The organism is Chelatococcus sp. YT9 (assembly GCF_018398315.1).
Classification (GTDB): Bacteria; Pseudomonadota; Alphaproteobacteria; order Rhizobiales; family Beijerinckiaceae; genus Chelatococcus.
The window spans coordinates 430,001-656,520 of the sequence record NZ_JAHBRW010000001.1; the positions used below are offsets into that span (position 1 = coordinate 430,001).

Sequence of the window (226,520 nt, forward strand, 5' to 3'; positions counted from 1 at the left end):
GTTACATCGCCGCCAAACAGTCCTTCAAAGCGCCCATGACCATTCGCGTTGCGGATCGCGAGGTCATCAAGGTGCGCTCCTTTGTCAGGCTGGCGACCAACCTGTCCCTCACCAGCGGCGCCTATGCCACGGATATTCCCGCCTTCAATCCGCAAAAGCTGTTCGCAGAGGACGGCCCCGGCGACGAGCAGGTGGCCGAGCCAGCTCCCGAAACCACGGACGCCGACGTATCGCTGGTCAAGTCTGACCTGAGCGGCGTCAGGGTTGCAGATGGCGCCCCCCACCTGAGCGACGACGAAGCGATCGTCCAAGTCGAGGAGGACGTGCGCGCCGCCGAAGAAGCAGGGTCCCGTCCGGCCTTGCCCATGCCGGCTCAGCTCATGCTGACACGCGCGCTCGGACAAGCTGGTCCCAGCATGGGCGCCTTGGCCTATGCGAGCCCGACGGACACACCCTTCTCCGGCCTCGATGTTCGGGTTATCCCGGAGAACGTCACGATTGCCCCCAAGGTCGATCCGATGAAACCTGCTTCCGGACCGCGCACCGAAGAGCGGCTCATCGTCATGAAGCGGGACGAGACGCTGGAGCAGATCCTGCGAGCCAATGGCGCGGCCCCCGATACCATCAAGGCGATCATCGCGGCGCTCGGGACGGACAAGGCGCGCGCCCTCGGTGAGGGCCAGCAGATCAAGCTGTTGCTCGCCCCCCTCACCGCCGAAGACAAGAAAGCTACTGTCGTGCGCGTCACCCTCCTCGACGAGCGCACCACGCAGGCAATTGTCGCGGTGAATGATCAGGGACGCTACGTGCCCGTGGATATCCCGCAAGAGGCGGTCGCCAGCGCGGAGCCCACCGAGGATGGCGAGGAGGATGGCGAGGAGGACAACGGCTCCGGCACGCGCCTCTACGAAAGCCTGTACGAGACCGCCCTCAAGAATGAGATTCCGGCGTCCGTCGTCGCCGAGCTTGTGCGTGTCTTCGCGTCAGACGTCGACTTCCAGCACCGGGTCGATCCCGGCAATTCTGTTGAGATCTTCTACGGCGAAGGCGAGGATTCGGACGCGCAGCGGCCAGAGATCCTTTACGCCTCGCTGACGATCGGCGGTGAGACGAAGCGCATCTACCGTTTCCAGTCCCCGGAAGACAATTCAATAGAGTATCTGGACGAGGAAGGGCGCTCGCTCAAGAAGTTCCTGATCCGTAAACCGATTTCCTCCGGCATCATGCGGTCAGGCTTCGGCATGCGCTATCATCCCATCCTGCACTATTCGAAGATGCATACGGGTGTGGACTGGGCAGACAAGATCGGCACGCCGATTCTTGCTGCGGGCGACGGCGTGATCCTGAAGGCAGGCTGGTCATCGGGCTATGGCCGCCGCATCGAAATCCAGCATTCGAACGGCTACGTCACCACATATAATCACCAGTCCGCATTTGCCCGCGGCATCAAGCCCGGCATGCGCGTCCGCCAGGGGCAGGTTATCGGCTATCTCGGCGCAACCGGCCTCGCCACCGGTCCGCACCTGCACTACGAGGTCATGGTCAACGGGCATTTCGTGAACCCCCTGAAGATCAAGCTGCCGCGCAGCCGCGAACTCGACGGCTCGCTTCTCGCGGAGTTCCGGCGCCAGCGCGACCAGACACGCGAGTTGCTGACGAAGGCCTCCCCCGCAGGCAAGCTCGCGCAGGCCGGCCAGTAAGCGCCACTGCCCGGTCGAGGCGGCTGCGCCTGCACGGGGAGCCTGCTTGGGGTGAGGCCGCGCATCTCGGAGCCCTGCGCCTGGCGCATGGCTCTTCTCAGCAGTTCCCCCTTCTCCCCCTTTGTCTCGCGCGCGGGATGCTCTAGGCAGACATCACCCATGGCCACGGGATGCATGGCCTCATGGCATGGCAAGCGCTGCTTCATGTTCTGAGCCCGCGACCCAGGGAGCCATTCCTTCCGTTCGGTCCGGACCTTGCTGGACCCAACGCACCCGCCTGATGATCGCTCTGCGCTGGAAGCAACATGCTGACGATCCTGCCCATCATCCTTCCGGTCTTCGGCCTGGTCGGTCTCGGCTTTCTCGCGCGGTATTTCAATTTTGTCACTGAGCGCGTTGGCGAGGGGCTATCGGAGTTCGTCTATGCAATGGCGATCCCCTGCCTCATCCTGGCAACTCTCGGAAAGGCCACGATTCCGGCAACCCAGCCCTGGGGCTATTGGGCCGCCTATTTCGGCGGCGCCGCGATCGTGTGGATCGCGGCTGCGCTCATCGTGCGCTACGTCTACAAGCTCGACGCGAGCGAAGAGGCAGTGGCGGGCTTCTGTGCGGCACAATCGAATCTCGCCTTGGTGGGTATTCCGATCATCAGCCAGACCTATGGAGACGACGGGCTCGTCCCCCTCTTCCTCCTCCTCGCCGTCCATCTGCCGATCATGCTGTCCGTCGCGACAGTCCTCGTCGAAGGCCGGGATACCTCGGTCCCGCTACTCATCAAGCGCCTTCTGGCAAGCCCCATTGTCATTGCATTGTTCATCGGCGCAATGATCCAGTTCCTACCCAGGGACCTCGGGGTGATGCAGGTTGCCTGGCGCATCATCGATCCCATCGGCGCGACCGCAACCCCCTGCGCGCTGTTGGCCATGGGCATGAGCCTGCATCGCTACGGCCGTTCTATCAGATTCGGAATCCCGCTCATCCTTGCGACGCTCAAGCTCCTGGTGCATCCCTTCGTCGTCCTCGTGTTGGCGACGAAGGTCTTCACGATGCCACCCGCCTGGGCGGGCGTGGCGGTGCTCTTTGCGGCAACGCCCACCGGCATCAACGCCTATCTCTTCGCCGAGCGCTATCGCAGCGGCGTGGCGATTGCCTCCGGCGCCATCAGCCTGTCCACCGTGCTGGCGCTCTTCACGACTGTCTTGTGGCTGTTTGTCCTAGGCGTCGGGTAATTTCACTGCCGGGCCGGAACGAAGCCGAGCCGCTCGCGTATCTCGGTCGGTGTGATGCCTTGCGCTCGCAACTCTCGCAGGGCTGTTGATCCGCGGCTCTTAGCAAGCTTCTCGCCTCCCCGATCCTGAATGAGATCGTGATGCAGGTAGGCAGGCGTCGGCAGGCCGAGCAGCCTCTGCAGCAGGCAATGCAGATCTGTTGCGGCTTCAAGATCCTTGCCTCGGACCACATGGGTTACGCCTTGGCGGGCATCATCGACGACAACGGAGAGATGATAGCTCGTGCCGATATCCTTGCGAGCGATGATGACATCTCCCCAACGTTCCGCTCGCGCCGCGATTGTCGATAATCCGCCTTCCGCGGTGAATTGCGGCCAAGTGAGCGGCGCTCCATCGCTGGCAGCCCTGGCAAGCGCGCGTGCCATGTCGAGCCGCCATGCCACAGGCTCCCCACGGTTGCTGAGCGCTTCCGCCTCACCGCGGGACAGCCTCTCGACCACCCCGGGGTGGCGCGGAGCTCCATCAGGATCACGCGGCCAGGGCGCCGCCCTGCCCTCCTCGAGACGAGCAAGGGCTGTCCCGATATCCTGCCGGCTGGCTGCACAGGGGTAAAGCAGCCCCATGGCGTCGAGGCGGGCCAGCACGGCGCGATAGGCGGCCAGCTCCGCTGACTGGCGCAGCACGGGGGTTGGCCATGTCAGTCCGAGCCAGCTGAGATCCTCGTAGATCGCCTGCTCGAACGTCGGCCGGCATCGCGTGAGGTCGATGTCCTCGATCCTGAGCAGCCAGATGCCTTTGAAGTCCGCGGCGAGCGCCTCGTTGAGCAGCGCGGAATAGGCGTGGCCAAGGTGAAGATAGCCGTTGGGACTTGGCGCGAAGCGAAAGATCGGCTGAATTCCCGACTCGGATGGGGCACTATGCAAACTGCACCTCCGGTTGCTTCACATAACCAGCGCGAACAATAGCCTGATGTTGCCGATCTCGACCGAAGAGACTTTGGCGGCGAACCTCGCCGCCCTTATCGCCCATGATCCGCTTATGGCTCAACTCGTGGCAGCCGGCGCGACGCCACCCTTACGACTGCGCCAGGCCGGATATTCCGGCCTCGCCAGCATCATTACCGCGCAACAGCTGTCCACGGCGAGCGCGGATGCGATCTGGCGTCGGCTGACGGAACGCTTTCCCAGCCTCGATGCCCGCGATATCGCATCCGCCCCGGATATGGATCTTCGTGCGGTCGGCCTGTCGGCCGGCAAGGTCCGGACGCTTAAAGCACTTGCCGCCGCCATCACCGAGGGCGGCCTCGCGCTCGATCGCCTGCACGAGATGCCGGCCGAGGATGCGGAGAAGGCGCTGGTGGCGGTGCATGGCATCGGCAAGTGGACTGCGGAAGTCTATCTCCTGTTTTGCACCGGCCACCCAGACATCCTGCCCGCCGGCGACCTCGCCTTGCAGGAAGCCGCGCGGCTGGCCCTCGGCGCGGCCTGGGAGCAGGAACGGAGGCCGACGGAGAAGGAACTTCGTGTGATTGCGGAACGCTGGCGACCGTGGCGGGGCACCGCCGCACGCATTCTCTGGGCATACTACCGCATCGCCAAAGGACGCGAGGGAATGACGCTGGCAAAGCCAGTCTGATTTCGCCCACCAATCTCAGCGAGCGGCAGGGATGTGCAAGCGCAAGCGACATGGTAAGCAAACCGCGCTTTGACCGGGCATGTCGCACGCCCGTCACGGAGTCAGCAGAGCAAAGGATCACGATGGCTCAGGATCTCAACGGACCACGTTTGCCCGCGAAAAGCGGAACCGCCAAACAGCTCGTCGTGTTCCTGCATGGCTATGGCGCCGATGGAAACGACCTCATCGAAATCGGTCGCCAATGGCAACCCTGGCTGCCTGACGCTGTCTTCGTCTCGCCTCACGCGCCGGAGCCCTGCATCGGCGCGCCCATGGGCCGCCAGTGGTTCCCGCTGACGCGCATGGACCCGAACGAGCGTTGGAACGGCGTTTGTCACGCCGAACCCACGCTCAACGATTTCCTGGATGCGGAATTGTCCCGTCAGGGCGTGAGCCCGGACAAGCTGGCACTCGTCGGTTTCAGCCAGGGCACAATGATGGCGCTGCACGTGGGATTGCGGCGCAAGGTGGCGCCGGCCGCCATCCTCGGATTTTCAGGGCTGTTCGTAACGTCCGCGAGCACCGCTCCCGATCCCGCCACCGACGGCCCGTTTGGCCGCCCGCCCGTTCTTCTCCTGCACGGAGATTCCGACGAGGTCATCCCCGCGCAGGCTCTGTTCATGTCGGCAGAAGAGCTGGCGAAGGCCGATGTGCCGTGCCAATGGCACTTGGCCAGTGGACTTGGTCACGGCATCGACAACGAAGGCTTAAGGCAGGGCGGATTATTCCTCGCCCAGTCCTTCGGCCTCCCCTACCCGGCGGCCTGACGCGAATCAGCCAGCGAGAACTTCCGCCTTGGCCTGGGCCATCAGCTGTTCCATCTGGTTGCGCAACTCCGCATCGGTCGACGTGACGCCGGCTGCGTCGAAGTCCTTGCGGAGCTTGCGGAACACATCATCCTCGCCAGCTTCTTCGAAATCCGCCAGGATGACGCTCTTCGCATAAGCTTCGGCGTCGGCGCCACTTTTGCCGAGCTTGGCGGCCGCCCAGAGACCAAGCAGCTTGTTGCGACGTGCGGTCGCCTTGAAGCGCAGTTCCTCGTCATGCGCGAACTTCTTCTCCGCTGCATCCCTACGCTCGTCCAGACTGGCCATCCTCGAAAGCTCCCTTGATCACCTGATATCCAGATCGCATATAGTTGTGCCAAGGCCAAGGCGCCAGTGCCTTCGCACTTGCGCTCGCCGGACGGAAAAGCCTACCGCCCGGCAAAGCCCAAGCCATGCAATATCATGGTCTTACGATGACCTATGTGTCACGCGTGCGGCATCTCGCACCGCAGCACGCGCCATTTTGCCTGCTGGGCAAGCCGCGCATCAAACGTTAAAGAGGTGTAGCCTTTCGCCATCATTGTGCAATTGCGGGCAATAAGCTAGGTTGCATATCACGGATTGGGGCAAGTCCGTTACGAGCGAAGGCCACGAACAGGCTGCCCGTCCGCACCGAGCCGCGGACTATTTATTAGGAGCCACGGCAGTCCATGGACTTCCTCAAAACACGGTATACGCCGATGAATCGCCGCCGTCGTATCTACGAGGGCAAGGCCAAGGTTCTCTATGAAGGACCCGAACCTGGCACTCTGGTACAGCACTTCAAAGATGATGCGACCGCTTTCAACGCCAAGAAACACGAGGTGATTGACGGCAAGGGTGTGCTCAACAACCGCATCTCCGAGTACGTTTTCCAAAATCTCAATGATATCGGCGTGCCGACGCATTTCATCCGCCGCCTCAATATGCGTGAGCAGTTGATCCGCGAGGTTGAGATCATTCCGCTCGAGGTTGTCGTGCGCAATGTCGCAGCGGGATCGCTCGCGACGCGCCTAGGCATCGAAGAAGGCACGCAGCTGCCGCGGTCGATCATCGAGTTCTATTACAAGAACGACGCATTGAACGACCCGATGGTCTCGGAAGAGCACATAACGGCGTTCGGCTGGGCGACGCCCCAGGAGATCGACGACATCATGGCGCTCGCCATTCGCGTCAATGATTTCCTGTCGGGCCTCTTCCTCGGCGTCGGCATCCGTCTGGTCGATTTCAAGATGGAGACGGGGCGACTTTGGGAAGGCGACATGATGCGCATCGTCGTCGCCGATGAAATTTCCCCGGATTCGTGCCGGCTGTGGGACATCAAATCCGCCGACAAGCTCGACAAGGACCGCTTCCGCCGCGATCTCGGCGGCCTCATCGAGGCCTATTCCGAGGTGGCGCGCCGGCTCGGCATCCTCGGCGAGAACGAAAATCCGGGCCACTCCGCGCCGCGTCTGGTGCAGTGACCCAGACCCTGTGATCGCTGGCTCATGCTTCGATCCGTCAATCGGGGGCCGTTCGGCCCCCGTTTCATTTCGCCGGCGCGCCGGATGACCGTGCGGTGGACAAATGCCTTGGCCCATTGGGCTGGGACCGGCTGTGGGCTCGCGCCCGCGATTGTCCTTGTGCTCAGCGTCACGCTCGCTTCCTGCGGGGGCTATGGCGCGGGTTTCGCCGCCCTGCCCGAGGCCTCAGGCTGGGAGCGTCTCCCCGTCGGCCGGTGGCTGGTCGAAGGTATAGCCCCCGACACAATGGTGGTCTGCCGCCGCCCCGCCTGCAGCGAGGACGCGATGGTGGCGAGCTTCCGCCTGCCCGACCGGCTGGAAGGTGGGGCCGACGCCCTGCGCAAGGCGATCTTCCCCAACGGTTTTCCACGGCCGGCGGAGACACGGCCAAAAGCCCCTTCCACCGGGGAACGGCGCAGCCCCACACCCTCGTCAGCCAAAAGGCAGGCATCTGCCAACAGTCATGACGAAGTCCGGATCCTCGACGGCACACCTTTCAGGGGCCTTGTCGTGACCATGCGCGCGACCGCTGATCCCGAGCGCCGAGTGGTCGCTGTCATCGTTGAGCGGCCCCGCAGCTCTGGCATGGAGGTCGTACTTTCGATCGCTGCCAACGAGACGACCGCCCGGACCAATGCACTGAGGGCGCTCGGCCAAACGCCCTAGGCAAGCGCCCTAGGCATGGACGCGCATAAGCCCCATCTGTGACATGCCGACCCTTGAGCCAGACGCCATTTCGCTCTATGCGAAGACATTCTGCATGTGAAGCCGTCTGCCGTTTGTGGAGAGTTGCCATGAAAGCCCGCGTGATCGTCACCTTGAAGACGGGCGTGCTCGACCCGCAGGGCAAAGCCATCGAGGGCGCGCTTGCGTCCCTTGGGGTGGATGGCATCGCCAGTGTTCGGCAGGGCAAGGTGTTCGATGTCGAGCTAGCCACCGCCGACCAGGCCGGCGCCGAGGCAGCGCTGAAGCAAGCCTGCGAAAAGCTTCTCGCCAATACGGTCATCGAGAACTACCGCATCGAAACAGGGGTCTGAGCCATGAAGGCGGCCGTTGTCGTATTTCCCGGCTCGAACCGCGATGGCGACGTCGCACGGGCCCTTCGCGCTGCAGGCGCGAGCGTCGCCTCCGCCTGGCATGCGGACGCCGACCTGCCCGCGGGCACCGATCTCGTGGTCCTACCGGGCGGCTTTTCCTACGGCGACTACCTGCGCTGCGGCGCGATCGCCGGCCGCGCGGTGATCATGGACGCGGTGCGGGCCCATGCGGCCCGCGGCGGCCTCGTGCTTGGCATCTGCAATGGCTTCCAGATCCTTTGCGAATCGGGCCTTCTGCCAGGTGTGCTCATGCGCAACGCCGACCTGCATTTCGTCTGCCGTCGCCAGCATCTGACCGTCGAACGCAACGATACGGCCTTCACCAAGGCTTATACGCGCGGTCAGGTCATCGACGTCTGCATCGCCCATGGGGAGGGCAACTATGTCGCAGACCCGGAAACGCTAGCGCGGATCGAAGGTGATGGACGCGTGGCATTCCGCTACTGCGATGCGACGGGCGCACACACGGTCGAAGCCAATCCCAATGGGTCTCTCAATGACATCGCCGGCATCTATTCGCAGAAGCTGAATGTGCTTGGCATGATGCCTCATCCGGAAAACCTGATCGACGACCTCGTTGGCGGCACCGACGGCCGGGGCCTGTTCGCCGGCCTCGCGGCGCTGGCAGCCTGAGATGAGCGGGGCGGCCAAAGGGCGGATCCTCGTCGGCATCGGCGGCTGGACGTTCGAGCCGTGGCGAGGTGTCTTCTATCCGACAGGGCTCGCCCAGTCGAAAGAGCTGCAATACGCGGCGAGCCATGTCACCGCGATCGAGATCAACGCAACCTATTACGGCTCGCAAAAGCCAGAGAGTTTCCGCCGCTGGGCGCAGGAAACACCAGAGCACTTCGTGTTCTCGGTCAAGGGACCGCGCTTTGCCACCAATCGTAAGGTGCTGGCAGAGGCCGGCCTCTCGATTGAGCGCTTCGTGGAGAGCGGCGTCACGGAACTCGGGTCGAAGCTCGGGCCGCTCTTGTGGCAGCTCGCTGGCACCAAGCGCTTCGACCCTGTCGATATGAAAGCGTTCCTGGATCTCCTGCCGGAGCGCCACAACGGCGTCGCGCTGCGTCACGTCATCGAGGCGCGCCACATGAGCTTCCGGGACCCCGAGTTCCTGGCGATGCTCCGGGAACGCAACATCGCGGCCGTGTGCATCGACGACATCGATTATCCGATGCTGCCGGACGCCACCGCGGATTTCGTCTATCTCCGGTTGGAACGGTCGCAGGAGAGTGAGAAAACCGGCTATCCCGAGGCCGATCTCGATGCCTGGGCGAAGCGGGCCGCGCTCTGGGCCGAAGGTGACGAGCCGGAAGATCTGCCTCGCGTCGCGCCGCCGCCGAAAGGCAAGGACAAGCCCGTGCCGCGCGACGTGTTTCTCTATTTCATCAGCGGCGCCAAGGTGAGAAACCCGGCCGCCGCCATGGCAATGATCGAACGGCTGGGCTAGAGCACAGCGCAAGGCTCTCCCCGCCCGCCGAGGTCACCGGTAACGATTAGCGACAGGTTCAAGATTCCATGCTCCGCAACGATATCGCCATCACGCCGCAACTCGTCGCCGAGCATGGTCTGAAGCCGGACGAATATGAGCGCTTTAAGGCCCTGATCGGCCGAGAGCCGACCATCACGGAACTCGGCATCGTCTCGGCCATGTGGAACGAGCACTGCTCCTACAAGTCCTCGCGCCTGCACCTGAAGACCCTGCCGACCAAGGCCCCCTGGGTCATCCAGGGGCCCGGCGAGAACGCTGGCGTGATCGACATCGGCGACGGCGACGCCATCGTCTTCAAGATGGAAAGCCACAACCACCCGTCCTTCATCGAGCCCTATCAGGGCGCGGCGACGGGTGTCGGCGGCATCCTGCGTGACGTCTTCACCATGGGCGCCCGCCCCATCGCGGCGCTCAACCTGCTGCGATTCGGGTCGCCCGAGCATCCAAAGACCCGCCACCTGGTTGGCGGCGTCGTCGCGGGTATCGGCGGTTACGGCAACTCCTTCGGCGTCCCGACCGTCGGCGGCTCGGTGAATTTCCACACGCGCTACGACGGCAACATCCTGGTCAATGCCATGGCCGTCGGCCTCGCGCGCGCGAACGAGATCTTCTACGCCAAGGCGACCGGCGTCGGGCGCCCGATCGTTTATCTCGGCTCCAGGACCGGCCGCGACGGCATCCATGGCGCCACGATGGCCTCGGCCTCCTTCGAAGCGGATGCCGAGGAGAAGCGCCCCACGGTGCAGGTCGGCGACCCGTTCGCCGAGAAGCTCCTGCTGGAAGCCTGCCTGGAGATCATGGCCAAGGGCTGCGTCATCGCCATCCAGGACATGGGCGCGGCCGGCCTTACGTCTTCGGCCGTGGAGATGGGCGCCAAGGGCAATCTCGGCATCGAGCTCGACCTCGATAAGGTGCCCTGCCGCGAGGAGGGCATGAGCGCCTATGAGATGATGTTGTCGGAAAGCCAGGAGCGCATGCTCATGGTGCTCGACCCCGACAAGGAGGAAGAGGCCGAGGCGGTGTTCCGCAAATGGGGCCTCGACTTCGCGGTCATAGGTCGCACCACCGATACGCTGCGCTTCGTCGTGAAGCACGGCGGCGAGGTGATGGCTGACCTGCCGATCAAGGAGCTCGGCGACGAAGCGCCGATGTATGATCGCCCGCATGTGCCCTCGCCCAAGCTGCCGGTCATCGCCGCCGAAGCGGTCAATGCGCCGATCCCGCCGCGCGAGGCCCTGGTGAAGCTCATCGCCACGCCGGATCTCGCTTCCAAGCGCTGGGTGTGGGAGCAGTACGACCACATCATCCAGGGCAACACCGTGCAGACGCCGGGCGGCGACGCGGCCGTCGTGCGCATCAAGGACGGCCCCAAGGGCATCGCGCTGACCACCGACGTGACCCAGCGCTATTGCGAGGCCGATCCGGTCGAGGGCGGCAAGCAGGCGGTGGCCGAGGCCTGGCGCAACATCACCGCGGTCGGCGCCAAGCCCCTGGCCTTGACCGACAACCTCAATTTCGGAAACCCCGAGCGGCCGGAATATATGGGCCAGTTCGTCGGCGCCATCCAGGGCATTGGCGAGGCGTGCCGGGCGCTCGATTTCCCCATCGTCTCCGGCAATGTCTCGCTCTACAACGAGACCCAGGGGCGCGGCATCCTCCCGACGCCCTCGATCGGCGGCGTCGGTCTCATCGCGGATGTCACGAAGGCCGCGAGCCTACCCTTCAGGGCGGCGGGCGAGGCCATCCTCATCGTCGGCGAGACGGCGGGATGGCTCGGCCAGTCGGTCTACCTGCGCGACGTCTGCGGCCGTGAGGAAGGCGCGCCGCCGCCGGTCGATCTCAGCGCCGAGCGTCGCAACGGCGATTTCGTGCGCGAGCTCATCCTCGCCGGCGAGGCGACGGCCGTGCATGACCTGTCCGACGGCGGCCTGGCCGTGGCGCTCGCGGAAATGGCGATGGCCTCCGGCATCGGCGCGACGATCGAGGCCCTGCCTGCGACCATGCCCGCCCATGCGTTCCTCTTCGGCGAGGATCAGGCGCGCTACGTCGTGACGGTGCCGGCCTCGAAGGCTGACGACGTCATCGCTGCGGCCGCGCAAGCCGGCGTCCCCGCGTCACGGCTCGGCACGACCGGCGGCGAAGCGTTGCAGTGGCCGGGCGAAGCGCCCATATCAGTAGCTGATCTCAAGAGCCGGCATGAGGCTTGGCTCCCGGATTACATGGCTGGTAAAGTTTAAGTCTGAAACCAACATCCACGAGGACCTGATAAGCCATGGCAATGGATGCCCACGACATCGAGGTGCTGATCAAGGCCCATATTCCCGATGCCGTCGTCGAGATCCGTGACTTGGCGGGGGATGGGGATCACTATGCCGCGACGGTGATCGCGCCCTCCTTCAAGGGCAAAAGCCGCCTGCAGCAGCATCAGACGGTTTACGCCGCCCTGCAGGGCCGCATGGGCGGCGCGCTGCACGCCCTTGCGCTGACGACCTCGGCTCCCCAAGATTGAGCCCAGACGATTGACCTACGACCGAGGCGCGCATCTTGTGCGCCGACCCAAGGATTGATTCCATGACCGATGCCCGCGCGTTCATCGACAATGCCGTGAAGACCAACGACATCGTGCTGTTCATGAAGGGCACGCCGCAGTTTCCCATGTGCGGGTTTTCCGGCCAGGTCGTCCAGATCCTCGATTATCTCGGCGTCGCCTATCAGGGCGTCAACGTCCTCGACGACGCCGATGTCCGACAGGGCATCAAGGACTATTCCAACTGGCCGACCATTCCTCAGCTCTATGTGAAGGGCGAGTTCATCGGCGGCTGCGATATTGTGCGCGAAATGTTCCAGTCCGGAGAATTGCAGACGTTCCTCGGCGAAAAGGGCATCGCCGTTCGGCAGGCGGCGGGCTGAGGACGAACGATTTTCCGGCAAGGCAATCTCGGCGTGTGACATCCTTGGTAGGCTGTACAGCAGGCTGCCAAGGAGATGTATGACCACAACCCTTGATCTCTGGATCCCCTTCCCGAGAGCCTTCGGCTCTCGCCGGGGATGACAAGTGGGCCGTCATACTTGGGCCGTGATACGCTTGGTGTCATCCCCGGCGGCGGCGTAGCGCCGGGAAGGGGATCCATGAATACTGCCGACCCTCGTTCTTCATGAGGCGTTCATGGGCCCTGTCCCTCTCCCACGGGGAGAAGGGGCGCTTCTATCGAGCCGGGACACTCAGATAAGGTTGACTGACCTCCGACCCGTCACCGCGCCATCGCTGCCTTGATCAGCGCGACCGCATCGTCGGAAGCCCATTCTGCCGGGCCTGCGAGGCTCGCGAGCATGCAGCCGTTGCGGTCGACGACGACGGTGGTCGGCATGCCGAAAGCTTTCCCTGCCTCCTTGAGCGCCTGGAAAACCTTCGCTTCCGGGTCGGCATAATAGCCGAGCTTATGGATGCCGTTCTCGGTGAGCCAGGCCTTGGGCTTGTCGAGGTTGCGCGTGTCGATATTGATGGCGACGACCTGGAAATCGTCGCCCCCGAGCTTCGCCTGCAATTGGTCGAGGGCCGGCATTTCCTTGCGGCAAGGCACGCACCAGGTCGCCCAGAGATTGACGAGCACCGTGCGACCAGCGAAATCAGCCATGGTCACTGCCTTGCCATCCTGATCCTTGAAGGCAAGGGCCGGAATCGGCTTCGGGCGCTTTTCCACCTGCACCGCAGCGACCTCGCCGCGCGCCAGCTCGTCGAGCCGGGCGGCAAGCGCTGTGTTCGCCTTGCACAGCCCGACGTCACCCTGCGAGCTCGGCGTCGCGAGGGCATAGACAAGGCCGCCGGCAACGGCGAGGCCCAAAAGAGCCGCCAGCGCGAGCGAGGCTTTACCGCGCGTTGCAAGAAACTGAAAACCCATATCGCCCCTTCGACCAAAATTTGAGCAAACGGCATGCCTCGGTGCGATATACGAGGTTAGACAGGCGAAATGAAGTGCAGCCGCCAGGACAGCGTGATCGCCACAAGATCGTGATCGACGAGCAGCCCCCACCCGACCTCGGTGCCGCGAAGGGCAACCAGGGGCGGCATGCTTTGCAAACGGTTAACGGATTTGGCGCAGTTCATGGGGTGTGTTGCGATCCGATCCGACTTCGGGGCTCGCACTTGGGCCGGGTTTCGCTATAGTGCCGCCGCTATTCGGAGATTGCTTGTGATCGGAATCCTCTCTTCTCGCCCAGCCGCCCCATCGCCGCATCCGGGTGTCAACCGCTCGCGCGGCATCCGTGTCGCCGTTGTGGCGGTGGTCGTTGCCGTCGCCCTCGGCGCTTGCGGCCGGCGCGGGGCGCTTGAAATGCCCCCCGATCCGAACGCGCCCAAGACCGAGCAATCTGAGACGACCGCACCGTCGCTGACCCCCTCCCCCATCGGAGCTCAGCGGGAGAAACGATCAACCGGTTATGTCATCCCCAACAGGCCGTTCATCCTGGACAAGATCCTTTAACATCCCGGAGCGGTTTGAGATCCTCGTCTATCCCCCCGCGAGCGCTGAGCGCCCCCGCGGGCGACATCAGGGAGCCTCGGTTCACCAAAGCGCACGTGCTTTGGTCGATCCGTACTCCAGTCCAGGTTTATCGAACGTCCGGTTATCGAGCGTCCCATGCATCATTTTGCTTATTCCAACGGCGTCATGCATGCCGAGGACGTGTCCATCGCCCGCATCGCGGATGAGGTGGGCACGCCGTTCTACTGTTATTCCACCGCGACGCTCGAACGGCACTATCGCGTCTTCTCGGAGGCCTTCGGAGAGCTGCCCTCGATCGTCTGCTACGCGCTGAAGGCAAACTCCAACCAGGCTGTCATTGCGACGCTGGCGCGCCTCGGCGCTGGTGCTGATATCGTCTCGGAGGGGGAGCTGCGGCGAGCACTCGCGGCCGGCATTCCTGCCCAGCGCATTGTGTTCTCCGGCGTCGGCAAGACGAAAGACGAGATGGCCTTCGCGCTGAAGCAGGGCATCCTCTGCTTCAATGTGGAATCGGAACCCGAACTCGAGGCCCTGTCGGAAGTCGCGCACGCGCTCGGCCTTGCCGCCCCCATCTCGTTGCGCGTCAATCCGGACGTCGACGCCAAGACCCACGCCAAGATCTCGACCGGAAAATCCGACAACAAGTTCGGCATTCCCATCTCGCGAGCCAGGGATGTCTATGCCCGTGCCGCCACCCTGCCCGGAATCGCGGTTCATGGCGTCGACATGCATATCGGCAGTCAGATCACCGATCTCACGCCAGTGGACAACGCCGCGAGCCTCCTGGCTGAGCTCGCAAGGGATCTCATGGCCGCCGGCCATCATCTCACTCATGTGGATTTCGGCGGCGGGCTTGGAGTACCCTATGAAGAGGACAAGGTCGCGCCGCCCGATCCCGTCGCTTATGCAGCCATCGTCAAGCGCCATGCCGGCAATCTCGGCCTCACGCTCCTGTTTGAGCCCGGCCGGCTTATTGTAGGCAACGCCGGCATCCTCGTGACGCGCGTGCTTTACGTAAAGACAGGTGACAGCCGCACTTTCGTGATTTGCGACGCCGGCATGAATGACCTGATCAGGCCGACGCTCTACGAAGCCCATCACGACATCAAGCCGGTGGTTATTCCAAAGCCCGATGCCGGAAACGTGATTGCGGACGTGGTCGGGCCCGTCTGCGAGAGCGGCGACTACCTGGCGCTTGGCCGCCGGATCCCCCGTGCCGCCGCCGGCGACTTGTTGGCCGTAATGACTGCGGGCGCATACGGTGCGGTGCAGGCGAACACCTATAATACGCGCCCGCTCGTGCCGGAAGTTATGGTGCGTGGTGCCGATTACGCCGTCGTCCGGCCGCGCCCCACTTACGACGAATTGATCGGGCTTGATCGTCTGCCCGCGTGGCTGTGATCGGCGCGTAGCTTTTTATCTGACGCTGACGTGCTACCTTATAGCCTTGGGGAACCCCAGGGCCGTCGGCATTTGCCGGCCGCCAGCAGTCGTGACCGGATGGTGAGACCGGTCGACGCGTCAGGAGATCCGGATGCAGGACGCTCCACCGCCCATCTCGCGTGCCAGGGCTGGCCGGGCTCGAGGCCCGGATAGCGCTGTTGTGCGCCTTGAGCGGCTGATCGGCCAATCACGCCTCGCCTTGGCGTGGGAGCGGGTCTGGCCTGCCCTGTGGTGGCCGGCCGCTGTTGTCGCCGCCTTCCTCGTCCTGTCCTGGCTGGGCCTCTGGACGTTCGTTCCCGCCCAATACCGCATCGTTGGCGTCGGCATCCTTGTCGCCGCTTTCGCCGCGTCGCTCTGGCCCCTGGTACGGGTCTCATGGCCGACGCGCGCTGCCGCGCTGAATCGGCTCGACCGGGATGCGCCGGTGGCCAACCGGCCAGCGAGCACATTCGACGACACGTTGGCCATAGGCCAGAGCGATCCGGCGACTGTGGCCTTGTGGGAAGTGCACCGGCGGCGCGCCCGGGCCGCTCTCGACAAACTGAAGGTGGCCGCTCCGGCCCCGGGGATGGCCAACCGGGACCCGCGCGCCTTGCGGGCGATCCCGTTGCTGGCGCTGTTCGCCGCGGCGTTCGTCGCCGGCCCTGAGATCGGTTCGCGGCTGATGCTCGCCTTCGACTGGCGTAACACACCCGCCGCGGGACCCGCTTTCCGTATCGACGGCTGGATTGACCCGCCGTTGTATACGAGGGTTCCACCCTTGATGCTGGATTTTGCCCGGAGTTCAGACGCGCCTCTTGACATTCGCGTGCCGGTCAAGAGCACGCTCGTGCTGCGTTTTGCCGGCCAGGGTGGGATCAAGCTGTCGCCTGGACAAGGGCTCGAGGCCCTGCCCCCCGCCGCGGCGCCTGCGCCAGGTATCGAAGAACACCGTTTCACACTGACCAGCAGCGCGAGATTGACGCTCGAAGGCCCCGGGGGCGCGCGGACACTGACCATCGCCGCGATCCCCGATCGCCCCCCGCAAATCCGCCTTGCGGGTGAGCCCGAAAATACGCGACGCGGCAGTTTGACCCTGCGCTACCGCCTCAGCGACGACTATGGCATAGCCTCCGCAGAGGCGGTTTTCGAGCGGGAGGACGGCAATACACGACGCTCGCTCGTGCCACCGCCCAATGTATCCTTGGCCCTGCCGGCGGACCCCGCCGCTGACCAGGATACAGAGACGGTCGCCGACCTGTCGTCCCACGCTTGGGCAGGGGCGCGCCTCAAGATGACCCTCGTTGCCAAGGACGAGGCCGGACAGGAAGGCCGCAGTTCGTCCGTAATGGTGACATTGCCTCAGCGGCCGTTCACCCAGCCGTTGGCACGGGCGCTCGTCGAACAGCGGCGCAACTTGATTATGGCGCCGGATGACGCGCGGCGGGTGCGCACCGCGCTTCAGGCGCTGATGATCGCCCCGGAGGATTTCACGCCATCCGACAGCCAGTTTCTCGGTCTGTCCGTAGCCGAGAAGCGCCTTGCTGCCGCGAGGAGCGACGAGGACCTGCTCGAAGTTGCCGAATTCCTGTGGACGATGGCGTTACAGATCGAGGACGGCGACCTCTCCCAGGCGGAACGGGACCTGCGCGCCGCCCAGGAGGCGCTGCGCCAGGCGCTCGAACGCGGCGCGAGCCCGGAAGAGATCGCGCGGCTGACGCAGGAGCTGCGCCAAGCCCTGAACCGCTTTCTCAACGAGTTCGCGCAGCAGCAGATGCGTCAACAGCAGCAGGGGCAGCAGTCCCCCGGGCAGCGCCAGCAGCCATCCCGCACCATCACGCAGGACGACCTGAACCGCATGCTCGACCGGATGGAGCAAATGGCCCGTCAGGGTGCGATGGCCGACGCCCAGAACCTGCTCGACCAGATGCGCGATATCCTCGAGAACCTGCAGGGTTCGCGCCAGGCCGGCAATGACGCGATGAGCCGCGAGATGCAGCGGTCGCTCAACGAACTCGACGAGATGATTCGGGACCAGCAGGCGCTACGCGACGATACATTCCGTCAGGATGGCGGGGACGGCTCCGAAATGAATCAGCGCCAGCGTGGGCGTAATCAGCAGGGGCAGCGGCAACAGGGACAACGCGGCCAGCAGGGGCAGATGGGGCAGCGAGGCCAGAACGGAGAGCAAGGCGAGGGACAGGACGGCATGTCCGGCGACGAGCTTGCCCAGCGCCAGCAGGCCTTGCGGGAACGTCTCGAAGAGTTGAAGCGTCAGCTCAAGGGCCTTGGCATGCAGGGCGAGGAAGGCCTCGATAACGCCGAAGGTGCCATGCGCGATGCCGAAGGCCAGCTTGGGCAAGGCGAGATGGGTAGCGCCCTTGATTCGCAGGGTGAGGCGCTGGAGGCGCTGCAGCGTGGTGCGCAAGGTCTCGCCCAGCAGATGCAGCAGGAAGGCGAAGGCCAGGGCAACGAACAGGCCGGCAACGGCCAGCCTGGACGCACTGGCCCCAACGGCCAGCGCGACGAGGATCCGCTCGGCCGCCCGACACGAAACCGGGACTGGTCGGACGGACGCGTTCGCATCCCAACCGCCGAGGAATCAGCCACAGTGCGTGCGAGACGCATTCTTGATGAACTGCGCCGGCGCCTTGGCGACCAGTTGCGTCCTCAGGACGAGCTCGACTATCTGGAACGTCTGCTCAGAAATCAGTAGGACGTTCGCGCCAAACACTCGCTGGCCCTGAGAGCCGCCGGCCGCGTGGCAAGCATGGAAGTGCCACGACGGCGGGCAGCCGAACGGTGTCGCCAGCTGACGAAAGGACAATCACATGGCCTTCGCGGTCCCTATCGCACTCGGCGCGGTCGCCGTCGTGCTTGTGCTCGGCCTGACCAATATGATGCGCGGCGGAAGCGGCGAACGTTCGCAGAAGCTCATGCAACTGCGCGTCCTGCTTCAGTTGGTGGCCGTTCTGGTCATCATGGGTATTGTCTGGATGCGCGGAGGCTGAACGCACGGGAGATCGGGAAAGGAGCGGATCCCCAGGCTCGATGCGAGTTCCAGGTCTGGGACAAGCCTAGCCATGCTAGGCAAGCGTTGCTGTGGCGCCACGCCCTTCACGAAATCTTTACATTTCCTGTACGGCTGCTAGTGATGCGGGTACGTCATTGCTACAATTGGCTGCAGTTCGTTCCTCGGAAAAACAGCATGCGATTTCTCTCGGCGCTTATGATCGCAGCGGCCTTTTGCGGCCCAGCCACCACATCCAGCCTTGCTGCTGACTTGCCGGCGCCACACACGGAAATCTCGTCTGCTGCGCCACCGCCGGTGTCGATCCTCCAGCCTCGCTTCCTCTCCGAGGTTCGCTTCGGCGTAAGCGCTCAGGATCCGTGGAGTCCCGAGGACGGCTCCGTCAACATCACGGGCGAAGTCCTGACGGGCAAGCTGTTCCAGGCCGACAACACGACACTCGATCTCTTCATCCCGAGGTTTCATATAGGCGGCAGTGCCAACACCGCGGGTGCCACAAGCTTCGCTTACGCCGGCTTCACATGGACCGTGCCGATCACGTCGCAGCTTTTTGTCGAAGCGAGCTTCGGCGGTGCAATTCACAACGGGAAGACAGGCGACAACGTCGGGCCAAATCGCGTTGCCCTGGGCTGTTCGCCACTTTTCCGCGAATCGGCCTCCATCGGGTGGCGTTTCGATGAACATTGGAGCCTGATGGCGACGGTCGAGCATCTTTCGAACGCAGGTCTCTGCGACCAGAACCGCGGCTTGACCAACGTCGGGGCGCGCGTCGCCTATAGCTTCTGATCAGCAACGGTGATCGTGGCGGACTAGGTTCCAGCCGCCTTGCTTGTTGCGACAAGTTGTGCGCGTTTTGCAGCGGGGGCGCAGATGCGCCGATTCGTCTCTCCACCGCATGATCGTGAAGCATGGTCCGCCTTAATCGCATTTACACAAAAACCGGTGACGACGGATCGACCGGCCTTGCGCGTGGTCCGCGCCGCCGCAAGCATGACCTCCGCGTGGATGCCTACGGAACCGTCGACGAGACCAACGCCGCGATCGGAATCGTGCGGCTGGCCGAGGTTCCTGCGGAGCTGGATGCAATTCTGGCTTACATCCAGAACGATCTCTTCGATCTCGGAGCAGACCTCGCTACACCGCCCGATGAGGGGCAGCCCGACCCCGCGGGCGCGGCGCTGCGCATCACAGGGGGCCAGGTGTCGCGGTTGGAAGAAGACATTGATCGGCTGAACGCCGATCTGCCGGCCCTACGCTCCTTTGTATTACCCGGCGGCGATCCCGCCGCAGCCCACCTGCATGTCGCGCGCACGGTATGCCGGCGCGCCGAGCGGCTGGTCGTTGCCTTGGCCGACACACCGGGAGAGAACGTGTCCGCGGAAGCGATGATGTATATCAACCGCCTGTCGGATCTTCTTTTTGTCGCTGCGCGCTACATCAACCATGCAGGCCCCGGCGACGTGCTGTGGGTGCCCGGCCAGAACCGCTGACAGGAGGGGTCAGATGTTTGTTCCCCTCTATGACGGCGTGCCGATGCGCAATATCCGCGTACCCTATGTCACTTACGCGATATTGCTTGTCTCGACGCTAGCCTACGGGCTGGTGGCGCTCGACTGGCTCCCGATGCCTGAAACGTCGATAACGGCAGCCTTCGGGCTCATACCGGCCGTTCTTTTCGGCGATGTGGTGTTACCGGAGGAGCTATCGCTGGTGCCGGTCTATACGACCCCCGTCACCAGCCTGTTCCTCCATGTCGGCTTCCTGCACCTCCTGGGGAATATGTTGTTCCTGTTCGTTTTCGGGGACAATGTGGAGGATGCCCTAGGGCACCTCCGCTTCCTCCTCTTCTTTGCGTTGTGCGGTGCCGCGAGCGGTCTGGCCTACGCCTTTTCGGTGCCCGACTCGGAGCGCCCTCTGGTCGGAGCCTCGGGCGCAGTTTCCGGTGTCATCTCGGCCTATCTCATTCTCCACCCGCGTGTACGCGTATGGGGGCTGTTTTTCTTCCGTATCCCGCTGCATCTCCGCGCCTATTGGGCGATCGGCTTCTGGCTTCTCATCCAGATTGCGCAAATTTGGATCAACGCCGATGATTCCGTGGGCTGGATCGCGCATGTCGGCGGTTTCGCAGCCGGTATCGTGCTCGTCATTGTCTTGCGCCGCAGAAACCAGCCGCTGCTGGGCGCAGGGGATGGCCCACAGCTGACGGGCGATGTTTGACCCGCAAGGGAGCCACGGCGTTGACAAGTCGGAATACGCCTCGCTAGGGTCGCCAGCGTCTGAATGCCTTGCCGTCGCAACCGTTATCCGCGCGTTTTTTTGGCCTCATATCGATGGATCCGCGTCGTTTTCGCTGACTACGATTAAGAGGCGATGGCCCGGAGTATTTGATCCCTGGGCTTGCTGCCCTGGCGAACAGCTTAGGGTAGCATGGGATGTTTGCGAGCGGGGCGAATGATCGCTGCGAATACCCGCGAGATACCCGTCGGCATTCTCGGTCTTGCCCCCGCGACCCTTGGTCGATAAGGGGGACAGGATATGGGCGGACGAGCGGTGCCCGCGGAGGAGAGTTAGCTCGATGAAGATCCTAGTGCCAGTGAAGCGAGTGGTAGACTACAACGTGAAGATCCGCGTCAAGGGCGACGGGTCTGGCGTTGATCTGGCCAACGTGAAGATGTCGATGAACCCGTTCGACGAGATCGCGGTGGAAGAAGCGCTGCGGTTGAAGGAAGCCGGCAAGGCGACCGAGGTCGTGGCGGTCTCAATCGGCCCGGCTCAGTCGGCTGAGACAATCCGGACGGCACTCGCGATGGGAGCCGATCGGGGCATTCTCATCAAGGCGGAGGGGCGTGTCGAGCCATTGGCGGTGGCCAAGCTTCTCAAGGCGATCGTCGCCAAGGAAGAGCCCGGCCTGGTCATTCTCGGCAAGCAGGCGATCGACGACGATTCCAACCAGACCGGCCAGATGCTCGCAGCGCTCCTGGGGTGGGCGCAGGGCACCTTCGCGTCGAAGGTCGAGATCGGCGACGGCACGGTCGACGTGACCCGCGAAGTCGACGGCGGCCTGCAGACCGTCGGCCTGAAGATGCCGGCGATCGTGACGACGGATCTCCGGCTCAATGAGCCGCGCTATGCCTCGCTGCCGAACATCATGAAGGCGAAGAAAAAGCCGCTCGACGAAACGACGCCCGAGGCGCTCGGCGTGGACGTGACGCCGCGGCTGACGATCGTAAAGACGAGCGAGCCGGCGGAGCGCAAGGCAGGCGTGAAGGTCGCATCGGTGGCCGATCTCGTCGACAAGCTCAAGAACGAGGCAGGAGTGCTCTGATCATGACGACATTGCTTGTCGCCGACCATGACAATGCCAGCGTGAAGGACGGCACGGTCCGCGCCCTCACCGCGGCGCGGGAACTGGGCGCTCCGGTGCATGTGCTGGTTGCCGGCGAGGGCGCCCGCGCCGCCGCCGAAGCCGCCGCGAAGCTCGAGGGTGTGGAGAAGGTGCTGCTCATCGAGGCGCCGATCTATGCCCATGGACTTGCCGAGCCGCTCGCCGACCTCGTGGTCAGTCTGGCCGGGGGCTATGACGCGATCGTCGCGGCCGCTTCCACCTCGGGCAAGAACGTGCTGCCGCGGGTGGCCGCGCTCCTCGACGTGGCGCAGATCTCAGACGTGACGAAGGTGCTCGGGCCGAAGAGCTTCGAGCACCCGATCTATGCCGGCAACGCCATCGAGACGGTTGAGACGTCGGAGCCGAAGATCGTGCTGACGGTACGCACGGCGACCTTCGCGGCCGCGAAGGAAAGCGGAGCCTCAGCGCCCATCGAGAGCGCCAGCGCTGCCGCGGATCCCGCCCTGTCGGCCTTCAAGGGCGAGCAGGTGGCGGCCAGCGACCGGCCCGAGCTCGGCTCGGCCAAGATCATCGTCTCCGGAGGCCGGGCACTCGGTTCGTCGGAGAACTTCACCAAGGTCATCGAGCCTCTGGCCGACAAGCTCGGCGCGGCGATTGGCGCCTCGCGCGCTGCGGTCGATGCCGGCTACGCCCCGAACGACTGGCAGGTTGGCCAGACCGGCAAGGTCGTGGCGCCAGACCTCTATGTGGCGGTGGGCATCTCCGGCGCGATCCAGCACCTGGCCGGCATGAAGGACTCGAAGGTCATCGTCGCCATCAACAAGGACGAGGAAGCTCCCATCTTCCAGGTCGCGGACTATGGCCTCGTCGGGGACCTCTTCACCCTCGTCCCGGAACTTGCCGAGGAACTCGGCAAGGCCGGGAAATAAGTTCTGTCACTATTCGGGTCTCGCTGTGGTTCCATGACACCGCACGGACAAGAAATGCTGGTAGAATTGTGTGATCCAAATGCTCGTTGCGGACATCCGTGACGAGCAGGCAGGCACAGGAATAGGGACGGTGCCGCACGGAATTGCTGCCGTGGCGGCATCATCATCGGACGAAGAGGCGGCAAAGGCATTGATGCGGCCGGGTTCGCAGAAGATTATGATCGCAGAGGCACAAGAGGTTAGGCATATGACGATCGATATTCGTAAGGTTGGCGTCATCGGTGCCGGCCAGATGGGCAGCGGCATCGCGCATGTGTGCGCCATCGCTGGATACGACGTCGCCCTCAACGATCTCAGCGAAGAGCGCGTCAACGCCGGCCTCGCCACGATCAGCGGCAGCCTGCAGCGGCAGGTGAGTAAGGGGCATCTGAGCGAACAAGACAGACAGGCCGCCGAGGCTCGTATCAAGCCCGCGCTGACATTTGAGGCCCTTGGTGATTGCGACCTCGTCATTGAGGCTGCCACCGAGAACGAGACGGTGAAGCGCAAGATCTTCGTGGACCTGTGTCCGGCGCTCAAATCCGACGCGATCATCGGAACAAACACGTCGTCGATCTCAGTGACGCGCCTGGCGGCTGCGACAGATCGTCCCGAGCGTTTCATCGGGATCCACTTCATGAATCCGGTCCCCGTGATGCAGCTCGTGGAGATCATCCGCGGCATCGCGACGGAAGACCCGACCTTCAAGGCCACGCAAGCCTTCGTCGCACGGCTCGGCAAGACAGCGACGCTGGCGGAGGATTTTCCCGCCTTCATCGTCAACCGCATCCTTCTGCCGATGATCAACGAGGCCATCTACACGCTCTATGAGGGCGTTGGATCCGTGGAATCGATTGATACGGCGATGCGCCTTGGGGCCAACCACCCCATGGGCCCGTTGCAGCTTGCGGACTTCATCGGCCTCGATACCTGCCTGGCGATCATGCAGGTGCTTCACGACGGCCTCGCCGATTCCAAATATCGGCCCTGCCCCCTGCTGGTGAAATATGTCGAGGCCGGCTGGCTTGGCCGCAAAACGCGGCGCGGCTTCTATGACTATCGGGGTGAGAAGCCGACACCGACGCGCTGAGCCGCCCTATCCGCACCTTTCATGCAGATCGCACACGCGGCCGTGAGTTCTCCTCGCGGCCCGTTTGCGTTTGCCATCTTTCACATTAGCGACACAGCTCTTAAACTAACGTCCGCAGGCTTCATTCTCGCAGTGAGCGATTCGCCTCGGAGGCGGTGCGGTGACGATACACGTCCCCCATCCAATGTCGCCGGAAGGTTGTCCGGCCCTCGTTCTCAATGCCGACTATCGGCCATTGAGCTACTATCCCTTGTCCCTGTGGAACTGGCAGGATGCGATAAAGGCGGTCTTCCTCGACCGCGTGAATATCGTCTCGGAATACGAAACCACGGTCCGCAGCCCCACCTTCGAGATAAGGCTGCCATCCGTCGTTTCGTTGAAAACCTACATTCAGGCGTCGCGGCAACCCGCCTTCACGCGGTTCAACGTTTTTCTGCGTGACCGCTTCACCTGCCAGTATTGCCAATCGCGCGACGACCTCACCTTCGACCATGTCATTCCGCGCTCGAAAGGCGGCCAGACCACATGGGAGAACGTCGTGACGGCCTGCGCACCCTGCAACCTGCGGAAGGGCGACCTTCTCCCCCGGCAGGCGGAGATGTGGCCGGCCCAACACCCCTACCAGCCGAGCGTGCACGACCTGCATCACAACGGCCGGCATTTCCCGCCGAACTATCTCCATCATAGCTGGATGGACTATCTCTACTGGGATACCGAGCTCGAGCCGTAGGGCACATCGATTTCCCGATCTGACTCCGCGCGAAAGTGACGGCATCTCCGCTCGAAAAATCCAGACCATTTCGGTGGGCTTTGCAGGCGTGGGTTTTCGCCTGCCCATGCTGGTGAATGGCAGAGAGTGTGTGGGCTATATTACGCAGCGTCAGTACCTCCGAATGCCCGCTCCCAAAAATTTCTCTCGGAACATATTTTTTGAAAATCGAGGGAACCCGCTCGCGACTTGGCCGTTAGGTTGTCGGTGCTTGATTCCCCCCAACGAGCACTCTTCCTCTTCGACGAGCCCCCTCGTCCCTGAGGCAAGTTTGCCCGCCCGCCTCCCCCGCGGGCGGGCATCTTCGTTTTCGGTCGGTTGAACAAATTGCCGCGCTTGCTTCGCCGGCATTCCTCCCATGCGTCCTGACCCCTTCCTCCACCGGCCCGACATAGCTAACGTTCGGGCGATGCTGGCCGCGCCTACGCGCCGCCCGCTCGACCATTCCCTTCTTCTGGCCCGCTTGCGCGACGTAAAGTCCCGGCGCGCCGTGTGAGTTTGCGCGATGAGCATGCCATTGCTTCGCAATGATAACGCCCCCTCCCAAGGGGGTGAGCAACCTCCCACGGCCAACGCTGAAAGCGCTCGCCCCGCTGGCGCTCCTCCCCCACCCAGCACGCAGGGCGAAGCGCCGCCACCAACGGTCAAGAACGCCGTTTTTATCATCGGAGCCCTGTCGACCATCGGTCCGATGGCCATCGACATGTACCTGCCGGCCTTTCCCGCCATCGCTAACGCCATGGCAACAGACGTCGGGATGGTACAGCTCAGCATGGTGAGCTTCTTCGGGGCTCTGGTATTCGGGCAGCTGATCTATGGTCCCGTTTCGGACGCCGTTGGCCGCAAGAGGCCGATCTACGCCGGCCTTGTGCTGTTCGTGATCGCCTCTATCGGCTGCGCGCTTGCCCAGAGCGTCGAGATGCTGATCGCGCTGCGCTTTGTCCAGGGTATCGGTGCTTGCGCCGGCATGGTGCTTGCCCGCGCTATCATCCGCGATATCCACACGGGCCGTGAAGCGGTACGGCTGATCTCCTTGACCATGCTCGTGCTGTCGGTGTCGCCGATGCTCGCGCCTCTTGGCGGGAGCTTGCTCACCCAATTCGTATCCTGGCGGGGAATTTTCCTCGTCATTGCGGCCAGCGGGGTCATTTGTCTTTGGCTGATGTGGTGGCAACTTCCTGAGACGCGCCCCCCGGAGCGGCGCACGCGAGGCGGATTGCGGGCGGCTCTCGGTTCCTACCGGGTTCTGCTGAGTGACCGGCGCTTTCTTGGCACGGCACTCATTTGCGGCTGCGGGCAGGGCATCATGGTGTCCTATCTCACCGGCTCATCCTTCGCATTCATCGAAGTCTATGGCATGTCGCCGGTTGGCTACAGTGTGGTCTTTGCCGTGAACGCCTGCGCCCTCGTGGGTAGCGCTCAGATGAATGCGACACTCGTGGGCCGGATCGGATTGCCGCGACTGATCCGCGCCGCAACCCTCGCCGTATGTGTCTGCACGGTGGCCTTGGCGGCCCTGGTCTTGCTCGGCAACGCTCCACTGCCGCTGTTCTGGGGCATCACGATGGTGCTGTTCGCCGGGCTCGGCTTCCTGAATCCAACGTCGGCCGTCTTCGCGCTCGAGCCCCATGGCGCGCGCGCGGGCGCGGCGTCGTCGATGCTGGGCGGCATCCAATTCAGTCTGGCGACGATCGCGGGCGGTGCCGTCTCACTGTTCTTCGACGGAAGCGCGCGCCCGCTGGTCATAGCCTTCGCCATATGCGGCATCGGGGCGGCTGTCCTCGCGCATTTCACGTTGCGGCGTCCGGCTTCCGCGCAGGCATAGTCTCGACCGCTTCAATAGGGCGGCCGCGGGATCGCCATATGCGCCGCCTTCAGGGCGTCTGACCAGCGCTGGCTCAGATCGGTGAAGTAAGGCTCGCCGGCTTCGATTCGATGCGACAGCCCGACGACATGGGCGTCCCGCCGGATCATCAGCAGATCGATCGGCAGCCCCACAGCGAGGTTAGACCGCATGGTGGAATCCATCGAGATAAGCCCGATCTTGAGGGCATCATAGATGTCCGTCTCGAAGGTGATGGCGCGATCAAGGATCGGCTTGCCGTATTTGTGTTCGCCGATCTGCAGGAACGGCGCATCAACGCCGCACTCAATGAAATTGCCGGCGGAATAGACCATGTACAGCGTCATCGGCCCGCCTTTGATCTGTCCCCCGAAGAGGAAGGCGGCATCGAACGCGAGCTGTGCCTCCCCAAGCGCCTCACCAATCTCGTGGCGCACCTGCCGGACGGCATGGCCGACAAGCTGCGCGGCATGGAACATGGTAGGCGCATCGACCAGCTTCTCGCGCAGGTCGGCGCCGGGGACGGTGACGCCTTCCCGCAGCAGGCCAAGGACGGATTGCGAAATGGAGAGATTGCCCGCGGTCGCGATGCCGAGCACCCGCTCACCGGGCACATCGATCACATGCAGCTTGCGAAAGGTCGAAATATTGTCGAACCCGGCGTTAGTACGTGTGTCGGCGATGAAAACGAGACCGTCTTGAACCAGGATACCCGCGCAATAGGTCATCAGGCGCATCCACTCCGCAAAGGCCTTGTTCTATGTGCCGGATCAGACAGGCACTTCAAGCCTGTGCCTGCCATTGCGCGGCCTTCTGCACAGTGAGTTTGACGTCCATGCGCTCCTCGCCCCCACCGTAGCGGCTACCACGCACGGGGGCCGCGCCGAGATAATCAAGGCCAATGGCGACGCGCACATGTGCATCGGTCGGGCTGATGCCATTGGCCGGATCAAACCCGACCCAACCCAGATCCGGCACCTTGGCCTCCACCCACGCGTGAGCGGCGTCTTGCGCCGTCACGCCATCGTTGCGCATGAAATGGCCTGACACGTAACGGGTGGGAATGCCGAGATGGCGAGCCGCCGCGATAAAGATATGGCTCAGGTCCTGGCACACGCCGCGCCGAAGCGCGAACGCCTCGGCCGCGGTGGTGGTCACCTCGGTGGGGTGCGGATCGAATGCGATATCGCGATGGATGCCGGTCAGCAGCCCGTGCAGCAGCGCTAGGCTATCAGGTCCATGATCGGCAAGAAGCCCATCGGCAAAATCACGGATGGCGCTGTCGGCTTCCGTCAAAGGGGTCGTCCGCAGATAAACAGCATCTGGAAAGCGCTCGACCGTGCCACGCACGACGCCTTGGGTATCAACCGTCTCAACCTCGCCATTCACGGAGACCGTCACGCCGGCCAGTGGGCCCGCGAGCGACAGGGTGTGCGTGATGTTGCCGAGCGAGTCCTCGCCTAGCCGCAGACGGCCGTCGACATCGACCTCCACCCGCCAGCGCATCACGCGCATGCCTTCATGGGAGCGGGGTGTCAATCGGAGGATCTGGACCACCGCGCGCGCCGGAATGGCATAGGCATAGGTCGTGTCATGAGCGATGGAGATGCGCATCGGTTCGGCCGATCTTCGTCCCGGGCGGCAGAGAGGCGTACAGATTGTAGGACGGGAAGCGCCTCTTTGGGAAGGATGGCAGCAGGAGAACAATGCGGTATGGCCCCTGCTCCCTCCTTCCGGAAAGCCTCCACGGCCCCAGCGGCTACGACAGGTACTGGTCGGCGATCGCAGCGCCAAGCTTGTTGTTCTCAGCGAGGAAGCTCGTGATGAACTCATGGAGCCCCGACTGAAAGATGTCCTCGATCCGCATGTTGCTGAGCTTCGTCAGCATGCTCCCCGCCAGCCGCTGGCTGGCACCACGCCTGCCGTAGGAATCCGCCATGAGGTCAACATGGCGAGCCACCGCGTCGTAGCAGTAGATGAGGGAGCGGGGCATCTGGCGATTGAGAATGAGAAGGTCGGCAACGAGCCACGGCTTCACGCTCTCGCGATAGACCCAGCGGTAGGAGGTGAGCGCCGAGACCTCGCGCAGGATGGTCGTCCATTGAAAATAGTCCAGGCTGCCGCCAACCTGTTCATTTTCCGGCAAAAGCACATGGTATTTCACATCGAGGATGCGCGCCGTGTTGTCCGCGCGTTCCAGCGCCGAGCCGACGCGCAGGAACCAATAGGCGTCGCTCCGCAGCATGGTACGATAGGCAGAGCCGTCGAACGCAAGCGCCACGCCCTTCACCCAATCGAGAAAGCGGGCAAAATCGTCCGGGGCCATGGATTTGCCGTCGAACTTCTGCAGCTCGTGCCAAGCGTCATTGATGGCTTCCCACATCTCCACGGTCAACGCGGTGCGCACGGCGCGGGCATTGGCGCGGGCCACCGCAAGACAGGAGCGGATGGAGGAAGGATTGTCGGGACTGAAGGCCAGGAACTCCCGCACGGTGAACTCGTTGGCGACGTCGTAGCGCATGCGGAAGGCCTGCGCCGCTCCCGCCGTCGCCAGCGCGCTGTCCCACTCCGTGCCCGTCGCGCCATAGCTGACAGGCACGGAGGTCAGCCGCATCGTGGCGTCGAGGATCCGGGCAAGAAAATCGGCGCGCTCGATATAGCGAGCCGTCCAGAACAGGTTGTCGGCCGTGCGGGACAACATGGGCGGAACCTTGTTGCGCTGCGCGCTCAGGTACGCCATCGGCCTCGCCACGGCTGGGTCGTTCGTGAGCTGCCTCACCGAGGAGGTATCGGAGTCATGCATCGAGCACCCATGTGTCCTTGGTTCCGCCGCCCTGGCTGGAATTGACGACGAGCGATCCCTCCTTCAGCGCGACACGGGTTAGCCCGCCCGGGACGATGCGCACCCCGTTCGTGCCGGTGAGCACGAAGGGACGGAGATCGATATGGCGCGGGGCAACTCCGGAAGCCACGAAGGTGGGACAGGTGGACAAGGCGAGCGTTGGCTGCGCGATGAAATTGTCGGGTGCGTGCTTGAGCTTACGGCGGAAGAGCTCGAGCTCCTTCATCGACGCGTGCGGTCCGACGAGCATACCGTAGCCGCCGGAGCCGTTGACCTCCTTCACCACGAGCTCGCCGAGGTGGTCGAGCACATAGGACAAGGCTTCCTTCTCCCGGCAGCGCCACGTCGGCACATTGCCCAGAATTGGCTCTTCGCCAAGGAAGAAGCGGATGATCTCCGGCATGTAGCTGTAGATCGCCTTGTCGTCCGCGACACCGGTTCCCACGGCATTGGCGAGCGTTACGTTGCCGGCCTCATAGGCGCTCATCAGGCCCGGCACGCCTAGGATCGAATCCGGCCGGAATACGAGCGGATCGAGAAAATCGTCATCGATGCGGCGATAGATGACATCGACGCGCTTCGGCCCGTCGGTCGTGCGCATATAGACGACATCGTCGGTGACGAAGAGGTCGGATCCCTCGACGAGTTCCACGCCCAGCTTGTCGGCGAGGAAGGAATGCTCATAGAAGGCCGAATTGAACTGGCCTGGTGTCAGCAGCACCACCGTCGGGTCCCGCCCCGCGCTGCTCGGAGCCACCGAGCGCATGGTGGCGAGCAATGCATCGGGATAGGTTTCCACGGGTGCGACCCGGTGCGCGGTGAAGAGATTGGGGAAGAGCCGCATCATCACCTCCCGGTTCTCCAGCATGTAGGAGACGCCGGACGGCGTGCGCACGTTATCCTCGAGAACGTAGAAGGTGCCCTCGTCGACACGCACCAGGTCGATGCCTGCCATGTGGACGTAAATGCCATGCGGCACCGGCCGTCCCACCATCTCCAGCCGGTAATAGGGATTGCGATAGACGAGCTCCGCAGGCACCACGCCCGCCTTGATGCTCTCGCGCGGGCCATAGACATCCCGGAGGAAGGCGTTGAGCGCGTTAACGCGCTGGCGCAGGCCACGTTCGACAGCTTCCCACTCGTTCTTCATGAGGACGCGCGGGATGATATCGAAGGGGATGAGCCGCTCGCTCATTTCCGCCTCGCCATAGACGGCGAAGGTTATGCCTATACGGCGAAAGAACAGCTCTGCCTGACTGCGGCGGGTGGCGAGGAGGTCGGCCGGGGTGTCCGCTAGCCAGGTCCTCAATCGCTCATAGGCGACGCGAACATTCGTTTCCCCGGTGTGCGTGGTGAAACCATGCATCTCGTCGAAGGCCGTCATTCGGATCGCCCTCCGTTTTTATGGCAGCCGACTGGCTTGCCCCACGATACGGTTTTGCAATGCGCGTGCCAACAGTCGCATCGACGGCGTCGCCTGAAACGTCCTAAGGGCCCCGCTAAGAGGGCAGGAGCTGCGATTGAATAATAAATAGGCAATTAGGCGAGCGTGCTGATCGCTCAGGCAGTGGTGAGCTTCCGGAGGGACCGCAGCCGGCGAAGAACCCACCCGACCTCGCGTCAGCAAAGTCGGGTGGGGCCACGAGGCCAGGAGCAGGGCAGAACCGCCGTCAGGCGTCCATGGCTTCCAGCTCATCGATCAGACCGGCGATCATCGACAGGCCGATCTGCCAGAAGGCCGGGTCGCGTGCATCGAGCCCGAACGGCGCCAGGAGCTCCGTGTGATGCTTCGTGCCGCCGGCAGAGAGCATGTCGAAATAACGCTCGACGAAGCCATCGGGCGTACGCTGGTAGACCCCATAGAGCGAATTCACGAGACAATCGCCGAACGCATAGGCGTAGACGTAAAACGGCGAATGGATGAAATGCGGGATATATGTCCAGAACGTCTCGTAACCTTCGCCGAGGCGGATCGCCGGCCCCAGGCTCTCGCGCTGCACGTCGAGCCACATCTCGCCAAGGCGGTCTGAAGTCAGCTCGCCCTGCCGACGCTCGGTGTGAACCTTGAACTCGAAGCTGTAGAACGCGATCTGGCGCACGACCGTGTTGATCATGTCCTCGACCTTCGCCGCCAGCATCGCCTTGCGCTGATGCGGCTCCGTAGTGGCGGCGAGGAGCTTGCGGAAGGTCAGCATCTCGCCGAAAACAGAGGCCGTCTCCGCCAGGGTCAAGGGGGTCGGCGCCATCAGCGCGCCGTTCGGGGCTGCCAGCACCTGGTGGACGCCATGGCCAAGCTCATGCGCCAGCGTCATCACATCCCGCGGCTTGCCCTGGTAGTTGAGCAGCACATAGGGATGCGCGGAGGGGACGGTCGGATGCGCGAAAGCGCCCGGCGCCTTGCCCGGGCGCACAGGGGCATCGATCCAGCGCTCGTCGAAGAAGCGCCGGGCAATATCCGCCATGCGCGGGGAGAAATCGCCATAGGCGCCGAGGACCGTATCCCGCGCCTGTAACCACGGGATCGCGGGCAGGTCGAGTTTCGGCAAGGGCGCGTTGCGATCCCAGTGGTTCAGCGCATCCATGCCGAACCAACGCGCCTTCAGCGCGTAATAGCGGTGGGAGAGGCGCGGATAGGCCTCGCGCACGGCCGTGACCAGCGCCTCGACGACCTCGGGCTCGACGCGATTGGCGAGGTGGCGCGAGTCGGCCACGCCCGAAAAGCCGCGCCAGCGATCCGAGATCTCCTTGTCCTTGGCAAGGGTGTTGGTGATCAGCGCGAAGGTCCGCAGGTTGGCTTTGAATACCTCCGCCAACGCGTCAGCGGCGCGCTTGCGCACCTCGCCGTCCGGATCCTGCAGGCGATTCAAGGTCGGCTCGAGGGTCAGCTCCTGCCCATCGAGCTTGAAACGCAACGACGACATGGTCTCGTCGAACAGGCGGTTCCAGGCACCCCGCCCGGTCACGGACTTCTCGTGGAACACCTGCTCAAGCTTATCCTCGAGCTGGTAAGGCTTGTCCTTGGCGATGTCCTCGATCCACGGGCGCCAATGGGCAAGCGGACCATCCTTCATGGCCTCGGCCAACACCGCCTCGTCGATGCGGTTGAGCTCCAGCGTGAAGAACAGGAGGTCGGAACTGGCCGTCGTCAGGCGATCCTGGGTATCTCCATAGAATTTGGCGCGGACCGGATCGGTTGTATCGCCGGCATAGACGAGCGAGGCATAGGCCATGATCCGCCCAAGTAGATCCTCGAGCGCCTCATAGGCTTTGAGCGGCTCCGCGAGTGCCGCACTTGGATCAGGGCCCCGGGCTAGCGCATCGAGCTTCCCACGATAAGTGTCGGCGAATGCCTTGCTCTCAGTGCCAGCCTTCGCAAGATCCGCGGCAAACTCCTGCGAGTCGAGACCCGGATAAAGCTGCGACAGATCCCATTCCGGCAGCTGGTCCACGGCATTCACAGTCGACATCGTCTCTCTTTCCTAGAGGCTTTTGGAGTGTGGCCGCCGTTAGCGCCACAAGCGCGCGCAGGGTGCCAAACAGGTCTTAATAATTGGGGTCCGCGGACCTTTTGATCAATGGCTGAGACGTTGCGATTGATCAGCCAAGGTTTTCGTACGCGTCATTAACAAGAGCTTTACATTTGATGTGGAGCATTGGCTCGAAACGACACAGCACGATTCGGCAGCAGTCGAGAGCCGGGGAAAGATGCTTGCGTGGGCGGGCTTGCGCGCAACGCCTTCTCCTCGATCCCCGACTTCACATCAGGGTTGCATGGCCCAGGGGGTATCGCCACGGGCCATGCGTCCATTCCCGCTCTCCTCCAACCAAAAACGGCCTGCATGACGAGCATCCTCATCGTCGATGACGACCCTGTACAGCGGCGCCTTCTCGAAGCGATGGTCCGCCGCTTCGGCTATGAGGCGGCGATCGCCGAAACGGGGCAAGCGGCCCTGGACAAGCTGAGCGAGCAAACGGCGTCCCCCTTTGATCTCGTTGTGCTCGACCTCGTGATGCCGGATCTCGACGGCATGGGTGTTCTAAGCGCGATGCGCGAACGCGGGATCGACGTCCCGGTCATCGTGCAAACGGCCCATGGCTCGATTGAAACGGTGGTCTCGGCCATGCGCGCCGGTGCTGCCGACTTCGTCGTGAAGCCGGTCGGCGCCGAGCGCCTCCAGTTCTCCATCAAGAATGCGCTGCGAACCGGAGCGCTCGAAAGCGAAATCCGGCGTATGTCGAGGCGCGCCGCGGGCGCGCTGTCGATCAAGGACATCACGACCCGCAGCGCCGACATGGGGCGCGCGCTCCGGCTCGCCGAGCGTGCCGCGCGCTCGATGATTCCCGTGCTGATCGAGGGGGAATCGGGCGTCGGCAAGGAAGTCATGGCGCGGGCCATTCAGGGGTCCGGGGAGCGTCGGGGCAAGCCGTTCGTTACCGTGAACTGCGGCGCCATCCCGGAAAATCTCGTTGAGTCCATCCTGTTCGGCCATGAAAAGGGAGCCTTCACCGGCGCGACCGACAAGCATGTCGGCAAGTTCGTCGAGGCGAGCGGCGGCACGCTCTTTCTTGATGAAATCGGCGAGCTGCCCCTGGATGCCCAGGTGAAACTGCTCCGCGCCATTCAGGAGGGCGAGGTCGACCCCGTCGGCGGACGCAAGTCGATCAAGGTTGATATCCGCCTGATCTCCGCGACCAACAAGAGCCTCCTCGATCTCGTCAAACGCGGCCAGTTCCGTGAGGATCTCTATTATCGTCTCAATGTCTTTCCCATGACGCTGCCGCCGCTCCGGTCGCGACCAGAGGACATCCCGGGTCTTGCCATGACGTTCCTGGCGCGTTTCGCGGCGGAGGAAGGCAAGCGCGTACGCGGCCTTTCCCAGGACGCGCTGGACATGCTCACCCGCTACACCTGGCCCGGCAATGTTCGCCAGCTCGAAAACGTGCTGTTCCGCGCCGTCGTGCTTGCCGATGGAGATGAACTCACGATGGCGGAGTTCCCGCAGATCGCTGCCCAGATGGAAGGATTCGAGGTGCGCGTTCCGCCCGCCCCGCCTGCTGAGGCCGTGCCAGCCGCGCCCCCGTTGAAGGAGGTCGTGCGCGTGGAGGTTCGCGACCCCAGCGCGATCGCACTGCTCGATGGGCAGGGCGAGCTCAGGCCCCTCGAAGAAGTTGAGGCAGAAGCCATTCGCTTCGCCCTCCGCCATTATCGCGGTCACATGTCCGAAGTTTCGCGGAAACTCGGAATTGGTCGCTCTACGCTTTACCGAAAACTCAAGGATATGGGGTTATTGGACAACGTTGACGGGGGCGAGCCGGCCACCGACCCAGGCTAGGGAATGTGTCCCTTTCGACACGGCGCGCCGGCAGTTTGCACCAAACCCCGCCGACCGGCCTCCAGCGGGTTGTCACGCTCCCTGGATACCGCCATGAAACTTTTCTCAGTCGCGTCGATCGTGATGGTCGCGCTGATAGGGATGCTGCGATGCGGATTGTTTGCACCGGGACTTTGATACTCGGTCTCGGAAGCCTCGGCCTCGGTCTGTCCATAGTCCCCGCCATGACGTCCCAGGCTTTCGCCCAGGATGTGCCGCCGGCCGTCACCGATAATGCCGCGACACTTGCGCCGCCCTCCGTTTCGTCTGTCAGCGAACTGGCGCCGGCAAACCATCTACCCGCCGCACTGCGGCGCGAGGTCTCCGCCCAATCCGCCTCGAGCGTGGGCGTGATGGCGAAGCCCGAGCTATTCCATGTTGAGCCGGAAAGCGAGCCTGCAAGCCAGAGCGACGGGATGCCCACCGGTTCCCTCGCCACACCTGAGGACAGCTCCGCCGTAGTCTTTCCGGAGATTACCGTCCCTGACGTGGTCGTCTCCATTCCTGCCGAGACCAAGGGTCCTATCGCGGGATATCTCGAGACGAGGCCGGTCCCCGGACCCACGCGGCTCGGCAAAGCGGAACGCGAAGCCATCGGCGCTTTTTACGCCGAGCGCGCCTTCATGCCGCTATGGCTGAACGGCGACACCTGGACGGCTGGTGCCCGCGCCTTGATAGCGACGCTTGAAAAGGCCGGGGAAGATGGCCTGGACGCAGCCGATTACCCGATCCCGATCATCAATGTCCTTCCGAAGGCCGATCGCACGGAGGCGCTCGCGGAAGCGGACCTGAAGCTTTCGGCACTTGCCGTCACTTATGCCCGCGACGCGCGTGGGGGCCGCCTTAACCCGCGCCGCATTTCAGCGCTGATGACGCCGACCCTGGATCTGCCCGGCGCGGACGAGGTGTTGCGTCGCTTGGCGGACGCCGCCGACACAGGGAAAGTGCTCGCCGGCTACAACCCGCCGCAGCCCGGCTATCAAGCCCTCAAGGCCAAGCTCGCGGAGATTCGCGCAGCGCATCCCACCACGCCGATGGTCCGTGTTCCGCAGGGCCCCGCGCTGAGGGTCGGCATGCGTGATCCGCGCGTGGCGCTGGTACGAGCCCGTTTCGGCTTGGAGGGCAATGACGCGATTGCCTATGACGAGCGTGTCGCAGCGGCTGTGGCCACGTTCCAGAAGGAAAACGGCCTACCCGCGAACGGCGTGTTGAATCGCCAGACGGTGGCGGCAATGTCGCCCCCGTCAACACAACGGCTCAACGAAGCGGACATCCTCGTCAATATGGAGCGGTGGCGCTGGCTGCCGGCCACCTTTTCCGACCGCTACCTGATCGTGAACATCCCTGCCTACAGCATGGATCTCATCAAAGACGGAGAGGTCGAACTCACGACGCGGGTGATCGTCGGCAAGCCGGAGTCGCCGACGCCGGTCTTCTCCCATGTGATGCAGCACGTCATCGTCAATCCCTACTGGAATGTGCCGCCCTCGATCCTGCGCAAGGAATTTCTCCCCGCTCTTGCCAAGGACCCGGACTATGCAGCGCGCCGCGGCTACCAGGTGATCCGGCGCGGGAATTCCATTTCGGTGCGGCAACCGCCCGGCGAGCGCAATGCGCTCGGCTACATCAAGTTCATGTTTCCGAACGACCATGCGGTTTATCTGCACGACACGCCGAACCGTAGCCTTTTCAACACAGAGCGGCGCGCTTACAGCCACGGTTGCGTGCGTGTGGAGCAACCATTCAGGCTTGCCGAGTTCGTGTTGGGCAAGGATTGGCCTGAGCAGCGCATGCGCAAGCTCATCGGCAAGGGCGAGCGGCTGATCAAGCTCCAGGAGCCCCTCCCGATCCACCTCGTCTATTTCACCCTCTCGGTGGATAAAACCGGCCGCGTGACGACGCGCAATGACATCTACGGCTTCGATCGCCGCATGAAGCAGGCTCTCGATATCACCGGCTAAGCACCCCGAGCTCGGGCCGGCGCTGCCCTCTGCGTCGAGCCGGCCAACGCCCTGCGCAGACCCCGCTTGTCAGGCCCGGGCGAAGCTCCCGGCCTGCGCCATATCCCAGTTGTCTTGATAGAATGTCGCTGCGGCCCGTCGTTCGATGAGGTCGTTCGGCTCCGCGAAATAGTGCATGCGATCGAACTGCCTGAGCTCGGTGGAACTGATCCGGTGCACCAGATGGTGCGGGCGCAGGTCGTCGGGGTGGCTGAGCCCGGCAGCCCCGAGCATGTCCGCTAGCGCCTGAACCGTGCGCTCGTGATAACTCCTGACGCGCTCAGCCTTGTCAGGGACGACAAGCGCCCGGCTGCGCTTCACGTCCTGGGTGGCGACCCCGACGGGGCAACGGTTGGTATGGCAGCTCAGGGACTGGATGCAGCCGAGGGCGAACATGAACCCGCGGGCGGAATTCACCCAGTCAGCGCCGATGGCGAGAACCGCGGCGACGTCGAAAGCGCTCACGAGCTTTCCGGCAGCGCCGATCCGGATCTTATCCCGCAGTCCGGCGCCAACCAGGGTGTTATGCACGAACAGCAAGCCTTCACGCATGGGAACGCCGATGTGATCGCTGAATTCGACGGGCGCGGCACCTGTACCTCCCTCCCCGCCATCGATGACGATGAAGTCGGGTACGATCCCCGACACGCGCATCGCCTTGACGATAGCCATGAATTCCCAGGGAAGGCCAATGCAGAGCTTGAAGCCGACAGGCTTGCCGCCCGAGAGTTCCCGGAGGGTCTGAAGGAACGCCATCATCTCCAACGGCGTGTTGAAAGCCGAATGGCGCGCTGGTGAAATGCAGTCGATGCCGACCGGCACGCCGCGCGTGACCGCGATCTCCGGAGTAACCTTGGCCCCAGGCAAAACCCCCCCATGTCCCGGCTTGGCACCCTGGCTGAGCTTAAGCTCGATCATCTTGACCTGTGGCGCCTTGGCCTGCGCTGCGAACCGCTCCGGATCGAACCGGCCGTCCCTGTCCCGGCAGCCGAAATAGCCGCTGGCGACCTGCCATACGATATCGCCGCCGTACTCGCGGTGATAGGGACTGATGCTGCCTTCTCCGGTGTCGTGATAGAAGCCACCGAGCGCCGCACCCTTGTTCAGCGCACGGATGGCGTTGGCGGACAAGGCGCCGAAGCTCATGGCCGAGATGTTGAAAACGCTCGCCGAATAGGGCTGGCTGCATTGGTCGTTGCCAATGGTGATCCGAAATTTCCTGGGATCTGGGGTTTCAACCGGCGTCAGAGATTGCTGGATGAACTCGTAATCATTGGCATAGACGTCCAGCAGCGTTCCGAAGGGATGGTCGGACGGCGCCTCCTTCGCGCGCCGGTAAACCAGCGAGCGCTGCGCGCGGGAAAAGGGGGCGGCCTCTGTCTCGCTTTCCAGAAGATACTGGCGGATCTCCGGCCGAATCATCTCGACCAGCCACCGAACGTGGCCGATGACGGGATAGTTGCGCAGCACTGAATGCTGCTTCTGGACGAGATCCCATATTCCCAGCAACGAGAGCGCGGTGAACAGAGTAAGCAGAATAAAGCCCCAGAGATTGTCGGGCATCAGCCATAGCGTGAAGAAGAAACCCAACACGCACAGGACAAATGCAGTGTAGCGACCAAAGCGGACTTTCATTGTTTCCCCGTACCTCCGCAATGGGCCACATAGTGGGGCCTAGACCAGGATGACAGCCCACGGAGCCGAGATGTGGCGTCCGTGACCAATCGAATGAAGCTGATGCTGACACAGAGAACCAGAACAATTCGAACCAAACAATTCGCCGGCTGGCGATCGCGAATCACTCTGCCACTCCGGGCGAATCGTTTTGTCGATTAAGCGGCACTGAGAAGGCGTCGGCCTTGAAAAAGGCTTTTTTTCAACGTCTGTTGCCCGACGAAGCGGCATCTTGCTCAACCTGCAAGCTGCAGTTAACCTGCCATTAAGTCTTCTCGGCAAGAGTCTCCGCCTATTGTTCAGCCGCCACAGTTCTCCATCTGCGTCGCAACCGACGCGGGCGATTGTGGCTTCGCAACAGACGAGTTCACTTTTGCGACTTGTTCACCCAGAACAGGCCACTCGGTGGCGCCGACTGTCTCGTTTGATCTGCGGCTTGGTCGCCGCGGGCAGCGCCCTGATTGCCGGCACTTCTGGTCTGCAAAATGCTGTGGCGAACGGCGATACCCGCACGATTTCCCTGGTCCATGCCCATTCCGGCGAATCACTGACCGTCACCTTCCGTCGCAACGGCTCCTATGATCGGGACGCGCTGCGGCAGCTTAATCATCTGCTGCGGGACTGGCGCAACCAAGACACCACGACCATGGATCCGAAGCTTTTCGACATCCTGTGGTCCGTCCATCGGGAGGTGGGCTCCAACAGCGCGATCCAGGTTTTTTCAGCCTATCGGTCGCCCGATACGAATGCCATGCTGCGCCGCCGCTCCAGCGCTGTCGCCAAGAACAGCCAGCACATGGAAGGCAAGGCAATCGACTTCAACCTGCCTGACGTCAGCATGGCTAAGGTTCGAGCCATTGGCATGCGTCTGCAGCGCGGCGGGGTCGGCTATTATCCGAACACGCCTTTCGTGCATCTGGATACGGGAAGCGTGCGCTCGTGGCCGCGCATGCCGCGTGTCCAGCTCGCTCAGCTCTTCCCCGATGGCCGCACCGTCCACATCCCCGCTGATGGCAAGCCTATGGCTGGTTATGACCTAGCCGTCGCGGACATCGCAGCGCGCGGCGACCGCGTGGCCGGCGTTGCCTATGCCGACGCAAGCGCTTCGACAGGACGTCGCCGCAGCTTGTGGGCAGCCTTGTTCGGTGGCGATGAGGAGGAAGACGAGGAGGTCGTCGCACCGGCGCGTACCCCGCGCCGCACTGTGGTGGCAGCTCGCCAGCCGGCTCCCCAGCCTGCCGCCCAGCAACAGGTGGCCTACGCCAGCAGCGACAACGCGAGCACGACGAGCTTCTTCCTGCAATCGGCCAATCGGCCGCAATCCACGGCAGCAGCTCAGCGGGCGCAGCCCGCACCCGCTCAGCAGGTCCCACAATCCGCACCCGTGCAAGTTGCGGCCGCAGTCCCTACACCACCGCGCGTGACGCAGCCGGCCATGTTGCAGCAGCCGCTTGAGCTTAACGCGCTCTCCAACCCGCGCGCCGCCGCGCCGATCATCCCGGCGCAGCTTCCTGTCGCGCGTCCGGACGATCTGACGCCGCCCACGTCCAGCCAAGCGGTCGCGTCTCTGGCTCCGCCGCCCACGCCATCTTTCGCCAATATTCCGCTGCCGCCCCAACGGCCGAGCGAGGCGAATGCGGCCGTGCAAACGGCCGCCCAGGCAGCGGCTCCTGCTGTAACCGCATCGACGCTGGTCGCCTTGCCGTTGCCACCGGCGCGCCCGGCTATGCAGGCGATGGCTGACGCAACGCCCGCGGCTCCACAGAAGCCTTCCGAAGCTCAGATCGCGCTTGCAGCCATCGCGCCTATCACCGCGGCGGAAGCTTCACCCGCGGCTGCGCCGATGGTGATGTCCTTCGCGCCAGTCTCGCATCCTACCCCGCCGACACGCCCTGCCGCGCCTCAAGCAGTACGGACTGCGCAGATCGAGAACGAGACGTCTAGCCAGCAGACCTCGACGAGCCAGGCACGGCAACCGGCCGAGCCCGCCAATCCCCTGCAGCCCTTGTTCCGGGCTGAAATCACGCACACGCGTCTGGCGAACAAGCCAACAGTCGTTGTCGCACAGCCGCGCCTTGTGGCTGTGGCCGACAGGCCCGTTGCGCAGAAGCCGGCACAGGTCGTGGCAAATTCCTTTGCGCAGAAATCCGGCGACGACCTCAGCATCACGCGTTTCAGCGGACCGGCGGTCAAGCCGCTCGATACGGTGCAGTTCTCGACGCGATAAGCGGCTCTGCCGGAGGTCAGTCCTCCCTCGCCTGCCCCCTATAAAGTCACTCGGGAGTAGGGCTCGCCCACGGGGTCTCGCGGCCGTGACCTCGCTTTGGTCCGGAAATCGGATGCCCCCGTTTCGGCAGCCGGTCCGGAACTCGGCAACAGCCGAGTTCCGCTTACCCGGAAAAGGGCGCCAAACCACTGAGATGTCCGGGACAAGCCCAGCGCCTCACGTGGAAGCGCTTGTCGTCTCAGCCTAGCCCTGCATGCCCAGGGCCTGCATATAAAGCTCGAGAATAGCGTCTTCCTCGGCACGCTCCTCCGGTGGCTTCTTGCGCAAAGCCACCAGCTTGCGCACGGCCTTGGCGTCGAACCCCCTGCCCTTCAGCTCACCATAGACTTCCTTGATGTCGCCCGCGATCGCCGCCTTTTCCTCCTCGAGGCGTTCGATCCGCTCGATGAACTGCTTTAGTTCCTCGGCGGCAACGCCCGAGTCCGCAACATCTGTCACCATGTTTGTGTCACCATATCCTTGGTCAAAAAAGAGAGGGTCGCGGCTCACCACAAGCCGAGCCACGCTGTGGCTGGAACGATTACCCCGTTTACCGGCAATTGGAAAACACCAGAACCATGGGCGAATAATGGTTGATGATTTCCCAACCATCGTCGTCGCGTGCGCTACGCTCAGCCTAACCGCAACGGGGGCTCTCGCGTCAGGGCGCGGCTGGGGTAATGCGCAATACCCATCGCGGAAAGGGCTGGAAGGAGCGGCGCGATCACCGCTGCAAGCCTGTCACCCCACGCCTCGGCACCCTCCCGGTCCGCAATGAGATCCTGCCGCACCTCGATCAGCGCGTTGGCAAGGCCACGTGCTGTCGCATGCCGAGCGATCACATCTCCGGCCAAAGCGCCGTCGTACGGTTCATTGTCACCCACTGTCAGATCCCCTGCCCGGCGCAGGGCCGCGATCAAGGGCAGCGGCAAGCGGGGATCAGCGTCCCACAGCACAGCGACCTCCCACGGGCGCGGCCTACCCCGCCAGATTGGCGTGAAGCTGTGGATTGAGATGACGACCGGCACTACACCCTGCGCGATCGAAGCGTCAATCGCCGCCGCGATAGCAATGTCATAGGGTCGATAGAAACGCGCGACACGACGCGCGATCTCGTCGTGATCGATACGGGCGTTTCCCGGCACGATGGCCCCATCGGACAGTCGCATCACCAGCGTCGGATCATCGAGCCCACGATTGGGATCGATCAGGAGCCGGGAGAAATCCGTGAGCAGCGCCGGCGCATCCAGGCGAGCCGCCAGCCTGCGAGCCACCATGGCGGCACCGATATCATAGCCGATGTGCCGCGCGAGTTCCGCCGGCGGCATGCCGAGGTTGCCATATTCGGGTGGGATGGCGTTGGTGGCATGATCGCAGAGCACGAGGACGCCGCTCGCGATATTACCAGCTATGCGTTCGATGGGATGTTCGCCGGCAGCAAGCGGGCCCGGCATGAAAGGTGAGTTCACGATCGATGTCATTGAAAAATTGGTGGCACGCCGGACACAGTGCCACAGGCCAGAGAAGGCAGCGAGTGCCATAACGCCGCCGGAATGCTTTTCTATCCCGCAGAGGCCCTGACGACCGGCTCCGCGCAAGCCCCGAACCCTGCTGCGCCCGCGTTGACATGACAGCGCGAAAGCAGGCACATGGGGCATATCAGAAAGTCACTGCTTCGCCATGAAACTTCCTTATCTGTCCATTGTTCGGGGCCTCCTGGTACCGCTGTGCCTAGGCATGGGTGCAATCGCGCTGGCGAGTCCGGCGAAGGCGGATCTGCGGCTATGCAACATGACGTCGAGTCGCGTCGGCGTGGCGCTGGGCTATCGTGACGGCCAGGGCTGGGTGAGCGAGGGATGGTGGAATCTTGGTGTGCGCAGTTGCCAGACCCTCCTGCGCGGTCCTTTGGCGGCGCGCTTCTACTATGTTTACGCCGTCGATTATGACCGGGGCGGCGAGTGGACCGGCCAATCGTTCCTCTGCACGCGCGAACGAGAGTTCAGCGTTCGCGGGACGGAGGATTGCCTGGCGCGCGGCTTCGATCGCAACGGCTTCTTTGAAGTCGATACAGGGCAGCAGAAGAGCTGGACGGTACAACTCACCGACGCGAACAGACCTGGGAGCAGACCGCAATGAGACGCATGCGCCGCGTAAAGATCCTAGCGACACTCGGGCCTGCGTCCAATGATCCTGCGATGATCGCCCGCCTTTTCCAGGCAGGCGCCGACATCTTCCGCATCAATATGAGCCATACCGCCCGCGAGGACCTGCCGAAGCGCGTGGCCGACATCCGCTCCGTGGAGCAGACATTCGGCCGGCCGGTCGGTGTCCTCGTCGACCTGCAAGGGCCGAAGCTGCGCATCGGCATGTTCGAGAACGGCTCGGAGGTGCTGAAGCAGGGTGATACCTTCGTCCTGGACGGCAACGACAAGCCGGGCAGCGCCAAGCGCGTCCACTTGCCCCATCCGGAAATCCTCGCGGCCCTGGAGCCGGGTCACACGCTCCTGATCGATGATGGCAAGATCAAACTGGTCGTCGAGAGCGTCGCCAAGGGCAAAGCGACCACGCGTGTCCTCGTCGCCGGCAAGATTTCGAACCGCAAGGGTGTCAGCCTGCCTGACACGACTATCCCCGTGTCCGCCATGACAGCAAAGGACCAGTCGGATCTCGAGGCGGCTGTGAATGTGGGGGTCGACTGGATCGCGCTGTCTTTCGTTCAGCGGCCAGAAGATATCGCGGAGGTGCGCAAGGTCACGCGCGGGCGCGCCCTCGTGATGGCCAAGATCGAGAAGCCGCAGGCCGTCGCACGCCTCGCCGAGATCATCGAGGCCTCTGATGGCCTCATGGTCGCGCGCGGCGACCTGGGCGTCGAGATGCCACTCGAAAAGGTACCAGGGATCCAGAAGCTGATCACGCGCTCGGCGCGCGCCCAAGGCAAGCCAGTCGTCATCGCAACACAGATGCTCGAATCGATGATCACGACCCCCGTGCCCACCCGCGCGGAGGTCTCCGACGTAGCGACCGCCGTCTTTGAAGGCGCCGACGCCGTCATGCTGTCCGCCGAAAGCGCATCGGGCGACTATCCCGTGGAGGCGGTTTCCACCATGAACCGCATCGCGGAAGAAGTGGAAGCCGACCCGAACTACAGCACCATCATCCACAACCAGCGCACGGAGCCTGAGGCGACTGCGGCCGACGCTATCGCTAACGCCACGCGCAGCATCGCCGAGACGCTGGGGCTCAAGGCTATCATTGCGTGGACCTCCTCCGGCACAACGGGTCTGCGCATCTCACGCGAGCGGCCGGCGACCAGCGTGCTCGCGCTGACGCCCAATATCAACGCTGCTCGCCGACTGGCGGTGGCCTGGGGGGTACATGCCCTCGTGACGGATGATGCCCGGAACCTGGACGATATGACGGACCGGGCATGCCGCCTCGCCCGCGAGGAGGGCTTCGCGGAGAAAGGCCAGCGCGTCATCGTCACAGCCGGCATCCCCTTCGGCCATCCCGGCGCGACCAACACGCTCCGCATCGCTTTCATAGGCGCCGACGGCAGCGCCTAGAGCGTGGTCATCTTAGATTGAGGCATATCCGCTGTTTCTGAGATAATTTGCTGGTGCTCCGGCTGGCAGACCAACTTGCGACGATCAGATGTCGCGGCCGTTGACCTCGATCTCGAGCTGTGCGGCCAGCTTCTCGACATCGGGCAGGTGTGGCGCGATCGCCAGCGCCTGCCGAAAGGCGGCCAGAGCACTCTTCTTGTCTCCGGCCTTGCGGAATAGAACACCAAGACCCGTCCAGGCCGTAAAATGGCGTGGTTCCTGCGCAACGGCGCGGCGCAGATCGAGGATAGCCCGCTCGTCGTCGCCCAGCGACGTGAAGACCACCGCCCGCTTGTTCCAGGCTTCCGCCCAATTCGGCTGGAGAACAACCACACGGTCGAGCAACTCGATCGCCAGTTCATCCTTGTCGGCACTAGCGGCCGCAATGGCGCGGCTCATGAGGAGGTCGGCCGTATCGCTGCCCGATTGCAGCCACCGCCGCTCGATGAGCCGTGTGATGCCCTTGGTTTCCTCTTCATCCTGCGACGCTGCCAAACGCGCAAACAGCTCATCGAGCATCGCCCGCCGCGAATCCGAGGGGGGCGCATCAGCCGAGGCTCCGGGGGGCACGGGTTCCCCCCCTCCCGGCCGGCCTGCATCCGCCTGAGCGAGGCCGCTTAGCGGCGCGAGGGCCGCGATAAGAAGGGACGCACCAAAAGCCGTCGCGAGATGAAAGGACGCATTCCGCATGGCATCAATGTAGGCCCGAAGGCCGCCCGGGTCAAAACCACGCCAGCGCGTCCCCTCGCACGAGTGTGTGAGTGGCCCCTGCCGGAAACGCAAAAAGCCCGACCATTTGGTCGGGCACCTCAAGCTTAGCGACAGCAATAAGCCGAAACGCGATTAGCCCTGACGAGCCTTGTAGCGCTTCTGAGTCTTGTTGATGACGTAGATCCGGCCCTTGCGGCGCACGAGCTGGTTGTCGCGATGACGGCCGCGGACCGATTTGAGCGAGTTGCGGATTTTCATGTCCGTGGTCTCCGACAAGCCAGCCTTGGAAGCAAAGCTCCCGCGACGTGGCCAATGAAAGTGATGGTGGGCGCGACAGGGATCGAACCTGTGACCCCTACGATGTCAACGTAGTGCTCTCCCGCTGAGCTACGCGCCCTAAGTCCACAAAAATCAGCCTGGTGGCCGACCCGAGCAGACGAGTGACTGGTTCGCCACCTGCTGGCCCCTTTTATGCGGCACCCAAGAGGCGCGCAAGAGGGGAAACACCGGCGAAACCGGAAACGGTAGGGCTGGAAGGCCCGGCCCGCTTGCCGGAAGATGTGTACGGGTCACATCCGAGGCCGCCGATATAGCTCGACATGATCGGAAGCGCAAGCCACCCAAACGCTCCTGATGAAGCTTTTGTGGCAGGCCTGTGGAACGTCCACTCAAGCGGCCAGAAGTTTCTCCACCTCGTTGACGAGTTCGCGCAGGTGGAAGGGCTTGGAAAGCACCTTGGCCTCCTTCGGAGCCTGCGAGTCGGCATTGAGGGCGACCGCCGCGAAACCGGTGATGAACATCACCTTTATATCCGGATCGAGTTCTGTCGCGCGCCGCGCCAGTTCGATGCCGTCCATCTCCGGCATGACGATGTCGGTCAGAAGAAGCTCGAAAGGCTCCTCCCTCAACCTGTGGTAGGCTGAAAGGCCGTTGTCGAAGGAAGCGACGTCATATCCGGCGTTCTGGAGAGCCTTCACCAGAAAGCGCCGCATATCGTTGTCATCTTCTGCGAGAAGAATTTTGTTCATGGCGTTCAATACGCATTACCTCGAACCACGTTTCCTCCATAAAGCCGCGCTGACGTAAACAGGCGGTGAAGGACCAGGGCTTCAATGGACATGCAGGCCCAAAAAAGCCAAATTGGTGACGCTGCGATGCGCTTCTGACCTAACAATTGATTGTTGGCATGTCCTACCCTGTCGAACCGGAATTCGAATCGCCCTTTCAGGTCATGGAGCCTCGGGAGCAGACCGTACCTGCGGTCTTCAACGCCCCCCATTCCGGCCGCATCTACCCGAAGGCCTTCCTTGCGACCGCGCGGCTCGATCCGTTCAGCCTGCGCCGTTCCGAGGACACCCATGTGGACGCTCTCTTCGGTGCCGTGGTGGATCTTGGCGCACCACTCCTGAGCGCGAGCTTCCCGCGCGCCTATCTCGACGTCAATCGCGAGCCCTACGAGCTCGACCCGCGGATGTTCGAGGGCCGCTTGCCGCCCTTCGCCAACACGCGTTCGTTGCGCGTCGCAGGCGGCCTCGGCACCGTGCCCCGCATCGTCGGCGACGGTCAGGAGATCTATCGGGAGAAGCTTGCCGTCAGTGAGGCTTTGCGGCGGATCGAGTGGTTGTACAAGCCTTATCACCGCACCCTGCGACAGCTGATGTCGCGTACTCTGCGACAGTTTGGCAGCGTTCTCCTCGTGGATTGCCACTCCATGCCGTCGGTCGGCGCTTCGCGCGAGGAGCCGCTTCGGGCGGATTTCGTCCTCGGAGACCGCTACGGCACGAGTTGCGCGAGCAGCGTCACGCAACGAGTCGAACAAGAACTGCGAGGGCGCGGCTATCGCGTCGTGCGCAACAAGCCCTACGCGGGCGGGTTCATCACAGAGCATTATGGCGAGCCGAATGCCCGCCGCCATGCGCTCCAGATCGAAACGAACCGGGCGCTCTACATGAACGAGCGGACGCTGGAGCGCTCGACGGATTTCGAGAAAGTCGCCACGGACTTGAAGCAGGTCTTGATCAAGGTGTTGGCTGCACTTCCGGACGATTTGGCGCCCCGCGCCATCGCGGCTGAATAAAAAGCCTCGCCCGAAGCTCCTGCCGGCTCACACAGCGCTGCTGCGGACGAGAGCCATGCGCAAAACTTGTGCGACAAGAAAAAAGGCCGCCCACTTGCGTGCGCGGCCCAAGTCTAGGGAGGAAACGCCCAAGGAGGGCAGCGGGACAGCAACCTCAGCTGCCGTACCGCACTGCAACAATATGCCATCGCACCGCACAAAAAACAAGGGCCTTGTCGAAACTTTTGCGCACATCCTTAAAAAAGGAATTCACTGTCTTAGGCTTAGCTGGTTAAAGCGGGTCACATCGTGTGTGTTGCCGGCGAGCCGTCCTTCAAACTCAGTGGGAGGCGCACCGTGAGCCGACCTCGCGGGTGGGCTCTCGCGGTATAAAGTCCATTGGCAAATCCAGCCGACAGAGGCGCAAGAATGACTGTCGTCGATATCGCCCGCTTTACCGATGATCTCGCCAGCCGCTCCGGCCAGGTGATCATGCCGTTCTTCCGTTCCGCGATCCGGGCGGATGACAAGTCGGACGGGCGCGACTTCGACCCGGTGACGGAAGCCGACCGGGCGGCAGAGGCCGTCATGCGGCAGATGATCAAGTCCACTTTTCCCGCCCACGGGATCTCCGGTGAGGAATTCGGCGAGGAAGAAACAGACGCGGAATATGTCTGGGTGCTCGATCCGATCGACGGGACCAAGGCGTTCATTTCAGGCCTGCCGCTATGGGGCACGCTGATCGGTCTGAAGCATAGGGGCCAGCCGGTCTACGGGCTCATGCACCAGCCCTTTACAGGCGAGCGCTTCGTCGGCGATGGGCAAGGTGCCCGGTATCACGGCCCGGCGGGCGATCGCGCCCTCAAGACGCGCGCCTGTCCAAGCCTGGCAGAGGCAACGATCTCGACCACATCGCCCCATATGTTCAAGGGCGAGACGCTAACGGCCTATAAGCGCGTGGAGGAGGCCTGCCGGCTGCATCGTTATGGCTATGACTGCTATGCCTACTGCATGGTCGCCGCCGGCCACATCGACCTCGTCATCGAGGCCGGCCTTAAACCCTGCGATATCATCCCGCTCATCCCCATCATCACAGGCGCCGGCGGCGTCGTGACGAATTGGGAGGGCGGCCCTGTAACGGATGGAGGCAGCGTCGTCGTCGCGGGTGATCCCCGCATTCACGCCGCGGCGCTGTCGCTGCTGTCGGCCTGAGAGGTCAGCGGCCCGGTATCCTCAGTACCGGGCACGAAGGCGTCAAATGCCGCCCAAACGGCCTCGCGAATATCATCCCGCTCCATGAGAAGCTCGTGACGAGCGCCGGGCAACACGATCGCATGGCCTGATTTGAGATACAGGCTGAAGCGTTCGATGGCCGGAGTCGAAACCACCGGGTCAGCGCCCCCGGCGATCACGAGCACCTGCGCAGTGATCGACTCGGCCTTCTTGCGCGTATTCAAGGCCGCCATGAAGCGGAAGGCTGCCCGCACCCAGCCGATCGTAGGATCACCAAGCCCGAGCTCAGGCATGGCCGCGACCACACCGGCGTTCCGCCCGTAGCGGACGGGATCAGATGTGAGGCGATTGTCGAGGAAGGGCTTCGTTCCAAGTGGTGTCGCCCCGCCTCCAGGGATGAACCAGCGGGAAAACCCGAAGAACCCAAGCCCTTCCGCAAGGCCGCGCACCACCCTGGGATGGCTGATCCGCGCGATCGCCAGCATGGGGGCAAGCGCCACCGTCCGCTCGAAGCGATCCTCGCCGGAACTCAGCGCATCGAAGAGGATCGCAGCCCCCATCGAATGCGCGAGCGCAAAATAAGGCGCCGGACAGTGGATGAGGAGCATCTCGTTGATCACGGCGTCCAGATCACGTCTGTAGCGCCTGAACGAAGCGACATGGCCCTTGCGGTAGTTTGCAAGCTGGTGGTCAGATCCCCCCTGCCCCCGCCAGTCAAAGGCCACAACGACAAAGCCCCGCCGTGTGAGATCCCCCACCGTCTCGAAGTACTTCTCGATGAATTCAGCGCGTCCCTGAAGAATGAGCACGGTTCCGCGGGGCCGCTTGCGCCCGCGCGGCGCCCACCGCGCCACACGCAGATTCACGCCGTCGCTCGTCGGCACCGTTGTGACGACGGCACCGGGCGGAATCGCATTGTCGGGCGTAGCGAAAAGCTCCACGGTGACCTCTCAACAACCAAGACCAAGCCGTATCCTACTGATTTCGCTATTCTAACGCGCGCGTGCCAGCCTGGCCACGATAGAGCACGCAACAGCTCTTGAAATGCCAGAACGTCCTTCCCAAATCCTTGTCATGCAGGCCGACAGCGGCTGCATAACGAGCGACACCCGGCCATACCGGCGGGTGCTCCGCATGTCGCTTCTAAGGAGGATATGCTATGCGTCAGTTTGATTTTGCCCCCCTTTATCGTTCCACGGTCGGCTTTGACCGGCTCTTCTCGCTGCTCGACCAGGCGTCGGGTGTCGATAGTGCATCGACCTATCCGCCCTACAACATTGAGCGGACCGGCGAGAACGACTACCGCGTCTCGGTCGCCGTCGCGGGCTTCACGGATGAAGACCTCAGCATTGAGGTGAAGGAGAACACGCTCTCCATCCGCGGCGAAAAGAAGGTCTCGGAAGGCGAACAGAAACCTGATGTCCTCTACCAGGGCATTGCCGCGCGCTCCTTCGAGCGCCGCTTCCAGCTCGCCGACCATGTGCTCGTCAAGGGCGCTCTCCTTGAGCACGGCCTTCTTCACGTAGATCTCGTACGCGAGATCCCGGAAGCCAAGAAGCCGCGCTTCATCCCGATCTCCTCGCAGACGGCGAAATCCGTCGAGCCCAAGGTGATCGAGCAGCCGAAGGTGGCGGCGTAAGCGTCAACCGGCATCGGACGTGGCGTCCGGTGCCAACCAGGCGGGACGGTGCTTCGCCGTCCGCTTGAGCCAAGATTGCCTGTACCAAGACCTCCAATCCTCAAGGCGCCTCCGTCGAGGCGCCTTTTTTTGCGCAAGCTCTGCCCTCCACATCGTCCAACCGTCAGAATGACGGCGCGCCGACCTCCGGCAAATCGGGTGGATCGATATCGACCGTCTCGGGTGAAGCCGGTTCGGACTTCGTCGCCGGAGCGGGCGCCGCCGGCAGAGGCGTTGCTTGTGCCACCGGCGGCGAGGCCGGCTTCGCGCTGTCGCCCTCCTCAGCATCGGACTGGAGATCCGAAGGCCTAGCGGGCGGAACAGGGATTTTCGGTAGAGCGGTCCTCGGCAACGTAGCCTTGGGGGTAATTCCCTTCGGCATGGGAGGCGCCGGGATCACCAGCGGATCCGGCTCGCGTGCCGCGTATTGGTCCCCCCCGCCGCGGCTGTCATACGCATCGTCATCCCAATCCGGGTCGCGCCAACGCGCCTGGGCTCTGGGCCGCTCACCCCAATCCGGCACGACTTCGGCGATCACCCGGCGACTTATGATAACTCCCTCATAGGCGTCGACCGTGAGCCGCAGAATAGTGCCCCGGCGATCCATGACCTCCGCGATATAAACGTCACCGCGACGCCGCAGCGGCGTTTCAAGGGAGAAACCTTGCCGCGATAGACTGGCTTCGACAGCGCGGCGTGGCATGGCGTCGTCGTCATAGGCGCCGGGCGGGGGCGCCCAGGGGCGGCGCGCCCAGGGCGCTTCCGGCACCGGGGCGGGCGGAATGGGCACCTCGAAGCCAGGAGGCCTGTCGTAATAATATTGTGCAGCAGCTGGCAGGACGCCAGCCGCTAGGGACAGCCCCGCCGCAACGGCCGCTGGGGCGATGAACGCGATCATTCTGCCAAATCGGCGTTTGCCGGCTGACCGCACAAGAAAGGCGGCGGGCAGTGCAGAACGGAGGGTCGGCTGGGCGGTGTTCTGGCCCGGCATATTTAACCTCGCACGATACTGATGTTGGGCCGGATTCTAGAATTGATTAAGGCGGGCATACGGCGCCTTTAGAGTTTATTCACGATGACCAGCAGCCTCGAGGAACACGTCAACCTCCTCGGCCGTCGTCGCGAAGGAGGTCACCAGCCGCACCAGGACTTCGTCGTCGCTAGGAGCCTGGTCAGGCGGTGCACTTGTGCCCGGCCAACGATAGTATACCGCTCCTTTAGACTGCAGCGCGTCATGCATGGCTCGGGGAAGAACCGCGAAGACCTCGTTGCCTTGCACCGGCAGAGCGATTCGCGCGCCACGCGCCGCGAGACCGTCCGCAAGCCTGTCCGCCATTCCGTTGGCATGACGCGCGAGATCGAGCCAGTGATCGCCGGCGAGATAGGAATCAAGCTGCGCCGCCAGAAAGCGCCCCTTGGAAAGGAGATGGCCGGATCGTTTGCGGCGCTCCGCCAGATGGCGTGCCCTGGCGCGGTCAAAGACCACAATGGCCTCGACGCCGAGACAGCCATTCTTGGTGGCGCCAAAAGACATGATGTCGACGCCAGCCTTCCATGTGATCGCGGCGGGCGTAACATCGAGGCGCAGCAGGGCGTTGGCGAAGCGCGCGCCGTCCAAATGAACCCCAAGCCCATGGGCATGGGCAATCTCGGCGATCGCCGAGATCTCGTGGGCCGTATAGGCGGTGCCCACCTCCGTGGCCTGTGTCAGCGACAGAGCCTGCGGAACGACGGCGTGGGGCGGCGGGGCATGTCCGCCGCTCAGAGCAGCCTCAACCGTCGTCGGCGTCATCTTGCCGCAGAGACCAGGCAGGCCGATGAGCTTCGCACCGCCGGTGAAGAATTCCGGGGCTCCGCATTCATCTGTAGCAACATGGGCATCAGCATGGCATAGCACCGCGCCCCACGGGTCTGTCATCGCGGCGAGGCTGAGCGCGTTGGCGGCCGTCCCGGTCGTTACCAGAAAGACCTCGACCTCCCGTTCAAAGATCGCCGACAAGCGCGAAGTGACCCTTTCTGTCAACGCATCCGTGCCGTAACCACTTGCCGTTCCTCGGTTAGCCTCGACCAGCGCCTCAAGCACCCGGGAGCTCGCCCCCACCACATTGTCACTGCCGAAATTCACGATCGTTCTCTCCTCGAGCGCATGGCCTCAGCAGCATAGCGAGTGCGACCCGCGTGGCAAAAGCGCCAACTGAGGGCTAGTTTCGAATGGACGCGAACGAATGAACATTCTGCGACTGGCGCGCAAACGGTCACAAAATTTCGTTCCCAACGCCGATCGGAGAACTTTGTGTATGCGCACGCCTAATTGGGCGCTTGTGCGGCGGAAAAAAATCTGGCATGTTCCGACGAGTTAGGACAGTGATACTGTCCCATTAGGCTCTGTCTTGCGAGCGAACTACAGCGGTTGATGGTTTGACGATGGCACGGTCGGTAAAAACGAAACGAGACCAGAAAGCGGCTACGCGCTTCACGCGCGGCTAGCGGGCTCTCGACGTTTCGTCGCCGCCCGCCGAGGTGCGGACGCGGCGCGCAGCGCGACCGGACCTCCCGAAAAGTCGATGGCTTGCGTCCCTCTGGGCCTCAGGTGGCCTATACTGGGATTTCAAGTCGTCCTGCGCACTAACGCAGTGTCGAGGGAGGAAGTCTTCCATGGTGAACGAATACAGACTTCGTGGGGGCGATACTCCCAAGTGGCCACTGAACCAAGCGCGGTCGGCCGCTGATCACGGTATGCCGACAGCGCAAGGTCTTTATGATCCGCGTAACGAACACGATGCCTGCGGCGTCGGCTTCGCAGTGGACATGAAGAACCGCAAGAGCCACGCGATCGTACAGCACGGCCTGTCGATCCTGAGGAATCTCGACCACCGTGGCGCCGTCGGCGCCGATCCCAAGGCCGGCGACGGCTGTGGCATGCTGGTCCAGATCCCACATCTGTTCTTTCAGGAAGAATGTGCGCGGCTCGGCATCACGCTGCCTGAGCCAGGCGAATATGCCATCGGCCATCTCTTCATGCCCCGCGACACCGAAGGGTTTCGCCTCGTCACGGAAATCGTCGAGCGCCTGATCACCGAGGAAGGGCTTTCGTTCTTGGGATGGCGCACCGTGCCGGTGGACAATTCCGGCCTTGGCGAGACGGTCAAGCCGACCGAGCCGCTCCATCGCCAGATCATCGTCGGCCATGGACCCGACATCCCCGACCAGGACGAGTTCGAGCGGCGCCTGTTCATCGCCCGCAAGGTGATTTCCAACGCCATCTACGACATGAAGGACGTGAGCACGGCCGGCTATTATGTCGTCAGTCTGTCGTCACGCACCCTCGTCTACAAGGGCATGCTGCTCGCCACCCAGCTCGGCGACTACTACGCAGATCTGAACGACCCGCGCTTCCAATCCGCCATCTCCCTGGTGCACCAGCGCTTCGCGACGAACACCTTCCCGACCTGGTCGCTCGCTCATCCCTACCGCATGGTCGCGCATAACGGCGAGATCAACACGGTGCGCGGCAACGTGAACTGGATGGCGGCTCGCCAGGCTTCGGTGGACTCCGACCTGTTCGGCAATGACATCGCAAAGCTCTGGCCGATCTCCTACGAAGGCCAGTCCGACACGGCCTGTTTCGACAATGCGCTCGAATTCCTGGTGCAGGGTGGCTATTCGCTCGCGCACGCCATGATGATGCTCGTGCCGGAGGCCTGGGCCGGCAATCCGCTGATGAGTGAAGAGCGGCGGCATTTCTACGAGTATCACGCGGCGCTGATGGAGCCGTGGGATGGTCCGGCCGCCATCTGCTTCACCGACGGCCGCCAGCTCGGCGCGACCCTTGACCGGAACGGACTGAGGCCTGCCCGCTATTTCGTCACCGACGATGACCTCGTGGTCGGCGCGTCCGAGATGGGGGTGTTGCCCATTCCGGAAGAGAAGATCGTTGAGAAGTGGCGCCTTCAACCAGGACGCATGCTGCTCATCGACTTGGAAAAGGGCCGCATCATCTCCGATGAGGAGATCAAGCAGGAACTGAGCACCCGCCACCCTTACGGCGAATGGCTGGAGCGGACCCAGATCGTCCTGGAGGAACTGCCGCCCGTGCAGGCGCGCGAATCCCGGACAGACGTGAGCCTGATCGATCGCCAGCAGGCCTTCGGCTACACCCAGGAGGACATCAAGCTCCTGCTGCCTCCTATGGCTGTCACTGGCCAGGAGGCCGTGGGGTCGATGGGCACCGATACGCCGATCTCGGCGCTGTCGGCCAAGTCGAAGCTGCTCTACACCTATTTCAAGCAGAACTTCGCCCAGGTGACGAACCCGCCGATCGATCCGATCCGCGAGGAACTCGTCATGTCGCTCGTGTCCTTCATCGGGCCACGGCCGAACATCCTCGACCTGGAGGGCACCTCGCGCCGCAAGCGGCTCGAAGTGCGCCAGCCGATCCTGACGAACGAGGATCTCGAGAAGATCCGCTGCATCGGCCACTACGAGGACAGGTTCGACACCAAGACGCTGGACATCACTTTCCCGGCGCTCCAAGGCGCGACCGGCCTAGAGGGTGCGCTAGGGCGCCTGTGCGAGCGCGCCGAGGCGGCTGTTCACGGCGGCTACAACATCATCATCCTGTCCGATCGCATGATCGGGCCGGACAGGATTGCGATCCCGGTTCTCCTCGCCACGGCGGCGGTGCATCACCATCTGATCCGCAAGGGTCTGCGGACCTCCGTCGGCCTTGTGCTGGAAACCGGCGAGCCGCGCGAGGTGCACCACTTCGCATGCCTTGCCGGCTATGGCGCGGAGGCGATCAATCCCTATCTCGCCTTCGAGACATTGCTGTCGATGCACGAGGCTCTCGACTTCCCCGAGGAGGTCGACGCTTACGAGATCGTCAAGCGCTACATCAAGTCGATCGACAAGGGCCTGCTCAAGGTCATGTCGAAGATGGGCATCTCGACCTATCAGTCCTATTGCGGCGCACAGATCTTCGACGCGGTCGGACTGCGGAGCGACTTCGTCGAGCAGTATTTCTTCGGCACGGCGACAAGCATCGAGGGCGTCGGCCTTACCGAAATCGCCGAAGAGACCGTGTTGCGCCATCACGATGCCTTCGGCGACGCTCCGATCTACCGCACAGCTCTCGATGTGGGTGGAGAATATGCCTATCGCCTTCGTGGTGAGGCGCATGTCTGGACGCCGGACACGGTGGCGACACTGCAGCACGCTGTGCGCCACAATGCCCGCGAGCGCTACCAGGAATTCGCCAAGCTCATCGATGAGCAGGGCAATCGCGCCACCAGCATTCGCGGCCTCTTTCGCATAAAGACCGCACGTGAGCTGGGGCATGAGCCTGTTCCGCTCGACGAGGTCGAACCCGCGTCCGAGATCGTCAAGCGCTTCACCACCGGAGCGATGTCCTTCGGCTCGATCTCGCGCGAGGCGCACGAGACGCTGGCGATTGCCATGAACTCCTTCGGCGGCAAGTCGAACACGGGCGAAGGCGGCGAGGAACCGGAGCGCTTCCTGCCGATGCCGGATGGCCGTTCAAGGCGATCCGCCATCAAGCAGGTCGCGTCAGGGCGTTTCGGGGTCACCGCGCATTATCTCGTCAATTCCGACGTGATGCAGATCAAGGTGGCGCAGGGGGCGAAGCCCGGCGAGGGCGGCCAGTTGCCCGGCCACAAGGTCGATGCCATCATCGCCAAGGTGCGCCATTCGACGCCGGGCGTCGGCCTGATCTCGCCGCCGCCGCACCATGACATCTATTCAATCGAGGATCTGGCGCAGCTGATCTTCGACCTGAAGAACGTCAATCCGGCGGCCGATGTCTCGGTGAAGCTCGTCTCTGAGGTTGGCGTCGGCACCGTCGCCGCAGGCGTCGCCAAGGCGCGCGCCGACCACATCACCATATCCGGCTATGACGGCGGGACGGGCGCGAGCCCCCTCACCTCGCTGAAGCACGCCGGTTCGCCTTGGGAAATCGGCCTCGCCGAGACCCAGCAGACCCTCGTGCTTTCCAATCTGCGCGGGCGCGTGGTGCTGCAGGTCGATGGCGGCCTCCGCACCGGTCGCGATGTCGTCATCGGCGCATTGCTCGGCGCCGACGAGTTCGGCTTCTCGACAGCCCCGCTCATCGCGGCAGGCTGCATCATGATGCGCAAGTGCCACCTCAACACCTGCCCGGTGGGGGTGGCGACGCAGGATCCCGTGCTGCGAAAGCGCTTCAAGGGCCTGCCGGAACACGTGATCAATTACTTCTTCTTCGTCGCGGAGGACGTGCGCGAGCGCATGGCCGAGATCGGCGTGCGCCGCATCGAGGAGCTCGTGGGCCGCACCGATATTCTCGACAAGACGGAGGCCCTGAGTCACTGGAAGTCGAAAGGGCTCGACTTCAACCGGCTGTTCCACCAGCCCGCGGTCGGGCCTGAGATCGCGACCCGGCATGCCGAGCGCCAGAAGCACCCGATCGACGATATCCTCGATATCAAGCTGATCCGAGAAGCAGAGCCCGCGCTTGCCTCCGGAGAGGCAGTGACGCTGTCGCATACCATCAGAAACGTGGACCGGACGACCGGCGCCATGCTCTCTGGTGAGATCGCCAAGCGCCACGGCCATGACGGCCTGCCCGACGACACCATCACGGTCAATCTGAAGGGCACGGCCGGCCAGAGCTTCGGCGCCTTCCTGGCGCCGGGCGTGACGCTGAAGCTCGAGGGTGAAGCCAATGACTATGTCGGCAAGGGCCTATCAGGCGGCAAGCTGATCATTCATCCCCCGGCGGAGACGAAGATCGTCGCCGAGCGTTCGATCATCGTCGGCAATACGGTGCTTTATGGCGCGACGGCTGGCGAGTGCTACTTCCGGGGCGTGGCCGGCGAGCGTTTCGCCGTTCGCAACTCCGGCGCCGTCGCCGTCGTGGAGGGCACGGGCGACCACGGCTGCGAATATATGACAGGGGGCGTCGTGGTGGTCATCGGCCAGACGGGCCGCAACTTCGCGGCCGGCATGTCCGGGGGCATCGCCTATGTGCTGGACGAGGACGGGTCCTTCGCCAAGCGCTGCAACCTCTCGATGGTCGATCTCGAACCGGTCGAGGAAGAGGAAGACCTGCTCGAGCGCCTCCACCATCATGGCGGCGACCTCGAGACCAAAGGACGGATCGATATCCTGGGCGATCTGTCGCGGCACGACGAGGAGCGGCTGATGCAGCTCATCGTCAACCACCGCGACTACACAGGCTCCACCCGGGCTCAGACGATCCTCGACAACTGGTCCGACTACCGCACCCGCTTCGTCAAGGTCATGCCGGTCGAATACCGGCGTGCCATCCGCGAGATGGAACGGGCACGCACCCTGCAGGCCGCAGAGTAGTCGTTTTTTCCTCCACGACGTCATCCCCGGGCTTGTCCCGGGGATCCCGACACGAGATTGCGCCTTCCGATCGAGATGGCCGGGTCAAGCCCGGCCATGACGGGGCAGAAGTTGGACAGGACGATGGGTAAGGTCACAGGTTTCCTTGAATACGACCGGCAGGAGCCGAAGTATCAGCTCGCCGGGGATCGCATTCGCCACTTCAAAGAATTCACGCTGCCGCTCGACGACAAGGATGTCACACGGCAAGCAGCACGCTGCATGGACTGCGGCATCCCCTTCTGCCATGGGCCGACGGGCTGCCCGGTGCACAACCAGATCCCAGACTGGAATGATCTGGTCTTCGCCGGCGACTGGGAAGAGGCCGCGCGCAACCTGCATTCGACCAACAATTTCCCGGAGTTCACGGGGAGGATCTGCCCCGCACCTTGCGAGGAAGCCTGCACGCTGAACCTGGAAAACGTGCCGGTCACCATCAAGACGATCGAGCAGACCATCGCCGACAAGGCTTGGGAAAACGGCTGGATCAAGCCGGAGGTCGCGGGCATTACCACAGGGCGCCGGATCGCCGTCATCGGCTCGGGCCCGGCCGGTCTTGCCGCGGCCCAACAGCTCGCCCGCGTCGGCCATGCCGTCCACGTTTTCGAGCGTGAGCCGAAGGCGGGCGGTCTGCTGCGATACGGCATCCCCGACTTCAAGATGGAGAAGCACCACATCGATCGCCGTGTAGTGCAGATGGAGGCCGAGGGCGTCGTCTTCCACTATGGCGTCAATGTCGGCGTCGATAAGGATTTCGCCGAGCTCGAACGGGAGTTCGACGCCGTGTTGATGTCGGGGGGCGCGGAAGCGCCGCGTGACCCGAAGCTGCCAGGCCAGGAACTTGAGGGCGTGCACTATGCCATGCCCTATCTCGTGCAGCAGAACCGCCGCAATGGGCAGGAAACCGTCCATGACGAGCCAATCCTGGCCGCCGGAAAGCATGTGGTGGTGATCGGCGGCGGCGATACCGCTTCCGACTGTGTGGGCACGGCCTTCCGTCAGGGCGCCCTGTCCGTCACTCAGCTCGATATCCGCCCGAAGCCACCGCTGATCGAGGACAAGCTCGCCATTTGGCCCTACTGGCCTACCAAGCTTCGCACGTCGTCGAGCCAGGCAGAGGGCGCCGAGCGAGAATTTCAGGCCGCAACGCTCGGCCTTGTCGGCAAGAAGGGTAAGCTCACGGGGGTCACCTGCGTGCGCGTCGACGAACGCCGCCAGCCCATTGCAGGGGCGGAGTTCGTCCTGAAGGCCGATCTCGTCTTCATAGCCATCGGCTTTGCCGGCCCTCTCACCGCCGGTCTCGTGGAGCAATCCGGCGTGTCGGTGGACAGGCGCGGCAATGTGCAGGCCGATGCCGAGGCATACCGCACGTCACGGGACAAGGTCTTCGCGGCCGGCGACATGCGCCGCGGCCAGTCCCTCGTCGTCTGGGCCATTCGCGAGGGGCGCCAGGCTGCCCGGGCGATCGACGAGTTCCTGATGGGAACGAGCATCCTGCCGCGCTGAGCGGCATAAAGCCAATCCACCCGGGATAAAATCGTCAACTTTTATCCCGGGTGGCCCTCTCCGGCTCGCGGGTTATTGGGCCACCACGGCTCACTGGCCGTCGGGCTCGGGCCAATGAAAGTCGTCGGAGCGCCCGACACGGGGCTCCGGCACACGACCCATCCCATAGACCCGTTCGATCAGCTGTCCGGAATAGCCAGACAGAGCTGGGCGCGCCCGCGCGAGTTGGCCGCCTGCGGCCATTTCGCGCCGGGTCAGGGGCAGGATGGGGCCGGCAATGGGACGCGGTGGCTGCAGGACAAGGCCCCCCGGCTGCTCAGGCAATGCCGGGAACGCGGAAGCCAGCGCATCGTCGCTTTTCACAGACGGCTGATCGGGCGCCGCATCCGTCGGACTGCTGCCGTTCGGGGGCAAGGCCAGAACGGTCGCGCTGTTACGCTCAGTGAGCAGCCGCCTGATCTCGAGCTCCACGAAATGCGCCGCCTTGCGTGCGCCGGCATCGGTGAAGTTGATGCCATTCGCGTTCCGCAGCCGTACCTGCTGCCCGTTGATGTCAGGGCCGGAGGCCGTGAAACGGTTCTCGTCGTTGGAGAAGCCCTCCCACAGATCCACGTAGTGACTGTCAGCCTTGACCGCGCGCTCGCGGATCAGCGCGTTGAGGCTCAGCATGTCGGCCGCATAGCGTGCCGCCTGCATTGGCGGCATGCCAACCCAGATCAACGGAACCTGCTTTGCCGCGAAGGCCGCTTCGACGGCATCGATGCGCGCGCCGTAAAGCTCCCGCCAGCGATCCGTCCCGAACTCCACCGTGGTGTCGCCGTCGCGCAGGACCTGCCTGTCGTTCGCGCCGATCATGATCACCCCGATCGTCAGGGGCGTTCCGTCCGCGAGACGCTCGCGTGCTGCCTTCGGCCAATCGAAGTGGTCATCGCGCACCAAGCCGGAGTTGGCGCGGACGTTGCGCGACACCTCGATCGTCGGCATCTCCGCGAAAGCATCCCTCAGACCGTCCGCCAGCGATTCTGCGAAGAAGTCTCCCATCACGAGGATGAAGGTGTCGGCCGCGGGTTTGGCCTCCTGCGGCTGGTCACGCACGACAACTGGCGCGGGCGCGGGAGCACGGCGCGGCCGGGCTGAGCGGGCCGGCGCGCGTTGTGGCTGCCGACGCGGTGCGACTTGTGAGGGTTGTTGAGGGCGTTGTTGCTTGAAAATGCCGTCGAGGAAGCGCGTCAGCGGATCGGCCTGCGCCAGGGCCGGCGCCGAGAGGGACACCAGAGCATATGCCAGGAGCGGGGCCCCGAAGGCAGCGACGAGGAGGAGAGAGGCACCCAGGATCACTCGACGTCGCAGCTTGAGATGCATCGCGCAGCTCTTCCCGTAGCGAAGGTACTCTCAGGATCCTTCTGGTTGATCTGTAGCGAGCGACCATAGCGGTTGGTGATGAAGATATCACCGCACATACCGCAACGGCTCGCCCAGGCCGGAATACATACCTGACCGACGCAGCTTACGCCCGATAGACGCGCCCGCACGATCACATTTCGCGAAGGCCCCAGCAGTGCGTCAAGTCGCGCGGCCGTTGCCGCTCCGACGCAGGCGCTCGAGGAGCGTGACGCTGGGATAGCCATCCGCAGGCAAGCCCATCCGTTCTTGATAGGAGGCGATGGCGGCACGCGTCTGCGAACCGAGCTTCCCGTCCGGCTCGCCGACGTCATAGCCATGGGCCGCCAAGTGCTTCTGCAACTCGACGCTCTGCATCCGATCGAGCGGAAGATCGTCGGTCGGCCAGGGTGCCTGGATCGGCGCACCGCCATAGAGGCGATCGCCGAGATGCGCGACGCCGAGCGCATAGGAGTCGGAATTATTGTAGCGTTTGATGACGTTGAAGTTCTTCGTGACCAGGAAGGCGGGGCCCCGTGCGCCGGCGGGCATGAGAATGCGCGCCTCGCCCTGGGCCGGCATCGCCCGGCCGTCCACGCGCCGTACGCCCGCCTGTGACCACGCGGCAAAGCTCTGGTTGCCGGCGCCATAGGTGAGCCCCTTTGGAACCTTGACCTCGAAGCCCCAGGGCAAGCCGGTTTCCCAGCCATGCTTCTTGAGATAATTGGCTGTGGATGCAAGCGCGTCCGGTGTGGACGTCCAGATGTCGCGGCGACCGTCCCCCGTGAAGTCCACGGCATAGGACATGAAGCTCGACGGCATGAACTGTGTCTGGCCCATGGCCCCGGCCCAGGAGCCGACCATTCCGTCGCGATCGATATGACCCTGTTCAAGGATGACCAGCGCCGTCACAAGCTCGCCGCGGAAGAAGTCTCCGCGATAATTGGCGTGAGCCAAGGTCGCCAGCGAACGGATCACGTCGTTGGACCCCATATAGGAGCCGAAGTTGGTCTCCATGCCCCATACGCCGGCGACCACCCGCCGATCGACGCCATAGGTGGCTTCGACCTTAGCGAGCGTCGCCGCCGAATCCGTCACCGCGCGCCCGCCCCGCTCAAGCCGTTGCTCGGACACCGCGGAGGCGAGATACTCCCACACCGGCTTCACGAATTCGGATTGCTTCTTCGTAAGCGCGATCACCTTGGGATCAGGCGTCAAGCCGGAAAAGGCACGATCAAAGGTGCGCCGCGAAACGCCGCGTGCCTTCGCGCTTTCCCAGACTTCATTGGAGAAGGAACCGAAGGACGCGGATGGCACCGCGGTCGCCTCCTGTGTGGGCACGGTTGGCCGCGAAAGGCGGGTCGTGGTGGTTGGCGCGCTGGCGGCCGGGCTTATGGATGACGTCGTCAAATAGCTGTCAGAGGAGCAGGATACCTGGGCGAGGCCAACGAGAACAACAGCCGTGACATGCAGGCTCGGCCAAGCAACGAGGTGCCCCGCCAAACGTCGGCCCCGACCCGCACGAAACGCCATCACAATGCTCCAACTGGACAGTGAACCAACTCTCGTTCCACTCACCTCCAGTGGTCGCCTGAGATCCTTTCGATTCCGTTGACATCAGACGATTTGTCGGCGACAGGCCGGCCTGCGGTCAGCGCTGGAGCCGCAATCCCACGAGAAAAATATTCGCGGTGTAGTCAGAGCCGGGCGATGTGCTGTCCAGCCGTTCGTGGGTAAAGCTCGCCCGAAAGGCCAGCGTCCGGGTCAGCTTCCAGTCGAGCCGCACGGAGCCGGTCATGCCATGCTCCCGCAGATAGACATCCTGATAGTTGTTATTGGAGAAGGCCAGCGCGCCGGTCACCGTCAGGTTGCGTCGCAACGCGTGTTCCACCTCCGCCCCCGCCTGGCTGACGATCACGCCGCTCGATCCGACGACAGATGTCTCCCCGATGCTGCTGCTCGCGCGCAGGCGCAGCTTGGTCAGCGGAGTAGCCGTCCAGACAAGCGATGCCTCCCCGATGGGACCGTTGAGGTCCGCCAGCCGCGGGTCATCATAGACGCGATGCTCGAGCCCGGCGGCGACCTCACCGGTGACCGAACCCGAAAGGTTGATGGCCGTGCCGACGCGCAGGCCTACGCCATTCGAATTGCGGGCATAGCCAGAGCTGTCGAAGTGCTCGTCATACCGGCGCTTGTCGAGCCGTCCCTCGACAAAGGGAGTGAGGAACGGGCTGAGCTCATATCCTGTCCGCAAGCGAACGGCATATTGCGTGTAATTGCGATCTTCCTGGCTTATCGAGGTTCCATCGGCGAGTTTCGCGTTCCCATAGGTGCTGCGATCCACGTCCCCGTAGAGTCCGACAGTCAGGCGGTTGAAGGTGTGGACGAGCCCGAGTGTGCCGCCGAAGCTCGTCGTGATCGGCTGATTGACGACGCCATTCGGCAGGTTGGGGTTGCCTGGCTGCTGCGTGGTGACCGCATAGCGCCCTTCACTTTCAATCTGTGTCCCACGCAACACGTCAATCCGCAGGTTCACCCGGCCCGTCCCGGATGGCCTGTTGACATCGGTCATCCCGGGGAAAGCATCATAGGATCCCCGCAGCGTGCCAGTGAGCGAATGGCGTAGCCAATCGGACTCGAGCTTGAGCTCTGCCATGGTGCGCACCATGGTCGAGCCCTTGACCCCCGTGGCAATCCTGCGCGGATTGCTGTCATAGCCGACGTCGGCTTCGATCGCAGGCAGCAGCTTGAGCCCGCCGAGCATCAGCCCGAGTTGCTCATAGGGGTCTATCGGCTGCTGGCGTCGGCGGCGTAGTGTCGGGTTGGAGCTTGCGGCCGATGCGCCGAGATCCGCATAGACACTCTCATGGACCCTTGGATTGGCGAGTGTCGTTGGCCGACGCGTATTGGTGAAGCTGGACGCCTGAAGCGGACCGGAGCCCAAATCGCGGTTGTTCATCAACATCGGCGACGGGTCGAGAAACGGCGCGATCTGATCCGACGATGGTGGGGGGAGCACAAACGGGCCCGAACTCCCACGCATGAGCTGGAAAGGCGCGTCGTTCTCACCGATACCCTGCGCCCGTACCGTTCCTGGAAAACCGGCGAGAGCAATGGCCGTCGCGATCAGAGGCTGTGCGATCGTGGTCACTCGAAGAAATCGGAGCCAATCACACACCAAGATCAAGCGCTCGTCGCTGCATGAGACGGGACATGCGCGCGAGCCGACATAAGACGAAGACAACAAATGCCCGCGCCGCCTTCGCATGGTTAATGGAAGGCTAGGTCGTTAGGGTTAACATTTGGTAAGTAGGCCCTGGCGGCGAACGCGCGCCTTACGCCCGGTTTCTCTCAGAATATGCTGGCGATGACTGGCAGCCGGCAGACAGTCTGGGCGACCGGCTTGACATCTCCTCGGCGCAACTGCGGAAAAGCCGTTAGGCCGGTCGGCGTCCAGAACTTACCGCAGTGGGAAAGGAGGGGATCATCCCTGAAGCCTTAACGAGGCTGCGCGGGATTCTGGATCATGCCCCTCCAGGGAGAAGCCGCCGATCCTGAATAACGGCTGCCGGCGACCCGTGACCACCTCGCTCCCGTGGGCCCAAGCCTTCAAGGCTGCGGCTAGTCCCGGGCCAAGCCGTAGACTTGGACCCGGCACGCGGAGGTTGCCAACGGTCGGCCTAGATTTGTCCGTTCTACGTCGGCGCGTCGCCGCTCCTGCGCCGCGCAGGACCAGTGGCGTCTTCAGCGAACACGCTCTTGGTGATTTCCGAGAGCCCCGCAAAGGTACCAACGAGCGAGGCGGCCTCGATCGGCAGGACCATCACCTTCTGATTGGGCGCGGTGGCGAGCGCCTTCAGGACATCGACATATTTTTCCGCGACGAGGAAATTGGCGGCGGCAAGATCCCCACGAGTGATCGCATCACTGATCATCGTTGTAGCGCGCGCCTCTGCCTCGGCTTGCCGCTCACGACCCTCGGCCTCGCGGAACGCAGCTTCGCGCCGGCCCTCGGCGGCCAGAACCTGCGCCTGCTTCTGGCCCTCGGCACGCAGGATCTCGGCTTGCCGCTGCCCTTCGGCCTCCAGGACCGCCGCTCGCTTCTCGCGCTCGGCTTTCATCTGCCGCGCCATGGCGTCGGCAAGATCGACGGGCGGCTCGATATCCTTGATCTCGACGCGCGTGACCTTGACGCCCCAGGGCGAGGCGGCAGCATCAACCACCCGTAGCAATCTCTCGTTGATCTGGTCGCGATGGGAAAGGAGCCCGTCGAGGTCCAGGGAACCGACGACCGTCCGGATATTGGTCATCGTCAGGGTGAGGATCGCTTGGGAAAGGTTCGAGACCGCGTAGGAAGCGCGTGCGGCATCCAACACCTGATAGAAGGCGACCGCGTCCACCGTGACGCCGGCGTTGTCGCGGGTGATCCCTTCCTGGCTTGGAATATCGAGCACCTGCTCCATCATGTTCACGCGGTGACCAATGGACTCGGCGTAGGGGATGATGAGGCCGAGACCTGGCCCGAGGGACCGTGAATAACGCCCGAAACGTACGACGGTGTAGTTGTAACCCTGCGGAACCGTCCTTACGCCCAGCACAATCGTCAGGATGAGCAAAGCAATTAAGGCAATGGCAAAAATATCGTAGCCGAGCAACGGCATGGCGATCCCCCTTCGAGGCTATCCCGAGGGAGTGTCGACCAAACGTTTTCCGCGCACAAGTCATGATATGCACGCGAAAGTAGTCGTCGTGGGTCATGCTGAGCAAAGGGTTTCGGAGAGCCCTCCGTTTTCGCGACGACCGTCGCCTGTCGCTACCGACACTGATTGAGGCTTAGCGCACGGAACATCCAAGCTGACCTGCCTCAGTCTGCGGCAGGCCCGATCCATCCCTGAAGCTCACGGATCGCGATATGGCTGATCACCCTCATCCCCTCGGGCGAGTCGTTGAGACAGGGAATGGCAGCGAATTTTTCACCGCCATGGTGATGGAAGATCTCGCCGTTCTCGCCCGCGATCTCTTCGAGGGTTTCGAGGCAATCGACAGAGAAACCGGGCATGACAACCGCCAGCCGCTTGACGCCGCGCTGGGCGAGCGCCTGCACCGTCGCGTCCGTATAGGGCTGAAGCCATTCCGCGCGACCAAAACGTGACTGGAAGCTCATCATGAACTCGTCGGCCGAGAGGCCCATGGCTTCCCGCATCAGCCGCCACGTTTTCACACACTGGCAGTGATAGGGATCGCCCTTCATCATGTATTCTTTTGGAATGCCGTGGAAAGAGGCGAGGATGACCTCGGGCTCGAAATCGAGCGCCGCGATGCTTTGCCTGAGCCCAGCAACGGCGGCCTCTATATAAACCGGATCATCATAGTAGGGTGGCGCGACCCGCAGACTTGGTTGCCATCGCATCTGCATCAGGGCCTCGAAAGCCTTGTCGCAGGCAGTCGCTGTCGTCGCTGCCGCATATTGCGGATAGAGCGGGACCAGGAGAATGCGATCGCAGCCCTGCTCCTGAAGGGATGTCAGAGCCGCTTTCATGGAGGGATGTCCGTAACGCATCCCCCATTCCACCACGATGCGGTCATCGAGCTGCGACAGCGTCTCCTGCAACTTCGTTGCTTGCGAGCGCGTGATGGTCTTCAGCGGGGACTCGTTCAACGCCTTGTTCCAGATCGTCTCGTAATCCTTGCCCTTGCGGCCGGGACGGGTCGTCAAGACGATCCCATTCAGGATGAACCACCAGAGAAGACGCGGTGTCTCGATGACGCGGCGATCTGAGAGGAACTCCTTGAGGTAACGGCGCATCGACCAATAATCGGTCGCCTCCGGCGTACCGAGATTGGCGATAAGCACACCAATGCGACGCGGACTGATCGCCGGATGATCCAGGGGGCGGGGGGATGCCGTGGCAACCGGTTTGTCCAAACGATCCTCCGTCGGTCACGATAGCTTTGCATTGAACCAATCAAAACCCATCAACCTGATCGATTCCTACAAGTCAAAGCCAGATTGATCGGTCGTTCAGCCATGATGCTCAGGTCAGATGTCGTGGCGCGGAGAACAACTGGACAAACTGCCACAGCAGCGTCCTCTCGACGGCGGCTGTCGTCGACTTACCGCTGGAGGAGCTCCAGAATGGGTTGAAGACATCCACTCTTCAGACAGTTTGAGCAGTTGGGCACGCCGGCTGCGTTATCGTTCCCGCGGTCACAAGACCTACGCGACACCGCCTGTCGTGACTTCCGCTCCGTCCAGCCGATCACAAACTCGAGATCCACCAACCACGGCCGAAAAGCTCGCCTCAAGCGACATCAGCGACATGTTCAGGTGCGCGACAAGGTCTTGAGGGGAAAGACTCCTGCGCTCCCGCCAGGGTGCGGGGCCGCGGGCGAGGGCCGGATATTTCCCAAGGGGGAGGTCCACCGAGGTGTAACGGGGATCGAGATCAACCGTGAGCAATCCAGCGAAGAGGCGCGGGATAGCGCCAAGCCCGCGCATCAGTCCACCCGTATTGTCGAGCGAGAAGGACGTGCCCGCCTCCATCAGACAAAAATGATGGTTCTCGAACAATCCTTGGCGCTCTTGGGGATCATCGTCGAAATGGAGGCCGCCAACATTTGTCCCGAACGCATCGGCGAGGGTCCGCGCCTTTGAAATCCCGACGCTCTCCCGTCCGAAAATAAAAAACCGCGAGCCGTGGAAGTCTGCGATCAAAGTATCGCCGCCTGGATTTGCTTTCAGGCTATGGAATATCGTCTGTGCATATTGTCGCGACGTTATGCAAACGGCAAGGCCGTTGCCGCATAGCGCCCGGACTAAGCCGATCAGCAACGGACCGTTCTGAAAGGCAACGAGGCCAAGCCGGGGATCGCCCTCTAAAAGGGGCGCATCGATTCCACAGTCGGTCCACGTGTGGAGCCTTGTCACCGTGAGATCGAAATCAAACGAAACGAACCCCAATCCATCCGGCATCGGCGCATCCAGACTCAGTTCGCGGTGAACACTCGCGACCTATACCGCAATACTACACATAAGCGCTTGGCGACGCCACGAACCCTTCGGTTCGAAAGTTCATCCACCTTGCGTCGGATCTTGCCGCGGTGTGACCTCCCGATCAGAAGCTAAATGGTGTGGGCCTCTATTCCGCCGCCACGGCGAGCGGCGGCACGCCCGTGCGGAACCGCTCCAGCAACTCCGCCTCCTCCCGCTTTGCTGCCACGAGATGCCGCTGCTTGATATGCCCGAAGCCGCGGATCTTCTCGGGGATGGATGCCAGCGCCACGGCAAGCGCATGATTGCCGGCATCAAGCTTCTCGAGCACTTCGTCGAGAAGCGCCTCGTAGTCCTTGATGAGCTGGCGCTCGGTGCGCCGCTCTTCTGTTCGACCAAAGGGATCGAAGGCTGTGCCGCGCAACCCCTTGCAGGCTGCAAGGGCCCTGAATAGCGGCAGCATCCACGGGCCGAACGTCATCTTGCGCGGCCGGCCATGCGCATCCTTCGGAGCCAGGATAGGTGGCGCCAAATGGAACTCGAGCCGGATCTTGTCACCAGCGAAGGTGGAGGCAAGCTGCCGAGCGAAATTGCCGTCGCTGTAGAGACGCGCCACCTCGTACTCGTCCTTGTAGGCCATGAGCTTGAAGAGATAGCGGGCAACCGCCTCCGTGAGGGCGGTGGAGGACGTGATCTCGGCCTCCCGCACTCTCACCCGCTCGACCAGGCGGCCGTAGCGCGCCGCATAGGCATTGTTCTGGTAGCCGATGAGAAAAACGATCCGCCGGTCGATGATCTCGTCCAGTGAGTGTGACAGATGGCGGACCGGCGTCGGTTCATGGGCCTTGGCGACCAGCGCGCCGACGGCCTCCGGCTCGCAGACCGCCCGCCGCCCCCAGCGGAAGGCGGCGAGGTTCATCTCAACCGCCTCGCCGTTCAGCGTGATGGCCTTTTCCAGCGCCTCGGCGGACACCGGTATCTTGCCGTGCTGATACGCGAAGCCGAGCATGAACATGTTGGCGGCGATCGAGTTGCCCAATACCGCGACCGCGATGGCATTGGCATCGACGAAATAGGCCCCCCTTCCGCCCGTCGCTTCGGCGATGGCGCGTTTGATGCGCTCGACCGGCAGGACATAGTCAGCATTGCGCGTGAAATCGCCGGGGTGCACCTCCGCGGTGTTCACCATCAGCGCGGTCTCACCCTTGGCGACGGCCGCCAGCACTTTCTTCGAGCCGGTCACGACGAGATCGCAACCGAGAACCAGGTCAGCCTCGCCCGCGAAAACGCGGATGGCGTGAATGTCCTCCGGCGCAGCGGCCAGGCGGACATGGCTGTAGACCGCCCCACCCTTCTGGGCGAGCCCCGCCATGTCGATCATGCCGCAGCCGCGCCCCTCCAGATGCGCCGCCATGCCAAGCAGGGCACCGATGGTGACGACGCCGGAGCCCCCGACGCCCGTCACGATAATGTTGTAGGGCTTGTGGCCAAGTTCCGGCCGCACAGGGTCCGGCAGACGCGCTTCCCAGCCATCGTGCAGACCGTCCTGCGCCGCGGCGGCAGGAAGTTCCGCCTTGCGCAGGGTCGCCCCATGCACCGAAACGAAGGAAGGGCAGAAGCCCTTCACGCAGGAAAAATCCTTGTTGCAGGTGGACTGGTCGATCACACGCTTGCGCCCGAACTCCGTCATCTGCGGCTGCACCGACACACAGTTGGAAGCGACGCTGCAATCGCCACAGCCTTCGCAGACGAGTTCGTTGATGATGACGCGCCGGTCGGGATCGGGATAGGTACCTTTCTTGCGGCGCCGGCGCTTCTCAGCAGCACATGTCTGATCGAAGATCAGGACAGAAACGCCGGGCACTTCCGCCAACTCCCGCTGCACCGCGTCGAGATCGTCGCGATGGTGGCGCGTCATGCCGGCTGGCCAGTGCATCGACGGGGGATATTTGTCGGGCTCGTCCGAGACCAGGGCGATCCGGCTCACCCCTTCTGCGCGCACCTCAGCCGCGATCCTGTCGACGGTGAGGTTTCCTTCCACATTCTGGCCGCCCGTCATGGCGACAGCGTCATTGAAGAGGATCTTGTAGGTTACATTGGTTTTTGTCGCGAGCGCGAAGCGCAGCGCCAGGATTCCGGAATGCTGGTAGGTGCCGTCACCGAGGTTCTGGAAAACGTGCTTGCGCTTGGAGAAGGGCGCCTCGCCGATCCAGTTGGCACCCTCGCCGCCCATCTGGGTCACACCTTCCGTCGAGCGGTCCATCCACTGCACCATGTAATGGCAGCCGATGCCGGCGTAGGCGCGCATGCCCTCAGGCACGACAGTCGAGGAATTATGCGGGCAGCCCGAGCAAAAATGAGGCGTTCGCGTGCCGGCATCCGCCGTCTCTGCCAGGATCCGCTGGGCGTCGCGGATGTGGGCGACGCGGGCGGCCAGCTCTTCGCTGGGATGATAACGCAGCACACGTTCGCCTATCGCGATCGCGATATCGTTGGGATCGAGCGCGCCTTTCACCGGGAACAGCCAATTGCCCGCCTCGTCCTTCTTGCCGACACAGATCGGCTGATTGGCGGAGCCGTAAAGCTCCTCCCGCACCTGCACCTCGATGAGGGAGCGCTTCTCCTCGACGACGATGATGAGGTCGAGCCCCCGCGCGAAATCGATGAGCTCCTGCCGGCCGATCGGCCAAGGGCAGGCGATCTTGTAGAGGCGGATGCCGAGATCATTGGCGCGCACCTCGTCAATGCCGAGGTCGTCGAAGGCCTGGCGGACGTCGAGATAGCTCTTGCCGACGGTAACAATGCCGATTTTGGGGCTACGTCCCCCCGACGTGATGATGCGATTGAGGCCGTTGGCCCGGATGAACGCGAGAGCAGCGTCCCGCTTGAACTCATGCAGCCGCGCTTCCTGTTCCAGGATCTTGTCGAAGGGGCGTATATTCAATCCGCCCGGCGGCAGGGCGAAGTCCTCGGGGATGACGATGCCGAGCCGCTCTAGCGAACCATCTACCACCGCGGTCGATTCCACCGTGTCCTTGACGCCTTTCAGCGCGACCCAGGTGCCCGCGAAGCGGCTCATGGCAAACCCATAAAGCCCGTAATCGAGAATTTCCTGCACACCCGCGGGATTGAGGATCGGGATCATGGTGTCGACGAAGAGAAACTCCGTCTGGTGCGCCACGGTCGAACTCTCAGCCGTGTGGTCGTCACCCATCAGCGCGATCGCGCCCCCATGCCGTGACGTACCGGCCATATTGGCGTGGCGAAACACATCGCCTGAGCGATCGACGCCTGGCCCCTTGCCGTACCAGAGCGTGAACACGCCGTCGAATTTGCCGTCGCCGCGCATCTCAGCCTGCTGTGTTCCCCAGCAGGCAGTGGCGGCGAGATCCTCATTCAGGCCCGGCTGAAATACGACGTCGGCAGCTTTCAGCGCCCGTGCAGCCCGCGCGAACTGCAAATCGAGTCCACCGAGAGGCGAGCCCCGATAGCCGGAAACGAAACCAGCTGTGTTCAGCCCCGCTCGCCTGTCGCGCTCCTTCTGCATCAGCATCAGACGCACGATGGCCTGCGTTCCGGTGATGAACACGCGGTCCTTCGTCAGATCATATTTGTCGTCGAGATGGACATCGTTGAGGCGCACGGCCAAGCTATTCGCAGGATCATGGGCCTTCTCGCCCCCCCTCTGCGACCCGGTGCCATGAGACATGAAATCATGCGTCATGTTTGATCCTCCTGCGTCTTCACGAGACGCCGACGATGCCGGATTGGTTCCGATCTTGCGTCGGATTACGTCAGTAACGCTGACATAAAATCCCCGACCCGTCAATCATAACAGATGAGGAGTAAACGGTGACGAAACAAGGCTCTCGGGGGTTTTGACAATCTCGTCTTGCTTTCGCCGCACTGAAAGGCAAAGCCTTTCTGCACATCGCAATCGGCCATACAGGACAGTTGATGCCCCGTTTCCCCTATCTGGTTCCCCTTATGGGAGCCGCGGCGTTATGGTCGACCGCTGCGAGCGCGCATCCTCACGTTTGGGTGACCGCCAAGAGCCAGCTTGTTTACGACGAGAAAGCCGACATCACGGCCGTACGTCACAGCTGGACTTTCGACGAAGCCTATTCGAGCTATGCCACCCAGGGCCTGGATACCGACGGAGACGGCAAGCTTTCGGCTGCCGAGCTTACCGATCTTGCCAAGGTCAACGTCGATTCATTGAGTGAATTCAACTATTTCACGAAGGGCAAGGCGAACGGCAAAACAGTCGCCTTTGCGAATCCGACGGAATACAACCTCAATTTCGAGAACGGCCGTTTGACGCTCAATTTCACGCTGCCGGTGAAGACGCCGATGCCTGCCAATCGCATGCTGACCGTCGAGATCTACGACGGCACCTATTTCGTGGCTTTTACACTTGCTGACGGCGATGATGCGGCCACGACAAGCGGCGCCCCCAAGGGCTGCGCAACACAAATCACCCGGCCGAAGAAGCCAGACGAAGCGCAGCAGCAGCAACTGTCGGAGGCCTTCTTCGAAGCTCTGACAGCCAACGCCAATTTCGGCATGCAGTTTTCCAATCGCATCCTGGTTGCCTGCCCGTGAGTCCTGCCCGCGAGTCCTGCCCGTGAGTAATGGCGAGGCCCTGAACCAGCACGTCGATGCGGGCGCCAAAGCACGCGACGGACGGAGCGCCCTGGTGAGGCTGGGCGTTGCGCTCGCCGGGCTCGCCGTCGTGGGGGCAGCGTTGCTGGCGCTGGGCATGGTCCTCGAGGCGTGGCTCGCCCCACCACCGGCTCCGCGCAATCCCTTTGGCACGGGCTTGAGAGAGGCCGCGCCCGCCGCCACAGGCATCGGCGGATTTATCCTCGCCGTACAGGGTGAGTTTTACCAGCTTCTCATTCGCGCCATGCGAGAGATGAAGGACAACGGCTCTGCCTTCTGGTCGCTGATGGCGATCGGCTTCACCTATGGCGTCTTTCACGCGGCCGGCCCTGGCCACGGCAAAAGCGTGATAGCGGGCTATATCGTCGCGAGCCGCCAGTCATTGCGGCGGGGGCTGTCGCTCAGCGCGGCGGCCGCTCTCCTGCAAGCCGCCGTGGCGATCGCCATCGTTTCGATCCTCGCCCTCGTGATCCGCGCCACAGCCGCGACGGTCAGCGCCACCGCCAATGCGATCGAGCTCGCGAGCTTTGGCGCTGTCATGCTGCTCGGCCTTGCCGTGCTCTGGCGCAAGGCCGGCACTTTCGTCGCCATCGCAGGGCTCGGTAGGGCGCAGCAGGATTTCAGCCCGGATTGCGGGCACGTGCATGTACCGCCTCCCGCCGAGCTCGACCGCCTCCGCGACTGGCGCGACAGAGCTGGCGTCGTCGTCGCCGCGGGTATCCGGCCCTGCGCGGGCGCCATCATTATCCTTGTTTTCGCGCTCGGCCAGGGCCTGTTCGCCGCGGGCATAGCAGCGACGCTCGCCATGGCGGTTGGAACCGCGATAACGACGGGCGCGCTCGCGGCACTCGCCGTATTTATGAAGGGGCTCGCCCTGAAGGTCGCAGGCGGTCGTGGACGCGGTCCGGTGGTCATCGCTGCCCTAGAAGTGCTTGCGGCGGCGTTCGTGACACTGACAGGCGTCGCCTTGCTCTTTGGCCTCTGGACCTCAAGCGGGGGCTGATCAAGCCTGGGCAAAGGCGCGCCGGGCAATGATGCGGAAGCGCGGCGCCTCCTCCGCCTCGGGCTTGCGCGGCGGCTGACGGCATAGTGCCAGCTGATCGACCATCATGGGTCCGGCGGGTACCATCTCGTCATAGAGCTTCGAGAGCCCCGCCAGCACCTCCTCCACCTCACCCTCCGGCACCCGGTTGGTGAGCGTCATGTGGAAGCGAAATTCCTCAAAGACGTAGGGATAGCCGTACCTGTCGAGATAGCCGCGCTGCTGGCTTGTCAGCTTCTGCGGCTGCCGACGGGCATAGTCGGCCGGGGAGAGGCTGGCGCGAAAAGGCTCGAAGGCCTCCACCGTTGCCCGCTCCAGCGCCGCCAAGGGAGGGGCCGGCTGCGCCTCGACAAGCGCGATGAAGGCGCCCTCGCCCGACCGCCCCCCAATCGCCCTCGGCACGAGCCTCGGCAACGCGAACGACCGCCTGCTCCCGACGAAACGATCGAACGCCGCCCTCAGCCGCTCCTCGCTCTCACCAGAGGCCAGACGGAAGGGCGCCTTGATCGTCGCATGAAAGCCATAGACGCGAGGGTCAGCCGTCAGTTCACGGAAGCGCTCTCGGCTCGTTCCGGCCGGTACGAGCTGAGTGACATCCTCTCCGTTCTCGGCATCATAACCGAGAACGGCCGAGCCGAAGCGCCAAAGGGCGCTGTCGGCCGCGGGAGCGACATAAACGGCATAACGATCAGGTGGGGTCACGTCGAAGAGGTTCCTGTCAGGCGAGGCGCAGCGCTGCCGCGCGGTGAACGCGGCGCCCCAGCGCCACGAGAGCTCTGTCGGACCCGGGAGGCCCGAGCAATGAAAGGCCGATGGGCGCGCCATCCTTCTCAGCCACCGGAATGGTGACCTGCGGGAAACCGGTCAAGGAGGCTAAAACGGCAAGCCGCTGCGCCCGGGTGCGGAAATCGTCGAGCTCGACATCCCCGTCGCTCGCGAGCGGCGCGATATCCGGAGCCGAAGGTAAAAGGATCACGCGGTCCGACCCCAGGATCCGCGTTAGACGTGCGCGGAATTCGTCCCGCACGATGGCGGCACTCTCCACCTCGGCATCGGTGACGGCTTGCGCGAACGCGAAGCGCTCCGCCACGCCTGGGCCCAGCGGCGGACCATAGCGTTCGATCAGCGCGCCAAGAGAGAGCCACGCCTCACGGCCCTGCAAACGGCGAAAGGCGGTGACGAGCTCCGCGATGTCAGCAATATCGAGATCCTGTCCTCGAATATCCCCGATCCTGAGCGTCGCGCGCTGGACGGCTGCCCTCAGCGCGGCAGCGGCGGCAGGGTCGGCCAGCGCGAACAGGTCATCCGGAAGATGCAGCTCCGGCTCATCACCGAGCGGCGATGTGTCTTCTCCGAGCAGCACGTCCGCGACCGTCTCAAACAGGAGAGCATCCCGGGTGAACCATCCCGCCGTATCGAAGCTCGGCGCCATGGGCGCGGCCCCTTCGAGCGACAGCCTGCCGTGCGTCGGGCGAATGGAGAACAGCCCGCAGAAACTGCCTGGAAAGCGCGTCGATCCGCCTGTATCGCTGCCGAGCCCGATATCGGCGAGCCCTCCTGCCACAGCCGAGGCCGAACCGGAGGACGAACCGCCTGGGACGCGGCCCGGCGCAGCGGCGTTCACCGGCATGCCGAAATGGGCGTTCTTGCCGATCATCGAATACGCGAACTCATCGCAGATCGTCTTTCCGACGAATTGCGCGCCTGCCTCCAGAAGCTGCCGGACGAGGGGCGCGGTCGTCGTGCGGACGCCGGTCGCCGCGAGGAATATCGGGCTTCCCATGCTGGTCGGATAGCCTGCCACATCGAACAGGTCCTTGACCGCCAGACGCTGCCCGGCCAGTGGTCCCGTTGCCACGCTGGCCACCTGGACATCGGGATAGGGCATGAAAGCACGGAGCGTATCGTCGGCAACAGGCATCGTCTTGTCCTTTTCAGCGAGCGATTGCGTCCGATAGAAGCAGAACTGGTCGCGTCCCGCCATGCTTGAGGGAACGCGTCCATGATGTGCCGCGAAGGATCAGAGCCCTGAGACAGAAAGGTCGGGGTAGAGATAGTCCGGCAAGGTTGCGCAGAGGACAATTGGTTATATAGCACATAGGTCTATTTCAACTAGAGGCTGCATAACTTGCGTTCCGTGGGAACGTTAAGCAGGTGCCGCACCGTCCGTCGGAGCTGAGGCGACGCCCTACAGAAAGAGCACGACATCACGATGTCACCATCAGGCGTGGGCACATGTTGCCGCTGCTGTCCCTTTGGGGTAGTGAAGGGATAGCTTTCTCCAAGCCCTGTCTGCCGATCGATCGTCTGTCGAGGGAAACGCCCGTGCCGAACAACAACCGCCTCAACCCGAAAAGTCTCCTCACCGTGGGGAGCGCGATCGTTCTCGTCGCGGTTGAGCTCTTGTGCGTCGCGCTCGCCGGTGGATGGGCGCTCGCCGGGCTGTTCCAGCTCGGCACCACCATCGAATACGCCTTCATGGGCATTTTCACCCTGCTCGCCCTGTGGGGGATCGTGACGTTCTCGCGCAATGCGCTGAGGGTCGAACCGGTTTTTGGGCCGGATTCCCACTGATAATCGAGCGCGTCACGGCTCCAGCACCGTGCGACCACGCTCGCGCCACGATTGCAGGCAAAAGGGCTATAAGAACCCCGCGTTGTTCCTCAGCCCCGTCGAAAACGGCTCCATGGACTCAAGCAAAGCGATTCTCGACCGCCGCACCTTCCTCGCATCGGCCACAGGCGCTGCCCTCGTTGCCGCGAGCGGCTTTTCCTCGCGCGCCCTTGCCGCGAACGGCTTGAAACTCGGCGCTGCCGAACCTTTCTCCTATGATGCGCTGATCGCGCGAGCCAAGGAGATGGCCGGACGCCCCTACGTGGCCCCTCAGCGTCCACCAGCGGAGATTCTGGATAAGCTGACCTACGAGGAGCACGGCAAGATCCATTTCAACACGGATCACGCGCTCTTTGCCGATGGACCCGGCCGATACCCCGTCACATTCTTCCATCTCGGCAAGTTCTTCCAGACCCCGGTGGCCATGCATGTCGTGGCAAAGAACGAGGCGCGGGAGATCATCTACGACGATTCCTACTTCAACATGCCACCAGACAGCCCGGCGCACGCTCTGCCGTCGGGCAGCGGCTTCTCCGGCTTTCGGTTCCAGGAGAGCAGGCTCGACGACAAGCTGGATTGGCGCCGCAACGACTGGGTTGCGTTCCTCGGCGCTTCCTATTTCCGGGCTATCGGCGAGTTGTTCCAGTACGGCCTGTCCGCTCGCGGCATCGCGATCGATGTGGCGGTTGCCGGCAAGCCCGAGGAATTCCCCGACTTCACCCATTTCTATTTCGATACGCCCGCCGAGAACGGCGATTCGGTGACAGTCTATGCGCTGCTCGACGGCCCGAGCGTCGCCGGCGCCTATCGTTTCGTGATGAGCCGCAAGGCGGGCGTCATCATGGACATCGACACCCACGTCTTCCTGCGCAAGGACGTGGCGCGGCTCGGCATCGCACCGCTGACATCCATGTTCTGGTACTCCGAGGCCAAGAAGCCTACCGCCGTCGACTGGCGCCCCGAGGTCCACGATTCGGACGGCCTCGCGCTCTGGACGGGGGGTGGCGAGCGCATCTGGCGCCCCCTGAACAATACAGGCCGCACCAGCGTCTCCGCCTTCGGCGATGACAACCCCCGCGGCTTTGGGCTCCTCCAGCGCGACCGCGTCTTCGAACATTATCTCGACGGCGTTCACTACGAGCGGCGCCCAAGCCTCTGGGTCGAGCCGCTCGGCGAATGGGGCAAGGGCGCGATCGAGCTCGTCGAGATCCCGACGGACGACGAGATCCACGACAACATCGTTGCGATGTGGGTTCCTGCCGGAGAGGCCAAGGCGGGAGCCGACTACCACTACAATTATCGCCTGCATTGGCTCGCCGACGAGCCTTTCCCCACTCCGCTGGGACGCAGCATCGCAACGCGGCTCGGCAACGGTGGCCAGCCCGGCCAGCCCCGCCCGAAGGGCGTGCGCAAATTCATGGTGGAGTTCATTGGCGGCCCGCTCGCCAACCTCCCCTTCGGGGTCAAGCCGGAGGCGGTACTCTGGGCTTCCCGTGGCGAGTTTTCCTATATCTTCACGGAAGCCGTGCCCGATGACGTGCCAGGCCACTGGCGCGCGCAGTTCGACCTGACGGTCGAAGGAAGCGATCCCGTCGATATGCGCCTGTTCCTCAAAGCAGGGGACAAGGTTCTGACGGAAACTTGGCTTTACCAGTACAATCCCTTCGGTAATGTCTGATTTTTACACCCGTTCCTTCGGGCGCATCCGCCGAGAGTAAGTATCGTGTCCCTACTGAACCGACGTATGCTTGGCCAGATCATGGTCGCGGGCCTCGCCGCCCAGGCGCTTGGAACGGGCGGCCTGAGCACGGCTGCCATGGCGCAACAGGCTGGCGGGCTGAAGTTCGGCCGGTCCCGCCCCTTTTCCTATGACTGGCTGCGCAAGCACGCGGCTGAGCTCGCCGCCAAGCCCTACCAGTCGCCGCCGCGCCCAGACCCCGCGATCGTCTCCAAGATCGATTACGACGCCCACGGTAAACTCAAATATAAGGCGGAATACGCACTCTTTGCCGACGGCAAGTCGCCCTTCCCCATCACCTTCATGCATGTGGGACAGTTCTTCCCGAAGACCGTGCAGATGTTCGCGGTGGCGGGCGGAAAGGCCCGAGAGATCCTCTACCAGCCCGATTATTTCACCATGGGCGAGGATCACATCGCGCAGAAGCTCGCCGCGCAGCCCTCGGCCTTCGCGGGCTTCTGGGTACGCGAGCCGGGAAAGGACTGGGCTGACAAGGAGCCTTGGGCAACCTTCCTCGGCGCGTCCTATTTCCGCGGCGTGGGCGAACTCGGACAGGTCGGGCTCTCGGCCCGCGGCATCGCGGTCACGCCCGGTGCTGGCGTTCCGGAGGAATTTCCGGATTTCACGGCATTCTGGTTTGTGCCCTCGCCCGCCGACAGCGATTCGGTCACGGTCTATGCCCTGCTCGACGGGCCTAGCCTGACGGGCGCCTATCGCTTTGTCATGCACCGCACGCGCGGTGTCGTGATGGATATCGACGCGCGGCTGTTCCTGCGGCAGCCCATTACTCGGATAGGCATCGCGCCCCTGACCTCCATGTACTGGTTCTCGGAGACAGCGAAGGCAGCGGCCGTGGACTGGCGGCCGGAGGTGCATGATTCCGATGGCCTCGCGATCTGGACGGGTACCGGCGAACGCATCTGGCGGCCGCTCAACAACCCGTCCTCAATCATGATCTCCAGTTTCCTCGATGACTCCCCCCGCGGCTTCGGCCTGATGCAGCGCGACCGCGACTTCGACAACTATCAGGACGGCGTGCGCTATCAGCTGCGGCCTTCCGCCTGGGTCGAGCCCAAGGGCAAGTGGGGCAAGGGCTCCGTACAGCTCATCGAGCTGCCGACGGACGACGAGATCCACGACAACATCGTCGCCTACTGGAATCCGGCCAAGCCGACCAAGGCGGGCGACGTGCTTAATTTCGCGTATAGCCTGCACTGGCTGGCGGACGAGCCCACGCCATCCCCACTCGCTCGCTGCATCGCCACGCGGCTCAGCGGCGCCAATACCCCCGGGCAGCAGCGTCCGGAGGGCGTCCGTCGCTTCATGGTGGAATTCTCAGGCGAACCACTCGCGAGCCTTCCCCCGAATGTCGCCCCTGAGCCGGTTCTCTGGGCCTCGCGTGGAGAGTTCAGCCGGGCTTTCACCCAGCGCGTGCCAGGCAACAACCCCGCCCGCTGGCGTGCTCAGTTCGATCTTGCCGTCGACGGTAAGGAACCGGTCGACATGCGCTTGTTCCTGCGGTCAGGCGACACCATTCTCAGCGAGACTTGGCTCTACCAGTACCATCCGTTTTAGGCAGAAACGATGCTGAGGAATGGGCCGGACGAGCCTTTCCCGCCGGGGAGCGCCCCGAGCATGGCAGGCAGTGGTCCCCAGCCCTGCACATGAGACAGATTGACTCTGACGGCGCGTCGTGGTGAGTTTTGTTATGTTAGAACATTTCCCGCGCTGACGTCATGGCTCCGCATCATCACCATCCTGTCGCTCTCGCGCCAACGGCCTCGCTCCTGCGCCTGTCCGCTTGGCAGCGCCTTGCGATGAGCGCGGTGTTGATCGCGGCACTGTGGACAGCCGTCGCCGTGGTGACGGGATGAACGCCTTGCCAGCAGCTTCCTCCGCATCGACAGGCGCGAAGCCGGTTATTGGCTTCGACAATGTCACGCTGGGCTACGACCGGCATCCCGCTGTGCACCACCTCAACGGCGCGATAGCGACCGGCAGCTTGACAGCAATCGTCGGCCCGAACGGCGCCGGAAAATCCACACTCCTGAAGGGGATCATGGGCGCCTTGCGGCCGTTGGACGGAGGCATCCGGCTGGAGTGCCAACGCACCAATATCGCCTATCTTCCGCAGGCAATGGACATCGATCGGAGTTTTCCGATCACCGTCTATGACCTCGTGGCCATGGGCTTATGGCGGCAGACGGGGCTGTTCGGCGGCATTGGCGGTGCCCGTCGCCGCGCGATCGAGGAAGCGATCGCCGCAGTTGGGCTGACTGGCTTCGAGCGGCGTACGATCGGCACGCTCTCCGGCGGACAAATGCAGCGCGCGCTGTTCGCGCGGCTGCTGCTGCAAGACGCCGAGGTCATCCTGCTCGATGAGCCATTCACGGCCATCGATGCGAAGACCACGCTGGACCTGATCGATCTCGTGCACCACTGGCACCGGGAAGAGCGCACGGTCGTGGCGGTGCTGCATGATCTCGACCTGGTGCGCCGCGCCTTCCCCGAGACCCTGCTGCTGGCGCGCGAACCCGTCGCCTGGGGCAATACTCAGGAGGTGCTGGTCGCAGACAACCTGCTGCGTGCCCGCAGGATGATCGAAGCGCATGATCCTGACGCCGCGTCCTGCCAACGGTCCGCAGCCTGACATGCTTTACGATCTTGTTCTGGCCCCATTCGTCGAATTCGATTTCATGCGTCGCGCCCTCGTCGGTACGCTCGCGCTGGCACTCGGCGCCGGCCCGGTCGGCGTCTTCCTGATGCTGCGCCGGATGAGCCTGACTGGTGACGCCATGGCGCATGCGGTGCTACCCGGTGCGGCGGTTGGCTACCTGCTTTACGGGCTGTGGCTGCCGGCCATGACCTTTGGCGGACTCGTCGTTGGCTTTGCGGTTGCGCTGCTGTCAGGCCTCGTCGCCCGTGTCACCGCCTTGCGGGAAGACGCGTCGCTCGCCGGCTTCTATCTGATCTCGCTGGCGCTCGGTGTCACGCTCGTCTCCCTGCGCGGCTCGAATGTCGACCTGCTCCATGTGCTCTTCGGCTCCGTGCTTGCGCTCGATGACGCCGCGCTGGTCCTGATCGCCAGTATCACCACGGTCACGCTCGCCGCGATGGCCTTGATCTATCGCCCCCTCGTTCTGGAATGCGTTGACCCGACCTTTCTTGCCTCGGTGAGCCGAGCTGGGGGGCCGAGTCATCTCATTTTCCTCGCGCTCGTCGTGCTCAACCTGGTCGGCGGCTTCCAAGCGCTCGGCACGCTTCTCGCCGTGGGGCTGATGATGCTGCCGGCGACCAGCGCCCGGCTCTGGACTGCGGAAATGACAAGTCTGATCGTGCTGGCGACCCTGATCGGGATGCTCTCCGGCCTGGTCGGGATCATCGTCTCCTATCATAGTGGCCTGCCAACAGGCCCATGCATCATTCTCGTAGCCGGCGTCATGCACGTCGCCTCACTCGTCTTCGGGCGAGCCGGCGGGCTCGTCTGGCGCCTCATACCGCAGCGACATCTCACCGCCTGAAACATGAGCGGCGCCCGGTGGTCGAACACGGCGACCGGATCGCCTAAGCCTCTCGATCGCCCGCAGGGCAGGCACAGCCGGCCTGAGGGTTCTGAAGGACAGAAGGATGCCCACGAAACGTAATGTTATATCATTTGGATTTGCCGTCCTCCTGATGGGCGGCATCTCCCCAGTCCTGTCGCCCGCATGGGCCGCCGAGCCGCCATTGCCAGTCGTGGCGAGTTTCTCGATCCTGGGAGATTTCGTCCGCAATATCGGCGGCGATCGGGTCTCCGTCGAGGTGTTGGTCGGCCCGGACGGCGATGCCCATGTGTTCTCGCCCTCCCCCGCCGACGCCCGCAAGGTGGCGGCCGCCAAACTCGTCGTGGTCAACGGCCTCGGCTTCGAGGGATGGATGCCGCGCCTAGTCAGATCCGCTGGCTCGAAGGCTCCACAAGTCGTTGCAACGAAGGGCATTATACCACTCAGCAACGGGGAGGATGACGACGATGACCACGGCAAAGGTGGCCACAAGCACGCACATGGCCATGACCATGGCCCGGATGATCCCCATGCCTGGCAGTCCGTCGCCAATGCCCAGATCTATGTGCGCAACATCCGTGACGGGCTGATCGCCGCCGACCCAGCCGGGAGGTCGACTTACGAGGCAAACGCCGCACGGTATCTCGACGAGCTCACCGCGCTCGACACGAAGGTGAAGGCGGCGATCGCCTCCATTCCGAAGGAGCGCCGCCGCATCGTTACCTCGCACGATGCATTCGCGTATTTCGCCAACGCCTATGGCTTGGATGTTCTGCCACCGCAGGGCGTTTCTTCGGAGACGGAGGCGTCCGCCAAGGACGTCGCAGCGATCATCCGGCAGATCAAGGCGGAGAAGATCCCGGCGGTGTTCCTGGAGAACATCACCGATCCGCGACTGATCAACCAGATAGCGAAGGAAACCGGCGCGCGGATCGGCGGCACGGTCTATTCCGACGCCCTGTCCGGGGCAAACGGATCCGCCCCGACCTACATCGCTATGATCGAGCACAACGTCAAAGCTTTCACCGACGCGCTCACGCCCTGAGCGCCACCGCCGCCGGTTCTCTGGCATGGACTTGCCAAGCTTGCCGTGGGGCTTGAGCCCGCCGCTGCGGGTGAATATGTAGACGCCAACAATATTCCCGACGGCCGGGCCTCGCCCGGCCCAGATGCCGGCGCCATCCCGCCCGGCGTCACCATGAAGCGGAGCCACCATGTCGGACAAGATCCCCGTTACCGTCCTCACAGGCTATCTCGGGGCGGGCAAGACGACACTTCTGAACCGCATCCTCTCCGAGCCGCACGGCAAGAAATTCGCCGTCGTGGTCAATGAGTTCGGCGAAGTCGGCATTGACAATGACCTCGTTGTTGGCGCCGACGAGGAAGTCTTCGAGATGAACAACGGCTGCATCTGCTGCACCGTGCGCGGCGACCTCATCCGCATCATCGATGGATTGATGAAGCGCAAGGGCCAGTTCGACGCCATCATCGTCGAGACGACAGGCCTCGCCGATCCCGCGCCGGTCGCGCAGACGTTCTTCATGGACGAGGATGTCTCGTCCAAGACACGGCTCGACGCCGTTGTCACCGTGGTCGATGCGAAATGGCTGACCGAGCGCCTGAAAGACGCACCCGAGGCGAAGAACCAGGTGGCCTTCGCCGATGTCATCATCCTGAACAAGACCGATCTCGTGACCGCCGAGGAGCTTTCGGCCGTCGAGGCGCAGATCCGCGCTATCAATCCCTATGCGAAGATCCACCGCACCCAGCGCGCCGGCGTCGACATTGCCGAAGTGCTCGGCCGCAATGCCTTCGATCTCGACCGGGTGCTTGAGCTGGAGCCCGCCTTTCTCGAGGAGAGCCATCACCATCACCATGATGAGGACGTGCAATCCGTATCATTCACCATTCCCGGTGACGTGGATCCGGCCAAGTTCATGCCGTGGGTCAACGAACTTGTGCAACAGGAAGGGCCGAACATTCTTCGGTCCAAGGGCATCCTGGCCTTCAAGGGCGAGCCGAAGCGCTTCGTCTTCCAGGGCGTGCACATGATTCTCGACGGTGATCTGACGCAGGACTGGAAACCCGGCGAGAAGCGGCAATCGAAGATCGTCTTCATCGGCCGTAACCTGAACCGCGAGGCGCTCAACAAGGCTTTTCTTGCCTGCGCGGCCTGATCGCTTTAGCTGTCTGCCATGGCGTCATGTCCGGTCGGTTCCTTGATCCGCGCGATGTGCCGCCCCCTTTCGTTGCCAGAGTTGAAGAAAAACCATGAGCGTTGCTCCGTCACAATCCCTCACCGAGCATGTCGTGGCGGTGGAGGCTGGCGCCCATGTGATCGGGGCCGGCTGGCTGGGATCGAAGGCTGCCTTCGCCCTCGCCGACGGACAGCTTCTCCTCACGAATGGGAGCGAACATGCCCGCGTGGCCGCTCATCCCGGCGGGGGAATTCTCGTTGCGGTGAACGCGGACAAGACGATCGTCACCGGCGGTGACGATGGACGCGTGGTCGCGACCGCGGCCGATGGCACGACGCGCGAGTGCGGCAAGGAGCCAGGCCGCTGGATCGACGCGCTCGCCATTGGTCGCGACGGCGCGATCGCATGGAGCGCCGGCAAAGTTGTCCGCGCTCTCGACGGCAAGGGTCAGCTGCGCTCCTTCACCGCGCCCACGACGGCCCAGGGCCTTGCCTTCATGCCGAAGGGCTATCGGTTGGCGGTGGCGCACTACAACGGCGTGACGCTCTGGTTTCCCAACACGGACGCGAAACCGGATGTACTCGCCTGGAAAGGCTCCCATCTCAGCGTTACCGTCTCACCGGACGGCCAGTACGCGGTCACCGCAATGCAGGAGAACGCGCTGCATGGCTGGCGGCTGAGCGATCGAAAAGACATGCGGATGAGCGGCTATCCCAGCAAGACGCGCTCGCTGTCCTGGTCACACGACGGCAACTGGCTGGCAACTTCCGGCGCGGAAGCTGCCATCGTCTGGCCCTTCGACAAGCAGGGCCCGATGGGGCGCGCCCCGCGCGAATGCGGCGTGCGGCCGGTCCGCGTGGCGCGCGTGGCCTTCCATCCCCGGGCGCTGGTGCTGGCCAGCGCCTATGAAGACGGCACCATCCTGCTCATCCGGCTGACAGACGCGTCCGAACTCCTGGTGCAGGACGCCACGGGCTCTCCGATCACCGCACTCGCCTGGAACGATACCGGTCGCAGCCTCGCCTTCGGTGACGAGGCCGGCAATGGCGGATTGTTCACCCTCCCGAGCTGATCGGTGATGCGGTTCGGCCTCTTCGGACGCAAGGAGAAGCGCGGCGAGAACCCCGCGCTTGCTGCCATCAAGGCATGGGTGCGCCAGATTGCCGGGCTGCCCGAAGAGACGGTGATCGCCGCCAACGAGATCATCTGCGCCGATCCCTCCTGTCCGGGCACCGAAACCATCGTGCTCATCATGGAGCCGGGCCAGGAAACACGCGCCATCAAGATCTCTCTGGCCGCCGACGAGATCACGCGCGCCGATGTCGAAGTGGCGCTCGCAGCAGAGCAAAGCGCGTAAGTCATTCCGCACAGGCATTCCGTTCAATTGTCGCGGGGATGTGCCCTGAGACCTCAGGCCGATACCTTTCCTTAACCTTGCGGTCGAAAGATCGGTCCATGATGTCGAAAACGCCATGATATCCAGAACGCTGGGCCTCGCCACGGGTTTGCTCGCCGCCATCGCGGGCACACAGTTGCCCGAGTTCGCGCAGCAATATCGCCAGCGCCTCGGCGGGGCGATCGACGAGCTCAAGATTGTGATGCAGCGCTTCGACGCGGATGCGAATGCCGCGGGCCTCGACCGCGACGAAGCTTTGAGGCGCCTGGCGGGAAGCAGCGATGGCTTCACGGCGCGCCACGGCGTAAGCATGGCGCAAATCACGGTGCGGCTGCAGCGGCTAGAAGATCAGCAACAGGCCTTTCGCCAGGCCGGACCCCTCCACCGCCTCTTGGTCTTCGCGCAGGCCGCCGATCCGGACCTCACGCGTAATACCTGGCAGGATTTCGAGCCTGCGACGCCAGTAACCGCAGAAAGCTTCACGATCGGAGGGCTCGCCTTCTTCGCGGGTTATGGCTTCATCCGGGCCTTCGCAAAGCCCTTCCATCGGCGCAAACGAAGCCCGGCGGGAACGCGCGCTTGAGGCGGTGCCTCAGGCCTTCGCCGGAAAAACGACGAAAAATCCAAGGCCATCGCGGGCCGGCAGCGGCAGCAGCCTCTCCACAACGCCGCGACGCTTGCCGTCCAGCAGCAAGCGCCCAACGGGCTGAAACAAGGTCTCGCCGCTGGTCGCCGTTGCCGGATCGATCAGGATGGCGATGCTGTGTACCGGGCGGCCGCCGCGACCCTCGAGCAGCGCTATGACATGGGCCTCGGCGTCCGGACGGACCTTGCCCCTGAGGTCGATGACGGCTTCTGCGTCATCGCGGCCCAGCCCTCCCCGCAGCTTGTCGGCGTAGAAGTCGTCGAAAAACGGCATCGGTCTACTCAGTCCCTGCGGGCGGTGAAACGGCGGGAGAAGCCCCTCGATGCCGTCCCACCCTGCCCTGTTCGCGCCATCAGGATGGCGGGGAAAAGTTGCGGATTGTCCAAAGGAAAACCCGCCATTTCCGGCAAAGCGACAATTCACGCCGTCACTATGCGCTGGTTTTATCCGCGCACAATAACGTTTTTGAACTGCCAGGGATCATCCTGGTCGAGATCTTCCGGGAACAGAACGCCGCGGTCCTTGAGCGGCGTCCAGTCCGTGTAGGTGCCGATGACCGGGCCGAGATAAGGCCTCTGCACCTCAAGGCATCGGCGATAGTCCGTCTCGTCCGCTTCGACGATGCCGCGATCCGGGTTCTCCAGCATCCAGACGATGCCAGCGAGCACCGCGGAGGTGACCTGAAGGCCAGTCGCATTCTGGTAAGGCGCGAGCTTCCGTGCTTCCTCGACGGAGAGCTGGGAGCCATACCAATAGGCGTTCTTGCCATGGCCGTAGAGCAGCACCCCGAGTTCGTCGATGCCATCAAGGATCTCATTTTCCTCGAGGATGCGCCACTCCGGCTGCGGCTGCCACTGCGCGCCGGCCATCTCGTCGAGCGACAGAACCGCGTCGTCGCAGGGATGGTAGGCATAATGGCAGGTTGGGCGATAAGCGACCTTCTCCCCATCGCGGACCGTGAAATAATCCGCGATAGAGATCGCCTCATTGTGAGTGATCAGGAAACCGTGCTGAGCCTGCGGTGTCGGCGTCCAGGAGCGCACCCGCGTGCCAGCGCCTGGCCGCATCAGATAGATCGCCGCACCGCAGCCTTTCTCATGACGGCGCCCTTCCGGCGGCAACTCCTTCTCATGGGTGCCCCAGCCGAGCTCGGCAGGCTGCAGTCCTTCACCCACGAAGCCCTCGACCGACCATGTATTGACGAAAATCCCACGCGGGCGCGGCGTCTTGGCGCGCTGCGTATCGCGTTCCGCAACATGGATTCCCTTGACGCCGACCCGTTGCATAAGGCGTGCCCAGTCCTCGCGGCTCGCCGGCTCTCTGGCCTCGATGCCAAGATCTGCGGCCACGTTGACCAACGCCTGCTTGACTAGCCAGGACACCATGCCCGGGTTGGCCCCGCAGCAGTTGACGGCGGTCACGCCGCCAGGCCGCCGGCGCCGGAGGTCAAGCAGGCTCTCACGCAGAGCGTAGTTGGAGCGATCCGCCACACTGGCGTTGGGATTAGCGTAGAAACCCGCCCAGGGCTCCACCACCGTGTCGATATAGAAAGCATCGACGTCCCGAGCAAAGTCCATCATGGCGACGGACGAAACATCGACCGACAGGTTTACGATCATTCCGCGACCCGGGCCTTGCGTGAGCAGCGGCGTCAGGATCTCGCGAAAGTTGTCGGGCGTAAGAGCACGCGCGATGAAACGCAGGCCCCGCTCCTTCGCGATACCACGGATGTCGCCCTCCGGCGCGATGATGGTGAACTTGGCCTTATCATGCGCGATATGCCGCTCCAGCAGCGGCAGGACACCCCGACCGATGGAGCCAAAGCCCACCAGCACGATAGGGCCCTCGAAACGGGCGTGAACAGGCCAGTCTGTCATTCTTTTTCTCCTCGGCCCTGGAGGCCGTTACAAGGGGTGGACGGATTTGAGTCCAGATCCTCCGGTTGGGTATCGCATAGTCACAGTCATAGAGATTAAGCGGCCTGTGCAACCTCAAATTCAACAGGCGGCGCGATCAGCCTTCCTGTAGCAAGGATCAGACCACGCGCACCTTCCAACGCGCCCGCCCTGAGTTCGCGGGCGAGGAAGCGCTCCCGCTCATAGGGCCCCGGCAGGCTGAGATCCACCGTCCGGGCAGGAGCAAAACCAAAACGCCGATAATAGGGCTCATCCCCCACAAGGAGGACGGCGCGATGACCGAGCCCCGCGGCGCGCATCAGCGCGTCGCGCATGAGCGCGGATCCCAGCCCCCCTCCCTGACGCTCGGCTGAGACCGCGAGCGGACCAAGCAGCAGCGCATCGTGGCCGGAAGCTGCAGCCACGGACCATAGGCGCAGCGTGCCCACGAGCGTACCACCCTCGTCGACAGCGCTGAGCGCCAGGCCTTCGGCCGGCAAACGACCTTCCCGCAAACGCTCGCAGGTTTTCATGAACCGGTGGGGCCCGAAGGCCCGGTCAAGCAGAACCTCACGCGCGGGAATATCCGCGGCGATTTCATCGCGAATCATGATCATGGTCGTGGCTCCTTCGCACACGCCGTGTGGGGCCCAACCGGCCCGCGACATCCACCAGCCGGCCGGATGCCGGCCCACAGGATGCCGCGGGCCGAATGCGGTCTGATGACATCAGACCGGCGCCCGCCGTTTTTGTTCACCGTTGTGGAATTCAGGCTGCCGACCCGGCCGGCAGCAAGCGGCGCGGCCCTCAGGCCCACCGCATCCTGGATGCCCAGCGCATGGCCGGATAACCCCGGCCATGCCTGAAGCACTCTCAGATGTGGTACGATCGCAGCGGCGGAAAGCCGTTGAAGGCAACCGCCGAATAGGTCGTGGTGTAAGCACCCGTACCTTCGATCAGCACCTTGTCGCCGATGGCAAGGCTGACCGGCAGCGCGTAGGGCGTGCGCTCGTAGAGCACATCCGCAGAATCGCAGGTCGGCCCGGCGATGATGCAGTCGCTCGTCTCGTCGCCATCGCGCGGCGTGCGGATGGGATAGCGGATGGCCTCGTCCATCGTCTCCGCCAAGCCACCGAACTTGCCGATGTCGAGGTAGACCCAGCGCACGTCTTCTTCAGCGCTCTTTGTCGAGACGAGAACGACCTCGGCTTCGATGATGCCGGCATTGCCAACCATGCCGCGGCCGGGCTCGATGATCGTCTCGGGAATGGCGTTGCCGAAATGGCGCATCAGACCTTCGAAGATCGACGAACCGTAGGTCTCCACGGCAGGAACGTCGCGGAGGTACTTAGCCGGGAAACCACCACCCAGGTTGACCATCGACAGCTGGATGCCACGTTCGGCGCACGCGCGGAACACGCCAGCCGCGGAGGCGAGCGCCTGATCCCAGGCATGAGGATTGCCCTGCTGGGACCCGACGTGGAAGGAAACGCCATAAGCCTCGAGGCCGAGACGATGGGCGTGCTCCAGCACCTCCACCGCGAGCGAGGGCTCGCAGCCGAACTTGCGGGACAGCGGCCATTCGGCGCCAGCTCCGTCGCAGAGAATGCGGCAGAACACCTTCGAACCCGGAGCCGCGCGAGCGATCTTCTCGACCTCGGCCTCGCAATCCACTGCAAACAGCCGGACACCGAGCTCGAAGGCACGCGCGACATCACGCTCCTTCTTGATGGTGTTGCCGAAGGAAATGCGGTCTGGCGTCGCACCGGCCGCCATCGCCATCTCGATCTCCACGACCGAAGCCGTGTCGAAGGACGAGCCGAGCGAGGCGAGCAGCGACAGGACTTCCGGAGAAGGATTGGCCTTCACCGCATAGAACACGCGGCTATCAGGCAGCGACCTGGCAAAAGCCATGTAGTTATCGCGCACGACATCGAGATCGACGACCAGGCAGGGGCCGTCTTCGCGTCGGTTGCGGAGGAATTCGCGAATGCGCTCTGTCATGGCACTCTCCCAAAAATCACAAGGGGCGCGTCGTGCACCCGGCATGATGCGGAGACAGCTATCCACGCCGACGCGCTGTGGAGACGCGACGACGGTGACGGCTGCTAACCGACCGTGCTGCCTTGGATTGGATGGGAAAATTCCCTCCGCACGCCCGGCAATGAAGGACAAGCCTCTTCGGTAGCCCGGGCCGACCTGTGGAAAGCCGGCAGAGACCAAAAAAGCCCGTTCCGTCGTTGCTTTAAGCCGCGTCCCCCGCTTGAGAACGGGGTGCGCCGGTTTCGCCTCCGGCTGCCAGTCAAGTGTTCGGAACCAAGACCCGAGGGCCTGAAGTTCCGGGCGGCTGTCCGGCCTCTTGTCCGGATGCCCACCGACTAGCACACGGCCACAGGCACGTGCGAAATAGGGCAGAGCGGTACATAGAGTGGTTCGCCCCTAACCTCAAGGGCAGAATGAGAAAAAATGCAAAAATTTTGGGGCCGCGCCGCGTGCCCCACCGCTGCCTCACGCGGCATTCACTATCCCGCGAAATCTGATGGAATGAGCCTCTGATTGTTATTAGATGTGCGATCATCGAAACGGTCGCTTCCAACGTTTGGGCCTTATGAAAAAACTGTCGCGCCGCCGCCTTCTCGAATTGATGTCAGCCACCGCCGTGCTCTCGCCCGCTATGGTGCTGGCCCAGACGCCTCCCGCCTCCACCGATCAGCCTTCCGGAGGCGCACAGCCGCAGACATCTCCCCAATTCGTCTACGACGACGTGGTACGCCGGGCGCGCGAACTTGGAGCCGTGCCGTTCGAGCCCAACCCCCCTACGTTGCCGGAGCCGCTCTCGCGGCTGGATTACGACGGCTATCGCGACATCCGCTTCCGTCCCGAGCGTTCCCTGCTCGCGCAGGGCGGCGGACAGTTCCGCATGCAAATGTTCCATCCCGGCTTCCTGTTCAAACGGCCGGTCACGGTGAACATCATTCGCGAAGGCGTGCCGACACCGGTTCCTTATTCGGCTCAGCTCTTCGATTACGGACGCAACAAGTTCGACAAGCCGTTGCCCGTCAACACCGGCTTTGCGGGCTTCCGGCTCCACTATCCGCTCAACGATCCACGTGTCCACGACGAGCTCATCGCCTTTCTGGGCGCGAGCTATTTTCGTTTCCTCGGCCGCGACCAGCGCTACGGTCTTTCCGCACGCGGCCTTGCCATCAATGCAGGTGGAGAGGAGGAATTCCCGTTCTTCCGGGAGTTCTGGATCGACAATCCCGCGCCCGGCGCGGAGCGCGTTGTCATCTATGCGCTGCTCGACAGCGCCTCGATCACCGGGGCGTTCCAGTTCCTCGTCTATCCCTCCAAGGAAACGGTGGTTGACGTCACCGCGACGCTCTTTCCGCGCAAGACGATCAACAAGCTCGGCATCGCACCGCTCACGTCCATGTACTACGTTGGCGAGAACGACCGGCGCTTCCTTGATGAGTATCGCCCCGAGCTGCATGACTCGGACGGGTTGCTCATTCACTCCGGCACCGGCGAATGGATCTGGCGCCCGCTCCGGAATCCGCGGGAGCTGGCGACCTCCGCCTTCGTGGACAACAACCTTCGCGGCTTCGGCCTGCTGCAGCGCGACCGGATCTTCGAGCACTACCAAGATCTCGACCTGAACTATGAGCTGAGACCCGGCTATTGGGTCGAGCCCCGCGGCAACTGGGGCGAGGGCCACGTCGAGCTGGTTGAGATTCCGACCAATGAAGAGACGAATGACAATATTGTCGCGAGCTGGGTGCCGCGCGCGCCGGCCGAGCCGGGCCAGACACTCGTCTACCGCTACCGCATCACTTCGCTTGGCAATGCCGAGCAGCTCCACCCGGGCGGCCGGGCATTGAACACCTACCAGACGAAACCGAAGGCTGCCGGCTCGCCGGAAGAGGTCCGGCCCGGCACCCGACGCTTCCTCATTGATTTCGCGGGCGATGATTTGGCTTATTTCGCACGCGATCCGAATCTGGTCGAGATCGACGCGTCCCTCTCCGCGGGGCGGGTCGTGCGCACCTATCTCGTCCCGAACCCGAAGGTACGGGGCCTGCGCGCCGCGATCGACATCGAGGTGGAGCCCGGCCAGCAGGTGGATATCCGCGCATTCCTCCGCTCCGGTAACCGCGCCCTGACGGAAACGTGGATCTTCCCCTGGAAAGCCGAATGAGATGATCGTTGCAGTCATCCCCGAGGCGTTGCATTGCGGCGCCGCGGGGCGACGGCTGCGCTGCTCAGCCCGCACGCCGGGGGCTATGGCTCGCGGAGCGAGCCGGCGATCTATATGGAAAAACTCTGTACCTCGCGCAGGAGCGCGATGAAGGCCGCAACGCCGTGGGCAGCGGCGGCCTCGCCCTTCGCGGCGGTGGCAGCCGTAGCGTTACCGACGACACCGGCCGGATTGAGATCCTCCGCCATCCAGGCGAAACCGGCCGGCCGGGGATGACGCAGCCAGATGTGGTCCCGTTCCATATCTGCCGTCAGCGAATGGAAAGCCATTGCCTCACCCATGCGCACCTTGTCGGGGTAGAACGCCAGCATAAGCGACGTCTCGATGTCGCCGCCATGAATGCCATGGCGAATCTCGGCGGGATCGAACAGGCCGTCAGGATAGCCGAACCGCTGCCAGGAGACGCTGACGACCGTCAACCCCCAGCTCGCGCGTAGGATCTGCGCCACGATGTCGACGACAGGCGAATTGCCCCCGTGTGACGACACGATGACGAGCTTACGGCAGCCAGCCCGATAAACACTCTCCCCAATGCCGCGCCAGGCTGCGATGGCCGCTTCGGCGGACAATGTGAGCGTGCCGGAGAAGGTGAGATGTTCGGGCGAGTGGCCGATGGTCTGGATTGGCAGGAAGGAAACTGGGAGATCAGACGGCAAAGCGGCCGCGACTCGCGCGATATATGCTTCCATGATCATCGCATCGGTGCCGAGCGGCAAGTGCGGCCCATGCTGCTCCACCGCCGCCACGGGCAGGATGGCCGTCACGTCTTCTATGGCCACGCGGCTGAAATCCGTGGTCGTCAGATCCGCCCAGAAGGGTGATGGGAGCATGGCGCGATCCTTTCGCCTGAACCTTTGCAATAGCGACCATCCCGATAGCACACAAGAACGGACGATCCTGTGGCGCTCAGTCCGGGAAAAAAGCAGGGCGTTCCCATGGCCGAATGTCATTGCAACGTCATCACAAGGCGCCCATTATTTCGACGGCAATATTTATGCGGCAATGCCGATCGACCTGATGATTCCGCCCGCTGAGGAGAGACCAGGCCCATGAAGCATCCCGTCGCCAAGAGCATAGGTTGGGCCCTCGTCTATGCCGCGCGCCTCCACCGCAGCCGTATCGGCGAACGGCTTTCTTCGATGGGATTGTTTCCCGGCCAGGAACAGGTCCTGCAGGCGCTCGCCTCCGGCGAGCCCGCAACGATGGGTGAGCTGGCGGAACTCCTTCGCGTCAAACCGCCGACGGCCTCCAAAACCGTTGCGCGCCTGGCAGCGCAGGGGCTGGTCGAACGGCGGACAGAACCGGGCGATGCCCGCATCATCATCGTCAGCCTGACGCGGGAGGGCCTTGAGAAGGTCGCGGCCATCGACGCCCTCTGGCGCGACACCGAGGAGCAGCTGCTCGATGATCTCGACAGCAAGGATCGCAAACGCGCCCGCAAGCTGCTCCGGAAAATGGCGAAAAACTTAGCCGACAAGGGATCGAACGACAAAGCGCTACCCGGCGATGAGGAAGACGACGCCGATCTGGACGATCCCGTCGCTGCATAGGTGGAACGTGAAATGCCGGCACAGGCTGCGTATTGCGCAGACGAGCCTTGCAGCCCGCGAAGTCGCGAAGAGCTCCGGGATAGCTTATTGTAAGGGCATATTGGCAATTCGCTGGTCTGGATAGCAGGTCCCCTCTTCCGGGAGCCGCGATGATAGCTGCGAGCCTTGTCTTGAGAGTTCGCGACGCTGTGACCGCATTGTTGAAGCCCAAATCTGCAACGGACGGCGATGCTGAGACCCCGATGGCTGAGCGAGACCCGCTCGATGGCCCGTCACATGCCGCGCCAGCCGCAAAGCCGGCCCCGGTCACCGGAAACACGCTCCTCGCCATCGGACTTGGCTTGACGTCGGTCTTGGGCTTTGCCTGCATCGACACCTCGGCCAAATGGCTCAACCAATATTTCGATCCGCTGCAGACCGCTTGGGTTCGCTATTTCGGAAGCGTCGTGTTCGTTCTCGCGCTCTTGAACCCCTGGACGCGTCCCGGCGTGTTCCGGACCAAGGCCCCGAAACTCCAAGCCGCGCGGTCCACCTTACTCCTCCTGTCGACTGCCCTGAATTTCTTTGCCCTCGCCTATCTCGGGCTGCCGGAGGTAGCCGCAATCGCCTTTTCAAGCCCACTCATGGTGGCCTTGCTCGCCGGCCCGGTGCTGGGAGAATGGGCTGGGCCGCGCCGTCTCGCCGCCATCGCCGTCGGCTTCATCGGCGTGCTCATCATTACCCGGCCGGGCCTGGGAGGCTTCCAGCCCGCCGCGCTCCTTGCAATAGCAAGCGCTTTCTGTGGTGCCTGGTACACCCTGAGCACGCGCATGCTAGCGTCCCGGGATTCCCCGGAGACCACGATGGTCTACTCAGGGGTCGTCGGTATCGTCGTGCTGACGCCGATCATGCCCTTTGTCTGGACTGCGCCGCCATCCGCCCTTACCTGGCTGGTCATGGCGATCTGCGGCCTTGCCGGAGCGGTAGGACACTGGTTCCTTATTCTCGCTTTTCGGCATGCACCAGCCCCGGTGATCGCGCCCTTCAGCTATACCCATCTTCTTTGGGTTACGCTGTTCAGCTATCTGATCTTCAACGCCGTGCCGGACACCTACACCATCGTAGGCGCCGCCATCGTCGTCGCTTCCGGCCTTTACCTCATTCACCGCGAACGTGTGGTCGCGCAGCGGCGGCGAGCCGCGGCGCGGTCGAACGTCACTCCTTGACCGCCCCGGTCATTGACGAGACGTAGTGCTCCACGAAGAAGGAATAGAGGATAACAACTGGGAGAGAGCCGATCAGGGCGCCGGCCATCAGCGAGCCCCATTCGTAGACGTCGCTGCGCACGAGCTCCGTCAACACACCGACAGGGACGGTCTTGTTCTCCGATGACTGGATGAACGTCAGCGCATAGATGAATTCATTCCAGGACAGGGTGAAGGCGAATATTCCAGCAGAAATAAGGCCGGGCACTGATAGTGGCAAAAGGATCCGCGTCAGGATCTGCCATCGCGAGGCTCCATCTATCAGCGCACATTCTTCCAGCTCATAAGGGATGGAACGGAAATAGCCCATCAATAGCCAAGTGCAGAACGGCACGAGGAAGGTTGGATAGGTAAATATGAGCGCGAGCTTCGTGTCATAGATGCCGAATCCGAAAACCATCAGGGCAAGCGGAATGAACAGGATCGACGGTGGCACGAGATAAGCGAGGAAAATGGCAAGCCCGACGAATTTCGCGCCCGTGAAACGCAGTCGCTCGATCGCATAGGCCGCAAAGACCGAGGTCGCCAGCGACACGAAGGTCGCCACCACGGAGATGACGATGGTGTTCCATAGCCAGCCCGGATACGAGGTCTCGAACAAGAGATAACGGATGTGGTCGAGTGTCGGTCCCACCACCCAAAATGGGCTGAAATTATTGTAATCGGTTAGTTGATAGTTGGGCTTAATCGCCGTGATCGCCATCCAGTAAAAGGGAAACAAAAGGACGATCATGAAGACGAAAAGGGGGAGATAAACCAGGGCAACCCGACGCGGCAACCGGTCGAGATAGCGCATTCCGCCTTCGTCGCCGGTCTCGTTTGCTGATATCTTGGCGGCTGATGCAAGGGCCATCGGCTTCACCTTTCTTCAAATCCGGAGCATTTCCGCTGGCTTAAAGCCGCGAGCCCGCACCATCGCTTCGCTTCCAAGCAGCCGCATAGCGGCCGCCGTAGATCTTCTAGGAGCATGTCCTCGCAGGCCACACACCGCATCAGTCAGTCCCACCCTGTTGCCAGCGTCGACGTTGCAGCCCGAAATAGCTGAACAGGATCGCCGTCAGCAGGAACGGGATCATGGCAACCGCGATCGCCGCGCCCTCACCCAGCTGGCCGCCGGGAATGGCGCGCTGGAAGCTCAGGGTTGCCATAAGATGCGTCGCATTCAGCGGACCACCGCGCGTGAGCACGTAGATGAGCTGAAAATCGGTGAAGGTGAACAACACCGAGAAGGTCATAACCACCGCAATGATCGGCGTCAGCATCGGCAAGGTGATGTTGTAGAAGCGCTGCCAGCTCGACGCGCCGTCCAGCGTTGCCGCCTCATGCAAGGATTGCGGGATCGTCTGCAGGCCGGCGAGAAGCGAGATCGCCACGAAGGGAATGCCGCGCCAGACATTGGCCGCGATCACCGACGCGCGCGCATTGGTGGAATCGCCGAGGAAATTGATCGGCGCATCAATCAGTCCGATCTTGATGAGCAGCCACGAGATGATCGAGAACTGCGCGTCGAAGATCCACCAGAAGGCGATGGCCGACAGCACCGTAGGCACGACCCAGGGCAGTAGCACGATCGCGCGGAAAAAGGCTTTGAATGGCAGATGCTCGTTCAGGATCAACGCCAGCCACAGGCCGAGCGCGAACTTCAGGATCGACGCGGCGACGGTGTACAGCACGGTGTTGAATACCGACAACCAGAAGACGTGGTCGCCCCAGAGCGATATGTAGTTCTCCAGGCCAATGAAGATCCCTGCCCGGCCAATGCGCGTGTCCGTGAAGGCGAGCCAAACACCGAGCCCGAGCGGATAGGTGAGAAACACCAGGAGAAAGACTGCAGCGGGAAGCATGAAGAGGAGACCAAGGACATTGCGCCCCTGGCTGAGGTCGAACAATCGCGTCGGCCTCCCCGCCTCGCTTCTCGTCATGGCGATACTCATGTGTCGCTCCCTGATTCGTCTGTAGGCCAGAGCCATTCGGTTCGGAGCCGAAGCACGGGCACCGGCCATTTCCACGCGCAGCGCAAGGACCGAGACGGGGTCCATGAGCGCGGGATCACGCGCGGAGGCAACGGGTAGCCGCCTGCCCGCGCTACGCCTCACGTGAGGCAGCAAATCTCATGTCTTGCGCGGGGGCACCGCGGCCCCCGCGCTTCGCGCAATCAGCGAAACACGACCGCCTCAGACCTTGTAATAGCGGTTGGCTCGGGTCTCGGCGCGCTTGGCTGCCTCTTCGGGGGTCCGCTGGCCCGTGGCCGCTTCCGCCACCATGTCAACTACGATGTAGTCCGCCATGCAGGCTGCCGAAGCATAGCCGAGCGGGCCAGCATAGCCATTTGGCCGCAGCGTCTCCGAAGCCAGAGCGTAAGGCGCGTGGATAGGCGTAGACGTCCAGACCGGATTAGAAGCGAAAGCCTTCAGCGGCTGGCAGCAATAGGCGCTCGCCCCCGTAATCCAGGCGTCGAACTGCGGCTTGTCATACATGAACTGGAGATAGGCGAGCGCGGCCTTCGGGAACTTCGTGTATTTGAAGATCACCGCTGAGGTCGTCTGGTGCAGTTCGACCTTCTTGCCCACCGGGCCGACAGGGAAATTGGTTGTGCGAATGTCCGCTGCCATCTCCTTCAGCTTCGGATCATTGGCAGCCGCGTAGTAAAGCGACACGCCGTTCGCCGTCACGGAGACCTCGCCGGCGAGGAAGGCACGGTTGTTGTTGACGTCGAGCCAGCTCTCGGTGCCCGCGATGAAGGTAGGGTAGAGTTCCCGCACGAATTTCAGCGCAGCGATCGTCTCGGGACTGTTGATGACGACCTTGCCGTTCTCGTCCACCATTTTCCCGCCATGGCTCCACAACACCCAATGGCAGAAGTTGTTGCCGTCACCAACACCGTGGCCCAGCGTGAACCCAACCGGATGCCCCTTGGCCTTCAAGGCCTTGCACATCTCGAGAAAAGCGTCGGTCTTATCCGGGAACGTGGAGAAGCCAGCTTCCTTGACCCAGCTGTCGCGATAGCAGACCGCATTGCCGATCGCAGCGAGCGGTACGGCAATGAAGCGCCCGTCCCGCTTGGCGTAACCTTCGAGACCCTCGTACCAGCCGCCGTATTTCGCGCCGAGCGAATTGGCGAAGTCGGTCACATCGAGCAGCTTGTCGGGATATTGCTGGGCGTCGTCGAACCACACCCAGACGATGTCCGGACCCGAGCCGACATTGGCCGCGACCGCCGCCTTGGGACGGATGTCCTCCCAACTTTCCTTGTCGATCCGAACCTCGACCCCGGTCGCCTCCGTAAATTTCTTCGTATTCGCGAGCCAGGCATCTTCCTCGCCCTTGACGAAGGGCGACCAGCGCAAAACACGCAGCGACGCTCCCTTCTCCGGCTCATAGGTAGAACTTTGTGCAAATGATTGGGTACCGAGCAACGGCAGCCCCGCGGCGCTCGCGGCCAGGCCGCCACCCGCAATCATGAGATCGCGCCTTGAAATTGTCATCAGCTTTTCCTCCACGGAAAGCAGCCGTTTCAAGCCGGCGCCGCCTGCCCTCCCCATTCTTCAAACTCTCCGCGCCGGCAATTCCTTTCCAATGCTTTTGGAAGCCCCTGAGCCCGGCTCAAAGTCGCGCGCTGCCTGGTGTTCCAGGTTCAGGCGCACGCCAGGCATCGCTCTGCGCGCGCAGGCTCTCCTATGATGTCCGACAGGTCCAACTGCGCAGTTCTCGCTTTCGGCGAGCGGCTCGAAGCCTTGCGAAGAATGTACCTGCAAAGAAAAAGGGCACCGCGTTACCACGATGCCCTTGGTGTGTCAGATCCGGTTGCCGGTTTCCTGATCGAACAGGTGAACGAGGGCAGGATCGGGTGACAGGGGAAGCTTGTCGCCGGGTCCCACCGTCACGCGCTCACGGAACACACCAACGATGTCCTGCCCACCGAGCTTGGCGAAGACCTGGGTTTCCGAACCCGTCGGCTCGACCACCGCGACCTCGGCGGGAATGCCCTTCTCGGAATCGATGATGAAGTGTTCCGGGCGGATACCGTAGACCACGGGGCGACCATCGGAGCCTTGCGGAACCTCCTTCACCGGCAGCGCCACACCGCCTTCGGTCACGACCCGGGGGCTCCCGTCGGAAACGATCTTGCCCTTGATGAAGTTCATCGAAGGCGAGCCGATGAAGCCGGCCACGAAAAGGTTCGCCGGGCGGTCATAGAGATCAAGCGGCGCACCCATCTGCTCGACGATCCCGTCGTGCATCACGACGATCTTGTCGGCCATGGTCATGGCCTCGATCTGGTCGTGCGTCACGTAGACCGTCGTGGTCTTCAGCCGCTGGTGCAGCTCCTTGATCTCCGTGCGCATCTGGACGCGCAGCTTGGCGTCAAGGTTCGACAGCGGCTCGTCAAAGAGGAACACCTGCGGGTCGCGCACGATGGCGCGTCCCATGGCGACGCGCTGACGCTGGCCGCCCGAGAGCTGCCGCGGATAGCGATCAAGCAGCTTGGTCAGGCCCAGGATTTCCGCGGCGCGGTTCACGCGCTGCTGGATCTCTGCCTTGGGGGCGTTCTTGAGCTTCAGCGAAAAGCCCATGTTATCCGCGACCGTCATGTGCGGATAAAGGGCGTAGTTCTGGAACACCATGGCAATGTCGCGCTCTTTGGGCGGGACATTGTTCACAACGCGTTCACCGATGCGGATCTCGCCGCCCGTCACGCTTTCAAGGCCAGCGACCATGCGAAGGAGGGTCGACTTGCCGCAGCCGGACGGCCCGACCAAAATGACGAATTCGCCGTCCGTGATATCAATCGATACCCCGTGGATCACCGGCGTTGCGCCAAAGGCCTTACGGACCTCTCTGATTTCTACGGATGCCATCTTTGACTGCTTCCTCCACTTGCCGCTGTTACGGCCGCGCTTCGCTGGGCCTTCTTGCGAGAAGACCATACATGCACCACGCATGCCCATGCTAGGGATCATGCAATGGCTAGGCTAGCTATCACAACGACGAATTTCAATAATCCGACAAATCTGCCTACAGCGCTTTCCGGCCGGTGGGAATCAGGCAATCCCTAGCACTCGCGTCCGGCTGCAACTTTGGGCATGGTGCGGTCGGCAATACAGGATTCATGGGTGAGGAACCTGGACCAGGGGGTTGCCGGATGAATCCGGCCCCGACAATGAGGAGACGATCAGTGAGTGAGGTAAAGACGAACGGGGAAGCGGGTGCCGTGGAGCTTTTGATGACAGCGCCATTGCAGCCTATCGTGGCCAAGAGCCTGAGCGGTCGCTTCACGGTCCACAACCTTTGGGAAGCCGCCGACAAGGACGCACTGCTCGCTGATCTCGCCGGCCGAGTTCGCGGTGTCGTCGCCGGCAGCGCCGTCGACGCAGCGCTCATCGACAAACTGCCTGCTCTCGAGATCATCTCAAGCTTCGGTGTGGGCTACGACAAGATCGATGCCGCACATGCCGCCAAGAAGGGTGTCCTCGTCACCAACACGCCGGACGTGCTGAGCGACGAAGTGGCCGACCTTGCCCTCGGTCTCCTCTTGTCCACAGTCCGCCAGCTTCCCCAGGCCGATCGCTATCTGCGCGCAGGCCATTGGCTGGAAAAGGCGTACCCCCTCACGGCGACACTGGCCGGTCGGAAGGTTGGCATTCTCGGCCTCGGGCGCATCGGCAAGGCCATCGCCAAGCGCTGTGAGGCCTTCAACCTGCCGGTCGCCTACCATGGTCGCCGCCCGCAGGCAGACGTGCCCTACCAATATTTCGATAGCTTGGTCGGCCTCGCCAAAGCCGTCGACATCCTGATCGTCGTCATTCCAGGTGGCAGCGAAACGGACAAGATCGTCAATGCCGAGGTTCTCGCGGCGCTCGGACCAACCGGCATCCTCATCAATGTCGCGCGTGGCACGGTCATCGATGAAAAGGCGCTGATCAAGGCGCTCGCCGATGGTACCATCCAGTCTGCCGGTCTCGACGTCTTCGAGAAAGAGCCACATGTCCCGGCGGAGCTCATCGCCATGGACCATGTGGTGCTGCTGCCGCATGTCGGCTCGGCGACCCATTACACACGCGACGCGATGGGTCAGCTCGTCGTAGACAACATCGTGTCGTGGTTCGCGGGCAAGGGGCCGGTCACGCCGGTCGTGGAGACACCCTGGCCTCGCAAGGGCTGAGCAGGATCATGCGGCCGGGCGGATGACCCGCCCGGCTCGTCTTCGCCGTCTAGGGAAGGCGGCGGAAAGGTCAGAGCGCGAAGCCACCGTCGGCGAGATGCACTTGGCCCGTGGTGTAGCTTGCCTCGTCCGAGGCGAGATAAACGGCAAGCCAGCCGATTTCGTCTGCCGTCCCGAGCCGCGCCATCGGCTGGCGATCGATGAAGGCCTGCCGCACCGCCTCGATCGTCTGGTTCGTCTGTGCGGCGAGCGTCGCGATGCGATCATCCAGCGAGGGCGATTCGATGGTGCCCGGGCAGATTGCGTTGGCACGGATGCCACGCTTGATGAAATCCGCCGCAACCGCCTTCGTCAGGCCCACAACCGCCGCCTTCGAGGCGCCGTACACATAGCGATTGGGAATGCCGCGCACGGATGAGGCGCCGGACGCGATGTTGATGATCGAGCCCTTTCCCTTCTCCAGCATGCCCGGGATGAAGGCGCGGATCGTCCGATGCATGGACTTGACGTTCAAGTCGAACGAAAAATCCCAGTCAGCCTCCGAACATTCGAGCACACTGCCGTGGTGCACGAAGCCTGCGGCGTTCAGGAGCACGTCGATCGGCCCGATTTCCTTGGCAAGTGCCTCGACGGCCTCGGTCGAGCGCACATCGAGCGGACGGCAGGTAGCTTCGTCGAGGCCCGCCAGCTTAGAAGCATCGAGATCCGTCGCAATGACGGTTGCGCCCTCCCGCGCAAACAACGCGGCGCATGAGCGGCCGATCCCCTGGCCCGCTGCCGTCACCAGACACACTTTGTTCGTAAGACGCCCCGCCATTCCAGCCTCCTCCCTCTGTCACGGTGCAGCCAGCGTCCTCGCCATATGGACGAGGACACGGTCCGGCCTTACCTCTTCCCGTTCAATCACGAAGCCCGCCCTCGCATACCAGGCTACATTTTCCGAGAGCACTCGCCCGGTGCACAGACGCAAAGCAGGTAGTTCCAGAGCTTTGGCCCGCGCCAGCGCGTGGGCCAGTAGATCCCTTCCCACTCCGCGCCCCCGGAAGGCGGGATCAGTAGCTATGCTCCAGATGTAGAGATCATCTTGCCGAGGCATCAGGATAAGCACGCCCGCGAGACCTTCCGCCGCCACCGCCAGCCAGATCTCCCACGCCCCACTGTCGGCGAAGATTTCATCATAGTCGGCGAGCAGAGGCAGCGGCTCGGCGCCGAGCAAGAGCCTGTTACCGGCGAAGGCCCGGTGCTGCAGGGCGAGGACTGCCGCGTGATCGGCCGCAGTCGCCAAGCCGGCGGCGGAGCCGCTCACAGGCTCTCCCGAATTGCCGTCAGCGAACGGAGCTGTCCGCCCTTCGCATCGAAATTGGCGGGATCAAGCCACGCGTCAAAGGCTGCGCGGCAAGCCGGCCATTCGCTGTCGAGCATGGCGAACCACGCCGTGTCGCGGTTCTTCCCTTTCACGATCATATGCTGGCGAAAAATCCCCTCGAACGTGAAGCCAAAACGCTGGGCCGCACGCCGGGAAGGTGCGTTCAGCGCGTTGCACTTCCACTCGAAACGACGATAGCCAAGGCGGTCGAAAACATAGCTGGCAAGAAGGGCGATCGCCTCGGACGCCATTGGTGTCCGTTGCAGAAGCGGCGAGAAGAGCACATTGCCGACCTCGATGACGCCATGCTGCGGACGGATCTCCATCAGCGAGGCCCATCCCACCGCCTTCCCGCTCTCGGCATCGACCACGACATAGCACAGCGGATCGAGCCTCGCCTCGCGCTCCGCCACATGAGCCGTAAAGCTCGCCTCGTCGGCGAAGGGCTCCTGCATGAGATAGTCCCATAGGCGATCGTGACCGGCCAAGGCCTGCCAGAGTTCGGCTGCGTGGCGGGCGGTGTCTAGGGGCTCGAGACGGCAATAGCGGCCTGGCAGAACCTCCCGTCCGGGGGCGCCTACAGCGGGTTGGACCGCGGCCAGCATTTCGAGACCTGACGATGTCATGCCTTGCGGCGTCCCTTGGCGAGATCCTGCCGAAAAAAGCCGTTGATTTCGGAGAACGGCACCGCTGCGTCATAGATCTCCAGGCTGCCCTGCGACAGCTTGCGGGCAGACTGCATGAAGCTGCCCCAGGCCACGCGGCAAAGACCAGAGCCCCCGCTGATACACCGGACCCCGAGATCCTCGAGCTCCTTCATTGTGAACGGCGCGTGACTTGGCACGAGAATCTGCAGGCTCTTCGGCGCGATGGCTTTGACCAGGGCTGCGATCTGCTCGCGTGAGAGTACTCCCTGCGCATAGAGGCAGTCGGCCCCCGCCTCGGCATAGGCGACGAGACGGCGCAGCGCATCGTCGAAAGCATCTTCAGCGACTTGGAGACTATCTGTCGACGCTGTCAGAACCGCGCCCGCCGCGACATCGTCAATCGCAGAACGGGCCGCAGCTATTCGCTCGGCCGCAAGTTCGACAGGATAGAGCCGGCGATTGGCATCGTTTGTCAGGTCTTCGAGCGTCAGGCCCGCGACACCGGTCGCCATGCACAAGCGCACGTTCGAAGCCACGCCTTCAGGCTCATGGGCATAACCGGCCTCGAAGTCCGCGCTGACAGGCAGATGTGTCGCATCCACGATTTCACGGATGTGATCCAGCATCATATCCCGGGGCACCGCCCATTCGGTGTCGGGAAATCCCTGCGAGAACGCGATTCCCGCGCTGGTCGTGGACAGCGCCTTGAAGCCCAGGTGCTGGAGATAGCGCGCCGTGCCGATATCCCATGGATGTGGCATGACGAAGATGCCGCTCGTCTCATGGAGCTTGCGCAAAGCGCGCCGCCGCTGCTGAACGGTTGTGGTCACGGCCCCCTCCCACAGTGTGTGTCGCTTCGACCGACTCGTCCGTAACGACCGGTGCTTCAATGGCGGGATGCGATCGGTCGAAACCGGCGAACATCCCTATAACGCGACAAGCGCCCCGCCTGACGCTGCCTACTCACGGATGAAGCACAGCTCCAGGCCGGCAGCAACACCATCAGGACAAGGGCGCCTTGCACTGGGCGCGCAACTCGTTGCGAGACCTTTGCGACCCTCCGGGGCCGCCGCGGGCACGAACCCGCGGCATGGTCGATCCGATCAGTGGTTGTCGCGCGGAACACCGTAGGTCTCGGCGACCCGCTGGTATTTGACGGCCGGCTTCAGCACCATGCCCTCGGACAATTGGTCGACGATGCCGCGCTGGATCTCCTGCCAAGGGGTCTGGCTAGCTGGATATTTGAAGCCGCCCGCCTTCTCCAGTTCGGCACGCCGCTCCGCCACTTCCGCATCGGAAATGAGGATGTTTGCGCTGCGCTTCGCCAGGTCGATACGCACCCGATCGCCGGTTTTGAGGATGGCAAGGCCGCCGCCGGCTGCCGCCTCCGGTGAAGCGTTCAGGATCGACGGCGAGCCTGAGGTGCCAGACTGACGGCCATCGCCGATGCAAGGCAGCGAGGTGACGCCGCGTTTCAAGAGATAGGCCGGCGCCTGCATGTTCACGACCTCGGCCGCGCCGGGATAGCCGATCGGCCCGGCACCGCGCATGAAAAGGATCGAATACTCGTCGATGCCGAGTGATTCATCGTCGATGAGCTTATGATACTGCTCCGGGCCATCGAAGACAAAGGCCTTGCCTTCGAAGGCGTTGGGATCGTTCGGGTTCTTCAGGTAACGATCACGGAACTCGTCCGAGATGACGCTGGTCTTCATGATGGCAGAATCGAAGAGATTGCCCGACAGCACGATGAAGCCGGCGTCCTGCATCAGCGCCGTCTCGAAGCTGCGGATCACGTCCGTGTCCGTCGCCGCGCGGTCGCGGCAATTGTCGCCGATGGCGCGGCCGTTAACGGTCAATGCGTTTTCGTGAATGAGCCCGTGCTTCATCAGCTCGTTGATGACAGCGGGCACCCCGCCGGCGCGGTGGTACTCCTCGCCGAGGTACTTTCCGGCCGGCTGGAGATTGACCAGGAGGGGCACTTCATGGCCGACCGTCTCCCAGTCCTGCACATTGAGCTCAACACCGATGTGCCTGGCAATGGCATTGATGTGAACGGGGGCATTCGTCGAGCCGCCGATTGCCGAGTTCACCACGATCACGTTCTCGAAGGCCTCCCGCGTCATGATATCGGAAGGCTTCAGGTCCTCCCACACCATCTCGACGATCCGCTTTCCGGTCTCGTAGGCGATCTGGCCGCGCTCACGATAGGGCGCCGGGACAGCCGCGCAGCCCGGCAGGCTCATTCCGAGCGCTTCGGCCAGGGAGTTCATGGTTGAGGCCGTGCCCATGGTGTTGCAGTGGCCGACAGACGGGGCCGAGGACGCAACGAGCTCGATGAACTGCTCGTAGTCGAGCTTGCCTTCGGCGAGGAGCTCGCGCGCCTTCCATACGACGGTGCCCGAACCCGTCCGCTCTCCGTGGAACCAGCCGTTCAGCATAGGCCCGCCGGACAGGACGATGGAGGGAATATTCACCGTCGCTGCTGCCATGATGCAGGCGGGCGTCGTCTTGTCGCAGCCCGTCGTCAGCACCACGCCATCGAGCGGATAACCGTAGAGCACTTCGACAAGGCCGAGATAAGCGAGGTTGCGATCCAGCGAGGCTGTCGGACGTTTGCCCGTTTCCTGGATGGGGTGAACGGGAAATTCCATGACCACGCCACCAGCCGCAACGATCCCGGCGCGGGTGCGCTTGGCGAGTTCGATGTGATGACGATTGCAGGGAGAGAGATCCGAGCCGGTCTGTGCGATCCCGATGATCGGCTTGCCCGATTGCAACTCCTCGCGTGTCAAGCCGTAGTTGAGATACCGCTCGAGATAGAGCGCTGTCATCCCCGGATTATCCGGATTGTCGAACCACTGCCGCGAGCGCAGCTTCGATTTGTCCTGTCCGGAATTGCTCATCGCCAAAGCCTCCCACGTCTCATGAACTTTCCCCGCGCCCACACGCTGGGGTCGCTGATTTGATTTGCTCTAAAAATCATCATCAGAAATGACGACCAAAATCAATCGTCAGACGATTGCATTGATCGCAAGCCTGGGAGGGGCGTAGCACCTGCCTCTCGATGACCTGAGCGGTCATGGAGAGGCTTGATGGAACAGCCCGGATTGAAACGCCGCCTGTGGCGCGCTACGCCTGATCGACAGGAGAAAAATGCATGCCCACGATCGTTCCGGCTTTTGCCCGCATTGGTGAAGAAAACGCTTTTGCTGTACTGGCACGAGCCACTGCGCTTGCTGCGGAAGGCCGCGACATCATAAACCTGGGTATCGGTCAACCAGATTTCCCGACCCCGGCGCATATCGTCGAGGCCGCCATAAAGGCCCTCCGCGACGGACACCACGGCTATACTCCGGCCACCGGCATCCTGCCGCTGCGCGAAGGCGTCTCTGCCGATATCCACCGTCGCCTCGGGGTGACGGTTTCGCCGGACAACATCCTCATCGTGCCCGGCGGGAAGGTCACGATGTTCGCGGCAATCCTGATGTTCGGCGAACCCGGTGCCGAGATCCTCTATCCCGACCCGGGCTTCCCGATCTATCGTTCGATGATCGAGTTCACGGGCGCCACGCCCGTGCCGGTGCCTATCCGCGAGGAGAACGGCTTTGCCTTCTCGGCCGAGGAGACGCTCGGCCTGATCACCTCGAAGACCCGGCTTTTGATCCTCAATTCGCCGGCCAACCCGACAGGTGGAGTCACTCCGAAGGCGGAGATTGACAAGCTGGTAGCCGGGCTCGCCCGCCATCCCGACGTCGCGATCATGTCGGACGAAATCTACGGCCAGATGGTCTACGATGGCGAACAGCACGTCTCGCTGCTCACCTATCCCGAGATCAGGGATCGCCTGATCCTTCTCGACGGTTGGTCAAAGACCTACGCCATGACCGGCTGGCGCATGGGCTTTTCGGTCTGGCCGGCGCCTCTGCTCGACGCTGCCCGCAAGCTCGCCGTGAACTCCTATTCCTGCGTCAATGCGGCGGCGCAATGGGCGGGCCTTGCCGCCCTAACGGGCCCACAGGACTGCGTCGCGGAGATGGTTGCCGAGTTCGACAAGCGCCGGCGCATCGTCGTGGAGGGCCTCAACAGCCTGCCCGATGTGAGCGCGGCCACACCCAAGGGAGCGTTCTACGCCTTCCCCAACATCTCCCGCACGGGCTGGAAGGCAAAGCCTCTCGCCAACGCTCTTCTGGAAAAGGCAGGCGTCGCGGTGATCGGCGGGCCGGACTTCGGCATTCTCGGCGAGGGCTACATCCGTTTGTCTTATGCCAATTCAGCCGAAAACATCCGCAAAGCTCTCGATCGCATGGGAGAGTTCCTGAGCGAGCACCGCCCGGGCTGAAGGCGGATAGCGATCTAAACGCGATTGTCATCCCGGAAACGGTGCAGCCGTTGTCCGGGATCCATGAACACGGTGCTTTTTCATGCGCTACGGACGGTGTTCATGGATCCCGGGTTCGCCGCTTACGCAGCGCCCCGCGATGACGCGATCAATCGGCGACACACCGCATTTCTTTGAAACTACACCTTCACGCTGGCCGCGGCCGTATCGAGATGCGCGATGAGTGACGGGTCGAGAGCCAGCGCCTCGCCGAGTTCCTTGAGAAAGCGTGCTTCCTCCGGCGTGTCCGGATCGATGGAGAGGCGGGCAGCAGCATAGATCTGCGTGCCGATCTCGGGAGTCGTCGCCGCCGCTGCAAGGGTCGTGATGCTGGCCGGGTTCGAGAATTCCGTGTCGAGGAAGCGCGAGGCCTCCATGTCGAAGCCCGCCTGCTGGAGCCCCCCGACAATCCGTCCCCGCTCCTCCGGGTCGATATGTCCGTCGGATGCCGCCGCCGCGATCATGGCACGCACCAGGACAAGTGCCGTATCCTGCGAGGCCGTGCTCGCATCGAAAGCCGTGCCTGTCGGGGCGGGCAGCGCCGGGATGGTGGCCGTCGCCTCGCTTGATGCTGGCTGGCCGTTCTGCCAACCTTGGTAGGCTTTGTAGGCGAGAGCGGCGATGAGGCCCAGTCCGCCGATTTTGGCGGCGGATGTCGCGACTTTGCGGCCCGACTTGGAGCCAAGCAACAGGCCCGCAAGACCGCCCATCACCGCGCTGGCGGCGTTCTGCCCGGCCGGGCTCTGCAGAAAATCGCGCGCTTTCGTAACGATATCGCCGACATTCGGCGTTCCAGAGGCGCCGGGAAGACCTGGGATACCCGAGCTGGAACCGGCGGGGCCGGCCTGCGTGGGCCGGTTCGTCCCTCCGAGCTGGCTGAGAACAGATCCAAGAAGACCACCGAGGCCGGCGCTGGCGTCTGGGCCAAGATCGGGGCTGGAAGCGCCGCCGGACGTGGCCGGCCCGCTGGCCGGGCCCCTGGTTGAACCCTGAGGGCCCTGGGATGAGGCCGAGGCTACGAGGACGTCGAGAAGCTTCTTGGCGTCGAACATGGTCGTCTCCGGTTCACTGTCCGGAGAAAGTAGGGTGCCATGCAGCAAAGCGCCAGAGTTTCCAGGGCTGTTGCTGCACGAATATTGCGCTTCGCACGCCCTAGTTCGTCGTGGACCCGCCTGATACCGCGCCCGATTCCAGAACCTTATCCGATCCGGACATCTGTCCACTGCCTTTGCGTCGGGCCCGCCGTTTCTCCCGCCACTCGGCCAGATTGGCGATCATCATCAGCGCGGCCGGCGTGACGACAAGGGTGAGCACGGTGGCAAAGCCGAGGCCGAAAACGATGGCCGTCGACAGATGCACCCACCACTGGGTCGAGGGTGCGCCGATGGACACATCCCGCGTCACGAAGTCCAGATTGACGCCGAAAGCGATGGCGAGCACGCCGAGCACCGCTGTCACCGCCGTCAGCACGACCGGGCGTGCGCGCTCACGACAGGTCTCGATGATCGCGTCGTAGGCGTTCATGCCCTCCGCCCGAAGCCGGTCGTAGGTATCGATGAGAACGATATTGTTGTTCACGATGACACCCGCATTCGCGATGATGCCGATGCCGGTCATGACAACGCCGAAGGCCTGGCCCATGACCATGAGCCCGATGAGCACACCGATTGTCGACAGCACCACCGCCGACAGCACCAGGAAAACGCTCGAGAACTTGTTGAACTGGGCAAGCAGGATCGCGAAGATCAGGAACATCGCAGCCGCGAATGCCTTCATAAGAAATGCACCCGCCTTCTCGCGCTCTTCATCCTCACCCTTGAGCTTGAACGAAACGCCCTGGCCAAGATCGGTCTTTGCAAGCTCCTGCATAACGGCCTGCTGCACCGCTGCGGTCTGCACGCCTTCGGCAACGTTTGCGGTCACCGTGACGACGCGGCGCGCGGCAACGCGATTGATAAGGCCGACCTTCTTCTCAGGCTGACGCACCACGAAATTCCCGATCGGCACAGCGCCGGAGGCCGTGTTGACCTGAAGATCATCGAGTTGGTCGAGGCTACGCCTCTCCTCCGGGAAGCGCACGAGAATGTCGACGGACTTGTCGGTGTCGTTGGGCCGATATTCGGCGACCTTCACACCATTGGTCACAAGCTGGACAGCCGTTCCCACAACGGTCGGGTTGGCTCCGAACTTGGCGGCCTCAGCCTTGTCCACCTCGAGCCGCCAGTCGATCCCTGGCAACGGCAGGCCATCGTCGACGTCGCGCGTGTCGGAACGCGCACGCAGGATGGCGGCCGCCTTCTGCGCGGCAGGAAACAGCTTGTCCGGATCGAGCGACGTAATTTGCAGCGTGATGGGCTTGCCGGTGGGGGGGCCAGCCCGGGGCTGGGTGACCTCGATGATCACGCCCGGGATGTCCTTCGTGCGCTCGCGCAACTCCTCCATGATCACATGAGCGGGCCGGCGTTTCTGCCAGTCCACGAATTCGAATTGCACGGTACCGACCGTATCCTCGGTGACTTCGTCGGAGCCGCGCTGTCCTTCGCCGGAGCGGGCGTACACCGTGCCGAGTTCCGGAAGATTGAGCAGGCGCGACTCGACCTCACGTACGAGCTTGTCCTTCTCGGCGATCGAGAGATTGCCGCGAGCGCGCACCTGGACGAGGCCATAATCCGGCTCTACGGAAGGAAAGAACTCGACGCCGTTGCCATAGCGCCCGTACGTCACGACGACGGCGACCAGCAAAGCCACCGCGAGGCCGAGCGTCGATAGCGGATGGCGAAGCGACAGCCGCACAACGCGCATATAGAGCCCGCGATCAGCCACCCGCTCGTCATGCACCTCGCTCGCTCGCCCGAGAATGGCGCCGAGCGTCGGCGTGAAGAACAGTGCCACGACCAGCGATGCCGAGAGGGTCGCGATCAGGGTCAGCGGCATGTACTTCATGAATTCGCCGACGATACCCGGCCAGAAAAGCAGCGGCGAGAAGGCGGCCACGCGCGTCGCTGTCGCGGCGATTACGGGACCCGCCATCCGCTTGGAAGCCATGGAGTAAGCCTCCCGCGCGGGCATTCCGGCTGCCATGCGTCGCTCTGCGAATTCCGAGACGATGATCGCATCGTCCACCAGCATGCCGACCGCCAGGATCAGCGAGAACAGGACGACGATGTTGACGGTCAATCCCGCAAGCTGCAGGCCGAGGATCCCCGCGAGGAAGGACGCAGGGATAGCGATGCCGATGAACAGTGAGGCACGCCCGCCGAGGAACAGCAGCATGATGATGATGACGAGCAGAACGGCGGTAATCACGCTGTTCTGCAATTCATGCAGCATCGACCGAATGTCTTTGGATTTATCCTGCGTGAACGTCACCTGCACCGTTGACGGCCAGGTGGCGTGCAGGGCTTCCACGACCTTCTTCACCGCGTCGACGGTCTCGATGAGGTTGGATCCCGTCCGCTTGACCACTTCGATCGCAATGGCCGACTTGCCATTGACGCGGGTGATCGACACCGCGTCTTTGAAGGTCGGCCGAACTTCTGCGAGGTCGCCGAGTGTCACCACGGCCGAACCCGAGGCCGCGATCGGGAATTTTAGAACATCCTGGGGCTTCTCAATCAAAGCCGGGACCTTCACCGCGAAGCGCCCGGACGTTCCCTCCAGCGCACCGGCCGCCACAAGGCTGTTGCCGGCTGAAAATGACGTGATGAGATCGTTGAGCGAAATGCCGTAGCTCTTCATCAGCATGGGCTCGGCGATGATTTCGACGGCCTCGTCGCGTGCACCACGCAGATCCGCTGTCAATACACCTGGCACCTGCTCGATCGCACTTTTGGCGTCACGGGCGAGGCGCAGCAACGTTCGCTCCGGCACGTCGCCGCCCAACGCCACCACGAGAACCGGGAAGAGGCTGAGATTGACCTCCTGCACCACGGGCTCATCCGCGTCGCGTGGCAGATCGCGCTTCGCCTGATCGACCTTGGCGCGCACATCCGCAAGGGCTGCGTCGGAATTGAAGCCGGCCTCGAACTCCACCAGAACATAGCCGCCCCCCTCATAAGCGGCGGCGCTCATCTCCTTGACGTTGGACACCGATTTCAGCTGCGTCTCGAGCGGCCGCAGGATCAGCCGCTCAGAATCCTCCGGGCTGATACCGCGCTGAGTGACATTGACATAGATGATCGGCACGCGAACATCCGGCTCGGATTCCTTGGGAATGCTGACGTAAGCGGACCAGCCCGCCAGCAGCAGGAACACAAGGATCGAGAGCGTCAGGCGCGCATGCGATATCGCGTAGTCAACGGGATTAGCCATCGGGGTCCTGGAGAATGCTCAGCCCCACCTGAGGCCCGGCACCCGTCCACCTTCTTGATCAGAACAGCGCAGTCCGAGCGGGAAGGTCCCGGACCCATACATCATGTCCGTCCCGTGCCGCGGGATCGGAGCCGACGCTACATCTTGGCGAGCGTTTCAGCCTGGACGGTCTCCACTATCTCGCCTTCCTTCACGAAGTCCTGGCCTTGCACGATGACTGCCGCGCCGTCTGGCACTCCCTTGAGCCAGACCTGATCGCGGCCGTCCTGGACGATGACGACCTCCGAAAACGCGACGACGCCGTTCTTGCCGACCGAGCGAACCCCAAGGCGCCCTTCATTTGAGAAGGTCAGGGCTGATCGCGGCACTTTGGTCGCAGGCACAGGGGCGAGAGCGAGCGTCACCTCGCAGGTCACGCCGTCGGGGATCGTGCCTTTGGGATTGGCGACCTCGACGTCGATCCTGTAGGTGCGGGTCTGCGGGCTCGCCGTCGTGGAGACAAACCGAACCTTGCCTTCAACCTCGCCACCCGAAATCAGGCGCACGGTCGCCTTGTCGCCGACCTTGATGCCCGCCAGCTGGCGTTCAGCGACCTCGACGACTGCCAGCATGGGGTCCATGGAGACCACATCAGCCACCGCCGCGCCGACCTGCAATGCCTGCCCGCTTTCGATCGGGACCGCATTCACGATACCATCGATAGGCGCACGCACCTTGCTCTTGTCTCGCTCTGCCTCAGCTTGGGCGAGGCTCGCCTCGGCAGCGCGCAATTCGGCTTGCAACGACGGCTTCTGCAGCGAGGCCATGTTACCCTGCTCGATGAGCGTGAGCCTGGCTTTCAACTCGGCACGGCGCTGTTCCAGCTTGGCGCTGGCCTGAGCCACGACCGCCTCGCGCGCCTCGTCCGAGAGCACGGCCATCACGTCCCCTGTCTTGACGACGGAACCGCGGCGTACCTTGAGTTCGATGACTGTGCCATTGGCGCGTGCCGCCACCGTCACACGACGATCAGCCTCAGTGCGTCCAGACAGCACGATGCGACGCGCGTGCTTTTCCTCATGGGTTTCCACCACAGACACGCGGAAGCGGGGCACCGCCTTGGCGGCAGCTCCATCGGCCTTCTCCTGCGGCGGGTGCTCACGACCGATGACTCCGGATCCGATCCAGGCTCCAGCTCCAAGAATAACGGCCACGGCGATTATGTGACTTGCTTTCATCGATCTGTCTCAGTGGCCAGAAGAACATCCCCTGATAGGGGATGCGGAACCGCGCCTTGCCCGATGTCACCGCGCAAGACCCCGCCGATAACACACAAAAGAGCTTTGATTTCGTTATCGGCGTCGAAATCCGGAAAAAGGGCGCGCCGCATGAACAACCCACTGCTCATGCTCATGATGAGCCGGGCGGTTGCTGCGGCATCAACGCCTTCAGCCACTTCGCCCCGCTCCCGACCAGCCTCGATCAGGCGCTGGATCCCCTCCATGAGATCGCTATCGAGCGTCGCGTTGGCCGCTGCAATGGCCGGGTTCACGGTGGCTTCCGCCCATATCTGCACGCAGAGAACGGCCTTGGAACGTGGCGCTTCCTCGAAATGCTTGCGCGCCAAAGCCCGCAAGACGACTTCAAGCCGCTCTGTCTGGGCAAAGCTTTCGAAATCTTCGCGCAGCATCGCGCGGTCGCGTTCGACCAGCCCGGTGACGATGGCATCCTTGGACGGGAAATAACGATAGAGATTGCCGGGGCTCATGTTCGCTTCGCGCGCGACGTCCTGCACGGTCGTGCGATGAAACCCCGCCTGCGTGAAGGAGCGCTCCGCAGCATCGAGGATGCGTTCGCGCCTATCGCTGTGATCCAGTTGAATGTCGGACAAAGCGCACCGAGCGAGAATGAACGTTTATTCTCACGAGATGCGCTACGGGCTGCCCGTTGTCAAGAGCGGCGACTCACGCTGGCGCCGACGCGCGGTCAATCGCGCAAAAACGATGAGATGCGACGAACTCCCGTCGCATCCCAGCTGTGATCACTTCAAAGGATTAACGGCTGGCCCGCGAGGTCCCCGAACGATCGAGTATCGCCTGCCATTCAGGCTCAAGCCCGAATTCATGTGCGGACTGAACGGCGAGCGTGTGCGCAAGTCGGGTCCGAGCACGGTTCACCCTGCTCTTGATGGTGCCAAGCGCGCAACCGCAGATTTCCGCCGCCTCTTCGTAGGATAGCCCTGCTCCGCCCACGAGCACCAGTGCCTCTCGCTGATCATCGGGCAGTTCATCGAGAGCCTGGCGGAAATCCCGCAGGTTCATATGTCCATCCTGCGGCGGAGGCGACGCCTGCGTTGCCGCGATGCGGCCCTCCACATCTTCGACCTCGCGGCTGCGCTTGCGATACTCGGAATAGAATACGTTGCGCAAAATCGTGTAGAGCCACGCCACCATGTTCGTTCCTTCGGTGAAGGACGATAGATTGGCCCAGGCGCGGATCAGGGTTTCCTGGACAAGATCGTCGGCCCGCTCGGGGTTTCCGCAGAGGGATATGGCAAAAGCGCGCAGATTGGGGATGGCTTTCAGCAAATCCTGTTTAACGTTTGCACTCGCCTCCATCATTCTTGCCCTTCCCTGCGGTCGAGCTTGTCCAACAGCTCAAGAAAGCGATCTGGTACAGGCTGCTCAAGCGTTGTCCGATAGAGGTCCGAAAGCCGTTCGGCGAATTGAGCGGTGATCCCTTGCAACGCGGGAGAAAGCGCGCCGTCGATGCCACCTAGCGCTCCCGCGCCAGTGACACGCACGCCAAATTCGCCGTCGACTGCGGGATTCTCTTCTCTCACATCGCCACCAAAACGGCCCCCGGGATGCAACTCCTGCGTCTCTTCATCTGCAGAGCGACGCGCCCCCATATTGCTTCACTCCAGTCACTTTCAGCCACCAGAACCAGGAGGCTAACTTCGAACCCGGCGCGAGACCCAGGCCAAACATTCTTCGCTTTTCAGGAACGCGAAGCTTGGCCAATGGTTCCACTGCACACCCATCACTACCGCAGGGAACTTACACGGGCTGCATCACCAAGCAGTTAGACGAAAATAGGAATTTCTCAGCTTTCGCTCCACGCTCCACGGGCCGGGCATACAGCGCGCAGCCAGCGACACACTCAACGTACACACGACAGGGCCCAGGCCATCGAGCGAGGCACCGTACATGAGCGGGAGCGGGACAGAGGCCGCCCCCGACCCAGAAGTATAAGGCGCGTATTGCTGAGCGGAACCTCGAGCAAAGACATTACCGTGCTTGCGAGAACGGGCAGGCCTACGTGATCTAGTGCTCTCCCATATTCGGGAACTTCATTTGAGAGGACACGTTTCTTTCACAAGGCCCGTTCGGCGTGGCGATTATCAGCATCAGGCCGCCGACCCGGGAGTGCATGAAGCACGAGCCGCCAGGGAAAGGCATAATCTTTCTATGCAGAGGAACACACCATGATTAGCTGGGCGATAACATTTCTCATTATCGCGCTCATTGCGGCGGTACTTGGCTTCGGCGGAATTGCCGGAACAGCTATGTCGATTGCACAGATTATTTTCTATGTGGCAATCGTGCTTTTCATTATTTCCGCGATCGTCAGCATCGTGCGCGGACGGCAGTCGCCGCTGTAGATAACGCGCCGCTTGGCGCGGTGGGATCCGGAGCTTTCTCCACCAGCGTTCGAACTGGGGGGGGGGAGCGCCGGATCCCTCTCGTTTGGGCGCTGCCGACACGAGCGCCACATCGTTGTTCGAAGCGAAGGTATGGACGACGCTCAGCCGGCAGTATTGCCGAGATGTCTCCCACTGATCCTGAAGGTCCGCGCCGGCCGGTCTCCGGGAGAAACACCCACACCCTCAACATCATCCAGCGGAATGAGAATAGCCCTCTCCGCGCAATCCTCCGAGGTCACCTCCTGGGCGGACAACTGACGTATATAAGCGCGCGTAAGCCGATTCCGCAGGGGAGATAACTCGACCGCCGTTTCTGCGGGTCGGATAGAGACGGCGAGCCGCAACGTACCGTCCTCGACAAAGGCACCGACCCTTACCTTCATCGGGGCGGACGACTGGGCGGTACCTGCGCGAACCGCGTCGAGGTACGCGGGTAGCATCGCTGCGAGATAAAGGCCGATCCCTATCGCCCGATCGAGGTCGATCCGCGTCGTAACGGGAGGGACCTCCACCACGACGCTGGCGGGTGCGAGATCCGCGGTGCGCCGCAAGCCATCGACGATATCATAGAGAAGCTCCGCCACCGGAGCGTCACCCATCTCCCCATAGCTGTAGCCGACGCGATAGGCCACGGCCATGGCATTCACGTGATCCTCGATGAAGCGCACGTCATCCCGCTCCTTCACCGGGAGGCTCTGCTTATGCAGGCTCAGGAGCGACACGATGACTTGAAAGTTGTTTTTTACGCGGTGGTGCAGTTCCCGCAGCAATCGCTCCTTATCATCAATCGCGGAACTTAGTTCGGTCGCATGATGTGCGATGTTGTCCGCCATATGATTGAAGGCATAGCCGAGCTCACCCAGTTCCCGCGGCGCGCGGCTGAGACGCAGGGCACGGACCGAGTAGCGCCCGCTGCCGTAAACCCGTGTGACACGCTGGAGGTAGACGATCCACTGGATCACAAGACGGTCGACTGCCAGCAACGCACCGACACCCGCTGCCCCCATCATCAAAACGGGCGGCAACAGCGTTACCCAGAGGATATTCTGCTCGGCCGCAAAGAACGCCCTTTCCGGATATCCCACCAGAAGCGCAACCCCGGTGCGCGCCAGCGGCACCTTGAAATAACGAAAGCTGTCGCCGGAGATGGAGGTGCCCTCCGCCGTTGCAGCGTCGAACGGCATTGCGGGCAGCCATCGCTCTGGCAAGCTGTCCGAGCGCCATTCCGCAAGGATCGCTCCATCAGCCCCGAACAGCGCGGCGCCGTGGGCGACGTCCATGAAATGCGCGCTGAGTTCCGCGATAATGCGCTCTCTGGTCAGGAGCACGAGCAGCAGGCTGTCATTGCTCAGGCTGCTCGGCACCGCCGCTAGCAGATAGCCATCGGTGGGAATTTTCAGGCCATTATCGGTCAGGATCTTCTCAGCTTCGCTGGTGTCCAGCCTCTCCAACACGAGAGGGGCGCCCGTCGCCAATCCGGCGGTTATAGTCGCAAGACGTTCTGGCGAGGCGAGACGTGCAAAGGCCTCCTCGGGAACACCGATCGCGCAGGCAATCCGCCCCCGATCGATAACAGCCCCGCCGACATAACTCGGTTGAGCGCCGATGACGGATCCCAGCTCACGGTTGCATGCGGACCGGGACTGAACCACGCCCGTATTGGCATCGAGACCAGCGCTTGCGAGAATCATGTCCCGCAACGATTCGTTGACCTGAAGCGCCATCGCGGCGGCTGCACGCGTCGCATTCGCCACCTTCGCATCGCGAAGGGCGTTCACATTCGTCAGGATCCATACGAACGCAAGGACAACCGCCGGCAGAAGAACAAAGCCGAGGGTGACGACAATCCTGCTGCGAAGACTACGACCGAGGGTCACGGCGGGCCTCGACGTAGCGCGAAGCCGCATCCACAAGGCAGAGGCCCGCGCCCGGCGTCGCGATCGCGAACCGGCCCGCACTTATAAAGGAAGCGGCGGAGGCGCATGTGGGCCTATGTCCATCTTATTTTTTCAGGCTCCTCGCGCCGCCAACAAACATCAGCTGCGCATGCGATACCCCGACAACATACTTCATCCCATGAGAACGAATGCGAGGCTCTGAGCCACAACACCGCAAGCGTTGATATCGATAGATATCACCTATAGACGTCACTTGGGCTTCGTTTTCGCATCCAGATCTTGAAGAAGCTTTAAAAAGCGCTCCGGCGTCGCTTCGTTCAACACATCATCATACATAGACCGCAATTGAAGCCCAATTTGGTCTTGCAGGGAGTGCTTCTCGCCGTCGCCACCTTGTTCAGCCGGAATGGGCGTGCTCGCTGAATGCCCCGGTGCGCTCTCGTCAGCCGGCACGGTCCGCACAACCTGCGGACGCTCCTTCCGGTCCATCAGCACCTCCACTGCATATCAACAACTGCCCACTCGCCAAACCGGGTAGAACCCTGGTGCCGAATTAAACGCAACGGCGCCGCAAAGGTTCCGGACCTTCGGAACTTCTCAATGAAAGCAGCGTTCTGAAATTGGATTGCGCGCCACACTATCCCCTCGCGCTAGCACAAGCATTGCCGTTACACTGATTTTACGTCTCGTGACTCATGATAAGTCTGAACGCAAGGAAAAAGGGTTCGTTCATGTCCCTCTCTCAGGCAATTGCACCACACCTGCCGTATCTGCGCCGTTTCGCACGCGCCCTGTCTGGCACTCAAAGCGGTGGTGATGCCTATGCCGTTGCCACGTTGGAAGCCATCATGGCGGATCCGGCGCAAATCGACGACACGCAGGACCTTCGCGTCGCGCTGTTTCGCATTCTCTTGCAGGTCTGGAAGTCGGTCCCTCTCAACGAAGCGGCCAATCCCACGGCGGCTATGGACATTGAACCCGCGTTGGGTGCCGAGGCGAATGTTCAACGCAGGCTGGAGGCTCTACCCCCCCGTCCCCGTCTCGCCTTCCTTCTCCAGGCCGTTGAGGGTCTTTCAGTTCAGCGCATCGCCGAAACCCTCGATTGCAGCCAGCAAGAAGTCGCCGAGCTTCTGGCGCAGGCCAGCAAGGACATATCCGATCAGCTCGCGACTGATATCCTGATTATTGAAGACGAACCTATCATCGCAATGGATCTGGAGGCTCTCGTGGAAAGCCTCGGCCACCGCGTGACCAATATCGCCCGCACCCACCGCGAGGCGGTCAGCGCCATCGCGACACAAAAGCCTGGCCTTGTGCTAGCTGATATCCAGCTTGCTGATGGCAGCTCCGGAATCGACGCGGTGAACGACATTCTTTCGGAAATCGAGATCCCGGTGATTTTTATCACGGCCTATCCCGAGCGGCTGCTAACCGGCCTCCGCCCCGAACCGACCTTTCTGGTGACCAAGCCGTTCAATGCGGATGCGGTAAAGGCGATCATCAGCCAAGCACTCTTTTTCGACAGGCGCTCCCATCGCGCCGATGCCGTAGCCGCCCATGGATGACTGAGAGAGGATCCGGCACGGCCGGATCCTCACCTCGCCTGGCAAACAGCTCGCCCCCGGATTGCTCCGGGGGCGAGTAGCTTTCGGCAGGTAGCCAAGATCAATCCAGAAGTCTGCTCAACCCCGGAATGCCGCGCTGAGAAAGATCGGTTATTTCCTTTTATCGAGGAGCCTTCCGCCGACGAAGCCCGCCAATGCCGCGACCAACGTCAACTGGAACGGGGACAATGACTTGACGATGTCTTGCGTGCCCAGGAGTGCGAGTTCCTCGGGTGTTAGACCGCCCCTCGGCCGAGATTGACTCGCGCCCGTAAGCCCGACCTCCGCGGCAGCCCCTACTCTTATGCCCTGCGATAGGGCGCCTCTGGCCGGGGCGCGGGAGCGGCGGTTGAGCAAGATCCGCAGCCCGAGAACAACGATGGCGGCGACAAGAAACGCCCCCGCCATGATTGCAGTCGCAAGGATGTACCCATAATGCAGGCTCAGCCAATGGGTCGCGGAGATCGCGCCGAAGATAAACGCAATCACCACAAGGACCCCGACCAAAACCAGCAACACGATGTCGATGATGGTACGGCGCGCGGCCTCCTGAATCGGCGCGACCGCTCCAGCAGCGAATTGCCTGAGGAGCCCTATCATTACTTGCGGCTCAGAAGGCCCAACACCAGGCCGATGCCACCGGCGATCAGCACAGCCGTCAGGGGATTGCGCTCAATGTTCGATTCGAGCTCGGAGGCGGCAGTACGCACGCCGTGCTGCGCGTCCGATGCCATTTGGCGTCCAGTCCGGGCCACGTCGTCTGCAACAGAAGTCACTCGGCCAGCGACCGCTTCAGCTGCCCGGCCCACCGAGGTCCTCAACTGAGCCGCGGCATGGTCCGTCTCTCGCTGGACAAGCTGCGCGATGCTCGCGGACAACTGCGTGATATCCTCGCGGAGCCTGGCAATGTCGGCGGCATAGTCCCCTTCAGTCGGCTTGGTGACCATTAAGCTACTCCTTAGCAAGAATTCATATTCTTATGCTCACACCACCCGAGATCAACGCGGAAGCGCAAACGTAGTGAAGATCGGAATTTTTTCGACTGTTCACCTACTGCCGGCGTCTGCAAGAGTGGAGCGAACGGTTAGGCGCGGCCCTTAATTCTTGCCGAAAGGCCCCGCCCCTTCCCTCGTCAAACAATAAAGCGGCGCTCCCAGATCGGCCTAGTTGGTCTTCTTGAGCCAATCGTCGATCTGCCGCTCGGCTTCGTCCTTTGCGACGCCATAGCGCTCTTGCAGCTTGCCGGCGAGTTCCGTGCGCTTACCCTGGACGACGTCCAGATCATCGTTGGTCAGCTTGCCCCACTGCTGCTGCACATTGCCCTTGAACTGCTTCCAGTTACCTTCGATGCGATCCCAGTTCATATGGTGCTCCTCCAGAGTGGCGGCCAAGAGAGGAACGAGCCGAACCCGGGTAAGTTCCACGCTTCAATCGCAACCTGGGCCGGCAGCCGGCTTTGCCGGATTGGCGCTGGAACGGAGTGCTCCGAAGGTTCTGAGAGAAGACGGCGGAAAACCGCGCTCCCCTTCAATGTTGAGATAACTTTCAGCGACCGGCCGCTGACTTGGCAGAGGGCGCTACAGGATCACTCCCCTGCGACGTGTCGTCCTCGTCTGCGGCTCGGGCCTTCTGGGCGGGCGACTTCTTCGACCCGCTCTTTGCGGAGGCAGCGTTCTTGGGCGAGGTCTTGCCCGCGGCAGGTTGGGCCTTTGTCTTGGCGGCTGGCTTCTTGGCGGCTGGCTTTTTGGCAGCGGTCTTTTTGGCGGCAACCTTGCTCCCGCCCTTCTTGCCACCCCCAGCTTCCCGGCGGGCTTTCAGCAGGGTGAGCGCTTCCTCGAGCGTCACCGCGTCGCTCTCGGTACCTTTTGGCAAGGTCGCATTTGTCTCGCCATCGGTTACATATGGCCCATAGCGACCGGCCTTGACGACAACGGGCTTCCCGCTCTCGGGATCATCCCCGAGTGGACGGCCCGGGTCGCTCGAGCCTCTGCGGCCGCCGCCCTGCTCCTTGGCGACGATGAGATCGATGGCGCGGTTGGCACCGATCTCCAGCACATCGTCGTCGCGGCCAATATTGGCGTAGGTCTTCTCATGCTGCACATAAGGGCCGAAACGGCCGATATTGGCCAGGATCGGCTTGCCCGTCTCGGGATGCGTTGCCACCTCCCGCGGTAGCGAAAGGAGCTTCAATGCCATTTCGAGGCTCACGACGTCAGGCGCAGTTCCCTTCGGAAGCGTCTGCCGTTTCGGCTTCTCGCCCTCGCCTAGCTGCACATAGGGGCCGTATCGGCCGTCACGTAGGGTGACTTCAAGGTCAGTGGCCGGATCGCGGCCGAGCACCTTCGGGCCCCCGCCGGCCTCGCCGGCACCCTCTGCGTCGCCGTTGCCACCTGCGGCCAGCTGGCGAGTATAGCGACATTCCGGGTAGTTCGAGCAACCAATGAACGAGCCGAACTTGCCAAGCTTGAGCGACAGCCGGCCCACTCCGCAGGAGGGGCACATGCGTGGATCGCCGCCGTCGGCGCGTGGCGGGAAAATATGCGGCCCGAGTTCCTCATTGAGGGCGTCGAGCACCTCTGTCATGCGCAGGCTCTTGGTCTCATCCACTGCCACGATGAAGTCGCGCCAGAAATCCCGGAGCACCGCCTTCCAGTCGATCTCATGGTTGGAGACCTTGTCGAGCTTCTCCTCAAGATCCGCGGTGAAGTCGTACTCCACATAACGGCGGAAGAAGCTTTCGAGGAAGGCGGTGACGATGCGCCCCTTGTCGTCGGGCACCAGGCGCTTCTTGTCGAGGCTGACATATTCGCGGTCGCGCAGCACCGCGAGTACGGCGGCATAGGTGGAGGGCCGGCCGATGCCGAGCTCTTCCATGCGCTTGACGAGGCTCGCCTCGGTGAAGCGCGGCGGCGGCTCCGTGAAATGCTGAGTGGCGCGGATCTCGCGCTTTTCGAGATTTTCACCGGCTTTCATCGCCGGCAGTCGGCCGCCGTCCTCGTCGGCCTCGTCGTCCTTGCCCTCCTGATAGAGCTTCAGGAAGCCATCAAAGACCACGACCTGGCCGGTCGCGCGCAGATCCAGCACGCGCGAGCCGACACGCGCTGCGATATCAACGGTTGTGCGTTCGAAAGTCGCCGACTCCATCTGGCTGGCGATCGTGCGGGTCCAGATCAGCTCATAGAGGCGGGCTTGGTCTGCATCGAGATAACGCAGCACATCCGCCGGCAAGCGCGAAAGATCGGTGGGACGCACGGCCTCATGCGCTTCCTGTGCATTCTTGGCCTTCACGCTGTACTTGCGGGGCTGCGGCGGCACATAGCGATCGCCAAATTCATTGCCGATGACGCTGCGGGCGGATGTGATGGCTTCCGGCGCCATATCGACGCCATCGGTTCGCATATAGGTGATGAGACCGACCGTTTCGCCGCCGATTTCGACACCCTCGTACAGCTTCTGCGCGATCTGCATGGTCCGCGCCGGTGCAAGCCCCAGCTTTCGCGAGGCCTCCTGTTGCAGGGTGGAGGTAGTGAAGGGCGGCTGCGGATGGCGCTTGGCGGGCTTCGCCTCCACGCTGACGACCTGGAACGTCGCCGCTTCGAGATCACGCTTGAAGGCTGCGGCTTCTTCGCCCTTGCCGATATCGAGCCGGCTTATCTTCTGCCCATCGGCACCCACAAGGCGCGCCTCGAAGGTCGCTCCATGCGTCGTCGCGAGCAGGGCAATAAGGGACCAATACTCGCGTGGAACGAAGGTTTCGATCTCGCGCTCGCGGTCACAGACCAGCCTGAGCGCGACTGATTGCACTCGACCCGCGGAACGGGCGCCCGGCAGCTTGCGCCAGAGCACTGGTGACAGGGTAAAGCCGACGAGATAGTCGAGCGCCCGGCGCGCGAGATAGGCGTCGACCAGCGCCTGGTCGATTTGCCGGGGATGCGCCATCGCGTCCAGAACAGCATCCTTGGTGATCGCGTTGAAGGTCACGCGTTCGACCGGAATGCCACGCAGAGCCTTTTTTTCGCCGAGCGCCTCCACCACGTGCCAGGAAATAGCCTCGCCTTCGCGATCGGGGTCGGTGGCGAGGATCAGCTTGTCAGCCCCTTTCACGGCGCGCACGATCTCGGACATGCGCTTGGCGCCGCGATCCTCGAGCTCCCATACCATCGCGAAATCGGCGTCAGGATCAACCGAACCGTCCTTGGCGGGCAAATCGCGGATATGCCCAAAGGATGCCAGAACCTCGTAGCCACTACCCAGATACTTATTGATTGTCTTGGCTTTGGCCGGAGATTCGACGACAACGACCTTCATGAATAAGAGTCCTTGGCAAAGACAGATGTTGAAACGCACCCCGGCGGGGACTGGACAGCGATTGGTCCTAAGTGGGTGAAACGGCCCTACAAGTCAAATTCCACAGAGACGCGCCAGGTCAAAAAAAGCTCCGAAAATCGGCAGAACGTACGCTCTCCCTTGCCAAGCGTTACGATATTTCTTCAACGGCCCGCCCGCCCCGCGGCGCTGTCCCTCAATGCGGCTGCCCGTAACGCTGCGGCTACCGGCATTGACGCGGGCGAGCCCGTCACTACCCTGAGGGCTCACACGCACCCGAGGGAACCACGGTCCATGGCAGACAGCAAGCAGCCCGCGCCGATCGTCCGGCAACAGTCGCCGCTGAATGTCGAGTATCCCTTCTCCCGGTTGTCAGACTGGCTCATCCCCAGCGATCAGTTCTATATCCGAAACCATTTCCGCATGCCGGATTTGGCTGCGGCAGACTGGCGCCTCGCAGTGACAGGGGCAATCGACACGCCGCTGTCGCTCGATCTCAACGCGCTGAAGGCCTTGCCGAAAGCGGAATTCGCGGCCGTGATGGAATGCGCGGGCAATGGCCGCGTCTTTTATGAACCCGCCAAGGAGGGGCTGCAGTGGCAGGACGGTGCCGTGGGCAATGCACTCTGGTCGGGCGTGCTGCTACGGGATGTCCTGGCGCACGCAGGCGTCCGGACGAGCGCGGTCGAGGTGGTCCTCGTTGGCGCGGACCGCGGGTTGGTCGACGCCGGCAAGAAGACCGCCTCACCTGGCGAGATCGCCTTCTCACGCAGCCTGCCCATAACCAAGGCCCTCTCAGACAGTGTCCTCCTCGCCTATGCGATGAACGACCAACCGCTCATGCCGGAACACGGCTTCCCACTGCGAGCGGCGGTCGGGGGCTGGTATGGCATGGCCTGGATCAAGTGGCTCGTCGAGATCCACGTGGTCGAGCGACCCTTCACCGGCTACTGGCAGACGCGCGACTACATCCAATGGGAGCGGACACTTGGCGAGCCCATGGTCGCACCCCTGACGACCATGAACGTCAAGTCGCAGATCGCGCAGCCCATCAATGGCGCGGTTGTGGAAGCGGGCCGCCCGTTGCGCATTCATGGAGCAGCGTGGGCGGGTGAGCATGGCCTCGGAATCGTCGAGGTCGCGACCGGCGACAACCCGGCGTGGCAGGGCGCGACCCTCATTGGTCCGGCCACGCCGCACGGCTGGCGCTTGTGGGAATTCATCTGGACGCCGCCTGCCCCCGGCCGCTACCACATCAGGTCACGGGCCACGGATACTCTCGGCAATCGCCAACCCGAGGTCCCTCAGCCTGACCGCGAGAGCTATGCAGCCAACTGGGTCATCCCGGTCATGATTGAAGCGACGACCGGCCCCGAGGAGCCGGCCGACAATTTCGTGATCTGAGGGCAGGACGCGCAGACAGCGTCGCGCGCGATGCCGCGCCATAGGAGCTTACTCAGGCGCAAGCCTTACATCGTGGGGGCCATGCCGCCCTTGGGTGGCGCCGCCAATGAGAACACCACGCCCTGGGGGTCGAGCGCCTGTGCGATCCACGATCCTCCAGGCACCTCCATCGGCCCATTGATAACCTGCCCGCCGCCCGCCTTGATCCTGTCGATGGCTTCGTCGATGTCTTCGACGTTGAAGTAGAAGGTCCAGAAGGGGGCAGGCACGGCTGGGGGCTTGTCCATCATCCCGCCGACAGCATTGCTGCCGTAGGCGAAGAGCTGGTAGATTCCCATGGGGCCCATATCGAGGCTCTCATCCTTCGTCCAACCGAATAGGCTGGAATAGAAAGCGAGGGCCGCCTTGTGATCGGTGGTCATCAGCTCATGCCAGCCCACATGGCCGTTGGCCCCCGGCGCCGCATCCGGCTGGTCCTCCCCCTGGCCCTTGAACAGCGTGAAAACCGCACCTTGGGGATCCGCGACGACGGCAAACCGCCCAACCTCCGGAATGTCCTCCGGAGCACGGTAGATCTTGCCGCCAGCTTTCGCGACGGCGTCCGCCTTGGCATCAACATCCTCGACGCCGATGTAACCCATCCATCCCGGCTTGGCGCCGGCATCGCAGGCATCCTGCGGCAGAGTCATCAGGCCACCGATCGGCTGCTCGCCCACATGGAGGATGGTGTATGGAAAATCGACCATCCCGGAATCCTGCATCGTCCATCCTACGACGCTCTTGTAAAACGCCTCGGCAGCCCCCTTGTCGCTGGTGGCCAGCTCATACCACACGAACTTGCCTTGTGGCCCCGCCATCGCATGTCCTCCCATTTGCAAAACGCTTCAGAACAGCGGAAATCACGCCTTTCGGCGATAATGCATTGTCATCACCGGCTTCCACGTCCCATCCTCGGCGAGAAAGCGGGATGACAGCGTACGGTTGTTATCGTCTTCAATTGTGATGATATCCTGATAGCGCGTGCTCTTGGTGGGGTCCTCGAACGCCGGCCCCACCGTATCGAGCGTCAGGATCTTGCCTGTCGGGTCGAGCGTGCCCTCATAGACCCAAAGATGTGTCATCATCGAGCCGATCCAGGTTCCGACATAACGCTGCTTGGCTGGATCGTAACCAAGAGTCAGCTGGTTTGTGCCTGCTCCACCGCCTGGCATCTCGCCGCTCCCCTCCGAAATCAGCCAGACGCCATGGAGCATGCGCGCCGTTTCGGACCAAGGCTCAGGTGGCGCCCCGGATGAAGCCTCCGAGCCGTCGTCACAGGAGGGCATGGATACTGTCCACTCACCGACAAGTTGCTCGAGCCAGCGATGTTCTTTCTGAGGTTCGACTTTCATGAAAGTGCTCATCCTTGTGAATGACAACAGATGGACTGCGATTGATCCTGATATTCATCGTGACGGCGCACGAAATCCATTACGGTCTTCTCATTGCGTCCCTTCGGCGCCCGATCGAGCACCATCATGGCGCCCAGGAGCTCCTCAAGGCCCCGCGCGTAGCCGGAATAAGTATGGAACACATCTCCGGCTTCGTTTCTCGTGAAAGCGCTCAACCCGTGGAGTTCATTCAGATCCCCGAACGGTGGCATCATACCGAAATTATAGAATATACTGCCGCTGGCGAGCTCTTCCGGCGAAAAGGATACATGAAAATCGAAGTTGAAGTCATTACCATAGGATGAAACCCATGGCAGCTGCCAACCCATTCGCTGCTTGTAAGCCTGCAGCTTCTGAAGCGGAGCCCGCGACACAAGCGTCAAGGTGACGTCATGATGCTCCAGATGGGGCAAGGCGCCATCGAGATGATCTGCGAGGAATGAACAGCTTGGACAGCCGGCTTCCCAGTCCGGTCCGAACATGAAATGATAGATCACGAGCTGGCTGCGCCCGGCGAACAGTTCCCCCAGATCCCTCGGCCCACCCGGCGTATCGAAGACATAGGCCTTCTCGACCTTCGTCCAGGGCAGGGCCAGCCGCGCGGCGTTCACCGCATCGCGCAGCCGCGTCATTTCCTTTTCCTTCTCCAACAGGGCCTTGAGCGCGGTGAGCCATTCGTCGCGCGACACGACAGGATTGCCTTGCATTGCGGCCTCCTTGCAGCAGATATGAGCTTATGGCTTGACAATTACGTTGATATCAACATTATTAAGCCATGTCAAAGCACGTCGAGATACCTTTTGAAACGACTATTCTGGTGCGAGATACGTGCCTGTGCCTCCATGTGCAGCGCGCAGCCCGCGCATTGGCGCGGCGTTTCGACGAGGCGCTCCGGCCTCTTGGGCTGACGAACGGGCAGTTTTCATTGCTGATGTCGCTCAATCGGCCACATCCACCGGCAATCGGTTCAGTGGCTTCACTGCTGGCGATGGACAGGACGACGCTGACGGCTGCCCTGAAGCCCCTCGAACGGCGCGACCTTATCACGATTGCCCCGGACCCTAAGGATAAGCGCAGCCGCCTCCTGTCTCTGACAGCCGGTGGCAAGGCCTTGCTGGCGGAAGCAGTCCCGATCTGGAAACGCGAACATGCCGTTGTTGATGCCTTGCTCGGCCCCGGCGGCCCTGCACGTATTCGCCACGACCTAGCCCGAATTGCCTGATGGCATCGTTATACCTTGCATCCACGGGATGGACCTAGGCGAGGACGGTCTGCGGTTCCCAAGTGCTGCTCTGACGAGCAGGGGTGTGGAAATCCGCGCGCCTCTCCCTGGGTGAGCTCGCCTGATATCTCTTGGGCACAGTTCAACGCTCACAGATCACCGTAACGAGAATGACCGGATACACATATCTGGCCAAGCATGGAAGGAAACCTCATGATCAAGAGCATATTTGTGAATGTACCTGTCAAGAATCTTGATTCATCAATCTCATTTTTCAAGTCACTAGGCTTCACGTTTAACGCTCAATTCACGGATGAGACCGCCTCCTGCATGGTCATGAGCGATACCATCTATGCAATGCTATTGACGGAAGCGAAGTTCAAGGAATTCACCCCACGCAATATCTGTGACACGTCGAAGGATGCCGAGGTCCTGATCGCCCTATCCCTGGAAAGCCGCGAAGCTGTCGACGCTTTAGTGAGCAAGGCGGTCGCCGCGGGTGGGAAGACCTATAGCGAACCGAAAGACTACGGCTTCATGTACCAGCATGCTTTCCAGGACCTTGATGGTCACGCCTGGGAAATCTTCTATATGGATCCGAGCTTCGTCCAGCCCACCTGAGACGTCTTCTTTATCCCACCGATGTCTCGACTGCCGCAAGGCCGCCTGCAGCAGCCTTGCGGCATGCTTCACACCGAGAAGCGCTTGGCGTAATCGTCCTCGACACCCTCGAAGAGCTGCCAGAATGACGGCGGGGTCAGTCCGGCCAGCCTGTGCGCCAATACGGCCAGGTGCGGCTGCCAGCCGCCGGACACATTGACCATGTCCTTGATCGCGCCGAGACGACTGTGCGTCAGGACGAGCCGCACCTTGTCCCCGATCTGCGAGAGCTCGAACCGAACCTCCGACTTGTCCTCAATGCCATCACCCCACGTGAAGGCAAGGACATGCGGTGGCTCGAAACAGATCATGCGATGGGGGCTGTCAATGCCACCTTCATATTCCTTGAAGCGGGCCGGCGTTTCCTGCTTGTGCGGCGACAGCGACATATGATCGAAGCGGATCGTGAAAATCGCGCCGGCTGCGCTGGGCATCGCGCCAGAAGCCAGCCATTGGCCGCGTTTGTCCGACTCGGTGAGATAAGCCCAGACTCGCTCGATAGGGCCAGGCAAGAGCCGCTCGAAACGAACCGTATGCGCATCAATCTTCTCGCCGGGCCGCTCGTCGAGTTGGAAGAGCCCTGCGAGGCTGTCGAACATCAAGGTCCAGCCGTGAGCGGTTCCTCCTTCAGCAGCGTCACCTTCCTTGGCGATTTCCTTCGCGATGTCGTCCCCTTCCTGGGTGAAAACCATGCGCGCGCGGTCACCATCTGCTTCGATTTCAACAGTTATCAGATCGCTATTGCGTGAGAACTGAGGCATTGCAAAGGTAAAGGCGAGTCTGTGGGGCGCGTCGACCTCAGTATACTCACCGACCGCCGTGTAATCCTCGCCGCCTCGCCGGTCGGTAACCGTCCAGTGGCCGCCGACACGCACATCCAGCTTGTGGTTGTTCCTCTCGCTTTGAGGGGAGGTGAAAAGCCAGCGCCGGGCCAGCGAGGGCTCGGTCCATGCGGCGTACAGGGCTTCAGGTGACGTGTTGAATGTTCGCACGAGGCGGAGTTTACGAGGCCCGGAAGTCACTGTGCGTCTCCCTCTTCTTCCACTTCCACGGCGGTGCTACGAGCGACCCTCTTCTCTCATGCGCCGCCAGCAGTGTCTTCAGCATTGAGCAAGGCCTCCAGCCCATCCAAGCGAGCGGACCAGAAGCGCTGATAAAACCGCAACCATTCGTCGGCCATCGCCAATGGCTCGGGAGCGATGCGGCAGATATGAGACCTGCCTTGGATACGGCGCTTCACGAGGCCAGCGCCCTCCAGCACACGGATGTGCTTCGAGGCTGCTGCGAATGACATGGCGAAAGGCTCAGCCAGTTCTCCGATCGCACGGTCCTGCTGCGATAAGGCGCGCAGCATCGCCCTGCGCGTCGGATCCGCGAGGGCATGGAAAACACGATCGAGCGACGCCGGCTGTTGTTCAACCATATGGTTTAATTAGCCGGTGCATTCCTATCAGTCAACCACTTGGTTTAATGATCGATGCGGCCCTCGCGCCGCTTCGTTGGGTCAGCGCAGGCGCGCATCGAAGCGGTCGCGCATCCAGTCGCCGATCAGGCTGACGGACAAGGTGGTGAGCACGATGACGGCACCGGGCACGGCCGCCATCCACCACGCGAGCACGATGTAGTTGCGGCTCTCGTTGACGAGAAGGCCGAGCGAGGTAAGCGGCGGCTGGACGCCGAGGCCGAGGAAGCTGAGGCCTGTCTCCAAAAGGATGACCTCGGGGAAGTTGAGCGTCATCTGCACAATGAGCGCGCCGACGATATTGGGCAGGATATGCCTTAGATAGATGCGTGGCGAGCCGGCGCCCAGCGCCCTGAGGGCCCCCGCGTAGCCGGCCGTCTCGGCATCGAGCACGAGCCCGCGCGCAAGCCGGGCGTAACGCTCCCAGCCGGCAAAGCCGACGATAATGACAAGGAGCCAGAAGCTCTTGCCGAAGAAGGCGACGACCGTAATCGCGAAGATGATGAAGGGAAGAGAGGCCTGGATGTCGACGAGCATCATGATCGCCTCCTCCCACCAGCCACGCAGACGCGCCGCCAGCATCCCGAGCGCTACCCCGATGAGCATGCCTATGAGCGTGCCGAACAGCGCGATGATGATGGAAAAGCGAATGCCGTAAAGTGTGCGGCTGAAGACATCGCGGCCGAGATGATCACTGCCGAAGAGGAAGGGATTGTCATAGCCGAGGAGAGCTGGCGGCTTCAAACGCAGGAGAGGCTGCTGCTCCGCGTAGCCGAAGGGCGCGATGACCGGCGCCGCGATCGAGGCCACAAGGATCACCGTGATCCAGATGAAGGCGACCGCGATCGCCAGCGGTACGGGCTTGCCCCCGCCCCGGCCGATCCGGAAGCCACGGCCGAAATCGATGACGCTCATCTCAGTGCCGCCTGCGGATTTTCGGATTGAGGAAGCCGTAGGCCAGGTCGACGGACAGGTTGGCGAGCGTCATCGTCGTCGCAAAGAGCATCACCAGCGCCTGCACGACGGCGAGATCACGCATGCCGACGACATCGACCAGCAGCCGTCCGACTCCGGGCCAGCCGAAGACCTGCTCGACGATGATGGAGCCGCCGACGAGGCCGCCGAGCGAGAAGCCGATGATCGTGACGATGGGGATCGCCGCGTTAGGCAGGACATGGTTCAGGATCGCCTGCCGGCGCGTCTCGCCCGCCGCGATCGCCGCGCGCACATAGGGCTGTTCAAGCACCTCGAGCACGGCGGAGCGCGTGAACCTGGCGATGACCGCCGCGCCGGAAAAGCCAAGCGTGATGACGGGCATCACAAGATGGGCGGGTGTCGCGCTGCCCGAACTCGGCAAGAGGCGCAATCCCACCGCCAGGAAGAAGATCAGCGTCACGCCAAGCACGAAATTCGGCAGACTGTAGCCGAGCGAGCAGAACAGCATCATGACCTGATCGAGCGGTCGGCCGCGATTGAGCGCGGCGATGATGCCGCCGGGAATGCCGATGGCGAGTACGAGCGCGAAGGCGGTGCCGGTCAGGGTCAAGGTGGCGGGCAAGCGCTCCAGCACCACGGTCAGCGCCTCACGCCCGTTGGCGAGGGACTGGCCGAAATCGCCATGCATGAGGTTGTTGAGATAGACGACATACTGCGTCCACAGGGTTTGATCGAGCCGCCAGCGGGCGCGGAAGAGCGCGATCACCTCCTCCGTTGCGTTGTCCGGCAGGAGCTCGCGAGCGGGATCGCCCGTCAGGCGCATGAAGACGAAGGCGAAGGTCATCACCGCCCACAGCGTGATGATGGCCCGCACAATCTTGATGATCGCGAAGCTGAACATGGGGCGTCAGGCGCGGAAGGTAACCGCGAGCGGCTGATGGTCGGAGGCGTCGGCATCGCGCAGCACCTCGGCCGACGCGACCTTGGCCCTGAGGCCGGGCGTCACCATGATATAGTCGATGCGCTTGCCAGTCCTGGCGTCCCAGTCGAGATAGATGGTATCGCCTTCATTCTCCGCATGACCGGCGGCCACCCAGGCATCACAGAAGCAGTCGGGCGGATTGAGACGGCCGTACATGCCGCTGGTCGGGCCGACGAGGAGCTCGTAGACCGGGCTGTCCGGCGTCAGATTGAGATCCCCCATCAGGATCGCCTCGGCGGGCACCGCCGGCGGCGGTTCCTCCAGCCACGAGGTATCGGGATGTCCGCCGGCCGACACCGGGCCGTCGATCAGGGCACGGCGATGCACGTCGAGCGTCGTCTGCGCGTGGATGAGCCGCTCCTCGTCGCAGAGATGCGAGAAATGGCTGGAATAGACGCGAATGAGGCCGAGCGGCGTCTCGATCGTCGCCTCCGTGACGCCGCGCTGGATGGCGTGGGCCGTGAGCGGGGTCAGCTTCGGAAACAGAAAGGTGCGCGTGGTGATGATCCGCCAGCGGGAGAGAATGGCATTGCCGAACTGGCGGCGGACATGCCGGCCGTCCAGATGCTTGTCGATGTCCACCGTCGCGCCGTAGACGGCGTGGTAGTCGCCCAGGCGCTCCACGATGCGCTCGACCTGGTGGATATTGCCCGAGCGCTCCCAATAGGCCTCGATCTCCTGCAGGCCGATGATGTCGGCGCCGATGAGCACATCGGCGACCCGATCGATGTCATAACGGCCATCGCGGCCCTTGCCGTACTGGATGTTGTAGGTGACGACGCGCATTGAGATGCCTCTTTCCATAGAATGGCTGTGGCGGTCAGGCGCTGGCCTGCCGCAGCGGCGGACCTGCCGGGAGGGATGTGGTTGCCATCACCGCACCCTCGGCAGTGGCGGCGGCGAAGTGGCACGCGGCCACATGGCTTCCTTCGATGGCGGCGAGACCCGGCAAATGCGCGCGGCAGACATCCTGCGCGAGGGCGCAGCGTGGATGGAAGGGACAACCTGCGGGGATCGCGGCGGGACTTGGGGGCTCGCCGGCGAGCCGCACCCGCTTGCCTCGGGCTCCGAGCGCAACGCGTGGCACGGAGGATACCAGCGCGCGGGTGTAGGGATGGGCCGGCGCCGCGAACACCGTCGCTATAGGCCCCTCCTCGACCACGCGGCCGAGATACATGACGGCAATGCGGTCCGCGATATGGCGCACGACCCTGAGGTCATGGGAAATGAAGACCGACGCAAAGCCGCGCTGGCGCTGCAGGCTGCGGATGAGCGCGATGATCTGGGCCTGGACCGACACGTCGAGCGCCGAGACCGGTTCGTCGAACACGACGAAATCTGGCTCCGTCGCCAGGGCCCGCGCTATTACGACGCGCTGGCGCTGGCCGCCTGACAGCTGATGCGGGAAGCGCTCGCCTAGCGCCGGCGCGAGGCCGACATCCGCAAGGAGCTGTTCGATGGGCGGCGCGCCGGCAGGCCCATCCGCGCGATGAATGCGGAATGGCTCGAGAATCTGCTGGCCGATCGTCATGCGTGGATCGAGCGCGGCCAAGGTATTCTGGAAGACGAGCTGCATGCGCGCCCTGAGATGCCGGAGCCGGCGCTCCCCCAGTGCCGCGAGATCCTGTCCGTCGAACAGCACCTGTCCTTGCGTGGGAAGCTCCAGGCCGAGCAGGAGGCGGCCGAGCGTGCTCTTGCCGCAGCCGCTCTCACCCACGATGGCGAGGGTTTCCCCGCGCCTGATGGCGAGGTCGATATGGGCAACCGCGGCGATGGTACGGCTTGGCCCGAGCCAGCCGCCCGCGCTGAAGGTTCTCCCAACGCCCCGCGCCTCGACCAGCGCGCCGGCTGACATGTGATCAACCGACATACGATCAACCGACATGGCGGCGCTCCGGTGACAACGCGCCTATCGGGGGTAGAGGATATCCCAGCGCCTGCGATTGGGGAGGAACCTTCCGGGGAGCCGGTGGCATCCGGGGCTCGCTGCGATGGCAGGCCGCGCGATGGCTGCCGCTGACGACATCCGACGGCGGGCGTTGCGCGCAAAGCGCGATCGCATCGCGGCAGCGCGGCTGGAAAGGGCAGCCGGTGCCGGCGGCCAACCGATCACCCGGCGAGCCGGCAATGGGGCGCGGCGGTTCCGACTGGGCAAGATCGGGCATCGCAGCAAGGAGCGCCTGGGTGTAAGGGTGCCAGGACGCGCCGAGCACGTCCGCCGCTTCGCCCGTCTCCATCACGGCGCCGCCGTAGAGCACGACCACGCGCTGCGCCATCTCCGCGACAACGCCGAGGTCGTGGGTGATGAGCAACACGCCGAGCCCCGTCTCCGCCTGGAGATCTTCGAGAAGATCGAGGATCTGTGCCTGCGTGGTCACGTCGAGCGCAGTCGTCGGCTCGTCGGCGATGAGGAACTGAGGCCCGGCGGCAAGCGCCCCGGCGATCATCACCCTTTGGGCCATTCCACCCGAAAGTTCATGCGGAAAGGCGCCCATGACCCGGCCAGGGTCGCCAAGCCCCACGCGCGCCAGCATGTCGAGGGCAGCCGTCTCAGCCAGGCGCTGGCTCGTGGCGCCATAGCGCCGGAACTGGCCAGTGAGATAGCGTCCCACCGTCCACCGCGGGTCAAGCGAGGCCTGCGGATCCTGAAAGATCGCCGCAATCTGCCGCCCGCGCACTACTGCGTGAGACCCGGTAAGGCCGGTGACATCCATGCCGTTGAGCCGCACCTTACCCGCGAGTTGGCGGATGCCGCGCGGCAGGAGGCCGAGAATGGCGAGCGCCGTCAGGCTCTTGCCGGAGCCGCTTTCGCCGACGAGGGCGACGATTTCGCCACTCGACACGGCGAGATCGACGCCATCGACGAGAATGTCCCCGGCCGCCGAGGCGAGGGTGAGCCCCTCGACCTCGACGCGCACCATCGAACGTTCAGCCATGCCCGAGGTCTTTCCGACCAAGCTCATCCCGCGAAGGAGAGATTATAGGGCCGCAGGTCCATGAACTCGAAGCTCACCGGCTTCCAGTTGATGTCCCGACGGATGCCGTAGATCTCGACCGGGCGATAGAGCACCGCGCCGGGCGCCTCGTCTTCCCAGATGTCGAGGAGACGCTGGAAAGCGCCCCGGCGGTCGTCGCCGTCGGGCATGCTCGCGACCTGCGCGGCGAGATCGTTGAAGGCCTGGGGAGCCTTCCAGCCGTGGACGGTCTGCACGGAGCCCTTCGGACCCCAGTCGCTCGGCAGGGGGGTCGCCGCATCGGGCATCTGGAAACCGTTCGACCAGTTGCGGATCTGCAGGCCCGGCGCCAGCACCTGGCTCCACTGGTCGACGATCTCCATGCGTGCGTCGATACCGACGGCCTTCCACATCTCCAGCATCATCTGAATCGCGGCGACCGAATTCACGTAATAATCGTTGAGCGTACGGAAGGTAATCGGCTCGCCTTTGTAGCCGGCCGCCTTCACCAATTCGCGCGCCGCAGCCGGATCATGCTTGAAGCCCGGGCGTTTCGGGTCATACACCGCGCCATATTGCGGGATCTGGAACCCGTTGGTGATGCCGGCGACACCACCCCAGAGCGTCTTGTTGATCAAGTCGCGGTCGATGCTGAGGTTGAGGGCCTGGCGCATGCGCTTGTCGGAAAGAGCCGGCGCATCGGACTGATACACGACAAGGTGCACGTTCTCGATCTGCGACGAACGGGCCTCGACGTGGGACTGGGAAGCCAGCAGCGGCAGGTTGTCAGGTGTCAGGGCGCAGACGATGTCATAGTCGCCGCTGATGAGGCCGGCGGCGCGGGTGGCGACTTCCGGCACCACCTGGAAGGTGACGCGCGAGGCCGTGGGCCGCCCGAGATAGTATTCGTCAAACGCTTCGAGGACGACGCGATCGCCGGGGATGAATTCGACGAGCTTGTAGGGTCCTGTGCCGACCGGCTTCAGGCCGAAGGCTTCCGGCCCCTGCTCGCGATAGAGCTTTTCCGGAACGACCCAGGCGATCCACGAGGCAAGGCGCTTCTCGAGGCTGAAGTCATCGACCTTGGTCTTGAAGCGAACGGTTTTGTCGTCGATCGCTTCCACGCTCTCGAAATTTGCGGAGAACAGCGGGCCGCGTGGCACCATGGGCTTGGCGCCCCACGTGCGGTCGGCCGAGAACGTGAAGGCGACATCCTTAGCCGTGACCACATCGCCATTGTGGAACTTGATGCCGTCGGCGATCGTCACGGTGAGCGTACGCGCATCGTCCCGTTTCCAGGATTTAGCGATGGCCGGCACGAGAGCCGTCGCCGAGCCGGAGCCGTCCGCGAAGAAATCGCGCCGGATCAACGTATCGAATAGCGCGTTGGTGACACGATTGCCGACATTGCCGATGGCATTGACGGGCTCGAGCGTGACAGGCAGGCCCTGAACCGCTATACGCAGCTCTGGGCGCTTGGCCTGCGCCGATGCCCCGCTCGCCGCAAGCGCGGCCGCAGCGGCGCTTCCCGCCATGAATGAACGACGTGACAGATCCAGCATACCCATGTTCCTTGGATGAATATATATTGAATTTTAACTTATTTCATCCATGAATCAGTTTTATGACAGAGCAAAATTACATTGATAAAATACAATAATACTAGTTATATCCATATCGATCGCGAATATAAAAGAATTTATTATTTGTATTTGACTATGAATTCTTCTGCCGGCATCCGCCGGAAATCGGGCAGCGCCCGATGCAGCTTGTCATGCGGCCAGTCCCACCAGGCAAGGTCAAGCAGCGCCTGCGCGACCTCATCACGAAACCGCTGGCGGATTGTCTTCGCAGGTACGCCGACTGCAATTGCGAAGTCGGGCACATCCCGTGTCACGACCGCGTTGGAGCCCACAACCGCGCCGGTCCCGATCGTCACACCCGGCATTACGACTGCACCATGACCGATCCACGTATCGTGGCCGATCGTGATGCGTTTGCCTGCCCGCCAGTCGAAGAAGTCTGCATCGTCGGCCTCTCCATCGAAATACCAGCTGGACCGATAGGAGAAGTGGTGCAGAGAGGCGCGATCCATGGGATGCATGCTGGCGTAGATGCGGACATGCGCTGCGATATTGGAGAACTTCCCGATATCCGCATAGGCGATCTGCGTTCCCTCGACAGCATAGGAATAGTCACCCATGCGCGAGCGCGCGACATGGCACCTAGCGCCGATCTCGACATAACGGCCCAACTCGCTGTCCTTGACCTCCGCAGTCGGGTGGATCAGCGCCGTTTCAGACAATTTGGTCATGCAGCCCTCTGAAACTGTGCAACTTCAAACAGGCGATCAGCGACCGCATCGCGCACTTCTGCGTCGTGGAAGATGCCGACAACAGCGGTGCCACGAGCCTTCGCCTCGCGGATCAGCGCGATTACGGTCTGCCGATTAGCCGCGTCGAGCGAAGCCGTCGGCTCGTCGAGGAGAAGAACAGGATAGTCGACGACAAAGCTGCGGGCGATGTTGACCCGCTGCTGCTCCCCTCCCGAAAAGGTCGCCGGAGCAATGGACCACAACCGCCGAGAAATATTGAGCCGGCTAAGAAGATCGCCCGCCCGTGCTTCAGCCTGTTCCCGTGACAGCCCCCGCATCTGTGCCGGATCTGCGACGATGTCGAGTGTTGAAACACGCGGAATGACGCGCAGGAACTGGCTGACATAGCCCATCGTGCGTCGGCGAACATCCACCACGCGCCAGGGCTCGGCGCTGGCGAGATCGACCGCCGCGCCGTCGTGCATCACCAGGATCTCGCCACTGTCCGGCTTGTAGTTAGCGTAAAGCGAGCGCAGCAGCGTCGACTTGCCGGCACCGGACGGCCCGTGCAGGCATACGCATTCACCGGCATGAACCTTCAGGTCGAGGTCAGCGAATACGGGTATTCGCACGCCTCCTTGCGTGTGGAGGACGAAGCTCTTGCTGAGCGCCCTGACGTCTATTCTTGTCGTCATCGTTACAATCCTTGCGGCGCTCATGCCTGCAACACGGATGAGACCAAAAGCTGCGTGTAGGGATGATGGGGATCGTCGAGGACTTGGTCGGTTAGCCCCTCCTCCACCACGTCACCGCGCCACATCACCATCAGCCTGTCGGCAAGCAGCCGCACCACCGCAAGATCATGGGTGACCACCACCGCCGCTATCCCAAGATCGCGCACCAACCCGCGCAGGAGATCCAGCAGCCGCGCCTGCACCGAGACGTCGAGGCCGCCGGTGGGCTCATCCATGAAGACCAGGCGGGGGCGGGTCACCAGATTGCGGGCAATCTGCAGGCGCTGCTGCATGCCGCCGGAGAACACGCGCGGCTTGTCATCGATGCGGCTGACGTCGATCTCGACCCGAGTCAGCCAGTCCTCTGCCTCCCGGCGGATATCGCCGTAGTGGCGCGCGCCGATGGCCATCGGCCGCTCGCCGATATTGCCGCCGGCGCTGACCGCCATGCGCAGCCCATCGCGCGGATTCTGATGCACAAAGCCCCAGTCAGTGCGCATCAGCATGCGCCGCTCGGGTTCGGACAGCGTAAGAATATCGACAAGAGGCGCATCATCGCCGTCCCGCCGCAGGTCATAGGACACTGAGCCGCCGTCAGGGGCCATTCTGCCCGAGATGCAATTCAGCAGCGTCGACTTGCCGGAGCCGGATTCACCAACAATGCCGATGACCTCACCCGCGTAGAGCGTGAGATCGATGTTGCGGCAGGCGACGGTCCGTCCGAAGGTCTTGCTGAGACCTTGCACTTTCAGCAGTGGCTTGCGAGCTCCAGGTGACACGGGCGGCAGACTATCCGACACGGAAGCGAAAACCGCGCTCATGGCATCGTCTCCCCGGTGAGCGCGGCATCAACGTCCGGCTGCTCACCGACATGGCCGGCGGCCCGCCGCTGGCCGCAATAGTCCGTGTCGGAGCAGACGAACATGCGGTTGCCCTTGTCGTCGAGCACCACCTCGTCGAGGTAGCTGTCGGCCGCGCCGCAAAGCGCGCAGGCACCGTTCCACCGTTGGATCGCAAACGGATGATCGTCGAAATCGAGGCTCCTCACGCTTGTATAAGGTGGAATGGCGTAAATTCGCTTCTCGCGACCAGCACCAAATAGTTGGATCGCCGGATTGTGCTCCATCTTCGGGTTATCGAACTTCGGAATCGGCGACGGCGCGGTGAGATAGCGGCCGTTCACGATGACGGGATAGTCGTAGGTTGTCGCGATGTAGCCGAACTGGGCGATGTCTTCGTAGAGCTTCACTTGCATCAACCCATATTCGCCATAGGCGTGCATTTTGCGCGTCTCTGTCTCCCGCGGCTCCAGCCGGCGGAGCGGTTCCGGCTGCGGCACCTGGTAGACGAGGATCTGCCCCTCGACCAAGGGCGCCTCCGGAATACGGTGGCGTGTCTGGATGATGGTGGCGTCCGTCGTCGATTCGGTTGTCGCGACATCGGCGACACGCTCGAAGAACCTGCGGATCGACACCGCATTCGTGGTGTCGTCGGCCCCTTGGTCGATCACCTTCAGGACGTCCTCAGGCCCGATGACACTTGCCGTGACTTGGATTCCGCCGGTGCCCCAGCCATAGGCAAGCGGCATCTCGCGGCCGCCGAACGGCACCTGGTAACCGGGAATGGCAAGCGCCTTCAAAAGCGTCCTGCGGATCATCCGCTTGGTCTGCTCATCGAGGTAGGCGAAGTTGTAGTCGCTGGTCATTCCGCGGCCTCCCGCGGTTCGACCCGCGCCTGCTCCGCCCGCATCTTGCGCACGAGTTCAAGCTCTGCCTGGAAGTCCACGTAGTGAGGCAGCTTGAAATGGGTGACGAAGCCGACGGCCTCCACATTGTCGGTGTGCGAGAGGACGAATTCATCGTCCTGCGCGGGATAGAGCGCATCCTCACCCAGTTCCTTGCAGCGCAAGGCCCTGTCGACGAGCGACATGGCCATCGCCTTGCGCTCGCAATGTCCAAAGCTCAACCCGTAGCCGCGGGTGAATTGCGGCGGTTTCTCCGTGGAGCCTTTGAACTGATTGATCATCTGGCATTCGGTGACGGTGATCTCACCGATGTCGATGGGAAAGCCGAGCTCTTCCGGCACAATCTCGACGGACACTTCCCCGAGCCGCAATTCACCGACGAAGGGATGGCTGCCGCCATAGCCCCGCGTCGTCGAATAGGCGAGCCCGAGAACAAAGCCTTCGTCGCCGCGGGCGAGGTTCTGCAGTCGCTGGTCTCGTCCGGCGGGGAAGGACATGGGATCGCGGGTGACGTCGAAGACGGGTCCGCCTTCGCGATCTGGAATCTCCTCCTCGATCAGGCCCTCATGGGCGAGGATGTCGAGCACCGGCGGCATCGTTTCCGGCAGGGGCGCTTCAGCTCTTTCGGCCCGAGGCGCCTCGTCGCCCTCCGCCGCCAGCGCAAAATCAAGCAGGCGGTGGGTGTAGTCGTAGGTCGGGCCAAGAACCTGCCCCCCGGGCATGTCCTTGTAAGCGGCCGAGATGCGGCGGCGCACCGCCATTCCAACCGTTTCGATCGGCCGGGATACCGCAATCCGCGGCAAGGTGGTGCGATAGGCGCGGAGAAGGAAGATGGCTTCCACGCTGTCGCCCTGGGCCTGCTTCAAAGCGAGCGCCGCGAGTTCGGGATCGTAGACCGAGCCTTCGTTCATGACGCGATCGACGGCAAGGCGGAACTGCTCGGTAATCTGCGCGAGGCTGAGTTCGGCGATCGCGGGATCTCCGCGACGCTCCTCCGCCACAAGCTTGTGGGAATTCAGGATGGCGCGCTCGCCACCCTTCACCGCGACATACATGGCTACTCCTTAACCGCGATACCCCGGGGCATACCCACGACCGCGTCGCCGCACGTAAAAAGGACGTCCACACCGAGCGGATAAAGCCCCTGGTTGAGCGCCCAATCCCCCCAGAACCAGTCTGGCAAGCCGGCGATCGCGACCGTCCGGCGTCGGAGAATGCCGGGTCCTGACCACTGACGCTGCGGCCCCTCGGTCAGCGAAGGCACCGCCACAACAAGCGTGGCCGAGCGATCAGGATAACGCTCGTCGCCCAATGCAAAGGCCGCGAGGCGCGGCATCACCGCCGTATCGCCGATCAGCGCGAAACGTGCCTCTGCCGGCTCTGTCACGAGCGGCGCGCCGCAATGAAAGCGCAGATAGGTGGACACCGGCTCGCTTGTCAGCGCCGCGTCGCACCAGACAGGCGTGTCGAGATCGCACAAGGTCAGCACGACTGCCGCCATCGCCGGCGTGAGCCCCTCGGGCGCGCCCGGCCGCCGTGCGAACTGCTCGATCGCGCCAGGATAGGCGATGGCATTCAGCACATTGCGGAATACGGACTGACTGTCGAAAACCGGATTGGAGAAGCCAGGCTCAAGTCCAGCGGAATCGAATGCAAGCGTCATCGCGGATTGTCTCCCCGTGCCATCGTGAAGAACTCGACCTTGGTCGACGCCGCCTTGCGGCTGCGTGCATCTCGCCGAGCCGCCTGAGCCGCGGCAAGCGGCTCAAGAACGACCTTCTCAAGGTCCGCCCGGCGCTCCGGCACCTGCAACAGCGCGTCGAGAATCGCGGCGATTTCCGCGCAGCGGCGATCGCGCCCCTGTACGTATCCAAGACCAATGGTGCCATCTGCGAGTTGCAAGGCGCACCGGGTCACCGTCATTTCACCGAGGTTGAAAGCATTGCCGCTACCACCGGCGCGTCCCTGCACCATGACGAGACCAATCTCCGGCTGGCGCAGGAACTGATGCGCGGGGCATTCCGGTACCTTCGCGAAAGCGGCCTCCAGCTCCTCGCGCGGTGCGCGCGCAAGCACGCTCAGCCACGATTGCCTCGCCGCAACCCCGTTTTCATCACCCTGGCCGACTGCCTGCATGCTCGTCATCCGCGTCGGTCGCCTCCTGCCTTCCGCAGGTCAGGACACGAATGCGGGGCTCCCGCGGTCCGCTCGCCTGTCCTGGAAAGCATATCTTTCATGAAAGGTCCGTACCTTTCTGATAGCATGCGGATGTCTACGCCGCCAATATATCATTTGGATGACATTGCGGCGGGACACACGACGGGACTATGAGTGGGGTGTATACGCGTGTCATATCGCAACAGTACGACAGGCCGCGCCACCTATCCGCACGGGGTAAACGGACCGAAACGACATGGAAGCATCGCCATCCAGAGAAAGCTCACCCAAGGCGCGGAAGGCGGCCCCTCCCCTGTGGCAGAAGGTTGCAACGGCCCTTCGCACCGAGATTCGCGATCAGACACTGAAGCCCGGCGAACAGATCATGCCTGAGGCCGCGCTGTCAGAGCACTTCTCCGTCAGCCGCTTCACGACCCGCAGGGCGCTCGCCGAACTCGAGAAGGAAGGGCTCATCCGCATCGAGCACGGCCGCGGCCTCTTCGTCGCCGAAGATACCGTGCCCTACGCGGTGGGAGAGCGAACGCGTTTCACCGACAATATGCGCCGCTTCAACATCGCCGGGGACCGCGAGATCCTCTCGACCGCCATCGAGACGGCCGATCCGCTCGTCTGTGAGCGGCTTGAGCTTGCGCGCGGCGCGGACGTTCTTGTTATCGACACCCTGTCGTCGGTTGAAGGACGCCCCATGGGCCTCACACAGAATTTCTACCCGGCCGACCGCTTCCGTGGGTTCGACACCGTATTGCGTGAGACGGTTTCGCATACCAATGCCTTGAAGGCATTCGGCATTCACGATTACACGCGTAAATGCACATGGATCATAAGCCGGATGCCGACAGCCCGCGAGGCTCGCCTCTTGAAGATCGCGCGAACGCGGCCGATTCTTGAAACGCAGAAGGTTGACATCGACGCTAGTGGCCGCCCCATCGCCTTCGGCATCAGCGCCAACAGCGGTGACCGCATGCAGATCATCATTGAATAGTGCGTTGTGGGTGGGCAGCTGATCAGGAATAAGAATTGCGGATCGCGACAAGTATTTAGCCAGGCCAATATTAGCCAGCGTAATTTTATCAACACTATACACATAGTGCAGAAGCAGCCGAAAAGGTGCGAAGCACGATGTCACGGAACTGTTGCACGATATCCTTATAGCCTATTCATCAACGTAGCCTGGAGGCTGCGGGATCAACTGCGGCCCACGGTGTTGGCGTCCGCAGCCGCCGCTGCATCAGGCGGTGTTCATAATCGTCGAAGCTGCGACGGCTGATCTCTGATTGAACAGGGATGGCCAGGCGCAGCAGCGGGTAGCTTTTCTTGCTGCGGAGGGATTCTTGCTCAGCATTCGCGATGTCTCGCGCCAGTTTGCGACGAAGACGGCCGTCGACAAGGTTTCGCTGGATATCGACACCGGCGGCTTTATCGGGGTGATCGGCAGATCCGGCGCTGGAAAATCCACTTTGCTGCGCATGATCAACAGGCTTGTCGACCCCACCAGCGGTCGCATTGTCTTTGACGGCGTCGACGTCACAGCCCTGCATGGGCGCGAACTCCGCCGATGGCGTCAATCCGCCGCTATGATATTTCAGCAGTTCAATCTTTCCGGCCGGCTCGATGTGCTCACCAATGTGCTCATGGGCCGGCTTAATCATGTTCCGGCCCCGCGGGCGGTGCTGAAGATGTGGTCCGAGGAAGACAAGGCCATCGCGCTGTCGGCGCTTGAACAATTCGACATTGCGGGCCTCGCCGCGCAACGTGCCGAAAGCCTGTCCGGCGGCCAACAGCAGCGTGTCGCGATCGCCCGGGCGCTCGTGCAGGAGCCGCAGATAGTCCTCGCGGACGAGCCGGTCGCGTCACTCGATCCGCGCAACACGAAGATCGTGATGGACGCGTTGCTGCGCATCAACAAGCACTACGGCATCACGGTCCTGTGCAACCTGCATTCGCTAGATCTCGCGCGGACCTATTGTGATCGCCTCATCGGCATTGCGGCAGGCCGAGTCGTCTTCGATGGCGCGCCCGAAGCGCTCACGGACGACGTGGCGCGCGATCTCTACGGCCTGGAAGCCGAGGAAGTGCTCGGAAAAGCAACTGCCATACCGCGACCGCAGGCCGCGATGGCAAGCGCCCTATCGATTCCGGCTTGATCGACAGGACTTTTGGTTGATCAGACAGCGTACACGAATCCTGAAGCACGGCGGCAACGCCGAGCGTTTTCATACGAATTCGCATTCAAACTCCGCGAATGCATTCGAATACGTAACGTAGCGCACAATATAATTCACTCGGAGACCACAATGTTCAACCATCGTCTCGTTATCGCGGCCGCTGTCGGCCTCTTCACCACGGGTGCCGCGTTCGCGCAGGACTGGAAGTCTCAGTATCCGGAACTCACCTTCGCGATCATTCCTGCTGAGAACGCCTCCGGCGTAACTGAGCGCTTCAACCCGCTGATGGCCTATCTCACGAAGGAACTCGGCGTTCCCGTAAAGCTGCGCATTGCCAATGACTATGCGGCCGTCATCGAAGGCCAGCGGTCCGGCAACATCCACATTGCCTCCTACGGCCCCTCCTCCTTCGCCCGGGCGCTGATGACCGGCGTGAATACGGAAGCCTTCGCGATCGAGACCAACCTCGATGGCACGAAGGGCTACTACTCCGTCTTCTACGTAAAGAAGGACAGCCCCTATCAGAAGATCGAGGATCTGAAGGGCAAGAATCTCGGCCTCGTCGACCCCAACTCCACGTCCGGCAACAACGTTCCGCGCTTTGCCCTCGATCAGATGAAGATCGACCCCGCGGCCTTCTTCGGCAAGGTCGTCTACACCGGCAGCCACGAGAACGCCGTCATTGCCCTGAACCAGGGCACTGTCGATGTGGCCGCCAACTGGTGGAACGACGAGCAGGAATCGAACCTCCTGCGTATGGCCCGCAAGAACATGGTCAACGCTGACGATTTCCGCATCATCTTCAAGTCCGAGCAGATCGTGAACTCGCCGATCGCCATGCTCTCCAATCTGCCGCCGGACCTGAAGACCAAGATCCGCCAGGCGTTCATGGACATCCAGGCGAAGGACAAGGCCGCCTTCGACAAGATCTATGAAGGCAAGCAGGGTCCTTGGCAGCCGGTCGACAACGCCGCCTACAAGCCGATCATCGAGCTCAACAGCTTCGTCGACAGCCTGCGCAAGAAGTCGAGCTGACGAACGTCCGCCCACTCGGGCCATGGAAAAGCCATCCAGGCTTGGGTCCGTGATCCATGCACAGGAAGCCGCATTCATCGGGGTCATAGCGCCCCGATGAATTGCATGATTGCAGATTGGTCATGACCGCATCCGTCCCTACCCTGCCGCCTGCGCAGAGCCAAGCGCTCGCCCTTCGGTATGACCAGGAGGTTGCGAACAGGCGGCGCCGCGTTCTCCTCGGCATCGCGATCTTCATCGCTGCCATGGTGACCTCGGGGTGGATGACGGAGGTCGATCTCGGCAAACTCTTCCAGAATATCGGCGCTTTCGCCTCCTATATCGTCCGCCTTGGCCATCTTTCGAATGGCGACCCCGTCTGGACGGACTTCAATGAATGGTTTTGGGGCCTCGGCAAGTGGGCGCGCCTTCTCGGCGAGACGCTGATCATCGCCTATCTGGGCACGGCGCTCGGCGCCATCTGCGCGTTTATCCTGAGCTTCCCCGCCGCCCTCAATCTCACGCCCTCCCCCCGGGTTCGCTTTGTGGCGCGGCGCTTCCTGGAATTCTGCCGCAGCGTGCCCGAAATCGTCTTCGCGCTCGTCTTCGTCATCGCCTTCGGGCTAGGCCCCATACCTGGCGTGCTCGCACTCGCCATCCACGGCACCGGGGCGCTGGGCAAACTGTTCTCCGAGATCGTCGAGAACATCGATATGGCGCCGGTCGAGGGCATCCGTGCCACCGGTGCCGGCCGCGTCGCTGTGATCCGTTTCGCGGTTCTGCCCCAGGTCTTGTCGGGCTTCGTCAGCTACGCCCTGCTGCGCTTCGAGATCAATGTGCGCAGCGCCGCGGTGATGGGCTTCGTAGGCGCCGGCGGCATCGGCCAGGACCTTTTGGAAGCCATCCGCAAGTTCTACTATTCGGATGTCAGCGCCATCCTTATCCTGATCATCATCACCGTCATGATAATCGACATGATCACAGAGCGCGTCCGCCATGCGCTGACGGGGATGCCCTCATGAACGCGCCATCATCCCTCGTCCGCAGCACTCCATCCCGAGACCGCGTCAGTCGCCTGCGCGAGGATGCCCTGCGCGATCTGCCGCAACTGCGCGCCCGGCATGCTGACGCGTTCCGCCGCGTGTCGCGCAACGGCGCCCTTGGCGTGATGCTGGCTGCAGTGCTGCTTGCCATCTTCATCTACGGCTTCGCGGAACTCGGCTTCTCCTTCGCGAAAATGATCGCAGGTCTCGATCAGCTCGGCACCTTCGTCGTTCTCATGTGGCCGCCGACGCCCGGCACGATGAGCCGCTTCCTTCTTTTCATGCATGCCCTTGGCGAAACCGTAGCGATTGCGGCGCTCGGAACGGTGCTGGCAGCTTGCATCGCCCTGCCCTTCGGGTTTCTTGCCGCGAAAAACGTCGTTGCCAATCGTATCGTGCATTTTCTGTCACGCCGCCTGCTCGATACGGTAAGGGGCGTCGATACCCTGATATGGGCCCTGCTCTGGGTCAATGTCGTTGGGCTCGGTCCCTTCGCCGGAGTCCTCGCCATCATGTGCTCCGATGCCGGCGCCCTCGGGAAGCTCTTCTCCGAGGCGATCGAAACCGCGAGCCGGCGGCCGGTCGAGGGTGTGATGTCAGCGGGCGGCGGGCGCCTTGCGGCCGTGCGTTTTGGCATCCTTCCCCAGGTGCTGCCGGTGTTCGCGAGCCAGGTGCTCTATTTCTTCGAATCCAATACGCGTTCCGCAACCATCATAGGTATTGTCGGCGCGGGGGGAATCGGGCTTCATCTCTCCGAGCAAATTCGCACGCTTGAATGGCAGCATGTGGCATTTCTCGTCATTCTCATTCTGGCAACGGTTGCTATCATCGACACGCTTTCCACACGGCTGCGAACCGCGATCATCGGTGCGCGACCGACAGCCGTATGAGGGTGCGTTATAGCAGCCCGCGATCGGCACCGACCGCAACATGTGAGCGACGAATACCCTTGACCCACCCCGCGCGGTGGGCGAAAGCCTTTTTCTAGAGAGTTCCATGAACAAGCACGTTCCGCACACCCACTCCACTGGCACGCTTTCGCTGGCTGCCCGCCGCCTTGTCCTCGCTGATCGCGAGATTGCAGGCACCGTTCATGTGGAGCATGGTCTCATCGTCGGCATCGAGGAGGATGTGATTGCGGAAGGCGCGATCAACTGCGGTGATGACCTCCTGATCCCTGGGCTCGTCGAGCTGCATACCGACCATCTGGAACCCCATTTCACTCCACGGCCCAAGGTCAATTGGGATTCCTTCTCCGCCGTCTTCTCCTATGACGCGCAGATCGCGGCTGCCGGCATCACCACAGTGCTCGACAGCCTCCGGGTCGGCCGCGACTTCGATAACGCGAAGGGAGCCGGCTCCGCGTTGTTCGAGCTCGGCGAAGCCATTGCGCGTGCCCGCAACACGGGCCTCCTGCGCGCGGACCATTACACCCACCTGCGGTGCGAAATACCCTGCGAGGGCATGGTGGACGACGCGCGCCAATATCTCGCCCATTTCGATGTCCGGCTGATGTCGCTCATGGATCACACGCCGGGCGAACGCCAGTTCAGAGATGAGGAAAAGCTGCGCAATTACTATCGCGGCAAGACCACGAAAACGGAAGCTGATCTCGACGAATACTTCGCGGAGCGGAAGCGCTACGCAAAATTGTTCGCTGCTCCTAACAAGGAGGGGATCGTCGCGCTGGCCAAGACCCATGGCATCGCCATGGCGAGCCATGATGACACCACCGAGGACCACGTCGCCGAGTCGCTCGCGCTCGGCGTGGCGGTGGCCGAGTTTCCCACCACCATTGAGGCCGCGGCAGCTTCCCATGGGGCCGGCCTGTCGGTGCTGATGGGCGCGCCCAATGTTCTCCTTGGCGGGTCCCATTCCGGCAATGTCTCCGCGCGCCATCTCGCCGAAGAGGGACTATTGGACATCCTTTCGTCGGACTACGTTCCGGCGAGCCTGCTGGCCGGCGCGATCGCGCTCGCCGACGTGCCCGCCATCGGCGGCATTCCCGGCGCCATCCGTCTCGTTACGCAAACGCCGGCAAAGGTCGCGGGCTTCGCCGATCGAGGCGAGATCGCTGTTGGAAAGAGAGCCGACCTTTTGCTCGTGGCACTGGTCGACGGCTATCCTGTCGTCCGGGAGGTTTACCGGCAGGGCAACCGGGTCGCGTAATCATGAATGGCGAAACGGACGTGAGCCTGATGTCGCAAGCGCACATCGCACCGCGGGAGCGTATCGGCCCTGGCCGCCTCGTGCTCGTGGTCGGCCCGAGCGGCGCCGGCAAGGACAGTGTTCTGCGAGGAGCCCGCGCCCGTCTTGCCCATGATGCCCGCTTCGTCTTTCCGCGCCGCAGCGTGACACGCCCCCCTTCCGCCGATGAGGACAACCTCAGCCTCAACGAGGATGCCTTCGTTGCTCTTATCGATGCGGATGCCTTCGCGCTGCACTGGCGCGCGCATGGCCATCGCTACGGCGTTCCTCGGGCGATCGACACCGCCATCGCCCATGGCTCCACGGTCATCTGCAATGTTTCGCGCACGGTGCTGGATGCTGCGCGGCTGCGTTACCAGCACGTGACTGTGGTGGGGATTACCGCCTCGCGTGATATTCTCGCAGCGCGCATCTTCGGCCGTGCCCGGGAAAGCGAGGACGAGGCGACGAAGCGGCTGGATCGCGCCGCCGCGCTGCGCGACGTCCACGTTGACGTGGAGATCGACAATGGCGGCGCGCTCGATGACGCGGTGGCGGCCTTCATAACCGCGGTGGCACGGCCGAACTGAGTTGCCCGCGTTGCAGCGCGGGCTTCGTCTGGAAAAGCAAAGGCCGGGGACAAGCCCGGCCTTGCCAAGAGCGGCTACAGTCGCCCGCCCCCTAAGCCAGCGGCATCGCCGCATGGGGCACGTAAGGTTCCTCGAGCCGTGCTATCTCATCGGGCGTGAGGTTGAGCGACAGCGCGGCGATGGCATCATCGTAGTGGCTGAGCTTCGACGCCCCGATGATCGGGGCTGACACGCCGGGCTTCTGGATGACCCAGGCAAGCGCCACCTGAGCGCGCGAAACTCCCCGGGCGGTTGCGACTTCGGCCACCCGCTCGATGACCCTGCGATCCGCGTCCTGGGTGGCATCGTAGAGACGATGCATGACACGGTCCGTGCGCGTACGCTCCGTTTCCTCGTTCCAGTCACGCGTCAGACGCCCGCGCGCCATGGGGCTCCAGGGAATAAGCCCGACGCCCTGGTCCTGGCAAAGCGGCAGCATCTCGCGCTCCTCCTCGCGATAGAGCAGGTTGAGGTGGTTCTGCATGGTCACGAAACGCGTCCAGCCGTTGCGCTCGGCGATGTGCTGCGCCTTGGCGAAACGCCACGCCTGCATCGAGGAGGCTCCGATATAGCGCGCCTTGCCCGCTTTCACCACGTCGTGCAGGGCCTCCATGATCTCCTCCGCCTCGACATTCGGGTCCCAGCGGTGGATCTGGTAGAGATCGACATAGTCCATGCCGAGGCGGCGCAGGCTATGGTCGATCTCGGTCATAATCGCCTTGCGCGACAGGCCCGCGCCGTTGGGCCCGGGGCGCATGCGGTTGAAGACCTTTGTCGCGACCACGATCTCGTCACGGCGCGTGAGTTCCTTCAACGCACGGCCGATGATCTCCTCCGAGGTGCCGTCGGAATAGACATTCGCCGTGTCGAAGAAGTTGATGCCCGCTTCCACGGCCTTGCGCAGCAAGGGCTTGCTTTCATCCTCCGGCAGCGTCCAGCTGTGATCGCCCCGGCTCGGCTCGCCGAAGGTCATGCACCCGAGGCATAGACGCGAGATCTCCGTGCCGGTCGTACCCAATCTGCCATATTGCATCGCGGTCCTCCTGTACGGGTCCGTTATTGTTTGGCTTTGATGACCGCGGGCTCAAGGAAATCCCCGCAGCTATCCGACCGGCACGATATTCCCTGCGACAGGGAATATCGAGCGCGGCAGCTTCATGGCCCCGCGACCGCGCCATGCGGGCGACACAACACTCACTTGCGGGGACGCACTGGCCTAGCCTGAGTGCTTGCTGACCTATGTCATATCCCTGAAATCAGCAACGTGGCCTTATGTGCCGGGGTTCGAATGTGACGACGATCTCGTGATATGCACCGCATATTTTTGCGGCAGACGTTCACTGATCACATGGATATGATCGCCGCATAGGGATGATATATGAGTGGGAGTATAAAGTTGGACGCGATGCCCAGCGATGTGGACCACTCGGAAGGCAGCGCCTCGAGATCTCCGCCGGGCGAGCCGCCGCGCGAGATTGAGCTGAAGCTTTTGGCTCCTCCTGGCGTGCTCGAGCGAATCCATGACGCGCCGATCATCACGCAACACGCCCGAAACAAGGGCAACGTCCGGCATCTGGAAGCCGTTTATTTCGACACACCGGACCATAAACTCTCCGCGCATGGCGTTTCTCTCCGGGTGCGGCGCAGCGGCAAGCGGTTTATCCAGACCATCAAACTGCCATCCGACACCCACGAGCTGAGCCGTCCGGAATGGGAAACGCCGGTGTCCGGCATGGAGCCGGAACTCGGCTTGTTCCCCCTCGCCGAGATCGGCGACCCTATTGAAAGTCTCAGCGCCAGCGAGATTGGGCCCGTGTTCACCACGCGTGTACGCCGGTGGACGCGCATGGTCGCGCTCCCCAACGCAATGGTCGAGTTGGCTTTCGATGAAGGCACCATCGTGGCCGGAGACAAACAAGCTCCGCTCAGCGAGATCGAGCTGGAGCTGAAAGGCGGCGATATCGGCGCTCTCTATGACTTCGGGCTCGCGCTGCTCGATCTCGCGCCACTGCAATTGGGCACGGAGAGCAAGGCCGAACGGGGCTATGCCCTTGCGCGCGACGCCGCTCCGGCGGCCACACGCGCTGCACCGTCTGAACTCCGCCAGGGCGATAGCGTCGATGCATCCATCGCCAAGCTGCTGATGGGATGCCATGCGCATATGGCTCGCAATATGGCGGCGGCAGCGCATGGGCGGACGCAGGAAGGCGTCCATCAGATGCGTGTCGCCCTGCGGCGCATGCGCACCGCGTTATCCCTGTTTCACCGCGAGATTCCAGCTCCGTGCCTGACGAATCTCTCAGCGGACGCGAAGGTCATTGCGCGGTCCCTCGGCGACGCGCGCAATTGGGACGTATTCTGCACTTCGACCGTGCAGACCCTCGCGGATCTGAGCCTGCCCGGTTTCGATCCCGGGGCGCTGCGCTCAGCGGCCGAACCCATTCGCCAGCAGAGGTACACGGACGTGCGTGCCATGCTGGCCGCACAGCAGACGAACCGCTTTTCATTGTCGCTCGGAAGGATCGTGGCGCGGCGGGCCTGGCGCAATGACATCGATAGCGAGACCCTGACCATCCTCACCGAGCCGGTCGCTGCGCTCGCGGAGCGCGCCCTGTCGCGTCTGCATCGGAAGGCACTGAAGCAGGGCTCCAGCTTTCACGAGCTGGAGCCGGAAGCCCGGCACAGCCTGCGCCTGACATTAAAGAAGCTGCGCTACGCCACGGAGTTCTTCCTGCCGCTCTTCGCGAATGGCCATCAGGCCAAGGCCTATCTCAAACGTCTTGCCAAACTGCAGGACGCGTTGGGCGTCGACAACGATGTCACGACGACGGAACAGCTTCTTGACGCCATCATCGTGCGATCACAAGAACCGGCTGTTCATCGAAGCATCGGGCTCATGACCGGCTGGTTGGCGCGCGACCGGACCGAGGCGATGAAATCCCTCAGTAGCCGGTGGAAGGCTTTCAAACGAGCCGAGCCGTTCTGGAAAGCCTGATATCCCCCGTCACAGATTGATGGGAATATGGGTCACGAGCACGTAGCTCATGGCGAGCAGTGCAGCCATGGAGGCGAGCACCGCGACCGTGGCGCGAAGGCCGGTCTTGCGCAGGCTGGCGAAATTCACACCAAGTCCTAGAGCTGCCATCGCTAATACCGTGAAAACCGTGGCGGTCTGGCGGATCACCGGAATGACGGCATCGGGGATTACCCCGAGTGAGCGCGCAACGCTGAGCGTGGCAAAACCGATCACGAACCAAGGCACAAGCTTGAAGAAGGACAGGCGTACCGCACCTTGACTGGTATCCCGCGAGGCGAGCGCGGCGGCGAACACGACTGGGCCGAGCATCAACACCCGGATCAGCTTGACCAGTGTGCCGATCTGCGCGCTGACGAGGCCGACCGGCATCGTTGCCGCAAGCACCTGCGGCACCGCGTAGACCGTCAGACCCGCCATAGCGCCATACTGGAGTTCCGTCATCTCAAGAAGCGGCACGCTGAGCGGCAGCAACAGCACCATGACGACGCCGAGCAGGGCCGTGAAGGCGACCGCCGCTGCCACATCATTGCCGTCTGCCCGCATGACCGATGCGACGGCCGCAATCGCCGAGTTGCCGCAGATGGAATTGCCGGAGGCAACCAGCACCGCCATGGTATGCGGCAAGCCGCACAGGCGGCTGAGCGCATAGCTGACGAACAGCGAGCAAACCACGACACCAGCGATGCCGATGAGCAGCGGCCCGCCCGCCGCGATGATCGAGGTCGCGCTCAATGACGCGCCGAGCATCATGACCGCCACTTCAAGCAAGGTCTTGGCGCTGAACTGGATACCCGGGGTGAAGACTTTGCTCGGAGACCAGACGGCGCGAATGCCGGCGCCGATCAAGATCGCTAGAACGAGGGCCTCGATATAAGGGTGCCCGCTGATGCGGTATTCGACCGCCTCGATAAGCCACGCAATGCTTCCGATGGCCGCGCATAGCACGACCCCGGGCAAGACGGTGAAGGCGGGCAGCTGGCGCCGATCCGAAGCGAGCGCAGACACGAACGAGACCATTTTCCTAATGTGAATTGATTTCGCCGGGATGCAAACGCATAGTTCTCATCCCGACATGACTTAAATTCATAGGGATGGGCGATGGCCCTAAATCTGCATCTCCTGCGCCTGTTCACCACAGTCGCTCAATGCGAGAGCTTCTCGCGGGCCGGCGATGCGCTCGCTATCAGCCAGTCCGCCGTCTCGAAGGGGGTCCGCGAGTTCGAGCGACAGGTTGGAGTTGCCCTGCTCGACCGCACGCGCGGCAGCGTCGTCCTGACGGATGCCGGCCAGGCTCTGCTTCATCACGCGACACTTCTTTTCACGATCGAGAGGGGGGCGGAGGCGGAGCTGCAGGCCTTTCGCGGCATTGAGCGCGGCGGCCTCCATATCGGCGCCAGCACGACGATAGCGACTTATATATTGCCTCCGATCCTCGGCCTTTTCCACGAGGCGCACCCGACGATCCAGTTGCGGTTGACGAGCGCGAACACGCGCGACATCGCGAATCTGCTCACCTCCCGTTCGGTCGATCTCGCCTTTGTGGAGGGGCCTGTCGATCTTCCTGGCCTGACGCTGACACCCTGGCGCGTCGACGAGTTGGTGATCGTCTCGGCGCCCTCGCATCCACTCGCCATGGCGCGGAAGGCGACTGCCCGGGATCTGGCCCGACATCGTCACATCGTCCGCGAACACGGTTCCGGCACCCGCGACGTCGTCGACAGCGCGCTTCGCGATCTCGGCGTCATACCCACTGAGACGATGGAGGTCGACAGCACCGCGGCCATCATGCAAGCGGTCGCTGCCGGGCTCGGCATCGCCGTGATTTCGCGCACAGCCGCCGCTGACATGCTCGCGCTGGGCAAACTGCAGATCATCAAGCTGCCTGGTGTAACCATCGGCCGTTCTTTGAACCGCCTCACGGTCGCCGGACGGCCGTTGTCATCGGCTGCGCTGATGTTCGATCGCTTCGCGGCCAGATCCGAGGCAGATCACGCCAAACAACAGATTGATTATGTTATTTAAATAAATCTACAAACATGATTGACTGAGTGGAGAATTTACCGAATGGCCTCGCATGATCCTGACTCTCAAGCACAGTCTTCTGAGACTATTGAGCTTGGCTTTCGAGCCTCCCGCCATCCCGTCCCCGGGTTCGGGTGACCGCTGGATCGGTCGGCGGTTGACGATCATCGCGGTCGATGACCAGGGTCTGACGGTTCAGGACGGACGGGGCACCATCGAGACGCTTCCCCTCAGCTACGGCCTGCAACAGGCGCTTTCAAACACCATGCGCGATACGGGACGCGACACGCCCGCCGGCTTCGTTCTCCTGCGCGAGCCCTTCGACGTGGATGGCCTGCCTTTCTGGCGATGGGCCGTCCTACCACACCCGCTGGAACTATGAAGCCGCCGCCTTAAATGCGTTACGGCCGGCGCGGCTGAGCACATCGATGGCGATCACAAGCCTTTCAGTCTTGGTGATATGACCCACGCCGCGGCCCACGTGGCGCGGAAAACATCTCGTGCGGTTTACGGATTTGAATTTCCTGGGCGCGAATGCCATCACAGAGTGGAGCTTCAGATCCATCAAACGTGGCTGCCGGCAATGGCAGCCAGAGAGAATGCCGCGCCATGCAACGGATCACCGTGACGATTGACGACGACCTCCTGGCCGGCATCGACGCCTACTGTGAACGCAAGGGATACCAGAGCCGCTCCGAGGCCTTGCGGGATGTCATTCGCGCCGAGTTCTCGCGCAAGGAGACGATGGAAGAAGCCTTGCCGCCCAGCAGGGCACAGGGCCACGGTGTTCTTTCCTACGTTTATGAGCATCACACCCGTGCGCTGGCGAGCCGGCTGACCTCGAACCACCACGACCACTCGGATCTGTCAGTCGCGACGATGCACGTCCATGTGGACCATGATCTTTGCCTCGAGGTGTCAATTCTCAAAGGCACTGTCCACGCCATGCAGCATTTCGCCGACAGCGTTTCAAGCCAGCGCGGCGTCCGCCACGGCCATCTGCATGTGATGCCAGCCGGCTCTGATGACACGCATGACCAGGGGCGCTCTCATTCCCATCCACCCGGCGCCCATAGTCACCATCATCACGACGATTGATCGAAGGCCGGGCGCGCGCGCCGCGCCCCCGTCACAAGCCCATAAAATACTGGGCCTCAACAACATTTCGATCAGCATCGCTAAATGCCGATTGCACCTGCAGTATGATATTTCTATAAAATCATCATACTTGAGTGGTAGCAACAGGTGAGGCTCAGCAATGCGCAAGTTGTTCCGATGGATCGGCGGGGCAAGTTTCGCACTGGCAGCCGCCTGCATAGCGCCGGCGCAGACGGCGAGTGCCCAGACGCTCAACTTTTCCTGGCCGCAGAATGTCGGCCCCCTTAATCCCCATCTCTATTCGCCGAACCAGATGTTCGCGCAAGCGATGGTCTATGAGCCGCTGGTCCGCTACCAGGCGGACGGCAAAGTCGTGCCGTGGCTCGCGCAGTCCTGGGACGTCTCCGAAGACGGCAGAACCTACACTTTCAAGCTGCGGCCCGGCGTGAAATTCTCGAACGGCGAGCCTTTCAACGCCGAGGCTGCCGTCGCCAATTTCGATGCGATCCTCGCCAATCGCGAACGCCATGCCTGGCTCGAGCTGGCCAACCAGATCGTGAAGGCCGAGGCGATCGACGAGGCGACGCTGCGGCTGACCCTGAAGGATGCCTATTACCCGGTATTGCAGGAACTCGCCCTCCCCCGGCCATTCCGCTTCATCGCTCCCTCGCAGTTCGGCGAGAAGGGCAGCACGATGGACGGCATCAAGGCGCCGATCGGGACCGGTCCCTGGACGCTCGATGCGATCAGCCTGGGCGAACATGACATCTTCAAGCGCAATGCCAACTACTGGGGTGAGAAGCCCGCGTTCGAGCGGGTCGTCATCAAGGTCATTCCCGATCCCAACACCCGCGCCGTCGCTTTGGAAACCGGAGAGATCGACCTGATCTATGGGGCCGACGGCCCCATCTCGCCGGATACCTTTGCGCGCTTCAAGCAGGGCAAAACCTACAACGCGCGCCTCTCCGAACCGCTGGAGACACGGCCGCTGGCCATCAACACCAGGCTGGCGCCGACCAATGAACTCGCCGTGCGGCAGGCGATCAACCATGCCGTCGACAAGAACACCATGATCAGGACGGTGCTCTACGGCACCCAGAAGCGCGCCGACACCCTGTTCGCGCCCAACGTGCCCTATGCCGACATCGGTCTGAAACCCTATGCGTACGATCCCGCTCAGGCCGAGATGCTTCTCGAGAACGCCGGTTGGGTACGGCCGAAAGGGAATCCGATCCGCGTCAAGGACGGCAAGCCGCTCGCGATCGAGCTGAACTTTGTCGGTCCCGACGCCGTGGCGAAATCAATGGCGGAAGTGATTCAAGCGGATTTGCGGAAGGTCGGCATCGACGCCGTCCTCGTGGGCGAGGAGGAGAGCAGCATCTATGCCCGTCAGCGCGACGGGCGCTTCGGCATGATCTTCAATCGGACATGGGGGGCGCCCTATGACCCGCATGCCTTCCTCAGTTCGATGCGGCTGCCTTCGCACGCGGACTATCAGGCGCAGCTCGGTCTACCGAACAAGGCCGAGATCGACGCTGACATCAGCGAGGCCCTCATCTCCACGGACGAGGAGAAGCGCCGAGCGCTCTACGCGAAAATTCTCACCAGCCTCCACGAGCAAGCCGTCTATCTGCCGCTGACCTATGTGACAGCGATAGCCGTCGCCAAGCCAACCCTGGCCGAGGTTCCCTTCGGAGCGATGTCGAGCGAAATCCCGTTCGACAAGATCAAGCCTGCAAGCCACTGAGCTGCCCAAATGGCCTCCTTCATCGCCCGGCGTATCCTGCTCCTCGTTCCGATGCTGCTCGGAGCCTCCCTCGTCATCTTTCTGATGCTGCGCCTGGGGCCAAGCGACCCTGCGCTCGATTATCTCCGGCTGTCGCGTATTCCGCCCACCGACCAGGCACTTGTCGAAGCACGCGCCATACTCGGCTTGGACAAGCCGCTGCTGACCCAGTATCTCCTCTGGCTGTGGGATGCGCTGCGGCTCGATTTCGGCACGTCCTATGCCTTGCAGCGACCCGTCTTGCCGGAGGTGCTGCATTTCCTGCCTGCAACGCTTCAACTCGCCGGCATCGCGCTCGCCTTCACCCTCCTCGTTTCCGTGCCGCTCGGCATGTGGGCCGCCCGGCATCGCGACAGGTGGCCCGATCAGGTAGTGCGCGGCATCGCCTTCCTTGGTGTCTCAATGCCCAACTTCTGGCTTGGCTTCCTGCTGGTGCTGCTCTTCTCCCTGCAGCTCGGCTGGCTGCCACCGATGGGCCGCGGCACTCCCGCGCATCTCATCATGCCGGTCATCGCCATTTGCTTCATGTCGCTGGCCATCAACGCGCGGCTCCTACGTGCCAGCATGCTTGAAGTCGCAGGCCAGCGGCATGTGTACTATGCGCGCCTCCGGGGCCTGAGCGAGGGCAAGGTCGAGCGCAGCCATGTGCTGCGCAACGCCATCCTGCCGATCATCACCGCGACTGGCATGCATGCAGGTGAACTCATCGGCGGCACGCTGGTGATCGAAAGCGTCTTCGGCTGGCCGGGTCTCGGCCGCTATGCGGTCTCGGCCATTTTCAACCGGGACTATCCCGTCATCCAGTGCTTCACACTCATGATGGTGCTGATCTTCGTGCTGTGTAACCTCCTCGTCGACATCTTCTACGCCTGGGCTGACCCGCGCATCCGCCTCAATGCCGGGAGCGCCGAATGACAGCGCTCGTCGAACACGACAGCGGCGCCTTAGCACCGCCCCGCGGCTTCTTCGCCAGCATGCGGTGGAGTTCTCGCATCGCATGCTGCCTCGTCGCGGTCCTTCTTCTGACTGCCATCGCCGCGCCCCTGATTGCGCCCTACGATCCGAATGCCGTCGACCTGCCAGGTCGCCTTCAGGGGCCGAGCCTCGCTCATTGGATGGGCACCGATCATCTCGGGCGCGACATGCTCTCCCGCCTGATCCACGGTTCCCGTGTGTCGCTCGGTGCGGTCGCCATCGCGCTCACAGGGATCATCGCGCTCGGCATCCTCATCGGCGGTACCTCGGCCGTGCTTGGCGGCCGTGCCGACCAGCTCATCATGCGCTGCTGCGACGTGTTCCTGACGTTCCCCACCATCGTGCTCGCCCTCTTCATGGTGGGTATGCTCGGCACCGGCCTCGTCAACGTCATCATCGCGATCGTGCTGTCGCACTGGGCGTGGTACGCGCGCATCGTGCGCGGGCTTGTTCTCTCCTTCAAACGCCGCGATTTCATCCTGGCGGCACGTGTCGCCGGCGCCAGCCGCACGCGCATCTTCATCGAGCATCTCATGCCGCCGACCATCGCTCAGCTCGTGGTGCTGGCGACGCTCGACATTGGCCATATCATGCTGCACGTCTCCGGCCTGTCGTTTCTCGGTCTCGGCGTGATGGCGCCGACAGCGGAATGGGGCGTCATGATCAACGACGCACGGCAGTTCGTCTGGACGGAACCGATGCTGCTGTTCTGGCCGGGTCTCGCGCTGTTCGTCGCAGTGGCCGCGTTCAATCTCGCGGGTGATGCCATTCGCGACAAGCTCGATCCGCATCTCGCAGCGGAGCATCAGCACTGATGCCCACGCTCACGATCGAAGACCTCACCATCACGACACATCGGCATGGCCGGCACATCCCGCTCGTCGACGGGCTCACGCTCACCCTGGAGACAGGGCATATCCTCGCCCTCGTGGGGCCGAGCGGTTCGGGCAAATCCCTCACGGCAAGCGGCGCGCAGGGCGTTCTGCCAGCCGGGGTGGCCCGCAGGTCCGGTCGTATCCTGCTGGATGGAGAGGAAAAGCCGGCCGCGACACTCCGCGGACGCACCATCGCCACCATCATGCAGAACCCGCGCAGCGCCTTCAATCCGGTGAAGACCATGCGCGCCCACGCGGTGGAAACGCTGGCCGCCGTTGGCCATCGGGACGCCGGCTCCGAAGACGCCATCCGTGACACCATGGCGGAGGTTGGGCTGGACGATCCCGCGCGAATCCTCGCGCTCCATCCGTTCGAGATGAGCGGCGGCATGCTCCAGCGCATGATGATCGCGCTCGCGCTCTTGTCGCGCGCGCCTTTTCTCTTTGCCGACGAGCCGACGACGGACATCGACCTCGTCGTGCAGGCGCGCCTGCTCGATCTCATCGAGCGCGTCGCCCGGGAGCGCAATCTCGGCGTCCTCCTCATCACCCACGACATGGGCGTTGTAGCACGCCTCGCCGATGGCATGGCTGTCATGAGTGCCGGCCGGATCGTGGAACGCGGTTCGGTGCGCTCGATCTTCGACGCGCCGGCGCACCCGATCACCCAGAGCCTCATCGCCGCGCATCTCGCGCTCTATGTCGAGGAGGAGGTGGCGTGACCGCTTTGATCGAAGCGCGCGGCGTCGGCCGTAGCTATCGCACCTTTTCACTGGTCGGCCGCGCCGCGCCGAAGACGGTGCTCGATAGCATCGACCTGGCGATCCAGCCGGGCGAGACGCTCGGCTTGCTCGGCCGGAGCGGTTGCGGCAAGAGCACCCTGGGCCGGCTCATCCTCGGCTTGGAGAAGCCGGACCGTGGCGATATCCGCTTCAAGGGCACATCGCTCAGCGCGCTCGGCGGCGCGAGCCTCGCCGCCTTCCGCCGCGCTGTGCAGGTGGTGTTCCAGGACTCATTGGAGGCTGTGAACCCGCGACACAGCGTGGAACGCATCATTGCCGAGCCCCTGCGCCACCTCACCGACCTCGACGAGCGCCAGCGGGCCGCGCGCATTCGCGAGCTCCTGGTGGAGGTTGGGCTCACACCCGATGATGCAGCGAAACTGCCCGCGCAGATGAGTGGCGGACAATTGCAGCGTGTCTGCATTGCCCGTGCCCTCGCACCGCAGCCCGAGCTCATCGTTTTGGACGAAGCGGTCTCGAACCTCGACCTCGTGCTGCAGATCCAGACCATCGACCTGTTCAAGCAGATCCAGGCGACGCGCAGCACCGCCTTTCTCTTCGTCACCCACGACCTCAGGCTAGTCCACCGTTTCTGCAAGCGCGTGGTCGTCATGGATGGAGGCCGCATCGTCGAGGATGTACCGGTGACACGCCCGCTTCACTTCAAGCACCCGGCCGCACGCGCCCTGCAAGGCGCAGTGCTGCCCGCGAGACCGGCCCAACGTCACGAACAGCCGACGCCCTGATCGAGCGCGCCGCGCGACACCGTCTTCGCACGCCTGGATGAAGAGCGAGAAACCGTTCAACGAATTGCATTCAACCCTGCGCGAGCCGCGGCAATATCGGTCTCCGCGTCTCCTCCGCTGACGCCGATACCGCCAGCGACGCCACCCTCTGCCCCGATCGGCAATCCGCCCGGCAAGGGCGACAGCCGTCCACCGAACTGGATATTGGCCCCGAACCCCGGCTGGCCGGGCTGCACGACGGCCGCGAGTTCATGGGTCGCGCGCTGGTGAGCCGCCGCCGTCCAGGCCTTGTTGACGGCCATCTCGACGGTCGTCAGCCGCGCGCGGTCGTCGCGCAGGAGGACGAGCGGCGTGCCGGTCGCGTCGACCACGCAGACCGCGAGCGCATGGCCGCGCCCGGCGCCCGCCTCGAGCGCCGCCGACGCGGCCTTCAAAGCCTCGGTCGTCTCGATGCTGATGATCTGACGCATCGCGATCGCCTCAATGACCGACCGCGAGGCCCGACGCCACATCAAACCAGCGCGTGCGGCCGGCGTGAGACGCCTTGAGGCTGACCGTCTCGCCGGGTTGCGTCGTGACATCGGCCGGCAGGAAAGCGGTGACGAGCGTATCACCGATATCGGCGCGCATCAGGCACCGCGAGCCGAGGAACTCGACCGTCCTCACCACTCCGGTCAGCTCGGCCTCGTCAGCCCGGCAAAGCACGAGATCCTCGGGCCGAATGCCGGCACACAGCTTGCCGGGGCCTGCCTTCACGGTCGGTGGAAGCGCGATCGCGACGCCCTGCCCGCGCAGCCGGCCATCGCCGATGTCGCCGTTCAGGATGTTCATGCCAGGCTCGCCGAGAAAGCGCGCCACGAACAGATTGGCTGGCCGGTCGTAGAGCTCGCGCGGCGCGCCCACCTGCTCGATGCGCCCGGCCGACATCACGGCGATGATGTCCGACAGGGTCATCGCCTCACCCTGATCGTGGGTGACGTAGAGCATGGTGGCGCCGAGCCGCTGGTGGAGATCCTTCAGCTCGGAGCGCATCTGCACCCTCAGCTGCTGGTCGAGGTTCGAAAGCGGCTCATCCAGGAGATAGATGGTCGGCGTGCGCACCATCGCTCGCCCCAGCGCGACGCGCTGGCGCTGACCGCCGGAGATCTCGCGGGGGAACCGCTCCAAGAGCTTGTCAAGACCGAGCATCCGCGCCGCGTCCTTCACCTTCCGGTTGACCTCCGTCTCGGTGGTGCGCCGGCGCTTCGCTCGAAGGGGGAAGGCGATGTTCTCGAAGATCGTGAGATGCGGATAGAGCGCGTAGGACTGGAATACCATGGCGATGTCCCGGTCCGCCGGAGGGACCGTCGTCACATCCCTCTCGCCGATATAGATATGCCCCTGGCTCGGCAGCTCCAGTCCAGCGATCATGCTGAGCGTCGTCGACTTCCCGCAGCCAGAAGGGCCGAGCAGCGTCACGAACTGTCCCGGCGCGATGGTCAGGTTGACATCGCCGACCGCCGTGACGGAGCCGAAGCGCTTGGCGACATCGACGAAGCGGACCGAACGCGCGGAGGCGCCTACGGCGCGCGATGCGATATCCTGGCTGTGCACGTTCATTCCTTGGCTCTCACATTGCGAAAAAGCGTCTGGGCGGAATAGCGTCTGGCTGCCCGTCATCCGGCGGGCGGATCGCGCTGGCGCCGGTGGGGGTCACCCCTTCACCGAGCCTTCCGAGAAGCCGCCGATCAGATACCGTCGATAGACGAGGAAGAGGACGACGGGCGGCAGCGTGGCGATGACCACGCCCGCCATCAACGCGCCCCAGTCCCGCCCGTGGAAACCCTGGAAGAAGATGAGGGCAACCGGCAACGTGCGAAGATCGGGCGATTCCACCATCGTCGTGGCGGTGATGTAGTCGTTCCAGGCATAGAGGAAGCCGAAGGCGGAAGCCGCGATCAGGGCCGGGCGCGCGCCGGGGATGATGACCTTCCACACCGCCTCGAAACGAGAATACCCATCGACGAGCGCCGCCTGCTCGAGCTCGCGCGGCACGGTTGCGAAATGCGCCCGGGTCATCCACACCGCGAAGGGAATGACGTGGGCGGCATAGAGGATCGGGAGCGCGAGCCGCGTGTCGAAGATCCCGAGCCGCACGAAGATAACCTGCGTCGGCAGGAGAAGCGCGTAGCTCGGGATCGACATGACTCCCATGAACAGGATGAGCAGCGCGCGCTTGGCCGGGACGGGATAGCGCACCAGCGCGTAGCCGGCGGTGCCTCCGACGGCGACCGCGAAGGCGACAGCGACCACGGTGTAGAAGGCGCTGTTGAGGAAGCTCCATTGCACGCCTTCCGCGAGAAGGCGCTGGAAATGCATCAGCGTGGGCTCATCGGGGATGAGACGCGGCGGCACCGCGAAAATGTGGTTGTCCGACTTCAGCGACGTGGACACCGCCCAGATGATCGGGCCGAGCACCACCACGGTGGCAATCGCCGACGCGGCGAGAAGGGCCGCGCGGCCGGACAGGCGCATGCTCTGGTTCATGCCTCACCACCCTTCCTGTTGCCGAGGAGTTGGACATAGCCGACGATGAGCACGAGATTGATCAGGAACATCACCACGGCGATGGCATTGCCGCGGCCCTGGTCCAGCTCCACAAAACCGGTGAGGTAGAGCTGGTAGGCGAGCGTCGTCGTGGAGCGGATGGGTCCGCCCGACGTCAGTCCGATGATGACCTGGACCTCGTTGAAATAGCTGATCGTCAACATCGACAGGACGATCAGGATCGACGGCGCGAGCAACGGCACGGTGATGCGCGAGAAACGCTCCATCGCCGTCAGGCCATCGACGGCGGCCGCCTTGTAGAGATCCTTCGGGATCTGACCGAGGCCGGCCGTCAGGATGATGGCGGCAAAGGCGAAGGTCCGCCAGACCGCGACCGCGATCACCGTCGGCATCGCCCACGTCGGATTGGACAGGAGGTTGGCGGGCGGCATGCCGAAGGTGGCTAAGATAGACGCGAAGAGACCGCCCGGCGACGGCAGGAGGATCCACTTCCACAGGAGCGCGACGACGATCGGGCTCATCGCCCACGGCACCAGCAGAATGGTGAGCAGGATGCGGCCACGCGCGCCGAGCTCACGAACCGCCAGCGCCGCGAGCAGCGCCAGCGGAACAGCAAGTGCCAGCGCTCCGAAGGTAAAGATGAGCGACCGGCCGATCGCCTCCCAGGTTACGGGATCGGCGAAAAGTGCCCTGAAATTGTCGAGCCCGGCGAAACCTTCATCGCCGAAGAAGAAGATCTTGCGCAGGCTCGAGTAGAAGCCGAAGAACGCCGGCAATATATTGACGGCGATGACGACGAGTACCGCCGGACCAACCAGCGTCGTGCCGATGCGGCGCCCGGCACGTGCCGCATCCTCGATCGATCGGGTGAATGTTGTCGTACCAGACGCTGGAACGCTGACCATCTGTCGCGGTTTCCTACCAGTTGAGCGACGTCTTGGCGCGCGCGAGGATCGCTTCGACCTTCTCGTCCGTGCCGATGATCTCCTGCAGAGACGTATTGAGCACTGCGAAGATCTTGGTGATATCGGGCACGCGCTGCGGGAAGACGAAAGCGCCCTTGCCCGACAGAAGCTCGAAGAAATTCCGCGTGACCGCCGCCTCTGGCTTCTCGAACCACGGGTCTTTCATGACGGAGCGCCGGTCGGGAATGAGACTCGCGTCCTTCGCCCAGCGCATCGACGCCTCGGGCGTGTATAGCGATTCCAGGAAAGCGACAGCCGCCTCGTTGTTCTGCGACGTGGCGGCAAGGCCGACCGTCCAGTAAGGCCCGAGCAGCACGGCGGGCGGGCGCCCACCGAAGGACGGCCAAGCGGAAATAGCGAGTTCCTTCGGATCGTAGCCGGCGGCGATCTTCTGGTATTGCTGGAAGCGCGGCGCGAAGGCCTGCGCCATGGCGAAGCGACCGGCGGCGAACTGGTCCTGGATGTCGTCACCCATCGCGTTCAGCAGGGTTTTCGACACCGCGCCCCTTGCCACCAGCGTCCGCACCACATTCGCCGTCTCGATCGCCTGCGCGCCTGTGAGATCGATACGCCCGGTCGTCTTGTCGAAGATCTCCGGGCCGAAACCCGTCATGATGTTGATGAAGGCCGACACGCTGTTGTCGCTCGTCGGCAGGCCGAAGCCGATGCGGTCACCCTTCGTGAGCTTGGCAGCCGCGTCTGTGAACGTGTCCCAGGCGAGCGGCGGCGCGTCGAGGCCGATCTCCCGCAAGGCGTCCTTGCGGTAGAAGATGATCTGCGCCGGCGATGGCCAGATCGGCAACGACACGCGCTTGCCGTCGAAGACCGACTTCTGAGTGAAGACATCGAACATGTCCGGCAGCGCGTCGCGCTTGAAGTCCGGTGTCAGCACCTCGTTCAGATCCGCCAATCCCTTGCGGTCGACGACGAGGCTGAGGAAGGTGTCGCGCAGCCACACGAGATCCGGCGCACGCTTTTGTGCGACCGCCGCGACGAATTTTGTTTCGAGTTCCTGGAAGGGTTGCGGCTCGACGACCACCTTGACCTTGTTCTTCGCTTCGAATTCGTCGATCAACGCCTTGAAGACCTTCTCGCGCGGCGACTGTCCTTCAGCGCTCATGAAAGTCCAGATGCGGACACTGCCCGCGCCCTGCGCGAAGCCCGACCGCGCAATGAACGGCATTGCGACTCCCGCCGCGAGACCGCCCTTGAGTGCCGATCGACGATCGATCAGCCTGGATCCTGTGCCTGCCATATCCCCACATCCTCCCTGACGGACAGATTCTCGTCCTGTCTGACTAATTTTGAGCTCGACACGCCTACAGGCGCAGTGTTCCGAGAAAGCGCGCCCGGCCGTTCAACAGATGCCGGCGGATTGCGAAGCGCGCCTGGTCGGGCTTGCGTTCCACGATCGCGTTGATGATCTCGCCGTGCTCGGCCGCAATGATTTCACGGCGCTCACCGAGCGTGAGAATGCCGCGCTCACGCGTCTGCCCGCTCCAGCGAAAGATGTGATTGGCCAGCGCGCCCACGCCATCCAGGAGCTTCCCATTATGCGCCGCGACGGCGATGGAGCGATGGAATTCGGCGTCCTCAGCCTGGCCGTGCTCGCTCTCGAGCTTGGCCATCAACGCGTCCTGCGCCGTATGAATGCGAGCCAGATCAGCATCATCGCGCCGCTCCGCCGCCAGCGCCGCGACTTCGCTTTCGAGGGCAACACGGAACTCGTGCCAGTCGATGAGATCCTGGACCGAATCGATCGCCGAGAGGCGAACAAGCTCCGCCGGCAAGCCGCGAGCCGTGAAGGTGCCGGAGCCGCGGCGCGAGACCGCCCGCCCCTCCGCCCTGAGGCGGGCCAGCGCCTCACGAATGCTGGCGCGTGACAGGCCGAAGCGCTCCACGAATTCACTCTCCGACGGCAGGCGACTGCCCTCGGGCACGTTCTCACGTTCGATGTAGGCGACGAGGTGCCTGTAGGCCGCATCGACCCGGCTCTCCTGCTCGCTGATATCGGACATTGACGCGCTCCAAGTTATCGGACTACAACGATACTAGTCAGACAGATCGGCGTTGACAAGTGCCTTTGCACAGAACCGACAAGCGCCGCGGACGGAGACCGCCCACCATGAGCACACCGACGGCAGCACGGCCAGGCAGCCGCATCACACGCGTCGAGATTCACGAATTTGACTATAAGGTTGAAGGCCTTGGCCGTGATGCCAGCGGCAACCGCTGTGTCATGAAAGGTGCCACCAGCGAGGTGCCGTCTTTCGCCCTGTCCATTGAAACGGCCGACGGGCAGCGGGGTGAATATTGCACCGCCCACAGCGGCAAGAACGGCGTTCTTGTCGGACAGGTTCGCGGCCTCGCCGCGCATATCCTCGGTGAGGATGCCGAGGCGCGCGAGGCCATCTACAACAAGCTCAAGCGCATGCACCGACATTTCATGGCCGTCGGGCATTCCGCGCTCGACATCGCGCTCTGGGACCTCGCCGGCAAATCCGTCGGCAAGCCTGTCTGGCGGCTGCTCGGCGGCTATCGCACCCGCCTGCCCACCTATGCCAGCACCCTCAACGGCGGCCGCGCCGGCATCCTGGACAGCAAGGAGGCCTATGCCGACTTTGCCGAGGAATGCCTGGAGCTCGGCTTCCGCGGCTACAAGATCCATGGCTGGGGCGAAGGCGACCGCCGCGAGGAGGCGGAAAACCTACTCCACTGCGCCGCCCGCGTCGGCGGCAAGATGACGTTGATGTACGACGCCGCCAGCGAGCTCAAGACCTTCGCCGACGCCATCTATGTCGGCAAGGCCTGCGACGAGGGCAACTACTACTGGTACGAGGACCCCTTCATGGACGCCGGCTGGTCACCGCATGCCGCGCGCCAGCTCAAGGAGCATGTAAAGACACCGCTGCTCCTGACCGAGCACGTGCGCGGCCTCGAGGCCAAGGTGCCCTGGCTGACCGATCGCGCCACGGACTTCATCCGCACCGATCCCGACTACGACATGGGCATCACCGGCGCGATGAAGATCGCCCATCTCGCCGAGGCCTTCGGTCTCGATTGCGAGATCCATGCCGCCGGCCCTTCGCAACGCCATTGCATGGCGGCGATGCGCAACAGCAACTGGTACGAGCTGTCGCTGGTCGCGCCGGGCGTGCGCAATCCCATGCCGCCCGTCTTCGGCTCCGGCTACAGCGACGAGCTGGAGGCGATCGGCGAGGACGGCTGCATGCCCGTGCCAGAAGGCCCCGGCCTCGGCGTCGACTACGACTGGGATTACATCGCCCGGCACCGCAAGGCGCTCCACGTCTTCACCCCCGAGCGCTGAAGAGGGCGCCGAGGCCGCCACCGCGGCATACGAACTCCATGTCCACGACCATAAAAAGTCCGCGACAAGCACGAGTCCATGAAGAGCACATCATGACGCAGCATTGGGACTTCATCATCGTCGGCGGCGGCTCCGCCGGCTGTGTCCTCGCCAATCGCCTCTCGGCGCCGGGCGCCAACCGGGTGCTCCTGCTGGAGGCGGGCGAAGACCATCTTCCCGGCGAGGAGCCGGATGAGATCAAGGATGTTTATCCGTACCGCGCCGCCTTCAATGCCAACTACCAATGGCAAGGGCTGAAAGCCTATTTCGAGCCCGTGCCGCACAATGACCCGCGCCGGCCGCCGCTGAAACCCTACGGCCAGGCACGCGTCATGGGCGGCGGCTCGACCATCAACGGCGAGCTCGGTAATCGTGGCACGCCGGACGACTATGATGAATGGGCGGAACTCGGCGCGGCCGGCTGGGACTGGGCCTCGGTCCTGCCCTATTTCCGCAAGCTCGAAACCGACCTCGACTATACCGGCCCGCTTCATGGCGCGGACGGCCCGATCACCATCAGCCGTGTGCCCGAGGCGATCTGGCCGGGCTTCACCAAGGCGGCCGCCGGCGCCTTCAAACGGCTGGGCTATCGCAACATCGAAGACCAGAACGGCTGTTTTGACGACGGCTGGTTTCCGATGGCCCTGACGACCGATCGCAAGCAGCGCCGGTCGGCGGCGATGGGCTATCTCGACGCGACGACCCGCGCCCGCCGGAACCTGACGATTCGCGCCCGTGCCGTCGTCTCGCGCATCGTCGTGGAAGAGGGCCGCGCGGTCGGCGTCGAGGTCAACGGCGAGGTCGTTCGCGGCCGCGAGATCATCCTCGCCGCGGGCGCCCTGCGCTCACCGGCGATCCTTCTCAGGGCCGGCATCGGCCCCGCCGCAGACCTGCGCGCCATCGGCGTCCCGGTCGTCCATGATCTGCCCGGCGTCGGCGCCAATCTGCAGGAACATCCGTCGATGTCGATGTCGGCCTGGATCAAGCCCGGCGCGCGCATGGGCGAGACCCCGCGCCGCCATGTGCAGATGGCGCTGCGCTACACCTCGGACCTGCCGGACGCGCCCGCCAACGACATGTTCACCGTCGTCGTCGCGAAATCCGCGTGGCACCCCATCGGCCGGCGGATAGGCTCGCTGTTCAGCTGGATCAACAAGCCCTACAGCCAGGGCTGGGTGAAACTGACCTCCCCCGATCCGAACGTCTATCCGGAAGTCGCCTTCCAGCTGCTGACCGACCCGCGCGACCTCACGCGCATGAAGGCCGTCTTCCGCAGGATGGCGGCAATCTTCGCGACGCCCGAGATGCGGGCGGCAGCGCTCGACCCCTTCGCCTCGACCCATGGGGCCATGGCCGCCCTTGTCGGACAGATCAGCGCCCGCAACTGGCTGATGACCATCGGGCCCGCGCTTCTGACGGACGGGCCGGCGGCCCTGCGGCGGCAGGTCATCCAGCGGCTTATGGCGCCCGGCCCGACGCTTGCGGCCATCCTCGCGGACGACGACCTGCTGGAGGTCACTGTCCGCAAACACACCATCGGCGGCTGGCACGCATCCGGCACCTGCCGCATGGGCGATCCCGCCGACCCGCTCGCCGTCGTCGACGCCCGCAGCGGCCGGGTCATCGGCGTGGGCGGCCTCAGCGTCGTCGATGCCTCGGTCATGCCGACCGTGCCGCGCGCCAATACCAACCTGCCGACCATCATGATCGCCGAGAAGAAGGCCGACCAGATCCTGGCGCGCCACGAGAGCGAGAAGGCCCGGAGCTACCAGCTGTCGGCTTGAGCAAGCGGCCAGCAACTTCCGCCCTGGCCATCTACTCCTGAGGATCGTCGTAGCGGGCGCGGGGGCGGATGAGGCGGCCGTCCTCAAGCTGCTCCAACGCGTGGGCAATCCATCCCGCCGTGCGGCCGACCGCGAACAACGTGAAGGCCGCGCCGCGCGGCAACCCGAGCGCCCGCCGCAGGGAAACGAGCGCGAAATCCACATTCGGCTTCTTGCCCAGCGCGCCGACGGCGGCGATGAGCGCGTCGCGCTGTCCATCAAGCGGGAGCCGGCCGAGCAGCGCCAGGGCGCGCGGGTCACCATCCGGATAAAGCGGATGGTCGAAGCCCGGCAGGAGGTCACCGCGCCACAGGCGCTCATCGACCACGCGCGCGGCATCACCCGTGCGCTCGATCTCGTCGAAGAGGATTTCGACCAGGCTCGTCGTGCCGCCGTGGCGCGGCCCGCTCAAGGCCGCGAGCCCGCCGGCGAGCGCGGCAGCGAGTGAAGCGCCGGTGGAAGCCACGACGCGCACCGCGAAGGCGGATGCGTTGAGCTCATGATCGGCGAGCAGCACGAGCGCCGCGCGCAAATGGTCAACGCTCTGGTGACCGGGCGCAAGCCCCCATGCCTCCGCGAGGACATCCGCGATCGGCGCGGCGCGCGGCGCACGGCCGACCGCGGCGGCAGCCATCGTCCGCAGCAGCGCGGCAGCATTGGGCCAGATGAGACGCGGTTCGCGCCGCCAGAGCGTCGCGCTGGCGCCGGGCATGAGGGGAAGCAGCACGCCGCAACGCTCCGGCAGGGAACGCGCCGCCATCAACCGCGACAGTTCACCCCAGGCGTCCCCCACCGCCGGCATGGGCGCTGCGAAGGGATCGCTGTCGCCGCAGCCCCAGAGCAAAGCGGCCACCGCCTCGAAGGACGCGGCCTTGGCGAGCTCCGTCGCGTCATGGCCGCGATAGCTCAGTTGGCCACCTTCTATACGCGTGACGTGCGACGTGAGCACGGGCAGCCCCCAGTCGAGCGTGCTCGCCGCGATGCGCTCCGGCTTGCGCCCGCGCCGCTTGCGCGTGACGAGACCATCGATATCGGCGGCGCTGTAAAGGCTGCGTCGCGGATCGTCCGCATCCGGCACGGCGCGCACAAGTCCGCGGCTCACATAGGCATAGAGCGTGGCCCGGCTGACCCCCAGCCTCTCCACCGCCTCGCCCGCATCGATGACGTCCACGTGGCCACCTTATATTGATCATATCAATCAATATTGACGATTTATATCAGTACATCAAGCTATCTCCGACAAAGGAGACACGCAATGTCTATTGGACTTGATGACGTCGTCGCGGCCGAAACCGCCCTGAGCCACGTCGATGGCGAGGCCGGGCGCCTGATCATCCGCGGCTTCGACCTTGAACAGCTCGCCGGACGCCAGAGCTTCGAGGCGGTGACGAGCCTGTTGTGGCGCGGTCTGTCGGCGGCCGGCGACGAGGCCGAGGTCAGCCGGGCGCTCGGGGCCGCCCGTGTCGCCGCCTTCCCCGTCGCCGAGCGCCTGCTGCCGATGATCGCGGATTTGAGCCCGGTCGAAGCGTTGCGACTGATGCTGTCGGCGCTGCCCGACGCATCGCCCGTTCCGGGCCACGTCCTGGTGACGGCGGCCATGCCGGTCTTCGTCGCCGCCATCACCCGCCATCGCGACGGACTGGCCCCCGTCGCGCCGGATGCCGCGCTGGGACAGGCGGCGGATCTGCTGCGGATGCTCCGCGGCCGAGCCGCATCGGATGCGGAGATCCATGCGCTCGACACCTATCTCGTCACGGTCATCGACCACGGCCTCAACGCCTCGACCTTCACCGCGCGGGTGGTTGCCTCCACGCGGGCGGGCATGGTGTCGTCGGTGGTCGCGGGGCTCTGCGCGCTCAAGGGGCCGCTGCACGGCGGCGCGCCCGGCCCGGTGCTCGACATGCTCGATGAGATCGGCACGCCGGAGCGGATCAGGCCATGGCTGGAACAGGCGCTCGACAACGGCGAGCGGCTGATGGGCTTCGGGCACAGAGTCTACCGCGTGCGCGATCCCCGGGCCGACGTCCTGAAGCAAGTGGCGGCAACCCTTCGCGAGGGCGGCAACCGCATTCGTTTCGCCGATGAGGTGGAAAAGGCCGCGCTCGCCATCCTAGCGGAGCGCAAGCGCTCGCGTCCGCTGCAGACCAACGTGGAGTTCTACACCGCCCTGGTGCTCGAGGCGCTGGCCCTGCCGCGCGAGACATTCACCCCGGTCTTCGCGGTCGGACGCGTTGCCGGCTGGGCGGCGCACGTCCTGGAGCAGGAGGCGGCGAACCGGCTGATCCGCCCGCAATCCCGCTATGTCGGTCCGTTGCCGAAAAGGGCCGCGTGAACCGGCACGGGAATGCAAGCCGAGCTTTATGGAGCTGCCATGGCAGCTCCACTCCAGACGTCTTTCACACTGCCTTGAAATCCTCGGACTGGGCCTTGGCCGACAACTCCTGCAGCACGCTGAGGAAGACGTCGAAACGCGCATGGCCTACTTCCTGCGCCCATTCCCTATGGAGGCCGCGCAGGCAAGCGAAGATGGTCGCGGCAACCGCACCGCCTCGCTCTGTCAGATGGACGAGCCGCCTGTCGCTCGTCTCCGCTACGCGCCGCTCGACATAACCAAGGTCCTCGAGCTGAGCGATCAGGTAATTCATGGCCTGCCGCGACATGCGCTTCTGCCGTGCCAATTCCGACGGCCGCACGCCATCTGGAAGGGGATAGGAGAACACCGCGAAATGCGCATCCTGGAAATCCGTGAAGCCGGCTTCACGGATCGCCTCGAGCATTTTGCCGCGCACATGCTGCCAGGTCACGCGCAGCAGAGCCCCAAAGAAGGGCGGCCCCGCATTTTCACTGCCGTTGGAACCGGCCGTATTCCTAAATTCACACAATGCTCGTCATCCGCCGCTCTTGACATCAGGTGTAAAGTGACTTTACGTCAGGATATGTAAAATCACTTTACAGAGCGAGGAACGACAATGGAAGCGCGCAGCGACAACGTGGTCCGCATCGGCGAGCTGGAGCTGAGATTCCTGGTCGATGAAAATCAGGGAACCGACAATCTCGTGATGTTCGAATTCACGGTGCCCCCCGAGGCCCGCGTTCCAGCACCCCATTTCCATCGCGAGGTTGATGAAGCGGCTTACGGGCTGGCCGGAACCTTCACGATGACTATTGACGGTGAAAAGCGGGAACTCCGTGCCGGCGAGACCATCTTTATTCCTCGGGGCACCGTGCATCATCATGAGAACAGACATGCCGAGACGGCTCGCGCGCTCGTGGTCCTGACCCCGGGTTCGATTTCCAAGCGCTATTTCGAAGAAATGGCTGATGCCATCAACGTCGCCGGCAAGCCCGACATTGAAAAGGTGAAGTCGATCATGCTCGCGCACGGGCTGGTGCCCGCCTGATCGGCCTTCCCCCAAAAACTGGCGTCAGATCTACGTCAGCCCGTCAAGCCCCAACGCGCCATTTCGCTCTTCAGGATATCCTTGTCGCCGGGATCGAGCACCGGCAATCCCGGCAGGCGCACAGGCCCAACGGGAAGGCCGAGGAGACCGAGCGCTTCCTTGACGACGGTGACATTGGCGCCGTTGCCGTATTTGGTGCGCAGGGTCTCGAACCGTGCGATCTCGGCCACGCGCTCTCGCGCCAGGGCATAGTCGCCAGCCTCGAGCGCAGCGTGAATTGCCAGCGAGCGCTTTGGATCGACATTGACAAAGCCCGAGGTGAAGCCCCGCGCTCCGAGCGCATAGAATGGCGGTGCCCAGCCCTCGGCCAATCCGCAAACCCAGATTGCAGTCCCGGCGCTGCTGGCCCGCACGCATTCCGCCAGCAGCATCAGATTCGTCGTGGCGAATTTTACGCCGGCGACGTTGGGGTGATTGGCGATCGACAAGAGATCGTCCGGCTTCATCGCATCCGAGCGCACATAGGCGACGAGCGGCAAATCGACCTCTTCGGCGATCGCGCGGAAATAGGCCGCCTGTGCCTGGGGTGCCGCGAAGGGGTCGAGCGGCTGATGCGACATCACGGCATCCGCGCCGATCTCCTTGGCGCGGCGCCCGAGCGCGATCGCTTCCTTAAGCGAGCGGCCCACCGCGGCTGTCACGCGACTCCGGCCGGCGGCCGTGGCCACTGCCGTATCATGCACAACGCGCACCTCGTCCGGTGTGAGCGCGTAGAACTCACCCGTATTGCCAGCCGCCACGACATTGTGGATACCGCCCGCGACGATGCGCTCGATGATTTCGGCGAGAACCTTGCGATCTATGCCCCCATCCCTGTCGTAAGGCGTGGCGTGCACACCGGAAATCCCGGCAAGCGCCGTCCGCAAAGCCGATCCCGATCCGTTGGCGTTTCCCATATCCTTAACTCCTAGAGCATTTTCAAGCGAAGTGGACACCGGCTCGCGTGAAGAAAATGCATGAAAAGAAAGACTTCGCGAAAAGAAATACTTGGAGCATGTGCGGTGAACCGGAGTTCACCGCACATGCTTTAGCGGCGTTCGAAGGCTGTCTGCACATGCTGTTTGCCCGACCGCACGATGTGATCGCGCATCGCCCGTTCCGCGCCATCCTCATCGCGCGCCTCAAGAGCGGCGAAGATGGCGAGATGCTCCCCGAGCGCGCGGCCTCGCTCGTCTGTGTCGCTGAGGAGAAATCGCCGCGCCGCCTTGTCGTAGATGAGCTGTCCGACGAGCAGGCGCTTGAGATAGTGGCAGCCGGAAGCCGCATGGATTGCGTCGTGAAATGCCTCATTGAGCTCGATAAGCCGACTGACCGCGCCCGACTGGGTCGCCTTCTTCATGCCTTCGGTGATGCCGCGGATCTGGGCGAGGGCCTCGTCGGTGATGCGGGCGGCCGCGAGCCGCGCGATCATGCTTTCAAGAGCTGCACGCGCCAGCGCCATCTCCTCGGCCTGCCCCGCATCGAAGGTCACGCGAATGCCCCGTCGCGGCTCCGTCCTCACCAGACCCTCATGCTCGAGCCGACGCAGCGCCTCCTTCAAGGGCGTCGTCGACACGCCGAGCTCGGCCGCGACCTTGCGCTCGTTGAGCAACGTCCCTGTCGGCAGCCGCCCCGCGATGATCGCCTGGCGGAGCTTTTCGTGAACATGTTCACGCAACCCCTTCAACAGGTTGGGATCGAGGGACTCCAGAGAGTGTAGCAAGCGGACCTCTTCATAATGCGCTCCCGCGGGACAGCGGCGAGGTGATATCTGACGCCTGATATATTGGATCTTGATATATCAAGATTCTTAAGCTAGGTCTAGTCAAAGACGCGGTCGAAGCTCGGCGATCAGCGTCGCCGGAACTCGATGCGGCCCGGTTTTCGGGGCTTGGCCCGGTTCTCAGGTGGGATCTTATCGAGGTGGCTTTGCTGGTCCCCTAGAGAGTTCCCGATCAAGAAGCGACGGGCATTTGGAGGGCGCATATGAAGATTGATCGTCTGCGAACCTATATGACGCGCGACAAGGACCGTCCGCGCCTTCTGGTCGCGATCGACACCGACGAGGGCATCACCGGCTGGGGCGAATGCTACAATCACGGGCCCGACCGTGCGTTGGCGCCGCTGCTCGAATATCTCTTCACCTTCCTCGAAGGTCGCGACCCGCGCCGCATCGAGTTCATCATTCAATATCTGCTTCAGCAATCGCGCTTTCCACCGGGCGCCATGACATTGGCTGCGATCTCGGCGATCGACCATTGTCTCTGGGACATTTCCGCCAAGGCCCTCGGCGTGCCGGTCTACATGTTGCTCGGCGGGAACGCCCGGGACAGAGTACGCGTCTACGCCGGCGTCTACACCGCACCCGACGCGCCCGCAGCACGGGACGAATTCGACCGACTCAACGAAGGCTGGGGCTTCACCGCCTTCAAGCTGAGCCCCTACCGCATCAATATTCACCAGAACAGATGGGGCGAAGTCGTGCGCACGAGCGCGGAATATTTCCGCAGCCTCCGGGAAACCGTACGCAATGACTACGAAATCGCCTTCGATGCGCACGCGCGCATCTTCGAGCCCCACCAGGCGGTCCAGCTTGGTAATGCGCTCGCCCCTTACGATCCCATGTTCTTCGAGGAACCGGTGCGGCCGGAGAACGTGGAAGTCTGGGGCGACATGAAGCGCCAGATGACCTGCACTCTGGCCACGGGCGAATCCCTTTACAATCGGTTCGAGTTCCTGCGCCTCCTGAACGTCCGCGGCGCGGATATCATCCAGCCGGACATCTGCGTCATCGGCGGGCTCCTCGAGATGCGCAAGATCGCAGCGATCGCCGAAGCCCATTACGTCACCGTCGCACCCCATAACCCGATGGGGCCCCTCGCCACCGCGGTGAACCTGCACTTCTCAGCCGCCCAGCCCAACTTCCGGATTCTGGAATATCGCCTGCCACAAGGTCCGGGCTACTTCCTGCAAGGCGGCGGCGAGGAAAAGCCCGTCGAGCGCGCGGGGCTCGAAGGAACGTGGTATGTAAAGGACCCCTACCTGCCGAAGGACGGGTACCTCGAACTCCGCCCGGATCGGCCAGGCTGGGGCGTCGAGATCGACGAAGATGTCCTCAAAACCGACGCCTACGTGCATTGGGAGCGCCGTGTAGCAACACGGCCCGACGGCTCGACCGCCTTCCCGTGATGGCAGCCGCGGCCTTGGCGCGCATTCAGTCGCAATGGGCCATTGGCCGCGTCGGGATTTGAGGTATTGTTTTCGGGCGAGGGCGGGCCACCCAACGAGCCTGCCCACAATAATCAAAACCACGTGCATCGAAGGGCAGAAAGCCCGGCACCACCAGTCCATCGAGGGAGGACACCTTATGAGATATCGACTTCTGGCCGGGCTCGCGGCAGTAGCGCTGATCACTGGCGCTAATGGCGCGTTTGCGGCCTCCCCATCCAATGCGCTCGTCATCGGCACCAATCTCGGAGCCATCCCGGCGCTTGATCCTGCCGCCATCAACGCGCGCACAGTGTCGGAAGTCGTGTCGAACCTCTACGATAATCTGGTCATCGTGAACCCGGACGATCTCACCACAATCCGGCCGATGCTGGCGGAGAAGTGGACGATCTCCGACGACAAGCGCACGATCACCATGACCATCCGCAAGGGCGCGACATTCTCTTCGGGCAATCCCGTGACCGCCGAGGACGCCGCCTGGTCGATCCAGCGCGTCATCAAGATGGGCGCCGTCGGCTCGACTGACGTCGCGCTCTGGGGTTTCACCAAGGACAATGTGGACAGTCTGGTCCAGGCGACTGACCCGCAGACGCTGGTCATCAAGCTGCCCGAACCGGTCTCGACGGATCTCGTGCTGTATTCGCTGGCCGGCGCGTCGCTCGGCATCGTCGACAAGAAGACGGTGCTTGCCAACGAGAAGAACGGCGATCTCGGCCAGAACTGGCTGAAGAGCAACAGCGCGGGCAGCGGGCCCTTCAAGCTCACACAATGGCGGCCAAACGACATCCTGCTGACGGATGCCCGCGCCGACTATTGGGCCGGCGCACCCGCGATGAAGCGCGTCGTCATGCGGCACGTGCCGGAATCCGGCAATATGCGCCTGCAGATCGAGGCGGGCGATATCGACGTGGGCCAGTATATGGCCAGTGGAGATATCGAGGCGCTGGAAGCCAAAGGCGCGACGATCGATCCTGGCCCCGGTCTCGGCTTCTACTACATCGCGTTGAACACGCAGGATCCTGACCTTGCCAAGCCGAAGGTGCGCGAAGCCTTCCAGCATATTCTAGACTGGAAGCCGCTCGCGGCCACCACAATGAAGTATAACGGCTTCCCATGGCAGTCGATTATTCCGAAGGGAATGGCCGGCGCGCCCACAGGCGAACCCACGGGCCATGAATACGATCCCGAAAAGGCCAAGAAGCTTCTGGCTGAAGCCGGTTATCCCAATGGCCTGAAGAAGACGCTCTTTCCGTCATCGGATGCGCTGCTGAAGATGGCCGTCGCGCTCCAGGACAGCGCGCGCAAGGCTGGCGTCGAGTTCGAGATCGTTCCCGGCGAACACACCCCCGACTTCCGCGCCCGCAAGTTCCAGGTTCTCGTCGGCAATTCTGGTACGCGCCTACCCGATCCGTTCGGCACGCTCGTGCAATATGCCTATAACCCGGACAATCGCGACGAGGCGAAGCTCGGCGGCTACTACCTCTGGCGCACCGCGCTCGATGCACCGGAACTGACGAAGCTCGTCGACCAGTCAAAGGCAGAAACCGATCCCGAGAAGCGCAAGGCGCTCTTCGAGCAGGTGGACAAGGGCTATCAGGCTCTCCCACCGACGCTGATCGTCACCCTCCAGCGCACGGACCCTTACGTCATCAAGAAGGGTGTCTCCGGTTATGTCGGTCACCCCACCTGGTCGACACGTTGGTTTGATGTGAAGAAAAACTAAGCTCTGCTTCGAGGCGCCGGATGACGACTTACGAAGCCTTCAATAGACCGCAACGTTTCCTGCGCCTGCGCCAGTTCTCGGGCAAGGCCGTTTCCATCGTGGTCACTCTGGTCGGCCTGCTGCTGCTGACCTTCACGATGGGGAGGCTCTTGCCCGCGGACCCCGTCCTTGCTGTCACCGGCTCGGAGGTGGACCGGGCCACCTACGAGCGCGTCTACAACGAACTCGGCCTCGGCGAACCCATCTGGAGGCAGTTCGCGTCCTATATCGGCCGCATCGTGACAGGCGACATGGGACAATCGCTGACCACGGGCCGCCCTGTCGCGCAGGACCTTCTCACGGTCTTTCCAGCAACGATCGAACTCGCGCTTGTCGCCATGCTGTGCGGCACTTTGATCGGCGTTCCGCTCGGCATCGTCGCCGCCATCAATCGCGGCAAGCTCATCGACCATATCGCGCGCATCGTCGGCCTCGCCGGCCATTCCATCCCGATCTTCTGGCTCGGTCTGATGGCGCTCTTCGTCTTCTATGCCAAGCTGCAATGGGTGTCGGCCTCCGGGCGCATCGACATCCTCAATGAGGGGCTCGTGCCGCCGATCACCGGGCTCATGCTGCTGGACACCGCCTTGCAGGGGGAATGGGACGTGTTTCGCGACGCGCTATCCCACATCATCCTGCCCGGTGCGATCCTGGGCTACTATTCGGTGGCCTATATCAGCCGCATGACCCGCAGTTTCATGCTGGAACAGCTCGGGCAGGAATACATCATCTCGGCGCGCGCCAAGGGCGTTTCGCGACGCCAGATGATCTGGAGCCATGCCTTCAAGAACATTCGCGTGCAGCTGCTCACGGTGCTGGCGCTGACCTTTGGCGGACTGCTCGACGGCGCCGTGCTGATCGAGACCGTGTTCGGCTGGCCTGGCCTTGGCCAGTATCTCACCCGGGGGCTGAAGATGAACGACATGAACGTGGTGATGGGAGCTGTTCTGCTCATCGGCGTCGTCTTCCTGACCATCAACATCATCTCCGACAAGCTCTACCGCATCCTGGACCCGCGCACACGATGACGGCGATCATGACATCCCCCGGCGCGCGGCCGAAGAGCTGGCTCAAGACCGACACGCCGAAGGACGCTTTCCAGGCCAGCGTGCAGCAGCTCTATCAAGGCTGGCGCCGCTTCGCGATCCATCCGCTGGGGCTCCTGGGGCTCGGCATCATCCTCATTCTGGTCGCCACAGCCGTCGCAGCCCCCTGGCTGACGCCCTACGATCCTGCCGCCCAGAACATGATGGGGCGCCTGCAGCCACCCTCATCAGCCCATTGGCTCGGCACGGATGAGTTCGGACGAGACGTGTTCACGCGCGTCGTCTATGGCGCGCGGACCACGCTTTACATCATCATGCTCGTCACGGTGATCGTTGCGCCGATCGGTCTGATCATTGGCGCGTGCGCCGGCTATCTCGGTGGCTGGGCTGATGAAGTCCTGATGCGCGTCACGGACATCTTCCTCTCTTTCCCCGGCCTCGTGCTGGCGCTCGGCTTTGCAGCCGCCCTCGGCCCCGGCATCACCAACGCGATCATCGCTATCGCGCTCACCGCCTGGCCGCCCATGGCGCGTCTGGCCCGCGCCGAGGCTCTGTCGCTGCGCAACGCGGATTTCATCGCGGCCGTGCGACTGCAGGGCGCCTCGAGAACACGCATCGTCACGCGCCACATCCTGCCGATGTGCCTGCCGTCCGTGATCGTGCGCATCACCCTCAACATGGCGGGCGTCATCCTGACGGCGGCGGGCCTCGGCTTCCTCGGCCTCGGCGCGCAGCCGCCCATGGCCGAATGGGGCGCCATGGTCTCCACGGGGCGCGAATACATGCTGGATTCCCCCTGGGTCGTGGCAGCGCCCGGCATCGCCATCGCCGTGGTGAGCCTCGCCTTCAATCTCGCGGGTGATGCGCTCCGCGACGTGCTCGATCCGAAGGCAGGCGAATGACCGACACAGCGAAGGCCGCGACCAAGCCCCTGATAGAGGCCCAAAATCTTCGTATCGCCTTCGGCCGAGGCGAGGCGGCCGTGGAGGTCGTCCACGGCATCTCGTTCACACTCGGCCGGGAAAAGCTCGGTATCGTGGGCGAATCCGGCGCCGGCAAGTCGACGATCGGCCGCGCGATCATGCGCCTCTCGCCGCCTGGAGCGCGCGTCACGGCCGACCGGCTCACCTTCAAGGACGTGGACCTGCTCAAGGCCAGCGAGAAGGAGATGATGGGCCTGAGGGGCCGGCGCATCGGCCTCATCCTGCAGGATCCGAAATATTCGCTCAATCCTGTCGTGCCGGTGGGCGAGCAGATCGCCGAGGCCTGGCGGCTGCACCATCCCGGACGCGCAGGGGCGCGCGAGGCGGCCGAACGCACCCTATCCATTCTGGAAGCGGTGAAGATCCGCGATCCCAGGCGCGTCGCCAAGCTCTATCCGCACGAGATTTCCGGCGGCATGGGCCAACGCGTGATGATCGCCATGATGCTCATCGCCGGCCCCGATGTGCTGATCGCCGACGAGCCGACGTCCGCGCTCGACGTCACCGTTCGGCTGGAGGTGCTGACGCTGCTCGACGAACTCATCGAGAGCCGCGGCCTCGGCCTGATCCTCATCAGCCACGACCTCAACCTCGTGCGCCGCTTCTGCGACCGTGTCGTCATCATGTATGCCGGGCGCATCATGGAAACACTGAAGGCATCCGAGCTCGACAAGGCCGAGCATCCCTATACGCGCGGGCTCCTCGGCTCCCTGCCCTCCATTCACAGCGAGCAGCACCGCCTGCCGGTGCTCACGCGCGATCCGGCATGGCTTCTCGGCGCGGGGGCGGCACGATGATCGAGGTCGAGGATCTCAACATCCGCTTCGCCCATGACGCGCCGCTCGTCGTCGCGGGCCTGTCGTTCAAGGTCGCCACGGGCTCGACCTTCGGCCTTGTCGGGGAGTCGGGCTGCGGCAAGTCCACGGTTCTGCGCGCACTGGCGGGTCTCAACACCAATTATTCCGGCGAGATCCTGCTGGATGGCACCCCGCTGCCGCCTCACCGCCCGAAAAGCTTCTTCAAGCGGGTCCAGATGGTCTTCCAGGATCCCTACGGCTCCCTGCATCCCCGCCAGACGATCCAGGCACAGCTGCTGGAGCCGCTACGCAATCAGGGAATCCACAAGCCGATCACGGTGGTCGGCGAGGCGCTGGAATCAGTCGGCCTGCCGCGCGCCGCCGCCTTCCGCTTCCCGCATCAGCTCTCCGGCGGACAGCGTCAGCGCGTCGCCATCGCCCGTGCGCTCATGCTGGAGCCCGACGTCCTGCTGCTCGACGAGCCGACATCCGCGCTCGACGTCTCGGTGCAGGCGGAAATCCTCAACCTGCTCATGGACCTGCGCGCTGAGCGCAATCTCACCTATGTGCTGGTGAGCCACGATCTCGCCGTCATCGCCCACATGTGCCACGACATCGCCGTGATGCAGGGCGGCCGCATCGTCGACAGCTTCGATGCCGCGCAACTGCGCGCCGGCAATCTCACGCATCCCTATACGCGGGAGTTGCTGACGGCGAGCGAGGCCTATGGCGAGGGACCCGCGCCGCAGGTGCAGCTGGCTTGAACATGCGGGCGTGATCCCCTTCCCGTCGCTGCGCGACGCCGGGATGATACGCGGGAACCGCCCCCTGATCCCTCCCCCTTGGGGGAGGGTGGCCTCGCGCCAGCGAGGTCGGGTGGGGGCACGAGGCCGGGAACGATGCTCCGCCCGCCATGCAGCGCTTACCCCAAGCCCGTCGAGACACCCCCACCCGGCGCCTGCGGCGCCCCCCTCCCCCAAGGGGGAGGGATCAGCGCGGCGTCCAGGGCAGCGAGGATAGGCGCCGACCCATCCGCTTGTCGTCCCCGGCGTCGCGCAGCGACGGGAAGGGGATCCATCGCCGCCGCAAATGCTTGTCGAGCGCGACGCTATTCTAATGTCCAGCGGGAAAGCCGAGCTCCGTATAGATCCGCCGGCAGTATTCGCCGAAGTTCTCATGCGTCTTCAAGGCGACGGTGCGTTCGCCGGGAAACGTAATCGGAAAATAATCCGCCATGCGGGCAGGGCCTGCCGTCAGCACGGCGCAGTGGGTTCCCAGGAACACCGCCTCCTGGATGCTGTGAGTAACGAAGATAATCGTCTTGCCGCTCTCGCCCCAGATGCGCAGCATCTCGATGTGCATGTGCTCCCGCGTCATGGCGTCGAGCGCGCCGAACGGCTCGTCCATGAGGATGAGCTTCGGGTCATGGATCAAGGCGCGGGCGATGGCTGCGCGCTGCTGCATGCCGCCTGAGAGTTCCTGCGGATATTTCTCCGCGAACCCGCCGAGGCCGACCATCGCGAGGAGGTGCTTCGCCCGTTCGCGCGCCTCGCGCATCGGCAGGCCAACGATTTCCGCCGGCAGGAGCACGTTGTCCATGATGGTGCGCCACTTCAGAAGCAACGCCTGCTGGAACACCATGCCGACGTCACGCCCGGGGTTGAACGGCGTGCCCGCGTTGCCGATCGCGACCGTGCCGCCATCGGCCGTATGCAGCCCGGCGAGGATCTTGAGCACTGTGGTTTTGCCGCAGCCCGAGGGGCCGACGAGAGACACCATCTCGCCCTCGGCGATATCCATGGTCACGTCCGAGACAGCGAGGAATTCCCGCGAGCCGGAGCCATAGACCTTGCGCACATTGCGCAGACTGATGAAGGGCGCTCCGCTCATGCCAGCCACCGTTCGAGATTGGCCCGGACGAAGTCGTCGTCGCCGAGATCGGCATGCTCCACGCGCACACGGTCGATCTCGGCCTTCTGGCCCGGCCCGAGGCCCTCCTCGGGGTCGAGGCACCAGATGCCTTCGAGCAGGCCCTGCAGGCGCAGGATCTCATGGCAGCCGGCAATGCAGCCGTGGAAATTGTTGGCGACGTCGAAGAAGGCGGCGTTGCAATCCGTGACGCGCGCGTCGAGCGCCAGGAGATCGGCATCGACATGGCCGGCGTCGCGCGCCGCGCGACAGCGCTTCATCAGTTCCACGGCCTTCGATGTCCAGACCGACCAATGCCCGAGCAGGCCGCCGCGGAAGCGCACCCGCGCCGTCTCGCCGTTGCCGCGACGCACGTCGAAGGGCGTCACCAGATCGAGCACGATGTGGTCGTCATTGCCGGTATAGAGCGTCACGCGATCCTCGGCGCGGGCGAGCGCGACGCCGCGCGCGACATCGAGCGTGCGATAGCGGTGGAAGGGCGCCACCTTGATCGCCACCACATTGTCGATCGCCGCGAAGCGCTGCCAGAAATCGACGCCGAGCGTCATGCCGCCGACGGCGCTTTGCAGATAGAAGCCGATAAGCGGGATTTCCCGCGACACGGCCTCGCAATGGGCGATCAGCGCATCGACGCTCTCGCCCTTCATGGCGGCGAGGCTGAGGAGGCCCGCGTGGTAGCCGTTGGCGACGGCGATCTTCGCCTCGCGGATCGCCTGTTCGGTCGCGCCGCACAACCCGGCCACCATGACCAGAGGCCGGTCCGTCCAGGCCCGCGCCGTCTCGGCTGCAAGCTTCAGCACCGGCTCGTAGAGCCCGACATCGCGGATGGCGAATTGCGTGGTGTGCACGCCAACCGCAAGTCCACCGACGCCAGCATCGAGATAATAGCGCGTCAGGGCGCGCTGGCGGCGCTCGTCGAGCTGGCGCGCGGCGTCGAGTGCCAGCGGATGCGCCGGGATGACGGCCCCTTCACGCAGAAGGCCAAGAACATCCGGGCTCAGGTCCGTGTGATGCAATCCCATGATTCAGCCTCTTGCTTCAGCCTCTGCAACAGTTCATCGCGCCCTTTCGGCGCAGTCTTCAGCCGTATTCGGGCCCGGCTCCGGCCATGAATTCACTGCCAAAACCTGCGAGATCCTGCGCCCCGCGCACCATGCGCAGGAACGGGCGCTCCTCGATGAAGCCACGCGCGATGAGATGCGCGCGAAGGGCCTCGCGGCCCGCCGCAAGATCGATCACCAGTTCGCCGGGCTCGCCGGCCAGAATGCTGTCGACCAGCGCCGACGCACGCGCCTCGTCGGTCGCGAGGATCGGGCCGAGCTGGCGCGCCTTGCGGCCGTCGCGCAGGAGCGCAATCGCCTCGCCCTGCTGATGGAGCCGCGAGCCCGCGCGGCCGACCATCTCGTTCAGGACCGCCGCGCGGCTGAAACCGAAGACGGCCTCGTCAGCCGCGACGAGGGTGGCGACATCCCCCTCCCCGCTCCCACTCCGCGCAAGGTCCGGCGGCACAATCACCGGCTTGACACTCGCGAGCTTGCGGCGCAGGCGCACCAGATCGCCCGCCGGCCGAAAGCCGAGCTGTTCATAAACCGTGGCGCCCGCCGGCGTCGCATCGAGCCAGCAGGTCAGGGAGCGTTCGTCGGCAACCGCGAGGCAGCGCATCATCAGCGCCGTCGCCAGTCCCCGGCGACGCCAGTCCGCATGGACGAGCACGAGGCTGATCCAGGCTGCCGGCGGATAAGGTAGGAGCGCCGCCGTGGCGACAACCCGGCCATCAGGTGTACGTGCCGCGAAGACATCGGCCATCGCGAGGAACAGGCGCCAGTCATCCGCCGTCTGGTTCCAGCCGGCGGCATCGGAGAGGGCAAGCCCTGCCGCCTCCTCGCCTGGCTTGAGGCGACCGAGGCTGATCCCGTCTTCGGCTATGGCCTCAGTAGCGCCCATCCCGCACCTCGAACTTGGTCGGCTTGCCGTGGCTCGGCATTTCGCGCGCCACCCAGTCTGCCGTCCACTCGATCATCTGCGCCGTTGAGACGACAGGCTCACCGAACAGGCTGACCGCGAGTGAGGTATCGGTAAGCCACGCCGTGGGCGCTTCCGTGCCGGTGATGACCGGAGCCTTGCCGAGCCGCTCGCCCATGCGGACCGCGAGATCGCGCACCGCCAGGATCTCGGAGCCGCTGACATTGATCGGGCTCGTCGGCGTGGTGCAGTGCTTCAGGCAACGCAGCGCCTGCGCGGAGGCATCGCCCTGCCAGATCACATTGACATGGCCCATGGTGACATCGATGGGCTTGCCGGCGAGGACCTTGGAGGCGATGTCGTGCAGCACGCCGTAGCGCATGTCGATGGCGTAATTCAGCCGGAAGAGACGGCCCGGCGTCCCGAACTTCCCCGAGAAATACTCGAAGAAGCGCTCGCGGCCCACGCAGGACTGGGCATATTCGCCCGGCGGATCGGCCGCGACGCTTTCATCGGCGCCGCGCCCGTCTACGGGCACGAAGGGATAGACGCAGCCCGTCGAGAAGGCGACGATGCGCGAGGCGCGGAAAGCCTGTGCCACGATGCCCGGAACATGGACATTCATCGCCCAGGTCAGGCCGAGATCGCCCTCGGCGCCGAACTTGCGCCCCGCCATGAAGATGATGTTCTCGACCTTGGGCAGCGCCGCGACCGCCGCCTCGTCGAGCAGGTCGCAGACGATGGTCTCGATCCCGCGCGCCTCCAGGGCCTCTTTCAGGCCCGGCTCCGAGAAACGCGCCACGCCGATGACGCGCTTGTGCGGCGCGGCCGCCTTGGCGAGACCGGCGACCGTCGGCCCCATCTTGCCCCCGACGCCGACGATCATGATGTCGCCATCAATGGCGGCAAGATCGTCGATCAGGGCCTGCGAGGGCAGGCACAGCAGATCGTCGAGCTCCGCGATCGAGGTGATGCGCGCAGGCAGGGATGCCGCGGTGAGCACTGACGGGGTCGATGTCATGTGGACCTCTTTGGACCGCTTGGGACCTTATTGAACGCGGACGTCCTTGACGATGACCAGACGCTCCAGGAGGAGCACGAGGCCATAGAGCAGGATGCCGAGAAGCGTGAGAAGGATGACGGCCATCAGCATGGCCGGCGTATCGAGCGAAGACTGCACCTGGATCATCAGGTAGCCGAGGCCGCGCTCGGAGGCGATGAACTCACCGACGACCGCACCCGCAACAGCGAGAATGGCGCCGACCTTCATGCCGGAAAACACGTAGGGCAGCGCGCCGGGTAGCTGGATCTTGCGAAAGAGCTGCCAGCGCGTGCCTTTGAGCGAGCGCACCAGATCGAGCAGGTCGGGATCGACCTCGCCAAGACCACGTGCCGTCGTCAGGAGGATGGGAAAGAAGCAGATGCTGAAGGCGATCAGAATATTCGGTATGATCCCATAGCTGAACCACACGATGAACAGCGGTCCAAGCGCCACTTTCGGAATCATGTTCAAGGTCACGAACAGCGGCAGGAAGATAAGCGCCAGCCAGCGCGACCATGAAAACAGAAGAGCAAGTGTCACACCAATGATGACGCCGAGGCCATAACCGCCGAAAATCTCGGCCGCCGTGACAAGCGTATTGGAAACCCAGGCATACTGGTCTGAGCCGAGCGTCGCCAGAGTAGCGGCTGGGGACGGCAGGATGAAGGCCGGTATCGCGAACCAATCCACCGCCCATTGCCACAGCAAGAGCACAGCGAGATGCGCGGCGACAATCACGCCCGCCCGGCTCAACGATCGCCAGCGCGCCGCAGAGATCTCAGCGGATTGATCGCGGATGACAGGGATAGATTGCTCCGACACCGTTCCCGCTCCTTTCAGGATTGCCGGGAGGCTAGAGCAATGTCGATCACAAATCAACCAACTAGTTGATTATTTGATGAGGATGGAGCTCATCACAAGGTCGACTATATGGCGGCGCCGGGCCTTTACCGCCGCCTGTGCCATCAAGTCTTTCTTGAAAATGGCGGAAAGCGTCGGCGCATTGGAGAAGTAGAAATAGCCGAGGCCCGCAATCGAGATATAGAGCTGCATCGGGTCGATGCCAGGCCGGAAAACGCCCTCCCTGGTCCCCTTTTCCAGGGTCTCGGCGATCAGCGCGACGAACGGCGAATGCATCTCCGGCAGCATGGCGGACGCCTTCACGTGGCTGGCGCCATGGCGGTTCTCGTCATTGAGCAGCGCCACGAAATCGGGATGATCCTTGAGATGGTCGAAGGAGGTCTCGATCAGGCGTTTGATGGCCTTTTCCGGCGCCAGCCCGCGCAGATTGAGCGTGCGTTCCTGTGCACGGATCTCATCATAGATCCATTCGAGCACAGCGAGATAGAGACCGTCCTTGTCACCGAAATAGTGATAGACGAGCTGCTTGTTGACCCCGGCGCGCGCGGCGATCTCGTCGACCCGCGCCCCGGCCAGTCCCTTCTGGGCGAACTCGACACGCGCGGCGGCCATCAGGGCCTGCCGGCTCGCCACGGGATCGCGTCGCGCGCGCGGCGGTCGAGTTCCCGCACTGATCACCTCGGTCATTACGGCCTCCTTCAGCCCCACGCCCCGCCGGCGAGCTTATCATTACATCGCACGCTACCAACCAACTGGTTGAAAAGTATTTGACGCCCGCCAACAGGGTTGGTAGCGATTTATGGATCGCGCGACAAGCACGATGGCAATGAGACCACGACCGCGGCACCAAGGATCTGGCAGCATCGCGCGTGCTGCGGGAATTGTCAGCCGCGCTGGCATATCGGACGCGTGCTTTGACGAACAGAGGGGAATTGTCATGAAGATTGTCCAGATGATCGGCACCGCCGCGCTGGCCTTGTCGGTCGCCAGTGGCGCAGCTCAAGCAGCCGAGAAGCTCAATCTTATTCTGAATTGGACACCGACTGCTGACCACGCGCCTTATTACTATGCGAAAGCGCAGGGCTGGTACGAGAAGGCCGGCATTGATCTCAACATTGAAGTCGGCAAGGGCTCAGGTGTCGCGGCGCAGAAGGTCGGCGCCGGGCAGTCGGAGCTCGGCATCGCCGATCTCGCCACGGCGATCGTCGCGCGGGGCAAGGGCGCCGACGTCGTCGCGGTCATGAGCGTCTACGCCAATACGCCGCAAGGCTTCTACTGGCTCAAGAGTTCGGGCATCAACGGCGCCAAGGACTTCCCGGGCCGCAAGATCGGCAACCCGCCGGGTGACGCCTCGCGCGTGATGTGGCCGGCGTTTGCCAAGGCGGCCGGCATCGACCCGAAGGCGGTCAGCTTCGTCAACATCACGCCGCAGGCCAAGATGCCGTCGCTGAAGAGCAAGGCGGTCGACATCATCAGCGATTTCTACAACGAGCATGACCTCAAGGTGCGCGAATTCGGCGACGACCTCGGCTATCTCTCGTGGAAGGAAGTTGGCCTCAATCCTTATGGCAATTCCATCATCGTCAATGGCGCCTATCTCGCCAAGAACGAGAAGGTCGTCGAGGACTTCGTCAAGGTGAGCCAGAAGGGTTTTGCCGCCTGCGTGGCCGATGTGAATCCCTGCCTCGACGCGCTTGTCGCCGCGACGTCCGGCCTCGACCGGCAGGTGCAGGCCAACCAGTGGGAGCGCATCAAGGAGATGATGACGGACGAGTTCACCGTCTCCAAGGGCCTTGGCTGGATCGACGCGGATCGCGCCAAGAAGGACTACGAACTGGTCTCCACGATGATCGGTCTCGACAAGCCCTTCGACGCCGCCGCCATTTCCACCACGAAGTTCCTCGATCCGTCGATCAAGATGGACGCGAGCAAGGTGAAGAAGCAGTAAGGCCCCGAGGCCTCAATACCCCGCCGTGCGATCGACAAGGCCGCGCGGCGGCTTGCCGTTTCTGAGCGCCTCGATCGCCTGTGCCACCTGCGCCGCGGCCGTCGCCGGCACCGTCCAGCTTGCGGCATGCGGCGTGACGGTCACCGCGGGATGGGTCCAGAACGGATGGTCCGGCGGCAGCGGCTCCTGCCGGAACACGTCGAGCGTTGCCCCCGCAAGATGCCCCTCGTCCAGGAGGGCGATGAGATCCGCTTCGACGAGATGCTCGCCCCGGCCCGCATTGATGAGATAGGCGCCTCGTGGCAAGCGGGAAAGGCGCGCGCGGTCGAGAAGGTCCTCCGTCGCGGCCGTCTGCGGCAAGAGCGAGACGAGAATGTCGCTCTGTGCGAGACAGGCGGACAAACCATCGTCACCGGAGAAGACGTCCACGCCTTCGACAGGGCGGCCGCGCCGGCTCCATCCGCTCACGGCATAGCCGAGCGACAGGAACTGCCGCGCGCAGGCCTGGCCGAGCTCCCCCATACCGAGAATGCCGATTCGCGCGGGGACGACATCGGGACGAGCCCAGCGGCGGTCGCGTTGATGGGCGGTCATCACCTCCCAGCGGCGATGGTGATGCAAGGCGGCGAGCACCACATATTGCACCATGTTGCGCGTCAGGGACGGGTCGATCATGCGGATGACCGGGAGGTTCGTCGGCACCGTGGGATCGGAGAGAATATGGTCGACGCCGGCGCCCAGCGAGAAGATGCCCTTGAGATTGGGGAAGCTCGCGATGACGCCCCGGTCGGCCGCCCATGTCAGGACGAATTCGACATCGTCGGCCGGCCCGGTCTCTGGCCAGACACGCACGTCGAGATCGGGGCATTCGTGGGCGAGCGCCTCCAGCCATGCGGCCACGGGCGCGGTCTTGCGGATGATGACGAGGCTCATGGTTTCTCCCCTGCCGCGGCGGACGGTTGCTTAAAGCGATCCGGGCGGAACGCCTCGACGGGTGTCGGACTGCGGCCATCACAAATCAGTTCGCAGAGCACCTCGCCAACGGCCGGCGCGATCTGGAAGCCACCTCCGCTGAACCCGAAGGCGTGGAAAAGGCCCGGCACGCCGGCGCTCTCCCCGATGAAGGGGCTCTTGTCGGCGGTGTAACCCTCGATCCCGGCCCAGATGCGGATGACGCGGGCGTGGCGCAAGGCCGGCAGAATGGCCGCGGCACGGCCGCCGATGCGCGCCAACGCGCTACTGTCGGGACGGGAGGCGCCATCGCCGCTCGCCACGCCGAAGCCGCCGCCCATCACGAGATTGCCGCGCTCGACCTGCCGTCCGTAGAAGCCGCCGCCCTCGACGCCGATATTGACGCTGACGATCGGCGGAAGCGGCTCGGTGACGAGAATGGTCGGGTAGTCGACACGCATGGGAATATGGTCATCCAGCGCCGCCGCGATCTCCGCCCCCCACGCGCCCGCCGCATTGACCAGCCGGCGGGCGCGCACCGTGACGGCCTCGCCGCACCGCAGCAGAAAGCCGTCGCCCGCGCGCGTGATGGCGGTCACCGGGCAACGCTCGATCACGGCGCAGCCGGCCTGCCGCGCCGCCCGCGCATAGGCGGCAGCGACGAGGCGCGGGTTGGCCTGGCCGTCGCCGGGACAGAGCGAGCCGCCGATGACTTCCGGCCCGAAGCAGGGATAACGGTCGCGGAACGCCCTGCCCTCCAGGATCTCCAACCCGAGGCCGAAATCCGCGACGCGCTCGGCATAGGCGGCCAGCGCGGCTAGATCGGCCTGGGAACGTGCCAGCTTGATGTGGCCCGACTGCAGATATTCCCCGTCGATGCCGATCCGTGTCTTGAGATCAGCCCAGATGGGATGCGCGCGTTGAGCAAGATAGAGTTGCGCCGGCGAGCGGCCCTGCCGGCGGACGCCGCCGAAATTGACGCCGCTAGCCCTGGCGCCGCCGAGATCGCGCTCCAGCATCACCACCGGCACGCCGCGCTGGCGGAGCGCAAGCGCGGTCGAGCTGCCGATCAGACCGGCACCGACGACCGCGACATCCGTATCGAGATGCGTCACGGCTTCGGCTCACCGAACACGAGGGGCATGAGCTCGAGAGGCATGGGCTTGATCGGCGCCTGGCCGCGCAGACGGCCGACCTCGCCGGGCGATCGCCCGCTGTGGTGAGCGAGGAGCGCGCGGGCCGCCGGCCCGCACATCCGCCCCTGGCAGCGCCCCATGCCGATGCGGGTCAGGGCCTTCAGCCGGTTGAGCTCGTCGACGCCGTTCTCCCCGCAGGCGGCGCGCAGGGCGCCGACCGTTATCTCCTCGCAGCGACAGAGAAGGACGTCATCGGCGAGCGCGAACTGTGCCACACGTGGCACCGGAAAAGCCCGCCTGATCCCGGCGCGAAACCGGCGCCAGCGCGAGACCCTGGCCTCAAGCGCGCCGGTGGCAGCGCCATCAACCGGGAGACCGGCGTCCTCGCACAGGGCCAGAGCCGCCCGCGGGCCGGCCGCCTCGGCGGCATCCGCACCGAGAACGCCCGCCCCGTCGCCCGCGATATAGACGCCCGCAACGGACGTGCGCCCGGCCGCGTCACGCTCCGGCAGGCTCTCGTGCTCCGCCTCGCTGTAGCTGAAGCGGCATCCCAGGAGATCGGAGATCTGGGTTTCCGAGCGCAGGCCGTAGCCGAGCGCAACGGCATCGCAGGCGACACGCGCATCGCCCGCCGCCGTGCGCCAGACAAGGCCTTCGACGCGCTCGGCGCCCTCGGCCGCTGTTGGGACCACGCCATGGACGATCCGGATGCCCCGCGCCCGCAGCCATGCGACGTAATAGAGGCCCTTCGCCAGGGTGGCTGGCCGGTACAGCATGGCCGGCGCCCCGGCGAGCTGGTCCGTGAAGCGCGCGCTGTCGAGAATGACGGCGATGCGCGCCCCGGCCTTGGCATATTGATAGGCGACGAGATAGAGCAGCGGCCCGGTGCCGACGAGCGCGACGGACTCGCCGATGGTGCAGCCTTGTGCCTTCAGCGCGATCTGCGCCCCGCCCATGCTGAAGACGCCCGGCAGCGTCCAGCCCTTGAAGGGATAGATGCGATCGGTCGCCCCGGTCGCCAGCACGAGATGGCTGAACGGAACCTCCGCCGGCCCGGCGTCGCCCATGACATGAAGTTCACCGGGCACGGCATTCCAGACGAGCGTCCGCGGGCGATAGTCGATCGCCGGGCGAAGCTCCTCGAATGTCCTGTGAAGCCGCTCGGCCTTATGCGCCTCGAACCCGTAGAGCGCCTTGCGACCGCGGCTGAAGGCGGCCGGGGGCTGGCGATAGATCTGGCCGCCCGCGCGGTCGCCTTCGTCGAGGACGACGGGACGCAGGCCGGCGGCGACAAGGGCTTCGGCGGCCCGGATGCCCGCTGGGCCGGCGCCGACGACGACGGGCCGGATCTCGCGGGATAGTTGGCCGGTCATGTCGCCGGTCCCCGTTCGATCACGAAAGCCATGCCGTCTTCCAGCAGCGTGGAGCAGGCCCGGACCGAGGGCCCGTCCACTGTCCGCAGCCAGCAATCCTGGCAGGCCCCCATGAGGCAGAAGCCCGCGCGCGGCTGATGGTCGAATTCCGACAGGCGCAGATGCCCGGCTAGCGTCAGGACGGCCGTCAGTACGGTATCGCCCGCCTTGCCCGTGAACCGCCGGCCATTGATGAAAAAGGCGATGGACGGCCGGTCCTGATCAACCGCGCGACGCATGGCGCCCCTCACCGGTTGCGACCGACGAAGGATCTATGCCGGAGCCGGGCACGCTGTAGAGCCTGTCGAGCATGGCCAGATAGCCCGAGACCTCAGCCTTGATCCGCGCGTCATCCCAGGCGAGCATGGATGCCATGGCCTCCGCCGCCGGCAAAGCCGCCGCCCGTCCCTGATCCGCCGACCAGGCGAGGCCCGTACGGCGTAGAAGGACATCCTCAAGCGTCCGGGCCTGCTCGACGCCGACCGCGTGGCGGACGTCGGCGAGCGTGGCCGACCCCTCGGGATCGAGGCGCGCAGTGTTGGTATTCTCGGGGAAGTGCAGCGCGGCCCGCGACAGGATTCCGGGCTGGCCCGACGGCTTCGCGAAACGCGCGGCGGCGGCGACAAGATCCTGCCCCGTGGCGCGGTGCGCGCCGAGCGAGCCGTTGGTGAGCGCGAAAAGGCCTGGCAGCCCCTCCGCCGACAGGTCGTGGATCTTGCGATTGCGCGCGCCCATGGGCAGGCCCGGCTCGTAGGTCAACGGCCGCACGCCCGCCCAGGTGGACACGACGTCGTCCCGCGTGATGCCGAGTCCCGGCACCAGATGGTTGGTCTCGGCGAGCAGGAATTCGAGGTCGGCGGCATCGACAGCGATGGCGTCGCGATCGCCTTCGTAGAGCGTCTCCGTGGGGCCGAAGAAATGGAGGTCCCGCCAGGGCATGCAGTAGAACGGCCGCCCGGCGCGGGTCACGCCGGCAACGCCATGCCCCCGGCATTCCGGCGGCAGCTTCACGACGATATGCGCGCCCTTCGTCCCCGTGATCTTCGGCGATACGGCCTGGCCGGTCAGCGCATTGACGTCATCGACCCAGATGCCGGCGAGGTTGAGAACCACAGGCGCGGAAACCGTCGCCTTCTCGCCCATGGCAGCATCAGCCAGCGTCACATGATCAGCCAGCGTCACTTGCCACGTCTCGCCGTCGCGCTGGATACTGACCGCCGGCGTGTAATTACGCGCAATGCAGCCGAGCCGTTCGGCATCGCGCACCATGTCGACCGCCACACGCTCGGGCCAGTCGATCTGGTATTCGGTGTAGCAGGAGACGGCGCGCAGCTTGTCGAGATCCCGAAGCCACGGCACGAAAGGCTGCTCGGCGAGCGCCTTCTTCGCCGGCACGCGTTCGTAATCCAGCGGCACCCCGCCCTCGCCGAGGCTCCGCAGCAGGAGAAAGGCGCTGTCCACCTGCCACGGCGCATAGGGCCCGCCATGGTAGATGGGATAGTGCATGCGGATCTTGCGGACGCGCTCGGGCTGCGTCTTCACGAAATCGCTGCGCACCGCCATCGAGCGGCGCACCGTATTGACCGCCTTGATGAAACGATCGGGATGCCGGAGAAAAGTCGTCAATGGCCCGCCCGGCACGAGATAGCGCAAGCCACAGTGCAGGAGCCGGCTGGAGCGCGCCGTGCTGCCCGAGCCGAAGTCGCCTTTCTCGAACAGCGCGACCGAATAGCCCTGCGCGGCAGCCGCCTGGGCCGCCGCCGCGCCATTTATGCCGCCGCCGACGACGACGATGTCGAAGCGGCGGCGGTCCAGTGATGCCAGAGACAATCGCATGGTTCTATTCGGTCACTACATCATTCGACGTATGTTTTATTTACCAAAGCCCTGACCAAGTTTACTTCGTCAGCGTCGTCTGCTCGGTGATCAGCGGCCCGTAGGACAGCGAGCCATCGAGCTTGTAGCCATAGTCGAGGCCAGCGCGCCGCGCCCAGACCAGCTTCTGCTCGAACAGCGGCACCGCGCAGACATCGGCGATGATCTTGTCCTGCGCGGTCTTCCACAGCGCGATCTGCTTGGCCTGATCGACTTCATTGGCGGCCTCGTCGATCTCCTTGTCGGCGACCTTGCAATGCGAGAAGTTCGTCACGGCCGTCGGCGTACCGACCGCGCTGCGGGAATGATAGAATTCCTTCAGGTAATTCTCGGCCACGGGGAAGCGCGATGCGCCATAGACAACGATATCACTGAGGTTCTGACGGATCTGCTGATGGTAGGTGGCGTGTTCGACCACATCCATCTCGATGTCGATACCGACTTTCTTGAGCTGTGACTGCACGATCTGCGCCGGGCCGAGGCTGGTGACGTTCTGGCTGGCGATGACCTTCAGCTTCAGGCCGTTGCCGAAGCCGGCTTCCTTCAGGAGCTGCTTCGCCTTCTCGGGATCGTAGGCCGGCAGCTTGGCGTCCGGGTCGGCGCCGAGCGTCGCCGTCGGGAAGATCGTGGTCGGCGGCGTGGACACGAGGCGGCCCTTGAAGTCGACCACCTGCTGGGTGTCGATGGCATGGGCGATCGCCTGGCGGACGCGGATATCGTCAAGCGGCTTGTGCGTCATGTTGAGATAAGCCGTGCCCTGATAGGCAGGCTCCATCACGTCGAGCACCGTATCCTTCAGGCCCTTCATGCGTTCCGCCCACTTCTGGTCCTGCCGGCCATAGACCAGGTCGAGTTCACCGGACGTATAGGCGAGGTCACGGCTCGCATCGGAGCGAATATAGCGATAAATGATCTTGTCGATTTTGGGCGTGCCGCGGAAATAATCCTTGTGGGCCTTCAAGGTGACCGACTGGCTGGCCTTGTAGTCATCAAAAGCGAACGGGCCCGTGCCGACCGCCTTGGTGCGAAAATCGTCGCCATATTGCTCGACCGCCTTCTTGCTGACGATAAAGCCGCCTTGGAAGTTAACGAGGGAGTAGAGCAATGAAGACGATGGCTTCTTGAGCGTGATCTTCACGGTGAGGGGGTCGACGGCTTCGACACTCTCGATATTCGCGAAGTCGGAGGAGAACGAAGAACGCTTCGGGTCCGCCGCGCGTTGCAGCGAAAACACGACGTCATCGGCCGTCAGCGTGCCGAAATCACCGTGGAACTTGACGCCCTCGCGCAGCTTGAACGTCCAGACCTTCTTGTCGTCGGAAACCGTCCAGCTTTCGGCGAGATCGGGCTCGATATCGTCGAGACTCACCGAGCCGGGCTTGAAGCGCACGAGGCCGTCGAACATCCAGGCCAGCAGGATTTTTTCCTGCGTGGCGGCGCCACGGTGCGGATCGAGCGTGCCGAGATCGGACGCCGCCATGCCGACGGTGAGCACCTTGTCCTGCGCCAGCGCAGGCACGGCATGAAGAAGAGCTGTCGCGCTGATGGCCAGGCCGAGCGCGATGATCGCCGATTTAAAACGCATTATACCCACCCCTGTGAAGAACTAATCGCTGCTCAAAGGAACAGCGGCTACAACCCAAATAACTTCCGCTCTCGTCTGGCCGGGATTACGCCACCTGTGGGGCGCTTTACTGTGATAGCGAAAGCTATCGCCCGGATTGAGCATGAAGGCCTTGTCCTCGATCCAGAGTTCAAGCTGCCCCTCAAGAACAAGGCCGACCTGCTCGCCACGCTCAATCGTGAAGAGCTCCTCGCCCGTCGAGCCACCCGGCTCAATATAAGCGCGATAGACATTGATGCCCGCCGAAGGCTGCGGCGTGACGATCATCTTCTCGATGCCCTTCTCCGGGGCATTGAGCGAGGGATGACTGCCGGCGCGAGCAACGATGCCCTTCTCGTCGACGGTAGGCGCCTCGCCGAACTTCAGCAGCGTCTCGGACGGCACCTCCAGCGCATCGGCGATGAGTCGCAGCACCCTGACAGAGGGGGAACTGAGCCCCCGTTCGATCTGGCTGACGAGACCGACGGAGAGCCCGCACATCTGCGAAAGGCTGGAGATGGAAAGGCCACGCTTCTTCCGCGTCTGCCGAATCTGCTGCCCGAGCCACAGGTCGGCGACGCTACGCGCTTCATAAGTCGTCACTTTGCCTTCCATCTCCCAAGCCCGGAGCCGTCATTATGGTGAAACGCTCGCATTTGTGACTTCATCATTCAAGTGAAATTTTCATATTGACGATGACATCACCCGACCTCTAAGTTGGCCGCCATTCGCAGCTATCGGTGGTACATGCGCTCACGCTCCTTCCGCTCGCCTTGCGGCCGCGGTTGCCGCAATGCGGCGCCACGCCTCGGGGAAAGACGAGGCCCACATCCGTGTTGACCTTCATTCTCAAGCGGTTGCTTGTGGCCATTCCGACCCTGCTCGGCGTTTTGACCGTCGTGTTCTTCGTCGTGCGCGTGGCCCCGGGCGATCCCGCCATCGTTATTCTCGGCGAATCCGCCAGCGCCCAGGCACTGGCGACGCTGCGTGAGCAGCTCGGGCTGAACAAGCCGCTCATCGAGCAGTATTTTTCGTTCCTTGCGTCCGTGCTGCAGGGTGATCTTGGTCGTTCCATGATCAGCAACCAGCCGGTCCTCACGGAAGTCTGGCGCGTATTACCCTATACTTTCGAACTGACCGGCGCGGCACTCCTGATCGGTGTCATCTTCGGGGTTCCGCTTGGCGTGATTTCGGCGCGTTACCGCAACGGATGGGCCGACTATATCGTCCGTTTCTTCTCACTGCTTGGCCTGTCGTTCCCGGCGTTCATTTCCGCAATTCTTCTGCTCCTGGCCTTCGCCATAACGATCCCGCTCTTCCCGGTGATCGGCGAGGCGAGCTATGCCGATCCCGCGCAGCGGCTGCGGGCGCTGGTGCTGCCGGCGCTGAACCTCGGTCTGATCATGGTGGCCTATATCACCCGGGTCAGTCGCTCCAGCATGCTCGCCGTCATCAACCAGGACTACATCCGCACCGCACAAGCCAAGGGCGTGCCGCCGGGCATGGTCGTCGGCCGCCACGCCTTGCGCAACGCGCTGATCCCCATCGTCACCGTCATCGGCCTTTATCTCGGCGTGCTGATCGGCAATTCCGTCCTGACGGAGATCGTCTTCAACAGGCCGGGTCTCGGCAAGCTGATCGTCATCGCGCTCAACCAGCGCGACTATCCGACGCTGCAGGCTATGCTGGTGATCTATGCCGTCTTCATCGTCCTGGCCAACATCCTGACCGACCTCGTCTATGGCGTCATCGATCCGAGGGTTCGCAACAAATGAGCGCAGTTCCCGAGATCCGCAGGTCGGCCAGCAGCAAGGTCTGGCGCTGGGTCCGCCGTAACAAGGCGGCCTCGCTCGGCGCGGCCATCATGGTCATCGTGACGCTCGCCGCCATTTTGGCGCCCTGGATCGCTCCCTATGACCCGGACGAGCAGAACATCATCCTGAATCTGGGTCCCCCCACAGCCGAGCATTGGCTGGGTAACGACACCTATGGCCGCGACACGCTCTCGCGCATTATCTGGGGCGCGCGTGTCTCGCTCTTCGTCAGCCTCACATCAATCGCGCTGGCGATGGTCATCGGCGGCGCCTTTGGGGTGGTGGCCGGCTATTTCGGCGGTCGCACCGACCGCATCATCATGGCCTGTATGGACATCCTCTTGTCCTTCCCGAGCCTCGTAATGGGCCTGCTCGTCGTCGCCGTGCTCGGCCCGACGATGCTGAACCTCATCATCGCGATCGCCTTCACCGCCATCGCGCCCTTCGCGCGCATCGCCCGCGCGCCGACCCTGTCGATCAAGAACCGCGAATTCGTCGAGGCAGGCCGCACCATCGGCTTCTCCGACTTCAGGATCATGGTGCGATACATCATTCCGAACATCGCCGACGAGGTCGTCGTGCTCGGCACCCTGTGGCTCGCCACGGCCGTGCGCACGGAAGCCTCGCTCTCCTTCATCGGGCTCGGCGTGCGTCCGCCCACGCCGACCTGGGGCGGCATGATCCGCGACGGCTTCGAGAACATGCTCGACGCGCCTTGGCTCGTCATCTTCCCGAGCATCGCGATCCTCATCGTCATGATCGCGCTGAACCTGCTCGGGGATGGCCTGCGCGACGCGACCGACCCGCGCCTGCGCCACGAGTGAGTGAGCGCCAGCTTGGTGTGGAGGGAGTGAGACTGCGATGACAGCACCGGCCATCGCTGAAGGCTTCGCGCGATTCGTGCACGATCTCGCGCCGCCGGCCGTGCCGGCCGCCGTGAGCGAGCGGGCACGTCATCTCATTCTGGACGGCATCGGCACCGCCCTGGCTGCGAATGCGCGCGGCATGGGCGATGCGTTCATCGCGGCACTCGCGCCCTTGAGCGCGGGCGGCACATGCCCTGTCATCGGCAGGGCCGAGCGGTTTGGGCCACGCGACGCGGCGCTCCTGAACGGCCTCCTGATCCACAGCCTAGAGTTTGACGACACCCATATGGGGGCCGTCCTGCATCCCACCGCCACCGCCTTCGCGGCCGCCCTGGCAGCGGCAGAGATGACCGACGCGGCGGATGAGGCCATCGTCATCGCGTATATCGCCGGGCTCGAATGCGGCACGCGCATCGGCGCGCTGGCGCCGGGCCTCTTCCAGGCGGCAGGCTTCCACCCGACCGGCGTGGTGGGCGTTTTTGCCGCTGCACTCGCCGCCGGCAAACTGCTCGGGCTGACGATCCCGCAATTGGTGGACGCGCAGGGGCTGGCGCTGTCGATGGCGTCCGGTTCCATGCAGTTTCTGCAAGGCGGTGGCGTCGGCAAGCGCTTCCATGCCGGCTGGGCCGCGCAATGCGGTCTCCTCGCCGCCTCCATGGCGCGCGAAGGCATCGGCGGCGCGAAAGAAGCGTTCGGGGGGCAGCACGGTCTGTTTGCCAGCTTCACGCGCCAGCCGATGCCAATGGAGAGGGCTGCGGCAGCCCTGGCAACGCTTGGCGGCACATGGGAGACCCTGGCCGTCGCGGTGAAGCCATACCCGGCGGCCTATTACACCCATGCCTGCATCGAAGCGGCGATCGAGCTGGCTCTCGCCAATGCGATCGACGTCACCACCATCGCCCGCGTCGAGGCTCGCGTGCCCCCGCCAGTCCTGCCGAAGATCGCCGAGCCCCATGCGGCAAAGGCGCAACCTGGCGATGTCTCAGCCGCGCAATTCGCGCTGCCTTTCCTGGTTGCCGCGGCCCTCAAGGCACGCCATTTCGGGCTCGGTGAGCTGACGCCGCAAACCCTCGCGGACCCGGCTATTCTCGATCTCGCCAGACGCGTCACATGCACGGGAGACGCCACGCTGGACTTTCCGCGCTATTACGGCGGCGAGGTCGCGATCTCGCTCAACGACGGCCGCGTCTTGACGCATCGCGTCGCCATCAACCTCGGATCCGAGGACCGGCCTGTCGGGAAGGACTTCATCCTGGCGAAATTCGCGAGCAACTGCCAGCTGGCCGGTCAGCCTGAAGACGACGCAGTCGTAGCCCGTCTCGGCCATGACGTCCGAGGACTTGTGGCGGCGACCGGGGCGCGAGTCCCGGCTTGAGATGCCAACAGGCTTCAGCCATCCCGGCCGACTGCGCCATCGGCCACAGCCATGATGATGGACCGCATCAGGCCATTGAGCTGATCCCGATAGCCCGTGCGGGCGGAAGGGTTGCCCTCATCCGAGGTCATCACCACGGTGAGGTCGAGCGCCGGCGCGACATAGAGCATCTGTCCCCCATACCCCCAGGCATAGCGAACATCCTGCCCCGCCATCTGGCGCAGGAACCAGCCATAGCCATAGGCGTCGCCCGTGAAGCGTGATGCCGTTCGCGGCTTCCAGGACTCGTCGACCCAGCTTTCGGAGATCACGGTCTCACCGGCGCGATTGCGCCCGCGATTGCGGTAGAGCTCGCCAAAGGCCAGCAATGCGCGCGGCGTCATCGCCATCTGGTTGCCGCCGAGATAGATGCCCTGCGGGTCACGCGCCCAGGAGGCAATGGCGAACCCCTCCACGGGCTTCATCCAGTCCTGCGCGAGCGCAAGCGTGGAGCGCCCCGTCACCCGCGTGAGGATGGCTGATAGGAGATGCGTCGAGCCGGTGGAGTACAGCATGGCGCCGCCGGGTTCGTCATCGAAATCCTGCTCCAGTGCATAGCGCACCCAGTTCCGGCTCGCGACCCAGCGCCCATAGTTGGGGCCGGAGGTGCGGCCAAGACCGGCTTGCATCGACAACAAATGGCCGACGGTCACCCGCTCCAGGCGCGGGTCAGGATTATCCGGCAGATCCCGCTTGAGCAGCGGAGCGATTGGCTGGTCCGGTCCGTCAAGGACGCGCCTGTCGATGGCGATGCCGACGAGAGCGGACATCACCGATTTGGAGGCAGATTTGATATTGGTGGGGCGTGCCGGAGAATGGCCGCGGTAGCCGCGCTCGGCCAAGATTTCGCCCCGCTGAGCGACGATCAGCGTTTCCAGCGCTTCGAGTTCACCGGCTTTGTCCAACAGCTCGCTCAGCACGACATCGCGGGGTCGTGCGACGTAGGGGCCCGCCTGACGGGGCGGCATGTCAGGTCCTGGAGGTGAAACCGGCGCCGCCGGTTCGGCCCGGGCGCGCGAGGCGGCGGCAAGAGCGAAGGCGGAGGCGAGAAACATCCTGCGGTGCATGAGCCTCGATTGACGGGTCATTTATGGCGAAATCGTGTGATCGGGCTCCCTTCGCCGACGGGCTCACGCCAAGTTGAGGAGCAGCCTGTCGAGCCGTCAGGGCGATGACTACCCTTTTCCCGTCGCGCAACACGATGAGGCGGGTTATGTGTCGGTTTCCGGACAATTCAGGTTGAGCGCCATGAACCAGCAAGCCCCCCTCTCCCCGATCGATCCTGTTAAGCTAGACAAGCTGGCCGAGGTGGCTGTGAAGGTCGGTCTGGGCTTCAAGCCGGGCCAAAACCTCTTTCTCACAGCGCCCGTCTCGGCGCTGCCGCTCGTCCGCCGTATCGCCGAGCATGCCTACAAGGCCGGCGCCGGCCTCGTGACCCCCTTCTTCTCCGACGAGGCGATGACGCTCGCCCGCTACCGCTTCGCTCCGGATGAGAGCTTCGACAGCGCCCCCGGCTGGCTCTATGAGGGCATTTCCAAGGCCTTCGGCGAAAACACGGCGCGTCTTGCCGTGGTCGGGGATAACCCGATGCTTCTTTCCGGCGAGGATCCGGGCAAGGTCGCACGCGCCAACAAGGCCAATTCCGTTGCCTACCAGCCCGCTTTGGAGAAGATCGCCGGTTTCGACATCAACTGGAACATCGTCGCCTTCCCCGGCGCCTCCTGGGCCGCTCAGGTCTTCCCGGGCGAGGACGAGGCGACGGCCGTGCGCAAGCTCGCGGACGCCATCTTCGCGGCTTCCCGTGTCGATACCGACGATCCCGTAACTGCCTGGGCGGCGCATAACGCGGCGCTCAGCGCCCGCACCCACTGGCTGAACGAACGGCGCTTCAGCGCCCTGCGCTTCAAAGGACCCGGCACGGACCTCACCATCGGCCTCGCCGATGATCACGAATGGCAGGGCGGCGCCTCCAAGGCCAAGAACGGTATCATCTGCAACCCGAACATCCCGACGGAGGAAGTCTTCACCACGCCGCACGCGCGTCGGGTCGATGGCTATGTCCGCAGCACCAAGCCGCTCTCGCACCAGGGCACGCTGATCGACAACATCGCGGTGAAGTTCGAGGGTGGGCGCATCGTGGAGGCCACCGCAAGCCGCGGCGCGGAGGTCCTGAACAAGGTGCTCGATACTGACGAGGGCGCGCGGCGTCTCGGCGAGGTGGCACTCGTTCCCCATTCCTCGCCGATTTCGAAGAGCGGCATCCTGTTCTACAATACGCTGTTCGACGAGAATGCCTCCTGCCATATCGCGCTCGGCCAGTGCTACTCCAAGTGTTTCATTGATGGCGCGAAGCTGACGGCGGACGAGATCGCCGCCAAGGGTGGCAACAAGAGCTTCATCCATATCGACTGGATGATCGGCTCGAACGAGATCGACATCGACGGCATCGGCGCGGATGGAAGCACGACCCCTGTGTTCCGCAAGGGCGAGTGGGTGTGAAAACCCATGTTGATCCGGCCTCAGATCCGGCTGTCAACGCCCGATGACGCGCAGCGGCTCTTCTCGATCTGGGAGGCCGCTGTGCGCGCGACGCACCATTTTCTAGCGCCGCGCGATCTGGCAGCCATCGCGGATATGGTGCGCAACCACTATCTACCCGCAGCCAAGCTTGCCGTCATCGAGGACGATACCGGACGGGCGTTCGGCTTCCTCGGACTGAACGGCAGTCACATCGACAGCCTGTTCGTGCATCCCGACCATCACGGTCAGGGCGGCGGCCGGACCCTGGTGGAATGGGCGGCGCGCAGCCGGTCAACTCTGACGGTTGACGTCAACGAGCAAAACGAGGGCGGTCGGCTCTTCTACCAACGGCTAGGCTTTGTCGAGACGGGCCGTTCGTCCCGCGACCATGACGGCCGTCCCTATCCTCTCCTGCACTTGCGGCGATAGTGGGCTGGGCACGACTGAGTTGACAGCCCGCCCTTCCATGAATGAGCCTGCATGTTTCCCATCGCCGCGACAGCAAGGGTCTTGTGTTCGGCGACGGCAACGCGCGGGAGTGTGGCATGTGCCGACTGAAGGAATTCCGGTTGTTCGTGGCAGCCTTTGAGGAAGCTTCCTTCTCGGCGGCCGCCCGGCGCGAGAATGCGACACAGTCGGGCGTATCCCAGCACATTCATCGCATGGAAGAGAGCCTGAAGGTTCGCCTGTTCCACCGTCGCGGAAAACGCGTGGTGCCGACTCCGGCGGGTGAAGCCTACTACAGGCATTGCGTGGACCTGCTGCGTTCCCACGCCGACGCGCTCCGCGATCTGCAGCGCTTTCGCGGCGAAGAAGGCGAGCTCAGGGTAGGCGTCACGCCGTGGATCGCCCGGCATGTGGTGCCGGCTGCGCTCGATAGCTTCGTAAGCGTCTATCCCAACGTCTCGTTGACCATCATCGAGGATGAAAACCACTCCCTGGCCGAGCGGGTGAAGCGCGGCGAGTTCTCCTTCGTGGTGATGCCGGAGACCGATCTCGCCGAGAACCCAACGGTTCTCCTGGAAAGCCCGGCGTATCTCGCTTATTGCCGCAGCCGCGAGGCCGACCTGCCGATTGTGGACCTGCCCGGCCAACTCACCCGCGTCAAGCTCGTGATGTCGTCGAGCTGGAGCCGCTGGCGCAAGGTCGTGGATCGCTACCTCGCTGACAACAGTTGCGAGCCCCGCCAGACAATCGAGATCACTTCCTTATCCGCTGCGATCAAGGTGCTGATAAACTCCGATTGGTGTTCGATCCTTCCAGGTCTCATCGTCTCAGCCGACTCAGACCGGGATCTGGTCGCAATGAAGCTTCTACCCGATGCGCCGGTTTTTCGGATCATGTCCGTCTGCGCCAACCGGCCCCTCTCCGAAGCAGGAAAAACTTTCCATTCCATGCTTGCCGATGAGATCACGGCATTGGGCCAGCGAGGATTTGGTGTGCCGGTTATTGCAGAGCGGGCACGCGGACGCCCCAAGAAGGTGGTCGCGCCCGCGCGCAGGGCAGCCAAGCGTCTCGCCGGCGATGCCGCGATTATTCGCCCCAAACATCCCGCATAATGCGCAGCCAGTTGCCCGACATGATCTTTTCGACGTCGCTCTCGGCAACCCCCCTCGCCTTCAGGCGATCGAACATGGCGCCGACCTTGCTCATGGTGTCGATCCCGTCCGTGGCGCGATTCTCGTAGGTGTACCAATCCCCCATGGGGCCGGTGACGTTCGGATAGATGCCATGCTGGCCCCACATCTTGGCCCATCCGGCGGGATTGGCTGGGAAACCTTCCGGGATATCGCCACCGAAGCCGACATGTTCAACGCCAGCGACCTTGATGAGATGCATGAAGTGGTCGACCACGTCCTCGACTGTCGGCCTTCTGTCGAAGCGCAGCAGCGGCGGCCACGCCACGGCGCCGGTCAAGCCGCCCTTTTCCGCCACGGCGCGGATCAGTTCATCCGTTTTGTTGCGCGGGCTCGGGTGCAGCGCGTAGGCATTTGCGTGGCTGAATACCAGAGGGCGCTTCGCGGCAGCGATATAGCCGGCGCTGGTAGTGAGCCCCGAATGGGAGAGATCGACGATGATGCCATTTGCTTCCATCGCATCGAGCCAAGCGCGGCCAGCCTCGGTGATCCCCCGATCACCGTCGTTGACGAAGGAAGCGCCGTAGCCGAAGGCGTTCCGCTCGTTGTATGTCGGCTGCATGATGCGCATGCCGAGGCGCTTGAAGGTGCCGAGCAAGGCGACGTCGCTCTCCACCATCAGGGAGTTCTGCGAGCCGATGATGATGCCGACGACACCCGCCGCGTGAGCCGCCTCGATCTCGCCCGCGGTGGTCACAATGGTGGCAACGTCCGGCATGGCGGCGACCGTGTTGCGTAACTCTTCCAGCTGCAGGAGGGAATCGTGAAGCCCGGCCTGGGGACGCGTGGCCGTGAGGTTGATGGCCGAAACCCCGCCCGCGAGCGTGCGCTGCATCTGCTCTCGCGTCACCGCCGCGCAGTTGAGGCCGTCTATGATCAGGGGGCCGGTCGGCTTATTGGCATGCGTCATCGTTTCCTCCATGAGGCTTTCTCAACAATTGTTCAGGGATTTGGCCGGCCGGGCTGTCTGAACACGCCCAGCACAGCCATTGGAACTAGAAGCAGGACATCATGTCTGCTCGTTCGCCAGCCGGGGGTCGAGCGCGTCGCGCAAGGCATCGCCCAACATGTTGATGGCAAGGATGGTGAAGGTAATTGCAGCCCCGGGGAATACTGAACTCGCCCAGGCCGTCTGCACGTACTTCTGACCTTCGCTGATCATACCGCCCCAGGTCGGCGTGGGGGGTTGCACGCCGAGCCCGAGAAAGCTGAGCGTCGCCTCGATGAGGATCATGCGCGAGAGCTCGTAGGTCGCAACGACGATCAAGGCGGACAGGACATTCGGTGCGATGTGCCTCAGGATGATGCGCAGCGGCGGGGCGCCTATGGCGCGCGCGGCCTCCACATATTCGAGCTCGCGCACGGAAATGACATCCGCGCGCACGATACGGGCGATCTGAGGCCAGGCGGATATGCCCATCAGCAGGATCAGCACCGGCACCGAGGCTCCAATGGCGGCCGTGACGGCGATGACGAGGAGGATAACGGGGAACGACAATTGCGCATCGATGGCGCGCAGCACCAGCGCGTCCACCCATCCTCCGGCATAGCCGGCGATCAGGCCCATCAGGGTGCCTATGACGCAGGCGATGATCACCGCTGCCAGCGAAATCGCCAGGGTTACACGCGTACCGTAGATGATGCGCGAGAGGATATCGCGGCCAAGCTGGTCCGTGCCTAGCCAGTTGCTGCCCTGACCGCTCAGAAAGGACGGGGGACGCAGCCGCCGGATGATGCTCTGCTGATAAGGATCGAATGGCGCGATCAGGCTCGGGAACAGGGCACAGACCAGAACGACGGCGAGGAACAGCAAGCTGATCAGTGCAACCGGCGAGCGGAGCTGGCGTCCGAGTGCGACGAGCTTGGGATTGCGCGCGCGTCCGACGGTGAGTGTCACAGCGCTCATCTCAGCCTCACGCGTGGATCAAGGACGGCATGGAGAAGATCGGCCGCCAGATTGGACAGCACGAAGATCACCGCGAAGAAGAACACGACAGCCTGGACTACGGGATAGTCGCGGGCATAGATGGCCTGAATGGCGAGCCGGCCCACACCGGGCCATGCGAAGACGGTCTCGGTCACAATGACGCCTCCCATCAGCACGCCGAATTGCAGCGCGACGACAGTTACGACCGGGATCAACGCGTTGCGAACGGCGTGATGCACGAGCACGGCCATTTCCGTCAGACCCTTTGCGCGTGCCGTGCGGACATAATCCTGGCGGATCGTCTCAAGCAGCGTCGAACGCATGACACGTGTCACCAGCGCCAGCATGGTCGAGGCTAAGGTCGTCGCAGGCAGGATCAGATGCCAGATCGTGCCGCTGCCCGTACTAGGCAGCCAACGCAGCCAAACGGAGAAGATGATGATCGACAGGATGCCCCAGTAGAAGGTCGGCACCGCCTGACCGAAAGCCGTCACTCCCCGTACCGTGAAGTCCAGCGGCGAATTGCGGAAGTAAGCCGAAGCAATACCAGCGGGAATTCCGATGACAACCGAAAGCGCGAGCGTCGCCAAAGCCAATTCAAGCGTCGCCGGAAGGCGCTCGATCAAGAGATCGACTGCAGGTTCCTGAAACCGCAGCGAGTTCCCAAAATCACCACGCACCGCGCGTTCGGTGAAAACGAAAAACTGCTCCACGACCGGCCTGTCGAGCCCGTTCTGCTCGCGAAATGCCTGCCGCGCTTCCTCAGAAGCATCGATCGGCAAAAATAGTTCGACCGGATCGCCGCTCAAGCGCGTCAGCAGAAAACACGCCAAGAGGATGCAGAAGAGCGACGGCAGTGTGTAGAGGATTCGTCTGATCACATAGCCGAGCATGGCGCCCTCATGTCACGAGGCCTAAAAGGCGTCCGGCCTGAAATGACAGGCCTGGGCCGGGATGACGGCCCCGTCCCGAGACACGCCGGGACAGGGTAGTCAGCATCGATCACGACATTGACATGCCGTAGAGAGCCCAGCGCTGATCGCCACGCGGCAGGAAGTCCTTCACCCGGTCAGTTACCCCATAAAGGTCCACCGCCTGGTAGAGGAACAGCACCGAAGCCTCGTCATGCATGATCTGAGCGGCCTTCTTGTAGATTTCAGCGCGCTTGTTGGCATCCACTTCTCTCGCGCCGGCATCGATCAATTTGTCGATTTCCGGATGCGTGAGATAAGAATAGCGCCAATCCGAGCGATACTGGGCCCATTGCAGGTCGGGATCATCCGCGGGAGCAAGGCCAACGAAGCCCATCGGTGCGAGCTCGCGCGCACTCAATTGCCGCAAGAACTCGCCGGCCTCCAGCGAGACCATCTCGGCTTTCACGCCGACCTCGGCGAGCATGCCCGCGACCGCCTCCGCAACTTCGCGATCCTGGGCATAGCGACCCGTTGGAAACTTGAACGTAATCGTCAGCCCGTTGGGGAAACCAGCCTCGGCGAGCAACGCCTTCGCCTTTTCGGGATCAAAGGGATAGTCCTTGATCGCGGGGTCAAAGCCAAGCTGCTCCTTTCGGAGCAACTGACCACTAAGGAGACGCCCCTCGCCTTGGAGAAGGCTGTCAAGGATAGCCTGCTTGTCGATCGCATAGTTCAGGGCCTGACGCACGCGTTTGTCATGCAGCGGGCCGGGATGCTCCGGCAGGTTCGAGAGCCCGATCGTGAAAATGCGGTAGCTCGGCACCGAAACGACACGCAGCCCCTTCTGCGCCTTAATTTGAGCCGCGGCCGATATCGGGATGTTGGTCGCGATGTCGAACTCGCCAGCGAGCAGACCGTTGGTCCGGGCCGTGTCGTCGGGGACGGGGCGCCAGACGAGCTTTTTTATGCCTGCCGGCACCTTGCCCCAGTAGTTCGCATTGGCGTCCATAACGATGCGATTGTCACGCACCCATTCCGTCAGGACATAAGGGCCGGTGCCGATCGGCTTCTTTCCAAAACCCTCTGCTCCACCCACCTCGGCCCAGTATTTCGGCGGCACGATGTAGATCTGGCTGAGAATGAGATGCAATGCGGGATAAGGATGCTTCAGGTAGAGCGTAACGGTGTGGTCATCCGTCTTCTCCGCGCGGTCGATGGGTGCAGCATAGCGGCCGTAAGCCGGTGTCACCTTCACATCGGTGAAGATCTTGAACGTATTAACCACTGCGTCGGCGTTGAACTCTTCACCGTTTGTATATTTCACGCCTTTCCGAAGAACGATTTTGACGGTCTTTGGATCAACCAGCTCATAGCTCTCGCCAAGCACAGGCTCAGTCTTGCCAGTCTTGGGGTCAACCCAGAACAACGACTCGACGATTGCGCTGCCAACATTGATCTGCTCCTGCGTCGTCGAGAAGTTCGGCCACAGCGAAACGGGATCGAAGCCTTGTGCTATCGTCAAGGTTCCCGCTGTCAGGGCCATGGCAGACGAGCCACGCCCGAGGATGCCTGCGATCAACGCCTGGCCGGCAAGCGCCGCATTGAAGGTACGCCTGTTTATCTTCATGCCTGTTCCCCTTTTGCTTCTTTGCCGTTGGTGCCTGACGCAGCGTCAGCTCGCTCCTCTCGCCTCCTTGAGGTCGAGGAAAATTGCTCCGTGCGGATCAATGCGTACCGACGCGGAAGGGCCAGCCACGATCGTGCATTCCCGTTCCTCGATCACCGCCGGCCCCGTAAAGCTCGAGCCGGGCATGAGCTGGCTGCGGTCGTAAATTGCCGTCTCCGCATAGCGGCCGAGTTCGGGGAAGAACACCGCGCGTTTGCCCTTCATCTCGGGCGTTCCCACCAGCGTGACGCAGGGGGTCTCAGGACCGCCGGCATGGCGGACGGGCGGTCCCGAGATGGTCATCCGACAGGTGATGAGCTCGACAGGCAAATGGTCATGAGCATGCCCGTAGCGCAGGCGGTGCGCTGCATAGAACGCCTGGGCTATGCCCTCGAGATCGCCCGCTGCGAACATGGCCTCATTGATTTCAACGGCAACTTCCCGCCCCTGGCCGAGATGGCGCAGATCCATGAAGCGGCGGATGACGGGGGTATCATGATCGCCAATGCCCGCTTCCGCGAGGATGGCGGTGCCCTCCTGACGCATGTCTTCGTAAACAGCCACCACGCGTGACCAATCGGCTCTGTCCAGGCTCGTGACATGCGAGCGGGCGAGGTCGAAGGCAACCGGACTGGCGACGAGCCCATAAGCAGAGGCAGCGCCAGCACCTGGTGGCACCACCACACCCTTCATGCCGAGGGCCCGCGCGAGCTCGTAGGCATGGACGGGGCCCGCCCCGCCAAATGAGAACAGATAGAAATTGCGCGGATCCTCGCCGCGCTCGGCGATGTGCACCTTACAGGCCGCAAGCATATTCTCGTTGACGACGCGGAACACACCTTCGGCGCAGCGCTCAACGCTCATGCCGAGAGGCCGGCTCAATCCGACCTCCACAGCGCCCCACGCCGCACTGGCATCGAGCTTCATATCGCCACCCAGGAAGTTGTCCGGATTGAGATAACCGAGAACCAGATTGGCATCCGTCACTGTCGGCGCCTTGCCACCACGCCCGTAGCATGCGGGCCCGGGTGCGGAGCCGGCGCTGCGGGGGCCGACCGCCAGAAGGCCAAGCCCGTCCACCTGCGCGATGCTGCCGCCACCGGCGCCGATCTCGATCAGTTCCACGACCGGAATGCGGATGGGCAAGCCGCTGCCCTTCTGGAAGCGCGAGACCCGCCCCACCTCGAATACATTGGACTTCTTGGCTTCATGATTGATGACGAGACCAATCTTGGCAGTCGTGCCGCCCATGTCGAAGGTTACGAGATTGGGCATACCCATGCGCCGGCCATATTCGATGGCAGCCAGCACACCGGCCGTCGGGCCGGATTCCAGCATGCGGATCGGCAATTGCTTGACCGTCTCGGCGCTGGAGACACCGCCCGATGACACCATGATGTGCAGCGGCCGCTCGTAGCCTCGCTCGCGTAACGTTTCCGTCGTCGCATCGAGGTAATGGCCGACGATCGGCTGCACATAGGCGTTCGCCAGCGTCGTCGTGCTGCGTTCATATTCGCGGATTTCCGGGGAAACCGTGCTGGAGCAGCTAATCAGCAGATCCGGCAATTCCTGCTGGAGGATCTCCGCCGTACGGCGCTCATGCGCGGGATTCCGGAAGGCATGGAGGTAAACGATGGCGACAGCCTCGACCTTTTCGGCGGCAAGCGTCTTCGCCAAAGCGCGCACGGCGTCCTCGTCCAAGGGCACCAGCACGTTGCCGTCGCGGTCCAGCCGCTCTGTCACGTCGAAGCGCAGATCCCGGTCCGCCAGAGGCGTCGGCATGTCCATCTGTACGTCATAGTTGTCGTAGCGAAGCTCGGTGGCCATCTCGACGGTGTCGCGGAAGCCGGCCGTCGCGATAAGTGCTGTCCGCGCTCCGCGCCGCTCAATGAGCGCATTAGTGATCAAGGTTGTGGCGTGAACCGCGATGTCCAGGGCATCGGCGTCGACATCCGCATTGCCGAAGAGCTCGGAGAGCCCCTGCCGCACACCTTCCGCCGGGTCGTGCGGGGTCGTGAGGCATTTCGCGATGCTCTGGTGACCGGTTGTGGGATCAAGCAGAACGAAGTCCGTGAATGTGCCGCCGATATCAAATCCGAGGCGTAATGTCTTGGTCATGGTGTTCACTCAGCCTCCGGAACCACGCCATAAAGCTCTTCCGCCTTCTCCCGGCTGACGAAGCCCTTGCGGATATCTGCGGCGAGCACCGTAGGATCGCGGCGGCTCGGGTCGCCATAGCCTCCGCCGCCGGGCAGTTTCAGCGTCAACTCCTGCCCTTCCTGCAGCGTGAAGGGCTCGAAAGGCGCCTGTTCGCCATCGATGAGGAACTCCCCCTTGCCGCCCGGCAATCCGCCATCGAGGCCCGGCGGCGGGAAGACGACCTTGTCCGGGCGCAGGGTGAGATTGGCCGGGCCCCGCAGGGTGCGAACGCGGATCACCTGCCCGAGCCCGCCGCGGAACTCGCCCGCACCACCCGAATCCGTCGCCATCGAGCGTTCGGTGACGACGAGCGGCGCGCGATTTTCAATGATCTCGATCGGCGTGAGGCTGCCATTGCCGGGAAAGGCCATGGTGGGGAAGCCGTCCTTGCCCCGCACCGCGCCAGTCCCGCCATTAGGCAGCACATGTACCGAGAAGGGTTCGTTCGCGGCATCCCGCCCAGAGCACGTCATCCACCAGAAGGAGCCCGAACCGGCCTGCACACGGTCCGGCACGAAGGGCCTGAGCGCGCCGAAGATGGCGTTGTGCAGGTGGAAGCTTGTCATCGATCGGGCTCGCACCGGCGCCGGGAAACGGGCATTCAGGATTGAGCCCTCCGGGGCTAGCGTCGTCACAGGCCCGAACAAGCCTTCATTGTTGGGGACTGTCGGAACGAGCGCGCATTTCACCGCGAACATGGAATGCGCGTGAGTGACATTCAGCACGCAATTGATGGAAGCATCGGCGCGCTGATCATCCGACCCGGTGTAGTCCAGGATCATGGCGTCGCCGCGCACCTGGAGATTGAGCTTGATCCGCGTCGGCTTGCGGAAGCCGTCGCATTCAATCTCGTAGGGGTAGTCGCCATCCGGCAATGCGGTGATGGCATCATGCATGGCCTGCGCGGAGCGTGACAGGATCTGCTCAGCCACACCGTCGAGCGCCTTCACACCATAGTCGGCGATGAACTGACCGATCCGCTCCTCGACAACCGTCGCCGCTCCGGTCATCGCGCCGAGGTCGCCCAGCACCAGTCGCGGGTGGCGGGTGTTGGCCGCGATGACGTTCATAATAGGCTGGTTGGGTTTGCCAGCTTCGTAGATCTTGCAAGGCGGAAGCCGGATTCCCTCCTCATAGACATCGCGGGCTATGAGCTCATCCATCCGTCCGCCGACGTCGGAGACATGGGCCGCCGCCGCGTAATAGGCCACGATCTCGCCGCGATGGAAAATCGGCTTGATGACGTAGAAGTCGGGGAGATGACCGTGACAGATCCACGGGTCATTGGTGAAGAGCACGTCACCTGGCTTCAGTGTCTCAGCCGGGAACTGCTGCAGCATGGTCCGTGCTGCACTTGGCAGCGAACAAGTGAAGGCTGGAACACAGATCTGGGCCTGCGCAATCGAACGTGCCTGCCGGTCCAGCAGAATAACCGCATAATCCCTAGAGTCTGCAACAATAGTAGAAAATGCCGAATGGAGAAGCGCAACGTCAGCCTCATCCATGATCGAAATCAATCTATTCCAGAGAATTTGCAGATGAACGGGATCAATCGCCTCGCGTTCATCACTGACTACTTCAACATCATGTGTTTGAGCATAGGCCATTGATCAATCCGCAGCAAGATCCGGTAGCTTCCGTCCGGCTCAACTGTGGATCGATCAAGAAAAAGCGTCCAATTATAAATCGAGGCATTCGATATCAGAAAATGCGATGACTAAGCCGCATGCGCATATCGGCGGGTTTTTGGGCATTCCCGCGGCCTGCCGGCCGGCGCGTCGACCCGAACACCGCTAAATGACTGCCACTACACGAGGATATTTTTAGCCTTGCGGAACCGACCCGCATAATCTTTGGGCGCCACCAGGTCGCACCAAGGCAAACCAGCGGATTGAAACGATAGGGCACGGCACACCGATACCCGGACGAGGGTATGCCATGCGGTGCCATTGGAGCCATCTCTGCGCACCCGCCGCCCGGCCTGTCCAACTTTTCCCCAACCAAGCAATTGACAGCTACCCCGCCCCTTCCTTATATCGCATCCGCGTCGATGCGGTTGCATCGCTTTGGCGGAGTAGCTCAGCTGGTTAGAGCAGCGGAATCATAATCCGCGTGTCGGGGGTTCGAGTCCCTCCTCCGCTACCACCATTGCAGTGTTTGGCAGCTCGCCTGGTTTTCGGCGAGGCAGATTGAGCAGTTCTGCCAGTGCGCCGTTGACGGTGAGGTCAAATTTCCCACGCCCTTCGCGCGGCATGACTTCGATGCTTGTAACAAGCGACCGAATGGCATTAACCGCTTCCCTGCGATCATCTTCGTTGGAGTGCAGCGCCTCCTGCAATTCGGCGATCCTACGGCGATAAACCTCAATCGAAGCCGGATGCAATTCCACGACATCGCTGGCATCCAAAATCGCAGCCAGATCGGAGGCAAGGCGCTCCTTTTCCGCCTCCATCTCGATTAGTCGCGACTTCATGCCTGTCGTTGCAACACCATCGGCTATAGCGTCGATGATATTCGCAATTTGCCTTTCGAGATTGGCAAGCCGTTTACCGATCTGCTGCCGGTCATGCCGCATTCTCGTATTGAGGCGCTTCCTTTCGGCATGATACTCAACGAGGAATTCAGCAATCGCATCGGGAGCGAGTAGCCGCTGCTTGATGCCTTCAAGCACACGGCGTTCGAGGTCGGGCACACGGACAGTGCGGTTGTTCGTGCAAGTTCCCCGTTCCCTATGCGCTGTGCAGGCGAGTTGATCCTGCGACTTGATGGTGTAGGTAGCGCCACAGCAACCGCATCGCACAAGACCGGAGAACATGTGCTTCGGCCTTCGACGTTTATGAAGCCGGGTTCCACCATAGAGCTTCTTTCGTGCCTGGGCGGCGTTCCACAATTCGTCGCTGACAATGCGAAGATGGGATGCCTCCACCACCTGCCATTGTTCCGGCGGGTTCGGGCGGGAGACGCGCTTACCGGTCTGCGGGTCCTTGACCATCTGAATGCGATTGAAGACCAGGAGTCCGATATAGGCCTCGTTGTAGAGTATGCCGCTGCGACGCTTGAGATTGCCATTGATTGTCGAGGCTCCCCATTCTCGACCGAATGGTGAGGGAATACCGTCGCGGTTCAAGCCGGCAGCGATAGTCCGGGCAGAACGCCCCGAAGCAAATTCCTGGAAGATACGGAGAATGACATCGGCCTGCTCTTCGTCCACTTGACGAAGGCCTCTGATGGGCTCCCCTCGCTCGTCGAGCTTCTTGACCACACGATATCCGTAGGACAGGCCTCCGGCGGAGTATCCGTTGATGACGCGGCCGGACTGGCCGCGCCTTATCTTGGCAGCGAGGTCACGCAGGAAGAGAGCGTTCATAGTGCCTTTTAGGCCGACATGCAGCTCGTCGACCGTTCCCTCCGAGAGGGTAACGATGCGAACGCCAGCGAAGCGAAGCCGTTTGAACAGTGCCGCGATGTCTTCCTGATCGCGGGACAGCCTGTCGAGTGCTTCGGCCAGAACCACGTCGAAGCGCGCATCCTGAGCATCTACGAGAAGCGTCTTTATCCCCGGTCGAAGGATCATGCTCGCGCCGGAAACTGCGGCGTCGGTATAGTTTTCCACGATCTGCCAGCCTTCACGCTCCGCACGCTCACGGCACAGCCGCAATTGATCCTCTATCGAGGCCTCCCGCTGATTATCGGAGGAATAGCGGGCATAAAGCACAGCGCGGGTCATGGCAGTTCCTTTCGGTCAGTTTTTGACGGCATCCTCCGGCGTCGGCGGCACATCCGGCGCGCGGTCCAGAAGCTTCGTCAGGTCGCCGCGCTTCGCCGTACCGGCACGCGCTTTCAAGAAATCGTCAGCCGTCTCTATGGCTCCGATCTTCTGCGCCACGGCTGAGATGATCCATTGATTGAGCGATACACCATCCTCCTGTGCAAGACGTGCCGCCGTTTCCTTTAGTGACTGCGGCAGTTGCAGTGGATATTTGTAACGTTGGGCCTGTGTCATGTGTTCAGTCTCCTAACGATCTCTCCCGGTGTTGCGACGGTCACGCCCAGCTTGAGGGCGGGGCGGAAATCCTTGACGTTATGTGTTACGACGGCCTCGGCCTCTCCGTTCAGGGCCGCCTCAAGCACCATCTCGTCTGCGGCGTCGGACAGCATGGGCCGCGTTCGGAACGAAATATCAACGCCCACGGACACGGCGGCCAGCGCGCTCATGACCGCCGCAACATCCTCCAGGCTGTGGCCTGTCGCCTTCCGGATTTCCTCCCGGCTCAGCACCGCCTCATATTCCAGAAACAGGGCCGTCGAACAAAGAGGCGTCAGGATGCCCCGGTCGACGAACCGCAAAAGCTGGTTGCTCGCTCCATTGCGACTGCGAAAGGCCGCCACGATCACATTGGTGTCCAGAACCAGTCTCATAGAGGATAATTTATAGACATCCCATAAGATGTCAACATTGTACTTACCGCACCCAGTCATGCGAGATGTCCCGTAGCGATACGGGTCATAGCATCATCCGTCATTGTCACCTGCTTCGGGGGGCGCATTGTCATTGGCGGCATGGACGGCTTTCTCATGGTCCTCGCGTGCCATCCGTCTGCCGATCAGCCGGGCAATGGACAACACCACCGTATTCAGCCGCCCGGATATATCGCTTTCGCTCACGGTTTCCTGTCCGCGCGGAGTACGATTGTCATTGGCGGGTTTCTCTCCGCCCAAGCGCTTTCCATCACCGACCATCACCGGCCTCTTCCTCCGGTCGCCACCTGGCAGGATCGGCAACCCAGCGGTCGATATCGGATTCCCGCCATCCCGCGCCATTGGTGCTGATCTTGAGTTGGGCTGGAAAGGTGCCCTCGGCGATCTTGCGATAGATGGTGGACCGGGACAGGCCCGTCCGGTCGCGGACAGTGTCAAATCGGATGATGCGGTCTGGTTGACGCATGGCTGCCTTGCCTCCTTCTGGCTGTTTCTGACGATTGCAGAGACCAGACAGGAGAATGAATTACCGTTGCGCAACAGATATTTAGGCGCGGTAGGGCTATAGCGTACAATCGGCGGAAAATAGGATGGTTCTACATGCCGATGTCCAGCCCCCGGCCTCTGCCCAAGCCTAGACCGAGGGCAATGTCACGCCCGACGCCCATCCCTGAGTCGAATGAGATGCCGAGTTCACGCTTGCGGCTGGCAAGCAGGGATTCGAGTTGGGGGTCGCGTTGCAGGCCATCAACCATATTGCCCAGTTCAGCCCGTGCCGCCCTGTGGCCAGAATAATTCCCCGCCGCATAGTGTTGCTCGCTGGTCTGCTTGAGGTCCCGGAACCGCTCCACGAAACGATCGGCGCGCAGTTCGGGGTTCTGCCGCATCTCGGTTTCCTGTTGCAGGGCATGCCGTGCAGGCATAGCCCGCTCTGCATTGCCGGAGGCGACATCGGCAGCAAAGTCGGGGTTTCTCTTGTAGACAGCTTCCGCATCATGGGAACCGTGCGGGCGAAGTTCATCGAACCCGGCACGGGCCTCGTGCAACTCCTGCACCTGCTCGGGTGTGGCGGCGATATCCCGCTCTTGCGCCCTGAAGATCGCATCGACGGCACGGGCATGACGAACAAATGCCCGCCCACGGGCACGGCGCAACGCCTTCTCCGCGTCCTGCTCAGCTGACGTGGCTTCGCGGCCCGCGTCCTTCCCGACAGCCTCCCTTTCCGGCCCGGCTCCGGCCCTGGAGCCCGGCACGCCATCGCCGGGGGACCGCAAACCATCGATGATGTTCTCGATGCTGTCGCGGACATTCTCCGGTACGATTCTGCGCATGATCTGGGCGACACGGGCGCGGAAACTGATGCCGCGCCGCTCGGCATAGTCCTGCGCCGGGTCGATCTGCTGTTCGTAGTCGGTCGCCATGTCCTTGGCGCGGTCGCGCGACAGGGTGTCGATGAGCTTGTCCTGACTCGAAAAATCGTCGCTGCCGTAATGCAGGTCCATGCCGTCACGGTGGCGCGACAGGGCGACATAGCTGCCGTGGGCGTCCATGCCCGGCGTTGCCAGCACATGCGTCCGGTCCACCGTCATGCCTTGGGCCTTGTGGATGGTCGCGGCATAACCGTGGTCGATGCGGTCGTAGTCTTTCAGGTCAAACGAGATGTCGCGCCCGTCATCGGTGCGCACCGTCATGCTCTGCGCACTGACTACCTCGATGGTGCCGAGCGTTCCGTTCTTCACGCCAAGCCCGCGCTCGTTTTGCAGGAACATCACGCGATCCCCGGCGGCAAAGCTGCGTTCGCCGCGCTCGACTGTCACGCGCACATCCTCTCCAAGATCGCCAGCCGCCCGCATCCGGTCGCGCGCTGCCTCGTTGAGTTCGCGCACCTCGGCATTGGTATGGGTGAGGATGATGCGGCTGCTGTCCGGTGCCGCCTGCCGGTCACGGTCCCATCTGTCGATCAGATCGTCACGCGCCTGCTCGCGGGTCTGTGCTTCATGCACCATGTCGTGCGCGTCATAGGCGTGGATCGCATCTCGCGTCCTGCCGGTCGCAAGATCGCGCGTTGCATCCCGCTGCCAGTCCTCGCGCTGGCGGCGAACCTCGCCGATCTCCGCGCCGCCATGACGCTCATGGATCGAGCGGAAAGCCGCGCCCGCCTCAATGGATTGTAATTGCTGCGGATCGCCGACCAGCACGACCTTTGCGCCCGCTTCTTGCGCATGGGAGAGCACGCGCTCCATCTGCCGCGTGCCGACCATGCCCGCCTCGTCGATGACAAGAACGTCGCGGCTGGTCAGCATCTCGCGGCCTTGTTTCCAGCCATGTTCCATGCTGGCGATGGTGCGCGATGCAATACCCGATCCGCTTTCCAGATTTTCCGCCGCGATGCCGGACAGGGCAACGCCGCGAACCTCGTAGCCCGCTGCCTCCCATGCCTCGCGCGCGACGCCTAGCATGGCGCTCTTTCCGGTCCCGGCATAGCCGACGACAATGCCAAGGTTGCGCCCGTCCGTGACATGCGCCAGCGCCTCGGCCTGCTCGCTGGACAGGACAAAGCCGCGCTGTTCTGCGCGGGCAAGTGCTGCCTCTCTATCGGCTTCGTTCACCTCATGGCGCTCGCGCTCCGCCATCAATTCCGCAGCGCGGTGCAGGCGCTGTTCGGCCTCGATCATGTCGCGGGTGGTGAACCGATCCTCGCCGCGTCCGTCCTGCCCAAGCTCGACCAGATCGGGCGCACCGCGCATCGCGCCCATGACCTCGTTGAACTGCTCGATGCCGTCACTGTGCCGGTGCGCGAACATCGCCATGTCCCGGCGCGTGAAGGTCGATTGCTGATGCGTGATCGCGTCCAGCGCTACCGATGGATCGGCGATGATGCGCGCGCCATTGTTGCGGGCGATCTCGCGGTGCATGTCGGCGCGGTCTGCGGCCTCGATCCCTTCTCCCTCGATGCGCTGCGCCGGTGCGCCGATCTGGCTTTGCGGCTCAAGCCCGATGCCCTGCGCCTCAAGGCTGCGATGGTCGATGCGGGCGTCTATGTCGAGTTCGGCAAGCCGCTCGTTGACATGCTCGGCCCAGCGTTCGCGCCACCGCTCCACCATCTCGGTGCGGTTCCAATCCCGCACCTTCGGGCCGAAACCGTTCTCGTCCACGCTGCGCATGGTGAGCATGACATGGGCATGGGGCTTGGGGCTTCCGTCCTCTGCAAAATCCCAATGCACATTCAGATCGGCGATCATGCCCTGATCGACAAATTCGGCCTGCGCGAAGTCTCGGGCAAGCTCGATGCCCTGCGCCTGCGTCATCTCGCGCGGAATGGCGAACTCCACCTCGCGGGCAAGCTGGGCGTCCTTGCGTACCTCGAACGCCTCCACATCGTTCCAGAGCCGTTCGCGGTCGCTCCATGCCTCAGGTGCGTTCTCGGGCAACAGCACCTCGGAGTGGACGACGCCGCGCTTGGCGGAAAAGTCCTGCACGCGGTCGATGCGTTCGTCACGCAGTCGCGAGGCCGAGCGGTAGGCGGCGGATGCCACCGCACTCGACCCGGCCTTGCGGCCAATGACCTTGACGTGAAGATGATAGATCGCCATCGCGATCAAGCATTGGCACGGCCAAGCGCACGTCGGAACGACGTATAAGCGCGCCCTCCCTCGAAAAAATCTCGGGATGGACCGGCCCGTGCCAGACCGTCCCGGCAACATTACTGCGTTCAGCAGCCAGCACAACTATCCTTACTGCATCAACCACTTGCCACCGGGAAAGGGCATGAGAATGCGGAAACCGAGAGACTATGACGCGGAACTGAAAGCGCTTGAAAACAAGACACGGGAACTCAAAACCCGCAAGGTGCAGCAACTCGGCGAACTGGTCATCGCCACCGGGGCGGACAACCTCACCGCCGAGGAACTGGCGGGCGCGCTGGTCGCGCTGGCCGAAACCAAAGATGCCGCTAAGAGGGAGGCGTGGGCCAAGCGCGGTGCTGCGTTCTTTCATGGTCGGTCGCGGCGAACTGCATCAGCGCCTGATCGCAACACTGGCGGCGCTCCAACGCAACCGGGCAGCGCGCAACCGGCATCAGGCGCAACGGGCGCGGCATGATATGCGAAGCTGGCAGGTCGAACGCCGCAAGCGCACGCGGCATCTGATCGAACTCGGCGGCCTCGTCGTCAAGGCGGGCGTCGTGGACCTGACCAATGACGACCGCGCCATGATCTACGGCGCGCTGCTCTGGATGGCCGACAAGCTCAACAGCGAGGACGGGGAACGGGCACGGAAACTGTGGGTCGAAAAGGGGAAAGAGGCGTTTGCAGCGGAAGGGCCAGCAGGCGCCCATGACAGAACTCAACGGCAGTAGGATCAAGCATGACCCGATGGCGGGCGGCGCGGAGACCCCACATATCGCAGCGCTGCCCGCCATCGCGCGAATCAAGCCGCCTCTCCCCAGGAGCGCCAGGCAAGCTGATGATGGCGCGAAATCCGGCATAGCGATAGCAGTCAGGTTCAAGCCTTGTCTGAAGCCAATCCCGAAGTCTGCCGGAACAGGTCGATTAGGTGCGTCCGTGTAAGCAGGGTGCACTCCACACAGTGCTGAACACCAACAATTGGCCTGCCGCCGATCCCGATTTGGAAGACAGTTCATCAAACACCGCCTGCCATTCCTCTGGCACGAATGCGGCCTCGTAGATGCGGTCGATCAGAGTTGCATCTTCGGACATTGCCCCCCTGCCCGTCAGAGCGCTTGGGTTATTTTGATGAACCGTGCTCGATAGCGCAACGTTCTCCTCTATTGTAGAAGCTCCCTGGTTCGCGCCCTTCTTCACAAGCGCACGCAGGCTCATCATGTCGTCGGTCACCCACCGCTCAACCTTTTGGATAGTTTGCCACGAAATACACCAATTCGCTTTGACGTGATGTGGATGTCTTGTCGAAGATGTGGTGAAGGTGCGTTCGCGCCGTGGAGTTGGCGATACCAAGGGCGCGGGCAACGCCAACCGTGTTCAGGCCCTTGTAGATGTAGCGTAAGACTTCCGTCTCGGTCGTCGTCAGGCCGCATGCTTCACGAATGACGTCGATCTGGTCCTGCGGCTCCCTCGATCTACGAATGACGATTATTGCATTACGCTGGTAATCAGCATCCTCCGTCGAGGTTATGGGCAGGATCGAAATCGCCGGTTCCCCATCGACATGTGGAAGGTACATCTCGGCAGGAGATCCGGCGGCTATAAGCTGGCGAATGCGAGAGTCCCAATAGGCGCTGCCGGTCGTGAACCGGTCACAGGCTATATAGACACCGGTACACTCGACTTCCGGCGCCACACCCATTGCGACCACATGCAAGACATGATCAACGACCACTGCCGTTTCAATTTCGGTCGTATCTGTTGACTTTACTATCGATACCACTGAACCGGGAAAGTCGGTTCGTTCGAGTCTTTTTTCCAGATTCACCTGCCGCCCTTTCGTCTAGCGGCTGTGCCCCGTCCCAAGGTACAGCAGTGGATAACGGTGCGAGTATGTGCGAAGGAATTCGTCCGGACAGTCACCAAATGATAACTGTCCGGACGAATTCCTTCGCGGCTGTCGCATGCCGTCGGCACCGGCGTTCGCGATGGATCGCAGATCGAATTGTTGGAGAAGCGCGCCCGCGCTCAATCGTTGTCGATCGTGCGCCTTACTGCAACATAGGCAATGTGGCCGTCAATCCAGACGTCGCCTGCCACGGAAAGCCCCCGGTCGCCGATGTAACGACCGTGAAATATCTCGGTTTCTCCGTTCGCAGCACGCAGGACAACGCGTCCCACGCGCGCATTGAACTCGCCGGGGGCGCTCGCGCGTATCGAGTAGCTACCGGGCGGGCATGGGGCTTTCACACACATGATAGGGCTGTATTTGACACGAAAGCTGCCCGAAAAATCTGGCTCTTCGGCAGGGAATCCATCGGTACTGCCGGATATGCTCTTCGCGGTGCCTCCGCATGGCATCTTGATGCAAGTCGTCGCCGCCTCGGCCGGCGACATCAGCAGGAGCGGCAGGCCCGTGGTTGCCGAACTCATGACGATCACAGCTAGTGCGATGGAGAAACGGCTATCGGGCCTCGGGTCGGCCGAACGGGTCATCGGATTTATCCTCTCAGGTTTCAACGGTACATCGCGCCTTGTCTTCGATCGCCACATCCTGCGCCAGGAAAGACCTATTCGATCCGCCGACGCAGCGGGCCGTTGGAGATCTGATAGGTCTGATATGAGACATCACCGAAGCGTCGCACCCAGCGTTCTTCGCTTTCCTTGCCGAGTTTGGGAATTCCGAGCGCGGCGTCGGTCATTGTCTCCTGCCCGAGATTCCGGTCGATGACGACGACGAACAACGGCTCGTCCGTTGCCGGTCCCTGTCGCTGCTCCACGTCCCAGGGGAGGCCGCCGTCGCCGTCTTCGTTCGCGATGCCGGCTGCCATTGCCAGTTGCAGGGCGACATAGGCCGGCGTCTGGTCTTCGACCTGTTCGTCGCCGAACGGGGTCGGCGAGACGGCAGGATAGCCGGTCGAGGGTTCTCTGACAGGCTCAGCAAGTTGCACCCATTCCGCATGGTTATCGAGAAGGTCCAGATCGAGGCACCGGCGCGCGCGACAGTCGTCGCCGGCAGCCTCCGCATCGGGGATTTCACGCCTGCCTGCCGCGACGACCATGGCTGCGGCCTTCGAGCCCGGCTGGAAAGCGATGCGCCACCCGACATGCGGCCCGACGCCGAAGGTCTCCGGCTCCGCCGTGTTCCCGGCGCCATATGCCTCGATGGTCTCCTCTCGAATGGCCGGACCGAGATTGTAGCGCCGGACGTCGACCACCGAGAGCGTGGTTTCGCCAAGTTCGACCTCGCCGTATCGAAGCATATAGCGGACCCGTCCAAGCGGCGGTTCCTGCGCTTCCAGCAACAGCAGGGACTTCTCGACGGCGGATACGTCGGTGTCCTGGCGGGTCATGCCCTCGTCAGGGCCAAACAGGCTGTCAAGGGAAGCCATCACAGCGCCGGGATCGTGCGCAACGAAGCCATTGGCGGTGACGTAGGCAGTAGCGGCCTTTTCGACATCCGTCGTCTGTGCAACCGTCGGCGTGGTCGCGATCAGGGCAAGGACGACCACGCCGCCGCATACGCAATTCCAGCCGTGATCGCGGCGGCCCGCCAATGCGGATGAGTCAGGCATCACGGATACTCCTTTCCGCATTTGTGCGGGCGCCAGGTGTAACCACCTGACTGCAAAATGCTCTAGAGATGCTTCGCCGCGTCGACTGGCACCGCGGCGCCTTCCGATGCTTCGTAGAACGGAGGTAGTGTGGTCACACCCGCGATCCCAGCGAGCATGCCGCCCGGGAAAATCTCGACGATCGTGCGTAGGCCGTTGACCGCGCTGTTATAGAACCTGCGCGCGGCAGCAATGTTGTTCTCGACATCGCGATAGGCCTGCTGCGCCTCGATCATCGGGCCGCTCGAAGTGAGCTCGGGATAGTTCTCCGCAAGAGCGAATATGCGCGCCAGATCCGTGCTGATCTGGCCTTCCGTGCGAAACTTCTCTGCGATCTTGGCGAAATCGCGCTCGCCGACCTGCGGCATTGCCCGTGCGCGCAATTCGGTCAGTTCGTTGAGAAGGCCTTTCTCGTGATCGAGGAAGCGCTTGGCGATCGCCAGCACGTTCGGGATCAGATCATGGCGCTGCTGCAACTGTGCATCGATGCCGCCCAGCGCCTCACCAACCTTGTTGCGGCGGGCCACGATGACCGCATACCAGCCGTAGAGAACTGCCGCCAGGGCAGCAAGGATGATGAGCATCGTCGTCATATCCGGGCACCTTTCGTCATTTTGCGGGTTGCGCGCGTCTCGACCCGAAGCGCAGCGTCTGCGTCTCCAGTATTTTGTCGACAAGCGAGAACACATTGGCGAGATCGCCGAGCTGGTAGGCGAGCTGGGCCTCGGCGTCGTTGCGCGCCAGATCGTGCGGCTCGAAGAAATTCATCACGTTGCTCAGGTATGGGAACGTGACAAACAGACGGTCGCCTTCGGCAAAAACGCCCGGCGTCAGGAACATCTGGCCGTCAACCAGAACAAGAAGCCGTTCCATCGTCGCAGGCGTCAGAAGCGCGCGCGCGGACACCTCGTCATCACCGTGGACGATGTAGGTTTCATCGAAGAGCGGGTCTTCAAGGCCGATCCGGCGCAGGCCCGCCTTGCGCGGTTGGCCAGCGTCGACGGTTGGAAGGTTCTGGAGTACGACGGTGGTGCCTGCAAAGGGCGTATCGGCCTCGATCTCCACGAGCAGACCCCGGAACACGGTCTCTAGCGATTTCCCGCCTTTCGGCTTCCGGCGCCAGCCCTTCAGTTCCAGGTCGTCGATCCGCAGGCTGCGCCCATGATGCAACCCCGCGATGGTGTCGTCGGAACGGCGCTGATCTGGCTCGTGCGCCGGCAGAAGCCCTGTCTCGGCCAGGCGATCGAGCATCGGAGGCGGAGCCGAAGGCAGGTACTCGAAATCGCCGAAGCGCGACAGGAGCTTCGGCAGTACCGTCTTCTTGAAATCGCCAGCATAGCGGTTCGCTGCCGGCAGGCGATCCGCCAGCATACGGGCGCCGATCGGGCCAAAAAAGAAGACCACCGCCATCGGAATAAGGACCGAACCAGCGCCTCCCCTACCGCCATACCAGACCGCCACCGCCCCGAGAATGCCAAGCGCGATGCCCACCGGCACGTACAGCCGGCGCCTCTTGGTGATTTCCTCGGCGATCGTCTTTCGAACCGTCTCAAGTTCTCCCAGTGCCTCCCGGATTTCAGGTGTGGCAAGCGCAGCCGCGCGGGCCTCATCGGAAGCCAGCGTCCGTCCAAAGGCGCGATCCTCGGCAGTGATATTCTCCGCCACTCCCCGCGAAGCCTTCTGGCGAAAGCTCTTGTAGACGAAGAAGCCTATCGCGCCGACGATCGCAAACGGCGCCAGGCTCATGATCACCGACAGGATGGCGAAGAAGACGAACCCGGCGGTGGGGAAGCTGCCCGTCGAGGTCATCACCATCGACAGTGTCATCACCGCGCCGACCCCGAGAAAGATCAGCGGCCCCAAATGCACCGCATTCAGCACCCGGCGCAGAAAACGTTGTCGTTCGACCGCGGATATCCTCGCATTCGGTGAGTCCGTGTCGGGCTGCTCGTTCCTGTGTTCCGCCATACTTTCCGTCCAGGCATCGGCTGACGATCGAACGGTAAAGATACGAACGAGGACGGCAGCACCGCATCGTTCATTTGAAGGATTTGGTGCGACTGTTTCTCTGAAACGATGCAATCCGGCTTCCGACGCAAAAGCTGTGGCATCGAAGAGAGAGGTTATGGGGTCGCGGCAAAGGGCGCGCTTCGAAGTTTCGCAGGATCTGCTGATCCTGTCCCGCAACGCGGCCGCCGCCAGATTGATCGCGGAACGTTCACAACTCTTCGAGATTGACGGGTATCTCGCGGCCGTGGATACGATGACGACGCGCGCTATCCGCCGACTGGTCGCAGACGTCTGTTTTCGTATCGACGGCACACCCGGTCGGGGCGGCAAGCTGACCCTTCCGTCGAAGGAGGGTTCGGTGCCGCTAAGGGTCGTCGTCGTGCCCGCCGGCCGCCGCACGACCGAACGCAAGGCCATCGTCAGGATCGAACAGGCTGCCGTGGTGGCGACGACGGATGAGGATGTATCGGCGCTGTTCGATCACTACCGTCTCAGCAGACGCGAGGCTCAGGTCGCTTCGTGCATCGGCAACGGCCATTCGGTGTTCGAGATCGCTCGGCACTTCGGGATCAACGTGACCACGGTCCGTACCCATCTGTCGAAAGTATTTCGCAAGACCGGCTGCCATCGACAGAGCCAGCTTGCCGCGCTGGTCAACGGGCTGTTGCTACCAGATCGTTGAAACGCCGTGCCAGGCCACTTCTCATCAAACGCATCTGGAGCGTGTGGCGAAGCTCGATCATCTCCTTCAATCGAAGGAGGCAGTGCCACTCAAATGAACGCATAGTCCCGGTTATGCCAATGGATGGAAATCGAGGTGCATCATGCGATCGACCGCAATACGACTGTGGATGACTGGTGCTGCCATCGCAATGCTGGCCGGATGCGTTGTGGTCGAGCCTGAAGGTGGTCCCGCGCCAGGCTCCGGCGCGCAGGGTCCTGCGCCCAGTCAAGGTCCTGCGTCCAGTCAAGTCATGTGCACCATGAATTACAGGCCGGTTTGCGGCCAGATCGATAATCTCCTTCCGAAGACCTACAGCAATTCATGTGTGGCCAGCAATGCCGGCGCCACCATCATCAATAATGGCGAATGCAAACCGACATTCAGCGTCATAGGCAGAAGGGGGCCTCTGAAACCGAGGCCGGGCTACAAACGTCTGAAGGGTTTCGAGGAATGACGCGCGACAAACATTTCGCGTGACGGAAAAAGGACGATTTCCGAGAAGTGTGGCGCGTGCATTGGCCTGGCCCCGCGAGACAGAGCCGGGTTCGAACCGCTCCGGCCTCCCTTTCTGCCGATCATCCTTCATTTGAACGATGCGGAACGGTTGCGACGCTGCCAGGCTGAGGTCGACGAACACTGGAGGGACGAACATTGGAGGCGCGCATGATTGCCCGACCCGCAATTGTTCTTGCACTCTTGTTTGCGGGCGTTGCATCGGCGCCGGCGCAGACGATCACCGGCGACTGGCTTACTAGCAGGGACAACACGGTACGCGTATCTTCCTCCAACGGACGGTATGTCGGCACCTTCACCTCCGGTCCCAACTCTGGGAAAATGGCCATGGCTGTCCTGAGCACCGCGCCTGGCCAATATTCAGGCAAGCTGTTCAACCACCAGGGCGGCACAGGACCGATGGACGTCAAGGCCAACATCCGGTCGGGTCAACTCAATCTTGTGGCTTGCACCAGCTTTGACGACGGCTATGCCTGCCTGACCGTCGAGACGTGGCGGCGAGCATTGCAACGGCCACCGCAGCTCGCCCCCGCGATCAGGGACGAGATACGCAAACCAATGCCGCGACCGGTCATTCGGCAGCCTGACATTCGTTTGCAAAGGACACCCTGATGACACGCGGGCTGACCCCGGTCGATCGTCCCGATACCCTCTGGCGCCCTGGCGTCGTCGCGGCGACGGCTGGCCTGGCATTCTGGGCGCTCTCCGTTCCCGCGTCGGCCCAGTCGATCAGCGGAGAATGGATCGATGTCGAAGACCAGATCGTGCAGGTCTCGAAGTCCGGGACCGAGTATCTAGGACACTACCGTACCGGACCGGACAACGGAAAACTGGCGTTGCAAGTTCGCCCGTCCGGGACAGGCGGCTATCAGGGCCAGAGCTATGTATATGATGACGGACCGAGGGTCAGCCATGTTTCCGTCAGGATCGGCGGCGGGGGCCTCGAACTGACGAGTTGCATCGGTCCCGACCACAGGAGGCCTCGATGTAGGACGGAAACGTGGCGGCGACAGCTGCGGCGGCCGCCGCAACTCGCTCCTGCGATCAGGGACGAGATACGCAAACCAATGCCGCGTCCGGCCATCCGCCAGCCCGACATGCGCCTGCAGAGGACACCTTGATGATACGGGGGATGATACGTGGATTGCAGTTGATCGATCGCCTGGGCGCCATGATAGGCCGCCGGCATACGGCTGCCGCGATCGCCGGCTGGGCGATGGTGTTGCTCTCCACCTCCGCCATGGCCCAATCGATCAATGGACGATGGATCGATGAGGAAAACCATACCATCGAGGTCTCGGAGTCCGATCCGCAGTACGGCGGATATCGCGGATATTATTCTACGGGACCACATAGTGGAAAACTGGCGCTGCAGGTCCGCCCGTTTGGCACACATGGCTATAAGGGTGTGCGAACTCTCTATCCTGCCCGGGGCGGAACCTTCTCACGTGCCGTTGGTACTGTCTTCGCGCAGGGCGGGAACCGCCTGGAACTGAGGAACTGCATCAGCAATCCATGTCACCTGGAGACCTGGCGGCGTCCGACGGTGCAAGCCGTCGACAGGAAAGCGATAGTCCCAATCGACCCGAACAGCAAGATGAGACTTCCGGGATCGAAGCATGGGTGCACGGTCTATCTTGATCCGAACGGAAGCGGGCAACGGTGGGATGCTTTCGTCACCATTCCGCGCGCCATCGCGACGAAGCGGACGTACAAAAAGCTGTACAACGCCGCCAGCGCATGGGACCGTCGCATTTCTTCCCTGAAATGCGAGGCCAGTTCCCGGGTCGATTGTTACATCGCGATCTACAGCGGTGCGAACCGGAGCGGCGACAACGCGATGCTGTACGGGCGCATGGGTCTGGTGAACCTCGTGCAATATGGCTGGGACGACCGGATCCGATCCCTCGAAGTCTTCTGCAGCCGGAAATGAAGTCGGCCGTCATGAATATTGGCACCCGGTTCATACTGGCGCGGGCGATACCCGGTTCGATTTTATGACGGGGTCGTTCTCATGGAGCTGAAAGGGAAATTGGCGGGCGTTGCAGCCGTGCTTTTTCTGGCAACCGCGGCAATGGCAGCCGAAACAGGGCCGGTCGGCGCGGACGAGCCGCCACTGGTGGTCAGCTACCGCACTGTCGATTGTGACGGACCGCCATGCCTCCCGATTCGGAATGCGTCGCGTCCGCCGGATTTTCGGGGGACGTTCAGGCTCTATCAGCACGTCGTCATGTGCCTACAGTCCTGCGGTCGTCGCCCCTACGGCTCCTTCCAGATCTCTGCCGAGGGTTTTGCCAAGAGCGCGAAGACAGTCGTTCTGCATGGCGAGCGCCGCAAGCATGATACCCCGCACTATTACACTCACCGCGTCCGGGCCGGCGAGATCCCCGGCACCGTTACGTTGGAAGGCGATTGCTGGTTCGATGAGAAATCGGGGAGGTTGGAAATCCTGGTCAGGGCGGGCGTCCCGCGGAAATGGGAATCCCGCATGGTCGATAAATGATTCTGGGACCGCTCGAACTCGTCAGTCGTCCGTGCCTGCTGTCCTCGACAATACTGAAATGGCACTCTGATCGCTCAGCCGCCGTCGCCGTCCTGCCCAACGCGCTCCATCCGGAAGCCCATCGGCGAAAAGGTATCGTCGTCCACGCGCGTATAGGTGGTCGTGGTGCTGGCCGTCATGCCGTCGCCGGTGGTTTCCATCCTCACTTCGCAGCTTCCTGCATCCGTGCCTGACATCGCGGTCCAGGTTCCGGAGACATCCTGCTCGCTCCAGTCGGCGTCCTGGGAGCGATAGCGATTGATGGTCCTGAACGATCCGTCGGCGCCAAACGTGTATGCGTTGTCGACTTCGCTTTTCGTCCCGAACATCTCGACTTCCCCACGACCGGTCCAAGCTCCCGTCAGGAACGCCGCGCAGTCCAGATCGCCGGCACCGGCCGTCCTGCCGACACCGAGAACCGCGATAATGGACAGGGCGGCAATATGTGCTTTCATCGTGCATCTCCAATCGAGGAGCATTCTGACCGGCCTCGCCAAGCGAGGGCATCATTCGATTGAATGACGACGGTGCGAATTCGTCAGGCGATGCTCCGCCTATGTCAAAGCTACGTCTCGCTGTTCCGTTTTCAACTTCCGGCCCCCTGGCAGGCATGTTGGCCGTCTGCACGGCCCTGACCGTCACGGTCGC

At 63.2% G+C, this 226,520-nt stretch carries 214 protein-coding genes and 2 tRNA genes (2 of these 216 running past the window's edge); 100 read left to right on the plus strand and 116 right to left on the minus strand.

The features are described from left to right. Both KIO76_RS01870 and KIO76_RS01875 read left to right on the plus strand, forming a co-directional pair. Positions 1-1,700 carry the 3' portion of a M23 family metallopeptidase gene (locus KIO76_RS01870; RefSeq protein WP_213321206.1) on the plus strand. 202 nt of this gene lie to the left of the window's left edge, so only the last 1,700 of its 1,902 coding nucleotides appear in the window; the start codon falls outside the window, past its left edge; its stop codon occupies positions 1,698-1,700. A 305-nt stretch (positions 1,701-2,005) separates the two neighbouring features. Continuing rightward, positions 2,006-2,929, plus strand: coding sequence for an AEC family transporter (locus tag KIO76_RS01875; RefSeq protein WP_213321207.1), 924 nt, complete (start codon positions 2,006-2,008; stop codon positions 2,927-2,929). 2 nt (positions 2,930-2,931) lie between these two features. Here KIO76_RS01875 and gluQRS read toward each other — a convergent pair whose 3' ends face one another. Continuing rightward, positions 2,932-3,825, minus strand: coding sequence for a tRNA glutamyl-Q(34) synthetase GluQRS (gene gluQRS / locus KIO76_RS01880; RefSeq protein ID WP_213324943.1), 894 nt, complete (start codon positions 3,823-3,825; stop codon positions 2,932-2,934). Between the two features lie 73 nt (positions 3,826-3,898). Here gluQRS and KIO76_RS01885 point away from each other — a divergent pair, with 73 nt between their 5' ends. Together KIO76_RS01885 and KIO76_RS01890 are read left to right on the plus strand one after the other, a co-directional pair. Beyond that, the gene (locus KIO76_RS01885) at positions 3,899-4,564 is read left to right on the plus strand and encodes a DNA-3-methyladenine glycosylase family protein (protein ID WP_213321208.1); all 666 of its coding nucleotides are present in this window, start codon (positions 3,899-3,901) and stop codon (positions 4,562-4,564) included. Positions 4,565-4,686: 122 nt separating this feature from the next. Beyond that, a complete protein-coding gene (locus KIO76_RS01890; RefSeq protein ID WP_213321209.1) occupies positions 4,687-5,370 on the plus strand; it encodes an alpha/beta hydrolase in 684 nt (227 codons plus the stop codon). 6 nt (positions 5,371-5,376) lie between these two features. Here KIO76_RS01890 and KIO76_RS01895 read toward each other — a convergent pair whose 3' ends face one another. Continuing rightward, positions 5,377-5,697 (minus strand): DUF1476 domain-containing protein, encoded by a 321-nt coding sequence (locus KIO76_RS01895; RefSeq protein ID WP_213321210.1) that lies wholly within the window; start codon positions 5,695-5,697, stop codon positions 5,377-5,379. Between the two features lie 383 nt (positions 5,698-6,080). On the opposite strand from KIO76_RS01895, the gene purC reads away from it, so the two are divergent. The 8 genes from purC (at position 6,081) to grxD (ending at position 12,413) form a co-directional block, all read left to right on the plus strand. Next, positions 6,081-6,875 carry a phosphoribosylaminoimidazolesuccinocarboxamide synthase gene (gene purC, locus KIO76_RS01900; protein ID WP_213321211.1) on the plus strand — a complete coding sequence of 265 codons (795 nt, stop codon included), beginning with the start codon at positions 6,081-6,083 and terminating at the stop codon, positions 6,873-6,875. Positions 6,876-6,983: 108 nt separating this feature from the next. Then, positions 6,984-7,580 carry a hypothetical protein gene (locus KIO76_RS01905; RefSeq protein WP_213321212.1) on the plus strand — a complete coding sequence of 199 codons (597 nt, stop codon included), beginning with the start codon at positions 6,984-6,986 and terminating at the stop codon, positions 7,578-7,580. A 128-nt stretch (positions 7,581-7,708) separates the two neighbouring features. Further along, positions 7,709-7,951 (plus strand): phosphoribosylformylglycinamidine synthase subunit PurS, encoded by a 243-nt coding sequence (purS, locus tag KIO76_RS01910; protein WP_213321213.1) that lies wholly within the window; start codon positions 7,709-7,711, stop codon positions 7,949-7,951. Positions 7,952-7,954: 3 nt separating this feature from the next. Continuing rightward, a complete protein-coding gene (gene purQ / locus KIO76_RS01915; RefSeq protein ID WP_213321214.1) occupies positions 7,955-8,644 on the plus strand; it encodes a phosphoribosylformylglycinamidine synthase subunit PurQ in 690 nt (229 codons plus the stop codon). A gap of 1 nt (position 8,645) precedes the next feature. Beyond that, on the plus strand, positions 8,646-9,461 hold the full coding sequence (locus KIO76_RS01920; RefSeq protein WP_213321215.1) for a DUF72 domain-containing protein: 816 nt from the start codon (positions 8,646-8,648) through the stop codon (positions 9,459-9,461). Between the two features lie 68 nt (positions 9,462-9,529). After that, positions 9,530-11,740, plus strand: coding sequence for a phosphoribosylformylglycinamidine synthase subunit PurL (gene purL, locus KIO76_RS01925; RefSeq protein ID WP_213321216.1), 2,211 nt, complete (start codon positions 9,530-9,532; stop codon positions 11,738-11,740). A 35-nt stretch (positions 11,741-11,775) separates the two neighbouring features. Continuing rightward, positions 11,776-12,012 carry a BolA/IbaG family iron-sulfur metabolism protein gene (locus tag KIO76_RS01930; RefSeq protein WP_213321217.1) on the plus strand — a complete coding sequence of 79 codons (237 nt, stop codon included), beginning with the start codon at positions 11,776-11,778 and terminating at the stop codon, positions 12,010-12,012. Between the two features lie 62 nt (positions 12,013-12,074). Then, entirely contained in the window at positions 12,075-12,413 is a 339-nt protein-coding gene (gene grxD, locus KIO76_RS01935) for a Grx4 family monothiol glutaredoxin (RefSeq protein WP_213321218.1), read from the plus strand. A gap of 341 nt (positions 12,414-12,754) precedes the next feature. Here the strand turns inward: grxD and tlpA are convergent, their stop codons facing one another. Then, on the minus strand, positions 12,755-13,402 hold the full coding sequence (gene tlpA, locus KIO76_RS01940) for a thiol:disulfide interchange protein TlpA (RefSeq protein ID WP_213321219.1): 648 nt from the start codon (positions 13,400-13,402) through the stop codon (positions 12,755-12,757). A 291-nt stretch (positions 13,403-13,693) separates the two neighbouring features. Between tlpA and lptM the strand changes: the two genes are divergently transcribed. From lptM to KIO76_RS02000, 12 genes are all read left to right on the plus strand, one after another. Beyond that, positions 13,694-13,984 carry an LPS translocon maturation chaperone LptM gene (lptM, locus tag KIO76_RS01945; RefSeq protein ID WP_213321220.1) on the plus strand — a complete coding sequence of 97 codons (291 nt, stop codon included), beginning with the start codon at positions 13,694-13,696 and terminating at the stop codon, positions 13,982-13,984. Between the two features lie 156 nt (positions 13,985-14,140). Beyond that, on the plus strand, positions 14,141-15,406 hold the full coding sequence (gene lysA, locus KIO76_RS01950) for a diaminopimelate decarboxylase (protein ID WP_213321221.1): 1,266 nt from the start codon (positions 14,141-14,143) through the stop codon (positions 15,404-15,406). A 133-nt stretch (positions 15,407-15,539) separates the two neighbouring features. Then, complete coding sequence (locus tag KIO76_RS01955) at positions 15,540-18,143, plus strand: TIGR02302 family protein (protein WP_213321222.1); 2,604 nt, start codon at positions 15,540-15,542, stop codon at positions 18,141-18,143. A gap of 115 nt (positions 18,144-18,258) precedes the next feature. After that, positions 18,259-18,438 (plus strand): twin transmembrane helix small protein, encoded by a 180-nt coding sequence (locus KIO76_RS01960; RefSeq protein WP_213321223.1) that lies wholly within the window; start codon positions 18,259-18,261, stop codon positions 18,436-18,438. 197 nt (positions 18,439-18,635) lie between these two features. Beyond that, complete coding sequence (locus KIO76_RS01965) at positions 18,636-19,244, plus strand: acyloxyacyl hydrolase (RefSeq protein ID WP_249729442.1); 609 nt, start codon at positions 18,636-18,638, stop codon at positions 19,242-19,244. A gap of 122 nt (positions 19,245-19,366) precedes the next feature. Next, positions 19,367-19,948 (plus strand): cob(I)yrinic acid a,c-diamide adenosyltransferase, encoded by a 582-nt coding sequence (locus KIO76_RS01970; RefSeq protein ID WP_213321224.1) that lies wholly within the window; start codon positions 19,367-19,369, stop codon positions 19,946-19,948. Between the two features lie 13 nt (positions 19,949-19,961). Continuing rightward, a complete protein-coding gene (locus KIO76_RS01975; protein ID WP_213321225.1) occupies positions 19,962-20,675 on the plus strand; it encodes a rhomboid family intramembrane serine protease in 714 nt (237 codons plus the stop codon). Between the two features lie 358 nt (positions 20,676-21,033). Further along, entirely contained in the window at positions 21,034-21,783 is a 750-nt protein-coding gene (locus tag KIO76_RS01980) for an electron transfer flavoprotein subunit beta/FixA family protein (protein ID WP_213321226.1), read from the plus strand. Positions 21,784-21,785: 2 nt separating this feature from the next. Then, positions 21,786-22,733, plus strand: a complete 948-nt coding sequence (locus tag KIO76_RS01985; protein ID WP_213321227.1) for an electron transfer flavoprotein subunit alpha/FixB family protein — start codon at positions 21,786-21,788, stop codon at positions 22,731-22,733. Positions 22,734-22,980: 247 nt separating this feature from the next. After that, a complete protein-coding gene (locus KIO76_RS01990; protein WP_213321228.1) occupies positions 22,981-23,862 on the plus strand; it encodes a 3-hydroxybutyryl-CoA dehydrogenase in 882 nt (293 codons plus the stop codon). A gap of 184 nt (positions 23,863-24,046) precedes the next feature. Further along, entirely contained in the window at positions 24,047-24,592 is a 546-nt protein-coding gene (locus tag KIO76_RS01995; RefSeq protein WP_213324945.1) for an HNH endonuclease, read from the plus strand. Between the two features lie 544 nt (positions 24,593-25,136). After that, positions 25,137-26,456, plus strand: coding sequence for a multidrug effflux MFS transporter (locus KIO76_RS02000; RefSeq protein WP_213321229.1), 1,320 nt, complete (start codon positions 25,137-25,139; stop codon positions 26,454-26,456). Between the two features lie 11 nt (positions 26,457-26,467). Here KIO76_RS02000 and KIO76_RS02005 read toward each other — a convergent pair whose 3' ends face one another. The 5 genes from KIO76_RS02005 to KIO76_RS02025 form a co-directional block, all read right to left on the minus strand. Continuing rightward, entirely contained in the window at positions 26,468-27,202 is a 735-nt protein-coding gene (locus KIO76_RS02005) for a proteasome-type protease (protein ID WP_213321230.1), read from the minus strand. 55 nt (positions 27,203-27,257) lie between these two features. Beyond that, positions 27,258-28,088, minus strand: coding sequence for a transglutaminase family protein (locus KIO76_RS02010; protein ID WP_213321231.1), 831 nt, complete (start codon positions 28,086-28,088; stop codon positions 27,258-27,260). 145 nt (positions 28,089-28,233) lie between these two features. Further along, a complete protein-coding gene (locus KIO76_RS02015) occupies positions 28,234-29,175 on the minus strand; it encodes an alpha-E domain-containing protein (protein WP_213324946.1) in 942 nt (313 codons plus the stop codon). Between the two features lie 94 nt (positions 29,176-29,269). Continuing rightward, positions 29,270-30,706 (minus strand): circularly permuted type 2 ATP-grasp protein, encoded by a 1,437-nt coding sequence (locus KIO76_RS02020; RefSeq protein WP_213324947.1) that lies wholly within the window; start codon positions 30,704-30,706, stop codon positions 29,270-29,272. 280 nt (positions 30,707-30,986) lie between these two features. Beyond that, positions 30,987-32,783 (minus strand): M3 family oligoendopeptidase, encoded by a 1,797-nt coding sequence (locus KIO76_RS02025; RefSeq protein WP_213321232.1) that lies wholly within the window; start codon positions 32,781-32,783, stop codon positions 30,987-30,989. Between the two features lie 372 nt (positions 32,784-33,155). On the opposite strand from KIO76_RS02025, the gene KIO76_RS02030 reads away from it, so the two are divergent. Both KIO76_RS02030 and KIO76_RS02035 read left to right on the plus strand, forming a co-directional pair. After that, entirely contained in the window at positions 33,156-34,649 is a 1,494-nt protein-coding gene (locus KIO76_RS02030; RefSeq protein ID WP_213324948.1) for a sigma-54-dependent transcriptional regulator, read from the plus strand. Positions 34,650-34,798: 149 nt separating this feature from the next. Continuing rightward, complete coding sequence (locus KIO76_RS02035) at positions 34,799-36,649, plus strand: L,D-transpeptidase family protein (RefSeq protein WP_249729443.1); 1,851 nt, start codon at positions 34,799-34,801, stop codon at positions 36,647-36,649. A gap of 69 nt (positions 36,650-36,718) precedes the next feature. On the opposite strand, the gene KIO76_RS02040 is transcribed toward KIO76_RS02035, so the two are convergent. Beyond that, on the minus strand, positions 36,719-38,323 hold the full coding sequence (locus KIO76_RS02040; protein ID WP_213321233.1) for an FMN-binding glutamate synthase family protein: 1,605 nt from the start codon (positions 38,321-38,323) through the stop codon (positions 36,719-36,721). Positions 38,324-38,798: 475 nt separating this feature from the next. Between KIO76_RS02040 and mepK the strand changes: the two genes are divergently transcribed. Further along, entirely contained in the window at positions 38,799-40,589 is a 1,791-nt protein-coding gene (gene mepK, locus KIO76_RS02045) for a peptidoglycan L,D-endopeptidase MepK (RefSeq protein ID WP_249729444.1), read from the plus strand. 243 nt (positions 40,590-40,832) lie between these two features. On the opposite strand, the gene KIO76_RS02050 is transcribed toward mepK, so the two are convergent. Further along, on the minus strand, positions 40,833-41,090 hold the full coding sequence (locus KIO76_RS02050; protein WP_213321234.1) for a DUF2312 domain-containing protein: 258 nt from the start codon (positions 41,088-41,090) through the stop codon (positions 40,833-40,835). 170 nt (positions 41,091-41,260) lie between these two features. Next, a complete protein-coding gene (locus KIO76_RS02055; RefSeq protein WP_213324951.1) occupies positions 41,261-42,082 on the minus strand; it encodes an N-formylglutamate amidohydrolase in 822 nt (273 codons plus the stop codon). Positions 42,083-42,308: 226 nt separating this feature from the next. On the opposite strand from KIO76_RS02055, the gene KIO76_RS02060 reads away from it, so the two are divergent. Next, the gene (locus KIO76_RS02060; RefSeq protein WP_213321235.1) at positions 42,309-42,764 is read left to right on the plus strand and encodes a DUF1036 domain-containing protein; all 456 of its coding nucleotides are present in this window, start codon (positions 42,309-42,311) and stop codon (positions 42,762-42,764) included. Then, entirely contained in the window at positions 42,761-44,191 is a 1,431-nt protein-coding gene (gene pyk / locus KIO76_RS02065) for a pyruvate kinase (protein WP_213321236.1), read from the plus strand. The genes KIO76_RS02060 and pyk overlap by 4 nt, the downstream gene beginning before the upstream one ends. Positions 44,192-44,275: 84 nt before the next feature. On the opposite strand, the gene KIO76_RS02070 is transcribed toward pyk, so the two are convergent. From KIO76_RS02070 to cpdR, 4 genes are all read right to left on the minus strand, one after another. Beyond that, positions 44,276-44,920, minus strand: coding sequence for a tetratricopeptide repeat protein (locus KIO76_RS02070; protein ID WP_213321237.1), 645 nt, complete (start codon positions 44,918-44,920; stop codon positions 44,276-44,278). A 153-nt stretch (positions 44,921-45,073) separates the two neighbouring features. Next, positions 45,074-45,199 (minus strand): type B 50S ribosomal protein L36, encoded by a 126-nt coding sequence (gene ykgO, locus KIO76_RS02075; protein ID WP_110376954.1) that lies wholly within the window; start codon positions 45,197-45,199, stop codon positions 45,074-45,076. Positions 45,200-45,263: 64 nt separating this feature from the next. Next, positions 45,264-45,338: transfer RNA gene (locus KIO76_RS02080), tRNA-Val, on the minus strand. Between the two features lie 271 nt (positions 45,339-45,609). Next, the gene (gene cpdR, locus KIO76_RS02085; RefSeq protein WP_110376955.1) at positions 45,610-45,969 is read right to left on the minus strand and encodes a cell cycle two-component system response regulator CpdR; all 360 of its coding nucleotides are present in this window, start codon (positions 45,967-45,969) and stop codon (positions 45,610-45,612) included. Between the two features lie 158 nt (positions 45,970-46,127). Between cpdR and KIO76_RS02090 the strand changes: the two genes are divergently transcribed. Both KIO76_RS02090 and hisN read left to right on the plus strand, forming a co-directional pair. Then, on the plus strand, positions 46,128-47,018 hold the full coding sequence (locus KIO76_RS02090) for an N-formylglutamate amidohydrolase (protein WP_213321238.1): 891 nt from the start codon (positions 46,128-46,130) through the stop codon (positions 47,016-47,018). A 408-nt stretch (positions 47,019-47,426) separates the two neighbouring features. Continuing rightward, positions 47,427-48,209 (plus strand): histidinol-phosphatase, encoded by a 783-nt coding sequence (gene hisN / locus KIO76_RS02095; protein ID WP_213321239.1) that lies wholly within the window; start codon positions 47,427-47,429, stop codon positions 48,207-48,209. Here the strand turns inward: hisN and KIO76_RS02100 are convergent. Then, the gene (locus KIO76_RS02100; RefSeq protein WP_213321240.1) at positions 48,176-49,171 is read right to left on the minus strand and encodes an alpha/beta fold hydrolase; all 996 of its coding nucleotides are present in this window, start codon (positions 49,169-49,171) and stop codon (positions 48,176-48,178) included. The two genes, hisN and KIO76_RS02100, sit on opposite strands and share 34 nt — an antisense overlap. A 218-nt stretch (positions 49,172-49,389) precedes the next feature. Here KIO76_RS02100 and KIO76_RS02105 point away from each other — a divergent pair, with 218 nt between their 5' ends. Then, entirely contained in the window at positions 49,390-49,869 is a 480-nt protein-coding gene (locus tag KIO76_RS02105) for an Hsp20 family protein (protein WP_213321241.1), read from the plus strand. 163 nt (positions 49,870-50,032) lie between these two features. Here KIO76_RS02105 and KIO76_RS02110 read toward each other — a convergent pair whose 3' ends face one another. After that, on the minus strand, positions 50,033-50,806 hold the full coding sequence (locus KIO76_RS02110) for a hypothetical protein (protein WP_213321242.1): 774 nt from the start codon (positions 50,804-50,806) through the stop codon (positions 50,033-50,035). A 168-nt stretch (positions 50,807-50,974) separates the two neighbouring features. Further along, complete coding sequence (locus tag KIO76_RS02115) at positions 50,975-52,033, minus strand: threonine aldolase family protein (protein WP_213321243.1); 1,059 nt, start codon at positions 52,031-52,033, stop codon at positions 50,975-50,977. Positions 52,034-52,644: 611 nt separating this feature from the next. On the opposite strand from KIO76_RS02115, the gene gltB reads away from it, so the two are divergent. After that, on the plus strand, positions 52,645-57,270 hold the full coding sequence (gltB, locus tag KIO76_RS02120) for a glutamate synthase large subunit (RefSeq protein ID WP_249729445.1): 4,626 nt from the start codon (positions 52,645-52,647) through the stop codon (positions 57,268-57,270). Positions 57,271-57,393: 123 nt separating this feature from the next. Then, entirely contained in the window at positions 57,394-58,815 is a 1,422-nt protein-coding gene (locus tag KIO76_RS02125) for a glutamate synthase subunit beta (protein WP_213321245.1), read from the plus strand. 90 nt (positions 58,816-58,905) lie between these two features. Here the strand turns inward: KIO76_RS02125 and KIO76_RS02130 are convergent, their stop codons facing one another. From KIO76_RS02130 to KIO76_RS02160, 7 genes are all read right to left on the minus strand, one after another. Further along, the gene (locus KIO76_RS02130; protein WP_213321246.1) at positions 58,906-60,177 is read right to left on the minus strand and encodes an SGNH/GDSL hydrolase family protein; all 1,272 of its coding nucleotides are present in this window, start codon (positions 60,175-60,177) and stop codon (positions 58,906-58,908) included. A 201-nt stretch (positions 60,178-60,378) separates the two neighbouring features. Beyond that, positions 60,379-61,728 (minus strand): lytic murein transglycosylase, encoded by a 1,350-nt coding sequence (locus KIO76_RS02135; RefSeq protein ID WP_213321247.1) that lies wholly within the window; start codon positions 61,726-61,728, stop codon positions 60,379-60,381. A gap of 118 nt (positions 61,729-61,846) precedes the next feature. Further along, entirely contained in the window at positions 61,847-63,346 is a 1,500-nt protein-coding gene (locus tag KIO76_RS02140; protein WP_213321248.1) for an outer membrane beta-barrel protein, read from the minus strand. 544 nt (positions 63,347-63,890) lie between these two features. Further along, positions 63,891-64,856, minus strand: coding sequence for an SPFH domain-containing protein (locus KIO76_RS02145; protein WP_213321249.1), 966 nt, complete (start codon positions 64,854-64,856; stop codon positions 63,891-63,893). A 203-nt stretch (positions 64,857-65,059) separates the two neighbouring features. Next, positions 65,060-66,121, minus strand: a complete 1,062-nt coding sequence (hemH, locus tag KIO76_RS02150; protein WP_213321250.1) for a ferrochelatase — start codon at positions 66,119-66,121, stop codon at positions 65,060-65,062. Between the two features lie 291 nt (positions 66,122-66,412). Next, positions 66,413-67,168, minus strand: a complete 756-nt coding sequence (locus KIO76_RS02155; RefSeq protein ID WP_213321251.1) for a hypothetical protein — start codon at positions 67,166-67,168, stop codon at positions 66,413-66,415. Between the two features lie 166 nt (positions 67,169-67,334). Beyond that, positions 67,335-70,829 (minus strand): indolepyruvate ferredoxin oxidoreductase family protein, encoded by a 3,495-nt coding sequence (locus KIO76_RS02160; protein ID WP_213324952.1) that lies wholly within the window; start codon positions 70,827-70,829, stop codon positions 67,335-67,337. Between the two features lie 314 nt (positions 70,830-71,143). Between KIO76_RS02160 and KIO76_RS02165 the strand changes: the two genes are divergently transcribed. Together KIO76_RS02165 and KIO76_RS02170 are read left to right on the plus strand one after the other, a co-directional pair. Then, positions 71,144-71,791, plus strand: coding sequence for a DUF1007 family protein (locus KIO76_RS02165; protein ID WP_213321252.1), 648 nt, complete (start codon positions 71,144-71,146; stop codon positions 71,789-71,791). A gap of 40 nt (positions 71,792-71,831) precedes the next feature. Then, entirely contained in the window at positions 71,832-72,854 is a 1,023-nt protein-coding gene (locus tag KIO76_RS02170) for a nickel/cobalt transporter (RefSeq protein ID WP_502761870.1), read from the plus strand. Here KIO76_RS02170 and KIO76_RS02175 read toward each other — a convergent pair whose 3' ends face one another. Beyond that, positions 72,855-73,595 (minus strand): DUF1045 domain-containing protein, encoded by a 741-nt coding sequence (locus KIO76_RS02175; protein ID WP_213321253.1) that lies wholly within the window; start codon positions 73,593-73,595, stop codon positions 72,855-72,857. It abuts the gene before it with no gap. Positions 73,596-73,611: 16 nt separating this feature from the next. Beyond that, positions 73,612-74,877, minus strand: coding sequence for an amidase (locus KIO76_RS02180; protein WP_249729448.1), 1,266 nt, complete (start codon positions 74,875-74,877; stop codon positions 73,612-73,614). Positions 74,878-75,128: 251 nt separating this feature from the next. On the opposite strand from KIO76_RS02180, the gene KIO76_RS02185 reads away from it, so the two are divergent. The 11 genes from KIO76_RS02185 (at position 75,129) to KIO76_RS02235 (ending at position 84,963) form a co-directional block, all read left to right on the plus strand. Next, the gene (locus tag KIO76_RS02185) at positions 75,129-75,467 is read left to right on the plus strand and encodes a hypothetical protein (RefSeq protein WP_213321254.1); all 339 of its coding nucleotides are present in this window, start codon (positions 75,129-75,131) and stop codon (positions 75,465-75,467) included. Positions 75,468-75,579: 112 nt separating this feature from the next. Beyond that, positions 75,580-77,184, plus strand: a complete 1,605-nt coding sequence (locus KIO76_RS02190) for an OpgD/OpgG family glucan biosynthesis protein (protein ID WP_213321255.1) — start codon at positions 75,580-75,582, stop codon at positions 77,182-77,184. A gap of 66 nt (positions 77,185-77,250) precedes the next feature. After that, positions 77,251-78,819 carry an OpgD/OpgG family glucan biosynthesis protein gene (locus KIO76_RS02195; protein ID WP_213324957.1) on the plus strand — a complete coding sequence of 523 codons (1,569 nt, stop codon included), beginning with the start codon at positions 77,251-77,253 and terminating at the stop codon, positions 78,817-78,819. A 161-nt stretch (positions 78,820-78,980) separates the two neighbouring features. After that, positions 78,981-79,118, plus strand: a complete 138-nt coding sequence (locus tag KIO76_RS02200) for a hypothetical protein (RefSeq protein ID WP_213321256.1) — start codon at positions 78,981-78,983, stop codon at positions 79,116-79,118. Positions 79,119-79,123: 5 nt separating this feature from the next. After that, the gene (gene aztA / locus KIO76_RS02205; protein ID WP_249729449.1) at positions 79,124-79,894 is read left to right on the plus strand and encodes a zinc ABC transporter ATP-binding protein AztA; all 771 of its coding nucleotides are present in this window, start codon (positions 79,124-79,126) and stop codon (positions 79,892-79,894) included. After that, positions 79,854-80,765, plus strand: a complete 912-nt coding sequence (locus tag KIO76_RS02210; RefSeq protein ID WP_502761828.1) for a metal ABC transporter permease — start codon at positions 79,854-79,856, stop codon at positions 80,763-80,765. Before aztA ends, KIO76_RS02210 begins: the two co-directional genes overlap by 41 nt. Before the next feature lie 106 nt (positions 80,766-80,871). Then, positions 80,872-81,831: a metal ABC transporter substrate-binding protein gene (locus KIO76_RS02215; RefSeq protein ID WP_213321258.1), complete on the plus strand. Its 960-nt coding sequence runs from the start codon at positions 80,872-80,874 to the stop codon at positions 81,829-81,831. Between the two features lie 169 nt (positions 81,832-82,000). Continuing rightward, entirely contained in the window at positions 82,001-82,963 is a 963-nt protein-coding gene (locus tag KIO76_RS02220) for a CobW family GTP-binding protein (RefSeq protein WP_213321259.1), read from the plus strand. Positions 82,964-83,057: 94 nt separating this feature from the next. After that, positions 83,058-84,056: a WD40 repeat domain-containing protein gene (locus KIO76_RS02225; protein WP_213321260.1), complete on the plus strand. Its 999-nt coding sequence runs from the start codon at positions 83,058-83,060 to the stop codon at positions 84,054-84,056. Positions 84,057-84,059: 3 nt separating this feature from the next. Next, on the plus strand, positions 84,060-84,341 hold the full coding sequence (locus KIO76_RS02230) for a hypothetical protein (RefSeq protein WP_502761829.1): 282 nt from the start codon (positions 84,060-84,062) through the stop codon (positions 84,339-84,341). 115 nt (positions 84,342-84,456) lie between these two features. Further along, the gene (locus tag KIO76_RS02235) at positions 84,457-84,963 is read left to right on the plus strand and encodes a DUF2937 family protein (protein WP_213321261.1); all 507 of its coding nucleotides are present in this window, start codon (positions 84,457-84,459) and stop codon (positions 84,961-84,963) included. A 9-nt stretch (positions 84,964-84,972) separates the two neighbouring features. On the opposite strand, the gene KIO76_RS02240 is transcribed toward KIO76_RS02235, so the two are convergent. From KIO76_RS02240 to KIO76_RS02255, 4 genes are all read right to left on the minus strand, one after another. Next, a complete protein-coding gene (locus tag KIO76_RS02240; protein WP_213321262.1) occupies positions 84,973-85,299 on the minus strand; it encodes a hypothetical protein in 327 nt (108 codons plus the stop codon). A gap of 170 nt (positions 85,300-85,469) precedes the next feature. Next, positions 85,470-86,903, minus strand: coding sequence for a homospermidine synthase (locus tag KIO76_RS02245; RefSeq protein WP_213321263.1), 1,434 nt, complete (start codon positions 86,901-86,903; stop codon positions 85,470-85,472). 95 nt (positions 86,904-86,998) lie between these two features. Beyond that, the gene (locus KIO76_RS02250) at positions 86,999-87,538 is read right to left on the minus strand and encodes a GNAT family N-acetyltransferase (RefSeq protein WP_213321264.1); all 540 of its coding nucleotides are present in this window, start codon (positions 87,536-87,538) and stop codon (positions 86,999-87,001) included. A 256-nt stretch (positions 87,539-87,794) separates the two neighbouring features. Continuing rightward, positions 87,795-88,925, minus strand: coding sequence for a type III PLP-dependent enzyme (locus KIO76_RS02255; protein WP_213321265.1), 1,131 nt, complete (start codon positions 88,923-88,925; stop codon positions 87,795-87,797). A gap of 604 nt (positions 88,926-89,529) precedes the next feature. Between KIO76_RS02255 and KIO76_RS02260 the strand changes: the two genes are divergently transcribed. Beyond that, on the plus strand, positions 89,530-91,119 hold the full coding sequence (locus KIO76_RS02260; RefSeq protein ID WP_213321266.1) for an OpgD/OpgG family glucan biosynthesis protein: 1,590 nt from the start codon (positions 89,530-89,532) through the stop codon (positions 91,117-91,119). Between the two features lie 110 nt (positions 91,120-91,229). On the opposite strand, the gene KIO76_RS02265 is transcribed toward KIO76_RS02260, so the two are convergent. Further along, the gene (locus KIO76_RS02265) at positions 91,230-92,009 is read right to left on the minus strand and encodes a creatininase family protein (RefSeq protein ID WP_213321267.1); all 780 of its coding nucleotides are present in this window, start codon (positions 92,007-92,009) and stop codon (positions 91,230-91,232) included. A 219-nt stretch (positions 92,010-92,228) separates the two neighbouring features. Between KIO76_RS02265 and KIO76_RS02270 the strand changes: the two genes are divergently transcribed. Further along, a complete protein-coding gene (locus KIO76_RS02270; protein WP_213321268.1) occupies positions 92,229-92,729 on the plus strand; it encodes a MarR family winged helix-turn-helix transcriptional regulator in 501 nt (166 codons plus the stop codon). A 242-nt stretch (positions 92,730-92,971) separates the two neighbouring features. Continuing rightward, positions 92,972-93,934, plus strand: coding sequence for a DMT family transporter (locus KIO76_RS02275; RefSeq protein WP_213321269.1), 963 nt, complete (start codon positions 92,972-92,974; stop codon positions 93,932-93,934). Here KIO76_RS02275 and KIO76_RS02280 read toward each other — a convergent pair. The 4 genes from KIO76_RS02280 to KIO76_RS02295 all read right to left on the minus strand — a co-directional run bounded on the left by KIO76_RS02280 (position 93,924) and on the right by KIO76_RS02295 (position 98,832). Further along, positions 93,924-94,826, minus strand: coding sequence for a carbohydrate ABC transporter permease (locus KIO76_RS02280; RefSeq protein ID WP_213321270.1), 903 nt, complete (start codon positions 94,824-94,826; stop codon positions 93,924-93,926). The two genes, KIO76_RS02275 and KIO76_RS02280, sit on opposite strands and share 11 nt — an antisense overlap. 139 nt (positions 94,827-94,965) lie before the next feature. Beyond that, complete coding sequence (locus KIO76_RS02285; RefSeq protein ID WP_213324961.1) at positions 94,966-95,895, minus strand: carbohydrate ABC transporter permease; 930 nt, start codon at positions 95,893-95,895, stop codon at positions 94,966-94,968. A 252-nt stretch (positions 95,896-96,147) separates the two neighbouring features. Continuing rightward, entirely contained in the window at positions 96,148-97,458 is a 1,311-nt protein-coding gene (locus tag KIO76_RS02290; protein ID WP_213321271.1) for an ABC transporter substrate-binding protein, read from the minus strand. A gap of 309 nt (positions 97,459-97,767) precedes the next feature. Continuing rightward, positions 97,768-98,832, minus strand: coding sequence for an ABC transporter ATP-binding protein (locus KIO76_RS02295; protein WP_213321272.1), 1,065 nt, complete (start codon positions 98,830-98,832; stop codon positions 97,768-97,770). A gap of 365 nt (positions 98,833-99,197) precedes the next feature. Here KIO76_RS02295 and KIO76_RS02300 point away from each other — a divergent pair, with 365 nt between their 5' ends. Next, positions 99,198-100,136, plus strand: a complete 939-nt coding sequence (locus tag KIO76_RS02300) for a 2-hydroxyacid dehydrogenase (RefSeq protein ID WP_213324962.1) — start codon at positions 99,198-99,200, stop codon at positions 100,134-100,136. Between the two features lie 70 nt (positions 100,137-100,206). Here the strand turns inward: KIO76_RS02300 and KIO76_RS02305 are convergent, their stop codons facing one another. The 5 genes from KIO76_RS02305 to KIO76_RS02325 form a co-directional block, all read right to left on the minus strand. Further along, a complete protein-coding gene (locus tag KIO76_RS02305) occupies positions 100,207-100,953 on the minus strand; it encodes an SDR family oxidoreductase (protein ID WP_213321273.1) in 747 nt (248 codons plus the stop codon). Positions 100,954-100,971: 18 nt separating this feature from the next. Beyond that, positions 100,972-101,442 (minus strand): GNAT family N-acetyltransferase, encoded by a 471-nt coding sequence (locus KIO76_RS02310; RefSeq protein ID WP_213321274.1) that lies wholly within the window; start codon positions 101,440-101,442, stop codon positions 100,972-100,974. Next, positions 101,439-102,128, minus strand: coding sequence for a GNAT family N-acetyltransferase (locus tag KIO76_RS02315; RefSeq protein ID WP_213321275.1), 690 nt, complete (start codon positions 102,126-102,128; stop codon positions 101,439-101,441). Before KIO76_RS02315 ends, KIO76_RS02310 begins: the two co-directional genes overlap by 4 nt. Further along, positions 102,125-102,979 (minus strand): isocitrate lyase/PEP mutase family protein, encoded by an 855-nt coding sequence (locus KIO76_RS02320; RefSeq protein ID WP_291976632.1) that lies wholly within the window; start codon positions 102,977-102,979, stop codon positions 102,125-102,127. Before KIO76_RS02320 ends, KIO76_RS02315 begins: the two co-directional genes overlap by 4 nt. 273 nt (positions 102,980-103,252) lie before the next feature. Next, the gene (locus KIO76_RS02325) at positions 103,253-105,055 is read right to left on the minus strand and encodes an IlvD/Edd family dehydratase (RefSeq protein WP_213321276.1); all 1,803 of its coding nucleotides are present in this window, start codon (positions 105,053-105,055) and stop codon (positions 103,253-103,255) included. Between the two features lie 254 nt (positions 105,056-105,309). On the opposite strand from KIO76_RS02325, the gene KIO76_RS02330 reads away from it, so the two are divergent. Continuing rightward, a complete protein-coding gene (locus KIO76_RS02330; RefSeq protein WP_213321277.1) occupies positions 105,310-106,491 on the plus strand; it encodes a pyridoxal phosphate-dependent aminotransferase in 1,182 nt (393 codons plus the stop codon). Positions 106,492-106,670: 179 nt separating this feature from the next. Here the strand turns inward: KIO76_RS02330 and KIO76_RS02335 are convergent, their stop codons facing one another. From KIO76_RS02335 to KIO76_RS02360, 6 genes are all read right to left on the minus strand, one after another. Further along, a complete protein-coding gene (locus KIO76_RS02335) occupies positions 106,671-107,582 on the minus strand; it encodes a tellurite resistance TerB family protein (RefSeq protein ID WP_213321278.1) in 912 nt (303 codons plus the stop codon). Between the two features lie 100 nt (positions 107,583-107,682). Then, positions 107,683-110,841, minus strand: coding sequence for an efflux RND transporter permease subunit (locus tag KIO76_RS02340; RefSeq protein ID WP_213321279.1), 3,159 nt, complete (start codon positions 110,839-110,841; stop codon positions 107,683-107,685). Between the two features lie 137 nt (positions 110,842-110,978). Beyond that, positions 110,979-112,058: an efflux RND transporter periplasmic adaptor subunit gene (locus KIO76_RS02345; RefSeq protein ID WP_213321280.1), complete on the minus strand. Its 1,080-nt coding sequence runs from the start codon at positions 112,056-112,058 to the stop codon at positions 110,979-110,981. Continuing rightward, positions 112,055-112,711: a TetR/AcrR family transcriptional regulator gene (locus KIO76_RS02350; protein ID WP_249729450.1), complete on the minus strand. Its 657-nt coding sequence runs from the start codon at positions 112,709-112,711 to the stop codon at positions 112,055-112,057. The genes KIO76_RS02345 and KIO76_RS02350 overlap by 4 nt, the downstream gene beginning before the upstream one ends. 163 nt (positions 112,712-112,874) lie before the next feature. Further along, positions 112,875-113,438: a sigma-70 family RNA polymerase sigma factor gene (locus KIO76_RS02355; protein WP_213324965.1), complete on the minus strand. Its 564-nt coding sequence runs from the start codon at positions 113,436-113,438 to the stop codon at positions 112,875-112,877. After that, complete coding sequence (locus KIO76_RS02360) at positions 113,438-113,731, minus strand: NepR family anti-sigma factor (RefSeq protein ID WP_213321281.1); 294 nt, start codon at positions 113,729-113,731, stop codon at positions 113,438-113,440. The genes KIO76_RS02355 and KIO76_RS02360 overlap by 1 nt, the downstream gene beginning before the upstream one ends. 576 nt (positions 113,732-114,307) lie before the next feature. Between KIO76_RS02360 and KIO76_RS02365 the strand changes: the two genes are divergently transcribed. Further along, positions 114,308-114,484 (plus strand): DUF1328 domain-containing protein, encoded by a 177-nt coding sequence (locus KIO76_RS02365; RefSeq protein ID WP_213321282.1) that lies wholly within the window; start codon positions 114,308-114,310, stop codon positions 114,482-114,484. Between the two features lie 143 nt (positions 114,485-114,627). Here the strand turns inward: KIO76_RS02365 and KIO76_RS31520 are convergent, their stop codons facing one another. Together KIO76_RS31520 and KIO76_RS02375 are read right to left on the minus strand one after the other, a co-directional pair. After that, positions 114,628-116,403 carry a histidine kinase dimerization/phosphoacceptor domain -containing protein gene (locus tag KIO76_RS31520; RefSeq protein WP_213321283.1) on the minus strand — a complete coding sequence of 592 codons (1,776 nt, stop codon included), beginning with the start codon at positions 116,401-116,403 and terminating at the stop codon, positions 114,628-114,630. A gap of 270 nt (positions 116,404-116,673) precedes the next feature. Continuing rightward, entirely contained in the window at positions 116,674-116,913 is a 240-nt protein-coding gene (locus tag KIO76_RS02375; RefSeq protein ID WP_213321284.1) for a NepR family anti-sigma factor, read from the minus strand. Between the two features lie 242 nt (positions 116,914-117,155). Here KIO76_RS02375 and KIO76_RS02380 point away from each other — a divergent pair, with 242 nt between their 5' ends. Beyond that, the gene (locus KIO76_RS02380; protein ID WP_213321285.1) at positions 117,156-117,989 is read left to right on the plus strand and encodes a response regulator; all 834 of its coding nucleotides are present in this window, start codon (positions 117,156-117,158) and stop codon (positions 117,987-117,989) included. Positions 117,990-118,139: 150 nt separating this feature from the next. Here KIO76_RS02380 and KIO76_RS02385 read toward each other — a convergent pair whose 3' ends face one another. From KIO76_RS02385 to topA, 4 genes are all read right to left on the minus strand, one after another. Beyond that, the gene (locus tag KIO76_RS02385; RefSeq protein ID WP_213321286.1) at positions 118,140-118,628 is read right to left on the minus strand and encodes a hypothetical protein; all 489 of its coding nucleotides are present in this window, start codon (positions 118,626-118,628) and stop codon (positions 118,140-118,142) included. Beyond that, positions 118,628-118,975 carry a hypothetical protein gene (locus KIO76_RS02390; RefSeq protein WP_213321287.1) on the minus strand — a complete coding sequence of 116 codons (348 nt, stop codon included), beginning with the start codon at positions 118,973-118,975 and terminating at the stop codon, positions 118,628-118,630. The genes KIO76_RS02385 and KIO76_RS02390 overlap by 1 nt, the downstream gene beginning before the upstream one ends. A 216-nt stretch (positions 118,976-119,191) precedes the next feature. Next, a complete protein-coding gene (locus KIO76_RS02395) occupies positions 119,192-119,392 on the minus strand; it encodes a CsbD family protein (RefSeq protein ID WP_213321288.1) in 201 nt (66 codons plus the stop codon). Between the two features lie 181 nt (positions 119,393-119,573). After that, positions 119,574-122,336, minus strand: a complete 2,763-nt coding sequence (topA, locus tag KIO76_RS02400; RefSeq protein ID WP_213321289.1) for a type I DNA topoisomerase — start codon at positions 122,334-122,336, stop codon at positions 119,574-119,576. 312 nt (positions 122,337-122,648) lie between these two features. On the opposite strand from topA, the gene KIO76_RS02405 reads away from it, so the two are divergent. Then, complete coding sequence (locus KIO76_RS02405) at positions 122,649-123,758, plus strand: sulfite oxidase (protein WP_213321290.1); 1,110 nt, start codon at positions 122,649-122,651, stop codon at positions 123,756-123,758. A gap of 65 nt (positions 123,759-123,823) precedes the next feature. On the opposite strand, the gene KIO76_RS02410 is transcribed toward KIO76_RS02405, so the two are convergent. Genes KIO76_RS02410 through KIO76_RS02420 form a run of 3 tightly spaced genes read right to left on the minus strand, consistent with a single transcriptional unit; the run spans position 123,824 to position 125,895 of the window. Continuing rightward, positions 123,824-124,615 (minus strand): VOC family protein, encoded by a 792-nt coding sequence (locus KIO76_RS02410; RefSeq protein ID WP_213321291.1) that lies wholly within the window; start codon positions 124,613-124,615, stop codon positions 123,824-123,826. A 42-nt stretch (positions 124,616-124,657) separates the two neighbouring features. Then, positions 124,658-125,149 carry a DUF1579 domain-containing protein gene (locus tag KIO76_RS02415; RefSeq protein ID WP_213321292.1) on the minus strand — a complete coding sequence of 164 codons (492 nt, stop codon included), beginning with the start codon at positions 125,147-125,149 and terminating at the stop codon, positions 124,658-124,660. 8 nt (positions 125,150-125,157) lie between these two features. Continuing rightward, positions 125,158-125,895: a DUF899 domain-containing protein gene (locus tag KIO76_RS02420; protein WP_213321293.1), complete on the minus strand. Its 738-nt coding sequence runs from the start codon at positions 125,893-125,895 to the stop codon at positions 125,158-125,160. Positions 125,896-125,963: 68 nt separating this feature from the next. On the opposite strand from KIO76_RS02420, the gene KIO76_RS02425 reads away from it, so the two are divergent. Continuing rightward, positions 125,964-126,410: a MarR family winged helix-turn-helix transcriptional regulator gene (locus tag KIO76_RS02425; RefSeq protein WP_213321294.1), complete on the plus strand. Its 447-nt coding sequence runs from the start codon at positions 125,964-125,966 to the stop codon at positions 126,408-126,410. A gap of 216 nt (positions 126,411-126,626) precedes the next feature. Next, positions 126,627-127,031 (plus strand): VOC family protein, encoded by a 405-nt coding sequence (locus tag KIO76_RS02430; protein ID WP_213324966.1) that lies wholly within the window; start codon positions 126,627-126,629, stop codon positions 127,029-127,031. A 68-nt stretch (positions 127,032-127,099) separates the two neighbouring features. Here KIO76_RS02430 and KIO76_RS31525 read toward each other — a convergent pair whose 3' ends face one another. The 15 genes from KIO76_RS31525 to phnG form a co-directional block, all read right to left on the minus strand. Next, positions 127,100-128,092: an SRPBCC domain-containing protein gene (locus KIO76_RS31525; protein WP_213321295.1), complete on the minus strand. Its 993-nt coding sequence runs from the start codon at positions 128,090-128,092 to the stop codon at positions 127,100-127,102. A gap of 56 nt (positions 128,093-128,148) precedes the next feature. Beyond that, complete coding sequence (locus KIO76_RS02440; RefSeq protein WP_213321296.1) at positions 128,149-128,493, minus strand: ArsR/SmtB family transcription factor; 345 nt, start codon at positions 128,491-128,493, stop codon at positions 128,149-128,151. Positions 128,494-128,574: 81 nt separating this feature from the next. After that, positions 128,575-129,447, minus strand: a complete 873-nt coding sequence (locus KIO76_RS02445; protein WP_213321297.1) for an ABC transporter permease — start codon at positions 129,445-129,447, stop codon at positions 128,575-128,577. 1 nt (position 129,448) lies between these two features. After that, positions 129,449-130,369 carry an ABC transporter permease gene (locus KIO76_RS02450; RefSeq protein WP_213321298.1) on the minus strand — a complete coding sequence of 307 codons (921 nt, stop codon included), beginning with the start codon at positions 130,367-130,369 and terminating at the stop codon, positions 129,449-129,451. Between the two features lie 6 nt (positions 130,370-130,375). Next, the gene (locus tag KIO76_RS02455) at positions 130,376-131,236 is read right to left on the minus strand and encodes an endonuclease/exonuclease/phosphatase family protein (protein ID WP_213321299.1); all 861 of its coding nucleotides are present in this window, start codon (positions 131,234-131,236) and stop codon (positions 130,376-130,378) included. A 34-nt stretch (positions 131,237-131,270) separates the two neighbouring features. Continuing rightward, positions 131,271-132,335, minus strand: coding sequence for an oligopeptide/dipeptide ABC transporter ATP-binding protein (locus KIO76_RS02460; protein WP_249729452.1), 1,065 nt, complete (start codon positions 132,333-132,335; stop codon positions 131,271-131,273). After that, positions 132,325-133,386, minus strand: coding sequence for an ABC transporter ATP-binding protein (locus tag KIO76_RS02465; protein WP_213321300.1), 1,062 nt, complete (start codon positions 133,384-133,386; stop codon positions 132,325-132,327). Before KIO76_RS02465 ends, KIO76_RS02460 begins: the two co-directional genes overlap by 11 nt. Before the next feature lie 23 nt (positions 133,387-133,409). Next, on the minus strand, positions 133,410-134,966 hold the full coding sequence (locus tag KIO76_RS02470; protein WP_213321301.1) for an ABC transporter substrate-binding protein: 1,557 nt from the start codon (positions 134,964-134,966) through the stop codon (positions 133,410-133,412). Positions 134,967-135,106: 140 nt separating this feature from the next. Then, the gene (locus tag KIO76_RS02475; protein WP_213321302.1) at positions 135,107-135,718 is read right to left on the minus strand and encodes a DapH/DapD/GlmU-related protein; all 612 of its coding nucleotides are present in this window, start codon (positions 135,716-135,718) and stop codon (positions 135,107-135,109) included. Further along, on the minus strand, positions 135,715-136,413 hold the full coding sequence (phnL, locus tag KIO76_RS02480) for a phosphonate C-P lyase system protein PhnL (protein ID WP_213321303.1): 699 nt from the start codon (positions 136,411-136,413) through the stop codon (positions 135,715-135,717). The genes KIO76_RS02475 and phnL overlap by 4 nt, the downstream gene beginning before the upstream one ends. 20 nt (positions 136,414-136,433) lie before the next feature. Further along, positions 136,434-137,273 carry a phosphonate C-P lyase system protein PhnK gene (phnK, locus tag KIO76_RS02485; protein ID WP_213321304.1) on the minus strand — a complete coding sequence of 280 codons (840 nt, stop codon included), beginning with the start codon at positions 137,271-137,273 and terminating at the stop codon, positions 136,434-136,436. Further along, positions 137,270-138,157, minus strand: coding sequence for an alpha-D-ribose 1-methylphosphonate 5-phosphate C-P-lyase PhnJ (locus tag KIO76_RS02490; protein WP_213321305.1), 888 nt, complete (start codon positions 138,155-138,157; stop codon positions 137,270-137,272). The genes phnK and KIO76_RS02490 overlap by 4 nt, the downstream gene beginning before the upstream one ends. Continuing rightward, entirely contained in the window at positions 138,154-139,251 is a 1,098-nt protein-coding gene (locus KIO76_RS02495; RefSeq protein WP_213321306.1) for a carbon-phosphorus lyase complex subunit, read from the minus strand. Before KIO76_RS02495 ends, KIO76_RS02490 begins: the two co-directional genes overlap by 4 nt. Positions 139,252-139,253: 2 nt before the next feature. Continuing rightward, positions 139,254-139,859: a phosphonate C-P lyase system protein PhnH gene (gene phnH / locus KIO76_RS02500; RefSeq protein WP_213321307.1), complete on the minus strand. Its 606-nt coding sequence runs from the start codon at positions 139,857-139,859 to the stop codon at positions 139,254-139,256. Beyond that, entirely contained in the window at positions 139,856-140,341 is a 486-nt protein-coding gene (gene phnG / locus KIO76_RS02505) for a phosphonate C-P lyase system protein PhnG (RefSeq protein ID WP_349629357.1), read from the minus strand. The genes phnH and phnG overlap by 4 nt, the downstream gene beginning before the upstream one ends. Before the next feature lie 268 nt (positions 140,342-140,609). Here phnG and phnF point away from each other — a divergent pair, with 268 nt between their 5' ends. The 7 genes from phnF to phnN all read left to right on the plus strand — a co-directional run bounded on the left by phnF (position 140,610) and on the right by phnN (position 147,373). After that, on the plus strand, positions 140,610-141,356 hold the full coding sequence (phnF, locus tag KIO76_RS02510; RefSeq protein WP_213321308.1) for a phosphonate metabolism transcriptional regulator PhnF: 747 nt from the start codon (positions 140,610-140,612) through the stop codon (positions 141,354-141,356). Between the two features lie 349 nt (positions 141,357-141,705). Beyond that, positions 141,706-142,518 carry a phosphonate ABC transporter ATP-binding protein gene (gene phnC / locus KIO76_RS02515; RefSeq protein ID WP_213321309.1) on the plus strand — a complete coding sequence of 271 codons (813 nt, stop codon included), beginning with the start codon at positions 141,706-141,708 and terminating at the stop codon, positions 142,516-142,518. 150 nt (positions 142,519-142,668) lie between these two features. Continuing rightward, entirely contained in the window at positions 142,669-143,574 is a 906-nt protein-coding gene (gene phnD, locus KIO76_RS02520; RefSeq protein ID WP_213321310.1) for a phosphonate ABC transporter substrate-binding protein, read from the plus strand. A gap of 122 nt (positions 143,575-143,696) precedes the next feature. Beyond that, entirely contained in the window at positions 143,697-144,575 is an 879-nt protein-coding gene (phnE, locus tag KIO76_RS02525; RefSeq protein WP_213321311.1) for a phosphonate ABC transporter, permease protein PhnE, read from the plus strand. Continuing rightward, complete coding sequence (phnE, locus tag KIO76_RS02530; RefSeq protein WP_213321312.1) at positions 144,572-145,486, plus strand: phosphonate ABC transporter, permease protein PhnE; 915 nt, start codon at positions 144,572-144,574, stop codon at positions 145,484-145,486. Before phnE (KIO76_RS02525) ends, phnE (KIO76_RS02530) begins: the two co-directional genes overlap by 4 nt. Before the next feature lie 106 nt (positions 145,487-145,592). Then, positions 145,593-146,765 (plus strand): alpha-D-ribose 1-methylphosphonate 5-triphosphate diphosphatase, encoded by a 1,173-nt coding sequence (locus tag KIO76_RS02535; protein WP_213321313.1) that lies wholly within the window; start codon positions 145,593-145,595, stop codon positions 146,763-146,765. A gap of 29 nt (positions 146,766-146,794) precedes the next feature. Next, positions 146,795-147,373, plus strand: a complete 579-nt coding sequence (phnN, locus tag KIO76_RS02540; RefSeq protein ID WP_213321314.1) for a phosphonate metabolism protein/1,5-bisphosphokinase (PRPP-forming) PhnN — start codon at positions 146,795-146,797, stop codon at positions 147,371-147,373. Positions 147,374-147,464: 91 nt separating this feature from the next. Here phnN and KIO76_RS02545 read toward each other — a convergent pair whose 3' ends face one another. Beyond that, entirely contained in the window at positions 147,465-148,445 is a 981-nt protein-coding gene (locus KIO76_RS02545) for an aldo/keto reductase (RefSeq protein WP_213321315.1), read from the minus strand. 372 nt (positions 148,446-148,817) lie between these two features. Here KIO76_RS02545 and KIO76_RS02550 point away from each other — a divergent pair, with 372 nt between their 5' ends. After that, positions 148,818-150,407 (plus strand): CYTH and CHAD domain-containing protein, encoded by a 1,590-nt coding sequence (locus KIO76_RS02550; RefSeq protein ID WP_249729702.1) that lies wholly within the window; start codon positions 148,818-148,820, stop codon positions 150,405-150,407. Between the two features lie 9 nt (positions 150,408-150,416). Here KIO76_RS02550 and KIO76_RS02555 read toward each other — a convergent pair whose 3' ends face one another. Next, complete coding sequence (locus tag KIO76_RS02555; protein WP_291976514.1) at positions 150,417-151,454, minus strand: YeiH family protein; 1,038 nt, start codon at positions 151,452-151,454, stop codon at positions 150,417-150,419. 93 nt (positions 151,455-151,547) lie between these two features. Here KIO76_RS02555 and KIO76_RS02560 point away from each other — a divergent pair, with 93 nt between their 5' ends. The 8 genes from KIO76_RS02560 to nikE all read left to right on the plus strand — a co-directional run bounded on the left by KIO76_RS02560 (position 151,548) and on the right by nikE (position 158,733). Then, a complete protein-coding gene (locus tag KIO76_RS02560; RefSeq protein ID WP_213321318.1) occupies positions 151,548-152,471 on the plus strand; it encodes a LysR family transcriptional regulator in 924 nt (307 codons plus the stop codon). A gap of 52 nt (positions 152,472-152,523) precedes the next feature. Then, on the plus strand, positions 152,524-152,853 hold the full coding sequence (locus KIO76_RS02565) for a hypothetical protein (RefSeq protein WP_213321319.1): 330 nt from the start codon (positions 152,524-152,526) through the stop codon (positions 152,851-152,853). A gap of 227 nt (positions 152,854-153,080) precedes the next feature. Further along, positions 153,081-153,569, plus strand: a complete 489-nt coding sequence (gene nikR, locus KIO76_RS02570; protein ID WP_213321320.1) for a nickel-responsive transcriptional regulator NikR — start codon at positions 153,081-153,083, stop codon at positions 153,567-153,569. A gap of 160 nt (positions 153,570-153,729) precedes the next feature. Then, on the plus strand, positions 153,730-155,316 hold the full coding sequence (nikA, locus tag KIO76_RS02575) for a nickel ABC transporter substrate-binding protein (RefSeq protein WP_213321321.1): 1,587 nt from the start codon (positions 153,730-153,732) through the stop codon (positions 155,314-155,316). 9 nt (positions 155,317-155,325) lie between these two features. Further along, positions 155,326-156,270 carry a nickel ABC transporter permease subunit NikB gene (nikB, locus tag KIO76_RS02580; RefSeq protein ID WP_213321322.1) on the plus strand — a complete coding sequence of 315 codons (945 nt, stop codon included), beginning with the start codon at positions 155,326-155,328 and terminating at the stop codon, positions 156,268-156,270. Continuing rightward, entirely contained in the window at positions 156,267-157,145 is an 879-nt protein-coding gene (nikC, locus tag KIO76_RS02585) for a nickel ABC transporter permease subunit NikC (protein WP_502761830.1), read from the plus strand. The genes nikB and nikC (KIO76_RS02585) overlap by 4 nt, the downstream gene beginning before the upstream one ends. Beyond that, positions 157,145-157,927, plus strand: a complete 783-nt coding sequence (locus KIO76_RS02590; protein WP_213321323.1) for an ATP-binding cassette domain-containing protein — start codon at positions 157,145-157,147, stop codon at positions 157,925-157,927. Before nikC (KIO76_RS02585) ends, KIO76_RS02590 begins: the two co-directional genes overlap by 1 nt. After that, positions 157,924-158,733: a nickel import ATP-binding protein NikE gene (gene nikE / locus KIO76_RS02595; protein WP_213321324.1), complete on the plus strand. Its 810-nt coding sequence runs from the start codon at positions 157,924-157,926 to the stop codon at positions 158,731-158,733. The genes KIO76_RS02590 and nikE overlap by 4 nt, the downstream gene beginning before the upstream one ends. A 56-nt stretch (positions 158,734-158,789) precedes the next feature. Here nikE and KIO76_RS02600 read toward each other — a convergent pair whose 3' ends face one another. From KIO76_RS02600 to KIO76_RS02625, 6 genes are all read right to left on the minus strand, one after another. Continuing rightward, a complete protein-coding gene (locus tag KIO76_RS02600) occupies positions 158,790-159,203 on the minus strand; it encodes a GlcG/HbpS family heme-binding protein (RefSeq protein WP_213321325.1) in 414 nt (137 codons plus the stop codon). Positions 159,204-159,213: 10 nt separating this feature from the next. Further along, a complete protein-coding gene (locus KIO76_RS02605) occupies positions 159,214-160,332 on the minus strand; it encodes an ABC transporter ATP-binding protein (RefSeq protein ID WP_213321326.1) in 1,119 nt (372 codons plus the stop codon). A 93-nt stretch (positions 160,333-160,425) separates the two neighbouring features. Continuing rightward, positions 160,426-161,259: a carbohydrate ABC transporter permease gene (locus KIO76_RS02610; RefSeq protein WP_213321327.1), complete on the minus strand. Its 834-nt coding sequence runs from the start codon at positions 161,257-161,259 to the stop codon at positions 160,426-160,428. Continuing rightward, positions 161,256-162,185 carry a carbohydrate ABC transporter permease gene (locus KIO76_RS02615; RefSeq protein ID WP_213321328.1) on the minus strand — a complete coding sequence of 310 codons (930 nt, stop codon included), beginning with the start codon at positions 162,183-162,185 and terminating at the stop codon, positions 161,256-161,258. The genes KIO76_RS02610 and KIO76_RS02615 overlap by 4 nt, the downstream gene beginning before the upstream one ends. A 13-nt stretch (positions 162,186-162,198) precedes the next feature. After that, positions 162,199-163,500, minus strand: coding sequence for an ABC transporter substrate-binding protein (locus KIO76_RS02620; RefSeq protein WP_213321329.1), 1,302 nt, complete (start codon positions 163,498-163,500; stop codon positions 162,199-162,201). Between the two features lie 64 nt (positions 163,501-163,564). Further along, the gene (locus KIO76_RS02625) at positions 163,565-164,263 is read right to left on the minus strand and encodes a FadR/GntR family transcriptional regulator (RefSeq protein ID WP_213321330.1); all 699 of its coding nucleotides are present in this window, start codon (positions 164,261-164,263) and stop codon (positions 163,565-163,567) included. A gap of 107 nt (positions 164,264-164,370) precedes the next feature. Between KIO76_RS02625 and KIO76_RS02630 the strand changes: the two genes are divergently transcribed. Both KIO76_RS02630 and KIO76_RS02635 read left to right on the plus strand, forming a co-directional pair. Beyond that, on the plus strand, positions 164,371-165,573 hold the full coding sequence (locus tag KIO76_RS02630) for an enolase C-terminal domain-like protein (protein WP_213321331.1): 1,203 nt from the start codon (positions 164,371-164,373) through the stop codon (positions 165,571-165,573). A gap of 92 nt (positions 165,574-165,665) precedes the next feature. Next, positions 165,666-167,396 carry a GMC family oxidoreductase gene (locus KIO76_RS02635; protein ID WP_213321332.1) on the plus strand — a complete coding sequence of 577 codons (1,731 nt, stop codon included), beginning with the start codon at positions 165,666-165,668 and terminating at the stop codon, positions 167,394-167,396. A gap of 31 nt (positions 167,397-167,427) precedes the next feature. On the opposite strand, the gene KIO76_RS02640 is transcribed toward KIO76_RS02635, so the two are convergent. Beyond that, on the minus strand, positions 167,428-168,606 hold the full coding sequence (locus KIO76_RS02640; RefSeq protein ID WP_291976507.1) for a citrate/2-methylcitrate synthase: 1,179 nt from the start codon (positions 168,604-168,606) through the stop codon (positions 167,428-167,430). A gap of 84 nt (positions 168,607-168,690) precedes the next feature. Between KIO76_RS02640 and KIO76_RS02645 the strand changes: the two genes are divergently transcribed. Further along, positions 168,691-169,767, plus strand: coding sequence for a citrate synthase/methylcitrate synthase (locus tag KIO76_RS02645; RefSeq protein ID WP_213321333.1), 1,077 nt, complete (start codon positions 168,691-168,693; stop codon positions 169,765-169,767). A 64-nt stretch (positions 169,768-169,831) separates the two neighbouring features. On the opposite strand, the gene KIO76_RS02650 is transcribed toward KIO76_RS02645, so the two are convergent. Then, positions 169,832-170,317 carry a MarR family winged helix-turn-helix transcriptional regulator gene (locus tag KIO76_RS02650; RefSeq protein WP_249729453.1) on the minus strand — a complete coding sequence of 162 codons (486 nt, stop codon included), beginning with the start codon at positions 170,315-170,317 and terminating at the stop codon, positions 169,832-169,834. An 87-nt stretch (positions 170,318-170,404) separates the two neighbouring features. Between KIO76_RS02650 and KIO76_RS02655 the strand changes: the two genes are divergently transcribed. After that, entirely contained in the window at positions 170,405-170,836 is a 432-nt protein-coding gene (locus KIO76_RS02655; protein WP_213321334.1) for a cupin domain-containing protein, read from the plus strand. Positions 170,837-170,871: 35 nt separating this feature from the next. Here the strand turns inward: KIO76_RS02655 and KIO76_RS02660 are convergent, their stop codons facing one another. After that, entirely contained in the window at positions 170,872-171,792 is a 921-nt protein-coding gene (locus KIO76_RS02660) for a dihydrodipicolinate synthase family protein (RefSeq protein ID WP_213321335.1), read from the minus strand. Positions 171,793-171,923: 131 nt separating this feature from the next. Beyond that, positions 171,924-172,598, minus strand: coding sequence for a GntR family transcriptional regulator (locus KIO76_RS02665; RefSeq protein ID WP_213321336.1), 675 nt, complete (start codon positions 172,596-172,598; stop codon positions 171,924-171,926). A gap of 263 nt (positions 172,599-172,861) precedes the next feature. Here KIO76_RS02665 and KIO76_RS02670 point away from each other — a divergent pair, with 263 nt between their 5' ends. The 6 genes from KIO76_RS02670 to KIO76_RS02695 all read left to right on the plus strand — a co-directional run bounded on the left by KIO76_RS02670 (position 172,862) and on the right by KIO76_RS02695 (position 179,455). Beyond that, positions 172,862-174,064: a mandelate racemase/muconate lactonizing enzyme family protein gene (locus KIO76_RS02670; RefSeq protein WP_213321337.1), complete on the plus strand. Its 1,203-nt coding sequence runs from the start codon at positions 172,862-172,864 to the stop codon at positions 174,062-174,064. Between the two features lie 178 nt (positions 174,065-174,242). Further along, positions 174,243-175,826 carry an ABC transporter substrate-binding protein gene (locus KIO76_RS02675; protein WP_213321338.1) on the plus strand — a complete coding sequence of 528 codons (1,584 nt, stop codon included), beginning with the start codon at positions 174,243-174,245 and terminating at the stop codon, positions 175,824-175,826. 20 nt (positions 175,827-175,846) lie between these two features. Beyond that, complete coding sequence (locus KIO76_RS02680; protein WP_213321339.1) at positions 175,847-176,893, plus strand: ABC transporter permease; 1,047 nt, start codon at positions 175,847-175,849, stop codon at positions 176,891-176,893. A gap of 8 nt (positions 176,894-176,901) precedes the next feature. Beyond that, entirely contained in the window at positions 176,902-177,813 is a 912-nt protein-coding gene (gene nikC, locus KIO76_RS02685; RefSeq protein WP_249729454.1) for a nickel transporter permease, read from the plus strand. Next, the gene (locus KIO76_RS02690) at positions 177,810-178,691 is read left to right on the plus strand and encodes an ABC transporter ATP-binding protein (protein WP_213321341.1); all 882 of its coding nucleotides are present in this window, start codon (positions 177,810-177,812) and stop codon (positions 178,689-178,691) included. The genes nikC (KIO76_RS02685) and KIO76_RS02690 overlap by 4 nt, the downstream gene beginning before the upstream one ends. Further along, positions 178,688-179,455, plus strand: a complete 768-nt coding sequence (locus tag KIO76_RS02695; RefSeq protein ID WP_213324973.1) for an ABC transporter ATP-binding protein — start codon at positions 178,688-178,690, stop codon at positions 179,453-179,455. The genes KIO76_RS02690 and KIO76_RS02695 overlap by 4 nt, the downstream gene beginning before the upstream one ends. A 349-nt stretch (positions 179,456-179,804) precedes the next feature. On the opposite strand, the gene KIO76_RS02700 is transcribed toward KIO76_RS02695, so the two are convergent. From KIO76_RS02700 to KIO76_RS02725, 6 genes are all read right to left on the minus strand, one after another. Further along, positions 179,805-180,581, minus strand: coding sequence for an ABC transporter ATP-binding protein (locus tag KIO76_RS02700; RefSeq protein WP_213321342.1), 777 nt, complete (start codon positions 180,579-180,581; stop codon positions 179,805-179,807). Continuing rightward, the gene (locus KIO76_RS02705) at positions 180,578-181,642 is read right to left on the minus strand and encodes a dihydrodipicolinate synthase family protein (RefSeq protein ID WP_249729455.1); all 1,065 of its coding nucleotides are present in this window, start codon (positions 181,640-181,642) and stop codon (positions 180,578-180,580) included. The genes KIO76_RS02700 and KIO76_RS02705 overlap by 4 nt, the downstream gene beginning before the upstream one ends. Positions 181,643-181,700: 58 nt before the next feature. After that, positions 181,701-182,564: a GNAT family N-acetyltransferase gene (locus KIO76_RS02710; RefSeq protein WP_213321343.1), complete on the minus strand. Its 864-nt coding sequence runs from the start codon at positions 182,562-182,564 to the stop codon at positions 181,701-181,703. Then, positions 182,551-183,603, minus strand: coding sequence for an NAD-dependent epimerase/dehydratase family protein (locus tag KIO76_RS02715; protein WP_213321344.1), 1,053 nt, complete (start codon positions 183,601-183,603; stop codon positions 182,551-182,553). Before KIO76_RS02715 ends, KIO76_RS02710 begins: the two co-directional genes overlap by 14 nt. Before the next feature lie 27 nt (positions 183,604-183,630). Next, complete coding sequence (locus KIO76_RS02720) at positions 183,631-184,401, minus strand: ABC transporter permease (protein ID WP_213324975.1); 771 nt, start codon at positions 184,399-184,401, stop codon at positions 183,631-183,633. Between the two features lie 114 nt (positions 184,402-184,515). Further along, entirely contained in the window at positions 184,516-185,172 is a 657-nt protein-coding gene (locus KIO76_RS02725; RefSeq protein ID WP_213321345.1) for a TetR family transcriptional regulator, read from the minus strand. Between the two features lie 250 nt (positions 185,173-185,422). On the opposite strand from KIO76_RS02725, the gene KIO76_RS02730 reads away from it, so the two are divergent. Next, entirely contained in the window at positions 185,423-186,433 is a 1,011-nt protein-coding gene (locus tag KIO76_RS02730; protein ID WP_213321346.1) for an ABC transporter substrate-binding protein, read from the plus strand. 12 nt (positions 186,434-186,445) lie between these two features. Here KIO76_RS02730 and KIO76_RS02735 read toward each other — a convergent pair whose 3' ends face one another. From KIO76_RS02735 to KIO76_RS02765, 7 genes are all read right to left on the minus strand, one after another. Beyond that, positions 186,446-187,366, minus strand: a complete 921-nt coding sequence (locus KIO76_RS02735) for a 2-hydroxyacid dehydrogenase (protein ID WP_213321347.1) — start codon at positions 187,364-187,366, stop codon at positions 186,446-186,448. Continuing rightward, positions 187,363-188,499 carry an NAD(P)/FAD-dependent oxidoreductase gene (locus KIO76_RS02740; RefSeq protein ID WP_213321348.1) on the minus strand — a complete coding sequence of 379 codons (1,137 nt, stop codon included), beginning with the start codon at positions 188,497-188,499 and terminating at the stop codon, positions 187,363-187,365. Before KIO76_RS02740 ends, KIO76_RS02735 begins: the two co-directional genes overlap by 4 nt. Then, complete coding sequence (locus tag KIO76_RS02745) at positions 188,496-189,893, minus strand: NAD(P)/FAD-dependent oxidoreductase (protein WP_213321349.1); 1,398 nt, start codon at positions 189,891-189,893, stop codon at positions 188,496-188,498. Before KIO76_RS02745 ends, KIO76_RS02740 begins: the two co-directional genes overlap by 4 nt. Then, complete coding sequence (locus KIO76_RS02750; RefSeq protein WP_213321350.1) at positions 189,890-190,171, minus strand: (2Fe-2S)-binding protein; 282 nt, start codon at positions 190,169-190,171, stop codon at positions 189,890-189,892. The genes KIO76_RS02745 and KIO76_RS02750 overlap by 4 nt, the downstream gene beginning before the upstream one ends. Further along, positions 190,155-191,768: an FAD-dependent oxidoreductase gene (locus KIO76_RS02755; protein WP_213321351.1), complete on the minus strand. Its 1,614-nt coding sequence runs from the start codon at positions 191,766-191,768 to the stop codon at positions 190,155-190,157. The genes KIO76_RS02750 and KIO76_RS02755 overlap by 17 nt, the downstream gene beginning before the upstream one ends. A gap of 61 nt (positions 191,769-191,829) precedes the next feature. After that, on the minus strand, positions 191,830-193,392 hold the full coding sequence (locus KIO76_RS02760; RefSeq protein ID WP_213321352.1) for an ABC transporter substrate-binding protein: 1,563 nt from the start codon (positions 193,390-193,392) through the stop codon (positions 191,830-191,832). 21 nt (positions 193,393-193,413) lie between these two features. Next, positions 193,414-194,013: a helix-turn-helix domain-containing protein gene (locus KIO76_RS02765; RefSeq protein ID WP_213321353.1), complete on the minus strand. Its 600-nt coding sequence runs from the start codon at positions 194,011-194,013 to the stop codon at positions 193,414-193,416. 230 nt (positions 194,014-194,243) lie between these two features. Here KIO76_RS02765 and KIO76_RS02770 point away from each other — a divergent pair, with 230 nt between their 5' ends. The 3 genes from KIO76_RS02770 to KIO76_RS02780 are packed head-to-tail and all read left to right on the plus strand — an operon-like array spanning position 194,244 to position 197,465. Then, complete coding sequence (locus KIO76_RS02770) at positions 194,244-195,185, plus strand: ABC transporter permease (RefSeq protein ID WP_213321354.1); 942 nt, start codon at positions 194,244-194,246, stop codon at positions 195,183-195,185. After that, complete coding sequence (locus KIO76_RS02775) at positions 195,182-196,048, plus strand: ABC transporter permease (RefSeq protein WP_213321355.1); 867 nt, start codon at positions 195,182-195,184, stop codon at positions 196,046-196,048. The genes KIO76_RS02770 and KIO76_RS02775 overlap by 4 nt, the downstream gene beginning before the upstream one ends. Before the next feature lie 37 nt (positions 196,049-196,085). After that, positions 196,086-197,465, plus strand: a complete 1,380-nt coding sequence (locus KIO76_RS02780) for an MmgE/PrpD family protein (protein WP_213321356.1) — start codon at positions 196,086-196,088, stop codon at positions 197,463-197,465. A gap of 14 nt (positions 197,466-197,479) precedes the next feature. Here the strand turns inward: KIO76_RS02780 and KIO76_RS02785 are convergent, their stop codons facing one another. Then, complete coding sequence (locus tag KIO76_RS02785; protein WP_502761831.1) at positions 197,480-198,592, minus strand: serine hydrolase domain-containing protein; 1,113 nt, start codon at positions 198,590-198,592, stop codon at positions 197,480-197,482. Positions 198,593-198,752: 160 nt separating this feature from the next. Between KIO76_RS02785 and KIO76_RS02790 the strand changes: the two genes are divergently transcribed. The 3 genes from KIO76_RS02790 to KIO76_RS02800 all read left to right on the plus strand — a co-directional run bounded on the left by KIO76_RS02790 (position 198,753) and on the right by KIO76_RS02800 (position 201,583). Continuing rightward, positions 198,753-200,003, plus strand: a complete 1,251-nt coding sequence (locus tag KIO76_RS02790) for an aminopeptidase (protein ID WP_213321357.1) — start codon at positions 198,753-198,755, stop codon at positions 200,001-200,003. 6 nt (positions 200,004-200,009) lie between these two features. Then, the gene (locus KIO76_RS02795; RefSeq protein ID WP_213321358.1) at positions 200,010-200,453 is read left to right on the plus strand and encodes an acetyltransferase; all 444 of its coding nucleotides are present in this window, start codon (positions 200,010-200,012) and stop codon (positions 200,451-200,453) included. Positions 200,454-200,569: 116 nt separating this feature from the next. Then, a complete protein-coding gene (locus tag KIO76_RS02800) occupies positions 200,570-201,583 on the plus strand; it encodes a LysR family transcriptional regulator (protein WP_213321359.1) in 1,014 nt (337 codons plus the stop codon). Here KIO76_RS02800 and KIO76_RS02805 read toward each other — a convergent pair. The 6 genes from KIO76_RS02805 to KIO76_RS02830 form a co-directional block, all read right to left on the minus strand. Beyond that, a complete protein-coding gene (locus KIO76_RS02805) occupies positions 201,558-202,571 on the minus strand; it encodes a dipeptidase (protein ID WP_213321360.1) in 1,014 nt (337 codons plus the stop codon). The two genes, KIO76_RS02800 and KIO76_RS02805, sit on opposite strands and share 26 nt — an antisense overlap. Positions 202,572-202,670: 99 nt before the next feature. Continuing rightward, entirely contained in the window at positions 202,671-203,567 is an 897-nt protein-coding gene (locus tag KIO76_RS02810; RefSeq protein ID WP_213321361.1) for an ABC transporter permease, read from the minus strand. Beyond that, on the minus strand, positions 203,564-204,481 hold the full coding sequence (locus tag KIO76_RS02815) for an ABC transporter permease (RefSeq protein WP_213321362.1): 918 nt from the start codon (positions 204,479-204,481) through the stop codon (positions 203,564-203,566). Before KIO76_RS02815 ends, KIO76_RS02810 begins: the two co-directional genes overlap by 4 nt. A 109-nt stretch (positions 204,482-204,590) precedes the next feature. Then, positions 204,591-206,129 carry an ABC transporter substrate-binding protein gene (locus KIO76_RS02820; RefSeq protein WP_213321363.1) on the minus strand — a complete coding sequence of 513 codons (1,539 nt, stop codon included), beginning with the start codon at positions 206,127-206,129 and terminating at the stop codon, positions 204,591-204,593. A gap of 45 nt (positions 206,130-206,174) precedes the next feature. Further along, on the minus strand, positions 206,175-208,286 hold the full coding sequence (locus KIO76_RS02825; protein ID WP_213321364.1) for a hydantoinase/oxoprolinase family protein: 2,112 nt from the start codon (positions 208,284-208,286) through the stop codon (positions 206,175-206,177). A 5-nt stretch (positions 208,287-208,291) separates the two neighbouring features. Further along, on the minus strand, positions 208,292-209,974 hold the full coding sequence (locus tag KIO76_RS02830) for a hydantoinase B/oxoprolinase family protein (RefSeq protein WP_213321365.1): 1,683 nt from the start codon (positions 209,972-209,974) through the stop codon (positions 208,292-208,294). A 461-nt stretch (positions 209,975-210,435) separates the two neighbouring features. Here KIO76_RS02830 and KIO76_RS02835 point away from each other — a divergent pair. Continuing rightward, positions 210,436-210,512: transfer RNA gene (locus tag KIO76_RS02835), tRNA-Met, on the plus strand. Here KIO76_RS02835 and KIO76_RS02840 read toward each other — a convergent pair. The 6 genes from KIO76_RS02840 to traA form a co-directional block, all read right to left on the minus strand. Further along, complete coding sequence (locus KIO76_RS02840) at positions 210,469-212,094, minus strand: recombinase family protein (protein WP_213324978.1); 1,626 nt, start codon at positions 212,092-212,094, stop codon at positions 210,469-210,471. The two genes, KIO76_RS02835 and KIO76_RS02840, sit on opposite strands and share 44 nt — an antisense overlap. Positions 212,095-212,109: 15 nt before the next feature. Beyond that, positions 212,110-212,370, minus strand: a complete 261-nt coding sequence (locus KIO76_RS02845; RefSeq protein ID WP_213321366.1) for a toxin-antitoxin system HicB family antitoxin — start codon at positions 212,368-212,370, stop codon at positions 212,110-212,112. Further along, a complete protein-coding gene (locus tag KIO76_RS02850; RefSeq protein ID WP_213321367.1) occupies positions 212,367-212,786 on the minus strand; it encodes a putative toxin-antitoxin system toxin component, PIN family in 420 nt (139 codons plus the stop codon). The genes KIO76_RS02845 and KIO76_RS02850 overlap by 4 nt, the downstream gene beginning before the upstream one ends. Positions 212,787-212,879: 93 nt before the next feature. Next, positions 212,880-213,107, minus strand: coding sequence for a hypothetical protein (locus tag KIO76_RS02855; RefSeq protein WP_213321368.1), 228 nt, complete (start codon positions 213,105-213,107; stop codon positions 212,880-212,882). After that, positions 213,097-213,312: a helix-turn-helix transcriptional regulator gene (locus tag KIO76_RS02860; RefSeq protein ID WP_213321369.1), complete on the minus strand. Its 216-nt coding sequence runs from the start codon at positions 213,310-213,312 to the stop codon at positions 213,097-213,099. Before KIO76_RS02860 ends, KIO76_RS02855 begins: the two co-directional genes overlap by 11 nt. Before the next feature lie 130 nt (positions 213,313-213,442). Beyond that, positions 213,443-216,439 (minus strand): Ti-type conjugative transfer relaxase TraA, encoded by a 2,997-nt coding sequence (traA, locus tag KIO76_RS02865; RefSeq protein ID WP_213321370.1) that lies wholly within the window; start codon positions 216,437-216,439, stop codon positions 213,443-213,445. Positions 216,440-216,620: 181 nt separating this feature from the next. Between traA and KIO76_RS02870 the strand changes: the two genes are divergently transcribed. Further along, complete coding sequence (locus KIO76_RS02870; protein ID WP_213324979.1) at positions 216,621-216,947, plus strand: conjugal transfer protein TraD; 327 nt, start codon at positions 216,621-216,623, stop codon at positions 216,945-216,947. Between the two features lies 1 nt (position 216,948). Next, positions 216,949-217,203: a conjugal transfer protein TraD gene (locus KIO76_RS02875; RefSeq protein WP_213321371.1), complete on the plus strand. Its 255-nt coding sequence runs from the start codon at positions 216,949-216,951 to the stop codon at positions 217,201-217,203. A 193-nt stretch (positions 217,204-217,396) separates the two neighbouring features. On the opposite strand, the gene KIO76_RS02880 is transcribed toward KIO76_RS02875, so the two are convergent. The 6 genes from KIO76_RS02880 to KIO76_RS02905 all read right to left on the minus strand — a co-directional run bounded on the left by KIO76_RS02880 (position 217,397) and on the right by KIO76_RS02905 (position 222,051). Beyond that, on the minus strand, positions 217,397-217,702 hold the full coding sequence (locus KIO76_RS02880) for a hypothetical protein (RefSeq protein ID WP_213321372.1): 306 nt from the start codon (positions 217,700-217,702) through the stop codon (positions 217,397-217,399). A 7-nt stretch (positions 217,703-217,709) separates the two neighbouring features. Then, positions 217,710-218,297 carry a helix-turn-helix transcriptional regulator gene (locus KIO76_RS02885; protein ID WP_213321373.1) on the minus strand — a complete coding sequence of 196 codons (588 nt, stop codon included), beginning with the start codon at positions 218,295-218,297 and terminating at the stop codon, positions 217,710-217,712. Positions 218,298-218,497: 200 nt separating this feature from the next. Beyond that, on the minus strand, positions 218,498-218,965 hold the full coding sequence (locus KIO76_RS02890; protein WP_213321374.1) for a hypothetical protein: 468 nt from the start codon (positions 218,963-218,965) through the stop codon (positions 218,498-218,500). A gap of 74 nt (positions 218,966-219,039) precedes the next feature. Then, entirely contained in the window at positions 219,040-220,044 is a 1,005-nt protein-coding gene (locus KIO76_RS02895) for a hypothetical protein (RefSeq protein WP_213321375.1), read from the minus strand. A gap of 62 nt (positions 220,045-220,106) precedes the next feature. Next, positions 220,107-220,676 carry a LemA family protein gene (locus KIO76_RS02900; RefSeq protein WP_213321376.1) on the minus strand — a complete coding sequence of 190 codons (570 nt, stop codon included), beginning with the start codon at positions 220,674-220,676 and terminating at the stop codon, positions 220,107-220,109. Positions 220,677-220,692: 16 nt separating this feature from the next. Beyond that, on the minus strand, positions 220,693-222,051 hold the full coding sequence (locus KIO76_RS02905) for a DUF3137 domain-containing protein (protein WP_213321377.1): 1,359 nt from the start codon (positions 222,049-222,051) through the stop codon (positions 220,693-220,695). 157 nt (positions 222,052-222,208) lie between these two features. On the opposite strand from KIO76_RS02905, the gene KIO76_RS02910 reads away from it, so the two are divergent. From KIO76_RS02910 to KIO76_RS02935, 6 genes are all read left to right on the plus strand, one after another. Beyond that, the gene (locus KIO76_RS02910) at positions 222,209-222,775 is read left to right on the plus strand and encodes a helix-turn-helix transcriptional regulator (protein ID WP_213321378.1); all 567 of its coding nucleotides are present in this window, start codon (positions 222,209-222,211) and stop codon (positions 222,773-222,775) included. 292 nt (positions 222,776-223,067) lie between these two features. Beyond that, entirely contained in the window at positions 223,068-223,271 is a 204-nt protein-coding gene (locus KIO76_RS31710; protein ID WP_502761871.1) for a Kazal-type serine protease inhibitor family protein, read from the plus strand. A gap of 209 nt (positions 223,272-223,480) precedes the next feature. Next, entirely contained in the window at positions 223,481-223,942 is a 462-nt protein-coding gene (locus tag KIO76_RS02920; RefSeq protein WP_213321380.1) for a DUF2147 domain-containing protein, read from the plus strand. Further along, complete coding sequence (locus tag KIO76_RS02925) at positions 223,942-224,451, plus strand: DUF2147 domain-containing protein (RefSeq protein WP_213321381.1); 510 nt, start codon at positions 223,942-223,944, stop codon at positions 224,449-224,451. The genes KIO76_RS02920 and KIO76_RS02925 overlap by 1 nt, the downstream gene beginning before the upstream one ends. Before the next feature lie 95 nt (positions 224,452-224,546). Then, complete coding sequence (locus KIO76_RS02930; RefSeq protein ID WP_213321382.1) at positions 224,547-225,263, plus strand: hypothetical protein; 717 nt, start codon at positions 224,547-224,549, stop codon at positions 225,261-225,263. Between the two features lie 99 nt (positions 225,264-225,362). Next, positions 225,363-225,833 carry a hypothetical protein gene (locus KIO76_RS02935; RefSeq protein WP_213321383.1) on the plus strand — a complete coding sequence of 157 codons (471 nt, stop codon included), beginning with the start codon at positions 225,363-225,365 and terminating at the stop codon, positions 225,831-225,833. A 74-nt stretch (positions 225,834-225,907) separates the two neighbouring features. Here the strand turns inward: KIO76_RS02935 and KIO76_RS02940 are convergent, their stop codons facing one another. Next, complete coding sequence (locus tag KIO76_RS02940; RefSeq protein WP_213321384.1) at positions 225,908-226,327, minus strand: hypothetical protein; 420 nt, start codon at positions 226,325-226,327, stop codon at positions 225,908-225,910. A 101-nt stretch (positions 226,328-226,428) separates the two neighbouring features. Here KIO76_RS02940 and KIO76_RS02945 point away from each other — a divergent pair, with 101 nt between their 5' ends. Continuing rightward, positions 226,429-226,520: the 5' portion of a hypothetical protein gene (locus tag KIO76_RS02945; RefSeq protein WP_213321385.1), read on the plus strand. 370 nt of this gene lie beyond the right edge of the window; 92 of the gene's 462 nt are visible here — the first part of the coding sequence; it begins with the start codon at positions 226,429-226,431; the stop codon falls past the right edge of the window.

Excerpts from the sequence above, each read along its gene's own strand:
- KIO76_RS01875 (WP_213321207.1), top strand. The coding sequence starts at position 2,006 with ATGCTGACGATCCTGCCCATCATCCTTCCGGTCTTCGGCCTGGTCGGT.
- KIO76_RS01885 (WP_213321208.1), top strand. The coding sequence starts at position 3,899 with ATGTTGCCGATCTCGACCGAAGAGACTTTGGCGGCGAACCTCGCCGCC.
- KIO76_RS01890 (WP_213321209.1), top strand. The coding sequence starts at position 4,687 with ATGGCTCAGGATCTCAACGGACCACGTTTGCCCGCGAAAAGCGGAACC.
- KIO76_RS01895 (WP_213321210.1), bottom strand. The coding sequence starts at position 5,697 with ATGGCCAGTCTGGACGAGCGTAGGGATGCAGCGGAGAAGAAGTTCGCG.
- purC (WP_213321211.1), top strand. The coding sequence starts at position 6,081 with ATGGACTTCCTCAAAACACGGTATACGCCGATGAATCGCCGCCGTCGT.
- purS (WP_213321213.1), top strand. The coding sequence starts at position 7,709 with ATGAAAGCCCGCGTGATCGTCACCTTGAAGACGGGCGTGCTCGACCCG.
- purQ (WP_213321214.1), top strand. The coding sequence starts at position 7,955 with ATGAAGGCGGCCGTTGTCGTATTTCCCGGCTCGAACCGCGATGGCGAC.
- KIO76_RS01920 (WP_213321215.1), top strand. The coding sequence starts at position 8,646 with ATGAGCGGGGCGGCCAAAGGGCGGATCCTCGTCGGCATCGGCGGCTGG.
- purL (WP_213321216.1), top strand. The coding sequence starts at position 9,530 with ATGCTCCGCAACGATATCGCCATCACGCCGCAACTCGTCGCCGAGCAT.
- KIO76_RS01930 (WP_213321217.1), top strand. The coding sequence starts at position 11,776 with ATGGCAATGGATGCCCACGACATCGAGGTGCTGATCAAGGCCCATATT.
- grxD (WP_213321218.1), top strand. The coding sequence starts at position 12,075 with ATGACCGATGCCCGCGCGTTCATCGACAATGCCGTGAAGACCAACGAC.
- tlpA (WP_213321219.1), bottom strand. The coding sequence starts at position 13,402 with ATGGGTTTTCAGTTTCTTGCAACGCGCGGTAAAGCCTCGCTCGCGCTG.
- lysA (WP_213321221.1), top strand. The coding sequence starts at position 14,141 with ATGCATCATTTTGCTTATTCCAACGGCGTCATGCATGCCGAGGACGTG.
- KIO76_RS01955 (WP_213321222.1), top strand. The coding sequence starts at position 15,540 with ATGCAGGACGCTCCACCGCCCATCTCGCGTGCCAGGGCTGGCCGGGCT.
- KIO76_RS01960 (WP_213321223.1), top strand. The coding sequence starts at position 18,259 with ATGGCCTTCGCGGTCCCTATCGCACTCGGCGCGGTCGCCGTCGTGCTT.
- KIO76_RS01965 (WP_249729442.1), top strand. The coding sequence starts at position 18,636 with ATGCGATTTCTCTCGGCGCTTATGATCGCAGCGGCCTTTTGCGGCCCA.
- KIO76_RS01970 (WP_213321224.1), top strand. The coding sequence starts at position 19,367 with ATGGTCCGCCTTAATCGCATTTACACAAAAACCGGTGACGACGGATCG.
- KIO76_RS01975 (WP_213321225.1), top strand. The coding sequence starts at position 19,962 with ATGTTTGTTCCCCTCTATGACGGCGTGCCGATGCGCAATATCCGCGTA.
- KIO76_RS01980 (WP_213321226.1), top strand. The coding sequence starts at position 21,034 with ATGAAGATCCTAGTGCCAGTGAAGCGAGTGGTAGACTACAACGTGAAG.
- KIO76_RS01985 (WP_213321227.1), top strand. The coding sequence starts at position 21,786 with ATGACGACATTGCTTGTCGCCGACCATGACAATGCCAGCGTGAAGGAC.
- KIO76_RS01990 (WP_213321228.1), top strand. The coding sequence starts at position 22,981 with ATGACGATCGATATTCGTAAGGTTGGCGTCATCGGTGCCGGCCAGATG.
- KIO76_RS01995 (WP_213324945.1), top strand. The coding sequence starts at position 24,047 with ATGTCGCCGGAAGGTTGTCCGGCCCTCGTTCTCAATGCCGACTATCGG.
- KIO76_RS02000 (WP_213321229.1), top strand. The coding sequence starts at position 25,137 with ATGAGCATGCCATTGCTTCGCAATGATAACGCCCCCTCCCAAGGGGGT.
- KIO76_RS02005 (WP_213321230.1), bottom strand. The coding sequence starts at position 27,202 with ATGACCTATTGCGCGGGTATCCTGGTTCAAGACGGTCTCGTTTTCATC.
- KIO76_RS02010 (WP_213321231.1), bottom strand. The coding sequence starts at position 28,088 with ATGCGCATCTCCATCGCTCATGACACGACCTATGCCTATGCCATTCCG.
- KIO76_RS02015 (WP_213324946.1), bottom strand. The coding sequence starts at position 29,175 with ATGTTGTCCCGCACGGCCGACAACCTGTTCTGGACGGCTCGCTATATC.
- KIO76_RS02025 (WP_213321232.1), bottom strand. The coding sequence starts at position 32,783 with ATGTCGACTGTGAATGCCGTGGACCAGCTGCCGGAATGGGATCTGTCG.
- KIO76_RS02030 (WP_213324948.1), top strand. The coding sequence starts at position 33,156 with ATGACGAGCATCCTCATCGTCGATGACGACCCTGTACAGCGGCGCCTT.
- KIO76_RS02035 (WP_249729443.1), top strand. The coding sequence starts at position 34,799 with ATGCGGATTGTTTGCACCGGGACTTTGATACTCGGTCTCGGAAGCCTC.
- KIO76_RS02040 (WP_213321233.1), bottom strand. The coding sequence starts at position 38,323 with ATGAAAGTCCGCTTTGGTCGCTACACTGCATTTGTCCTGTGCGTGTTG.
- KIO76_RS02050 (WP_213321234.1), bottom strand. The coding sequence starts at position 41,090 with ATGGTGACAGATGTTGCGGACTCGGGCGTTGCCGCCGAGGAACTAAAG.
- KIO76_RS02055 (WP_213324951.1), bottom strand. The coding sequence starts at position 42,082 with ATGCCGGGCCCGCTTGCTGCCGGCGAACATCCCATCGAACGCATAGCT.
- KIO76_RS02060 (WP_213321235.1), top strand. The coding sequence starts at position 42,309 with ATGAAACTTCCTTATCTGTCCATTGTTCGGGGCCTCCTGGTACCGCTG.
- pyk (WP_213321236.1), top strand. The coding sequence starts at position 42,761 with ATGAGACGCATGCGCCGCGTAAAGATCCTAGCGACACTCGGGCCTGCG.
- KIO76_RS02070 (WP_213321237.1), bottom strand. The coding sequence starts at position 44,920 with ATGCGGAATGCGTCCTTTCATCTCGCGACGGCTTTTGGTGCGTCCCTT.
- ykgO (WP_110376954.1), bottom strand. The coding sequence starts at position 45,199 with ATGAAAATCCGCAACTCGCTCAAATCGGTCCGCGGCCGTCATCGCGAC.
- cpdR (WP_110376955.1), bottom strand. The coding sequence starts at position 45,969 with ATGAACAAAATTCTTCTCGCAGAAGATGACAACGATATGCGGCGCTTT.
- KIO76_RS02090 (WP_213321238.1), top strand. The coding sequence starts at position 46,128 with ATGTCCTACCCTGTCGAACCGGAATTCGAATCGCCCTTTCAGGTCATG.
- hisN (WP_213321239.1), top strand. The coding sequence starts at position 47,427 with ATGACTGTCGTCGATATCGCCCGCTTTACCGATGATCTCGCCAGCCGC.
- KIO76_RS02105 (WP_213321241.1), top strand. The coding sequence starts at position 49,390 with ATGCGTCAGTTTGATTTTGCCCCCCTTTATCGTTCCACGGTCGGCTTT.
- KIO76_RS02110 (WP_213321242.1), bottom strand. The coding sequence starts at position 50,806 with ATGATCGCGTTCATCGCCCCAGCGGCCGTTGCGGCGGGGCTGTCCCTA.
- gltB (WP_249729445.1), top strand. The coding sequence starts at position 52,645 with ATGCCGACAGCGCAAGGTCTTTATGATCCGCGTAACGAACACGATGCC.
- KIO76_RS02125 (WP_213321245.1), top strand. The coding sequence starts at position 57,394 with ATGGGTAAGGTCACAGGTTTCCTTGAATACGACCGGCAGGAGCCGAAG.
- KIO76_RS02130 (WP_213321246.1), bottom strand. The coding sequence starts at position 60,177 with ATGCATCTCAAGCTGCGACGTCGAGTGATCCTGGGTGCCTCTCTCCTC.
- KIO76_RS02135 (WP_213321247.1), bottom strand. The coding sequence starts at position 61,728 with ATGGCGTTTCGTGCGGGTCGGGGCCGACGTTTGGCGGGGCACCTCGTT.
- KIO76_RS02145 (WP_213321249.1), bottom strand. The coding sequence starts at position 64,856 with ATGCCGTTGCTCGGCTACGATATTTTTGCCATTGCCTTAATTGCTTTG.
- KIO76_RS02155 (WP_213321251.1), bottom strand. The coding sequence starts at position 67,168 with ATGCCGGATGGATTGGGGTTCGTTTCGTTTGATTTCGATCTCACGGTG.
- KIO76_RS02165 (WP_213321252.1), top strand. The coding sequence starts at position 71,144 with ATGCCCCGTTTCCCCTATCTGGTTCCCCTTATGGGAGCCGCGGCGTTA.
- KIO76_RS02180 (WP_249729448.1), bottom strand. The coding sequence starts at position 74,877 with ATGGCGGGACGCGACCAGTTCTGCTTCTATCGGACGCAATCGCTCGCT.
- KIO76_RS02185 (WP_213321254.1), top strand. The coding sequence starts at position 75,129 with ATGTTGCCGCTGCTGTCCCTTTGGGGTAGTGAAGGGATAGCTTTCTCC.
- KIO76_RS02190 (WP_213321255.1), top strand. The coding sequence starts at position 75,580 with ATGGACTCAAGCAAAGCGATTCTCGACCGCCGCACCTTCCTCGCATCG.
- KIO76_RS02195 (WP_213324957.1), top strand. The coding sequence starts at position 77,251 with ATGCTTGGCCAGATCATGGTCGCGGGCCTCGCCGCCCAGGCGCTTGGA.
- KIO76_RS02200 (WP_213321256.1), top strand. The coding sequence starts at position 78,981 with ATGGCTCCGCATCATCACCATCCTGTCGCTCTCGCGCCAACGGCCTCG.
- KIO76_RS02210 (WP_502761828.1), top strand. The coding sequence starts at position 79,854 with ATGATCCTGACGCCGCGTCCTGCCAACGGTCCGCAGCCTGACATGCTT.
- KIO76_RS02215 (WP_213321258.1), top strand. The coding sequence starts at position 80,872 with ATGCCCACGAAACGTAATGTTATATCATTTGGATTTGCCGTCCTCCTG.
- KIO76_RS02220 (WP_213321259.1), top strand. The coding sequence starts at position 82,001 with ATGTCGGACAAGATCCCCGTTACCGTCCTCACAGGCTATCTCGGGGCG.
- KIO76_RS02225 (WP_213321260.1), top strand. The coding sequence starts at position 83,058 with ATGAGCGTTGCTCCGTCACAATCCCTCACCGAGCATGTCGTGGCGGTG.
- KIO76_RS02235 (WP_213321261.1), top strand. The coding sequence starts at position 84,457 with ATGATATCCAGAACGCTGGGCCTCGCCACGGGTTTGCTCGCCGCCATC.
- KIO76_RS02240 (WP_213321262.1), bottom strand. The coding sequence starts at position 85,299 with ATGCCGTTTTTCGACGACTTCTACGCCGACAAGCTGCGGGGAGGGCTG.
- KIO76_RS02245 (WP_213321263.1), bottom strand. The coding sequence starts at position 86,903 with ATGACAGACTGGCCTGTTCACGCCCGTTTCGAGGGCCCTATCGTGCTG.
- KIO76_RS02250 (WP_213321264.1), bottom strand. The coding sequence starts at position 87,538 with ATGATCATGATTCGCGATGAAATCGCCGCGGATATTCCCGCGCGTGAG.
- KIO76_RS02255 (WP_213321265.1), bottom strand. The coding sequence starts at position 88,925 with ATGACAGAGCGCATTCGCGAATTCCTCCGCAACCGACGCGAAGACGGC.
- KIO76_RS02260 (WP_213321266.1), top strand. The coding sequence starts at position 89,530 with ATGAAAAAACTGTCGCGCCGCCGCCTTCTCGAATTGATGTCAGCCACC.
- KIO76_RS02265 (WP_213321267.1), bottom strand. The coding sequence starts at position 92,009 with ATGCTCCCATCACCCTTCTGGGCGGATCTGACGACCACGGATTTCAGC.
- KIO76_RS02270 (WP_213321268.1), top strand. The coding sequence starts at position 92,229 with ATGAAGCATCCCGTCGCCAAGAGCATAGGTTGGGCCCTCGTCTATGCC.
- KIO76_RS02275 (WP_213321269.1), top strand. The coding sequence starts at position 92,972 with ATGGCTGAGCGAGACCCGCTCGATGGCCCGTCACATGCCGCGCCAGCC.
- KIO76_RS02280 (WP_213321270.1), bottom strand. The coding sequence starts at position 94,826 with ATGGCCCTTGCATCAGCCGCCAAGATATCAGCAAACGAGACCGGCGAC.
- KIO76_RS02285 (WP_213324961.1), bottom strand. The coding sequence starts at position 95,895 with ATGACGAGAAGCGAGGCGGGGAGGCCGACGCGATTGTTCGACCTCAGC.
- KIO76_RS02290 (WP_213321271.1), bottom strand. The coding sequence starts at position 97,458 with ATGACAATTTCAAGGCGCGATCTCATGATTGCGGGTGGCGGCCTGGCC.
- KIO76_RS02295 (WP_213321272.1), bottom strand. The coding sequence starts at position 98,832 with ATGGCATCCGTAGAAATCAGAGAGGTCCGTAAGGCCTTTGGCGCAACG.
- KIO76_RS02300 (WP_213324962.1), top strand. The coding sequence starts at position 99,198 with ATGACAGCGCCATTGCAGCCTATCGTGGCCAAGAGCCTGAGCGGTCGC.
- KIO76_RS02305 (WP_213321273.1), bottom strand. The coding sequence starts at position 100,953 with ATGGCGGGGCGTCTTACGAACAAAGTGTGTCTGGTGACGGCAGCGGGC.
- KIO76_RS02315 (WP_213321275.1), bottom strand. The coding sequence starts at position 102,128 with ATGACATCGTCAGGTCTCGAAATGCTGGCCGCGGTCCAACCCGCTGTA.
- KIO76_RS02325 (WP_213321276.1), bottom strand. The coding sequence starts at position 105,055 with ATGAGCAATTCCGGACAGGACAAATCGAAGCTGCGCTCGCGGCAGTGG.
- KIO76_RS02330 (WP_213321277.1), top strand. The coding sequence starts at position 105,310 with ATGCCCACGATCGTTCCGGCTTTTGCCCGCATTGGTGAAGAAAACGCT.
- KIO76_RS02335 (WP_213321278.1), bottom strand. The coding sequence starts at position 107,582 with ATGTTCGACGCCAAGAAGCTTCTCGACGTCCTCGTAGCCTCGGCCTCA.
- KIO76_RS02340 (WP_213321279.1), bottom strand. The coding sequence starts at position 110,841 with ATGGCTAATCCCGTTGACTACGCGATATCGCATGCGCGCCTGACGCTC.
- KIO76_RS02345 (WP_213321280.1), bottom strand. The coding sequence starts at position 112,058 with ATGAAAGCAAGTCACATAATCGCCGTGGCCGTTATTCTTGGAGCTGGA.
- KIO76_RS02355 (WP_213324965.1), bottom strand. The coding sequence starts at position 113,438 with ATGGAGGCGAGTGCAAACGTTAAACAGGATTTGCTGAAAGCCATCCCC.
- KIO76_RS02360 (WP_213321281.1), bottom strand. The coding sequence starts at position 113,731 with ATGGGGGCGCGTCGCTCTGCAGATGAAGAGACGCAGGAGTTGCATCCC.
- KIO76_RS02365 (WP_213321282.1), top strand. The coding sequence starts at position 114,308 with ATGATTAGCTGGGCGATAACATTTCTCATTATCGCGCTCATTGCGGCG.
- KIO76_RS02375 (WP_213321284.1), bottom strand. The coding sequence starts at position 116,913 with ATGGACCGGAAGGAGCGTCCGCAGGTTGTGCGGACCGTGCCGGCTGAC.
- KIO76_RS02380 (WP_213321285.1), top strand. The coding sequence starts at position 117,156 with ATGTCCCTCTCTCAGGCAATTGCACCACACCTGCCGTATCTGCGCCGT.
- KIO76_RS02385 (WP_213321286.1), bottom strand. The coding sequence starts at position 118,628 with ATGATAGGGCTCCTCAGGCAATTCGCTGCTGGAGCGGTCGCGCCGATT.
- KIO76_RS02390 (WP_213321287.1), bottom strand. The coding sequence starts at position 118,975 with ATGGTCACCAAGCCGACTGAAGGGGACTATGCCGCCGACATTGCCAGG.
- KIO76_RS02395 (WP_213321288.1), bottom strand. The coding sequence starts at position 119,392 with ATGAACTGGGATCGCATCGAAGGTAACTGGAAGCAGTTCAAGGGCAAT.
- topA (WP_213321289.1), bottom strand. The coding sequence starts at position 122,336 with ATGAAGGTCGTTGTCGTCGAATCTCCGGCCAAAGCCAAGACAATCAAT.
- KIO76_RS02405 (WP_213321290.1), top strand. The coding sequence starts at position 122,649 with ATGGCAGACAGCAAGCAGCCCGCGCCGATCGTCCGGCAACAGTCGCCG.
- KIO76_RS02410 (WP_213321291.1), bottom strand. The coding sequence starts at position 124,615 with ATGGCGGGGCCACAAGGCAAGTTCGTGTGGTATGAGCTGGCCACCAGC.
- KIO76_RS02415 (WP_213321292.1), bottom strand. The coding sequence starts at position 125,149 with ATGAAAGTCGAACCTCAGAAAGAACATCGCTGGCTCGAGCAACTTGTC.
- KIO76_RS02420 (WP_213321293.1), bottom strand. The coding sequence starts at position 125,895 with ATGCAAGGCAATCCTGTCGTGTCGCGCGACGAATGGCTCACCGCGCTC.
- KIO76_RS02425 (WP_213321294.1), top strand. The coding sequence starts at position 125,964 with ATGTCAAAGCACGTCGAGATACCTTTTGAAACGACTATTCTGGTGCGA.
- KIO76_RS02440 (WP_213321296.1), bottom strand. The coding sequence starts at position 128,493 with ATGGTTGAACAACAGCCGGCGTCGCTCGATCGTGTTTTCCATGCCCTC.
- KIO76_RS02445 (WP_213321297.1), bottom strand. The coding sequence starts at position 129,447 with ATGAGCGTCATCGATTTCGGCCGTGGCTTCCGGATCGGCCGGGGCGGG.
- KIO76_RS02450 (WP_213321298.1), bottom strand. The coding sequence starts at position 130,369 with ATGTTCAGCTTCGCGATCATCAAGATTGTGCGGGCCATCATCACGCTG.
- KIO76_RS02455 (WP_213321299.1), bottom strand. The coding sequence starts at position 131,236 with ATGCGCGTCGTCACCTACAACATCCAGTACGGCAAGGGCCGCGATGGC.
- KIO76_RS02460 (WP_249729452.1), bottom strand. The coding sequence starts at position 132,335 with ATGTCGGTTGATCGTATGTCGGTTGATCACATGTCAGCCGGCGCGCTG.
- KIO76_RS02465 (WP_213321300.1), bottom strand. The coding sequence starts at position 133,386 with ATGGCTGAACGTTCGATGGTGCGCGTCGAGGTCGAGGGGCTCACCCTC.
- KIO76_RS02470 (WP_213321301.1), bottom strand. The coding sequence starts at position 134,966 with ATGCTGGATCTGTCACGTCGTTCATTCATGGCGGGAAGCGCCGCTGCG.
- KIO76_RS02475 (WP_213321302.1), bottom strand. The coding sequence starts at position 135,718 with ATGACCAAATTGTCTGAAACGGCGCTGATCCACCCGACTGCGGAGGTC.
- phnL (WP_213321303.1), bottom strand. The coding sequence starts at position 136,413 with ATGACGACAAGAATAGACGTCAGGGCGCTCAGCAAGAGCTTCGTCCTC.
- phnK (WP_213321304.1), bottom strand. The coding sequence starts at position 137,273 with ATGAGCGCGGTTTTCGCTTCCGTGTCGGATAGTCTGCCGCCCGTGTCA.
- KIO76_RS02490 (WP_213321305.1), bottom strand. The coding sequence starts at position 138,157 with ATGACCAGCGACTACAACTTCGCCTACCTCGATGAGCAGACCAAGCGG.
- KIO76_RS02495 (WP_213321306.1), bottom strand. The coding sequence starts at position 139,251 with ATGTATGTCGCGGTGAAGGGTGGCGAGCGCGCCATCCTGAATTCCCAC.
- phnH (WP_213321307.1), bottom strand. The coding sequence starts at position 139,859 with ATGACGCTTGCATTCGATTCCGCTGGACTTGAGCCTGGCTTCTCCAAT.
- phnG (WP_349629357.1), bottom strand. The coding sequence starts at position 140,341 with ATGACGAGCATGCAGGCAGTCGGCCAGGGTGATGAAAACGGGGTTGCG.
- phnF (WP_213321308.1), top strand. The coding sequence starts at position 140,610 with ATGGAAGCATCGCCATCCAGAGAAAGCTCACCCAAGGCGCGGAAGGCG.
- phnD (WP_213321310.1), top strand. The coding sequence starts at position 142,669 with ATGTTCAACCATCGTCTCGTTATCGCGGCCGCTGTCGGCCTCTTCACC.
- phnE (WP_213321311.1), top strand. The coding sequence starts at position 143,697 with ATGACCGCATCCGTCCCTACCCTGCCGCCTGCGCAGAGCCAAGCGCTC.
- phnE (WP_213321312.1), top strand. The coding sequence starts at position 144,572 with ATGAACGCGCCATCATCCCTCGTCCGCAGCACTCCATCCCGAGACCGC.
- KIO76_RS02535 (WP_213321313.1), top strand. The coding sequence starts at position 145,593 with ATGAACAAGCACGTTCCGCACACCCACTCCACTGGCACGCTTTCGCTG.
- phnN (WP_213321314.1), top strand. The coding sequence starts at position 146,795 with ATGTCGCAAGCGCACATCGCACCGCGGGAGCGTATCGGCCCTGGCCGC.
- KIO76_RS02545 (WP_213321315.1), bottom strand. The coding sequence starts at position 148,445 with ATGCAATATGGCAGATTGGGTACGACCGGCACGGAGATCTCGCGTCTA.
- KIO76_RS02550 (WP_249729702.1), top strand. The coding sequence starts at position 148,818 with ATGCCCAGCGATGTGGACCACTCGGAAGGCAGCGCCTCGAGATCTCCG.
- KIO76_RS02560 (WP_213321318.1), top strand. The coding sequence starts at position 151,548 with ATGGCCCTAAATCTGCATCTCCTGCGCCTGTTCACCACAGTCGCTCAA.
- KIO76_RS02565 (WP_213321319.1), top strand. The coding sequence starts at position 152,524 with ATGATCCTGACTCTCAAGCACAGTCTTCTGAGACTATTGAGCTTGGCT.
- nikR (WP_213321320.1), top strand. The coding sequence starts at position 153,081 with ATGCAACGGATCACCGTGACGATTGACGACGACCTCCTGGCCGGCATC.
- nikA (WP_213321321.1), top strand. The coding sequence starts at position 153,730 with ATGCGCAAGTTGTTCCGATGGATCGGCGGGGCAAGTTTCGCACTGGCA.
- nikB (WP_213321322.1), top strand. The coding sequence starts at position 155,326 with ATGGCCTCCTTCATCGCCCGGCGTATCCTGCTCCTCGTTCCGATGCTG.
- nikC (WP_502761830.1), top strand. The coding sequence starts at position 156,267 with ATGACAGCGCTCGTCGAACACGACAGCGGCGCCTTAGCACCGCCCCGC.
- KIO76_RS02590 (WP_213321323.1), top strand. The coding sequence starts at position 157,145 with ATGCCCACGCTCACGATCGAAGACCTCACCATCACGACACATCGGCAT.
- KIO76_RS02600 (WP_213321325.1), bottom strand. The coding sequence starts at position 159,203 with ATGCGTCAGATCATCAGCATCGAGACGACCGAGGCTTTGAAGGCCGCG.
- KIO76_RS02605 (WP_213321326.1), bottom strand. The coding sequence starts at position 160,332 with ATGAACGTGCACAGCCAGGATATCGCATCGCGCGCCGTAGGCGCCTCC.
- KIO76_RS02610 (WP_213321327.1), bottom strand. The coding sequence starts at position 161,259 with ATGAACCAGAGCATGCGCCTGTCCGGCCGCGCGGCCCTTCTCGCCGCG.
- KIO76_RS02615 (WP_213321328.1), bottom strand. The coding sequence starts at position 162,185 with ATGGTCAGCGTTCCAGCGTCTGGTACGACAACATTCACCCGATCGATC.
- KIO76_RS02620 (WP_213321329.1), bottom strand. The coding sequence starts at position 163,500 with ATGGCAGGCACAGGATCCAGGCTGATCGATCGTCGATCGGCACTCAAG.
- KIO76_RS02625 (WP_213321330.1), bottom strand. The coding sequence starts at position 164,263 with ATGTCCGATATCAGCGAGCAGGAGAGCCGGGTCGATGCGGCCTACAGG.
- KIO76_RS02630 (WP_213321331.1), top strand. The coding sequence starts at position 164,371 with ATGAGCACACCGACGGCAGCACGGCCAGGCAGCCGCATCACACGCGTC.
- KIO76_RS02635 (WP_213321332.1), top strand. The coding sequence starts at position 165,666 with ATGACGCAGCATTGGGACTTCATCATCGTCGGCGGCGGCTCCGCCGGC.
- KIO76_RS02645 (WP_213321333.1), top strand. The coding sequence starts at position 168,691 with ATGTCTATTGGACTTGATGACGTCGTCGCGGCCGAAACCGCCCTGAGC.
- KIO76_RS02655 (WP_213321334.1), top strand. The coding sequence starts at position 170,405 with ATGGAAGCGCGCAGCGACAACGTGGTCCGCATCGGCGAGCTGGAGCTG.
- KIO76_RS02660 (WP_213321335.1), bottom strand. The coding sequence starts at position 171,792 with ATGGGAAACGCCAACGGATCGGGATCGGCTTTGCGGACGGCGCTTGCC.
- KIO76_RS02670 (WP_213321337.1), top strand. The coding sequence starts at position 172,862 with ATGAAGATTGATCGTCTGCGAACCTATATGACGCGCGACAAGGACCGT.
- KIO76_RS02675 (WP_213321338.1), top strand. The coding sequence starts at position 174,243 with ATGAGATATCGACTTCTGGCCGGGCTCGCGGCAGTAGCGCTGATCACT.
- KIO76_RS02680 (WP_213321339.1), top strand. The coding sequence starts at position 175,847 with ATGACGACTTACGAAGCCTTCAATAGACCGCAACGTTTCCTGCGCCTG.
- nikC (WP_249729454.1), top strand. The coding sequence starts at position 176,902 with ATGACATCCCCCGGCGCGCGGCCGAAGAGCTGGCTCAAGACCGACACG.
- KIO76_RS02690 (WP_213321341.1), top strand. The coding sequence starts at position 177,810 with ATGACCGACACAGCGAAGGCCGCGACCAAGCCCCTGATAGAGGCCCAA.
- KIO76_RS02695 (WP_213324973.1), top strand. The coding sequence starts at position 178,688 with ATGATCGAGGTCGAGGATCTCAACATCCGCTTCGCCCATGACGCGCCG.
- KIO76_RS02700 (WP_213321342.1), bottom strand. The coding sequence starts at position 180,581 with ATGAGCGGAGCGCCCTTCATCAGTCTGCGCAATGTGCGCAAGGTCTAT.
- KIO76_RS02705 (WP_249729455.1), bottom strand. The coding sequence starts at position 181,642 with ATGGGATTGCATCACACGGACCTGAGCCCGGATGTTCTTGGCCTTCTG.
- KIO76_RS02710 (WP_213321343.1), bottom strand. The coding sequence starts at position 182,564 with ATGGGCGCTACTGAGGCCATAGCCGAAGACGGGATCAGCCTCGGTCGC.
- KIO76_RS02715 (WP_213321344.1), bottom strand. The coding sequence starts at position 183,603 with ATGACATCGACCCCGTCAGTGCTCACCGCGGCATCCCTGCCTGCGCGC.
- KIO76_RS02725 (WP_213321345.1), bottom strand. The coding sequence starts at position 185,172 with ATGACCGAGGTGATCAGTGCGGGAACTCGACCGCCGCGCGCGCGACGC.
- KIO76_RS02730 (WP_213321346.1), top strand. The coding sequence starts at position 185,423 with ATGAAGATTGTCCAGATGATCGGCACCGCCGCGCTGGCCTTGTCGGTC.
- KIO76_RS02735 (WP_213321347.1), bottom strand. The coding sequence starts at position 187,366 with ATGAGCCTCGTCATCATCCGCAAGACCGCGCCCGTGGCCGCATGGCTG.
- KIO76_RS02745 (WP_213321349.1), bottom strand. The coding sequence starts at position 189,893 with ATGACCGGCCAACTATCCCGCGAGATCCGGCCCGTCGTCGTCGGCGCC.
- KIO76_RS02750 (WP_213321350.1), bottom strand. The coding sequence starts at position 190,171 with ATGCGTCGCGCGGTTGATCAGGACCGGCCGTCCATCGCCTTTTTCATC.
- KIO76_RS02755 (WP_213321351.1), bottom strand. The coding sequence starts at position 191,768 with ATGCGATTGTCTCTGGCATCACTGGACCGCCGCCGCTTCGACATCGTC.
- KIO76_RS02760 (WP_213321352.1), bottom strand. The coding sequence starts at position 193,392 with ATGCGTTTTAAATCGGCGATCATCGCGCTCGGCCTGGCCATCAGCGCG.
- KIO76_RS02775 (WP_213321355.1), top strand. The coding sequence starts at position 195,182 with ATGAGCGCAGTTCCCGAGATCCGCAGGTCGGCCAGCAGCAAGGTCTGG.
- KIO76_RS02780 (WP_213321356.1), top strand. The coding sequence starts at position 196,086 with ATGACAGCACCGGCCATCGCTGAAGGCTTCGCGCGATTCGTGCACGAT.
- KIO76_RS02785 (WP_502761831.1), bottom strand. The coding sequence starts at position 198,592 with ATGACCCGTCAATCGAGGCTCATGCACCGCAGGATGTTTCTCGCCTCC.
- KIO76_RS02790 (WP_213321357.1), top strand. The coding sequence starts at position 198,753 with ATGAACCAGCAAGCCCCCCTCTCCCCGATCGATCCTGTTAAGCTAGAC.
- KIO76_RS02795 (WP_213321358.1), top strand. The coding sequence starts at position 200,010 with ATGTTGATCCGGCCTCAGATCCGGCTGTCAACGCCCGATGACGCGCAG.
- KIO76_RS02800 (WP_213321359.1), top strand. The coding sequence starts at position 200,570 with ATGTGCCGACTGAAGGAATTCCGGTTGTTCGTGGCAGCCTTTGAGGAA.
- KIO76_RS02805 (WP_213321360.1), bottom strand. The coding sequence starts at position 202,571 with ATGACGCATGCCAATAAGCCGACCGGCCCCCTGATCATAGACGGCCTC.
- KIO76_RS02810 (WP_213321361.1), bottom strand. The coding sequence starts at position 203,567 with ATGAGCGCTGTGACACTCACCGTCGGACGCGCGCGCAATCCCAAGCTC.
- KIO76_RS02815 (WP_213321362.1), bottom strand. The coding sequence starts at position 204,481 with ATGCTCGGCTATGTGATCAGACGAATCCTCTACACACTGCCGTCGCTC.
- KIO76_RS02820 (WP_213321363.1), bottom strand. The coding sequence starts at position 206,129 with ATGAAGATAAACAGGCGTACCTTCAATGCGGCGCTTGCCGGCCAGGCG.
- KIO76_RS02825 (WP_213321364.1), bottom strand. The coding sequence starts at position 208,286 with ATGACCAAGACATTACGCCTCGGATTTGATATCGGCGGCACATTCACG.
- KIO76_RS02830 (WP_213321365.1), bottom strand. The coding sequence starts at position 209,974 with ATGGCCTATGCTCAAACACATGATGTTGAAGTAGTCAGTGATGAACGC.
- KIO76_RS02840 (WP_213324978.1), bottom strand. The coding sequence starts at position 212,094 with ATGACCCGCGCTGTGCTTTATGCCCGCTATTCCTCCGATAATCAGCGG.
- KIO76_RS02845 (WP_213321366.1), bottom strand. The coding sequence starts at position 212,370 with ATGACACAGGCCCAACGTTACAAATATCCACTGCAACTGCCGCAGTCA.
- KIO76_RS02850 (WP_213321367.1), bottom strand. The coding sequence starts at position 212,786 with ATGAGACTGGTTCTGGACACCAATGTGATCGTGGCGGCCTTTCGCAGT.
- KIO76_RS02855 (WP_213321368.1), bottom strand. The coding sequence starts at position 213,107 with ATGGTCGGTGATGGAAAGCGCTTGGGCGGAGAGAAACCCGCCAATGAC.
- KIO76_RS02860 (WP_213321369.1), bottom strand. The coding sequence starts at position 213,312 with ATGCGTCAACCAGACCGCATCATCCGATTTGACACTGTCCGCGACCGG.
- traA (WP_213321370.1), bottom strand. The coding sequence starts at position 216,439 with ATGGCGATCTATCATCTTCACGTCAAGGTCATTGGCCGCAAGGCCGGG.
- KIO76_RS02870 (WP_213324979.1), top strand. The coding sequence starts at position 216,621 with ATGCGGAAACCGAGAGACTATGACGCGGAACTGAAAGCGCTTGAAAAC.
- KIO76_RS02875 (WP_213321371.1), top strand. The coding sequence starts at position 216,949 with ATGCGAAGCTGGCAGGTCGAACGCCGCAAGCGCACGCGGCATCTGATC.
- KIO76_RS02890 (WP_213321374.1), bottom strand. The coding sequence starts at position 218,965 with ATGACCCGTTCGGCCGACCCGAGGCCCGATAGCCGTTTCTCCATCGCA.
- KIO76_RS02895 (WP_213321375.1), bottom strand. The coding sequence starts at position 220,044 with ATGCCTGACTCATCCGCATTGGCGGGCCGCCGCGATCACGGCTGGAAT.
- KIO76_RS02900 (WP_213321376.1), bottom strand. The coding sequence starts at position 220,676 with ATGACGACGATGCTCATCATCCTTGCTGCCCTGGCGGCAGTTCTCTAC.
- KIO76_RS02905 (WP_213321377.1), bottom strand. The coding sequence starts at position 222,051 with ATGGCGGAACACAGGAACGAGCAGCCCGACACGGACTCACCGAATGCG.
- KIO76_RS02910 (WP_213321378.1), top strand. The coding sequence starts at position 222,209 with ATGGGGTCGCGGCAAAGGGCGCGCTTCGAAGTTTCGCAGGATCTGCTG.
- KIO76_RS31710 (WP_502761871.1), top strand. The coding sequence starts at position 223,068 with ATGTGCACCATGAATTACAGGCCGGTTTGCGGCCAGATCGATAATCTC.
- KIO76_RS02920 (WP_213321380.1), top strand. The coding sequence starts at position 223,481 with ATGATTGCCCGACCCGCAATTGTTCTTGCACTCTTGTTTGCGGGCGTT.
- KIO76_RS02925 (WP_213321381.1), top strand. The coding sequence starts at position 223,942 with ATGACACGCGGGCTGACCCCGGTCGATCGTCCCGATACCCTCTGGCGC.
- KIO76_RS02930 (WP_213321382.1), top strand. The coding sequence starts at position 224,547 with ATGGTGTTGCTCTCCACCTCCGCCATGGCCCAATCGATCAATGGACGA.
- KIO76_RS02940 (WP_213321384.1), bottom strand. The coding sequence starts at position 226,327 with ATGAAAGCACATATTGCCGCCCTGTCCATTATCGCGGTTCTCGGTGTC.